At 70.0% G+C, this 228,884-nt stretch carries 206 protein-coding genes, 9 tRNA genes, 6 pseudogenes and 1 riboswitch (2 of these 222 running past the window's edge); of the genes and pseudogenes, 101 read left to right on the top strand and 120 right to left on the bottom strand.

Annotated features, from left to right (window positions below):
- Nucleotides 1-363: the 5' portion of a bacterial proteasome activator family protein gene (locus OHB56_RS20950; protein WP_326753672.1), read on the bottom strand. The gene continues 180 nt to the left of window position 1, outside the view; only the first 363 of its 543 coding nucleotides appear in the window; it begins with the start codon at nt 361-363; the stop codon falls past the left edge of the window.
- Between the two features lie 205 nt (nt 364-568).
- On the opposite strand from OHB56_RS20950, the gene OHB56_RS20955 reads away from it, so the two are divergent.
- Nucleotides 569-1,414, top strand: coding sequence for a hypothetical protein (locus tag OHB56_RS20955; RefSeq protein WP_406354980.1), 846 nt, complete (start codon nt 569-571; stop codon nt 1,412-1,414).
- A gap of 29 nt (nt 1,415-1,443) precedes the next feature.
- On the opposite strand, the gene OHB56_RS20960 is transcribed toward OHB56_RS20955, so the two are convergent.
- Nucleotides 1,444-2,424: an NAD(P)H-quinone oxidoreductase gene (locus OHB56_RS20960; RefSeq protein WP_406354982.1), complete on the bottom strand. Its 981-nt coding sequence runs from the start codon at nt 2,422-2,424 to the stop codon at nt 1,444-1,446.
- Nucleotides 2,425-2,694: 270 nt separating this feature from the next.
- Here OHB56_RS20960 and OHB56_RS20965 point away from each other — a divergent pair, with 270 nt between their 5' ends.
- Nucleotides 2,695-3,747 carry an ATP-binding cassette domain-containing protein gene (locus OHB56_RS20965; protein ID WP_406354984.1) on the top strand — a complete coding sequence of 351 codons (1,053 nt, stop codon included), beginning with the start codon at nt 2,695-2,697 and terminating at the stop codon, nt 3,745-3,747.
- Complete coding sequence (locus OHB56_RS20970) at nt 3,744-4,595, top strand: ABC transporter permease (protein ID WP_406354986.1); 852 nt, start codon at nt 3,744-3,746, stop codon at nt 4,593-4,595. The genes OHB56_RS20965 and OHB56_RS20970 overlap by 4 nt, the downstream gene beginning before the upstream one ends.
- A 90-nt stretch (nt 4,596-4,685) precedes the next feature.
- On the opposite strand, the gene OHB56_RS20975 is transcribed toward OHB56_RS20970, so the two are convergent.
- From OHB56_RS20975 to pdhA, 6 genes are all read right to left on the bottom strand, one after another.
- Entirely contained in the window at nt 4,686-5,780 is a 1,095-nt protein-coding gene (locus OHB56_RS20975; protein ID WP_326753677.1) for a potassium channel family protein, read from the bottom strand.
- Nucleotides 5,777-7,300 carry a molybdopterin molybdotransferase MoeA gene (locus OHB56_RS20980; RefSeq protein ID WP_406354988.1) on the bottom strand — a complete coding sequence of 508 codons (1,524 nt, stop codon included), beginning with the start codon at nt 7,298-7,300 and terminating at the stop codon, nt 5,777-5,779. The genes OHB56_RS20975 and OHB56_RS20980 overlap by 4 nt, the downstream gene beginning before the upstream one ends.
- Nucleotides 7,297-8,250 carry a DUF6457 domain-containing protein gene (locus OHB56_RS20985; RefSeq protein WP_326757077.1) on the bottom strand — a complete coding sequence of 318 codons (954 nt, stop codon included), beginning with the start codon at nt 8,248-8,250 and terminating at the stop codon, nt 7,297-7,299. Before OHB56_RS20985 ends, OHB56_RS20980 begins: the two co-directional genes overlap by 4 nt.
- Nucleotides 8,251-8,459: 209 nt before the next feature.
- Nucleotides 8,460-9,974, bottom strand: a complete 1,515-nt coding sequence (locus OHB56_RS20990) for a dihydrolipoamide acetyltransferase family protein (RefSeq protein WP_326753679.1) — start codon at nt 9,972-9,974, stop codon at nt 8,460-8,462.
- On the bottom strand, nt 9,974-10,978 hold the full coding sequence (locus OHB56_RS20995) for an alpha-ketoacid dehydrogenase subunit beta (protein WP_326753680.1): 1,005 nt from the start codon (nt 10,976-10,978) through the stop codon (nt 9,974-9,976). The genes OHB56_RS20990 and OHB56_RS20995 overlap by 1 nt, the downstream gene beginning before the upstream one ends.
- Nucleotides 10,975-12,141 carry a pyruvate dehydrogenase (acetyl-transferring) E1 component subunit alpha gene (gene pdhA, locus OHB56_RS21000; RefSeq protein ID WP_326753681.1) on the bottom strand — a complete coding sequence of 389 codons (1,167 nt, stop codon included), beginning with the start codon at nt 12,139-12,141 and terminating at the stop codon, nt 10,975-10,977. The genes OHB56_RS20995 and pdhA overlap by 4 nt, the downstream gene beginning before the upstream one ends.
- A 190-nt stretch (nt 12,142-12,331) precedes the next feature.
- Here pdhA and OHB56_RS21005 point away from each other — a divergent pair, with 190 nt between their 5' ends.
- A complete protein-coding gene (locus OHB56_RS21005) occupies nt 12,332-12,817 on the top strand; it encodes an Lrp/AsnC family transcriptional regulator (protein WP_326753682.1) in 486 nt (161 codons plus the stop codon).
- 86 nt (nt 12,818-12,903) lie between these two features.
- Here the strand turns inward: OHB56_RS21005 and OHB56_RS21010 are convergent, their stop codons facing one another.
- Nucleotides 12,904-13,494 carry a TetR/AcrR family transcriptional regulator gene (locus OHB56_RS21010; RefSeq protein ID WP_055595074.1) on the bottom strand — a complete coding sequence of 197 codons (591 nt, stop codon included), beginning with the start codon at nt 13,492-13,494 and terminating at the stop codon, nt 12,904-12,906.
- Complete coding sequence (locus OHB56_RS21015; RefSeq protein ID WP_326753683.1) at nt 13,491-15,005, bottom strand: 3-hydroxyacyl-CoA dehydrogenase; 1,515 nt, start codon at nt 15,003-15,005, stop codon at nt 13,491-13,493. Before OHB56_RS21015 ends, OHB56_RS21010 begins: the two co-directional genes overlap by 4 nt.
- Nucleotides 15,006-15,244: 239 nt before the next feature.
- Here OHB56_RS21015 and paaN point away from each other — a divergent pair, with 239 nt between their 5' ends.
- Entirely contained in the window at nt 15,245-16,936 is a 1,692-nt protein-coding gene (gene paaN, locus OHB56_RS21020; protein WP_326753684.1) for a phenylacetic acid degradation protein PaaN, read from the top strand.
- Nucleotides 16,937-16,958: 22 nt separating this feature from the next.
- On the opposite strand, the gene OHB56_RS21025 is transcribed toward paaN, so the two are convergent.
- Genes OHB56_RS21025 through OHB56_RS21035 form a run of 3 tightly spaced genes read right to left on the bottom strand, consistent with a single transcriptional unit; the run spans nt 16,959 to nt 20,027 of the window.
- Entirely contained in the window at nt 16,959-17,843 is an 885-nt protein-coding gene (locus OHB56_RS21025; protein ID WP_406354990.1) for a TrmH family RNA methyltransferase, read from the bottom strand.
- 10 nt (nt 17,844-17,853) lie between these two features.
- Nucleotides 17,854-19,191: an HTTM domain-containing protein gene (locus OHB56_RS21030; protein WP_406354991.1), complete on the bottom strand. Its 1,338-nt coding sequence runs from the start codon at nt 19,189-19,191 to the stop codon at nt 17,854-17,856.
- On the bottom strand, nt 19,188-20,027 hold the full coding sequence (locus OHB56_RS21035; protein WP_406354993.1) for a DUF5819 family protein: 840 nt from the start codon (nt 20,025-20,027) through the stop codon (nt 19,188-19,190). Before OHB56_RS21035 ends, OHB56_RS21030 begins: the two co-directional genes overlap by 4 nt.
- Before the next feature lie 379 nt (nt 20,028-20,406).
- Here OHB56_RS21035 and paaA point away from each other — a divergent pair, with 379 nt between their 5' ends.
- Genes paaA through OHB56_RS21060 form a run of 5 tightly spaced genes read left to right on the top strand, consistent with a single transcriptional unit; the run spans nt 20,407 to nt 24,029 of the window.
- On the top strand, nt 20,407-21,402 hold the full coding sequence (gene paaA, locus OHB56_RS21040; protein WP_406354995.1) for a 1,2-phenylacetyl-CoA epoxidase subunit PaaA: 996 nt from the start codon (nt 20,407-20,409) through the stop codon (nt 21,400-21,402).
- A complete protein-coding gene (paaB, locus tag OHB56_RS21045) occupies nt 21,399-21,686 on the top strand; it encodes a 1,2-phenylacetyl-CoA epoxidase subunit PaaB (protein WP_055597391.1) in 288 nt (95 codons plus the stop codon). The genes paaA and paaB overlap by 4 nt, the downstream gene beginning before the upstream one ends.
- The gene (gene paaC, locus OHB56_RS21050; protein WP_406354997.1) at nt 21,683-22,417 is read left to right on the top strand and encodes a 1,2-phenylacetyl-CoA epoxidase subunit PaaC; all 735 of its coding nucleotides are present in this window, start codon (nt 21,683-21,685) and stop codon (nt 22,415-22,417) included. Before paaB ends, paaC begins: the two co-directional genes overlap by 4 nt.
- The gene (gene paaD, locus OHB56_RS21055; protein ID WP_406354998.1) at nt 22,411-22,971 is read left to right on the top strand and encodes a 1,2-phenylacetyl-CoA epoxidase subunit PaaD; all 561 of its coding nucleotides are present in this window, start codon (nt 22,411-22,413) and stop codon (nt 22,969-22,971) included. Before paaC ends, paaD begins: the two co-directional genes overlap by 7 nt.
- Entirely contained in the window at nt 22,971-24,029 is a 1,059-nt protein-coding gene (locus OHB56_RS21060) for a 2Fe-2S iron-sulfur cluster-binding protein (RefSeq protein WP_406354999.1), read from the top strand. Before paaD ends, OHB56_RS21060 begins: the two co-directional genes overlap by 1 nt.
- A 403-nt stretch (nt 24,030-24,432) precedes the next feature.
- Here the strand turns inward: OHB56_RS21060 and OHB56_RS21065 are convergent, their stop codons facing one another.
- From OHB56_RS21065 to OHB56_RS21080, 4 genes are all read right to left on the bottom strand, one after another.
- A complete protein-coding gene (locus OHB56_RS21065) occupies nt 24,433-24,762 on the bottom strand; it encodes a rhodanese-like domain-containing protein (protein ID WP_055630269.1) in 330 nt (109 codons plus the stop codon).
- A gap of 74 nt (nt 24,763-24,836) precedes the next feature.
- Nucleotides 24,837-25,691 (bottom strand): hypothetical protein, encoded by an 855-nt coding sequence (locus tag OHB56_RS21070; RefSeq protein WP_326753693.1) that lies wholly within the window; start codon nt 25,689-25,691, stop codon nt 24,837-24,839.
- Nucleotides 25,692-25,830: 139 nt separating this feature from the next.
- A complete protein-coding gene (locus tag OHB56_RS21075; protein WP_406355001.1) occupies nt 25,831-27,294 on the bottom strand; it encodes a DUF2252 domain-containing protein in 1,464 nt (487 codons plus the stop codon).
- Between the two features lie 305 nt (nt 27,295-27,599).
- Nucleotides 27,600-28,274, bottom strand: coding sequence for a ScbR family autoregulator-binding transcription factor (locus OHB56_RS21080; RefSeq protein WP_055597397.1), 675 nt, complete (start codon nt 28,272-28,274; stop codon nt 27,600-27,602).
- A gap of 215 nt (nt 28,275-28,489) precedes the next feature.
- Between OHB56_RS21080 and OHB56_RS21085 the strand changes: the two genes are divergently transcribed.
- On the top strand, nt 28,490-29,566 hold the full coding sequence (locus OHB56_RS21085) for a ScbA/BarX family gamma-butyrolactone biosynthesis protein (RefSeq protein WP_406355004.1): 1,077 nt from the start codon (nt 28,490-28,492) through the stop codon (nt 29,564-29,566).
- Nucleotides 29,563-30,531, top strand: coding sequence for an NAD-dependent epimerase/dehydratase family protein (locus OHB56_RS21090; RefSeq protein WP_406355005.1), 969 nt, complete (start codon nt 29,563-29,565; stop codon nt 30,529-30,531). The genes OHB56_RS21085 and OHB56_RS21090 overlap by 4 nt, the downstream gene beginning before the upstream one ends.
- A 418-nt stretch (nt 30,532-30,949) precedes the next feature.
- Here the strand turns inward: OHB56_RS21090 and OHB56_RS21095 are convergent.
- Nucleotides 30,950-31,033, bottom strand: a tRNA-Leu gene (locus OHB56_RS21095).
- A gap of 673 nt (nt 31,034-31,706) precedes the next feature.
- On the opposite strand from OHB56_RS21095, the gene OHB56_RS21100 reads away from it, so the two are divergent.
- The 7 genes from OHB56_RS21100 to OHB56_RS21130 all read left to right on the top strand — a co-directional run bounded on the left by OHB56_RS21100 (nt 31,707) and on the right by OHB56_RS21130 (nt 41,072).
- Nucleotides 31,707-32,576: a DUF3662 and FHA domain-containing protein gene (locus OHB56_RS21100; protein WP_326753697.1), complete on the top strand. Its 870-nt coding sequence runs from the start codon at nt 31,707-31,709 to the stop codon at nt 32,574-32,576.
- 10 nt (nt 32,577-32,586) lie between these two features.
- Complete coding sequence (locus OHB56_RS21105; protein WP_055594776.1) at nt 32,587-33,096, top strand: FHA domain-containing protein; 510 nt, start codon at nt 32,587-32,589, stop codon at nt 33,094-33,096.
- A 132-nt stretch (nt 33,097-33,228) separates the two neighbouring features.
- Nucleotides 33,229-34,764, top strand: coding sequence for a Stp1/IreP family PP2C-type Ser/Thr phosphatase (locus OHB56_RS21110; RefSeq protein ID WP_326757078.1), 1,536 nt, complete (start codon nt 33,229-33,231; stop codon nt 34,762-34,764).
- 27 nt (nt 34,765-34,791) lie between these two features.
- Nucleotides 34,792-36,228, top strand: a complete 1,437-nt coding sequence (locus OHB56_RS21115; protein ID WP_055594775.1) for an FtsW/RodA/SpoVE family cell cycle protein — start codon at nt 34,792-34,794, stop codon at nt 36,226-36,228.
- Nucleotides 36,225-37,700, top strand: a complete 1,476-nt coding sequence (locus tag OHB56_RS21120) for a penicillin-binding protein 2 (RefSeq protein WP_326753698.1) — start codon at nt 36,225-36,227, stop codon at nt 37,698-37,700. Before OHB56_RS21115 ends, OHB56_RS21120 begins: the two co-directional genes overlap by 4 nt.
- A gap of 169 nt (nt 37,701-37,869) precedes the next feature.
- Nucleotides 37,870-39,867 (top strand): Stk1 family PASTA domain-containing Ser/Thr kinase, encoded by a 1,998-nt coding sequence (gene pknB / locus OHB56_RS21125; protein WP_406355008.1) that lies wholly within the window; start codon nt 37,870-37,872, stop codon nt 39,865-39,867.
- Between the two features lie 182 nt (nt 39,868-40,049).
- Nucleotides 40,050-41,072, top strand: a complete 1,023-nt coding sequence (locus tag OHB56_RS21130) for a restriction endonuclease (protein WP_406355010.1) — start codon at nt 40,050-40,052, stop codon at nt 41,070-41,072.
- A gap of 105 nt (nt 41,073-41,177) precedes the next feature.
- Here OHB56_RS21130 and OHB56_RS21135 read toward each other — a convergent pair whose 3' ends face one another.
- The 6 genes from OHB56_RS21135 to OHB56_RS21160 are packed head-to-tail and all read right to left on the bottom strand — an operon-like array spanning nt 41,178 to nt 45,634.
- A complete protein-coding gene (locus tag OHB56_RS21135) occupies nt 41,178-41,942 on the bottom strand; it encodes a class E sortase (protein WP_326753701.1) in 765 nt (254 codons plus the stop codon).
- A 13-nt stretch (nt 41,943-41,955) separates the two neighbouring features.
- Nucleotides 41,956-43,221 (bottom strand): class E sortase, encoded by a 1,266-nt coding sequence (locus OHB56_RS21140; RefSeq protein WP_406355012.1) that lies wholly within the window; start codon nt 43,219-43,221, stop codon nt 41,956-41,958.
- Complete coding sequence (locus OHB56_RS21145) at nt 43,218-43,856, bottom strand: aminodeoxychorismate/anthranilate synthase component II (protein ID WP_326753703.1); 639 nt, start codon at nt 43,854-43,856, stop codon at nt 43,218-43,220. The genes OHB56_RS21140 and OHB56_RS21145 overlap by 4 nt, the downstream gene beginning before the upstream one ends.
- The gene (locus tag OHB56_RS21150) at nt 43,853-44,014 is read right to left on the bottom strand and encodes a hypothetical protein (RefSeq protein WP_326753704.1); all 162 of its coding nucleotides are present in this window, start codon (nt 44,012-44,014) and stop codon (nt 43,853-43,855) included. The genes OHB56_RS21145 and OHB56_RS21150 overlap by 4 nt, the downstream gene beginning before the upstream one ends.
- Nucleotides 44,015-44,066: 52 nt before the next feature.
- Nucleotides 44,067-44,795: a class E sortase gene (locus OHB56_RS21155; protein ID WP_406355014.1), complete on the bottom strand. Its 729-nt coding sequence runs from the start codon at nt 44,793-44,795 to the stop codon at nt 44,067-44,069.
- 59 nt (nt 44,796-44,854) lie between these two features.
- Entirely contained in the window at nt 44,855-45,634 is a 780-nt protein-coding gene (locus OHB56_RS21160; RefSeq protein WP_326753706.1) for a DUF881 domain-containing protein, read from the bottom strand.
- A 139-nt stretch (nt 45,635-45,773) separates the two neighbouring features.
- Here OHB56_RS21160 and crgA point away from each other — a divergent pair, with 139 nt between their 5' ends.
- Nucleotides 45,774-46,031, top strand: coding sequence for a cell division protein CrgA (crgA, locus tag OHB56_RS21165; protein WP_326753707.1), 258 nt, complete (start codon nt 45,774-45,776; stop codon nt 46,029-46,031).
- 321 nt (nt 46,032-46,352) lie between these two features.
- Here the strand turns inward: crgA and OHB56_RS21170 are convergent, their stop codons facing one another.
- Entirely contained in the window at nt 46,353-47,240 is an 888-nt protein-coding gene (locus tag OHB56_RS21170) for a rhomboid family intramembrane serine protease (protein ID WP_326753708.1), read from the bottom strand.
- Nucleotides 47,241-47,350: 110 nt separating this feature from the next.
- On the bottom strand, nt 47,351-47,878 hold the full coding sequence (locus OHB56_RS21175; RefSeq protein ID WP_406355017.1) for a peptidylprolyl isomerase: 528 nt from the start codon (nt 47,876-47,878) through the stop codon (nt 47,351-47,353).
- A gap of 323 nt (nt 47,879-48,201) precedes the next feature.
- Between OHB56_RS21175 and OHB56_RS21180 the strand changes: the two genes are divergently transcribed.
- The 6 genes from OHB56_RS21180 to OHB56_RS21205 all read left to right on the top strand — a co-directional run bounded on the left by OHB56_RS21180 (nt 48,202) and on the right by OHB56_RS21205 (nt 51,783).
- Nucleotides 48,202-48,903: a DUF5324 family protein gene (locus OHB56_RS21180; RefSeq protein WP_326753709.1), complete on the top strand. Its 702-nt coding sequence runs from the start codon at nt 48,202-48,204 to the stop codon at nt 48,901-48,903.
- Between the two features lie 580 nt (nt 48,904-49,483).
- Nucleotides 49,484-50,086 (top strand): DUF6907 domain-containing protein, encoded by a 603-nt coding sequence (locus OHB56_RS21185; RefSeq protein WP_406355019.1) that lies wholly within the window; start codon nt 49,484-49,486, stop codon nt 50,084-50,086.
- The gene (locus OHB56_RS21190; protein ID WP_406355021.1) at nt 50,083-50,775 is read left to right on the top strand and encodes a hypothetical protein; all 693 of its coding nucleotides are present in this window, start codon (nt 50,083-50,085) and stop codon (nt 50,773-50,775) included. Before OHB56_RS21185 ends, OHB56_RS21190 begins: the two co-directional genes overlap by 4 nt.
- On the top strand, nt 50,772-50,918 hold the full coding sequence (locus OHB56_RS21195) for a hypothetical protein (protein WP_406355023.1): 147 nt from the start codon (nt 50,772-50,774) through the stop codon (nt 50,916-50,918). The genes OHB56_RS21190 and OHB56_RS21195 overlap by 4 nt, the downstream gene beginning before the upstream one ends.
- A gap of 11 nt (nt 50,919-50,929) precedes the next feature.
- Nucleotides 50,930-51,436 carry a hypothetical protein gene (locus OHB56_RS21200; protein ID WP_406355024.1) on the top strand — a complete coding sequence of 169 codons (507 nt, stop codon included), beginning with the start codon at nt 50,930-50,932 and terminating at the stop codon, nt 51,434-51,436.
- Nucleotides 51,433-51,783: a hypothetical protein gene (locus OHB56_RS21205; RefSeq protein WP_406355025.1), complete on the top strand. Its 351-nt coding sequence runs from the start codon at nt 51,433-51,435 to the stop codon at nt 51,781-51,783. Before OHB56_RS21200 ends, OHB56_RS21205 begins: the two co-directional genes overlap by 4 nt.
- A gap of 203 nt (nt 51,784-51,986) precedes the next feature.
- Here OHB56_RS21205 and OHB56_RS21210 read toward each other — a convergent pair whose 3' ends face one another.
- Nucleotides 51,987-52,172 (bottom strand): hypothetical protein, encoded by a 186-nt coding sequence (locus tag OHB56_RS21210; protein ID WP_406355026.1) that lies wholly within the window; start codon nt 52,170-52,172, stop codon nt 51,987-51,989.
- Nucleotides 52,173-52,333: 161 nt separating this feature from the next.
- Between OHB56_RS21210 and OHB56_RS21215 the strand changes: the two genes are divergently transcribed.
- On the top strand, nt 52,334-52,570 hold the full coding sequence (locus OHB56_RS21215) for a GntR family transcriptional regulator (protein WP_406355028.1): 237 nt from the start codon (nt 52,334-52,336) through the stop codon (nt 52,568-52,570).
- A gap of 217 nt (nt 52,571-52,787) precedes the next feature.
- Here OHB56_RS21215 and OHB56_RS21220 read toward each other — a convergent pair whose 3' ends face one another.
- From OHB56_RS21220 to OHB56_RS21245, 6 genes are all read right to left on the bottom strand, one after another.
- On the bottom strand, nt 52,788-53,918 hold the full coding sequence (locus tag OHB56_RS21220; RefSeq protein ID WP_406355030.1) for a phage major capsid protein: 1,131 nt from the start codon (nt 53,916-53,918) through the stop codon (nt 52,788-52,790).
- 210 nt (nt 53,919-54,128) lie between these two features.
- Nucleotides 54,129-54,401 (bottom strand): hypothetical protein, encoded by a 273-nt coding sequence (locus OHB56_RS21225; protein WP_406355032.1) that lies wholly within the window; start codon nt 54,399-54,401, stop codon nt 54,129-54,131.
- Between the two features lie 5 nt (nt 54,402-54,406).
- On the bottom strand, nt 54,407-54,658 hold the full coding sequence (locus OHB56_RS21230) for a hypothetical protein (RefSeq protein ID WP_406355033.1): 252 nt from the start codon (nt 54,656-54,658) through the stop codon (nt 54,407-54,409).
- A gap of 15 nt (nt 54,659-54,673) precedes the next feature.
- A complete protein-coding gene (locus OHB56_RS21235; RefSeq protein WP_406355035.1) occupies nt 54,674-56,023 on the bottom strand; it encodes an AAA family ATPase in 1,350 nt (449 codons plus the stop codon).
- The gene (locus OHB56_RS21240) at nt 56,020-56,979 is read right to left on the bottom strand and encodes a bifunctional DNA primase/polymerase (RefSeq protein WP_406355036.1); all 960 of its coding nucleotides are present in this window, start codon (nt 56,977-56,979) and stop codon (nt 56,020-56,022) included. Before OHB56_RS21240 ends, OHB56_RS21235 begins: the two co-directional genes overlap by 4 nt.
- Entirely contained in the window at nt 56,976-57,173 is a 198-nt protein-coding gene (locus OHB56_RS21245) for a helix-turn-helix transcriptional regulator (RefSeq protein ID WP_406355038.1), read from the bottom strand. The genes OHB56_RS21240 and OHB56_RS21245 overlap by 4 nt, the downstream gene beginning before the upstream one ends.
- 118 nt (nt 57,174-57,291) lie before the next feature.
- Between OHB56_RS21245 and OHB56_RS21250 the strand changes: the two genes are divergently transcribed.
- Nucleotides 57,292-57,861, top strand: coding sequence for a helix-turn-helix domain-containing protein (locus OHB56_RS21250; RefSeq protein ID WP_406355040.1), 570 nt, complete (start codon nt 57,292-57,294; stop codon nt 57,859-57,861).
- Complete coding sequence (locus OHB56_RS21255; protein ID WP_406355042.1) at nt 57,854-59,074, top strand: tyrosine-type recombinase/integrase; 1,221 nt, start codon at nt 57,854-57,856, stop codon at nt 59,072-59,074. The genes OHB56_RS21250 and OHB56_RS21255 overlap by 8 nt, the downstream gene beginning before the upstream one ends.
- Nucleotides 59,075-59,150: 76 nt before the next feature.
- On the opposite strand, the gene OHB56_RS21260 is transcribed toward OHB56_RS21255, so the two are convergent.
- Nucleotides 59,151-59,223, bottom strand: a tRNA-Ala gene (locus OHB56_RS21260).
- A gap of 182 nt (nt 59,224-59,405) precedes the next feature.
- Between OHB56_RS21260 and OHB56_RS21265 the strand changes: the two genes are divergently transcribed.
- Together OHB56_RS21265 and OHB56_RS21270 are read left to right on the top strand one after the other, a co-directional pair.
- Nucleotides 59,406-59,954: a hypothetical protein gene (locus OHB56_RS21265; protein ID WP_055594761.1), complete on the top strand. Its 549-nt coding sequence runs from the start codon at nt 59,406-59,408 to the stop codon at nt 59,952-59,954.
- A 174-nt stretch (nt 59,955-60,128) separates the two neighbouring features.
- Nucleotides 60,129-61,856, top strand: coding sequence for a serine/threonine-protein kinase (locus tag OHB56_RS21270; protein ID WP_406355044.1), 1,728 nt, complete (start codon nt 60,129-60,131; stop codon nt 61,854-61,856).
- Here OHB56_RS21270 and OHB56_RS21275 read toward each other — a convergent pair.
- The gene (locus OHB56_RS21275; protein WP_406355046.1) at nt 61,843-63,180 is read right to left on the bottom strand and encodes a hypothetical protein; all 1,338 of its coding nucleotides are present in this window, start codon (nt 63,178-63,180) and stop codon (nt 61,843-61,845) included. The genes OHB56_RS21270 and OHB56_RS21275 overlap by 14 nt on opposite strands.
- A 225-nt stretch (nt 63,181-63,405) precedes the next feature.
- Nucleotides 63,406-63,534, bottom strand: coding sequence for a DLW-39 family protein (locus tag OHB56_RS21280; protein ID WP_003999697.1), 129 nt, complete (start codon nt 63,532-63,534; stop codon nt 63,406-63,408).
- Between the two features lie 337 nt (nt 63,535-63,871).
- Between OHB56_RS21280 and OHB56_RS21285 the strand changes: the two genes are divergently transcribed.
- On the top strand, nt 63,872-64,255 hold the full coding sequence (locus OHB56_RS21285; RefSeq protein WP_326753712.1) for a DUF6344 domain-containing protein: 384 nt from the start codon (nt 63,872-63,874) through the stop codon (nt 64,253-64,255).
- 518 nt (nt 64,256-64,773) lie between these two features.
- On the opposite strand, the gene OHB56_RS21290 is transcribed toward OHB56_RS21285, so the two are convergent.
- The 9 genes from OHB56_RS21290 to dnaA all read right to left on the bottom strand — a co-directional run bounded on the left by OHB56_RS21290 (nt 64,774) and on the right by dnaA (nt 78,130).
- Nucleotides 64,774-64,847, bottom strand: a tRNA-Ile gene (locus OHB56_RS21290).
- A gap of 121 nt (nt 64,848-64,968) precedes the next feature.
- Nucleotides 64,969-65,718 carry a DUF3566 domain-containing protein gene (locus tag OHB56_RS21295; RefSeq protein WP_326753713.1) on the bottom strand — a complete coding sequence of 250 codons (750 nt, stop codon included), beginning with the start codon at nt 65,716-65,718 and terminating at the stop codon, nt 64,969-64,971.
- An 18-nt stretch (nt 65,719-65,736) separates the two neighbouring features.
- Nucleotides 65,737-68,328 carry a DNA gyrase subunit A gene (gyrA, locus tag OHB56_RS21300; protein ID WP_326753714.1) on the bottom strand — a complete coding sequence of 864 codons (2,592 nt, stop codon included), beginning with the start codon at nt 68,326-68,328 and terminating at the stop codon, nt 65,737-65,739.
- A 42-nt stretch (nt 68,329-68,370) separates the two neighbouring features.
- Nucleotides 68,371-70,431 (bottom strand): DNA topoisomerase (ATP-hydrolyzing) subunit B, encoded by a 2,061-nt coding sequence (gene gyrB, locus OHB56_RS21305; RefSeq protein WP_326753715.1) that lies wholly within the window; start codon nt 70,429-70,431, stop codon nt 68,371-68,373.
- A 455-nt stretch (nt 70,432-70,886) separates the two neighbouring features.
- Nucleotides 70,887-71,441, bottom strand: coding sequence for a DUF721 domain-containing protein (locus tag OHB56_RS21310; RefSeq protein WP_406355049.1), 555 nt, complete (start codon nt 71,439-71,441; stop codon nt 70,887-70,889).
- Entirely contained in the window at nt 71,438-72,559 is a 1,122-nt protein-coding gene (recF, locus tag OHB56_RS21315; protein ID WP_326753717.1) for a DNA replication/repair protein RecF, read from the bottom strand. The genes OHB56_RS21310 and recF overlap by 4 nt, the downstream gene beginning before the upstream one ends.
- A 125-nt stretch (nt 72,560-72,684) precedes the next feature.
- The gene (gene gnd / locus OHB56_RS21320) at nt 72,685-73,560 is read right to left on the bottom strand and encodes a phosphogluconate dehydrogenase (NAD(+)-dependent, decarboxylating) (protein ID WP_326753718.1); all 876 of its coding nucleotides are present in this window, start codon (nt 73,558-73,560) and stop codon (nt 72,685-72,687) included.
- A gap of 296 nt (nt 73,561-73,856) precedes the next feature.
- On the bottom strand, nt 73,857-74,987 hold the full coding sequence (gene dnaN / locus OHB56_RS21325) for a DNA polymerase III subunit beta (RefSeq protein WP_055596610.1): 1,131 nt from the start codon (nt 74,985-74,987) through the stop codon (nt 73,857-73,859).
- Between the two features lie 1,175 nt (nt 74,988-76,162).
- Complete coding sequence (gene dnaA, locus OHB56_RS21330) at nt 76,163-78,130, bottom strand: chromosomal replication initiator protein DnaA (RefSeq protein ID WP_326753719.1); 1,968 nt, start codon at nt 78,128-78,130, stop codon at nt 76,163-76,165.
- 380 nt (nt 78,131-78,510) lie between these two features.
- Between dnaA and rpmH the strand changes: the two genes are divergently transcribed.
- The 9 genes from rpmH to OHB56_RS21375 all read left to right on the top strand — a co-directional run bounded on the left by rpmH (nt 78,511) and on the right by OHB56_RS21375 (nt 85,507).
- Nucleotides 78,511-78,648 carry a 50S ribosomal protein L34 gene (gene rpmH, locus OHB56_RS21335; protein WP_030215407.1) on the top strand — a complete coding sequence of 46 codons (138 nt, stop codon included), beginning with the start codon at nt 78,511-78,513 and terminating at the stop codon, nt 78,646-78,648.
- Nucleotides 78,649-78,669: 21 nt separating this feature from the next.
- Complete coding sequence (rnpA, locus tag OHB56_RS21340; protein WP_079035050.1) at nt 78,670-79,041, top strand: ribonuclease P protein component; 372 nt, start codon at nt 78,670-78,672, stop codon at nt 79,039-79,041.
- Entirely contained in the window at nt 79,038-79,409 is a 372-nt protein-coding gene (gene yidD / locus OHB56_RS21345) for a membrane protein insertion efficiency factor YidD (RefSeq protein WP_055595879.1), read from the top strand. The genes rnpA and yidD overlap by 4 nt, the downstream gene beginning before the upstream one ends.
- Nucleotides 79,410-79,412: 3 nt before the next feature.
- Nucleotides 79,413-80,681 (top strand): membrane protein insertase YidC, encoded by a 1,269-nt coding sequence (gene yidC / locus OHB56_RS21350; RefSeq protein ID WP_326753720.1) that lies wholly within the window; start codon nt 79,413-79,415, stop codon nt 80,679-80,681.
- A gap of 15 nt (nt 80,682-80,696) precedes the next feature.
- Complete coding sequence (locus OHB56_RS21355) at nt 80,697-81,209, top strand: R3H domain-containing nucleic acid-binding protein (protein WP_055595877.1); 513 nt, start codon at nt 80,697-80,699, stop codon at nt 81,207-81,209.
- A gap of 115 nt (nt 81,210-81,324) precedes the next feature.
- Nucleotides 81,325-82,044, top strand: coding sequence for a 16S rRNA (guanine(527)-N(7))-methyltransferase RsmG (rsmG, locus tag OHB56_RS21360; RefSeq protein ID WP_326753721.1), 720 nt, complete (start codon nt 81,325-81,327; stop codon nt 82,042-82,044).
- A gap of 343 nt (nt 82,045-82,387) precedes the next feature.
- Entirely contained in the window at nt 82,388-83,464 is a 1,077-nt protein-coding gene (locus OHB56_RS21365) for a ParA family protein (protein WP_079035051.1), read from the top strand.
- Nucleotides 83,461-84,561: a ParB/RepB/Spo0J family partition protein gene (locus OHB56_RS21370; RefSeq protein ID WP_406355054.1), complete on the top strand. Its 1,101-nt coding sequence runs from the start codon at nt 83,461-83,463 to the stop codon at nt 84,559-84,561. The genes OHB56_RS21365 and OHB56_RS21370 overlap by 4 nt, the downstream gene beginning before the upstream one ends.
- 328 nt (nt 84,562-84,889) lie before the next feature.
- Nucleotides 84,890-85,507 carry a GNAT family N-acetyltransferase gene (locus tag OHB56_RS21375; protein ID WP_326753723.1) on the top strand — a complete coding sequence of 206 codons (618 nt, stop codon included), beginning with the start codon at nt 84,890-84,892 and terminating at the stop codon, nt 85,505-85,507.
- Nucleotides 85,508-85,665: 158 nt separating this feature from the next.
- Here OHB56_RS21375 and trxA read toward each other — a convergent pair whose 3' ends face one another.
- The 4 genes from trxA to sigM form a co-directional block, all read right to left on the bottom strand.
- Nucleotides 85,666-85,998 carry a thioredoxin gene (gene trxA / locus OHB56_RS21380; RefSeq protein WP_055595872.1) on the bottom strand — a complete coding sequence of 111 codons (333 nt, stop codon included), beginning with the start codon at nt 85,996-85,998 and terminating at the stop codon, nt 85,666-85,668.
- 41 nt (nt 85,999-86,039) lie between these two features.
- The gene (gene trxB, locus OHB56_RS21385) at nt 86,040-87,008 is read right to left on the bottom strand and encodes a thioredoxin-disulfide reductase (RefSeq protein WP_326753724.1); all 969 of its coding nucleotides are present in this window, start codon (nt 87,006-87,008) and stop codon (nt 86,040-86,042) included.
- 192 nt (nt 87,009-87,200) lie between these two features.
- Nucleotides 87,201-88,145, bottom strand: a complete 945-nt coding sequence (locus OHB56_RS21390) for a hypothetical protein (protein WP_406355056.1) — start codon at nt 88,143-88,145, stop codon at nt 87,201-87,203.
- Entirely contained in the window at nt 88,142-88,867 is a 726-nt protein-coding gene (gene sigM, locus OHB56_RS21395) for an RNA polymerase sigma factor SigM (protein ID WP_326753726.1), read from the bottom strand. The genes OHB56_RS21390 and sigM overlap by 4 nt, the downstream gene beginning before the upstream one ends.
- 496 nt (nt 88,868-89,363) lie before the next feature.
- Between sigM and OHB56_RS21400 the strand changes: the two genes are divergently transcribed.
- On the top strand, nt 89,364-89,549 hold the full coding sequence (locus OHB56_RS21400) for a hypothetical protein (RefSeq protein ID WP_326753727.1): 186 nt from the start codon (nt 89,364-89,366) through the stop codon (nt 89,547-89,549).
- A 48-nt stretch (nt 89,550-89,597) separates the two neighbouring features.
- On the opposite strand, the gene OHB56_RS21405 is transcribed toward OHB56_RS21400, so the two are convergent.
- The 3 genes from OHB56_RS21405 to OHB56_RS21415 form a co-directional block, all read right to left on the bottom strand.
- A complete protein-coding gene (locus tag OHB56_RS21405; protein WP_326753728.1) occupies nt 89,598-91,301 on the bottom strand; it encodes a protein kinase family protein in 1,704 nt (567 codons plus the stop codon).
- 141 nt (nt 91,302-91,442) lie between these two features.
- On the bottom strand, nt 91,443-93,689 hold the full coding sequence (murJ, locus tag OHB56_RS21410) for a murein biosynthesis integral membrane protein MurJ (RefSeq protein ID WP_360030894.1): 2,247 nt from the start codon (nt 93,687-93,689) through the stop codon (nt 91,443-91,445).
- 44 nt (nt 93,690-93,733) lie between these two features.
- Nucleotides 93,734-96,154: a DUF6049 family protein gene (locus tag OHB56_RS21415; RefSeq protein ID WP_406355060.1), complete on the bottom strand. Its 2,421-nt coding sequence runs from the start codon at nt 96,152-96,154 to the stop codon at nt 93,734-93,736.
- Nucleotides 96,155-96,402: 248 nt separating this feature from the next.
- Between OHB56_RS21415 and OHB56_RS21420 the strand changes: the two genes are divergently transcribed.
- A complete protein-coding gene (locus tag OHB56_RS21420; protein WP_406355061.1) occupies nt 96,403-97,869 on the top strand; it encodes a CCA tRNA nucleotidyltransferase in 1,467 nt (488 codons plus the stop codon).
- Between the two features lie 102 nt (nt 97,870-97,971).
- Here the strand turns inward: OHB56_RS21420 and OHB56_RS21425 are convergent, their stop codons facing one another.
- The 4 genes from OHB56_RS21425 to OHB56_RS21440 form a co-directional block, all read right to left on the bottom strand.
- Entirely contained in the window at nt 97,972-98,475 is a 504-nt protein-coding gene (locus OHB56_RS21425) for a hypothetical protein (RefSeq protein WP_406355062.1), read from the bottom strand.
- 123 nt (nt 98,476-98,598) lie between these two features.
- Complete coding sequence (locus tag OHB56_RS21430) at nt 98,599-99,861, bottom strand: MFS transporter (protein ID WP_406355063.1); 1,263 nt, start codon at nt 99,859-99,861, stop codon at nt 98,599-98,601.
- Nucleotides 99,862-99,958: 97 nt separating this feature from the next.
- Nucleotides 99,959-101,041, bottom strand: coding sequence for an inositol-3-phosphate synthase (locus OHB56_RS21435; protein ID WP_406355065.1), 1,083 nt, complete (start codon nt 101,039-101,041; stop codon nt 99,959-99,961).
- 43 nt (nt 101,042-101,084) lie between these two features.
- Nucleotides 101,085-101,768, bottom strand: coding sequence for a PadR family transcriptional regulator (locus tag OHB56_RS21440; protein ID WP_406355066.1), 684 nt, complete (start codon nt 101,766-101,768; stop codon nt 101,085-101,087).
- Nucleotides 101,769-102,165: 397 nt separating this feature from the next.
- Between OHB56_RS21440 and OHB56_RS21445 the strand changes: the two genes are divergently transcribed.
- Entirely contained in the window at nt 102,166-104,862 is a 2,697-nt protein-coding gene (locus OHB56_RS21445; protein WP_406355068.1) for a transglycosylase domain-containing protein, read from the top strand.
- 98 nt (nt 104,863-104,960) lie between these two features.
- On the top strand, nt 104,961-106,469 hold the full coding sequence (locus OHB56_RS21450; protein ID WP_406359173.1) for a glycosyltransferase family 87 protein: 1,509 nt from the start codon (nt 104,961-104,963) through the stop codon (nt 106,467-106,469).
- A 188-nt stretch (nt 106,470-106,657) separates the two neighbouring features.
- Here the strand turns inward: OHB56_RS21450 and OHB56_RS21455 are convergent, their stop codons facing one another.
- The 3 genes from OHB56_RS21455 to OHB56_RS21465 form a co-directional block, all read right to left on the bottom strand.
- Nucleotides 106,658-107,689, bottom strand: a complete 1,032-nt coding sequence (locus tag OHB56_RS21455; RefSeq protein WP_055592314.1) for an alanine racemase — start codon at nt 107,687-107,689, stop codon at nt 106,658-106,660.
- A 91-nt stretch (nt 107,690-107,780) separates the two neighbouring features.
- On the bottom strand, nt 107,781-108,902 hold the full coding sequence (gene femX, locus OHB56_RS21460) for a peptidoglycan bridge formation glycyltransferase FemX (RefSeq protein ID WP_326753737.1): 1,122 nt from the start codon (nt 108,900-108,902) through the stop codon (nt 107,781-107,783).
- Nucleotides 108,903-109,065: 163 nt separating this feature from the next.
- On the bottom strand, nt 109,066-109,380 hold the full coding sequence (locus tag OHB56_RS21465) for a hypothetical protein (RefSeq protein ID WP_406355071.1): 315 nt from the start codon (nt 109,378-109,380) through the stop codon (nt 109,066-109,068).
- A 317-nt stretch (nt 109,381-109,697) separates the two neighbouring features.
- Here OHB56_RS21465 and rpsF point away from each other — a divergent pair, with 317 nt between their 5' ends.
- From rpsF to rplI, 4 genes are all read left to right on the top strand, one after another.
- The gene (rpsF, locus tag OHB56_RS21470) at nt 109,698-109,988 is read left to right on the top strand and encodes a 30S ribosomal protein S6 (protein WP_055571119.1); all 291 of its coding nucleotides are present in this window, start codon (nt 109,698-109,700) and stop codon (nt 109,986-109,988) included.
- Between the two features lie 77 nt (nt 109,989-110,065).
- Nucleotides 110,066-110,656, top strand: a complete 591-nt coding sequence (locus OHB56_RS21475; protein ID WP_406355073.1) for a single-stranded DNA-binding protein — start codon at nt 110,066-110,068, stop codon at nt 110,654-110,656.
- A 42-nt stretch (nt 110,657-110,698) separates the two neighbouring features.
- On the top strand, nt 110,699-110,935 hold the full coding sequence (rpsR, locus tag OHB56_RS21480; protein ID WP_003949403.1) for a 30S ribosomal protein S18: 237 nt from the start codon (nt 110,699-110,701) through the stop codon (nt 110,933-110,935).
- 18 nt (nt 110,936-110,953) lie between these two features.
- Nucleotides 110,954-111,400 carry a 50S ribosomal protein L9 gene (gene rplI / locus OHB56_RS21485; protein WP_055592318.1) on the top strand — a complete coding sequence of 149 codons (447 nt, stop codon included), beginning with the start codon at nt 110,954-110,956 and terminating at the stop codon, nt 111,398-111,400.
- A gap of 93 nt (nt 111,401-111,493) precedes the next feature.
- Here the strand turns inward: rplI and OHB56_RS21490 are convergent, their stop codons facing one another.
- The gene (locus tag OHB56_RS21490) at nt 111,494-112,831 is read right to left on the bottom strand and encodes an MATE family efflux transporter (protein ID WP_406355075.1); all 1,338 of its coding nucleotides are present in this window, start codon (nt 112,829-112,831) and stop codon (nt 111,494-111,496) included.
- Between the two features lie 457 nt (nt 112,832-113,288).
- On the opposite strand from OHB56_RS21490, the gene dnaB reads away from it, so the two are divergent.
- From dnaB to OHB56_RS21505, 3 genes are all read left to right on the top strand, one after another.
- Entirely contained in the window at nt 113,289-114,767 is a 1,479-nt protein-coding gene (gene dnaB / locus OHB56_RS21495) for a replicative DNA helicase (protein WP_406355077.1), read from the top strand.
- A 102-nt stretch (nt 114,768-114,869) separates the two neighbouring features.
- Nucleotides 114,870-115,595: a methyltransferase domain-containing protein gene (locus OHB56_RS21500; RefSeq protein ID WP_406355079.1), complete on the top strand. Its 726-nt coding sequence runs from the start codon at nt 114,870-114,872 to the stop codon at nt 115,593-115,595.
- A 91-nt stretch (nt 115,596-115,686) separates the two neighbouring features.
- Nucleotides 115,687-117,072 (top strand): serine hydrolase domain-containing protein, encoded by a 1,386-nt coding sequence (locus tag OHB56_RS21505; protein WP_406355081.1) that lies wholly within the window; start codon nt 115,687-115,689, stop codon nt 117,070-117,072.
- Nucleotides 117,073-117,165: 93 nt separating this feature from the next.
- On the opposite strand, the gene OHB56_RS21510 is transcribed toward OHB56_RS21505, so the two are convergent.
- The gene (locus OHB56_RS21510) at nt 117,166-117,618 is read right to left on the bottom strand and encodes a GNAT family N-acetyltransferase (RefSeq protein WP_326753742.1); all 453 of its coding nucleotides are present in this window, start codon (nt 117,616-117,618) and stop codon (nt 117,166-117,168) included.
- A gap of 38 nt (nt 117,619-117,656) precedes the next feature.
- On the bottom strand, nt 117,657-118,121 hold the full coding sequence (locus OHB56_RS21515; RefSeq protein WP_055592330.1) for a MarR family winged helix-turn-helix transcriptional regulator: 465 nt from the start codon (nt 118,119-118,121) through the stop codon (nt 117,657-117,659).
- A 143-nt stretch (nt 118,122-118,264) separates the two neighbouring features.
- Here OHB56_RS21515 and OHB56_RS21520 point away from each other — a divergent pair, with 143 nt between their 5' ends.
- Together OHB56_RS21520 and OHB56_RS21525 are read left to right on the top strand one after the other, a co-directional pair.
- The gene (locus OHB56_RS21520) at nt 118,265-119,473 is read left to right on the top strand and encodes an MFS transporter (protein WP_406355083.1); all 1,209 of its coding nucleotides are present in this window, start codon (nt 118,265-118,267) and stop codon (nt 119,471-119,473) included.
- 166 nt (nt 119,474-119,639) lie between these two features.
- Entirely contained in the window at nt 119,640-120,080 is a 441-nt protein-coding gene (locus OHB56_RS21525; protein WP_406355085.1) for a heme-binding protein, read from the top strand.
- Nucleotides 120,081-120,136: 56 nt separating this feature from the next.
- On the opposite strand, the gene OHB56_RS21530 is transcribed toward OHB56_RS21525, so the two are convergent.
- The 6 genes from OHB56_RS21530 to OHB56_RS21555 all read right to left on the bottom strand — a co-directional run bounded on the left by OHB56_RS21530 (nt 120,137) and on the right by OHB56_RS21555 (nt 124,915).
- Entirely contained in the window at nt 120,137-121,009 is an 873-nt protein-coding gene (locus OHB56_RS21530; RefSeq protein ID WP_326753745.1) for a GNAT family N-acetyltransferase, read from the bottom strand.
- A 150-nt stretch (nt 121,010-121,159) separates the two neighbouring features.
- Nucleotides 121,160-121,642, bottom strand: a complete 483-nt coding sequence (locus tag OHB56_RS21535) for an NUDIX hydrolase (protein WP_326753746.1) — start codon at nt 121,640-121,642, stop codon at nt 121,160-121,162.
- A gap of 101 nt (nt 121,643-121,743) precedes the next feature.
- On the bottom strand, nt 121,744-122,646 hold the full coding sequence (locus OHB56_RS21540) for a LysR family transcriptional regulator (RefSeq protein ID WP_406355087.1): 903 nt from the start codon (nt 122,644-122,646) through the stop codon (nt 121,744-121,746).
- Between the two features lie 225 nt (nt 122,647-122,871).
- Nucleotides 122,872-124,044 carry a cystathionine gamma-lyase gene (locus tag OHB56_RS21545; protein ID WP_406355089.1) on the bottom strand — a complete coding sequence of 391 codons (1,173 nt, stop codon included), beginning with the start codon at nt 124,042-124,044 and terminating at the stop codon, nt 122,872-122,874.
- On the bottom strand, nt 124,041-124,532 hold the full coding sequence (locus OHB56_RS21550) for a low molecular weight protein-tyrosine-phosphatase (RefSeq protein ID WP_406355091.1): 492 nt from the start codon (nt 124,530-124,532) through the stop codon (nt 124,041-124,043). Before OHB56_RS21550 ends, OHB56_RS21545 begins: the two co-directional genes overlap by 4 nt.
- 5 nt (nt 124,533-124,537) lie before the next feature.
- Complete coding sequence (locus OHB56_RS21555) at nt 124,538-124,915, bottom strand: phage holin family protein (protein WP_055592338.1); 378 nt, start codon at nt 124,913-124,915, stop codon at nt 124,538-124,540.
- Nucleotides 124,916-124,974: 59 nt separating this feature from the next.
- On the opposite strand from OHB56_RS21555, the gene OHB56_RS21560 reads away from it, so the two are divergent.
- The 4 genes from OHB56_RS21560 to OHB56_RS21575 all read left to right on the top strand — a co-directional run bounded on the left by OHB56_RS21560 (nt 124,975) and on the right by OHB56_RS21575 (nt 127,216).
- The gene (locus tag OHB56_RS21560; protein WP_055592339.1) at nt 124,975-125,292 is read left to right on the top strand and encodes a cupin domain-containing protein; all 318 of its coding nucleotides are present in this window, start codon (nt 124,975-124,977) and stop codon (nt 125,290-125,292) included.
- Nucleotides 125,293-125,442: 150 nt separating this feature from the next.
- Nucleotides 125,443-125,655 (top strand): DUF5326 family protein, encoded by a 213-nt coding sequence (locus OHB56_RS21565; protein ID WP_055592340.1) that lies wholly within the window; start codon nt 125,443-125,445, stop codon nt 125,653-125,655.
- 293 nt (nt 125,656-125,948) lie between these two features.
- Entirely contained in the window at nt 125,949-126,683 is a 735-nt protein-coding gene (locus tag OHB56_RS21570; RefSeq protein ID WP_406359175.1) for an IclR family transcriptional regulator, read from the top strand.
- A 98-nt stretch (nt 126,684-126,781) separates the two neighbouring features.
- A complete protein-coding gene (locus tag OHB56_RS21575) occupies nt 126,782-127,216 on the top strand; it encodes an SsgA family sporulation/cell division regulator (protein ID WP_055592341.1) in 435 nt (144 codons plus the stop codon).
- A 220-nt stretch (nt 127,217-127,436) separates the two neighbouring features.
- Here the strand turns inward: OHB56_RS21575 and OHB56_RS21580 are convergent, their stop codons facing one another.
- Entirely contained in the window at nt 127,437-128,687 is a 1,251-nt protein-coding gene (locus OHB56_RS21580; RefSeq protein WP_406355093.1) for a YibE/F family protein, read from the bottom strand.
- A 673-nt stretch (nt 128,688-129,360) separates the two neighbouring features.
- Nucleotides 129,361-129,549, top strand: a riboswitch (TPP riboswitch).
- Between OHB56_RS21580 and thiC the strand changes: the two genes are divergently transcribed.
- Nucleotides 129,542-131,356 carry a phosphomethylpyrimidine synthase ThiC gene (gene thiC, locus OHB56_RS21585; protein WP_406355095.1) on the top strand — a complete coding sequence of 605 codons (1,815 nt, stop codon included), beginning with the start codon at nt 129,542-129,544 and terminating at the stop codon, nt 131,354-131,356. Its footprint overlaps the riboswitch before it by 8 nt.
- 88 nt (nt 131,357-131,444) lie before the next feature.
- Complete coding sequence (locus tag OHB56_RS21590) at nt 131,445-132,926, top strand: VWA domain-containing protein (protein ID WP_406355096.1); 1,482 nt, start codon at nt 131,445-131,447, stop codon at nt 132,924-132,926.
- Between the two features lie 201 nt (nt 132,927-133,127).
- Here the strand turns inward: OHB56_RS21590 and OHB56_RS21595 are convergent, their stop codons facing one another.
- The 3 genes from OHB56_RS21595 to OHB56_RS21605 form a co-directional block, all read right to left on the bottom strand.
- Entirely contained in the window at nt 133,128-133,997 is an 870-nt protein-coding gene (locus OHB56_RS21595; protein WP_326753752.1) for a hypothetical protein, read from the bottom strand.
- A gap of 183 nt (nt 133,998-134,180) precedes the next feature.
- A complete protein-coding gene (locus OHB56_RS21600; protein ID WP_326757081.1) occupies nt 134,181-135,272 on the bottom strand; it encodes a metallophosphoesterase in 1,092 nt (363 codons plus the stop codon).
- 434 nt (nt 135,273-135,706) lie between these two features.
- Nucleotides 135,707-136,819, bottom strand: a complete 1,113-nt coding sequence (locus tag OHB56_RS21605) for a LacI family DNA-binding transcriptional regulator (RefSeq protein ID WP_079035174.1) — start codon at nt 136,817-136,819, stop codon at nt 135,707-135,709.
- A 535-nt stretch (nt 136,820-137,354) separates the two neighbouring features.
- Between OHB56_RS21605 and hisC the strand changes: the two genes are divergently transcribed.
- The 5 genes from hisC (at nt 137,355) to OHB56_RS21630 (ending at nt 146,044) form a co-directional block, all read left to right on the top strand.
- Nucleotides 137,355-138,434: a histidinol-phosphate transaminase gene (gene hisC, locus OHB56_RS21610; RefSeq protein ID WP_326753753.1), complete on the top strand. Its 1,080-nt coding sequence runs from the start codon at nt 137,355-137,357 to the stop codon at nt 138,432-138,434.
- A gap of 260 nt (nt 138,435-138,694) precedes the next feature.
- Entirely contained in the window at nt 138,695-140,200 is a 1,506-nt protein-coding gene (locus tag OHB56_RS21615) for a cytochrome ubiquinol oxidase subunit I (RefSeq protein ID WP_406355099.1), read from the top strand.
- A 21-nt stretch (nt 140,201-140,221) separates the two neighbouring features.
- A complete protein-coding gene (gene cydB / locus OHB56_RS21620; RefSeq protein ID WP_326753755.1) occupies nt 140,222-141,226 on the top strand; it encodes a cytochrome d ubiquinol oxidase subunit II in 1,005 nt (334 codons plus the stop codon).
- A gap of 12 nt (nt 141,227-141,238) precedes the next feature.
- A complete protein-coding gene (gene cydD / locus OHB56_RS21625; RefSeq protein ID WP_406355100.1) occupies nt 141,239-144,781 on the top strand; it encodes a thiol reductant ABC exporter subunit CydD in 3,543 nt (1,180 codons plus the stop codon).
- A gap of 198 nt (nt 144,782-144,979) precedes the next feature.
- The gene (locus OHB56_RS21630; protein WP_406355102.1) at nt 144,980-146,044 is read left to right on the top strand and encodes a murein hydrolase activator EnvC family protein; all 1,065 of its coding nucleotides are present in this window, start codon (nt 144,980-144,982) and stop codon (nt 146,042-146,044) included.
- A 98-nt stretch (nt 146,045-146,142) separates the two neighbouring features.
- On the opposite strand, the gene OHB56_RS21635 is transcribed toward OHB56_RS21630, so the two are convergent.
- The 7 genes and pseudogenes from OHB56_RS21635 to OHB56_RS21665 all read right to left on the bottom strand — a co-directional run.
- The gene (locus OHB56_RS21635) at nt 146,143-147,069 is read right to left on the bottom strand and encodes an HAD family hydrolase (protein WP_326757082.1); all 927 of its coding nucleotides are present in this window, start codon (nt 147,067-147,069) and stop codon (nt 146,143-146,145) included.
- Between the two features lie 164 nt (nt 147,070-147,233).
- Entirely contained in the window at nt 147,234-148,130 is an 897-nt protein-coding gene (locus tag OHB56_RS21640; RefSeq protein ID WP_326753758.1) for an LLM class flavin-dependent oxidoreductase, read from the bottom strand.
- A gap of 10 nt (nt 148,131-148,140) precedes the next feature.
- The gene (locus OHB56_RS21645) at nt 148,141-149,013 is read right to left on the bottom strand and encodes a DUF72 domain-containing protein (RefSeq protein WP_326753759.1); all 873 of its coding nucleotides are present in this window, start codon (nt 149,011-149,013) and stop codon (nt 148,141-148,143) included.
- Nucleotides 149,014-149,253: 240 nt separating this feature from the next.
- Nucleotides 149,254-149,439, bottom strand: a pseudogene (locus OHB56_RS21650) (LLM class flavin-dependent oxidoreductase); the annotation flags it as partial.
- An 83-nt stretch (nt 149,440-149,522) separates the two neighbouring features.
- Nucleotides 149,523-149,981, bottom strand: coding sequence for a hypothetical protein (locus OHB56_RS21655; protein WP_326753760.1), 459 nt, complete (start codon nt 149,979-149,981; stop codon nt 149,523-149,525).
- Nucleotides 149,982-150,013: 32 nt separating this feature from the next.
- Nucleotides 150,014-150,562 carry an RNA 2'-phosphotransferase gene (locus tag OHB56_RS21660; RefSeq protein ID WP_326753761.1) on the bottom strand — a complete coding sequence of 183 codons (549 nt, stop codon included), beginning with the start codon at nt 150,560-150,562 and terminating at the stop codon, nt 150,014-150,016.
- 197 nt (nt 150,563-150,759) lie between these two features.
- Nucleotides 150,760-151,586, bottom strand: a pseudogene (locus OHB56_RS21665) (SDR family NAD(P)-dependent oxidoreductase); the annotation flags it as partial.
- A 225-nt stretch (nt 151,587-151,811) separates the two neighbouring features.
- On the opposite strand from OHB56_RS21665, the gene OHB56_RS21670 reads away from it, so the two are divergent.
- The 6 genes and pseudogenes from OHB56_RS21670 (at nt 151,812) to OHB56_RS21695 (ending at nt 156,335) form a co-directional block, all read left to right on the top strand.
- Nucleotides 151,812-152,837, top strand: coding sequence for an ABC transporter ATP-binding protein (locus OHB56_RS21670; protein WP_326757083.1), 1,026 nt, complete (start codon nt 151,812-151,814; stop codon nt 152,835-152,837).
- The gene (locus OHB56_RS21675; RefSeq protein WP_326753762.1) at nt 152,827-153,744 is read left to right on the top strand and encodes an ABC transporter permease; all 918 of its coding nucleotides are present in this window, start codon (nt 152,827-152,829) and stop codon (nt 153,742-153,744) included. Before OHB56_RS21670 ends, OHB56_RS21675 begins: the two co-directional genes overlap by 11 nt.
- Nucleotides 153,741-154,652 (top strand): ABC transporter ATP-binding protein, encoded by a 912-nt coding sequence (locus tag OHB56_RS21680; RefSeq protein ID WP_055591752.1) that lies wholly within the window; start codon nt 153,741-153,743, stop codon nt 154,650-154,652. Before OHB56_RS21675 ends, OHB56_RS21680 begins: the two co-directional genes overlap by 4 nt.
- 10 nt (nt 154,653-154,662) lie before the next feature.
- Nucleotides 154,663-155,382, top strand: coding sequence for an ABC transporter permease (locus OHB56_RS21685; RefSeq protein WP_326753763.1), 720 nt, complete (start codon nt 154,663-154,665; stop codon nt 155,380-155,382).
- A gap of 307 nt (nt 155,383-155,689) precedes the next feature.
- Nucleotides 155,690-155,881: pseudogene (locus OHB56_RS21690) on the top strand (hypothetical protein).
- Between the two features lie 369 nt (nt 155,882-156,250).
- Nucleotides 156,251-156,335, top strand: a tRNA-Ser gene (locus OHB56_RS21695).
- 64 nt (nt 156,336-156,399) lie between these two features.
- Here the strand turns inward: OHB56_RS21695 and OHB56_RS21700 are convergent.
- From OHB56_RS21700 to OHB56_RS21740, 9 genes are all read right to left on the bottom strand, one after another.
- A complete protein-coding gene (locus OHB56_RS21700) occupies nt 156,400-157,203 on the bottom strand; it encodes an HAD family hydrolase (RefSeq protein ID WP_326753764.1) in 804 nt (267 codons plus the stop codon).
- Entirely contained in the window at nt 157,200-158,477 is a 1,278-nt protein-coding gene (gene serS, locus OHB56_RS21705) for a serine--tRNA ligase (protein WP_381174341.1), read from the bottom strand. The genes OHB56_RS21700 and serS overlap by 4 nt, the downstream gene beginning before the upstream one ends.
- A 598-nt stretch (nt 158,478-159,075) precedes the next feature.
- Nucleotides 159,076-160,008 carry a prephenate dehydratase gene (gene pheA, locus OHB56_RS21710; RefSeq protein WP_055596145.1) on the bottom strand — a complete coding sequence of 311 codons (933 nt, stop codon included), beginning with the start codon at nt 160,006-160,008 and terminating at the stop codon, nt 159,076-159,078.
- 112 nt (nt 160,009-160,120) lie between these two features.
- Nucleotides 160,121-161,413: an iron uptake transporter deferrochelatase/peroxidase subunit gene (gene efeB / locus OHB56_RS21715; RefSeq protein ID WP_326753766.1), complete on the bottom strand. Its 1,293-nt coding sequence runs from the start codon at nt 161,411-161,413 to the stop codon at nt 160,121-160,123.
- Nucleotides 161,414-161,419: 6 nt separating this feature from the next.
- Complete coding sequence (locus OHB56_RS21720; protein ID WP_406355106.1) at nt 161,420-163,540, bottom strand: copper resistance CopC/CopD family protein; 2,121 nt, start codon at nt 163,538-163,540, stop codon at nt 161,420-161,422.
- 13 nt (nt 163,541-163,553) lie between these two features.
- Nucleotides 163,554-164,057 carry a copper chaperone PCu(A)C gene (locus OHB56_RS21725; protein ID WP_326753768.1) on the bottom strand — a complete coding sequence of 168 codons (504 nt, stop codon included), beginning with the start codon at nt 164,055-164,057 and terminating at the stop codon, nt 163,554-163,556.
- Nucleotides 164,054-164,710, bottom strand: coding sequence for an SCO family protein (locus tag OHB56_RS21730; protein WP_326753769.1), 657 nt, complete (start codon nt 164,708-164,710; stop codon nt 164,054-164,056). Before OHB56_RS21730 ends, OHB56_RS21725 begins: the two co-directional genes overlap by 4 nt.
- Before the next feature lie 90 nt (nt 164,711-164,800).
- Nucleotides 164,801-165,553 (bottom strand): YcnI family protein, encoded by a 753-nt coding sequence (locus tag OHB56_RS21735; RefSeq protein ID WP_326753770.1) that lies wholly within the window; start codon nt 165,551-165,553, stop codon nt 164,801-164,803.
- A gap of 251 nt (nt 165,554-165,804) precedes the next feature.
- On the bottom strand, nt 165,805-166,677 hold the full coding sequence (locus tag OHB56_RS21740) for a hypothetical protein (RefSeq protein ID WP_406355108.1): 873 nt from the start codon (nt 166,675-166,677) through the stop codon (nt 165,805-165,807).
- 219 nt (nt 166,678-166,896) lie between these two features.
- Here OHB56_RS21740 and OHB56_RS21745 point away from each other — a divergent pair, with 219 nt between their 5' ends.
- The gene (locus OHB56_RS21745) at nt 166,897-167,361 is read left to right on the top strand and encodes an ATP-binding protein (protein ID WP_326753772.1); all 465 of its coding nucleotides are present in this window, start codon (nt 166,897-166,899) and stop codon (nt 167,359-167,361) included.
- Nucleotides 167,362-167,541: 180 nt separating this feature from the next.
- Here the strand turns inward: OHB56_RS21745 and OHB56_RS21750 are convergent, their stop codons facing one another.
- Nucleotides 167,542-168,984 carry an aminopeptidase P family protein gene (locus OHB56_RS21750; protein WP_406359178.1) on the bottom strand — a complete coding sequence of 481 codons (1,443 nt, stop codon included), beginning with the start codon at nt 168,982-168,984 and terminating at the stop codon, nt 167,542-167,544.
- A gap of 336 nt (nt 168,985-169,320) precedes the next feature.
- Entirely contained in the window at nt 169,321-170,871 is a 1,551-nt protein-coding gene (locus tag OHB56_RS21755) for a PP2C family protein-serine/threonine phosphatase (RefSeq protein WP_406355110.1), read from the bottom strand.
- Between the two features lie 527 nt (nt 170,872-171,398).
- On the opposite strand from OHB56_RS21755, the gene OHB56_RS21760 reads away from it, so the two are divergent.
- Nucleotides 171,399-172,064 (top strand): bifunctional DNA primase/polymerase, encoded by a 666-nt coding sequence (locus OHB56_RS21760; RefSeq protein WP_055596154.1) that lies wholly within the window; start codon nt 171,399-171,401, stop codon nt 172,062-172,064.
- 468 nt (nt 172,065-172,532) lie between these two features.
- Here the strand turns inward: OHB56_RS21760 and OHB56_RS21765 are convergent, their stop codons facing one another.
- From OHB56_RS21765 to OHB56_RS21775, 3 genes are all read right to left on the bottom strand, one after another.
- Nucleotides 172,533-173,498, bottom strand: a complete 966-nt coding sequence (locus tag OHB56_RS21765; protein ID WP_406355112.1) for a DUF5926 family protein — start codon at nt 173,496-173,498, stop codon at nt 172,533-172,535.
- A gap of 261 nt (nt 173,499-173,759) precedes the next feature.
- A complete protein-coding gene (locus tag OHB56_RS21770; protein WP_326753776.1) occupies nt 173,760-174,398 on the bottom strand; it encodes an ATP-binding protein in 639 nt (212 codons plus the stop codon).
- Between the two features lie 165 nt (nt 174,399-174,563).
- Complete coding sequence (locus OHB56_RS21775; protein WP_326753777.1) at nt 174,564-175,391, bottom strand: glycerophosphodiester phosphodiesterase; 828 nt, start codon at nt 175,389-175,391, stop codon at nt 174,564-174,566.
- Nucleotides 175,392-175,700: 309 nt separating this feature from the next.
- Here OHB56_RS21775 and OHB56_RS21780 point away from each other — a divergent pair, with 309 nt between their 5' ends.
- The 6 genes and pseudogenes from OHB56_RS21780 to OHB56_RS21805 all read left to right on the top strand — a co-directional run.
- Nucleotides 175,701-177,308: a S1C family serine protease gene (locus tag OHB56_RS21780; RefSeq protein ID WP_406355114.1), complete on the top strand. Its 1,608-nt coding sequence runs from the start codon at nt 175,701-175,703 to the stop codon at nt 177,306-177,308.
- A gap of 65 nt (nt 177,309-177,373) precedes the next feature.
- Nucleotides 177,374-177,460: transfer RNA gene (locus tag OHB56_RS21785), tRNA-Ser, on the top strand.
- Between the two features lie 295 nt (nt 177,461-177,755).
- A complete protein-coding gene (locus tag OHB56_RS21790; RefSeq protein WP_406359180.1) occupies nt 177,756-178,757 on the top strand; it encodes an IS630 family transposase in 1,002 nt (333 codons plus the stop codon).
- Between the two features lie 141 nt (nt 178,758-178,898).
- Nucleotides 178,899-179,849 (top strand): tellurite resistance/C4-dicarboxylate transporter family protein, encoded by a 951-nt coding sequence (locus OHB56_RS21795; protein WP_406355116.1) that lies wholly within the window; start codon nt 178,899-178,901, stop codon nt 179,847-179,849.
- Nucleotides 179,850-180,062: 213 nt separating this feature from the next.
- A complete protein-coding gene (locus OHB56_RS21800; protein ID WP_406355118.1) occupies nt 180,063-181,427 on the top strand; it encodes a glutamate decarboxylase in 1,365 nt (454 codons plus the stop codon).
- A gap of 42 nt (nt 181,428-181,469) precedes the next feature.
- A pseudogene (locus OHB56_RS21805) lies at nt 181,470-181,598 on the top strand (tyrosine-type recombinase/integrase); the annotation flags it as partial.
- A 246-nt stretch (nt 181,599-181,844) separates the two neighbouring features.
- Here the strand turns inward: OHB56_RS21805 and OHB56_RS21810 are convergent.
- The 3 genes from OHB56_RS21810 to OHB56_RS21820 form a co-directional block, all read right to left on the bottom strand.
- Complete coding sequence (locus OHB56_RS21810; protein WP_406355120.1) at nt 181,845-182,975, bottom strand: catalase family protein; 1,131 nt, start codon at nt 182,973-182,975, stop codon at nt 181,845-181,847.
- 55 nt (nt 182,976-183,030) lie between these two features.
- Complete coding sequence (locus tag OHB56_RS21815) at nt 183,031-184,383, bottom strand: Dyp-type peroxidase (protein ID WP_406355122.1); 1,353 nt, start codon at nt 184,381-184,383, stop codon at nt 183,031-183,033.
- Nucleotides 184,384-184,500: 117 nt separating this feature from the next.
- The gene (locus OHB56_RS21820) at nt 184,501-185,091 is read right to left on the bottom strand and encodes a hypothetical protein (protein ID WP_406355124.1); all 591 of its coding nucleotides are present in this window, start codon (nt 185,089-185,091) and stop codon (nt 184,501-184,503) included.
- A 442-nt stretch (nt 185,092-185,533) separates the two neighbouring features.
- Here OHB56_RS21820 and OHB56_RS21825 point away from each other — a divergent pair, with 442 nt between their 5' ends.
- A complete protein-coding gene (locus tag OHB56_RS21825) occupies nt 185,534-186,211 on the top strand; it encodes a GAP family protein (protein WP_055597553.1) in 678 nt (225 codons plus the stop codon).
- A gap of 206 nt (nt 186,212-186,417) precedes the next feature.
- Here OHB56_RS21825 and OHB56_RS21830 read toward each other — a convergent pair whose 3' ends face one another.
- Nucleotides 186,418-186,576, bottom strand: a complete 159-nt coding sequence (locus tag OHB56_RS21830) for a hypothetical protein (protein WP_406355125.1) — start codon at nt 186,574-186,576, stop codon at nt 186,418-186,420.
- A gap of 153 nt (nt 186,577-186,729) precedes the next feature.
- Here OHB56_RS21830 and OHB56_RS21835 point away from each other — a divergent pair.
- Nucleotides 186,730-186,816, top strand: a tRNA-Ser gene (locus OHB56_RS21835).
- 1,500 nt (nt 186,817-188,316) lie between these two features.
- Here the strand turns inward: OHB56_RS21835 and OHB56_RS21840 are convergent.
- The 3 genes from OHB56_RS21840 to OHB56_RS21850 form a co-directional block, all read right to left on the bottom strand.
- Nucleotides 188,317-188,904, bottom strand: a complete 588-nt coding sequence (locus OHB56_RS21840; RefSeq protein ID WP_406355127.1) for a DinB family protein — start codon at nt 188,902-188,904, stop codon at nt 188,317-188,319.
- A 41-nt stretch (nt 188,905-188,945) separates the two neighbouring features.
- The gene (locus tag OHB56_RS21845) at nt 188,946-189,377 is read right to left on the bottom strand and encodes a hypothetical protein (RefSeq protein WP_326753780.1); all 432 of its coding nucleotides are present in this window, start codon (nt 189,375-189,377) and stop codon (nt 188,946-188,948) included.
- Nucleotides 189,378-189,501: 124 nt separating this feature from the next.
- Nucleotides 189,502-190,401, bottom strand: a complete 900-nt coding sequence (locus OHB56_RS21850; protein WP_406355129.1) for a bifunctional DNA primase/polymerase — start codon at nt 190,399-190,401, stop codon at nt 189,502-189,504.
- A 358-nt stretch (nt 190,402-190,759) separates the two neighbouring features.
- On the opposite strand from OHB56_RS21850, the gene OHB56_RS21855 reads away from it, so the two are divergent.
- From OHB56_RS21855 to OHB56_RS21865, 3 genes are all read left to right on the top strand, one after another.
- Nucleotides 190,760-191,086, top strand: a complete 327-nt coding sequence (locus tag OHB56_RS21855; RefSeq protein WP_326753782.1) for a hypothetical protein — start codon at nt 190,760-190,762, stop codon at nt 191,084-191,086.
- A 670-nt stretch (nt 191,087-191,756) separates the two neighbouring features.
- Nucleotides 191,757-192,317, top strand: a complete 561-nt coding sequence (locus tag OHB56_RS21860; protein ID WP_406355131.1) for a SigE family RNA polymerase sigma factor — start codon at nt 191,757-191,759, stop codon at nt 192,315-192,317.
- A 136-nt stretch (nt 192,318-192,453) separates the two neighbouring features.
- Complete coding sequence (locus OHB56_RS21865; RefSeq protein ID WP_326757085.1) at nt 192,454-194,109, top strand: long-chain fatty acid--CoA ligase; 1,656 nt, start codon at nt 192,454-192,456, stop codon at nt 194,107-194,109.
- Between the two features lie 133 nt (nt 194,110-194,242).
- Here the strand turns inward: OHB56_RS21865 and OHB56_RS21870 are convergent, their stop codons facing one another.
- Nucleotides 194,243-198,997: a PAS domain-containing protein gene (locus OHB56_RS21870; RefSeq protein ID WP_406355133.1), complete on the bottom strand. Its 4,755-nt coding sequence runs from the start codon at nt 198,995-198,997 to the stop codon at nt 194,243-194,245.
- A gap of 449 nt (nt 198,998-199,446) precedes the next feature.
- Here OHB56_RS21870 and OHB56_RS21875 point away from each other — a divergent pair.
- A tRNA-Ser gene (locus OHB56_RS21875) sits at nt 199,447-199,537 on the top strand.
- A gap of 190 nt (nt 199,538-199,727) precedes the next feature.
- A tRNA-Arg gene (locus OHB56_RS21880) sits at nt 199,728-199,800 on the top strand.
- 176 nt (nt 199,801-199,976) lie between these two features.
- Here the strand turns inward: OHB56_RS21880 and OHB56_RS21885 are convergent.
- From OHB56_RS21885 to OHB56_RS21895, 3 genes are all read right to left on the bottom strand, one after another.
- The gene (locus tag OHB56_RS21885; protein ID WP_406355135.1) at nt 199,977-200,525 is read right to left on the bottom strand and encodes a potassium channel family protein; all 549 of its coding nucleotides are present in this window, start codon (nt 200,523-200,525) and stop codon (nt 199,977-199,979) included.
- A gap of 42 nt (nt 200,526-200,567) precedes the next feature.
- A complete protein-coding gene (locus tag OHB56_RS21890; RefSeq protein ID WP_326753786.1) occupies nt 200,568-201,005 on the bottom strand; it encodes a hypothetical protein in 438 nt (145 codons plus the stop codon).
- Between the two features lie 111 nt (nt 201,006-201,116).
- Nucleotides 201,117-201,593, bottom strand: a complete 477-nt coding sequence (locus tag OHB56_RS21895; RefSeq protein WP_406355138.1) for a MarR family winged helix-turn-helix transcriptional regulator — start codon at nt 201,591-201,593, stop codon at nt 201,117-201,119.
- A gap of 101 nt (nt 201,594-201,694) precedes the next feature.
- Here OHB56_RS21895 and OHB56_RS21900 point away from each other — a divergent pair, with 101 nt between their 5' ends.
- The 5 genes and pseudogenes from OHB56_RS21900 to OHB56_RS21920 form a co-directional block, all read left to right on the top strand.
- Nucleotides 201,695-202,111, top strand: coding sequence for an HGxxPAAW family protein (locus tag OHB56_RS21900; RefSeq protein ID WP_326753788.1), 417 nt, complete (start codon nt 201,695-201,697; stop codon nt 202,109-202,111).
- Nucleotides 202,112-202,158: 47 nt separating this feature from the next.
- A complete protein-coding gene (locus tag OHB56_RS21905) occupies nt 202,159-203,049 on the top strand; it encodes a DUF2797 domain-containing protein (protein ID WP_406355140.1) in 891 nt (296 codons plus the stop codon).
- Between the two features lie 121 nt (nt 203,050-203,170).
- A complete protein-coding gene (locus tag OHB56_RS21910; protein WP_406355142.1) occupies nt 203,171-204,130 on the top strand; it encodes an amidohydrolase family protein in 960 nt (319 codons plus the stop codon).
- Between the two features lie 101 nt (nt 204,131-204,231).
- Nucleotides 204,232-204,972 (top strand): response regulator transcription factor, encoded by a 741-nt coding sequence (locus OHB56_RS21915; RefSeq protein WP_406355144.1) that lies wholly within the window; start codon nt 204,232-204,234, stop codon nt 204,970-204,972.
- Nucleotides 204,969-205,135: pseudogene (locus tag OHB56_RS21920) on the top strand (two-component sensor histidine kinase); the annotation flags it as partial. The gene OHB56_RS21915 and the pseudogene OHB56_RS21920, both read left to right, overlap by 4 nt.
- A 176-nt stretch (nt 205,136-205,311) precedes the next feature.
- Here OHB56_RS21920 and OHB56_RS21925 read toward each other — a convergent pair.
- From OHB56_RS21925 to OHB56_RS21935, 3 genes are all read right to left on the bottom strand, one after another.
- Nucleotides 205,312-205,782, bottom strand: a complete 471-nt coding sequence (locus OHB56_RS21925) for a PPOX class F420-dependent oxidoreductase (RefSeq protein ID WP_326753792.1) — start codon at nt 205,780-205,782, stop codon at nt 205,312-205,314.
- A 249-nt stretch (nt 205,783-206,031) separates the two neighbouring features.
- Complete coding sequence (locus tag OHB56_RS21930; protein WP_406355146.1) at nt 206,032-207,789, bottom strand: MDR family MFS transporter; 1,758 nt, start codon at nt 207,787-207,789, stop codon at nt 206,032-206,034.
- Nucleotides 207,790-207,802: 13 nt separating this feature from the next.
- Nucleotides 207,803-208,399, bottom strand: coding sequence for a MarR family transcriptional regulator (locus OHB56_RS21935; RefSeq protein WP_326753793.1), 597 nt, complete (start codon nt 208,397-208,399; stop codon nt 207,803-207,805).
- A gap of 377 nt (nt 208,400-208,776) precedes the next feature.
- Here OHB56_RS21935 and OHB56_RS21940 point away from each other — a divergent pair, with 377 nt between their 5' ends.
- Nucleotides 208,777-208,974, top strand: a complete 198-nt coding sequence (locus OHB56_RS21940) for a hypothetical protein (RefSeq protein ID WP_326753794.1) — start codon at nt 208,777-208,779, stop codon at nt 208,972-208,974.
- Nucleotides 208,975-209,124: 150 nt separating this feature from the next.
- Here OHB56_RS21940 and OHB56_RS21945 read toward each other — a convergent pair whose 3' ends face one another.
- The 8 genes from OHB56_RS21945 to OHB56_RS21980 form a co-directional block, all read right to left on the bottom strand.
- On the bottom strand, nt 209,125-210,045 hold the full coding sequence (locus OHB56_RS21945) for an RNA polymerase sigma factor SigF (RefSeq protein ID WP_055597645.1): 921 nt from the start codon (nt 210,043-210,045) through the stop codon (nt 209,125-209,127).
- Between the two features lie 245 nt (nt 210,046-210,290).
- On the bottom strand, nt 210,291-211,199 hold the full coding sequence (locus OHB56_RS21950; protein WP_326757086.1) for an RNA polymerase sigma factor SigF: 909 nt from the start codon (nt 211,197-211,199) through the stop codon (nt 210,291-210,293).
- Nucleotides 211,200-211,361: 162 nt separating this feature from the next.
- Nucleotides 211,362-211,655 carry a Dabb family protein gene (locus OHB56_RS21955; protein WP_406359183.1) on the bottom strand — a complete coding sequence of 98 codons (294 nt, stop codon included), beginning with the start codon at nt 211,653-211,655 and terminating at the stop codon, nt 211,362-211,364.
- A complete protein-coding gene (locus OHB56_RS21960; RefSeq protein WP_326753795.1) occupies nt 211,655-211,831 on the bottom strand; it encodes a hypothetical protein in 177 nt (58 codons plus the stop codon). The genes OHB56_RS21955 and OHB56_RS21960 overlap by 1 nt, the downstream gene beginning before the upstream one ends.
- Nucleotides 211,832-211,953: 122 nt before the next feature.
- A tRNA-Ser gene (locus tag OHB56_RS21965) sits at nt 211,954-212,038 on the bottom strand.
- 67 nt (nt 212,039-212,105) lie between these two features.
- Nucleotides 212,106-212,537, bottom strand: coding sequence for a tRNA adenosine(34) deaminase TadA (gene tadA / locus OHB56_RS21970; RefSeq protein WP_326757088.1), 432 nt, complete (start codon nt 212,535-212,537; stop codon nt 212,106-212,108).
- Between the two features lie 47 nt (nt 212,538-212,584).
- The gene (locus OHB56_RS21975; RefSeq protein ID WP_055593870.1) at nt 212,585-213,127 is read right to left on the bottom strand and encodes a hypothetical protein; all 543 of its coding nucleotides are present in this window, start codon (nt 213,125-213,127) and stop codon (nt 212,585-212,587) included.
- Between the two features lie 373 nt (nt 213,128-213,500).
- On the bottom strand, nt 213,501-213,806 hold the full coding sequence (locus OHB56_RS21980; RefSeq protein WP_406355149.1) for a hypothetical protein: 306 nt from the start codon (nt 213,804-213,806) through the stop codon (nt 213,501-213,503).
- Nucleotides 213,807-213,944: 138 nt separating this feature from the next.
- Between OHB56_RS21980 and upp the strand changes: the two genes are divergently transcribed.
- Nucleotides 213,945-214,580: a uracil phosphoribosyltransferase gene (gene upp, locus OHB56_RS21985; protein ID WP_055629855.1), complete on the top strand. Its 636-nt coding sequence runs from the start codon at nt 213,945-213,947 to the stop codon at nt 214,578-214,580.
- 165 nt (nt 214,581-214,745) lie between these two features.
- Here the strand turns inward: upp and OHB56_RS21990 are convergent, their stop codons facing one another.
- From OHB56_RS21990 to OHB56_RS22000, 3 genes are all read right to left on the bottom strand, one after another.
- A complete protein-coding gene (locus OHB56_RS21990; RefSeq protein ID WP_326757089.1) occupies nt 214,746-215,366 on the bottom strand; it encodes a LytR C-terminal domain-containing protein in 621 nt (206 codons plus the stop codon).
- Between the two features lie 294 nt (nt 215,367-215,660).
- Complete coding sequence (locus OHB56_RS21995; RefSeq protein WP_326753797.1) at nt 215,661-215,957, bottom strand: type II toxin-antitoxin system VapB family antitoxin; 297 nt, start codon at nt 215,955-215,957, stop codon at nt 215,661-215,663.
- Between the two features lie 270 nt (nt 215,958-216,227).
- Complete coding sequence (locus OHB56_RS22000; RefSeq protein ID WP_406355152.1) at nt 216,228-216,905, bottom strand: siderophore-interacting protein; 678 nt, start codon at nt 216,903-216,905, stop codon at nt 216,228-216,230.
- A gap of 117 nt (nt 216,906-217,022) precedes the next feature.
- On the opposite strand from OHB56_RS22000, the gene OHB56_RS22005 reads away from it, so the two are divergent.
- From OHB56_RS22005 to OHB56_RS22020, 4 genes are all read left to right on the top strand, one after another.
- Nucleotides 217,023-219,332 carry a penicillin acylase family protein gene (locus OHB56_RS22005; protein WP_406359186.1) on the top strand — a complete coding sequence of 770 codons (2,310 nt, stop codon included), beginning with the start codon at nt 217,023-217,025 and terminating at the stop codon, nt 219,330-219,332.
- On the top strand, nt 219,325-219,936 hold the full coding sequence (locus OHB56_RS22010) for a GNAT family N-acetyltransferase (protein WP_406355153.1): 612 nt from the start codon (nt 219,325-219,327) through the stop codon (nt 219,934-219,936). Before OHB56_RS22005 ends, OHB56_RS22010 begins: the two co-directional genes overlap by 8 nt.
- Before the next feature lie 96 nt (nt 219,937-220,032).
- The gene (locus OHB56_RS22015) at nt 220,033-220,263 is read left to right on the top strand and encodes a hypothetical protein (protein WP_406355155.1); all 231 of its coding nucleotides are present in this window, start codon (nt 220,033-220,035) and stop codon (nt 220,261-220,263) included.
- Nucleotides 220,242-222,233: a copper resistance CopC/CopD family protein gene (locus OHB56_RS22020; protein ID WP_406355157.1), complete on the top strand. Its 1,992-nt coding sequence runs from the start codon at nt 220,242-220,244 to the stop codon at nt 222,231-222,233. The genes OHB56_RS22015 and OHB56_RS22020 overlap by 22 nt, the downstream gene beginning before the upstream one ends.
- Nucleotides 222,234-223,495: 1,262 nt before the next feature.
- Here the strand turns inward: OHB56_RS22020 and OHB56_RS22025 are convergent.
- Entirely contained in the window at nt 223,496-223,717 is a 222-nt protein-coding gene (locus OHB56_RS22025) for a hypothetical protein (RefSeq protein WP_326753801.1), read from the bottom strand.
- An 82-nt stretch (nt 223,718-223,799) separates the two neighbouring features.
- Here OHB56_RS22025 and OHB56_RS22030 point away from each other — a divergent pair, with 82 nt between their 5' ends.
- Nucleotides 223,800-224,513: an ABC transporter gene (locus tag OHB56_RS22030; protein WP_406355159.1), complete on the top strand. Its 714-nt coding sequence runs from the start codon at nt 223,800-223,802 to the stop codon at nt 224,511-224,513.
- Nucleotides 224,514-224,637: 124 nt separating this feature from the next.
- On the opposite strand, the gene OHB56_RS22035 is transcribed toward OHB56_RS22030, so the two are convergent.
- Nucleotides 224,638-225,087, bottom strand: coding sequence for a DUF5707 domain-containing protein (locus OHB56_RS22035; RefSeq protein ID WP_326753803.1), 450 nt, complete (start codon nt 225,085-225,087; stop codon nt 224,638-224,640).
- A gap of 388 nt (nt 225,088-225,475) precedes the next feature.
- Here OHB56_RS22035 and OHB56_RS22040 point away from each other — a divergent pair.
- The 3 genes and pseudogenes from OHB56_RS22040 to OHB56_RS22050 all read left to right on the top strand — a co-directional run.
- Nucleotides 225,476-227,895 (top strand): annotated as a pseudogene (locus tag OHB56_RS22040) (histidine kinase).
- Nucleotides 227,892-228,575 (top strand): response regulator transcription factor, encoded by a 684-nt coding sequence (locus OHB56_RS22045; RefSeq protein ID WP_326753805.1) that lies wholly within the window; start codon nt 227,892-227,894, stop codon nt 228,573-228,575. Before OHB56_RS22040 ends, OHB56_RS22045 begins: the two are co-directional and overlap by 4 nt.
- Before the next feature lie 82 nt (nt 228,576-228,657).
- Nucleotides 228,658-228,884, top strand: partial view of an SCO4225 family membrane protein gene (locus OHB56_RS22050; protein WP_406355161.1) — the 5' portion only. It continues 127 nt past the right edge of the window; the window shows 227 of its 354 coding nt (coding positions 1-227); the start codon lies at nt 228,658-228,660; the stop codon falls past the right edge of the window.

Genomic DNA, 228,884 nt, shown 5'->3' on the forward strand with positions numbered 1-228,884 from the left:
CTGCGCGATCCGCAGTTCGGCGTCGCTCGGGGTGGCCTCGTCCGTGAAGGGCAGCGAGAGCCGCTCCAGCTCCTCGACCAGCTGGGGCGCGAGTCCGTCCTCCAGCTCCTTCACCGAGCTGGCGTGGATCTCCTTGAGCCGGACCCGGCTGGCCTCGTCCAGAGGAGCCGCGCGCACCTCCTCCAGCAACTGCTTGATCATGCTGCCGATCCGCATGACCTTCGCGGGCTGCTCCACCTGCTCCGTCACCGGGACCTCGCGGGAGTCCTCGTCCCCCGTGCCCCCGCCGAGCGCCATCCCGTCCTGGCCGACGACCAGAACCTGCGGATTGTCCGGCGACCGTTCGTTCCTCGGCATCTCCATGAGGCCATTCTCTCGCACGCCCGCCGCACACTTCCGGGGCCCCCTGACCGGCTCCCCGGCCGTCCCCCTGACTGGGGGAATCCGGAATGCCGGGAGTGGGCGGAAATGCGAACCTGTGGGGGTTCATCCGGTCCATCTTGCCGACGGTGCGAACGGGCACCGGCCGGTGCGGGAGGTCACCGTCGTGGCTCCATGGATGTGTGCAGTGAGGGAGACGAGGGCGGGGCTCGCCCTGCGCGCGGGCATCGCCCTCGGGGTGGTGGCGGGCACGGCGACCGCGGCCGGTGCGGGAACGGGGGTGGCGGCGCCGTACAGCGCTGCCGTGGCGCCCTTCGGTACGGCGGTGGCCCACGGCCCCGAAGGGGCGGTGGGCGGGCGTCAGGAGGCGGTGGCCGGACGGTTCGACGTGCCCGCCCGCGAGACCGCACGCCCATCCCCTTCCTCTCCCCCTCCGTCTCCTGTTCCCTCCTCCGCTCCCCTGCCCTTCCGCTCGGCCGCGGCCGCGGTCGCGGCGGCGATGTCGTCGTTCTCGCCCTCCGTCCAGCCCTCCAGGGCCGGTAGCCGGCCCGGGGAAGGGCGGAAGCGGCCGGGGCGGGAGGTGCCCGCACCGAAGGAGAGGAGCGAAAGCCCCGAGGGGCCCGAAGGGACCGGGAAGGCGGATCCACGGGGTGAACGGGACGGCGGACCGAGCGACGGCGCGCGCCCCGTGCCGGATCCCTCCCAAACGGGCGACGGCGTGAGCGGCGTCCCCAAGAAGCCGGGCGAGGCTCCCGTCGGTGCGGAGAACACCGGGTCCGGCCCGTACTCCGGAGACGGTACGGACGGATCCGAGGAGCCCGGGGCCGGCATCACCCATCGGATTCCCCCGTCGCAGGAGGCTGCCGCCACGGTGCCCTCCGAGGTGTCGCGGCAGCCCACGGCGGACACCGTCACCGGTACCGATCGCTCCGCCGGGCCCATGCTGCGCATCCTGCCGCTGGGCAGCGGACTGGTCCTGATGGGGCTCGGGCTGGGACTGGCGTTCGTGGGCCTCAGGCTGCGGCGGAGCTGAAGCGCGAAGCCCACGGACCTCCGGACGTCCTACGGCGCGATCAGCAGCACCTTGCCGATGTGGCTGCTGGCCTCCACGCACCGGTGGGCGTCGGCCGCGTCCTGCATCGGGATCTCGCGGTCGACGACGGGACGGACATGACCGCCCTCGATCAGCGGCCAGACGTGTTCCCGCACGGCCGCGACGATCGCCGTCTTCTCCGCCGGCGGCCGGGCGCGCAGCGAGGTCGCGCTGATGGCGGCACGCTTGCCGAGGAGGGCGCCGATGTTCAGCTCGCCCTTGACCCCGCCCTGCATACCGATGATCGCGAGCCGGCCGTTGACGGCGAGGGCCTTGACGTTGCGGTCCAGGTACTTGGCGCCCATGTTGTCGAGGATGACGTCCGCGCCGGCGCCGTCGGTGGCCTGGTTCAGCTCGGCCACGAAGTCCTGCTCCCGGTAGTTGATCAGGATGTCGGCGCCCAGCTCGGCGCAGCGCTCCAGCTTCTCCTTCGTACCGGCCGTGACGGCCACCTTGGCGCCGACGGCCTTGGCGAGCTGGATCGCCATGGTGCCGATGCCGCTGGAGCCGCCGTGCACGAGCAGCGTCTCGCCGGGACGGAGGTGGGCCACCATGAAGACGTTCGACCAGACCGTGCAGACGACCTCCGGGAGTGCCGCCGCCTGCTTGAGGTCGAGCCCCCGGGGGACGGGGAGCAGCTGGCCGACCGGGACGGCGACCTGCTCCGCGTAGCCACCGCCCACGAGCAGCGCGCACACCTCGTCACCGACCGCCCACCCGGTCACCCCGGGACCGAGCGCGGTGATCCGGCCGGAGCATTCCAGTCCGGGGTAGGGGGAGGCGCCGGGCGGGGGGTCGTAGAAACCCTGCCGCTGCATGATGTCGGCGCGGTTGACGGCGCCGGCCACCACCTCGACCAGCACCTCGCCCTCACCGGGAACGGGATCGGGGACCTTCGCCCATACCAGCCTCTCGGGTCCACCGGGTTCGGGAATCGTGATCGCATACATGAGAGCGACGCTACCCCCGGCCGGGCCGTGGGCGGCTCAGGTCCGTGACCGATCCGGTCCGGGAGCCGGCCCGGTCCGAAAGCCGGCTCGGTCCGGGGGCCAACCCGGGTCCACGGGCGGAGGGGGGCCTGGGTCCATGGGCGGAGGGCGGGATCCGTCGTCGGGCCGGTTCGCGGGGAAATCCATGGGCGGGAGCGATGAGTTTGCGCGACCGTGAAGGTCTCCCATGCATAGCCCGAGCACGCGGAAGCACGCGGAAGGACCCGAAGCATGAGCACGCAGACGTCCGGCATGGCGATCGAGACCGCCGGCCTGGTCAAGACCTTCGGTGGGACACGGGCCGTCGACGGAGTCGATCTCACCGTCCCGGCCGGCACGGTGTACGGCGTCCTCGGACCGAACGGCGCAGGCAAAACCACCACCGTGAAGATGCTCGCCACCCTGCTGAGGCCGGACGGCGGCGACGCCCATGTCTTCGGCCACGACATCGTGCGCGAGGCCGACACGGTGCGCGGCCTGGTGAGCCTCACCGGGCAGTACGCGTCCGTGGACGAGGACCTCACCGGTGCCGAGAACCTGGTTCTGCTGGCCCGGCTCCTCGGCCACCGCAAACCGGGCGCCCGCAACCGTGCCGCCCAGCTCCTGGAGGCGTTCGGCCTGACGGACGCGGCGGCGAAGCAGGTCAAGCACTACTCGGGCGGAATGCGGCGCCGTATCGACATCGCCGCGTCCATCCTCAACACTCCCGACCTGCTGTTCCTCGACGAACCGACGACCGGCCTGGACCCGCGCAGCCGCAACCAGGTGTGGGACATCGTGCGCGCGGTGGTCGCCCAGGGCACGACCGTGCTGCTGACCACGCAGTACCTGGACGAGGCCGACCAGCTGGCGTCCCGGATCGCCGTCATCGACCGCGGGAAGGTGATCGCCGAGGGCACCAAGGGCGAGCTGAAGGCGTCCGTCGGCGCCGGCACCGTACATCTACGGCTGCGCGATCCGGATCAACGGCCGCTCGCCGCGGACCTGCTGCGCCGCCTGCTCGACGCACAGGTGCAGCCCGAGCCCGACCCGGTCACGCTCACCGCCCGCCTGGGCGCGGCCGCGAGCCAGGACACCGCCGCCGAACAGGCCGCCCGCGCGCTGGGCGAACTGGCCACGGCCGGCATCACCGTCGACAACTTCTCGCTCGGCCAGCCCAGCCTGGACGAGGTGTTCCTCGCCCTCACCGGCCACGACACCCAGGCATCGGGCACCGGTGCCGGTTCCGGGACGGGGTCCGACGCCGACGACTCCTCCGACCCGAAGGACGAGGTGGCGGCATGAGCACCGTGACGACGACCACCGAGAGCGCGGAACTCGCCCCGGTTCGCACCGACTCCCTCGCCGAGCTGCTGGTCGCCAAGGAGCGCCCGCCGCGGCCCAGCGCCTGGTCGGCCTCCCTGACGTTCGGCTGGCGCGCGATCCTCAAGATCAAGCATGTGCCGGAGCAGCTCTTCGACGTCACCGCGTTCCCGATCATGATGGTGCTGATGTACACGTACCTCTTCGGCGGGGCGCTGGCCGGTTCGCCGGCGGAGTACATCCAGTTCCTGCTGCCGGGCATCCTGGTGATGTCGGTCGTGATGATCACGATGTACACCGGTGTCTCGGTCAACACGGACATCGAGAAGGGCGTCTTCGACCGGTTCCGCACCCTGCCGATCTGGCGGCCCTCGACGATGGTCGGCTATCTGCTCGGGGACGCCCTGCGCTACACCATCGCGTCCGTCGTGATGCTCACCGTGGGCATCGTCCTCGGCTACCGGCCGGACGGCGGGGTCGCCGGTGTGCTCGCCGGGATCGTGCTGCTGGTGGTCTTCGCGTTCGCGTTCTCCTGGATCTGGACGATGTTCGGGTTGATGCTGCGCACCGAGAAGTCCGTGATGGGTGTCAGCATGATGGTGATCTTCCCGCTCACCTTCCTGTCCAACGTCTTCGTCGACCCCCGGACCATGCCGGGCTGGCTCCAGGCCTTCGTCAACAACAGTCCCGTCACGCACCTGGCGTCCGCGGTGCGCGGGCTGATGGCGGGGGACTGGCCGGCCGACGAGGTGGCCTGGTCGCTGGGCTGGTCCGCCCTGTTCGTCCTGGTCTTCGGACCGATCACGATGCGGCTCTACAACCACAAGTGACGCGGACCGGCGAACGCCGCGGGAGACGACGTGGTGCCCCGGGTCGGGTGACCCGGGGCACCACGTCGTCTCCCGCGTGTCCCGGCGGGGTCAGTCGTGGAGCGGGCGGATGTCGGGGGTGACCTGGGTGCCCGGCGTCGCCCGCACGATGGTGATCAGCCGGTCCGTCAGCTCGAGCGTCCCGACGTTCTCGTCGTCGTAGCCGAGCACCCGGTGCCCGCGCAGGACGCTCACCACCAGATCGTCGACCTCGCGCGGCGACTTGCCCACCTCGGCCTTTATGACCGGCCGTTCGACCATGTCGAGACCGGTGCCCTGCTGGATGAGGTCCTCCATCACCATGCCGGCCGCGGGGCTGAGCACGGACAGACCGAGCAGCCGGCCGGCCGCGCTGGCACTGGTGATGACCGCGTCGGCACCCGACTGCTTCAGCAAGGGGGCGTTCTCCTCCTCGCGCACCGCGACCACGATCTTCGCGTTGCGGTTGAGCTGACGGGCCGTCAACGTCACCAGTACGGCCGTGTCGTCGCGCTGGGTGGCGATGATGATCTGCTTCGCCCGGTAGACCTCGGCCCGCTTCAGCACCTCGCTGCGCGTCGCGTCACCTATGACGCCCGCGAATCCGTCGGCCGCCGCGGCCTCGATCGCCTTGCTGCTGGGGTCGACCACTACGACCTGCTCCTTGCGGAGCCCCGTCGCGCAGACGGTCTTGATCGCGGACCTGCCCTTCGTGCCGAATCCGACGACGACGGTGTGATCACGCAAGGTGGACCTCCAGCGGTTCAGTCGCCACTCCTCCCGCGTGCGTTCGGTGAGGGCTTCGAGGGTGGTGCCGACCAAGATGATCAGGAACATCACACGCAACGGCGTGACGACGAAGATGTTGGTCAGCCGGGCAGCGTCACTGACCGGGGTGATGTCGCCGTACCCCGTGGTGGAGAGGGTGACGGTCGCGTAGTAGAAGGCATCGAGGAAATCGAGGGTGCCGTCGGAGTTGTCGGCGTAACCGTCGCGGTCGACGTACACGATCAACGCCGTCACCACGAGGAGGAGCAACGCCATGGACAGCCGCTTGGCGACCTGACGGATCGGATGCTCGACCACTTTCCTGGGCAGTTTCACCCGATGTGTCATCAGGTGCTCGTCCGCCTGACGGGCCATGGCGTCCTCGCCCGAAAGTTTCACGTGAAACACACCCCGATTCCCCCGGACGCCCAGGGCAGATCCAGCAGTTCCGTCTCCTGACCGGGTCGTGTGCCACCCGGGGGGACGACCGCGAGGGCATCGGCCGCCGCAATGCCCCGCAGCATGGCGGGACCGTTGTAGTGCAACGGCAGGGCCACGTCACCGCGCAGTACGACCGGGACGAGACGGGTGTCGTGCGGATGTCCCTGCACCGCGTTCCGCAGCGGCATCGTGTACGGCTCGGGGGCGGGGCGGCCCGCGAGGGTCCGCAGCAGGGGTTCGGCAAGCGTGAGCAGCCCGGAGACCGCGGCAAGGGGGTTGCCGGGCAGACCGACGAGGTACTGGTTCTCCTTGGTGCGGGCCAGGAGCATGGGGTGGCCGGGGCGCACCTCGACTCCGTCCACGAGGAGTTCGGCGCCGATGCGGCGCAGCGTCGGGTGGACGTGGTCGACCGGGCCCGCAGCGGTACCGCCGGTGGTGAGGACGACATCGGCGCCGGACCTCGTGATCGCCTTGTACAGCGTCTGCGCGTCGTCGCGGACCCGGCGGACGGCGGTGACCTCGGCACCGAGTGCGCGCAGCCAGGGCGGCAGCATCGGGCCGAGGGCGTCCCGGATCAGTCCGTCGTGCGGCAGGCCTCCGGTGAGCAGTTCGTCGCCGAGGACGAGGACCTCGACGCGGGGGCGGGGGAGGGTACTGAGCGTGTCGTACCCGGCGGCCGCGGCGAGGCCCAGCACGGCCGGGGTCACCAGGGTGCCGGCCGACAGCAGTTGCTCGCCGCTGCGGCACTCCTGGCCGCGTGGGCGAATGTCCTGACCGTGCGCGACCGTGGAGCCGGACCCGGCGCGGGATGCGCCCGGCAGCCGGGGTGGGGCGGCGGGCGGCCGGGGTGGGGCGGCGGGCCGGGGTGGGGCGGCGTGCAGCCGGCCGTTGTCGTCGGTATGGCCGTGTTCGCTGCGCAGGACGGCGGTGGTGTCCGGGGGGACACGGGCGCCGGTGGCGATACGGACGGCTTCGCCGTCGGTGAGCGGGGGGTGCTCGGCGTGCCCGGCGAGGACGCCTTCCTCCCGTACGGCCCAGGGTCCGGGGCCGGAGACCGCCCAGCCGTCCATGGCCGAGGTGTCGAAGGAGGGCAGGTCGGTGAGGGCCGTGAGGGGGGCGGCCAGGGTGAGGCCGAGGGCGGCGTCGAGCGGCACGGGGACCGGGGCGCGGGGGGCGGCCGGGCTGCCGGTGCCCCGGCGTGCGGCGCGCTCGGCGACGGCGCGGGCCGCGGGCCAGGAGAGGGCGTGGCGGTCGTCGTGGCGTGAGGGGCGGGTGGCGGGGCTCCGGCCGTCCGCGGCGGGCCGGGGCCCGTCGCCCCGCCGGGGGGCGCCGGCACGAGCGCGCGCGGGGTCGCCGGGGCCGCGGCCGGAGGGGTCGTTCACGAGGGCGAGGGCCTCCTCGACGTCGAGATCATCGGGGTCCTCGGCATCGTCGGTGACCCCGGCTCCCTTGTCGGCTCGGGCCTCGGGCGCGTTCATTCGGCGTCCGGGCGCGTGCCGGGAGCCGGGTCGGGGGCCCCACCGGGGGCTGGATCGGTGGCGTCGGACTGCTGGTCCGTGGGCTGCCGGCCCGCGGCCTGCGCGGGCACGGCGTCGGTGGTGTCCTCGTCGGCCCAGCGGGCGGCGAGGGCGGCGGCCTTGCGCACGGCCTCGGCGACGGCCTCCTGGTCACCGCCCGCGCGAGCGGCCGCATACCCGACGAGGAAGGTGGTCAGCGGCGCCGCCGGCCTGGCCACACCGTGGGCGGCGTCACGGGCGAGGTCGAGGAGGACGCCGGTGTCGACGTCCAGATCGATGCCCAGCTCGTCCTTGACTGCGGAAATCCATTCATCCAACACGTGTCCATGCTCCCTGATGCGTGCTCTGGCGGCGGCGATGTCGTCCCAGGTGTCGCAGTCGAACGACGCCACGGGGCCGAGGATTCGGGTGAGGTCGAGTGAGCCGGTCAGCCGGCGCAGCGGCAACCCGGCCACCGTGCCGTGCCGGTCGGCGAGCACCGCCAGTCCGCGGCGCAGGGCCGCCGTCCGGTACGCGGCCACGAGCGGCTGGTCCCGGCCGTCGGCGTCGGTCAGCAGGACCCCGTCCGCCCTGCTCGTGCGAAGGGTGGTCAGCAACTCGTCGACGGTGGGTCCGTCGAGGAACGGCAGGTCGGCGGAGAGCAGGACGGCGTACTCCGCGGTGCTCAGCCGGAGCCCCGCGTCGAGCGCGGCGAGCGGTCCGCCGCCCGGCGGCTCCTCCCGTGCCCAGGACACCGGCCGGGAGGTGGGCCGGGGGTCGGCCACGACGACGGTGGAGCGGGCACCGGAGCAGGCGGCCAGCACACGGTCGAGCAGCGAACGGCCGCCCACCCGCACCCCGGGCTTGTCCGCACCCCCGAGCCGTCGGGCACCCCCGCCTGCCAGCACGAGGGCGTCGTAGGCGAGGGGCACGGCGGGCGTGGGACCCGCGGAGGGCGCGGCGGACTCGTCGTACGCGGCGGGTGCCGCCCGGTCCGGCGCGGGGTCGCGGTCACGGGTGCGGTCGCCAGCGGCTCCGGAAGCACCCGGGAGCTCGTACTCGGTCACCCCCCGAGTATGCGTGCCCCCGCGAGCACGGGGAACGCGGGGGCACGCACGACATGGTCAGGGGGAACAGGACGTCACAGTGTCCGCAGCAGCACCGCCGGTTGCTCCACGCAGTCCGCCACGTACCGCAGGAAGCCGCCTGCCGTGCCGCCGTCACAGACCCGGTGGTCGAAGGTGAGCGAGAGCTGCACGACCTGCCTCACCGCCAGCTCGCCCTCGTGCACCCAGGGCTTGGGGACGATACGGCCGACGCCGAGCATGGCCGCCTCCGGGTGGTTGATGATCGGGGTGGAGCCGTCGACACCGAAGACGCCGTAGTTGTTCAGCGTGAACGTACCGCCCGTGAGTTCCGCCGGCGTCAGCGTTCCCGTGCGGGCCGCCTCGGTCAGCCGGGCGAACTCCGCCGTCAGCGACTCCGCGTTGCGCGTGTGCGCGTCCCGTACGACGGGGACGACGAGCCCCCGCTCGGTCTGCGCGGCGAAGCCGAGATGCACGGCCGGGTGCCGGACGATCTCCCTGGCCGCCATGTCCACGGAGGAGTTGAGCTCGGGGAAGCGGGCCAGCGCGGCGGTGCAGATCCGGGCCAACAGGGCGAGCACGGAGATCTTCGGCCCGCCGGTCACGGGGTTCTGGGGGCGCTCCTCGGCGAAGCGCCGCATCGCGTCCCGCGCCCGCATCAGTTCGGTCGCGTCGGCGTCCACCCAGCAGGTCGCGTCGGGGATCTCGGTACGGCTGCGGGAGAGCTTGTCGGCCATGACGCCGCGGATGCCCTTGAGGGGGATGCGGGCGGCCTCCGGGGCGGCCGGGACACCGACGGCCGGCGCGTGCGCCGGTGCCGGTGCCTGCGTCGGCGGCACGCGCGGGTGCGGCTCGGTGGTGGGCGTCCGGTCCCTGCCGGTCTGCGTTCCGGCGGCCCGGAGCGCGTACTCCACGTCCGCCCGCAGAATCAGCCCCTCGGGCCCGGAACCGGCCATCTCCCGCAGGTCCAGGCCGTTCTGCCGGGCCAGCCGGCGCACCAGTGGCGAGATCACGGGGACCGGCTCGTCCACCGCCCCGGCGGTACGGGCCCGCAGGGCAGCGGGTGTCCGGCCGCCGGCGGCGGCGGCCCGACCGTTCGCCGTGGACGCGGCGGGCGTCGCCGGGGCACTCGGCGCCGACTGCCCCGGCCGGACCCTGCGCCGCCGGGCCGGCGCCTCCGACGTGCCGTAACCGACCAGCACATTGCCGGAGCCCTCCGAGCGTGGGACCTGTGCACGCGAGTCCTCCGCACGGGAGTTGTCGGCACGGGAGCCGTCCGCCGCGGAACGCTGTTCCCCCGCCGGACGGCCGTCGTCGTCGGCCGGGCCGTCCACCGCGACCGTGATCAGCGGGGCGCCCACCGGCACCTCGGCGCCCTCCTCGCCGAACCGGGCGGTGACCACGCCCCCGTAGGGGCAGGGCACGTCCACCATCGCCTTGGCCGTCTCGACCTCGACGACCGGCTGGTCCACGGCGACGACCTCGCCGACCTCGACCAGCCAGCGCACGATCTCCGCCCCGGTGAGCCCCTCACCGAGGTCGGGGAGCTTGAACTCCAGCACCTGTGCCATCAGCTTTCGGCCTCCCACTGCAGACGCCCCACGGCATCCAGGATCCGGTCCACGCCGGGCAGGTGGTGGCGCTCCAGCATCGGCGGCGGATACGGAAGGTCGAACCCTGCCACACGCAGCACCGGCGCCTCCAGATGATGGAAGCAGCGCTCCGTGACCCGGGCCGCGATCTCGCCGCCGGGACCGCCGAAGCCGCCCGACTCATGGACGACGACCGCGCGTCCCGTCCGCCGCACCGAGGCGCACACCGTCTCGTCGTCGAACGGCACCAGCGAGCGCAGATCGACGACCTCCAGGTCCCAGCCCTCGGCACGGGCCGCCTCGGCCGCCTCCATGCAGACGGGAACGGACGGCCCGTACGTGAGGAGCGTGGCGCTCCGGCCGGAGCGCCGCACCACCGCACGGCCCAGGGGTTCAACGGCCGACGGCCGCTCCGGGTTCCAGGAGTCCTTCGACCAGTACAGACGCTTGGGTTCGAGGAGGACGACCGGGTCGTCGGAGGCGATGGCGGCACGCAGCAGCCCGTAGGCGTCCGGGACGGTCGCGGGCGTGACGACATGGAGCCCCGGAGTCGCCATGTAGTACGCCTCGGAGGAGTCGCTGTGGTGCTCGACGCCGCCGATGCCGCCGCCGTAGGGGATGCGGATGGTGAGCGGCAGGGGCATCCGCCCGCGCGTGCGGTTGCGCATCTTCGCGACGTGCGACACCAGCTGCTCGAACGCCGGGTAGGCGAACGCGTCGAACTGCATCTCCACGACCGGCCGCAGCCCGTACATCGCCATGCCGACGGCCGTCCCGAGGATGCCCGCCTCGGCCAGCGGGGTGTCCGTGCAGCGGTCCTCGCCGAACTCCTCGGCGAGGCCGTCGGTGATGCGGAAGACCCCGCCGAGGGTGCCGACGTCCTCGCCCATGACGTGCACGGACGGGTCCGCGGCCATCGCGTCGCGCAGCGCGCGCGTGAGCGCCTGCGCCATGGTGGCCGGTTTGGCGGCGACAGTGGTCATCGCTGTGTCCCTCCCGGGCCGGAGCCTGCCCCGGCCCCGTCCTCCGCTTCGGCCGCCAGCTCGGCACGCAACTGCTCCCGCTGCTCCAGCAGCTGGGAGGTGGGCTCGGCGTAGACGTGGGCGAACAGGTCCATGGGGTCGAGCGCCGGGTCCTGGTTCATGCGCGCCCGCAGGTCGGCGGCCATGGTCTCGGCGTCCTGGCGGACGGCGGCGATACGGTCGTCGTCGAGCAGACCGCGCCGGGTCAGTTCCTGTTCGAGGAGCGCGATGGGGTCGTGCCCCTTCCAGGTCTCCACCTCGGCGTCGCCCCGGTAGCGGGTCGCGTCGTCGGCGTTGGTGTGGGCCTCCACACGGTAGGTGATCGCCTCGACCAGGGTCGGGCCGCCGCCGGCGCGCGCATGGCGTACGGCGTCGGCCAGAACCTCGTGCACGGCGGCCGCGTCGTTGCCGTCGACCAGACGGCCGGGCATCCCGTAACCGACGGCCTTGTGGGCCAGCGACGGGGCCGCGGTCTGCTTGGCGAGCGGGACGGAGATCGCGAAGCCGTTGTTCTGGACGAAGAAGACGACCGGTGCCCGCCACACGGCGGCGAAGTTCAGCGCCTCGTGGAAGTCGCCCTCGCTGGTCCCGCCGTCACCGACCATGGCCAGCGCGACCACGTCGTCCCCCTTGAGGCGGGCGGCGTGCGCGAGTCCGACGGCATGCGGCAGCTGGGTGGCGAGGGGCGTGCTCAGCGGCGCGACCCGGTGCTCGTAGGGGTCGTACCCGGTGTGCCAGTCGCCGCGCAGGAGGGTGAGGGTCTCGACGGGGTCCACCCCGCGGGCGACGACGGCGAGCGTGTCGCGGTAGCTCGGGAAGAGCCAGTCCTGCTCCTCGAGGACCAGCGCGGCGGCGACCTCGCAGGCCTCCTGACCCGTGCTGGAGGGGTAGACCGCGAGACGGCCCTGCTTGGTGAGCGCGGTGGCCTGCGCGTTGTAGCGGCGGCCCTTCACCAGCTCCGCGTACAGCCGGCGCAGCAGCTCCGGATCGGCCGCGTCGGCGCGCCCGGTGCCGAGCACCCGGTACGGCTCCGCGTCGGGCAGCAGCGGCGCGGGATCGGTACGGGGCTGCCAGGCGGGCGGCGGGGTCGGCCGGTAAGCGCCCCGCTGCTCCATGACCGTCATGACGGCACCTCCTCGTGGGAGCGGCTTGTGGAGGCGCGGCGTCTGTGACGCGCCTCACCAACCGATTGTTCGGTCGTCGGCGCATTTTGGCTACGGGTGGCGCCAGGCTGTGGACAAACGGTTTTCCACAGCCTGTGATGGACGCATTACGTCCATGACGGAGAGGCGGGACCGGGTGTCGTCTGAACAAATGGCCGAGAGTTCGGAGGGGAGCGGGCCGCTGCCGCCCGCGCGCCCCCTGGACGCCATAGACCAGGACATCCTGCGCATGCTCCAGGCGGACGGCCGTGCGTCCGTACGGTCGGTCGCCGACCGGGTCCACGTCTCGCGTGCGAACGCCTACGCCCGGATCAACCGGCTCGTGGAGGACGGCGTCATCCGCGGCTTCGGCGCCCGCGTCGACCACGAACGGGCCGGTCACAGCACCTCGGCGTACATCACCCTGAAGATCGTCCAGAACACCTGGCGCACGGTCCGCGAGCAGCTCCGACAGCTTCCCGGCGCCTCCCACATCGCCCTGGTGGGCGGTGACTTCGACGTGCTGCTCCTGGTGCACACCCCGGACAACCGGGCGTTGCGCGAGCTGGTGCTGACCCGGCTCCAGGCGATCCCCGAGGTGCTCAGCACGCGCACCCTGCTGGTGTTCGAGGAGGAGGACCTGGAACCCCAGGGGTGAACCGCCGGACGAGTCCGGGGCTGCTCCCGGGCAGCCCCGCCCGGGACCCGTCCCCCCGCGAGGACCGCCCCGGGCCGTTCCCGGGGCTAGGACGCCTTGCGCAGTCCGCCGAAGGCAAGCTGGACCACCGCGTCCGTCACCTCGCGCTCGCTCATGCCGCGCCCGTCCGGCCGGTACCACTCGACGAGCGAGTTGATCATCCCGAAGACCAGTCGGGTCACCAGGCGCACCTCTATGTCGCCGCGCACGTCCCCGTCCGCCGCCGCGGCCTTCAGCAGTGCCGCCACCCGGTGGTCGAACTCGCGCCGCCGCTCCAGGGCCCACCGCTCGGTGCCCGTGTTGCCGCGCACGCGCAGCAGCAGCGTCACGTACGGCAGCTCCGCGATCAGGACCTCGACCATGCGCCGTACGACGTACTCCAGGCGCTCGGCGGCACGCCCCACGCGCGCGTGCTCCTCGTCGAGGATGCCGAAGAGACCGTCCAGCGCCCGGCTCACGGCGCGCCGCAGCAGTTCCTCCTTGCCCGCCACGTGGTGGTATATCGACGACTTGGAGATGCCGGCGGCCTTGGAGAGATGCTCCATGGAGGTGCCGTCGTAGCCACGCTCGTTGAACACCTGGACGGCGACGGAGAGCAGGGACTCCGGGGTGTACGTGTCGCGCCTGGCGGTGGTCATGGGGTGTCCTCCCGCTTCTCGGTGGCGCACGCGTGCCGGTAGAGCGCGAGGGACGGCGCGTAGCGGCCGGACTGATCGCGCTCGTGCAGGTCCTCCAGGAGGGAGCCGGCCCAGCCGCGGCCGAGGCGACGGTTCCACTCGAAGGGGCCGAGAGGGTAGTTGACGCCCAGGCGCATCGCGGTGTCGATGTCCTGCTCGGTGGCCACCCCCTTGGCGACGGCGTCGTGCGCCAGGTCGATGATCCGCGCCACCGTGCGCGCGACGATCATGCCGGGGACGTCCCCGATGACGCTGACCTTCTTCCCGAGCGCCTGGAACAGCCCGGTGGCCTCGGCGACGGTCCGGGCGGAGGTGTCCTGGGAGTGGGACAGGGCGATGCGCGTGGCCTCGCGGTAGTCCGGCGAGAGGTCGAAGTAGACGACGTCGCGGTACTCCACGGAGGTCTGGCCGTCGGCGAGCACCAACTGGCCGCCACTGGGCAGCACCAGGCGGGTGCCGTTGTCCTCGTCCTCCGCGCGGACCTGGATTCCGGCCTCGCGGATCAGGGCGAGCAGGTCCGAGGCGGGCCCCAGATCGCCCTCGGCGACCACGTACGCGGGCGGCCCGGCCTGCTCCGCGGTGTGCGGCTCGGGGCGCTCGGCGCCGTCCCGGTAGTCGTACCAGCCCCGGCCGCTCTTGCGTCCGAGGCGGCCGGACTCGACCAGCCGGCGCTGGGCCAGGGACGGTGTGAAGCGCACGTCCTGGAAGAAGGACCGCCACACCGAGTGGGTGACGGACTCGTTGACGTCCTGCCCGATGAGGTCGGTCAGTTCGAAGGCGCCCATACGGAAGCCGCCGGACTCGCGCAGCACCGCGTCGACGGTGGCCGGATCGGCCCCCTGGGACTCGTACACCGCGAAGGCCTCGGCGTAGAAGGGCCTGGCGATGCGGTTGACGATGAAGCCGGGGGTGTCGGCGCAGGCGACCGGTGTCTTGCCCCAGGCGCGGGCCGTCTCGTACGCGCGCGTGGCGCAGGTGACGTCGGTGGCGAAGCCGGAGACGACCTCGACGAGTGGCAGCAGCGGCGCCGGGTTGAAGAAGTGCAGACCCACGAAGCGGCCGGGGACGCGCAGGGCGCCGCCGATGGCGGTGACCGACAGGGAGGACGTGTTGGTGGCGAGCAGGCAGTCGTCGGAGACGACGTCCTCCAGCGCGCGGAACAGCTCCTGCTTGACGTCCAGGCGCTCCAGGACGGCCTCGACGACCAAGGCGCAGTCGGCGAGGGCGGTGAGGTCCTCGGCGGGCAGCAGGCGGATGCGGGCCGCGTCCCGGTCGGCGGCGGTGAGCCGTTCCTTCGCCACGAGCCGGTCGAGCCGGGCCGCGATCGCCTCCGCCGCTTCCCGGGCCCGGCCGGGGACGGTGTCGTACAGCCGCACGGGATGACCCGCGACCAGTGCGACCTGGGCGATGCCCTGGCCCATGGTGCCGGTGCCGACGACGGCCACGGGACTGCTGAGGTCGAGTGCTGTCATGTGCGCGATCCTCCCGCACGGGCTTGTCCACAGATGCGGCGGACCCTCTTGTCCCGACCGATCGTTCGGTTACTCTAACTCCGACCGCCCGACTTCCGACATCCCTTGCCTCCGACACCCTTCCCTCCGGCATCGTCGCCGTTCCCGCCGTCCGGCGCCGTCGGCCTCCGATGTCCCTGCCCCCGCCTCCCGCCCCAGGCTTTGCCCGGTCCCCGAACTCGACGAGGAGTTGGTCCCCGATGGCCGCCGAACCCACCGCGCAGCAGCTGACCGCCCAGCACCGGCCCACCCTGGACCGGGCGCTGGAAGCGATCCGCACGCGCGCGTACTGGTCCCCGCACCCCGAGCACCCCAAGGCCTACGGGGAGAACGGCAGTCTGGACCTCGCGGCGGGCAAGGCCGCCTTCGACGCGCTGCTCGGCACCCGCCTCGACCTCGACCAGCCCGGCACCGACGACTGGGTGGGCGGCGAGACCTCCCCGTACGGCGTCGAACTGGGCGTGAGCTACCCGCACGCGGACCTCGACGTGCTGCTGCCCGCCATGCGGGCCGGGATGCGGGCCTGGCGGGACGCGGGCGCCGAGACCCGCGCGATGGTCTGCCTGGAGATCCTCAAGCGGATCAGCGACCGGACGCCCGAGTTCGCCCACGCGGTCATGCACACCTCCGGCCAGGCGTTCATGATGGCGTTCCAGGCCGGCGGCCCGCACGCGCAGGACCGCGGCCTGGAGGCGGTGGCGTACGCGTACGCCGAGCAGGTGCGCACCCCCGACACCGCGGAGTGGACCAAGCCGCAGGGCAAGCGCGACCCGCTGGCGCTGACCAAGCGGTTCACCCCGGTCCCGCGCGGCATCGGCCTGGTCGTCGGCTGCAACACCTTCCCCACGTGGAACGGCTATCCGGGCCTGTTCGCCTCCCTCGCCACCGGCAACGCGGTCCTGGTCAAGCCGCACCCCCGGGCGGTGCTGCCGCTCGCGCTCACCGTCCAGGTCGCGCGCCAGGTGCTCGCCGAGGCCGGCTTCGACCCGAACCTGGTGGCGCTGGCCGCCGAGCGGCCCGGCGAGGGCATCGCCAAGACCCTGGCCACCCGTCCGGAGATCCGGATCGTCGACTACACCGGCTCCACGGAGTTCGGCGACTGGCTGGAGGCCAACGCCCGCCAGGCGCAGGTGTACACGGAGAAGGCCGGCGTCAACACGGTGGTCGTGGAATCGGCCGGCGACTACCAGGGCATGCTCGCCAACCTGGCGTTCTCCCTGTCGCTCTACAGCGGCCAGATGTGCACCACCCCGCAGAACCTGCTGATCCCGCGCGACGGCATCACCACCGACCAGGGCCCCAAGTCCTTCGACGAGGTCGTCGCCGACCTGGCGCAGGCGGTCGACGGCCTGCTCGGCGACGACACGCGCGCGGCCGGCCTGCTCGGCGCGCTCGTCAACCCCGGTGTCAAGGACCGTCTGGAGGCCGCCGGCGGCCTCGGCGAGGTCGCCCTCGCCTCCCGCGCGATCGCCCACCCGGAATTCCCGGACGCGGTGGTCCGTACACCGGTGATCGTGAAGCTGGACGGTGCGAAGCCGGACGCCGAGGCCGCCTACATGAGCGAGTGCTTCGGCCCGGTCTCCTTCGCCGTCGCCGTCGACTCCGCCACGGACGCGGCGGAGCTGCTGCGGCGCACCGTCCGTGAGAAGGGCGCGATGACCGTCGGCGCGTACACGACCTCCCCGGAGTTCGAGGAGCAGGTGCGGGAGGTCTGCCTGGAGGAGGCCGCCCAGCTCTCCCTCAACCTCACCGGCGGGGTGTACGTCAACCAGACGGCCGCCTTCTCCGACTTCCACGGCTCCGGCGGCAACCCGGCGGCCAACGCGGCCCTCACCGACGCCGCGTTCGTGGCCAACCGCTTCCGGGTGGTCGAGGTGCGCCAGGAGGCGTAGGCCCGGCCGGCGCGGGAGGCGTTCAGGCGGGTGCGCCCCCGGTGGCGCTCCAGTGGTACAGCGTCATGGCCACACTGGTCGCGAGGTTGTAGCTGGAGACCTGGGGGCGCATCGGCAGCGCCACCAAGTGGTCGGCCCGCGCGCGCAGCTCGGGCGAGAGCCCGCTGCGCTCCGAGCCGAAGGCGAGCAGCGCGTCGTCCGGCAGTTCCAGCGCGCGGATGTCCTCGCCCTCCGGATCGAGTGCGAACACCGGGCCGGCGGGCAGTTCGTCGACGGACAGCCGTTCCACGGCGGTCGCGAAGTGCAGCCCGGCCCCGCCGCGCACGACCGTGGGGTGCCAGGGGTCGAGGGTGCCGGTGGTGACGACCCCGGTCGCCCCGAAACCGGCGGCCAGCCGGATCACGGCGCCCGCGTTGCCCAGGTTGCGCGGCTGGTCGAGGACCACCACGGGCGCGGTGCGCGGGGTGCGCGCCAGCCCGGCCAGGTTGCCCGCGCGGGAGGGCCGTACGGCGAGCGCGGCGACGGCGGTGGGGTGCGGGCGCGGGACGAGCGAGGCGTACGTCGCGTACGGCACCTCGGCCAGCAGCGCCGCCAGCGCCTCCCGGACGTCCGGGGCCAGCTCGTCGGCGAGGGCGAGCGCGGCGGCCCGGTCCGCGGTCACCGCCACCTCGACCTCGGCGCCGAAGCGCACGGCGTGCTTGAGGGCGTGGAAGCCGTCGAGCAGAACCGCACCGCCGGTGTGCCGGTGCCAGCGGGTCACGGGGGCGGCGTCGTCCTGGGCGGGAGTCGCGGGGGGCACGGAGTCGCGGTCGGGGTCGGTGTCGCGGTCGGGGTCGGGGGCGGCGTCGCGGTCAGGATCGGTGTCACAGTCAGGATCGGTGTTGGTGTCGCGGTCGGGGGCGGCCATGATGTGCAGCCTACGGGCGCGTGCCGGGTGCTTTCCCGGGCGCGGGGGCGATCGGCTCCCGACCGGCCTGCTCCTCCCCGTCCACGCGATCCACCTGATCCACGTGGTCCACCTGACCCACGTGGCCCACCGGCCCTCCCGGGCTCCCGGTCCTGGGTACGGGTACCGGCGCACCGTCCGCGCGCGTGCGCGACGGCGGGGTGCGGAGTGTTCGGGTGCGTACCCCCACGTAGGCGCGCCCGAAGGCGTTGCCCAGGCGGCGCAGGAACGACGTCGGCAGGAAGACCGCGTCGGCCGCGATCATCGCCAGGGAGAAGAAGGGGAGTCCCAGGACGACGGCGATCACCGCGTGCTCGGTGATCATGAGCGCCAGGAGCACGTTCTTGACCCGCCGGTTGAACAGGGTGAACGGGAAGGCGACCTGTACGGCGACCGTCCCGTAGGTCACCAGCATCACCAGGGTGCCGCTGGCGGTCAGCAGGTCGCTGAGGGCCGGCCAGGGGGAGAAGTACTCCAGGTGCAGCGGGTAGTGCACCGCGGTGCCGTCCTGCCAGCGGGAGCCCTGGATCTTGTACCAGCCGGCCGTGGCGTAGATCAGACAGGCCTCGGCCATGATCACCAGCAGGGCGCCGTTGTGCACGATGTTGGCGACGACGTCCAGCAGACCGCGCGGCTGCGGGGTCCTCGCGTAGCGCCCCACCAGCCACCACAGCGCCTGCGCCAGCCATACGGCCCACAGCAGCGCCGGAACGAACCGGTCGCCGTCCATCCGGCCGGCCAGGGTCGCCAGGAGCAGCAGGAAGCCCAGCACTCCCCACAGCGCGGGGCCCGTCCGGTCCCGCGGCCGCTCGCCACGCGCCCGCGCCTCGTCCGCGCGCCGGGCACGCCTCGCGTCCAGGGACCACACCTGGCCGCAGCGCGTGAACACGAGGTAGACCGACATCAGGTGCAGGACGTTGTCACCGCCGTCGCCCATGAAGACGCTGCGGTTCTGCAGCGACAGCACGCCCACCATGAACAGCACCGACATGGTGCGGGTGCGCCAGCCCAGCAGCAGCAGGACGCTCCACACCACCGCGAGCAGGTAGAGGGCCTCGAACCAGCCCTGGCCGTCCGACCACAGCAGCGCGGTGAAGGCACCGTTGGACCCTACGAGCTGATCGGCGAGGTCCCAGTCCCACGGGCCGTCGGGCCCGTAGAGCTCCTGGCGGTGGGGGAACTCACGCAGCAGGAACAGCAGCCAGGTCGCGCTGAAGCCGATCCGGATCACCGCGGTCTGATGAGGACCGAGGGCGGAATCGGCGACCCGCGCGACCGCGCCGGAGAGCTTGAGGGGGAAGCGGTTCACCCGATGCCTCCCCGGGCCTCGTCCTCCGGTACCGGCCACCAGGGCAGCATGCGGTACACCGGCTTCGTGGAGACCTCCTCCTCGCTCCACTCCGGCGGCGGCACGTCGGCCGTGCGGGAGCGGACCTGGATCCGGTCGACGACGCCGCCCGGTCCGGCCGCGTCCGACCGGTCGAGACGCATCACCATGATCCGGCGCAGATACGACTCGGCCAGCGTGCCGCGCATCCCCGCCGGCCGGTCCTCGCCGTCGTGCGTGGCGACGAAGAAGTCCCAGGCGCGGCGCAGCTCGTTCTGCTGGGTGTGGCTGGGCAGGAGGTTGCCGTCGATGGCCCGGCCGTCCTCGGCGGACAGGTCGTACCAGCCGGTGGTCCGCACTCCCCCGTCCGGCGCCAGCACTTCGGCACGGACCTGGACGGAGATGTTCTGCTGCAACGGGTTCGGCGCGAACAGCTTCCAGTTCTGCTCGAACTCCGGGTAGATCCAGTCCTCGATCGTCTCGGCGTGCTCCTTGGAGACCGTGTTCGCGGGCGCGACGTGGAGGAACGTCATGCCTATGTGCACGCAGACGACGACAGCGACGATCCCGAGCGCCACGGCGGCGGCGATCTGATGACGGAGGGAGAGGGCGGCCACGCCGGTACGGGGCTCAGGGGGCGGGGGATCCGCGTCCGGGGGCGGTGGGGCAGAGGAGGACGGTGGGGCGCCCGAAGGCCAGGGATCGTCCCGGTCGGCGGGCGCCGGTGCGGGCGGGGCGGAGGGCGGGGCAGGGTCGCCCGGTACTCCCGGCCCGGTCCACCCGTGCCGGGCGTGCGAGCCCTCGTCGTACGCGTCCATCCCGCCCCGTCCCCACAGTCCCGGTCCGAAGTCCCGGTCCGAATTCCGGCCGATCGCCGCCGCCGTCCGGCGTGCGAGGGCGACGTGCCGCCCGCGCACCGCTCCGCAGCGTCGCACGGGAACGGTACTCAGCACCGGCCGTCGCGGCACAGCCCCAGCGGTCCGCGCGTTCCGTGGCCGTCACCACATCCACGGCCGGCCCGGTCGCCCACCGGGGCCCGCCCCCGCCGTCGGTCCCGCTCCGCAGGTTATCCACAGCTGTTGACACCTCGCGGCGCCCGTCTCACCATGGACTCGCACGGACCGAACGATCGGTCGGGAGCGTGTTCCGGGAAGAACCCAGGAAAACCCAGGAAGAACCCAGGTCGAAGGGGACCTCATGGCGACAGCAGTCGACAGCGCGGGCGCGGGCGCGGGCGGCGGGGGTGACGGCACGGAGTACGAGCGCGCCTTCGACGCGGCCGTCGCCGCCGACGAGCGGATCGAACCGCGCGACTGGATGCCCGACGCCTACCGCGCCACACTCGTCCGGCAGATCGCGCAGCACGCCCACTCCGAGATCATCGGCATGCAGCCGGAGGCCAACTGGATCACCCGTGCGCCCTCGCTGCGCCGCAAGGCGATCCTGATGGCCAAGGTGCAGGACGAGGCCGGCCACGGCCTGTACCTCTACAGCGCCGCCGAGACCCTCGGCACCAGCCGCGAGGAGCTGCTGGACAAGCTGCACTCCGGCCGCCAGAAGTACTCCTCGATCTTCAACTACCCCACGCTGACCTGGGCCGACGTCGGCGCGATCGGCTGGCTGGTGGACGGCGCCGCGATCACCAACCAGGTGCCCCTGTGCCGCTGCTCGTACGGTCCGTACGCGCGCGCGATGGTGCGCATCTGCAAGGAGGAGTCCTTCCACCAGCGCCAGGGCTACGAACTGCTGCTGGCCCTGAGCCGCGGCACCCCCGAGCAGCACGCGATGGCCCAGGACGCGGTGGACCGCTGGTGGTGGCCGTCCCTGATGATGTTCGGCCCGCCCGACGACGAGTCCCAGCACTCCGCGCAGTCGATGGCCTGGAAGATCAAGCGGCATTCCAACGACGAACTGCGCCGGCGCTTCGTCGACATCTGCGTCCCCCAGGCCGAGTCGCTCGGCCTCACCCTCCCCGACCCGGACCTGCGGTGGAACGAGGAACGGGGGCACCACGACTTCGGCCCGATCGACTGGACCGAGTTCCGGGACGTCCTCAAGGGCAACGGCCCGTGCAACGAGGAGCGGCTGACCCGGCGCAGGCGCGCCCACGAAGAGGGCGCCTGGGTCAGGGAGTCGGCAGCCGCCTACGCGGCCAAGCACACGACCGGCGAGACAGGAGCGATCCGCGCATGACCGACACCGACTGGCCCCTGTGGGAGGTCTTCGTGCGCTCGCGCCGGGGGCTGTCCCACACCCACGCCGGCAGCCTGCACGCCCCGGACGCGGAGCTGGCCCTGCGCAACGCCCGCGACCTGTACACCCGCCGCGGCGAGGGCGTCTCGATCTGGGTCGTGCCGTCGTCCGCGGTCACCGCGTCCTCGCCCGACGAGAAGGACCCGTTCTTCGAACCGGCCGCCGACAAGCCCTACCGGCACCCGACGTTCTACGAGATCCCCGAGGGGGTGCAGCACCTGTGACGACGACACCCGCCCGGGACACCGTCCTCACGACGGCCGCACTCGCCCTCGGCGACGACGCCCTCGTGCTCTCCCACCGCCTGGGCGAATGGGCCGGCCACGCCCCCGTGCTGGAGGAGGAGGTCGCCCTCGCCAACATCGCGCTGGACCTGCTGGGCCAGGCCCGCGTACTGCTGTCGCTGGCGGGCGACGAGGACGAGCTGGCGTTCCTCCGCGAGGAGCGCGCCTTCCGCAACCTCCAGCTGGTCGAGCAGCCGAACGGCGACTTCGCCCACACCATCGCCCGCCAGCTGTACTTCTCCACCTACCAGCACCTCCTGCACACCGAACTCGCCGCCGGGGACGGCCCGCTGGCACCGCTGGCCGGCAAGGCCGTCAAGGAGGTCGCCTACCACCACGACCATGCCGAGCAGTGGACCCTGCGGCTCGGCGACGGCACCGCCACCGGCCACGCCCGGATGCAGCGGGCGGTGGACGCGCTGTGGCGTTACACCGGCGAGATGTTCCAGCCGGTCGAGGGCCTCGGCATCGACTGGCCGGCCCTGGAGACGGCCTGGCTGGAGCGGATCACGCAGGTGCTGCACAGGGCCACGCTCACCGTGCCCGACGGTCCGCGCACGGGCGCGTGGACGGCCGGCGCCGGGCGCCAGGGGCTGCACACTGAGCCCTTCGGCCGCATGCTCGCCGAGATGCAGCACCTGCACCGCAGCCACCCGGGGGCGACATGGTGACCCCGGCGGCCACCACCCCGCTGGAGGCGGAACTGCTCGAACTGGCCGGTTCGGTGCCCGACCCCGAACTGCCCGTGCTGACCCTGCGCGAGCTGGGCGTGGTGCGCGCGGTGCACGCACACGGGGCGGACGCCGTAGAGGTCGAGCTGACCCCCACGTACACGGGGTGCCCGGCCGTCGAGGCGATGTCGGCGGACATAGAGCGGGTGCTGCGCGAGCACGGGGTGCGTGAGGTCACCGTCCGCAGAGTGCTCGCGCCCGCCTGGTCGACCGACGACATCACCGACGAAGGACGGCGCAAGCTACGGGAGTTCGGCATCGCCCCGCCGCGCGTACGGCCGGCGTCCGGTGCGGTCGCGGTGGATCTCGGACCGACCCGCGCCCGCGGTTCGCGGGCGCACGGAGCGGACGGACCCGTGCCGGAGCCCGTGCGGTGCCCGCGCTGCGGCTCCGCCGACACCGAGCTGCTCAGCCGTTTCTCGTCCACCGCGTGCAAGGCGCTGCGTCGCTGCCTGGACTGCCGTGAACCCTTCGACCACTTCAAGGAGTTGTGATGGCGCGCTTCCACCGGCTCCGGGTGGCCGCCGTCGACCGGCTCACCGACGACTCCGTCGCCCTCACCCTCACCGTCCCGCCGGACCTGCGCGAGGAGTACCGCTACGCCCCCGGCCAGCACCTGGCCCTGCGGCGCAGGGCCGACGGCGAGGACATCCGGCGCACCTACTCGATCTGCTCCCCGGCCCCCGACGGCGCGGGGCCCGACACGCTGCGGGTGGGGGTGCGGCTGGTCGGGGGCGGCGCCTTCTCGACGTACGCCCTGAAGGAGATCGGCGTCGGGGACGAGCTGGAGGTGATGACCCCGGCGGGCCGTTTCACCCTCCCGCCCGCACCCGGCCGGTACGCGGCGATCGTCGGCGGGAGCGGCATCACCCCGGTGCTTTCCATCGTCTCGACCCTTCTGGAGCGCGAGCCCGGCGCCCGGTTCTGCCTGATCCGCAGTGACCGGACGGCCGCCTCGACGATGTTCCTGGAGGAGGTCGCCGACCTGAAGGACCGCTACCCCGACCGGTTCCAGCTGGTGCCGGTGCTCTCCCGGGAGGAGCAGCAGGCGGGGCTGCCGTCCGGACGGCTCGACGAGGAGCGGCTCGCCGCCCTGCTGCCCGCTCTGCTGCCCGTGGGGCAGGTGGACGGCTGGTTCCTGTGCGGCCCGTACGGGCTGGTCGAGGGGGCCGCACGGGCCCTGCGCGGCCTGGGCGTGGCGCGCTCCCGTATCCACGAGGAGATCTTCCACGTGGACGCCGGCGCACCGGCCGCCCCCACGGCGTCGGCCCCCGCCCACAGCACCGTCACCGCCCTGCTCGACGGACGCGGCGGCACCTGGCCCGTCCAGGACGGCGAGGCCCTGCTGGAGACGGTGCTGCGCAACCGCCCCGACGCCCCCTACGCCTGCAAGGGCGGGGTGTGCGGAACGTGCCGCGCCTTCCTCGTCTCGGGCGAGGTGCGGATGAACCGCAACTTCGCGCTGGAGTCGGAGGAGACCGACGCGGGCTATGTACTGGCATGCCAGTCGCATCCGGTGACGGAGAGGGTGGTGCTGGACTTCGACCGGTGACGGCCGCACTGCCACCGTCCAGGCAGCGCTGTCCATGCCGCGCGGACCGTTCCCTGCCTCTTGAACCCGTTCGAAGCTGACGCCCCGTCAGGACGACGGAAGGCAGGGGACGCCGGGTCCGTCGGCGGCGCGGGACGTGCTCTCCGGGGCCGCCGACGAGCCCGGCGACCAGTCCGGCACTCGCCTCGGGACCCGTCGCCGACACGTCCCGACCGCGCCCCGGGGGGGGAAGAGCAGGCCGACGCGGACCTGCTCATCCTGCTGCTCGCTGCTGCTGCTCGACGCGGAGCACGGCGACGCAGGCACCCGGACCCGGTGCCCGATACCCATGCGCGGCACGGCCTGTGATGACCGCCCGCCCGTCCCCGGTCCCACAGAACGCGGGTCCTGCAGAACGCGGGTCCTACAGAACGTGCCCGGGCCGGCCGTCATCGGTGACGACGGGGCGTCCCGCGGACTCCCACACCTGCATGCCGCCGTCCACGTTCACGGCGTCGATGCCCTGCTGGACCAGATACATCGTGACCTGGGCCGAGCGCCCGCCGGAACGGCAGATCACATGCACCCGGCCGTCCTGCGGAGCCGCTTCGGTCAGCTCGCCGTAACGGGCGACGAACTCACTGATCGGGATGTGCAGCGCCCCTTCGGCATGACCGGACGCCCACTCGTCGCTTTCGCGGACGTCCAGCAGGAAGTCGCCGTCCTTGAGGTCCGAGACCCCGACCGTGGGCACTCCAGTCGCAAAACTCATACCCCCGACGCTACCGGAAGCCCCGGCCCGGGGACTCACGCCCGCCGGACCGGCCCTCAGCCCTCCAGAGCCTCCAGGGCCGCCAGCTCCGTCTCGCGCTCGATCACCTCGGCGCGCAGCTGCTCGGCGATCTCCTCCAGGAGACGGTCCGGGTCGTCCGGGGCCAGCCGGAGCATCGAGCCGATGGCGCCCTCTTCGAGCTCCTTCGCGACCAGTGTGAGCAGTTCCTTGCGCTGGGCGAGCCATTCGAGCCGGGCATAGAGCTCCTCGCCGGCGCTCGGGGCCTGTTCCTTCAGCTTCGGGCCCGCCGCCCATTCCGCGGTGAGTTCCCGCAGTTCTGCCTCACTGCCGCGGGCGTAGGCGGCGTTGACGCGGGTGATGAACTCCTCGCGACGGTGGCGTTCCGCCTGCTCCTGCGCCAGGTCCGGGTGGGCCTTGCGGGCGAGGTCTCGGTAGAGCCTGCGGGCCTCCTCGCTGGGCCGCACCCGCTCCGGGGGCCGGACGGGCTGGTCGGTGAGCATGGCCGCGGCCTCCGGGAAGAGCCCGTTGCCGTCCATCCAGCCGCCCAGCAGTTCCTCCACGCCGGGGATCGGCTGCAGCCGGGAACGCGCGTCGTCGGCCAGCCGGCGGTCCTCGGGGTCACCGCTGCGGGCGGCCTTGACCTCCAGGATGCGGGCGTCCAGCTCCTCGATGCGGGCGTACACGGGGCCGAGCCGCTGCTCGTGCAGCCGGGAGAAGTTCTCGACCTCGATGCGGAAGGTGTCCACCGCGATCTCGAACTCGATCAGCGCCTGCTCCGCGGCCCGCACGGCCTGCTCCAGCCGTGCCTCGGGCCGCTGCGCACCACCGCCGGCCGACGCCTGCCCCGCACCGGCGCCGCCGCTGCCCTGCTCACCCTCCGAGGTCGTCACCCGAACAGCGTAGGGCACCACCGCCACCCCCGAATCCCACCACCCTGCTTCCCGAGGCCGCCCGCTCTGCCCCCGGGAGCCGACCGACCGGGCTCTCCACCCGGCCGGCGGAGAGCCTCCGGAAGAAGTGAAGCAGTGCTCAGACCCCCATCTCCGCCGCGATCCGGCCCGAGCGGACCGCTGCCACCAGGTCCGCGTGGTCCGCCTCCGTGCGGTCGGCGTAACGGAAGGCGAAGTCGCCCATCGCCTCGTCGAGTTCGTCGTTCTTGCCGCAGTAGCCCGCGATCAGGCGGGGGTCGGCGCTGTGGGAGTGGGCGCGGGCCAGGAGGGCGCCGGTCATCCGGGCGTAGTCGTCGACCTGGTCGGCGGACAGGGCCGTGGGGTCGACGCTGCCCTTGCGGTTGCGGAACTGCCGTACCTGGTAGGGCCGCCCCTCGACGGTCGTCCAGCCCAGCAGGTTGTCGCTGACCACCTGCATCCGCTTCTGGCCCAGGACCACGCGCCGGCCCTCGTGGTCGGCGTCGGGGACGTCGAAGCCGGCCGTCAGCAGATGCGGCACCAACGCCGAGGCGCGGGCCTCCTTCACCTGGAGGACAAGGGGCTCACCCTGGTGGTCGAGGAGCAGCACGACGTACGAGCGGGTGCCCACGCTGCCCGTGCCGACGACACGGAACGCCACGTCCTGCACCGCGTGCCGGGCCAGCAGCGGAAGCCGGTCGGGCTGGAGGGTGCCGACGTACTCCTCCAGGGAGGAGGCCACCGCCAGGGCCTCGGCGTCGGGGACGCGACGCAGCACCGGCGCGGCGTCGACGAAGCGACGCCCGCCGTCCTCCGTCGCCTCGGTGGACTTGGCCGCGAAACGGCCGCTGGTGTTGGCGCGGGCCTTCGCGTAGACCCGCTCCAGCGTGCCGAGCAGATCGTGCGCGTCGGTGTGGGAGACCAGCTCCTCGTCGGCGATGGCGTTCCACGCGTCCAGCACCGGCATCCCGGCCAGCAGCCGCATCGTGCGACGGTAGGCGCCCACCGTGTCGCGGGCGGCCTTGCGGCAGGTGTCCTCGTCCGCGCCGACCTCCCGTCCCGCGAGCACCAGCGAGGTGGCGAGCCGCTTGAGGTCCCACTCCCAGGGGCCCCACACCGTCTCGTCGAAGTCGTTGAGGTCGATGACCAGCCCACCGCGCGCGTCGCCGTACAGACCGAAGTTCGCCGCGTGCGCGTCGCCGCAGAGCTGCGCGCGGATCCGCGTCATGGGAGTGCGGGCCAGGTCGTGGCCCATCAGGCCCGCCGATCCGCGCAGGAAGGCGAACGGTGTCGCCGCCATCCTGCCCACCCGTATCGGCGTCAGCTCGGGCAGCCGGCCACGGCTGGACTCCTCGACCGCACTGACCGCGTCGGGGCGGGAGGGATCCAGGTCGAGAGCGGAGTGCGCCCCGCGCGGCACCAGTCGGCGCAGAGCCTTGCCGTCCGCCTTGGCCGAGCCCTCGGGCGGCCACGCCGCGAAGCCCGTTACGCGCGGCAACCGCCGTACCTCACCGGCAGCGAGGCCCGGCTCCGCCTGCTCCGCCGTCCTGCCCGTCCCGGCCCCGCCGGCACCCGTCTCGGTCACCACAACCGCCTCCCCCTGTACGCCCACACGTACGCCCGTACACCCACGTCGGCCGCGCCGCACACGAACGGCCACCGGCCGTCGGCCCGCCTCGACGTCGACACGGGCGTCGGCGCAGGCCATGACATCAACCGTGCCGACCGTACAACCCGGTGGCCGAAATGCGTCAGGCCCTGTGGACAACTCCGGGACCGTGGACGACTTCGTCACCCACCCGCACCCCTGCCACCACCCGCCCCGCGACCACCGTCCACCCCATCGTCCGAGCCACGGCTACCGCCTGCCACGCCTGTCCTGCTGTCCCGTTATCCCGCTTCTGCCCCGGTGGTCACATTCCCCGTGGCCGGTTCCAGTCGCCCCGCCTCGAGGGCCCGTCGGCCGCGGTCCGCCGAGATGTCCAGCCGGGCCAGCACCGCCGGGACCGCGATGCCCGGCAGCATGTGCTGGAACAGCACCACGACCCGGTGCTCCAGGTCCTGCCGCTGACAACGCAGTTGGGAGAGGAGCTGCACTCCCGAAAAGCTCGCGACCAGCAGTTCCGCCGTCTCCGTCACCTCGACGTGCGGCAGCAGCTCGCCCCTCGCCTTCGCCTCGGCCAGGGTCCGGGTGGTCTGGTCGATCCACATCCGGAACGCCGGAGTCCGGTCCAGTCCCAACGCTCCCTGGTCCAGGGCCAGTCCGACACTGGCGCGCACCAGCGGGTCCGTGCACAACCGCAGAGCCAGCACCAGACCGGAGTCGACGAGTTCCTGGAGTTTGCTGGACTGGGGCGGCAGGGTAACCGCCAACTGCTCCTCGAAAATGCCGAGCGCCAGCTCCTCCTTGGAGCCGAAGTGGAAGTACAGCGCGCCCTTGGTCACTCCGGCCCGGCCCAGAATCTCGCCGATGGTCGCCGAGGTGTAACCGCGTTCGTCGAAGACGGCCGCGGCCGCGTCCAGAATGGTCCGCCGTGTGCGGATCGCGCGCTCCTGTCGCGCCATCGGGTGCCTCCTGATCTCCGTGGATCTCGTGGATCGCCGTGAAGTAGCCATGCGGTAGCCGTGCGGTCGGCATACCGCCGTACCACGATGCCGTGCGGGCACGTGGGCTTGTGGGCTCGTCTCCAACGGTGTGGATCACCCTTGAAAAAAACCGGCTCGTCCGTATCTTAGTGCGAAGTCGACCGGAGCCAGGCCTTCTATCCGGAGGGTTCCTCATGCCGCAGTCAGGTGCCACAAGCACGCCCACGGGGGATCGAACCGGACAGCGGAGCGCGCCCGCGACCACCATCGGACAGGCCGCCGGAGCACCCACCGTCACCCGGGTCACCGCGGAACTCGCCCACCGGACCCGTGCGGCGGACATCTTCCCGACGGAATGGGTCCGCCGGTCCGAATTCGGCTTCCGCGTCACCGCGTACTGGCCCGCCGACCACTCCTTCTTCGGCCCGGTGGACGACCTCCACCAGGATCCGATGATCATCGCCGAGACGCTGCGCCAGACCACGATGGCCCTCGCCCATGCCGAGTTCGGCGCTCCCCTCGACACCCACTTCGTCATGGGGGACCTGGGAATCTCCACCGCCCCCTCCGAACTCCTGCTCGCGGATGCCGCGGAGCCGGTCACCGTCGACGTCGTCTGCTCCGGGGTACGCCGCCGGGGCCGCGGTCTGAGCAGTATGCGGACCGTCATGGAGTTCCACCGCGCGGGACGGCTCGTCGCCCGGGGCACCGGCGGCATGGGCTGCACCTCGCCGGCCGCTTACCGCCGCCTGCGAGCCGGACAGCTGGCCGGTCCGGGCACCGCGATATCCCCCTCCCCTCCCGTCCCTCACGAACTGGTCGGCCGCCGCCGTGCGGAGGACGTCGTCCTCTCCCGCTCGGACCGACCCGGCACCTGGCTCCTGCGCGTCGACACCGGTCACCCCGTCCTCTTCGCCCGGCCCAACGACCACGTCCCCGGCATGGTTCTGTTCGAGGCGGCCCGCCAAGCGGCGACAGCGGCAACCGGCGGACGCGTCTTCCTTCCCTCCGACCTTGCCTCCTCCTTCAGCCGCTACACCGAACTGGACCGCCCCTGCCTCCTCGAAACCGAGGTCCTCGACAAGGGTGGGGCAGGTGCTGAAGCCGGCAGCCCCGACAGGGGAGACCACGGCGACGGAGACGAGGTGACCGTACGGGTCTTCGGCCTGCAGAACGACGAACCCGTCTTCACCGTCTCCCTCACCTCGGCACCCCACCGCCGGACCCCGGGGCCGACCCCGGCCCCGCCCCCGGTGCGGTCGCTGACATGACGGTGAACCTCCTGGTCACGGGCGGCACCGGCTTCATCGGCAGCCGGGTCGCCGCCGCCGCCCGCCAACACCCGTACGCCTGCGTCCGGTTGCTTTCCCGCCGTACACCCTCCGGGAGCGCACGGCCCGAAGCGACGCAAGCGGACCCCTCCCTGGGCGCACTCCCGTCCGCCGGGACCGTTCCCGGCGACCTCGCCGACCCGGCCTCCCTGCACGGCAGTTGCGACGGCGTCGATGTCCTCGTCCACTGCGCCTCGCGCATCACCGGTGACCCGGAATCCGTCGCGACGGTCAACGACCGGGGCACGAAGGCCCTGCTGGAGGAGGCGGTACGCAGCGGGGTGCGCCGCATCCTGTACGTGAGCACCGCCGCCGTCCACGGCAGGGGCCCCTTCCGCGGCGTACGGCCCGGCGAGGCGCCCGTCGCCCCCGCCTCCGCCGCCAGCCGCGCCCGCGCCGCGGCCGAACGACACGTCCTCGAAAGGGGCGGCCTGGTGCTGCGACCCCACCTGGTGTACGGCGCGGGCGACCGCTGGGTGGTCCCCGGACTGGTGGGACTCCTGAGGGAGTTGTCGGCGACCGTGGCGGGCTGCGGAGCCCTGCACTCGATGATCGACGTCGACACCCTGGGCCGCGCGGCCGTCGCCGCGGCGCTCTCCCCGGTGCACGAACCTGGCGTCCACTACGTCAACCACCCGGACCCGGTGCCCGCGTCGGAGCTGCTCGCGGCCGTCTGCACCCAGGTGGAACAGCCCGGCGAGGGAACGGAGGTCGACGTCCCGACCGCCTACGCACGGGCCGCCGGCTCCCCGCGCGCCCTGCACCACCTCGGCATGCTCACCGTGGACCACTGGTTCAGGGACGACACCTTCTGGGACGGCCTGGACTGCTCCCCGGGCAAGCCCTTCCTCCACGCCTTCCCCCACGCAGCCCCCTGGTACCGGTCGTTCGTCACCACTCCCTGAGCGACTCCCCACCACGGCCGCCGCACTCGCGTTTGCCCCGGCCCCGGCCCGACCCCGGCCTCTCTGCCCTCTGCACCGCACCCGCGCCCCCGTGCGCTCCCACCACCCCGGAGACCAAACCGACCCGTCGGATTGACTCCTGCGACAGCCATGCGATGCCACCCCCACAGGCCACGGCATCACGCCGCCGCACCGTCGGGGCCCCCTGCCGCCCCTCAGTCCTTGCTCGACTGCGGAAAGCACCGAAGTCCGCACGTACGGTCACCGGACACCCAAAAGGATCATGAGATGTTCCTCACACGTTCCAGGCTCATTACCGCTTCGGTTCCCGCACCACCGCACCCTCGACCCGCCCCGTCCCGAGCCCGGGCATGCGAAACGGGCGGCATCCGTGAGAGATGCCGCCCGTTCGACGGTGTGCGCGAGGGGGGAGTTGAACCCCCACGCCCTTGCGGGCACTGGAACCTGAATCCAGCGCGTCTGCCTATTCCGCCACCCGCGCATTGGGTGTGCCGTCAGGCTCTTCCCCGTTGGGGTTCGGCGCCTTTCGACTCCTGAACATTAGCACGCTGGTGGGGGTGGACTCACATCCCTTTCCACCCGCCCCGGCACCCACCCGCGTTGAGTAGCGCCGTCGCCCATGAGGGCCCATGAGCAGCCCACAAGCCGCCCACCGGCCGCCCTCGAACAGTCACAGAAGATCAACAGCACCGTCGCACCGGCCCGTCCCGTATCGCCCCGTATCGCTCCCGTCGTACCGGCCGAACACGTACCGAAGGCCACCGGACACCTGCCCACGAGAACCGACGAGAACCGATGAGAACTGCTTCACGTATCAACCTCGTACCGGTAGCACCCTTCTCCCCAGGTGCCGGGCAGAGTCCACAGCCGGGTGCGGGACACTGGTCTGCGGCCCCCTCTACGATCCATGGCAGAGGGCTCGCACGAGCACGGCCGAAGGAGTTCGAAGGCGAGCCCCGAAGGGAACGCCGTCAGGCATCGACACCCGTCGGTCCGGGCGGTAGGGGGAACCAGCCGATCGACCGAGGCGTGGATACGATCAGTAAGCAGTACCAGTTATGCGGTGCACGGAACAGTGCACCGGGCAGTAGACGCGGTAGACGCAGCAGAAGACAGGGCAGTACACAGGACGGCAACGCCGGAGGAGGTGCCACATGGGAGTCCTGAAGAAGTTCGAGCAGCGACTCGAAGGCCTGGTCAACGGCACCTTTGCCAAGGTGTTCAAGTCCGAGGTGCAGCCCGTGGAGATCGCGGGAGCGCTCCAGCGGGAGTGCGACAACAACGCGACCATCTGGAACCGCGATCGCACCGTTGTCCCCAACGACTTCATCGTTGAGTTGAGCACCCCCGACTTCGAGCGGCTCAGCCCGTACTCCGGGCAGCTCGGCGACGAACTCGCCGGCATGGTGCGCGACTACGCCAAGCAGCAGCGCTACACCTTCATGGGCCCCATCAAGGTGCACCTGGAGAAGGCGGACGACCTCGACACCGGCCTGTACCGGGTGCGCAGCCGTACGCTCGCCTCCTCCAGCAGCCAGGCGGGCCCCACGGGCCCCGGCCCCGCCGGGCCCGGCACGGGCGGCCCGCCCGCCGGCGGCCCCGGCGGCTACGGCTACCCGCCGGCCGGACCCACGGGCGCCCCGCCCATGCCGGCCGCGCCGCCCGGCGGCCGGCCCGGCGGTTACGGCTACCCGCAGCCCTCGGCCGCCCAGGGGCCCCCCGCCGCACCCGCGTCCGCCGGGCGCACCCGGTACTGGATCGAGATCAACGGCAACCGCCACCAGATCTCCGACGCCACGCTCGTCATGGGCCGCAGCACCGAGGCCGACGTGCGGATCGACGACCCCGGCGTCTCCCGCCGGCACTGCGAGATCCGGACCGGAACGCCCTCGACGATCCAGGATCTCGGATCCACCAACGGCATCGTGGTGGACGGACAGCACACCACCCGCGCTACGCTCCGCGACGGCTCGCGGATCGTCGTGGGCAGCACCACCATCATTTACCGGCAAGCCGAAGGGTGAAGCGGGGGCAATGTCAGAGCTGACCCTCACGGTCATGCGGCTGGGTTTTCTAGCCGTTCTGTGGCTGTTCGTGATCGTGGCCGTGCAGGTCATCCGCAGCGACCTGTTCGGCACACGGGTCACCCAGCGCGGAGCGCGCCGGGAGACCGCCCGGCCGCAACAGGGTGCCCGGCAGGCACCACCGCCGCAGCGCCAGCAGTCGGGGGGTGGCCGCCGCGGCCGCAACGCCCCCACCAAACTGGTCGTGACCGAGGGCATCCTCACGGGCACCACCGTCGCGCTCCAGGGCCAGACCATCACGCTGGGCCGGGCGCACGACAGCACCATCGTGCTGGACGACGACTACGCCTCCAGCCGCCATGCCCGGATCTACCCGGACCGCGACGGCCAGTGGATCGTCGAGGACCTGGGTTCCACGAACGGCACCTATCTGGACCGGTCCAGGCTGACGACCCCCACACCGATCGGGCCGGGTTCACCGATCCGCATCGGCAAGACCGTCATCGAGCTGCGGAAGTAGTACGACAATGAGCGAGCGGAGCGAGCACGCAGTGGGGGCCCCCACCCCGGGCCCCGGCGCGCTCCCGACCGGAGGGTGGGCAGTGTGGCTCGACACGACCGGCTGTACCCGGAGCCGACGGGCGAGGTGCGCATGAGTCTGTCCCTGCGCTTCGCCGCCGGATCGCACAAGGGAATGATCCGGGAGGGCAACGAGGACTCCGGTTACGCCGGTCCCCGCCTGCTCGCCATCGCCGACGGCATGGGCGGCGCCGCGGCCGGCGAGGTCGCCTCCTCCGAGGCCATCTCCACCATCGTCTCGCTCGACGACGACGTCCCCGGCTCCGACCTGCTCACCTCCCTCGGCTCGGCCGTGCAGCGCGCCAACGACCAGCTGCGCATGATGGTCGAGGAGGACCCCCAGCTCGAGGGCATGGGCACCACCCTGACCGCGCTACTGTGGACCGGCCAGCGCCTCGGCATGGTCCACGTCGGCGACTCCAGGGCCTACCTGCTGCGCGACGGCGTCCTCACCCAGATCACCCAGGACCACACCTGGGTGCAGCGGCTGGTGGACGAGGGCCGGATCACCGAGGAAGAGGCGACCACCCACCCGCAGCGGTCCCTGCTCATGCGGGCCCTCGGCAGCGGCGAGCACGTCGAACCCGACCTGTCGATCCGCGAGGTCCGGGCGGGCGACCGGTATCTGATCTGCTCCGACGGCCTGTCCGGCGTGGTCTCCCACCAGACCCTGGAAGAGGCCCTCGCCGGCTACCAGGGCCCCGAGGACACCGTGCAGACCCTGATCGAGCTGGCGCTGCGCGGCGGCGGCCCGGACAACATCACCGTGATCATCGCCGACGTCCTCGACCTCGACACCGGTGACACCCTGGCCGGCCAGCTGTCCGACACCCCGGTCGTGGTCGGTGCCGTCGCCGAGAACCAGAACCAGCCGAACGACAACAACGCCATGCAGACCCCGGCCGGCCGTGCCGCCGGACTCGGCCGCAGGCGCGGCCAGGGCGGCGGGGGCGAGTTCGGCCCGCCCGGCAGCGGCGACGTCACCGGCTTCATCCAGACCGACGGCTTCGACTACGCCGAGGGCGACTTCGTCAAGCCCCGCAAGAACCGCCGGTGGCTCAAACGCTCCTTCTTCAGTCTGCTCACCCTCGCCGTCATCGGCGGCGGCGTGTACAGCGGCTGGCGCTGGACGCAGACCCAGTACTACGTCGGCACCAACGGCGAACACGTTGCGCTCTACCAGGGCATCAGCCAGGACCTGGCCTGGGTCTCGCTCTCGAAGGTCGAGAAGGACCACCCCGAGATCGAACTCAAGTACCTGCCGCCCTACCAGCGGAAGCTGGTCGAGGCGACCATCGCCGACGGCGACCTGCACGGCGCCCGGTCGAAGATCGACGAACTCGCGGTCCAGGCCTCCGCGTGCAGGAAGGAAGCCGAACGCCGCACCGCCGACAGCAAGAACAACGCCAAGACCGGCGAGGGCGAGGCCGGAGGCACCACGGGAACCACACCCGCCTCCTTCACGTCCAAGGCCTCGCCGACGCCGACCCCCTCGGGCACGACCGAGGCACCGCAGAAGTCCACGCCCCCGTCCGCACCTACTCCCAGCCCCGGCCCCAGCCTCTCGGAGGAGGAGCAGAAGGTCGTCTCGCTGTGCGGTAAGCAGTAGGCAAGCCGTGAGAGGCCCTGTCACACGATGAGCAGTACAACCAACCCATCGGCGCAGCACACGTCCACGATCGGTGCGATCGGGGCGCCGAGCCGGCGCAACACCGAGCTCGCGCTGCTCGCCTTCGCCGTCGTCATCCCGGTCTTCGCCTACGCCAACGTCGGCCTGGCCATCGACGGCTCCGTCCCCTCCGGGCTGCTCGCCTACGGGCTGGGGCTCGGCTTGATGGCGGCGGTCGGACACCTCGTGATGCGGAAGTTCGCCGCCTACGCCGACCCCCTGCTGCTGCCTCTCGCAACGTTGCTGAACGGTCTCGGGCTGGTCGTGATCTGGCGGCTGGACCAGTCCGAGCGGTTGCAGAACCTGGCGGAGCGCCAGTACGGGGTGTTCAGCCCGTCGGCGCCGAACCAGCTGCTGTACTCGGCCGTCGGACTGGCTCTGTTCGTGGCGGTACTCGTCTTCCTGAAGGACCACCGGATTCTCCAGCGGTACACCTACATCTCGATGGTGGGGGCACTGGTCCTGCTGCTGCTGCCGCTGGTGCCCGGAGTCGGTGCCGACGTGTTCGGCGCCAAGATCTGGATCAGCGTCGCCGGTTTCTCCATCCAGCCCGGCGAGTTCGCCAAGATCATCATCGCGATCTTCTTCTCCGGCTACCTGATGGTGAAGCGGGACGCACTGGCCCTGGCCAGCCGCCGCTTCATGGGCCTGTACCTGCCCCGCGGCCGGGACCTCGGACCCATCATCACCATCTGGGCCGTCAGCCTGCTCATCCTCATCTTCGAGAACGACCTCGGTACCTCGCTGCTGTTCTTCGGCATGTTCGTGATCATGCTGTACGTCGCCACGGAGCGGACGAGCTGGATCGTGATCGGTCTGCTGATGTCCTCCGTCGGCGCCGTGGGCGTGGCCTCGTTCGCCAGCCACGTCCAGGCCCGCGTCGACGCCTGGCTGGACCCGTTCGGCTGCTACCAGACCTCCGGCGCCTGTGAGCAGATCGGCCAGTCGATCATGTCGTTCGGATCCGGCGGCGTCGTCGGCACCGGCCTCGGGCAGGGCAACTCCGATCTGATCGGCTTCGCCGCCAACTCCGACTTCGTCTTCTCCACCTTCGGCGAGGAACTCGGCCTGGCCGGCGTCATGGCCATCTTCCTGCTCTACGGGCTGATCATCGAGCGCGGTGTACGGACTGCCCTGGCAGCGCGTGACCCCTTCGGCAAGCTGTTCGCGATCGGTCTGTCCGGCGCCTTCGCCCTGCAGGTCTTCGTGGTGGCCGGCGGCGTCATGGGGCTCATCCCGCTGACGGGTATGACGATGCCGTTCCTCGCCGCCGGTGGCTCGTCGGTCATCGCCAACTGGGCCCTGGTCGGCATCCTGCTCCGCATCAGTGACACCGCCCGTCGCCCCGCCCCCGCGCCCGCCAGCAACCCAGACGCCGAGATGACTCAGGTGGTCCGACCGTGAACAAGCCCCTGCGCCGCATCGCCATCTTCTGTGGGTTCCTCGTCCTCGCCCTCCTGATCCGCGGCAACTGGATCCAGTACGTCCAGGCGGACGAGCTGCAGAAGAACAAGCACAACCGGCGCATCGCCATCGAGCGCTACGAGCAGCCGCGCGGAGACATCATCGTCGACGGCAAGCCGATCACCGGTTCCAAGGAGACGTCGGGCAGCGACTTCGAGTACAAGCGCACCTACAAGGACGGCCCGATGTGGGCGCCGGTCACCGGCTACGCCTCGCAGGCCTTCGGCGCCAACCAGCTGGAGTCCATCGAGGACGGCATCCTCACCGGCAACGACGACCGCCTGTTCTTCCGCAACACGCTCGACATGCTGACGGGCAAGAACAAGGAGGGCGGCAATGTCGTCACCACCCTCAACGGCGCCGCGCAGAAGGCCGCCTACAACGGCCTGAAGCAGCGGGGCGGCAAGGGCTCCGTCGTCGCGATCGAGCCGTCCACCGGCAAGATCCTGGCACTGGCCTCCTTCCCCTCCTACGACCCGTCCGTGTTCGCCGGCAACAGCGACAAGGACGCCGAGGCGTGGCAGAAGCTGCAGAAGAAGGAAAACCCCGCCGATCCGACGCTGAACCGGGCGCTGCGCGAGGTCTACCCGCCCGGCTCCACCTTCAAGGTCCTCACCGCGGCCGCCGCCCTGGAGGAGGGGCTGTACAAGAGCGCGGACGAGAAGACGGACACGCCGCTGCCGTGGACCATGCCGGGCACCACGACCGAGCTGCCGAACGACGGCGACCTCCCCTGCGAGGACGCCTCCCTGCGCGATGCGCTCAAGGTCTCCTGCAACACCGTCTTCGGCAAGATCGGCGCCGACCTCGGCAACGACACGATGCTCGAGTACGCCAAGAAGTTCGGTTTCACCGAGGAGCAGTTCACCCCGGTCCGCTCCAGCGCCTCGGTCTTCTCCGACGACATGGAGCCCTCGGAGACCGCGCTCTCCTCCATCGGCCAGTTCAACACCGCCACCACCCCGCTGCAGATGGCCATGGTCACCGCCGCCATCGCCAACAACGGCACCCTGATGAAGCCGTACATGGTCGACGAACTCCAGGCCCCCAGCCTCGACACCATCGAGAAGACGGACCCGGAGGAACTGAGCAAGCCGATGTCGGCGGAGAACGCCCAGATCCTCCAGTCGATGATGGAGACCGTCGTCTCCGAGGGCACCGGTGGCAAAGCCAAGATCGACGGTGTCACCGTCGGCGGTAAGACCGGTACCGCCCAGCACGGTGTGGACAACAGCGAGAACCCCTACGCGTGGTTCATCTCCTACGCCAAGGGCGAGGACGGCAGCTCGCCGGTGGCCGTCGCCGTGATCATCGAGGACGACGACGCCGTGCGTGGCGACATCTCCGGCGGTGGCCTCGCGGCCCCCATCGCGAAGAGCGTGATGGAGGCGGTCGTCAAGGGCAGGCAGTGACGCCGCTCACGTCCGCTTCCCATCGGTGCACGTTGCGGTACCGGTCCTGTATCGGCTGCGGTACTTGGCCAGGTCACACAAAGCGAGCCGGGTACGGTAGGCCCGGACGGCAGTCTCCGGCCGCACGAACGTGCCGGCCGGGACCGACGGAGAGGGCTGGTAGTTAGCTATGGAAGAGCCGCGTCGCCTCGGCGGCCGGTACGAACTGGGCCACGTGCTCGGCCGCGGTGGCATGGCGGAGGTCTACCTCGCCCATGACACCCGCCTCGGCCGTACCGTTGCAGTGAAGACGCTCCGCGCCGACCTCGCGCGCGACCCGTCCTTCCAGGCCCGGTTCCGCCGGGAGGCCCAGTCGGCCGCCTCGCTCAACCATCCCGCGATCGTCGCGGTCTACGACACGGGCGAGGACTACATCGACGGGGTCTCCATCCCGTACATCGTCATGGAGTACGTCGACGGCTCCACGCTCCGTGAACTCCTGCACAGCGGCCGCAAGCTGCTGCCGGAGCGGACACTGGAGATGACCATCGGCATCCTCCAGGCCCTGGAGTACTCGCACCGGGCCGGCATCGTCCACCGCGACATCAAGCCCGCGAACGTCATGCTGACGCGCAACGGCCAGGTCAAGGTCATGGACTTCGGCATCGCCCGCGCCATGGGCGACTCCGGCATGACGATGACCCAGACCTCGGCGGTCATCGGCACCGCGCAGTACCTCTCGCCCGAGCAGGCCAAAGGCGAGCAGGTCGACGCCCGCTCCGACCTGTACTCCACCGGCTGTCTGCTGTACGAACTCCTCACCGTCCGCCCGCCGTTCGTCGGCGACTCCCCGGTGGCGGTCGCCTACCAGCACGTCCGGGAGGAACCGCAGGCGCCGAGCGTCTTCGACCCCGAGGTCACGCCCGAGATAGACGCGATCACGCTGAAGGCGCTCGTCAAGGACCCCGACTACCGCTACCAGTCGGCCGACGAGATGCGGGTCGACATCGAGGCCTACCTCGACGGCCAGCCCGTCGCCGCCACCGCCGCGATGGGCGCGGCCGGCTACGGCGGCTACCCCAACGACCAGCCGACGACCGCCCTGCGCTCGGACTCAGGCGCCGCGACGTCGATGCTGCCCCCCATGAACCCGGACGACGGCGGCTACGGCTACGACGACCGCCCCGGCCGGCGCCGCCAGCAGAAGAAGAACAACACCTCGACGATCCTGCTGGTCGCGGCGGGTGTCCTGGTCCTGGTCGGCGCCATCCTGATCGGCCGCTTGGCCTTCTCCGGCGACGGAGGCGTGGGCAACGACACCGTCAAAGCCCCGAACTTCCGCGGCCTCACGAAGGAAGCCGCCAAGGAACAGGCCGCCAACGTCGACCTGGTCCCGAAGTTCACCGAGGAACCCTGCGAGAACCAGGCCAAGGGAAACATCTGCGACCAGGATCCCGCTGAGGGCACCAGCGTCGAGAAGGAGTCCACCGTCAACCTAGTGGTGTCCACCGGGGCGCCCAAGGTCGAGGTTCCGGATGTCAAGGGCCTCAGCTTCGCCGATGCGGAGAAGTCCCTGAAGGAGAAGGGCTTCGAGACCGAGAAGAAGAGCCAGGAGTCCAGTGACACACCGGACACCGTGCTTTCCCAGGATCCCGAGGGCGGAACCACCCGTGAAAAGGGAACCACCATCACCCTCACCGTCGCCAGGGAGGTATCCCAGGTGACCGTGCCCAACCTCCTGGGCAGGACCCCCGACGCGGCCAAGGCACTGCTGGAGTCGAAGGGCCTGGTGCTCGGAACCCAGACGGAGGAGGAGTCGACGGCCCAGGCCGAAGGAACGGTCTTCGAGCAGAGCCTCAGCCCGGGCACGGACGTCGACCGGGGCAGCACGGTCACCATCAAGATCGCCAAGGCGCCGGCGAACGAGAAGTTCGCGATGCCGAAGGTCACCGAGATCACCGTCGCCCAGGCCAAGCAGATCCTTGCCCAGGCCGGCCTGGAGCTCGAAAGCATCCAGGGCGCTCAGGAGGACACCGCCACGGTGTTCCAGAGCAACCCGCCCGAGGGCCAGGAAGTCAAGAAGGGCGACAAGGTCACCCTCATCGCCATCAACCAGCAACAGGGCGACAACGGCGGAGGCGACAACGGCGGAGGCTTCCTCGGCGGCCTCACCGGCAACAGGGACTGACACCTTCGGACACCCGGACACGACCGAGCCCCGGCCCCTCTTCGGAGGGGCCGGGGCTCTTTCATGGACCCTGCCTGAACGCGTGTCCTCGCTTCGCTCGTGCCTTCGCGTGCCACAGCTCGTTGATCGAGTGGGGCGGGTCATCCGGTCTGCCCTGACCACGACACCACAAGGAGCATCGGGTGCTCAAGGAATCAGTTCTGCTGGAATCCAAAACGCTGCGCAGCGGCGTCCTGGGCCGCACTGAGGTTCTGGACAGGGTGAAGGCCCTGTCCTTGCTGCCGGACGGGATGCACGTGACGACAGCGATGGTGGCGGCCTACTTCGGCGCCATGGTGGAGACCATCCGCGCCCTCGTGCACGACCACCGCCCAGAGTTGGAGGCGAGCGGGTACCGAGTTCTGTCCGGGACAGAACTGAGTGACTTCAAGCAACTCAGTGGTATCCAGTCACGGACGCCTTCCCTGGCCCTCTTCCCCCGTCGCGCCGTCCTCAACGTCGCCATGCTGCTCCGGGACAGCGACGTGGCACGTCAGGTGCGTGTGTATCTGCTCGACACGGAGTATCTGGCCCGCACACAGCCTGTGGAAAACCTTGTCGCTGCGGACTTCGCCTCCCTCGATACACGCATCGATCAGCGCATCACCCACGTCCTCGGCAAGACGGTCGTGCCGATGTTCAACGCCCTGATCGCCGCATCCGGTGAGCACCGCCGCGAGCTCATCGAACTCCGTGAGGACATCGAGAACGTCGAGCGCAGGATGTGCTGGCACCACAAGCGCCTGGCCACCCTGGAAGGAGAGGCCCCCGCGGAGAACGTCAGGTCGACGCTCAAGGCGATGACCTGGCAGGCGTTCGAACAGCACGTCGCCGCCCTGCTGCGGCGCGACGGCTGCACCGATGTCGTCGTGCGGCAGGCCCGCAGCGACAGGGGCATCGACATCACCGGCCGCGCCGCGGACGGGCGGACCGTGGCCGTCCAGTGCAAGAACCGGTCCGGCCGCCGGACAGTGCCCAGTGCCGACCTGCAGAAGTTCGCGGGCGCGGCGCGTGCCATCGACCGTGTGGACCTCGCGCTCTTCGTCGCCACCTGCGACTTCAGCCACGAGTCGCAGGCGATCGCCGACCTGACCGGAGTCGTCACGGTCAATCGGGAAGAAGTGGAGGCCTGGACCGCGGGAGTTCGTCTCAAGGCTCTGCGGTAACAGCAGCAACGACGGATCGCGGAGGCCCGAAGCCGCAAGAGGAAGTTGCGGCTTCGGGCCTCCGTCAGGTTAGTGGACCGAGGCCCCTCAAGGGCCCCGATCGCCTCAGCGCAGTTCCTTCGGCGGCGTCCGGTCCTCGTCGACCTTCTCCGTGCGGACCAGCTCGCCCCAGACGATGTAGCGGTACTTGCTGGTGTACACCGGCGTGCAGGTCGTCAGGGTGATGTAGCGGCCGGCCTTCTTGCGGCCGGACTCCTCGGGGACCTTCGCGAGGACGTCCACGTTGTACTTCGAGGTCTCGGGAAGGATCGCGTAGGTCTTGTAGACGTACCAGGTGTCCTTCGTCTCGAAGACGATCGGGTCGCCGTCCTTTATCTTGTGGATGTCGTGGAACTTGGCCCCGTGGCCGTCCCGGTGCGCGGCCAGCGAGAAGTTGCCCTTCTTGCCGGACGTCGGCAGGGTCGCCTTCACCGGGTCGGTGTAGTAGCCGGCGACGCCGTCGTTGAGCACCTTCATCGTGGTGCCCTTCTCGATCAGGATGTCGTCGCCCCCCATCGCGGGCACGTGCAGGAAACCGATGCCGCTCTTGCTGTCGAAGGAGGCGGGACCGTCACCGGTACCGGCACCGGGCCCCTGGGCCCAGTTGTCCCGCACCTTGTCCGCCTGCTTGTCCGCGGCGCGGTCGGCGAGCACGTTCGTCCACCACAGGGAGTAGACGACGAACAGGCCGAGCACCAGGCCCGCGGTGATGAGGAGTTCCCCGAGGGCGCTGACCAGCATCGCGCCCGGCCCCATACGGCGACGGGCCGGAGGCGACGGTGACGCGGACCTGGCGGTGTGCTCTTCGGTGTCGTCGGCGGTCGCTGCCACGTTTCCTCTGCCCTTACCTGACGAGCGCATCCGGCTTGCCCTTGCTGCGCGGCCGTTCCTCGTCCATCTTGCCCCAGACGATCATGCGGTACTTGCTGGTGAACTCCGGCGTGCACGTGGTCAGCGTGATGTAGCGGCCCGGTCCGGTGAAGCCCGATCCCTTCGGGACGGGCTCGAGGACGCTCACGTTGCTCGGCGGCGTCACCGGCAGGATCGACTCCATCTTGTAGACGAAGTACGTGTCCTGCGTCTCCACGACGATCGGGTCGCCCTGCTCCAGCCGGTTGATGTACCGGAACGGCTCCCCGTGCGTGTTGCGGTGCCCCGCCACCCCGAAGTTGCCCTTCTTGTCGTTCGGCATCGCCGTCTTCAGGGCCCCCTCCGCGTAGTGGCCCACCATGCCCCGGTCGAGCACCTTCTTGCTGTCGATGCCCTCGGCGATCGGCACGACCACGTCCAGCTTCGGGATGTGCAGCAGCGCGAAACCCTGACCCGGCTCGAACACTCCTGGATTGCGCTTGCCGTTGGCCCAGTCCTTCTGGAGATCGCTGGCCTCCTGGCCGGCCTGTGCCTGCGCCCGCACATTCGTCCACCACAGCTGGTACGTCACGAACAGCAGCATCAGCACACCGCAGGTGATGAACACCTCACCGATGCCCCGGCTCGCGACGACGACGGGGCTGACCTTCCGCTCCCGGGCCCGCCGCCGTGCTTCCACGCGCGAGAGCGGCGCCTGAGGCGCGCTGCGGCCCTGCGGGGCATCGTGGCCCTCGGAGGGGCTGCTCGCGCCGCCACGGCGCCCGTGACGCTTCTTGGCGGCCTTCCTGCGCTCCGCCCGGCCCCCGGAAGCCGCCGGGGGCTCCGTGCGCGCCCCGTTCGCCCCGTACGCCGCGGTACCGCCCGTGCCCGTCGTGTACCCCGTGCCGTCCGTACTCTGCGTGCGCTGCCCGCGCTGCGGCGGCGGATCGGGGATCCGCAGCGCTACCGTCTCCTCGTCGACGGGCGGCAGGTACGCGTGTTCGTCGACGGGCGGCAGATACGCGGTGCTGTCGTCGGCCCCGGCAGCGCTGTTGCCGGCCGAGCCCGCGCCGCCGTAGGAGTAGGCGCCCTGCTGGGTGGTGTCGTACCAGTCGCCGCCCCCGAGCGTGCCGGGGGCCCCGTACGGCTGCTGCTGCCCGTACGAGGTCCCCTGCTCGCCGCCGGTGCCGTACGAGAAGCCCTCCGTGAAGGGCTCCCCGTGTCCGGCGCCGGACTCGCGCTCGGGGCGCAGGGCGGTCACGCCGGCGACCTGCCCACCACCGGGGCGAGCCCCGCCGATCTCGCCACCGCTGCCTCGTCCCCGCACTCCACCAGCCAGTTGGCCAGCATCCGGTGGCCGTGCTCGGTGAGCACCGACTCGGGGTGGAACTGCACACCCTCGACGCGCAGTTCACGGTGACGCAGACCCATCACGATGCCGTCCGGCGTCCGGGCCGTCACTTCCAGCTCCTCCGGTACGGTGGCCGGCTCGGCGGCCAGCGAGTGGTAGCGCGTCGCCGTGAACGGCGACGGCAGACCCGCGAAAACGCCCTTGCCCCCGTGCTCGACCGGCGAGGTCTTCCCGTGCAGCAACTCAGGGGCGCGGTCCACGACACCGCCGTAGGCCACCTGCATGGACTGCATGCCGAGGCAGACACCGAAGACGGGCACCCCGGTCGACGCACAGTGCCGCACCATCTCCACACAGACCCCCGCCTGCTCCGGAGTGCCGGGCCCCGGGGACAGCAGCACACCGTCGAACCCGTCCTGTGCATGCGCCGTCGACACCTCGTCGTTGCGCAGGACCTCGCACTCGGCGCCCAGTTGATACAGGTACTGAACCAGGTTGAAGACGAAGCTGTCGTAGTTGTCGACGACGAGAATGCGCGCGCTCACTGGTTGTCCACCGTCACATCGTTGAAGGGCAGCAGCGGCTCGGCCCAGGGGAAGACGTACTGGAAGAGGACATAGACCACAGCGGTGACCAGCACGAGCGAGATGAGCGCCCTCACCCATCCGTTCCCCGGCAGATGCCGCCAGATCCAGCTGTACATGCCGTCCCTTCCGTCGCACCACGGCACCAGACCCACGCCGTACGTCACCAGACTAACGGCGCAACGCCTCCGGTTTCCCGGCCTCCACGGGCTGCGTGGAGTCCAGATGGGCCCAGACGATCAGCCGGTGACTGTGCCCCCATTCCGGTGCGCACGTCGTCAGCGTCAGGTAGCGACCCGGACGCGTGTACCCGGAAGTACGTGGCACAGGGTCGATCACCTCGATGTCCGTGGGCACGGTTTTGTACGGATCCCGGTCGATCCGGTACGTGAACCAGGTCGTCCCATCGCTCAACACCACCGCGTCGCCCCGTCCGAGCCGGGGAAAATCCTTGAACGGATCGCCATGGGTGCGTCGGTGGCCGGCGACGGCGAAGTTGCCCTCGCGACCCAGCTGCGCGGTGTTCGCGTAGTGACCGAGGCCCTTCTTCAGGGTGCTGGTCTCCGTGCCCTCGAGCACGGGCTTGTTCCACGTGAAACCAAAACGCGGGATGCACATGATCGCGAAGGGCTTTCCCGCGACATACGGCTTCGGCTTCGGAGAGCCCGCAGGGGCGGCAGAAGCGGCGCCGGTACGGGAACCCGGGGTGGCCCCGGGCGCGGGCGTAACGGCCGGCAGAGCGCTCCCCCTCGCCCACTGGTCCTCGAGGAGGGCGATCTGATCGTCCATGACCTGATCGGCCCTGACTCCGGTCCAGAAGAGGAGGTGGACGACGAAGAGCACGATCAGGGTGCCGACGGTGACGCACAGTTCGCTGGCGGTCCTGACGATCACACGCACCGGCGGCTCCCGGCCTCGCCCCCGGAGCCCGTCCCGGCCCGGGGTCTGCCCCGTGGCCGCTACTCCACGGGCTTCGCGTAGTGCAGGTCCACTGTGCCCGAGTAGCCGGGCAGAGTCACCGGCCCGTCGTCCTCGACCTTCCAGCCGAGCCCGTAGACGTTGACGTACACCATGTAGTTCTGGATCGACGGGGAAGCGGCGAGCGTGTTCTTCAGCTTCTCCGGATCACCGACCGCCGTGATCTTGTACGGCGGTGAGTAGACGCGGCCCTGGAGAATCAGGGTGTTGCCCACGCAGCGCACCGCACTGGTGGAGATCAGCCGCTGGTCCATGACCTTGATGCCCTCGGCACCGCCCTGCCACATCGCGTTCACCACGGCCTGGAGATCCTGCTGGTGGATGACCAGGTAGTCGGGTTCCGGCTCGGGGTAGCCGGGAAGCTTGGCGGTGGCGTCCGGCGGAGCGTCGTCGAGCGTGACCGTGACGGCCTCGCCCTTGAGCTCCTGCGTCCCCGCACGGCGCTCCAGGCCGGCGAGTTCGTCGTCCTCCGCCGCACTCCTGCCGGCATCGCGCTCGGCGAGGGACTCGACGTCCCCCCGCAGGGCTCCGTTGGACTCCTCCAGCTCACCGTTCTTGCGGCTGCGCTCATGGATGAGATCGGACAGCTTCAGCAGGGAGTCGTCCGTACGGATGTTGGTCCCCTTCGCCGTGTTGAAGCTGGTGAAGAAGATCAGACCCGCGAGGGCGAAGACACCCGCGGTGAGGATCCGGACGGGCCGGAAACCCCGTCGGCGGACAGGGCTGGATTCCGTTCCGGGAGAGTCGGCAGAATTGCTCAACGTACCCTTATCTCCTTCAGCGCCACGGAAGGACTACGCTAACGGACGCCCGGCGAGCGCTCGGAGTCCCCTTCCAACCACCCCGAGCCCGACCCAGTTCCCTGCGCGGCCACGCAGCGCATCGACAGGAGAGACCCTCGTGCCGAAGTCACGTATCCGCAAGAAGGCCGACTACACGCCGCCGGCGGCGGCGAAGCAGACGACCGCCCTCAAGCTGACCAGCCGCGCCTGGGTCGCGCCGGTGATGCTGGCCCTGTTCCTGATCGGCCTGGCCTGGATCGTCGTGTTCTACGTCACCGACGGCCAGTTGCCCATCGACGATCTGGGCAACTGGAACATCGTGGTGGGCTTCGGCTTCATCGCCGCCGGCTTCGGCGTCTCGACGCAGTGGAAGTAGCGCCCCGCAGCGCTCACCGCCCACTGGACCAGGCCCTGCCCGGAGCTGCCCGACAGCTCCGGGCAGGGCTGTTCTCAGCCCTGGGCAGAACTATCCACCGAGTTATCCACAGGCGTTTCCACAGCGTGGGGAAAAGAAACGACGATCTGTGGATAACCCGTCGGACCTCGCCGGGCGTTGACCCCTGTATGACGGAAATACTAATAACCGAATACCTGTTCGCACGCCACTGACCTGGGAAAACTCCGGTCAGTGACAACGGGCACAGATGTTCCCGCACAGTGTGCACAAGATCCGCCACATGCTGTGGACAACGTGCACTCAGACGAGCTGAGCCGTCCTCACCAGGGTCACCGACACGACCACGGCAAGAACCAGCGCACAGGTCCCGTACTGGATCAGTGCCCGCCGCTCACGCGGGGCATGGACCATGGCGTAGCCGATCACGACACCGGCGACAAGTCCTCCGATATGGGCCTGCCATGCGATGTTGCTCCAGCCGAAGGTGAAGATCAAGTTGATCACCAGCAGAGCGATGATCGGCCGCATGTCGTAGTTGAGCCGGCGCACCAGGACCGCGGTCGCGCCGAACAGCCCGAAGATGGCGCCGGAGGCACCGAGCGAGGCCGTGGACCCCGAAGCCAGCAGATAGGTCAGGGCGCTGCCCGCCAGGCCCGAGATCAGATAGAGCGCGAGATAGCGGGCCCGGCCGAGGGCTTGCTCGAGCGGGCCGCCGAGCCACCACAGACTGAGCATGTTGAAGGCGATGTGCCAGATCGCCTCGTGCGTGAACATCGAGGTGACCAGGCGGTACCACTCGCCCTCGGCGACGCCCTCGGTGGGATGGAACGGCGCCGGGGGCCAGACCCCGATCAGCACGAGATGGCCCAGCAGCGACGACCAGACATGCACCGCGATGAACACCGCGGCATTGATCCCGAGGAGGATCTTGGTGACCAGTCGGGGGTCCGCGGCGATGGTGCCGCCCGCGATCGTGCGGGGCATGGAGGCCGTGGGCGCGTGGCCGGTGCCCGAGCCGCCGCGGACGCATTCGGGGCACTGGAAACCGACCGAGGCGCTGATCATGCACTCGGGGCAGATCGGACGCTCACAGCGAGTACAGCGAATGCCGGTCTCACGGTCCGGGTGGCGATAGCAGACGAGGACGCCGCGGGCGTCCTGCGGGCTGCTGGCAGCCTGGTCGTCCATGGGATCCCCTAGGTCGTGTGGAAAAGCCCCGCCCCGCCCATCCTTACGGATGAGCGGGGCGTTTGGTTCCCTCTGGGGGGCTTGCGCACTCCTCGGGGGCAGGGCCGTCCTCAGCCCTCGCGGATCTCGACCGACTCGATGACGACGTCATTGAGCGGACGGTCGGTGCGCGGGTTGGTCTGCGCGGCCGCGATGGTGTCGATGACCTTCTGGCTCGCGGTGTCGGTGACCTCGCCGAAAATGGTGTGCTTGCGGTTCAGCCACGCCGTCGGGGAGACGGTGATGAAGAACTGCGAGCCGTTGGTACCCGGACCGGCGTTGGCCATCGCCAGCAGGTAGGGCTTGTCGAAGCGCAGGTCCGGGTGGAACTCGTCCTCGAACTGGTAGCCGGGACCGCCGGTGCCGTTGCCCAGCGGGTCCCCGCCCTGAATCATGAATCCACTGATCACCCGGTGGAAGACCGTGCCGTCGTAGAGCTTGGCCGTGGACTTCGCCCCGGTCTCCGGGTGCGTCCACTCCCGCTCGCCCTTGGCGAGCTCGACGAAGTTCTTGACGGTGATCGGTGCCTGGTTCGCGAAGAGCCGGACCTCGATGTCGCCGTTGTTGGTCTTCAGGGTGGCGTAGAGCTGGTCAGCCACGGTGTGCCTTCCGTTGTCTTTCCGTAACACCCTGATCCTCGCACGGACGGAGCGCGCAGTCGCCCGACGCCCGTTCCCAGAGGGCAACAGGGCCGAACAGCTTGCGGAAACCGGGTGAGTGCCGCCGCGACGGGGGCACTCGGCAACGATCCGTGGCATTGTCGACGACTAGCTCCTGTTCCCCCGTATTCATCCGCTATTGCACTCGATCAATGCCATCGGCACCCGTATGCCCGCCCACACATGCCCAGCGCCGACGCGGGAGGCATGATCCGTAAAAGGGTGGACAGTCGAAAAACGTACGCCACCGAGGAGGAGGAACCGTGACCCGCATCGAAAGCGTGCGCGCCGCGACTGATTCGGCAAAGGACAGCGTGCTGCACGCCGCGGACGTGGTGGCGCCCTACGCCGACACAGCCAAGGTGAAGGCCGCGCACTACGCGCAGGAGGCACGCGTACGGCTGGCGCCCAAGGTGACACAGGCCGCAGGGCATGCTCTCGTCCAGTACGGCACCCATGTCCAGCCGTACCTGGAGCAGGCCCGCACCCATGTGCCGCCGAAGGTCGATCTGGCCGCCCATGAGGCCGCCGTCCGCACCCGTAAGGCCGCCCAGCAGGCGGCGGACTACTCCCGGCCGAGGCTCGAGCACGCCAGGGCCGCCGCCGGCCCGGCGAAGGAAGAGGCGGCGGCGCGCAGCGCTGCGGTGCTGGCCGCACTGCGCGGTCAGGTCTCGGCCCAGCAGATCCAGAAGCTGGTCCGTAAGCAGCAGCGTCGCGCGAAGGCCGGTCGTGCCGCGAAGGTGATCGTCGTCCTGGGCGCCGTTGCCGGTGGCGCCTTCGCCGCCTGGAAGTGGTGGGACAAGCAGGCCAACCCGGACTGGCTGGTGGAGCCGCCGCCCGCGACCGACGTCCGGGAGTCCGGCACGCTGGCGTCGGTGGACGGCAGCCGCGAGGCCTCGCTCGATCCCGAGGTCCGGGCCAAGGAGGCCGAGGAGGAGGCCGCCAAGCGCGACGAACAGCCGTAGGTCTGTCCGCGCGCGGCGGCACGCCCGCCTGCGGCATGAACAGCCCGGTGGGGCAGGAGAGTTCAGTGTCTCCTGCCCCACCGGGCTGTTTCACGTGAAACAGGTCCCCGGGGGCGGTGAACGGGAGCCGGGCGGCGGAAAGTCGGGAATCCCGAAGGCCGGGCCAGGGCAGGAAGCCCGGTCCGGAGCCCGGAAAACAAGGCCAGGAGGCCGGGGAACAAGGCCGGAGGCCGGAAAACAAGGCCAGGAGGCCGGGGAACGAGGCCAGGAGAGAGGCCGACGAAAAACCCCTCCCATTTGCGTTTCCGCAGGTGGGAGGGGTTCCCTTGTGGAGCCTAGGGGAGTCGAACCCCTGACATCTGCCATGCAAAGGCATTTGGGGTAGCTCTGCTACCTGCATGAATCCAGTCACAGGCCGGTTGACCTGCGGATTTGGCATCCCGCTAGATCCCAAGCAATCCCGGCTAGTCCCGTTCTCACGTGTACGGAATGTGTACGAGAACGGGGCGGCCCCGGGCGGTGTCCAACCACCGACCACGGGGCCTACGGCCGGACCCTTCACCAGCAAGGAACCCGAGCCATGCAGCACAACGTACAGCCCACCACGCCCCCGTGCGGCGCCCGCCGCACCGGCTGGGAGCGTCCCGGCCCCGGTCGCCGCCGCCTCCCCTGCATACTCCCCGCCGGCCACAACGGCGACCACCGCGACGCCTTTGCCCAGACCTGGGACGGCCCTTCCCCCGCATCCGCTGATGCGGACCTGATGCGCGTTGATGCGCCGCAGGTCAACGAGGGCGAGCGGGTGCACGTGATCCGCCTCCTCGACGCCCCCGGCGCCACCCTCACGGTCACCTGCCCCGAGTGGTGCGTCTCCGACCACGCCGACGAGAAGACCCGCGGGACGTTCGCGCCCGACTTCACGCACCGGGGGGAGGAACTCGTCTTCCCCGCCCCCGGCGGCGGCGAGACCATGCTGTCCGCCCAGATCACGCACGCCCCGTTCAGCAGCATCCTCCGGGAGCCCGTCATGGGCGTCTCGTCGGCCAGCGAGGACATGGGCCCGGACCAGGCGCACGAGTTCGCCGACCGGCTGCGCGCCTACGCGGATGCCCTCGACTGCCTGAGCGTCGACCTGGACGACGCCCGCCTGAACGCCCGCGGCCCCCGCGGGGGTGACCTGTGAAGCGCGACCCCCTTCTCTGGGCCGCGCTCGCCGCGGTCCTCGTCGTCCTCGCCAGCGCGGAGTACGAGCTGGCCGTCGCGTGCGGCTTCGGCACCTACGTCGCCGCCGGCGTCCCGGCCGCCCTGGACGTGTACGCCCTCGCCGCCCTGCGGGCCCGCCGCGACGTCCTCGCGGTCGTGCTCACGCTGATCGCGGTGAACGCTGCCAGCCACCTTGTGGAAGTCGGGCTGCTGCCCGTCTCCGTGCCCCTCGTCGTCGCCGTCTCGGCGGTCGCCCCGCTCGTTCTGTGGCGTGTCCACCGGCTCTCCGAGGTGAGGCCGGCGGCCCCCGAGGTGACCGAGCCGGTGACCGTCGAGCGGGTCGAGGATGACCAGCCGGAACCGGTCGCCCTGGTCGCCCGCCCGCTGCCCGAGGTGGTCCCGGCCAGCGCCCGCATGCTGCCTGTCGTCGCCCGCCCCGAGCCGGTCGAGGTGGCCACCTCGGTACCCGCCGAGACCGGCCGTCAGGTGGTCACCGAGGTGGTCACCCTCACCCCCGCTGAACTGCGGCGCAAGGCGTCGAAGCTGCACCGGGAAGCGGTCAGGTCGACGAACCGGCCGGTGACCATCAAGACCCTGCAGGACGAACTCAGTTTGTCGCGCCGCGAGGCAACAGAACTGCGCCGAGAGATCGTCGGCGACCGGTCATGATCCTCGCCGTCGTCTTCGCGCTCGCCGCCCTCGCGGCCCTGCTCGGCCTCGCCCTGGTCGACGCCCGCACCGTCCCCCCGGTCACCGGGACGTGCGCCCTCGTGCTCACCTTCGCCGCGCTCGCCGTGGCCATCACCCGCTGAAGGACCCCGTCATGCAGATCGTCACCATCGGCGGCGTGACCGTCGGCCTGTGCATCCTCGGCTACTACCTCACCACCTGGTGGCCCGGCACCAAGCAGCTCACCAAGGACCCCGCGAGGCACGCGGCCGTCCTCGCCCCGTTCCTGTTCGCCTGGGCGTATGGCTGCCTGACCGTCCTCGGCATCGGCGGCCTGATCGGCTGGACGGCAGACACCGCCCTGTGGATCTCCAACTGGCTCGGCGACGTCGCCCTCGTCTGGGGCGTCGGCGCGGACGCCGGGCAGCGGGCGGGCGGCACGGTCTACCTGCCGCTCACGCAGACCGGCGGGGCGGTCGTCCTCATCCTCACCGCGGTGATGGTCGCCCTCGTGAAGAAGTCCCGCCACGGGGCCGCGATCAAGCTCGGCGCCTGGTGCGGGATCACCCTCGGCACGTCGGCCGGGATCGCGGGCTTCGCCGCGGTCCCGCTCGCCCAGGCCGTCAACTGGGTCGGCGCCGTCCTGTTCGGTGCGCTGTGACGGCGCCCGAGCCGTCGAGGACGGCCGGCGCCTGCGTGCTGGCCGTCCTCGGCGGGGCCGCCCTGGCGGTCGTCTTCGCGCTCTCCTCGGAGGCCGGTGTGCTCACCGTGTGGGCGGTCGGCGTGACGGCGGTGTGGCGGGCGGCCCGCCGCCCTGTGTCCGATTCGTCCGCCCCTCCCCCACCGGGGGAGGACCGCCCCTCTTGCAGTGAATGCGCAGGTCACGACTTCGTGAGCGTGACCCCTTCTGAAACCCAGAAGGGGATGTTGATCTACAAGACGTCGCCCCCCGACCGGCCCAACCACACCCACATCCACTTCGTCGAGGGGGAGGTGAACCAGGCATGATCCGCCGCATCCTCGCCGCCCTCGGCTACGAGCAGAAGCCGCTGAACTACTGCGCCAACTGCGCCGGCCACTACCCGCCGTCGCACTTCCCCTGCATCTGACCCCGCCCACGGCAACGGCCCCCGTCCTCGAGGACGGGGGCCGTTGCCATGCCCGGCCCGACCGCACCGCCCGGGGGAAGCTTCAGCGGCCGGACCGGAGTCTCATTTCCCGCGTGCTGCCTCCCGCAGGGTGCGCACCAGCGCCCTGCCCGTCGCGCACTGCCCGACGTCGTCCACGCACTGTTCGCACTGCTGCGTGTGTTCCAGCAGCGCCCGGTAGGCCAGCCCGGCGGGCCCGGCCCGGTAGGTGCCTGTCGATGCCGCGGGGGTCTGGGTACGCTCGTCCATGTCGACTCCAACCAGTCGTCCACGCCCCCGAGCCCGGCCAGGCTGCGGGGGCTTTCCGCTGATGGGACCGTACCGCTATAGGCCACCACAGGGCACCCCATACGGCCACATGGTGCCACCTACGGGTGCCTGTCACGGGGTGCCGCCCTACGTTCCGGAGCATGAGCGAAGACCCGTTCGTCTACGTCTACGTGCGCGTTGCCAACGAAGTGGAAGCCGAGATCCGATCTGCTCGGCTCCCGCACGGGGCGCGTCTGCCGAACGAGCGGGACATGGGCGCTCAGTACGGCGTCGCCCCGGGCACCGCCCGGCGGGCAGTCCAGGAACTCCGGGACCGCGGCCTGGTCGTCACGCTGCCGAACAAGGGCACGTTCGTCGTCGCCCCCGACGAGGGGTAGGGGAGGCCAGATCGTCGGAGCGAACGCCAGGGGGCCCGGCGCCGTCAGCTCTGTGCACGCACGCTCACTACGCCGAAGGGGGGTCCCCGGGCCGCAGTCGGCCGGGGACCCCCCCTAAATCATTCTGTTCACGCACGCGCTTCACTGACAGCGCCGGGCCCCCGACGATTCAGTCTGAAGACTGAGACTCCCTATCCCCGGGGGACCCGACGCAGGATCAGACGGCCGTCAGGTCGACCGTGGCGAGCGCTCCGGGCCGCTTGAACGCGACGCCGATGCGCGCCTCAGCGCGGAACTTCACGAGGTTCTTCTCGAACAGTGGGCCAGCCTCGGACCAGTCCATCTTGACGCCCTGTCGGGTGAGCAGGGTGACGGTGGACCAGTCGCCGACGAGCCCGGTCCCGGCTTCCATGCCGGCGTCCAGGACGACGGGCACGCTCCACAGCTGGAGCGGTGCGCGGCCGGTCGGCGTGCCCGGCATCTCGGGCTGGTCCTGCTCGTTGCGCAGCAGCTCGATGGTCTCCCAGTCGCTCGGGTTGAAGACCCACGCGGTCGGCTTCTCCCCGGCGAGCTGCAGCGTGGTGAGCACCTTGCGCGTGGTGATGAGCGGGTTGGTGGCGTAGGCCTGCGTGCGGACGCCCGTGGTGCCGAGCAGTCCGGCGACCGCGGTGCCGTCCTCGGCGGTGCCGCCGTTGAGGATGACCGAGTGCGCTGCCAGCTGGAGGCCGGCGGTCATCTCGGAGCGGAGGAAGTCCTGGAGGGCGGGCATGTCCGCGAGCCACTGCTTGGGGATCTCCTCGGAGAGGTGGGCCAGGGTCATGACCTGCCCGGGGACCCTCTCCAGGGAGTAGGGGGAGGTGGGCTTCTGGGTACCCCGGGGGACGGTGGCCGCGTTGTGGGTGCGGGCCGTCTGCCGCATGTAGGTGAAGGCGTCGCCCCCGCTCATCTCCATGCTGCTGATGACCTGGGCGAGCCCGTTGGAGGCGTAGGGCAGGACGACGGTGCCGATGTCGACGGGCAGCATGACGGAGCCGGAGGTGGGGAGCAGCGCTTTCTCTCCGTGGGTCATGCCGCGCTGGGTGATGGCGTCGGTGAAGGCGCGGGCCAGGCCGTCGGGCTGTCCGGCCTTCATGTGGCTGTCCTTCCCTCGGCCGGCGTGCTTGGCGGCGGTGGCCTGTGCGTCGTCGGCGGCCTTCACCTTGGCTCCCAGCTCCTCGGCCTTGACGTCGAGTTCGGCGATCTCCTTCACCTCCTCCTCGGTGAAGTTGCGGCCCTCGGCCTGGGCCTTCTCTGCGATCTCGCGGACACGGTCGATGACGGTGTTGAACTGCTCGCGCAGCGTGGGCATGAGAGTCCGTTTCCGGCCGCAGCGTGCGGCCTCGGTGTGGAGTGCTGGTTCTCTCCACCACGGGGCGGCGTTGAGGGCTTCGCGGCGGCCGGCGGAAGCCTGGCAGCGGCGGCCTCACACGACTTCGCGTCGTGGGGCTGAGCCCCCCTGACGGCGGTCTACGCGGGCGCCTCGCAGGCGATGGCGGACCGGCCCGTCAGGGGCTCGTGATCAGTCTCGCACGCCCTGGTGGGCGGCTTCAATGAGCGCGGCCAACTGCTCGCGCGCGGACGGCTGGACGTGCTCGCCCGCGGTGGCCTTGTCTCCGATGCGGACCATGTCGGCGACGGTGCCGCACAGGGAGATCAGCAGCCGTGCCGCTTCGCCGAACGTGACGGTGGCGAGCATGGCGGACGCCCCGTCGGGGTTGTCGGCCCAGGCGAGCGCGAGGCCCGCGGCATCGGCGCGGCCCTGGAGCAACTCGGCTTCCTGCTCGGGGGTCATGTCGCTCACTGGGCACCCCCGGGGTTGAGGGGGATGGGGAGCATCTCGGGTCGGCCGGCCTCTCCGGCCGTGTCCAGGGGGAGCCAGCACGTGGCGTCCCAGTGGTCGACGGTGTCCGCGGGGAGGCTGGCCCAGTCGTCGGGGTCGCCCTCCCAGTGCTCGGTGCGGTCGGTGTTCGTGGCGACGACGGAACGGCCGTCGTCGTTGATGAACCGCAGGGGCACCCTGCGGCCGGTGGCCGGTGTCTCCTCGGGCATGGCGTTCCTTCCGTTTCAGGCTCGGTCGAGCGGGTCGAAGCAAGAGGGGCAGGTGGTCTCTCCATTGGCGGCGTGCAAGGGGTCGAGCGGGTCCCTGCACACGGTGCAGCGCGCCGTTTCACCGGTCACGTTCTGTGATGCCGTTTCGCCGGTCGCGCCAGTGGCGCCATCAGTCGCGCCATTCGCGCCAGGGTCTGAGGGTTGGCGCGAATGGCGCGACTGTGGCGCGACTGCCGAACCGGTGTCACTCTGCGTGTCGGTGGTCAGTGCCTCGATACGCCAGACGGCGCCCTTCCCGAACCCGGCTCGGGCGGATACGACGCCGGCCTTTCGCATGGCGCGCTGCAGCGTCCGTTCTGAGATGTCGTCGGCGGCGGCGGCCTTCTTCACGTCCTTCGCGGGCGCCTCACCGCCCTGGTCCATCAGGTAGCCGCGCAGCCACTCGGCAGCATCGTCGCGCTCGCCGCGGTCGGTCTCGTATCCGGCGGCGAGGATCTCGTCGACGGAGCGGGTCGACTGGCCGGTGAACACGAACCGTCCGACGTAGGCGATGCCGGTGCGGGTGGGCACCTCGGTGGACAGGATGTTGTAGGAGAGCGACGGCAGGTCTGCGCGCCCGAGGCTGTTCTTCGCCTGGGTCATCACCCGACAGTCGTTGTCGTCGTCGCGGGCGAAGCCGAACACGGCCCGGGGCACGTTCTTGAACGCGCCCGAGCCGGTGATGAGCGACGCCGGGTCGGTGCCGGAGCCCTTGTTGAAGTGGGCGATGCCGAGCAGGACGGCGCCGGTGCGGTCGGCCATGCGGGCGAGCGGGTCCAGGGCGGTGCGCACGTCCCGCTCGCGGTGGGTGTCGATGCCCTTGCCGATGCACGACATGAGCGGGTCGAGGACGACCAGGGCGACGTCATGCTCCGCGATGGCCTTCTCCATCAGGCTGTTGTCCTGCGGCAGGCTCAGCGTCGTCTCGCCGTACTCGGCTTCGACCGCTTCGACGCGGTACACGAGGTCGAGGTTCGCGCCGGCCCCGATGAGCCGGGGCACGATGGTCTGCTTCCACGAGTCCTCGATGGCCACGTAGAAGACGGCGCGGGGGCGGCCGTGGAAGTTGCCGGGCAGGGTGCCGCGGGTGATCTGCGCGGCCATCCACATGCCGAACGACGACTTGCCGGTGCCCTCGCGTCCGGCGGCGACGGTCAGGGTGCCGGCGGGGATGCGGCCCTCGCCCTCGTCGAGCCACGCCCACACCACGGGCTCCGGCTCGATGTCCGAGGCGCGGGTGATCCGCAGGGACCGGGCAGGCTGCGGCTCGTCCAGCGTGATCCCCGCGTTGCGCAAGATCTCCTCGGCCTGGTCGTGCTCGTTCAAGGGGTGCCTCCGGCCGATCGGTAGGCGGAGGCGATCGTCGTGCGCGCCTCCGCCTCAGTGAGTCCTGCATGGGTGGCCGCGTCGACCAGAGCACCGGCGACCGCGCGCGCGTCGAGCTGCGCTTTCCTGGCGTGCTCGAACGCGCGGCAGGCTGCCCAGTACAGGCAGCTGTTTCGGTTGCCCTGACGGGCGTTGAGGACGGAGCGCACCAGGCCGACGAGGGCGCCGCCGCCCTCGCGGGGCGGGGCGCCGGCGGGCCGCGGTACGGGCGGTGCGGCCGGTGCTTGTAGGGCGGTGAGCAGCCAGGCGGGGGCGGGCACGGGCGGCTGCTCGGGGTCGACGAGCTCGTACATCACGCCGGTGGCGTGGACGGAGCCGGGGCCGATGACGTACCCACGCGGGCCGCGCACGTCCCCGTCGAACTTGCCGCGCAGTGCACCGAGCCCGTTGCCGAGCTGGAGACTGCCGGGCGACCAGTAGTAGTCGTGGTGCCCCTTCGCCGTGGTGACGCGCATCGTCGGCGTGTACCGGTGGCCGAAGGCGCCGGCGGCGTCCTCAAGGGCTCCCGGGCGGTCAGAGTCGACGACCAGGAGGCGGGCGCCGTCCGGGCCGTCGACGGCGCCGATAGCCACGCCGACGTTACGGAGCCGTTCCCCGAACGTGCGGCGGACCTGGTCCTCGTCGAGGGTGTGCGCGCGGGTGAAGGGCACGCACGGGTGCTTGCCCCGGTCGGTGCAGGTGACCGGGTCGTGGCCCTGCCCGATGCCCGCGCACCGGTCAAGGCCGGGATGGTCGGTGGGGAAGACGGCGAAGCCGTGGCGGACGAGCCACAGGGCGCCGTCGAGAGGCGTGTCGGCGGCCCGCTGTTGCGCTACGGTGTCGGAAGACCCGGTCATCAGCTGGTCTTCCTCGTTCGCCCCCGTTGCCGCGGGGGCGTTCGTCTTTTCGGTCGTCATGCCGCGTCCCCGCACTCCCGTGCCGTCAGCCACGCGTCGACGTCCGTGCGCCGGTAGCGGACGCGCGCGGCGCGTCCGTCCCCCAGCTTCGTGTAGCGCGGGCCGATACCCGACCAACGCCAGTTGGCCAGGGTGCGCGTGCTCACGCCCAGCTCCTCCGCCAACTGCCGGGGGGTCAGCCTTACGTCTGCCACTTTCCACCTCGCATGAGTTGATTAGAGACTCAAGTGCGTCTACAGTCGACGCATGCCAAGGACACTAGCAGACCAACCGGGACGGTTGAAGATTCGTCCGGCGCCTAAGCTGAGCGCCATGACGCAGCCCTCACGCACCCCCACCCGGATCACTGACCCGAGCGGCCTCACCGTCGCTGCGAACGTGCGCCGTGTCCGCGAATCGCGCGGCTGGTCGACGTATGAACTGGCCAAGAAGCTGAAGGACGGAGGCCGGCCTGTCTCCCCGTCCGCCCTCGCGAAGATCGAGCGAGGGGAGCGCCGGGTGGACGTCGGCGACCTCATCGCCCTCGCGGTCGCGCTGAACGTTGCGCCGTCGGGGCTGCTGCTGCCGGTGGACACCGAGCCGCTTGCGGAGATCGAGGTCACGGGCCGCAGCCGCGCGGTTCCCGCGCTCAAGGCATGGGAGTGGGTGGACGGTCGCGACACACTGGACGATCCGGCATCCGGGCACGCGGCGTACCAAGCACACATGCTCTACCGCCTCTACGGCCGTCCACACTGGCTCGTCGACCTGGAGGACGAGGAAGAGGCGGGCGGTGCGGATCGCAACCTCGGCGACCGGCTGAGGCGCACAGCTGGGATCGAGCGCGTGGAGGGGACCAACCGCTACCGGTTCAAGCGAGAGGGCGGGGGGGACGATGGCTAGGGTCTGGATCGAGGACCGTGCCAAGCACGCCGAATACCAGGCGGCCATCGAGCGGTGGAAGGCCGCGAAGAAGGCCGGCAGCAAGCGCCAGCCGCCCGGCCGTTGGCGGGTCCGTTGGTACGGCCCCGACGGCATGCCGAAGTCGGCGACGTTCGCGAAACTGCCCGAGGCTGAGAACCACGTGCACGAGGTCGAAGCCCGGATGCGGGACGGCTCGTACCGGGACGCCTCCGCCGGGAAAGCGACGCTGCGGGACGTCTACGAGAAGTGGAAGGGCACCCTGGGCGGCCTGGAGCCGACCACCCGGGAGACGTACCTGGACACGTGGCGCGTGCACGTCGACCCGCGGTGGGGCGACTACCAGGTCCGCCGCATCGAGTGGGAGGACATCGCCGAGTGGGTGGGCCATCTCGCGGAGGGCTCCCACGGCTGCCGCAAGGTTGGTCCCGGCCGTATCCAGAAGGTCCACCTGGTGCTGTCCCTCGTGCTCGGGCATGCGGTCCGGGCGAAGCGTATCGCCGCGAACCCGGCGGCCGGCGTCCCGCTCCCCCGCCCGGTCCCGAAGGATCACGTCTACCTCACGCACGCCCAGGTCGACCGGATCGCGGAGGCCGCCGATGAGTACCGGCTGCTCGTCCTGCTGCTCGCCTACACAGGCTTGCGCTGGGGTGAGGTGTCCGCCGTGACCGTCGGCGCCGTCGACATCAGCGCGCGGCGACTCGCGGTGCGGCAGGCCTACAAGAAGACGCGCGGCGGCTTGATTCTCGGCATGCCGAAGACGCACGAGCGTCGGAAGGTTCCGATCCTGCGGTCACTGGCCCTCGAGCTGGGGAAGGTCACCAAGGACCGCACCGCGGAGCAGCTGCTGTTCACGGCCCCTGGGGGAGGACCGCTGTACGGGGACAACTTCCGTACCCGCGTGTTCAACCCGGCTGTGAAGGCCGCGGGGTTGGCAGGCGCCGGCGTGACCCCGCACAAGCTGCGGCACACCGCAGCGTCGCTGAGCATCGCGAGCGGCGCGGACGTGAAGGTCGTACAGACGATGCTCGGGCACAAGTCCGCAGCGATGACGCTGGACACCTACGGGCATCTGTTCCCCGACCGGCTGGACGAGGTGGCCGACCGCCTGGACCGCGAGCGCGCCCACCGGGACGCTCTGCGGGACGTGGCAACGGCCGTCAGCCGCTACATGGCCACGAGGGAAGATCGCTGAGCATGTGTACTGAATGTGTACTGCGACCCCGGGGCCCTCCCGTGGGAGGACCCCTGAAAAGGCCTGTGACCTGGAGTGGAGCCTAGGGGAGTCGAACCCCTGACATCTGCCATGCAAAGACAGCGCTCTACCAACTGAGCTAAGGCCCCGTGGACAGAGCGTCCACCAGGAAGAAGGACATCCGGGTGGGCGCCGGAACCAGAGTACCGGGTCACCCGGGGGGTTCCGCAAAAAGGATTGGGGGTCCCCCTGACCGACCACTCTCCGTAAGATGCTCGGCGTGGTTCGCTACAGCGAAGCACGGTTCTTGGGGAAGCGATGGGGAGACGCAATGGACGCCGCACAGCAGGAAGCCACCGCCAGAGCGCGGGAACTGCAGCGGAACTGGTACGGGGAGCCGCTGGGGGCGCTCTTCCGTAAGCTCATAGACGATCTCGGCCTCAACCAGGCTCGTCTCGCGGGGGTCCTGGGACTGTCCGCTCCGATGCTGTCGCAGCTGATGAGCGGCCAGCGGGCGAAGATCGGCAATCCCGCGGTGGTCCAGCGGGTGCAACTGCTGCAGGACCTGGCGGGACAGGTCGCGGACGGAAGCGTCAGCGCGGCCGAGGCGACCGAGCGCATGGAGGAGATCAAGAAGTCGCAGGGCGGCTCGGTACTCAGCAACACCACGCAGACGACGAGCAGTTCGGGTGCGCCCACGGTCAAGCGGGTGGTGCGTGAGATCCAGTCGCTGCTGCGCTCGGTGGCGGCCGCCGGTGACATCATCGACGCCGCCGACACCCTCGCCCCGACCCACCCCGAACTGGCAGAGTTCCTCCGGGTCTACGGTGCCGGCCGTACCTCCGACGCGGTCACGCACTACCAGTCCCACCAGAGCTGAGATCCCGGCCGCCGGAGGGGGTCCGGCGGCCGGAAACGCGGGAGGGACGGCTGGGGGGAGTCGAACCGCTCGTCACGGGGGAAGCAGTCGAGGGGAAGCAGTCGGCGTGAGGCAGAAGGGGTAAGGGGCAGGGCCGGGCACGGCACCGCTGGGGGGGAGGAGCGACGCACAGCCATGGGTGAGGTCTTTGCCGGCCGGTACGAACTGGCCGACCCGATCGGGCGCGGAGGTGTCGGTGCCGTCTGGCGTGCCTGGGACCACCGTCGCCGCCGCTACGCGGCCGCCAAGGTCCTGCTGCAGAGCGACGCCCACTCCCTGCTCCGTTTCGTGCGCGAGCAGGCCCTGCGGATCGACCACCCCCATGTGCTCGCCCCGACCAGCTGGGCCGCCGACGACGACAAGGTTCTGTTCACCATGGACCTGGTCGGCGGAGGTTCCCTGGTCCATCTCATCGGTGACTACGGCCCCCTGCCGCCGGTGTTCGTCAGCACCCTGCTCGACCAGCTCCTGGCGGGACTCACCGCGGTGCACACGGAGGGCGTCGTCCACCGTGACATCAAGCCCGCCAACATCCTCCTGGAGGCCACCGGCACGGGCACGCCACGGCTGCGGCTGTCCGACTTCGGCATCGCCATGCGGCTCGGAGAGCCCCGCCTGACCGAGGCCGACCTGGTGGTGGGCACACCCGGCTATCTCGCGCCGGAACAGATGATGGGCTCCGAACCGGACTTCCCCGCAGACCTGTTCGCCGTGGGCCTGGTCGCGCTGTACCTGCTGGAGGGCGCCAAGCCGGACGCCAAGGCCCTCATCCAGTACTTCGCCGAACACGGGACGCCCGGGGCTCCCCAGGGCGTCCCCGAGCCGCTGTGGCAGGTCGTGGCCACTCTGCTGCAGCCGGACCCGCAGGCGCGGTTCCGTACGGCCACGGGGGCGCGCAAAGCCTTGGCGGCGGCGAGGGAGCTGCTGCCGGAACCCGGCCCCGACGACGAAGTGATCGAGATCTTCGACCAACTCGGTCCGCTCCCCCCGGGCTTCGGCCCCGACGGCCCGTTGAAAGCGACCTCGGGTGTGCGCACGGGCCGGGGTCGGGGCCGTCCCGGAGCGGAGGGCCGCTCTCCGGAGCGTGAGGAGACGGGCAGCCGGGGGGACGCCCGACCAGGAGTCCCCGGACCGGCGGCAGATGCCGGAGCGCCGGGCGCCGTACCGGCGGCCGCCGAACCGGCAGGTCCGGTGTTTCGGTCCTTCGCCGGAGGTGACAGCGCTCCGGCGTCATCCGGTTCGTCCTCCACGGGCGGCGGCACCGCTTCTCCCGACCCGCGCCAGGGCACCGCCCCGGCACCGCATTCCACCCCCCGCGCCACCCGGACGCCCGCCTCCGGCCCCGATGCCGTCCCTCCTCCGGCACCGTCCGTCCCGTCGCAGCCGCCCTCCCTGTCGGACACCGGCAGCTTCCACCTGCCACCGCCCCAGGCCCCGACGCCCTCCCCCGCGCCCGCTCCGTCCCGTCACGCCCACACGCCACCGGCGCAGCCACAGGCTCCGTTACCGGCACAGTCCCGGACACCGGGGCTGTCCCAGCCGCCGTACAGCGCGCAGCCGCAGGTCGCCCATGCCGGGCACGTGTCCCCCGTATCCCCTCACGACCCCACTCATCCGCTGCGCTCCCCCCTGCCCCGGTCGTCCGCGCGTCCCCGACCCGTGTCGCACCGCGCCGATCCCTCCACCGCCGAATACACCGCCGGGGTCCATGGGGCCCCGTCTCATGGCAGGGCCGGTCCACGGCACGGAGGGGGCAGTAGACGCCGTCGCCGCCCCGGCCCTCCTGCGCGGGTGGCCGTCCCTCTCCTGCTCCTGGCCCTGGCCTGCTACGCCGTGGGGTTCTGGGCGCTCACCCGGATCTGAAGCCCCTGCCGTCCCGCGGACCGCCGTCCCAGGAACTTCCTTCCCGGCCCGGGGAGGCGGTTCTCCGCCGAGCCGCCACGGTCCACATTCCGAGGCCCACCAGCAGTGCGCTGCCGGTGCCGATACCGCCCACCGCGAGCGCCGTCATCGCGGTGTCGTCGTTGCCCGCCCGACCCGCCTCCTGCCCGTCCGCCACTGTCTCGCGGTCCTGCTCGCCGGCCGCGAAGACGTCCGACGGCACGGGCTCCCCCGCGTACTCGGGCCCGTCCTGTGCCGTCCCGCTCACCCGTACCCGCAGCGTCAGCGGGACGGGCCCGTCGCCGAAGTCGTCCGCGACCTTCTCCGCGAGGTGTGCGACGAGGTAGTAGGAGCCGGCGAAACGCATCGCCGCGACCCGGCTGTTGGGTGCGTGGCGATTGGCGTACGCGACGTGGGGCAGCGGGGAGAGGCTGCCCGACTTCTGTCTGCCGTCGTAGCCGACGCCCACGTCCGCGACATGTCCGCGTACGGGGTTGTAGAGGTCCAGGTCCAGGGCCGCGGGCACGAACCCGGTACCGCCCGAGCTCGAACTGTGCAGTTCGGCGGTGACGTTGAACTGCCGGCCCCAGCCGACCGGGACCTTGTAGAAGAGTGTCCGGCCCGGCCGGATGTCGTCCCGCCAGACTCCCTCACCGAGAGGGGTGGCCTCGGTGAAACCGGTGCCGCCGGCACGCCGTCGGGCCTCCCCGGCGACGGGCTCGGGCGAGGCGGAGTTCCACGCCTCCGGCGCGGTCGTCGCTCCGGCCTGTGCCGGCCGCGGTTCCGACACGGTGGTGAGCTCCAGCTCCCAGGCGTCGGGGGAGGCGCCCTTCCCGTCCGGATCCGCGCGTTCGACGGTCACGTAGTACGTACCGGCGTCCTTGCAGAGGGACCGTCTGGGAGAGATCTCGCGCACGGCCGACGCGGCGACCGGGTGCGGGCTGGCGGCAGCGCCGAAGGTTGCCGTGTCCACGTCGCAGGAGCGGCCGTCACCGTCCTGTACGGACACCTTGACGCCGTCGATGACAGCGGCGCTGCCGCCGCCCGGCGGGACGGCGGTGGCGGAGGCATAGACGTTCGATGTGTCGTCGAGTTCCAGGCGGTAGTGGACCGGGCCGTTCGCCGGGAGGGTGCTCCGATAGGTGCGGCCGGTCTCCAGCCGTACGGCGTCCGCGGTGCTCAGCGCTCCTTCGACGCGCGGTGCGCTCTCGTCGAAGGCATACGTCCCAGGAGCCCCTGCGGCGGCCGCCTCCTGCCCCGCGGGCAGGCCCGGCATGCCCGTCAGGAGCACTGCCGCGAGCGTCACCACTCCCGCGCGTCCGGCGGCCGGGGCCCGGCCTCTCCTCCCCGCCCGTGCACGCCGTCCCCACGCAGTACACCGCCGTGCCCTCACGCGCCACTCCTCGTCGTCGCCGGACGTCGCACCGTGACCATCCTGCCCCGCGGACAAGGTCCGTCGGCAAGGCCCCACCACACACAAAACCCCGGCCGCGAGCGCGGCCGGGGTCTGTTCAGCGTCGTATGTCGGTACTCACGAACCCGTGGGCACGGAGTCAGTCGCCTCCGTCCACAGATCCTGCTCGGCGCGATCCGCCTGGATCTGGCGGTACACGAGGAGCCCGCCGATGGCGGCCAGTGCGACCAGGAGAAGCTTCTTCACCGCGCGACCTCGTCTTTCTTGACGTAGGGGACCTCTGGCGCCCGACTATACACACCGACCGAGACCGATCGGTGACCTGCGTCGGCCCGTCAACTCCCCTCCTGAGCTGCGCAGTAGAAGCAGAGAACATCAACTGGTCCGGAGGGTGATCACCCCTGCACGGTGGGTGATTTCAGCCACCTCTCTCCACGATCTTCCGCTTTTCGCCCCACTTGCGCCCATCCGAGTGGTGTTCATCTGAACATCGACGCGCCACGTACGGAGGTCCACCACTTCGCGGCCCACATACACATCATGAGGAAAGTACGCAAATCGCCCGACCCGAAAGTGAGGGGCCATGGCCCGGAACAAGGTCATGAAGCTGTGGACCGCCATCGTCACCGCCTTCCTCGCGCTGTGCACGGCGCTCGGATTCGTCACCACGACCGCCTCCGCGGCCGTACCCCAGACCGAGACGACGCGCAACAGCGAGAGCGCCTCGGACACGACGGCGCCGGCGACGTCCGTCCGGCCCTGGTCCCATGCGAGGGCCCTGCCCCCCACGATGAAACAGCGCATCCGCGCGGAGGCCCACGGCGCCTCTCCCGGCTGCCGCCACCGCCCGCTCGCGAACCCGGCCCCGGCCCCGGCCTCTGATCCGGCCACCTCCACACCCTGCTCCGACGACGACAGCCCGCCCCCGGCGGAATCCCCCAGGGGCCGCGTCCCGCTCCAACGCTGAGCCCCGGAGCCCCACAGCACCCCTTCCGTGCCGTTCCGGCTCCCCCGAAGTCCCGGCGAACTCGCGTACAGCCCCAACGGCACGCGAAAAACAGCCCGGCAGCTCGCACACGAGCAGCCGGGCTTTGCCACGCCCAGCCCACGCCCAGCCCAGCCCACCGGATCATCAGGGCGCAGGGGCCCAGCACGCTCACCGGCCCCCTGCCACAGCGGCGAAGGACGCGGAGGGAAACATCCAAGCCACGCCCTCACGACACGACGGAACTCGATGGACGGCACGGAGCGGGACGGCGGGAACGAGTCCAGGCGGAACACAGGGCCCTCACGACCGCACCGGCCACGCTCACGCCCTCGACGCCGGCCACGGACGCCCCGTCCCCACCAGCGAATGAGCCACTCCGGCCGCACCGCCACCGCACACCAGACCCGGCGCACCGCGCACCGCACACGGCACGGACACGGAAGCCCCGGAAACGCCGAAAACCCCCGGCCATATCGACCGGGGGTCTCGCGATGATGTGGGGCTAACAGGATTTGAACCTGTGGCCTCATCCTTATCAGGGATGCGCTCTAACCAACTGAGCTATAGCCCCGCCGCGCTCTGCGGTGTATGTCCCGCGCGCTGACTCCTGAAGATTAGCGCACGACCGGGGCAGTCCCAAAATCGGTTGTCGAAGGGCCGTCGGAGCAGGCCGGGGAAGCGCTGAGCGCCGCTCACTCGTCCTCGGCCAGCGTCAGCTCGACGCCGCCCACGAAGCCCGCGGAAAGGTTGTAGATGAACGCGCCGAGAGTCGCCAGGGCCGTCGCCAGGACGACGTCGATGACCGCGATGATCGTCGTGAACAGCAGCACGTTGGGCAGCGACAGGAACGACTGGAGGTCGAAGCCGTTCGACTCGTTGGAGCCGGTCGCCTCGGAGATCGTGCCGCCGACGGTGGAGAAGACGCCCATCGCGTCCATGACCATCCACAGCACCGCGGAGGCGACGATCGTGCAGATGCCCAGGGCGATGGAGAGCAGGAAGCTGACCTTCATCACCGACCAGGGGTCGGCCTTGGCCACCCTCAGGCGCGCCTTGCGCACGCGCGGTGCGGTGCGCGCCCCGGTGCGCGGCCGGCGCACCGCGCCGGCCTGGCCCCCTGCCGTGGTGGCGTCCTGCGCGGCGTAGGCCTGCGGCGGGTGGTACGGCCCCGCCTGCTGTTGCGGCTGCCGTTCCCCCGGCAGCGGTGAGGCCGTGTGAGCAGCGGCGCCCTGTCCGGGCGCGCTCTGCTGCTGGCCTCGGGTGTCCGTCACAGTCCCCCCCTGGGATCCCTGTCTGTCGGACGAAGGCGAGTCCTTGCCGGGCGACTTGATCGCTTTCAGGTTGGTCGTGTGCGGATCTGTCGCCCGCGCGGCAGAGCCACGGCCACCGCCGTCCGCACCCGTGCTGGTACCGGTCGGTCCGGCGCCCGTGGCTCCGCTCACGCTGACTCACTCCTCGTGCTACTCGGCCGAGGGCGCCTCACCCTCGGCCGTGCCGGTGGTCACGGCACCTTCATCGGTCTCGTCCACGGCCACGTCGCCGTCGACTTCCTCCGCCTCGCGTCCCGCCTCGGCGTTACGGGCGATGCCGACCACGGCATCGCGCTTGCCCAGATTGATCAGTTGGACGCCCATGGTGTCACGGCCCGTCTCCCTGACCCCGCTGACCCGCGTACGGATCACACCGCCCGACAGCGTGATGGCGAGGATCTCGTCGGTCTCCTCGACCACCAGCGCACCGACGAGAGTTCCACGATCCTCGACGATCTTGGCGGCCTTGATACCGAGGCCGCCACGACCCTGGACGCGGTACTCGTCGACAGCGGTCCGCTTCGCGTACCCGCCGTCTGTGGCAGTGAACACGAACGTACCGGGTCGAACAACATTCATCGAGAGCAGTTCGTCCCCTTCGCGGAAACTCATGCCCTTTACGCCTGAAGTCGCACGGCCCATGGGCCGCAAAGTCTCATCCGTCGCGGTGAACCTGATCGACTGCGCCTTCTTGCTGATCAGTAGTAGATCATCTTCTGGCGAGACAAGTTCGGCCCCGATCAGTTCGTCGTCGGCACCGTCCTCCTGCTCTCGCAGGTTGATCGCGATCACACCGCCCGAACGCGGCGAATCGTAATCCTTCAGCGACGTCTTCTTCACCAAACCGGCCTTGGTGGCGAGAACCAGGTAGGGCGCCGCCTCGTAGTCGCGGATCGCGAGGATCTGGGCGATCGACTCGTCCGGCTGGAAGGCCAGCAGGTTCGCCACGTGCTGTCCGCGCGCGTCCCGGCCGGCGTCGGGCAGCTCGTACGCCTTCGCCCGGTAGACCCGGCCCTTGTTGGTGAAGAACAGCAGCCAGTGGTGCGTGGTGGACACGAAGAAGTGGTTGACGATGTCGTCTTCCTTGAGCTTCGCGCCCCGCACCCCCTTGCCGCCACGCTTCTGGGCCCGGTAGTCGTCGGCCTTGGTGCGCTTGATGTAGCCACCGCGCGTGACCGTGACGACGATGTCCTCTTCGGCGATCAGGTCCTCGATGGACATGTCGCCCTCGTAGGGGATCAACTTCGTCTTGCGGTCCTCCCCGTACTTCTCCACGAGCGCGGCCAGTTCCGCGCTGACGATCCCGCGCTGGCGGACCGGGGAGGCGAGGATCTCGTTGTACTCGTTGATCTTCGCCTGAAGTTCGTCGTGCTCCTGGACGATCTTCTGGCGTTCCAGTGCCGCCAGTCGGCGGAGCTGCATCTCCAGGATCGCGTTGGCCTGGATCTCGTCGATCTCCAGGAGGCCCATCAGGCCCCCGCGCGCGATCTCGACGGTGTCGCTGCGCCGGATCAGCGCGATGACCTCGTCGATGGCGTCCAGGGCCTTCAGCAGGCCGCGCAGGATGTGCGCGCGCTCCTCGGCCTTGCGCAGCCGGAAGCGCGTACGGCGGACGATGACCTCGATCTGGTGGTTCACCCAGTGGCGGATGAACGCGTCCAGGGAGAGCGTGCGCGGCACACCGTCGACCAGCGCCAGCATGTTGGCGCCGAAGTTGGTCTGCAGCTCGGTGTGCTTGTAGAGGTTGTTCAGGACTACCTTGGCGACCGCGTCCCGCTTGAGCACGATGACCAGGCGCTGGCCGGTGCGGGACGACGTCTCGTCACGGACGTCCGCGATGCCGCCGATCTTGCCGTCCTTCACCAGGTCGGCGATCTTCTGCGCGAGGTTGTCGGGGTTGGTCTGGTACGGCAGCTCGGTGACCACCAGGCACTGGCGGTTCTGGATCTCCTCGACCTCGACCACCGCGCGCATGGTGATCGAGCCGCGGCCCGTCCGGTACGCCTCCTCGATGCCCCTGCGGCCCACCACGAGGGCGCCGGTGGGGAAGTCGGGGCCCTTGATGCGCTCGAGGAGCGCGTCGAGGAGCTCCTCGTTCGACGACTCGTTGTGTTCCAGGTACCACTGGGCGCCGGCCGCGACCTCGCGCAGGTTGTGCGGCGGGATGTTGGTCGCCATGCCGACCGCGATACCGGCCGATCCGTTGATCAGCAGGTTCGGGAAGCGGGCCGGCAGGACGGTCGGCTCCTGGGAGCGGCCGTCGTAGTTGTCCTTGAAGTCGACGGTCTCCTCGTCGATGTCGCGGACCATCTCCATCGACAGCGGCGCCATCTTGCACTCGGTGTACCGCATGGCCGCCGCGGGGTCGTTGCCCGGGGAGCCGAAGTTGCCGTTGGAGTCCACCAGCGGCATCCGCATCGACCACGGCTGCGCGAGGCGGACCAACGCGTCGTAGATCGAGGAGTCGCCGTGCGGGTGGTAGTTGCCCATGACGTCGCCGACGACGCGCGCGCACTTGTAGAAGCCGCGCTCGGGCCGGTAGCCGCCGTCGTACATGGCGTACAGCACGCGGCGGTGGACGGGCTTGAGCCCGTCACGGACGTCCGGCAGCGCGCGCGAGACGATGACGGACATCGCGTAGTCGAGGTACGAACGCTGCATCTCCGTCTCGAGCCCGACGGGCTCGACACGCAGGACGATGTCGTTCTCTTCGGACGTGACGGGAGTGTTCTCGTCGGTCATTGCTGGTGAAGGTCCTTCCTGGTGCGGTCAGCTGAGACCGACTCAGATGTCGAGGAAGCGGACGTCCTTGGCGTTGCGCTGGATGAACTGGCGGCGGGCCTCCACGTCCTCGCCCATGAGGACGGAGAACAGGTCGTCGGCCTGCGCGGCGTCGTCCAGGGTGACCTGGCCGAGGACGCGGTGCTCCTGGTCCATCGTGGTGATGCGCAGTTCCTCGGCGTTCATCTCGCCGAGACCCTTGAAGCGCTGGACGGAGTCCTCGCGGATACGCTTGCCGGCCTGGCGGCCCATCTCGATCAGCGCGTCGCGCTCGCGGTCGGAGTACGCGTACTCGAAGTCGTCCCGGCCCCACTTGATCTTGTAGAGCGGGGGACGGGAGAGGTACACGTGCCCCGCCTCGACCAGCGGCCGCATGAAGCGGAACAGGAACGTCAGCAGCAGGGTGTTGATGTGCTGGCCGTCGACGTCGGCGTCCGCCATCAGGATGATCTTGTGATAGCGGAGCCTCTCGATATCGAAGTCCTCGTGCACGCCGGTGCCGAACGCGGAGATCATCGCCTGGATCTCCTGGTTCTGCAGGATCCGGTCGATGCGCGCCTTCTCGACGTTGAGGATCTTGCCCCGGATCGGGAGGATCGCCTGGTACTGCGGGTTCCGGCCGGACTTGGCCGAGCCGCCGGCGGAGTCGCCCTCGACGATGAAGATCTCGCACTTGATGGGGTCGTTCGACTGGCAGTCCGAGAGCTTGCCCGGCAGGGACGCCGACTCCAGCAGACCCTTGCGGCGGGTCAGGTCGCGGGCCTTGCGGGCCGCCACGCGCGCGGTGGCCGCCGCGATGCCCTTGCGGACGATGTCCGCGGCCTCGTTGGGGTTGCGGTCCAGCCAGTCGGCGAGGTGCTCGTAGATGACCTTCTGGACGAAGGTCTTCACCTCGGTGTTGCCGAGCTTGGTCTTGGTCTGGCCCTCGAACTGGGGCTCGCTCAGCTTGACCGAGATGATCGCCGTCAGACCCTCGCGGATGTCGTCGCCCGTGAGGTTGTCGTCCTTCTCCCGCAGCAGCTTCTTGTCGCGCGCGTACTTGTTGATGAGCGAGGTCATCGCCGCGCGGAAGCCCTCTTCGTGCGTACCGCCCTCATGCGTGTGGATGATGTTGGCGAAGGAGTAGACGCCCTCGGTGTAGCCGCTGTTCCACTGCATGGCGACCTCGAGGGACAGGAGCTTCTCCTTGTCCTCGGCCTCGAGGTCGATCACGGTGGGGTGCACCACGTCGCCCTTGCGGGAGTTGAGGTACTTCACGAAGTCGACGATGCCGCCCTCGTAGTGGTACGAGACGGCCTTGACCTCGTACTTCTCGTCCTCGCCCGCCTCGTCCGCCCCGGCGGTGGCCTTCGCCGACTCGCGCTCGTCGGCGAGGTTGATCCGCAGGCCCTTGTTGAGGAACGCCATCTCCTGGAAACGCCGCGAAAGCGTCTCGAAGGAGTACTCGGTGGTCTCGAAGATGTCCGCGTCGGCCCAGAAGGTGACCGTGGTCCCGGTCTCCTCCGTGGCCTCCTGCTGGACCAGCGGGGCCGTGGGGACGCCCATCTTGTAGTCCTGCGTCCAGCGGTAGCCGTCACGCTTGATCTCGACGGAGATCCTGCTCGACAGGGCGTTCACCACGGAGACACCGACGCCGTGCAGGCCGCCGGAGACCGCGTATCCGCCGCCGCCGAACTTGCCGCCCGCGTGCAGCACGGTCAGCACGACCTCGACGGCCGGCTTGTTCTCCGAGGGAACGATGTCCACCGGGATGCCCCGGCCGTTGTCGACGACCCGGACACCGCCGTCGGCCAGGATCGTCACGTCGATCGTGTCCGCGTGCCCGGCCAGCGCCTCGTCGACGGAGTTGTCCACGACCTCCTGCACCAGGTGGTGCAGCCCTCGTTCGCCGGTCGAACCGATGTACATACCGGGTCGCTTGCGGACCGCGTCCAGACCCTCGAGGACGGTGATGGCACTGGCGTCGTACGAAGCGGTGATCTCGCCGTTGAGGGCGGTCGCCTCGTTCTTCGCACCGGTGTCGGTGGACGGGATGTTCTCGTTGGGGTTGCCGGAATCGGCCACGAAGCGCCCTTTCTGGCACACCACGAGCCTGGCTCGGCGGCGGGTTGCCGGAGCGGCTGCGGCATGTTGCGTTGATAAGCCTTGATCAGCGTTGCTCAGCTTTTCCCGGGCGGTCCCCACGATCGGGGCGGGATTGCTTCCAGTCTACCGGTAGCTCGGACATCGATGGGGGTTTGCCGGTGCCTGAGTCCGCATGTGCCGCCCTCAACCGGTCTCGCCCGACTCCCGATATACGGATGGGGGCTCCAGGAGGCTCACGAGGGCACCTAGCGCTTCCGGCCGTCAACCCTTTGCTACTTACGAGTCAGGTGGCGATCCGGCACTCCGCCCGGGGGTGCGACGAAAGGAACCCCGACGGACCGCACACACTCCCGGAAGCCCTCCGTGTGACGTCGGTCACCCTTTGGCGAAAGGCCTGAAACAGGGCCCCGAACATGGCTCGGAAAGGGTCTCGGTCACCCGTACGTGTCGCCGGGACCGGTGCTTCCGGGGGCGCGCAGCGGCCCGTAGCGGCGGGCCGGGCCACCCGGCCCGTTGACCTTGATCAGCCTCACCGTGCCGTGGCCCAGGTCCTCGTTCAGCCGGGCGACCAGAGTCGGGGCGAGCAGCCGCAGATTCGTCGCCCACGCGGTGGAGTCGCAGCGCACGATCAGCACCCGCTCGTCCTCGTCGTAACGCTCCGGCTCACAGTGCTTGGCCACGTCCTCACCGACGATCTCGGGCCAGCGCCCCATCACACCGCCCACCGCGGCCGGGGCCTCCCAGCCGCGCTCGGTGAGCAACCGGTTGATCGCCGCGCCGAGCGCCATGGGATCGCGCCGGTCCCCGCGCGCACCCGAGCGCAGGCCGCCGCGCCGCGCCTGCTTCTTCTGCTGCGCCACGTCCCCACGCGCGCGTGCCGCTTCCTTGGCCGCGCGCAACGCCACGCGCGCGAGGTCGACCCCCGAGGGCTCAGGAGTCGCCTTCCGAGCGTCGTCGGGGGCTTTGTCGGGCCCGCCCGGCTCGCTCATACCCGTTCCACCGTCCCGCCGGCCACCGCGAACCGGGTCCCCGACAGCACATGGGGGACATCGTCGTCGACCGCCGCGGTCACCAGCACCTGCTCGCCCGGCGCGACCAGCTCGGCGAGGCGCTCACGACGGCGGGTGTCCAGCTCGGCGAAGACGTCGTCGAGGACCAGCACCGGCTCGTTGCCCTCGGCGCGCAGCAGGTCGTAGGAGGCCAGGCGCAGCGCCAGCGCGTAGGACCAGGACTCGCCGTGGGAGGCGTAGCCCTTGGCCGGCAGCCGGCCGAGATTGAGCAGCAGGTCGTCGCGGTGCGGGCCGACCAGGGTGACGCCCCGCTCGACCTCCTGCTTGCGCGCCTCGGCGAGCGCGGCCGACAGCTGCTCGTACAGGTCCTCGCGCGTGTGCGCCTCGCCGGGTGCCGACGGCTTGTACTCCAGGGCGACGGGACCGCCGCCCGGCGCGAGCTGTTCGTACGCCTTGTCGGCGAGTGGCTGGATCGCGGCGATCAGATCCAGTCGCCGGGCCAGCAGTTCGGCACCCGCACGCGCGAGGTGCTGGTCCCAGACGTCGAGGGTGGACAGGTCCATGGTGCGCCCGCCGTGGCGGCGGGCCAGCGCGGCGGACTTCAGCAGCGTGTTGCGCTGCTTGAGAACACGGTCGTAGTCGGAGCGGACCCCGGCCATGCGTGGGGAGCGGGCGGTGATCAGCTCGTCCAGGAACCGGCGCCGCTCGCCGGGATCACCCTTGATCAGGGCAAGGTCCTCGGGCGCGAACAGGACGGTGCGGACGATCCCCAGCACGTCCCGGGGCCTGACCTGCGAGGACCTGTTGATCCGAGCGCGGTTGGCGCGGCCCGGGTTCAGTTCCAGCTCGACGAGCTGCTGCCGCTCGCCCTGGCGGACCTGGGCCCGGATGATCGCGCGGTCGGCTCCCATGCGGACCAGCGGAGTGTCGGAGGAGACACGGTGGCTGCCGAGTGTGGCGAGGTAGCCGACCGCTTCGACGAGGTTCGTCTTGCCCTGCCCGTTGGGGCCGACGAAGGCCGTGACCCCCGGGTCGAGCGGGACCTCGACCCGGGGATAGGACCGGAAATCGGCCAGCGACAGATGCGTGACGTGCATGGTCGTTCGCCGACCTCCCCCGGCGTGGTGGACCGCCGTGCGGTCCTGTGGACTGCAGCCCCGAAACCGCCCGGCGGCTCAGGCTGTGGCTGCTCCGGCTGCTTCGTGGACTGCTTCTCTGTGGATTACTTCTTCTCGACCGCGTGGCCGCCGAACTGGTTGCGCAGCGCCGCGATCATCTTCATCTGCGGCGAGTCCTCCTGACGGGAGGAGAACCGCGCGAACAGCGACGCGGTGATCGCCGGCAGCGGGACCGCGTTGTCGATCGCGGCCTCCACGGTCCAGCGTCCCTCACCGGAGTCCTGCGCGTACCCCCGGAGGCCCTCCAGGTGCTCGTCCTCGCGCAGCGCGTTCACCGCGAGGTCGAGCAGCCAGGAGCGGATGACCGTGCCCTCCTGCCAGGAGCGGAAGACCTCCCGGACATCGGTCACCGAGTCGACCTTCTCCAGGAGCTCCCAGCCCTCGGCATAGGCCTGCATCATCGCGTACTCGATGCCGTTGTGGACCATCTTGGCGAAGTGGCCGGCACCGACCTTGCCGGCGTGCACCGAGCCGAAGTCGCCCTCCGGCTTCAGGGCGTCGAAGACCGGCTGCACCTTGGCGACGTGCTCCTTGTCGCCGCCGTACATCAGCGCGTAGCCGTTCTCCAGGCCCCAGACACCGCCGGAGACGCCGCAGTCGACGAAACCTATGCCCTTGGCCGCCAGCTCCTCGGCGTGCTTCTCGTCGTCCGTCCAGCGGGAGTTGCCGCCGTCCACGACCACGTCGCCGGGCTGCAGCAGCTCAGCGAGTTCGTCGATGGTCGACTGGGTGGCCTCGCCCGCCGGGACCATCACCCAGACCACGCGCGGGCCCTCGAGCTTGCCCACGAGTTCTTCCAGGCTGTGGACATCGGCGAGGTCCGGGTTGCGGTCGTATCCGAGAACGGTGTGGCCCGCGCGGCGAATCCGCTCGCGCATGTTGCCGCCCATCTTGCCGAGGCCGACGAGACCGAGCTCCATCAGTTGTGTTCCTTAGGTTGCGACGTGGCGTGGCGGCACGAGCGTGCCGCGGCACTTACGTACCAACCCGACCCTAAACCCGGGCGCTCACGCACATCTGTGGGCATACGCGCTCATACGCACGCCCTCACCTGCGGTTTCACCGATGCCGGCCGATCAGCCCTCTTCCGCTCCCTCCGGGTCCGGCACGATCCGGTACACACCCGCGGTCCGGCGTCCGGACCCGGAAGGACTGTGCACGCCTGTGGACCGATGCGGGCGGCCATGGACAGGCGGGCGAGGTCGGGCGGACGAGATCAGCCGCTGAGCCGCACCGGCATGATCAGGTACTTGTAGGCGTCGTCCGCCTCCGCGTCCACCGCGGGCCTGCCGCTGAGCAGTGCGGGCTTGGTGGACGTGGTGAACGACAGCTGGGCCACCGGGGAGTCGATGGCGCTCAGGCCGTCCAGCAGGAACGTGGGATTGAAGGCGATCGAGATGTCGTCGCCCTCCAGCTGGGCGTCGACCCTTTCCACAGCCTGTGCGTCGTCACTGGAACCGGCCTCCAGGATGAGCACACCCTGCTCGAAGCTCAGCCGCACCGGGGTGTTGCGCTCGGCGACCAGGGCCACACGCTTCACGGCCTCCACGAAGGGGGCGGTCTCGATGACGGCGACGCTGTTGAACTCGGTCGGGAACAGCGTGCGGTACTTCGGGAGGTCGCCCTCCAGCAGCCGCGTGGTGGTGCGCCGGCCCGCGCCTTCGAAACCGATCAGGCCCTCGCCCGCACCCGAGCCGGACAGCGCCAGGATCACCTGGTCGCCGCTGGTCAGTGCCTTGGCGGTGTCCAGGAGCGTCTTGGCGGGCACCAGGGCGACCGCCGAGGCCTCCGGGTTCTCCGGCTTCCACAGGAACTCGCGGACCGCGAAGCGGTAGCGGTCGGTGGAGGCCAGCGTCACCGTGTCGCCCTCGATCTCGATGCGGACACCGGTCAGGACGGGCAGGGTGTCGTCGCGGCCCGCCGCGATGGCGACCTGCTGCACGGCGGACGCGAAGACCTCACCGGGCACCGTGCCCGTCGCGTTCGGCATCTGCGGCAGGGCCGGGTACTCCTCCACCGGCAGGGTGTGGAGCGTGAACCGAGAGGAGCCGCAGACCACCGTCGCCCGTACACCGTCTGTGGAAATCTCCACCGGCCGGTTGGGGAGGGCGCGGCAGATGTCGGCGAGCAGCCGGCCCGAGACGAGCACCGTGCCCTCTTCCTCGACCTCCGTCTCCACCGAGACCCGCGCGGAGACCTCGTAGTCGAAGCTGGACAGGCTCAGCTGTCCCGACTCGGCCTTCAGCAGCAGGCCTGCGAGGACCGGCGCCGGCGGACGGGCCGGGAGACTGCGCGCCGCCCAGGCCACTGCCTCCGCGAGTACGTCGCGTTCCACCCGGATCTTCACCGTAAGCCGCCTCCTGCTGTTGCCGGCGTTCTCGCGCCCTGCTTCGCCTTCGTCATCTGACTCGGTGTGCTCGGCCTCTGGGAGGGGCAAGGACACCGGGGAACAGTCTGACGCACAGCACTGACAGTAGGTGCCTCTCGGGGTCAAGTCGTGACGAGGGGCAGCCGGCGTAGAAACGGCGAGTTGTGCACAGGGCCCGCTTCGAAACGGATTCCTCACTCTCTCTGGTTGGGAGTAGTAGTAGGGCCTGTGGATACCGTGGATAACCTCGTTTTCCCAGCTCAGAGCCTAGATTTTGTCCACTGGTCCTGTGGGCGGAGCCGGTGGACAACTCGGGGTTTCTGTGGAGAACAGAAAGTTCTGCACACTCCGTACACAGGTAGGGCCGAGTTCTCCCCAGCTCTGTCCCCAGGTTTGCCGGTCTTTCCCACAGGCCCCCTCGGCACCTTGATGTGACGCCTTTCACTCGACCCAGTGAGGAGGGGCCTCGTGTTGCCGAACAGTGGACAAGCATGTGGAGAAGCGGATGATCGCTGGGGACAACCGGCCGCTGCCTGTGGGTTGCCGGTGGAAAACTTTGTCCACAGCCTGTGGATCACCGTTTCGTCCACAGCCTGTGGAGATCGCTTGTCCACGAATCCACAACCGATTGACCTGGCCTGATAGTGCCCCATCGGGCAGCCCTGTGGACAGGATCGGGACAACTTCGCGGTCCCCAGGATGTGGACGGGAAAAACTTGCCGAATCTGTGGAGGAAGGCCGTAACCCGGTGCCGGATGGGAACAGCGGGCGGGACCTCGAGGACGACCGGGCGACCGGGGACCGACGCGAGGACGGCGAGGGGGCGGCTGAGGGGACCGACGCGAGGACGGCGAGGGGGCGGCTGAGGGAGACGGCCGGTGCGGGACGGCGGCTCTTGGGGGCACCGGAAGGCACCCGAAGGTCTTCCGGGTTCCGTCGGCGAGCGGGACGGCGGGTCGGCGGGCGTACGGGAAGGGCGTCCCCGGACCTCATCCGGGGACGCCCTTCCCGTACGCCGACGGTTCTGAGGGGGCGGCCTGCCCGAGGGGACCAGGACAGCTGCGGGCAGGCACCGGATCCCCTCGTGCCCACCACGGGCGACCTGTCACCAGCCCCTGGTCACGGGTGTCTGACTGCGAGGGGGCCGGGAGACCTCAGCCGGCCTTGATGCGGTTGGTGAGTTCGGTGACCTGGTTGTAGATGGAGCGCCGCTCCGCCATCAGATTGCGGATCTTCCGGTCCGCGTGCATCACCGTCGTATGGTCGCGGCCGCCGAACAGCGCACCGATCTTCGGCAGCGACAGGTCGGTCAGCTCGCGGCACAAATACATCGCGATCTGCCGCGCGGTCACCAGCGCGCGTCCGCGCGAGGTGCCGCACAGGTCCTCGACCGTGAGCCCGAAGTAGTCGGCGGTCGCGCCCATGATGGCCGTCGAGGTGATCTCCGGTGCGGAGTCGTCTCCGCCGGGCATCAGGTCCTTCAGGACGATCTCGGTGAGCCCGAGGTCCACCGGCTGCCGGTTGAGCGAGGCGAAGGCCGTCACCCTGATCAGCGCGCCCTCCAGCTCACGGATGTTGCGTGAGATCCGGGAAGCGATGAACTCCAGCACCTCCGGCGGGGCGTTGAGCTGTTCCTGCACCGCCTTCTTGCGCAGGATCGCGATCCGCGTCTCCAGCTCCGGTGGCTGGACGTCGGTGATCAGACCCCACTCGAAACGGTTCCGCAGCCGGTCCTCCAGCGTCACCAGTTGCTTGGGCGGCCGGTCGCTGGAGAGCACGATCTGCTTGTTGGCGTTGTGCAGCGTGTTGAAGGTGTGGAAGAACTCCTCCTGCGTCGACTCCTTGTCCGCGAGGAACTGGATGTCGTCGACCAGCAGGATGTCCATCTCCCGGTACCGCTTGCGGAAGCTGTCGCCCTTGCCGTCGCGGATGGAGTTGATGAACTCGTTGGTGAACTCCTCCGAGCTCACGTACCGCACCCGGGTGCCGGGATAGAGACTGCGCGCGTAGTGCCCGATCGCGTGCAGCAGGTGCGTCTTGCCGAGCCCGGACTCCCCGTAGATGAAGAGAGGGTTGTACGCCTTCGCGGGGGCCTCGGCCACCGCCACCGCCGCCGCGTGCGCGAAGCGGTTGGAGGCGCCGATGACGAACGTGTCGAAGAGGTACTTCGGGTTCAGCCGGGCGGTCGGCTCACCGGGGCCGGCCGCCGGTGCGGGCTGCGCGGCCAGCGGGCCGGGTGCACCACTGGCGGGCAGGTTCGGGCCGACGGGGCCGCCACGGTGGACATGACCCGCGCCCGAGGGAGGTTCCGGCAGCTCGCGGCGGACGGCGTCGCGCTGGTCGTAGTTGCCGCGCTCATAATCCTTGCGCTCGTACTCCGCGCGGGATGTCTTGTAGTCGGAGCGCTGCTGGTCGTAGGAGGGACGTTCCATCGGCTGCGGACGGTAGTCCTGCGAGGGCGCGCCCCCGTAGCCGTCCTGGGAGCCGTACGTCTCCTGGGACGGCGAGGCGTACGGGTCGCGGTCCGGGAAGCCGAGGCGCTGCTGCTGCCAGCTGTACTCGTCCTGTGCCGGGCGAGGCCAGGAGCCGGGCTCCGGGCGCTGGTACTCCGAGGGGTAGGCCGGGCGGGCGGTGGGGAGCTGATCGCCGGGCGGTCCGGGATGCTGGTCGGCGCGGCGCCGGCCGTAGCCCTTGTAGCTGTCGTAGTCCTCGTACTGCTCGCGCTCCTGGCGGTCCTGTAGGTCCGGGCGGTCCGGGCGCTCGGGGTGGTCCTGCCGGGCGGGCGGGAGCTCGGGTTCCTCGTAGCGCGACGGAGGGCGGGGGGCGAGTGGGGCCGGAGGCTCTCCCGCGGAGTCGTCGACGGTGATGGCGATACGGATGGGGCGCCCGCACTCGCGGCTCAGGCTCTCGCTGACGACCGGGGCCAGACGGCCCTCGAGCACGCCCTTGGCGAACTCGTTCGGCACGGCGAGCAGGGCGGTGTCGGCGACCAGTGCCAGCGGCTGGCAGCGCCGGATCCAGTGTTCGTCCTTCCCCTCCACTCCCTGGCCCCGGCCCTCACCGAGGAGTTGTTCCAATACGCGTGGCCACACTGCGGCAAGATCGGCAGGTACGTCAGCCACAGGGCACGCTCTCTCACGGGTCCCTCGAACGTGTGGTTCAGGGACGGGTTGGGTCGGGTTCTAAAGGGGGTGCGGGAGGGACAAAGGAACGAATCGGAGTTCAGCCACGGTAGTCAGGGCGGCCGGTACGGTTCAAGTCATTGTCCCCAGCCTGTGGACAAGTGTCTCCCGGCGACGGCTGGTTTGACCGAATGACGCAGCCGCGCGTACCGTGACGAGGTCGAGTTGTCGATGGCTGCTGCCGCCTGCCTCCGATGGGCACAGATCGCGCAAGATGATCGGTCAGCGGTGCACTCGGGCGTAACGCGAGCTACTCGTGGGCGCACGGTGACAGCCAGGACGGCACCCCGCAATCTACGAACTCTTTCTGGAGCCCCCGAGTGAGCAAGCGCACCTTCCAGCCGAACAACCGTCGTCGCGCCAAGACCCACGGCTTCCGGCTGCGTATGCGCACCCGTGCCGGCCGCGCGATTCTCGCGTCCCGCCGTGGCAAGGGTCGCACCCGTCTGTCCGCCTGATCCTGATCAGGTCATGACGTCGTGCTGCCCACCGAGAACCGGCTGAGGCGGCGCGAGGACTTCGCGACCGCGGTACGACGGGGACGCCGGGCCGGACGCCCGCGCCTCGTCGTGCACCTACGCAGCGGTGTCACGGACCCGCATGCGCCTGGGCAGAACGCTGCCCCGACGCGTGCGGGTTTCGTCGTAAGCAAGGCGGTGGGCGGCGCGGTCGTGCGGAACAAGGTGAAGCGCAGGCTTCGCCACCTGATGCGCGATCGAGTCGCCCTGCTGCCCCCCGGTAGCCTGGTAGTCGTACGAGCGTTGCCCGGAGCGGGGGACGCCGACCATGCACAACTGGCCCAAGACCTGGATGCCGCTCTTCAGCGGTTGCTGGGAGGGGGCACGCGATGAAGTACCCGCTGCTGGTTCTGATCAAGCTCTATCAGTGGACGATCAGTCCCCTGCTTGGGCCTGTATGCAAGTACTACCCGTCGTGTTCCCACTACGGCTACACGGCCATCGACCGGCACGGTGCCATCAAGGGCACAGCACTCACGGCCTGGCGCATCCTGCGGTGCAATCCGTGGTCGCTGGGCGGCGTGGACCATGTCCCGCCGCGCAAGCGGCCGCGGTGGCACGAAATGCTGCGTAACGCCTGGCGTGCACGCAAGGGCGGGCCCGCCTCCGCCGAACCGGCCACCGAAGGACAGACCCTTCCCGGGAGTCCGAGTTCTTCGAGCCCGGCCGCAGAGATCTCGCCCCATGCCCAAGGAGCATGATTAGTGGACACGATTGCCAGCCTCTTCAGCTTCATCACGACACCTGTCTCCTGGGTCATCGTCCAGTTCCACAGCGTGTACGGGGCCATCTTCGGCCCTGACACCGGGTGGGCCTGGGGCCTGTCCATCGTGTCCCTGGTGATTCTGATCCGTATCTGCCTGATCCCGCTCTTCGTGAAGCAGATCAAGGCGACACGCGCGATGCAGACGCTCCAGCCGGAGATGAAGAAGATCCAGGAGCGCTACAAGAACGACAAGCAGCGCCAGTCCGAAGAGATGATGAAGCTGTACAAGGATGCGGGCACCAACCCGCTCTCCTCGTGCCTTCCCATCCTGGCGCAGTCGCCGTTCTTCTTCGCCCTGTACCACGTGCTCAACAGCATCGCGTCCAATGACACCGTCGGCGTGATCAACGAGCGTCTGCTGGAAAGCGCGCAGAAGGCCCACATCTTCGGTGCCCCGCTCGCGGCGAAGTTCACGGACAACTCGGACAAGCTCGAGGCCCTCAACGCCTCCTTGACCGATGTGCGCATCGTCACGGCGCTCATGATCGTGCTGATGTCGCTGTCGCAGTTCTACACGCAGCGCCAGCTGATGACGAAGAACGTCGACACCACGGTGAAGACGCCGTTCATGCAGCAGCAGAAGATGCTGATGTACGTCTTCCCCGTCATCTTCGCCGTCTTCGGTATCAACTTCCCCGTCGGTGTCCTCGTCTACTGGCTGACCACCAACGTGTGGACCATGGGCCAGCAGATGTACGTCATCCACAACAACCCGACGCCGGGCTCCAAGGCGCAGGCCGCGTACCTGGAGCGCCTCACCAAGCACGTCACCCACCACGGCAAGACCCGTAACCGCCGTGATCGTGCCGTCGTCAAGGCCATCGTCGCCAAGGGCCGGGACCGCAACGAGCACGAGCGCAAGTTCATCAACGGTCTGAACAAGGCGGGCCTCGCGGCTCAGGCCGACGGTGTGGTGATCAAGAGCGACGCCACGGCTGCCGCCCAGGCGGAGGACGGCTCCCCGACCACGGCCCAAGCCGCGAAGCGGCAGCAGCCCAAGCGGCAGAGCAAGTCCCAGCGCCAGAGCGGTGCGACAAGGGCAACCGGTGAGTCCCCCTCGCTGATCAAGGCCGAAGAGCCCAAGGACGACGTCAAGCCCGCCGCCGCCAAGAAGGGCAACGCCAAGCCCGGCGGAAGCACCCGCAGCAAGGCCCAGTCCGGACAGCGCAAGGGCCCGCAGCGGCCCAAGTCCCCGTCCAAGAAGTAAGAAGGAGTCCATCCCGTGACGGAAGGCACCACCTCCGCCGCTGCCGAGGGCGCAGACACCCTGACCCGCCTGGAGCAGGAAGGCGAGATCGCAGCGGACTACCTGGAGGGTCTGCTCGACATCGCCGACCTCGACGGTGACATCGACATGGACGTCGAGGCCGACCGTGCCTCTGTCTCGATCATCAGCGACTCGTCCGGCCGCGACCTGCAGAAGCTGGTCGGGCGTGACGGCGAGGTACTCGAAGCGCTCCAGGAGCTCACGCGCCTGGCCGTGCACCGCGAGACCGGTGACCGCAGTCGGCTGATGCTCGACATCGCGGGGTACCGCGCCAAGAAGCGGGCCGAGCTGTCCGAGCTCGGTGCGAAGGCCGCTGCCGAGGCCAGGAGCAGCGGTGAGCCCGTGAAGCTCGACCCGATGACGCCGTTCGAGCGCAAGGTCGTGCACGACGCGGTCAAGGCCGCCGGCCTGAGCAGTGAGTCCGAGGGCGAGGAGCCGCAGCGCTTCGTCGTCGTGCTCCCTGCCTGAACGGTTCCACGTTCCACCGGCCCCGTCTGTTGCGCAGACGGGGCCGAATTTTGTCAGCCTGATAGTTCTGTGGTGTCGACCGGTGGGTCGGCACGGTACGGAAGGACGGTCCCCCGTGACGGAGGCAGCGGAGCTTCCCCCCGCGCCCGAGCAGGCCCGTGAGGTGTTCGGTGATCGCTTCGCGGACGCGGTGCGTTACGCGGAGCTACTTGCCGAGGCGGGCGTGCAGCGTGGTCTGATCGGTCCGCGGGAGGTGCCCCGGCTGTGGGAGCGGCATCTGCTGAACTGCGCGGTGCTCTCGGAGGTTGTTCCCGAGGGTGTGACGGTGTGCGATGTCGGCTCGGGCGCCGGCCTGCCGGGCATTCCTTTGGCGCTGGTCCGGGAGGATCTCAAGATCACGCTGTTGGAACCGCTGCTGCGGCGTACCACCTTCCTGACCGAAGTGGTGGAGCTGTTGGGCCTGGACCATGTCACGGTCGTCCGTGGGCGGGCCGAGGAAGTCATGGGAACGCTGCCTCCGGTCCATGTGGTGACCGCGCGGGCCGTGGCACCACTCGACCGTCTCGCCACATGGGGCATCCCCCTGCTCCGGCCCTATGGAGAGATGCTCGCACTCAAGGGCGATGCCGCCGAGGAGGAGCTGAAGAGCGCGACCGTCGCTCTGAACAAGCTCGGCGCAGTGGCGACGTCGGTCGTGCATGTGGGTGAGGGCGTGGTGGATCCGATGTCTACAGTCGTGCGCGTCGAGGTCGGGGAAAGCCCCGGAGGCGTGCGTTTCGCGGCGAAGCGCGCGAAGGCCGCCCGTGCGGGGCGTGTGCGACGCCGACGCGGCTAAGGGATTCGCGCGTCCTGCGGCAGGACGGCTGACAAGCAGGCATACGCTCTGAGAGGTCAGGCGTACTCCACACAAGCTGCCGAACTCCGTGTGCCGGAGTGTCGCGACAGTGCGGGCCCGGCTGCTGTGCATCGTGTTTCACGTGAAACGTCGCTCCTTGCTGCACGGCATCATCAGCCGCGGTCGCGCCGCAGCCGAACCTCGCGACCGCAAGCCTCTCGGTTCACTCGGAGAGGGTCCTGTTCCCGACGAGAGTTCACCCCCCTCAGGGGGCACGGAGTTGTCCACAGAGGTGGTTTTCTCCACAGAACGTAAGGCCTCGCTGGTTCACGACCCCGAAGGCATGGGAGGCTCTGTTCATTGCGAGCCTGAAGTCGAGGAGAGTGAATCCTTGCGGTCCGACGCCAACATCGCGGGACCGATGACCGATCCGGTCCCCGGTCCCCGTACCGAATCGATGGGGGCGGATGTTTCACGTGAAACACCGCCTCCGATGGACGACGCTCCCATCGGTCGTGCTGCCCAGGTGGCGGTGGACGCGCTGGGCCGCGCAGGCGAGGGCCTGCCACGGCCTGAGCAGACACGTCTCATGGTGGTCGCCAACCAGAAGGGCGGCGTGGGTAAGACGACGACGACCGTCAACCTCGCCGCGTCACTCGCGCTCCATGGTGCTCGGGTCCTGGTGATCGACCTCGACCCTCAGGGCAACGCATCCACAGCTCTGGGGATCGACCACCACGCAGAAGTTCCTTCCATCTATGACGTGTTGGTCGAGAGCAGGCCGCTGGCGGAAGTGGTCCAGCCGGTCCCCGACGTGGAGGGTCTTTTCTGCGCACCCGCCACGATCGATCTTGCCGGTGCGGAGATCGAGCTGGTGTCCCTGGTGGCACGGGAGAGTCGACTGCAGCGGGCGATCCAAGCCTACGAGCAGCCCCTGGACTACATCCTCATCGACTGCCCTCCGTCGCTCGGCCTGCTGACAGTCAATGCGATGGTGGCAGGGCAGGAGGTCCTGATCCCGATTCAGTGCGAGTACTACGCGCTGGAAGGCCTCGGGCAGCTGCTCCGCAACGTCGATCTGGTGCGGGGTCACCTCAACCCCTCCCTGCATGTATCGACGATCCTGCTCACCATGTACGACGGCCGGACGCGGCTCGCGTCCCAGGTTGCGGACGAGGTACGCAGTCACTTCGGTGAAGAGGTGCTGCGGACGAGCATTCCCCGTTCCGTACGCATCTCGGAGGCACCGAGCTACGGGCAGACGGTACTGACCTACGATCCTGGATCGAGCGGTGCCCTCTCCTACCTTGAGGCGGCACGAGAGATCGCGTTGAGGGGTGTAGGCGTCAGCTATGACGCATCGAACGCGCACATCGGCGCACAGCAGAACGATCCGAGCATGGTGGAGGGCGTCCAGTGAGTGAGCGACGAAGAGGGTTGGGTCGTGGTCTCGGCGCACTGATCCCTGCTGCCCCGACAGAGAAAACGGTCGCCCCGGCCGTGACGGGAGGCACTGCTTCCATGTCTCCCGCCGGCCCGCCGGTGGCGCCCCACGAGCGCGGGGTGGCCGCTGCGAAGCTGGCTGCGCTGCCCTCTGTTCCACGTGAAACAGAGGAGCCCTCGACGCACAGTGCGGCGGAGACTCCCATGCCCCCTCTGGGGGCGCACTTTGCTGAGATCCCCATCGAGTCCATCAAGCCGAACCCGCGTCAGCCCCGCGCGGTCTTCGACGAGGACGCGCTGGCAGAGCTTGTCACGTCCATCAAGGAGGTCGGCCTCCTCCAGCCCGTTGTCGTACGCCAGGTCGGGCCGGCGCACTACGAGCTCATCATGGGTGAGCGTCGCTGGCGGGCTTGCCGCCTGGCGGGGCTCGAGGCCATCCCGGCGATCGTCCGGGCCACGGAGGACGAGAAGCTCCTTCTGGACGCCCTTCTGGAGAACCTGCACCGGGCCCAGCTGAACCCGCTGGAAGAGGCAGCCGCCTACGACCAGCTGCTCAAGGACTTCAACTGCACCCACGATCAGCTGGCGGACCGCATCGGCCGCTCCCGCCCGCAGGTATCCAACACTCTGCGTCTGCTGAAGCTCTCGCCGAGGGTCCAGAGCCGAGTGGCTGCCGGAGTGCTCTCCGCCGGACATGCGCGGGCCCTGCTGTCTGTCGAGGACTCCGAGGAGCAGGACAGGCTGGCCCATCGGATCGTGGCCGAAGGGCTCTCGGTGCGGGCCGTCGAGGAGATCGTCACACTGATGGGGTCCGGGCCCCAGAAAGCGGCGCGGTCCAAGGGTCCGCGGGCGGGCACACTGGTGTCGCCGGCGCTGTCCGATCTGGCCACACGCCTCTCGGATCGCTTCGAGACACGGGTGAAGGTCGACCTGGGGCAGAAGAAGGGAAAGATCACCGTCGAGTTCGCCTCCATGGAAGATCTCGAACGCATCCTCGGCACGCTCGCTCCCGATGAGGGGCCGGTCCTGCAGAGGAGCCTTGTGGACGACGAGGCTGTAGAGGACGAGTCCTGAGACATCGGCCAGTTCGGCCGAACGGCTGACCAAGGGCGGATCGTGTCCGGTATGTGACGGAACATGGTCCGCCCTTTGCTTTTTGTCGGTATCGACGGAATCGCTTCGTGGATACGATGCATGGACATACGAGGTGTATCCACTGGCAGTACCTCTGATTCTCTGAGCGCAAGACAGGGGCCATGCGAATGATGAGCCGCACCGGACTGGTGGGAACAGGGCTGGCGATTGCCGCTTTCGGTGGGTTCATCGGCAGCCTCCTCAAGGAGCGACATGCTCTGAAAGCCGTCCGCGAGGCAGCAGGCGAAGGAAGCGAGGCACAGGCTTCATGGGGCGTCGGCTCGGACCGCTCACGCTGGACAACCTTCAGGACCTTCCCCGGAACTGTCGCTCGTGTGTCTTCTGGGAGCTTGATCCCGTCAGTGGTGAGGCAGCGGTAAAGGCGGGTACGTCAGCGGTCGAGAAGGAGTCGTGGATCTCCGCTGTACTCCTGGACTGGGGGTCGTGCGGAAGAGTCGTCTATGTGGATGACGTCCCCGTGGGTTTCGTTCTTTACGCCCCGCCCGCCTATGTGCCGCGCGCCACGGCCTTTCCCACGAGCCCTGTGTCGCCCGATGCGGTGCAGTTGATGACCGCGTTCATCGTGCCGGGCTACCAGGGCCAAGGACTGGGGAGGGTGATGGTGCAGACGGTGGCGAAGGATCTGCTGCGTCGCGGGTTCAAAGCGATCGAGGCCTTCGGTGACGCGCGCTGGAAGGCGCCGGCCTGTGTGCTGCCTGCCGATCATCTACTGGCCGTGGGATTCAAGACGGTCCGCCAGCACCCCGCATATCCCCGGCTCAGGCTGGAACTGCGGACGACGCTGTCGTGGAAGGACGACGTCGAGATGGCGTTGGACCGCCTGCTCGGAGCAGTACAGAAGGAGCCGGCATTGCGCCCCCTCTGAACCGGGCGTTGCTGACCCACCGGGGGTGATGCCCTGAGTCCGGGTCGACGATGTCGTATCTGCGGGTTCGGGGCACCTCATGCGAATGGGCCGACCCGTGAGGGTCGGCCCATTCGTGTTTCACGTGAAACACACGCCGCCAGTGAGGCGGTCGGTGGTCATCCGGCGATGAAGTCCTCGAGGTCGCGGATGATCCCGGCCTTCGGCTTGGCGCCACGGATGGTCTTGACGACCTCGCCACCCTGGTAGACGTTCAGGGTCGGGATGGACATGACGCCGTACTTGGTGGCCGTACCCGGGTTCTCGTCGATGTTCAGCTTGACGATCTCGATCTTGTCCCCGTACTCCGCGGCAATCGCCTCGAGGGAGGGGGCGATCTGGCGGCACGGGCCGCACCAGGCGGCCCAGAAGTCCACCAGGACGGGCTTGTCGCTCTTGAGGACGTCCTCGTCGAAGGAATCGTCCGTCACGTTCTTCAGGGTGCCGGCCACGGCGGGCTCCTTAACTGGTTGGTGCGTGGGGCGGGTGGGGGTCAGACTGCGGTCTTCTCGGGCTCGGCCTTTTTCTCGTCGGCGAGAGAGGCAAGGAACCTCTCGGCGTCGAGGGCGGCGGCACAGCCCGTACCGGCCGCGGTGATCGCCTGGCGGTAGGTGTGGTCGACCACGTCACCGGCACCGAACACGCCGGTGAGATTCGTACGCGTCGACGGCGCCTCGACCTTCAGGTAGCCCTCGTCGTCCAGCTCCAGCTGGCTCTTGAAGAGCTCCGTACGCGGGTCGTGCCCGATCGCGATGAACAGACCGGTCACTGCCAGGTCCGAAAGTTCGCCGGTCTTGACGTTCCGCAGCTTCAGACCCGAGAGCTTCTGGTCACCCTGGACCTCGGCGACCTCGCTGTCCCAGACGAACGAGATCTTCGGGTCGGCGATGGCGCGCTCCTGCATCGCCTTCGAAGCCCGCAGGGTGTCGCGGCGGTGAACGACCGTGACGGACTTGGCGAACCGCGAGAGGAAGGTGGCCTCCTCCATCGCGGTGTCACCGCCGCCGATCACGGCGATGTCCTGGTCCTTGAAGAAGAAGCCGTCGCACGTGGCACACCAGGAGACACCGCGGCCGGAGAGGGCATCCTCGTTCGGCAGACCGAGCTTGCGGTGCTGCGAGCCGGTGGTGATGATGACGGCCTTCGCCTTGTGAACCGTGCCCGCTGTGTCCGTGACGGTCTTGATCTCGCCGGTCAGGTCCACGGAGACCACGTCGTCCGGAATGAGTTCGGCACCAAAGCGCTCCGCCTGGGCACGCATGTTGTCCATGAGCTCGGGACCCATGATGCCGTCCTGGAAGCCCGGGAAGTTTTCGACATCGGTCGTGTTCATCAGCGCGCCACCAGCGGTGACGGCGCCCTCGAACACCAGAGGCTTCAGCGACGCACGGGCGGTGTAGAGCGCCGCGGTGTAGCCGGCAGGCCCCGAACCGATGATGATCACGTTACGGACGTCGCTCACAGCTTGATTCCTCGTCTCTGGTCTGTGTCATCCGACCGGTGGGAGCTTCTGTCGGAACTCTCACCTCACCCAACGGATCCTAAGGGGCGGGCATTCCCGCTGTGCCCGAGTACACGGACATGTCCCTCGGGCAGGCACGGGGAGATGCACACCGTACGAGATACCACACAGGATGCGGGCGGAGTATGACCCTCAGCCGCGTGTGTAGGCATGCTCCAGCAGAACCTTCGCGGCAGAGGCAGAGGAGGGATCGGCGACACAAGCGGCATCGACGATGTAGGCGGTTACCCGGGTGTCGTCGGAGACGTCGGGGAGTACCACCAGCAGAGCCTCTCGTCCCTCGTAGGTGCCTTCCTCCGTGGCGAGGGCGGCGTCGTCACGGCCGATCCCTTCACGGATGCATTCCGGGACTGCGGCATTGAGCACCCTGGGGCTGGCAGCGGTACCGGATGCCGACTCCAGCCCGAAGGGCTGAGGGCTGCGGGAGGAGTTGATCTTCACCCGGCTCTGTGCGAGGAGATCGGAGACCTGCTTCTCCAGCTTTCCCTCGGAGAAGGTGTCTGTGGCGGCCGTTTGATGACCGTCCCCTGTGTCCTCGTTCTGAGACAAGAGGAATACGGTGCCGAGCCCCAGAGCCGCGACGGTGAACACCGTCCCCAGCACTGTGGCTCTGCGGCGTCCACGCTGTACGCGGCCCTTGCGACCCGGACCGGTCGTGGAAGACCGAGGGCGCCCAGCGGGGCCGCCCGACGACGCTGGTGCTTCACGCGATACCGATGTTTCACGTGAAACAGGCGCGCGGTCACCGTCGGGCAGGGCAGGAGAAGCATCGACGGGTTCAGCGTCGACGGATTCTGAGAGGTCCCTGGGCTCAGGCGTTGTGGCATGGAGCAGAGCTTCTGCGGCGAGCGCGGCGTCGATACGGCTCGTTACCTCACCCGGCATGCGGAGTGGCCCCGGCATGGTGCCGAGCAGCCCCTGGATCTCCTCCAGTGAGGCACGGACGTCCGCGCAGAGCTCGCACTCGTCCAGGTGCCGGCGCACAGCGGCACCCCGGGCGGGCGGCAGGATTCCCTCGGTGAGGTCGGAGATCTCCTCGACGCCCGGGTGTTCCGTCCTGTCTGCCGTCGAGGTCACGCTCGCCCACCTCCGCCCTTCACAGCCGCTGGGTCATTCGGTCCTGTATCCGGCGGATCCGCTCGACGCGGTCCCGCTGCGGGTGGGACGGATGCTCCCTGCGTCCGGTTCCGTTCCTCGCCCTGTTTCCTGCCGTCACCGCTGCCGTCCGGTCGTAGATGATGCAGAAGAGGCAGGAGTCTGGCTCTGCCCCGGGCACAGCGGCTCTTCACCGTTCCGGTGGGCACGTCGAGGATGCGGGCGGCCTCGGCCACCGGATAGCCCTGCATGTCCACGAGGACGAGAGCCGCTCGCTGATCGGGAGGTAACGTCCCCATCGCTTCGATGAGCTGGCGGTGCAGATCGTTCCGTTCTGCAGGAGCCGAAGCGGACTCGTGGGGCTCCAGCAACTGGTCCAGGCGCTCCGTGTCATCAACAGGAGAGGTCTTCCGGGATGCCGCCTTGCGTGCGCGGTCCAGGCAGGCGTTCACCGTGATCCGGTGCAGCCATGTCGTGACGGCCGACTGGCCTCGGAAGGTGTGAGCGGCCCGGTAGGCAGATACAAGAGCATCCTGAACCGCGTCAGCGGCTTCCTCCCGGTCTCCCAGTGTCCGGAGGGCAACGGCCCAGAGCCGGTCGCGATGACGGCGCACGAGCTCACCGAAGGCGTCCTTGTCCCCCGAGACATGGGATGCCAGGAGTTCGGCGTCTGAGCGATCAGCTCGGCGCGACTCATTGTCCACACAGATTCCCCGCGTCCTTGGGGAGGCAGCCGTGAAACTGCTGCCCAACTCGCCATCCTGACCGACAGAATGGCACACGGCGGGTCGGGATGTAACGGGGCAGGGAGAGATCCGCCCTGCCCCGTGCCCATTGCGCGTGGCCAGCAGATCCACCGAAAAGTGCCGACGAAGACATGCCGTGGCCGGTGAGTGAGAGTTCTTGCATTTCTTGCAAATCAAGATCAACTGCGGGTGTGCTTACCCCACTGACCGGTTCCTCCCGGGTTCCGACCTTACGGACGCCGAGATCGCCGCCCTGGGGGGTGGGAACAGGTAGGGCGAGGTCCTGCCCCGGTCAGTCAGGGCCGACAACGGAGAGCCAATCTCCCCCAAGGCAGGTGCAGGAGCGAAGCCGACCGGGTGGTCAGGGCGCCCTACAGCCATGCCGAGGGTGCGACGGTCGCTCGAACCATCGACTTCGACGGTTTCAAAGAATCCTTTTACGAGTCACGAAAAGGTGGCCGCTCAGCGGGACATCTTCTACAGGAAGAAGGTTGACCTGGTCATGCGTAGGAACGCCGTGGAGTCCGATAGGCAGAAGCGTGTGATCAACGACAGCGAGGCGGTTCTGGACAGGTTTCTGAGCCTGCAGACGGCCAAGGTGAATCCGCTCGGAAGCTGCTCGCCGAAGGCGGTCGAATAGTGGCGGTCCGCGGTTTTCGGTAACCGCGGACCGTGCGGTCCACTGAGTTCAGCTGCTCACCTTGACGTCCACGACCCTGCCGCGCCATTTCCCGTCGTCCGCCTGTACCGGCAACTCGGTCAGCCAGACCAGCAAGTACCGGGACTTGAGCGTCTCTTCGGGCTTGAGGATGACGCTTTCGCCAGACCCTTGGGCGACCTCGGTGAATCCGTCCAAGGACGTCGGCCGCCCTCCTGCATTGCTGGGAGCGGCACGAAGCTCGACCGAGGTGTTCCCCACGAAGGAAACGGTGACTTCGCCGACTTCCTGGACCTTGCCGAGGTCCAGGATGACGCCGACCCCGGGCTTGAGCCGGCCGAAGTCCGAACTCAGGTAGAAGTCGGTCTGCCAGTACGTACCGGGAGTATCGTCATAAACCTTCGCCACATCGGACGGCTTCTCGGAACCGTCGCCCATGGGGTCGAAGTCGCCGGCACTCGTGATGGCTATGGGCTGAGCCGGCTTGGGTGCGCTGCTGCTCTTGTCGTTCTCGTCCGTCGTCTGGGTCTTGTTCGTGTCGTCCGCCTTGCCGCCCTGTTCCATGAGGGCGTCCGCCAGCTGCCAGCTGCCCAGGCCGAGCGCGGCGATCAGCAGGGCCGAGACGGCCCACTTCAGTGCCTTGCCCGTGCGGCTCTGCAGGGGAGGAGGCGGAGCCGGCACCGGCTGGGTGACGCCGGGATGCGGCGCCGGGCGGCCGTACGTGCCCTGCTGGTAGGTCGTGCGCTGGTACTCGGGCGGAGTGGTGAAAGCGGGCTCCGGCGGGCGGATGCGGGGCATCTCGCCGATCGCCTTCACCAGTTCCTCCGGCGTGGTGCACGGCGACTCGTGACGCGAGGCGGTGGCCCCGTCGTTGACGAGCGCCCGCATCGCGAGCTCGGACAGGCCGCGGTGGACACCGGCCCGCACCTGGTCCGGCGAGATCAGGCCGATGTCCTTCGGCAAGCCGGACATGCCGTAGGCGTCGCTCTCGTACGGCCAGCGCTGGGTGAGAGCGGCGTAGAGGAGGGCACCGATGGACTCGGTGTCGGTGCGCTGCGGGGTGTCGGAGCTGACACCCCGCAGCGCCGCGTTCACGGCGAGGCCGCGGATGCGCCACTGACCGGTCGAAGTGCGCAGTACGGCGTTGGGGTTCAGACGCAGATGGGCGAGGCCCTCGCGGTGGGCCGCGGCCATGGCGGAGGAAATCTGACTGACCATCTGGTAGGCGTCGTACACCTCCAGCGGGCCGGCCGCCAGCAGGGCGGTCAACTCGGTCGCGTCGGGGAGCCATTCGTGGACGACGTAGACGACGTCGTTCTCCTCGACGGCGTCCAGGACCTGAACGAAGCGCGGGTCGCTCAGCAGGGCGGAGGAACGGGCCGAGGCCAGGACGGAGCGGGCACGTGAGTGATCCGCGGGCAGGATGTGCACGCCGACGGCACGGCGGAGCTTCTCGTCCACGGCACGCCAACTGCTGAATCCGTCCAGACGGGTGACGCACTCCTCGAGGCGGTAGCGTCTGGCGAGCTTGTGACCGCTGTGCAGTTCGAGCGGCGGCATCTTCCCGGAACCGTCGATCCCGGTCTCGGTGTTCTCCTGTGCCGCGTCGCTGTCCGTTTCCTGCTCCTGGTTCTTGGCCACCCCGTCGGCCGTGGACTGGTCCGCCTGCGCGGTCAGCGACTGGTCGTCGCTGTTGTCTGCCACGTCGACGGCAGCTGTGCTCCGTTCCGCCACCGTCGTTCCCTGCCTCCCCATCCATGTACGCGTCGTGCGACGGCCCGTACGCGCCGTCCGACGCCGAACCCAATTGTGCCCACAGTCCGCCGCTATGCACGACACGCAAGGGCCGACGATGGTTGTGCGCCTACCCCCGCCTCAGCGTCCCAGCCGCCCCCGGACCATACCGACCAGCGAGTTGACCTCCACGATGCGCATCCGGCGCGCGGCGACGAAGAAGACGCCGAGCAGTACGGCTCCACCGACCAGCAGCGCGGCGAAGGAACCGCCGGCGCCCTGACCGAGGGTGCGCCCGATCCCGTAGCAGGCCGCACCGGCGAGGAGAGCGGCCGGAACCGAGGCGATGCACAGCCGGGCGTACGTCCGCAGGACGCGGGCGCCGTCCAGGTCTCCGCCCAGCTTCGTGCGCAGCCGCCGCCAGGCGATACCGACGCCGGCCGCGTAGGCCACACCGTACGAGGCGGCCATGCCGACCACGGCCCAGCGGGCCGGGAGGACGAAGTAGCAGGCCGCCGAGGCGACCGCGTTGACCGCGGCCACGATGACCGTGTTGTAGAAGGGAGTTCGGGTGTCCTCGTAGGCGTAGAAGGCACGCAGGACGACGTACTGCACGGAGTAGGGAATCAGGCCGAGGCCGAAGGCCATCAGCATGTAGCCCATGTTGGTCGCTGAGCTGATGCCCGAGGAGCCGAAGATCAGGGTGCACATCGGGATGCCGAGCGCGATGAAGCCGAAGGCGATCGGCACGATCGCGACGGCCGTGGTGCGCAGGCCCTGGGAGATGTCGTCCCGGACGGCGCCGCCGTCGTCCTCTGCCGCCGAGCGGGAGATACGGGGCAGCAGGGCGGCCATCAGGGAGACGGTGATGATGGCCTGGGGCAGGCCCCAGATCAGCTGGGCATTGGCGTAGGCGGCGAAGCCGGTGCCCTGGACGCCGGAGTCAAGGAGGGCAGCGGTGGACAGTTGGGTCACCACCAGCGCGCCCGCCTGGTTGGCGAGCACGAAAAGGATGGTCCACTTGGCGAGCATCGCCGCCTTGCCCAGCCCGTGGCCCTTCCAGTCGAAGCGCAGACGGATACGGAATCCCGTTTCGCGCAGGTACGGGATCATGGCCAGCGCTTGGACGACGAGGCCGAGCAGGATACCGATGCCGAGGAGACGCTGGCCCTCCGGCGGGATGCTCGTGACGGTCATCTGCGAGTTGGCGGCGGTGCCGTAGACATAGATGAACGTACCGAGCGTCACGATGATGACGATGTTGTTGAGGACCGGGGTCCACATCATCGCGCCGAACCGGCCGCGCGCGTTGAGGATCTGGCCCATCACCACGTGCACGCCCATGAAGAAGATCGAGGGCAGGAAGTAGCGGGTGAAGGTGACGGCGACCTCGTTGGCCGCGGGGTCGGAGGCGACCGGGTTCGACAGCGCCCGGACGAGGAGCGGCGCGCCGAGCCACGCGGCGGCGGTGAGCGCGGCCAGGGCCGCCATCACGAGGGTCAGCAGCCGGTTGGCGTACGCGACGCCGCCGTCGGCGTCGTCCTTCATGGCGCGGACGAGCTGCGGCACGAAGACGGAGTTGAGGCCGCCGCCGACGGTGAGGATGTAGATCATGGTCGGCAACTGGTACGCGACCTGGAACCCCTCGCCGAGGAGGCCCAGGCCGAGCGCCGAGACGATCAGCGCGGACCGGATGAAACCCGTGAGGCGGGACACCATCGTGCCCGCCGCCATCACGGCACTGGACTTCAGCAGCCCCCCGGCCCGGCCGCCCTTCTTCGCGGGCGCCGCGGGAGCCGGTTCCGGCGCGGGGGCCTCGGCGACCGGAGGCGGCGTGGCGCCCGCGTAGTGGCCGGGGGCCGCGGAGGCCGGGCCGGGCGCGGACTCGTAGGGCCGGCCGGGGTGCCCCCCGCCCTGCTGCTGGTCGCGGAAGAGGTGGGCGAAGGCGTCGGGCTCATGACGTTGCTCCCCGACCTGGCCGACCAAGTCGTCCACGCCCACGAACTGCGTCGTGCGGGGGTCGTCCCCGTGTGGAAGGTGTCGGGACGGGCCGTCCGGCTCCGGCGCGGGGGCCTGGGCCCACACCCGGGGGTCGGGCGCGTAGGGCGACCGGGGCGGCTGCCCGTACAGCGGCTGCTGAGGGGGGTAGGTGCCCGGTGGGGGCGGGGGGTGTGCCGCGCGGTCGTACAGGGCTTCGGCGACCGGGTCCTGGGCGGCGATGTCCTGCGCCCGGTAGGGGTCCTGGTCGTAGGCGTCCTGGAGGTACGGGTCGGCGGGCGGCTGCGGCGCCTGGTCGTGACCGGGCGGCGGGCCCCCCTGGGGGTCCGACTCGGGATGGCCCGAGTTGCCCGCGGCATGGCCGCGGTCACCGTCGTACGGCGCGTTCATGGTTACCCCACCTCATCGTCCCGGGCCCACCGGCCACGGCATCCTCAACGGTCCACTCTCTCACCCGTGCCGGACGGGCCTGCGTTTTCCGGTGCGGTGTCCGATACCGGGTCACTCGGCTGCTCCGGGCCGTCCGTCTCCGAGCCGGTTTCCGGTTCCTTCGTCCCAGGGCCGCTCTCCGGCTTCTCGGTAGGACGTTCCGCGGGGGTGCCCGGGTTCTGCGGGCTGTCGGGACTCTCGTCCTGCACGCGGTTCTGCTCCTGGGCTTCCTGGGCCTCGCGGGCCGCGGCACGCTTGCGTTGCGTGTACATCCGGAAGCCGGCGAGGACGAGCAACAGCACGCCACCGCCGATGACCAGCATCACCGTGGCGGTGATCTCGGTGACCTTGACGTCGAAGGTGACGGGCTCGCCGTACTTCTGGCCGTCCTGTGTGTACAGCTGGGCGATCACCGTGGCCCGGCCGTTGGCGTTGGCGGACGTGGTGAATTTCACCGACTGGCTGTGCCCGCCGGAGACGGTGATCGGCTGCTCCTCGTAGGTGTCGCCGCTGATCTCGAGGCGGGTCGGGTTGGTCGAGGTGAGCCGCAGCGTCAGGTTCTCGACGCCCTGCACCAGGTTGTTCTGGACGGTTACGGGGATGGTGGCACTGCGGCCGGAGAGCTTCGTCTCCGACTTGTCGATCAGTTTCACCTGGTCGAGAAGTCCGTCGAGATACGCCTCGACCCCGCTGCGGTAGGTGGCGGCCTCGGCGATCCGGCCGCGCCAGGAGACGGACATCCCGCGGTTCAGGGCCCGGCCGAACGGAGTCACGACCCGGGACGGATCCGAGAGGATCATCTTGAACGCGTCGAGCTTGTCCTGAGTCCTCGCGACCTGCTCGAACGCGGACCGTGGCAGCTCCTGCTTGCGCAGCGAGGAGGGGTACGAGGAGGCCGCTGGGACCTCGGTGGTGGCGGCAGGGTCCGGTTCGGCCTTCGCGGCAGCGGTGAGGTCCTCGGACTTCGACCAGTTCCCGTCCTGGACGGCCTTCAGCGCCTCGGCCATCGTCTGGGCCTGGCTGGCGGTGGGGGTGCGCTGCGGTGCGACGACGACGCTGCGCTGCCGGCTGGTCTGGAGGCCCAGCGCCAGGCTCTGGGCCAGGAACCGCTGCACGGCGAGCGTGGAGGTGGAGGCCTTGGTCATGTCGCCCTGGAACACGGTGGACAGCGGGGCGTCCGCGACGATCGCCGTGGTGCCGCCGCCGATGGGGCGGGCGGCCGAGGGCGTGTACGACAGGTCGCCGGTCTCCCGGAAGGTGTCGCTGCGGGCGATCACCTTGTCGGCTCCGGCGGAGGTGGCGACCTTGACGATGGAGGGGTCCACCGCGCCGTTTACGGGCCAGGCGAAGTCCGTGGTCGGTTTCACGTGGAGGATCGGCTCCACCGTGTTGACGACGACGTCCGTGGCCTCCTTGAGATGACTCAGGGAGCCGGTGACCGAGGTGCCGTTGTGGGCGAGGGAGGCCAGATCCGGATCGCCGAAGGGCAGCGCGACGACCTCCTTGCCCTTCACCGCGCTCTGTACGTTGGCGAGCCACCGCTTGGCGGCGGCCTGATGGCTGCCGGCCGTGGTGGTGTCACCCGAGCCCTGGACCTCGTAGCTCTCGGTCATCGCGTCGACGGATGCCAGCAGATCCGGATCGATCACCCAGGTGATGTCGAGGTTCTTGCCCAGCGCCACCATCCGGTCCAGACGGCCGCCCGGGGCGATCTCCTTGGCCAGGTCGTCGTCACGGAGAACCGGAGTCTGCTGCTCGTTGGAACCGGTCTCCGCCGTCGTGTGGACCGTGGAGATCAGCGGCCACAGAAATGTCGTGCTCGTCTTCGTGTCGACTTCGTCGGGCTGCCACGGCAGGAGGGTCCGCCGCACCCCGAGGGTCTGTTCCCAGGGCTGCGCGGCGGTCTGCCCGGAGAGGGCCACGGCCACCTGGTAGACGCCGTTCTCTCCGAGGCTCATCTCGTCCACCGGGACGGAGATGCTGAAACGCTGTGAGACGCCGGGCGTGAGCTCGGCGTACTCCTGGGTGTACTTGTCATCGACCTCCGGGCCGATGACGCTCTGGACGTCGTCGCTGTTCCGGACGACGTTGTCGATCCCGGAGCGGGTGTTCAGCAGAGGGCCCACCCGCAGACCGACGTGGGCGTCGGTGACGGCTTGCTTGCCCTTGTTGGTCACCGTGCCGGAGACCGTGACGGTGTCGTCCTCGCCGGGAACGCCGGGCGTGAGCGAGTTCACGGAGACGGAGACCGAGCCCGCGCCGGAAACGGCCTGCGCGGAGCTCCCCACGGCGGCCGCCGGGGACACGGCGGGCCACTGGAGCAGTCCCGTCAGCAGGGGGACTCCGGCGAACAGGGTGCCGGTGCGCCGCAGCCAGCGGCGGGCAGGTGAGGGATGCGTCCCCTGGAAGTCTGCCGCCTCGGCCACGTGCTCGCCCGTCCCTCGTCGTCAGTGGTCGTCGTATGTGCGTCCACGCATGGTAACGATGCCCGGTGAGGCTGAGTGCCGCGGACCGGTCCACAAGATCAGGTCAGCCGCCGCACTGTCCTGTATGTGGCCGTATAAGGGGGCGCTCTCCGTGTCCCGGGCGCCGGCCCTGTGCGGAGACCGTGGGAGGGGCCGGGCAGATCAATGGAGGAGCTTCCGGCCGCCCGAGCCACGTACCCTTTTCTGTTGTGCCGAACGCCAACGAACAAACCAGTGCCCTGAGCCAGGTGCAGGACCGAGCGGTGAATGAACTGCTGCGTGTCGCCCCGGTCGCCGACGACCTTGCCCGCCGCTTCCAGGAGGCCGGGTTCTCCCTTGCTCTGGTCGGCGGCTCGGTCCGGGACGCGCTGCTCGGCCGACTCGGTAACGACCTGGACTTCACCACCGACGCCCGCCCGCAGGACGTTCTGAAGATCGTCCGTCCGTGGGCGGACGCCGTCTGGGAAGTGGGTATCGCCTTCGGCACGGTCGGGGCCCAGAAGGAGGCCCGTGTCGGAGGTGTCGATCGAAGCTTTCAGATCGAAGTGACGACCTACCGCTCGGAGGCGTACGACCGCACGTCACGCAAGCCCGAGGTGGCGTACGGCGACTCCATCGAGGAGGACCTCGTCCGCCGTGACTTCACCGTGAACGCGATGGCCGTCGCGCTGCCCGAGAAGGAGTTCATCGATCCGCACGGTGGTCTGGGCGATCTCGCGGCAGGTGTGCTGCGGACGCCGGGCACCCCCGAGGCCTCCTTCTCGGACGACCCGTTGCGGATGATGCGGGCCGCGCGCTTCGCCGCTCAGCTCGATTTCGAGGTGGCTCCCGAGGTGGTCGCAGCCTTGCGGGAGATGGCCGGACGCATCGAGATCGTCTCCGCCGAACGGGTACGGGACGAGCTGAACAAACTGGTTCTGTCCGCTTACCCCCGCAAGGGACTGACTCTGCTCGTCGATACCGGGCTTGCCGACCATGTGCTGCCCGAACTGCCGGCCCTCCGTCTGGAGAGCGATGAACACCACCGGCACAAGGACGTCTACGAACACACGCTGATCGTCCTGGAGCAGGCGATGGCCCTGGAGGACGACGGCCCCGACCTGACCCTCCGCCTGGCGGCCCTGCTGCACGACATCGGCAAGCCGCGCACGCGCCGCTTCGAGAGTGACGGCCGGGTCTCGTTCCACCACCACGAAGTGGTGGGGGCGAAGATGACGAAGAAGCGCCTGACGGCCCTCAAGTACTCCAATGAGCTGGTGAAGGACATCTCGCGCCTGGTAGAGCTCCACCTGCGGTTCCACGGCTACGGCACGGGAGAGTGGACGGACTCCGCCGTCCGCCGTTACGTCCGCGACGCGGGGCCACTCCTGAGTCGGCTCCACAAGCTGACCCGCTCGGACTGCACGACGCGCAACCGTCGCAGGGCGGCCGCCCTCTCGCGTGCGTACGACGGTCTGGAGGGGCGGATCGCGAAGCTTCAGGAACAGGAGGAGCTGGACGCCATCCGTCCGGACCTCGACGGAAACCAGATCATGGAGGTCCTCGGAGTCAGCCCCGGGCCGGCCGTCGGTCAGGCGTACCAGCACATGCTGGAACTGCGGCTGGAGAACGGCCCGATGGAATACGACGCGGCGGTGGCGGCCCTCAAGGAGTGGTGGGCCGGGCAGCAGGGCTGAGAGCGTGGAACCGGCTCATGTTTCACGTGAAACATGAGCCGGTTCAGGATGCGCGGAGGGGCGGTGTCTCACGTGAGACACCGCCCCTCCGCGCATCCTGCCTTACTTCTTGTAGTCCTTCAGGCAGAGCAGGAAGTCCTTGCCGTCGCCACTCTGGGTGTACACGTACTGGAATTCCTTGGCCTCGGCCTCGCACTTGCTGGAAGCCAGAGTGTCGGAGAGGAACGAACCGTCGATCTTGGCCAGCACCTCGTACTGAGCGTCCGAGGAGTTGCAGTCGACGACCTCGAGGTCGGGATCGTTGTCACTGGTGCTGCCGCGGTGCATGCAGTCGCCGACCGCGGCGGTGTTGGCATCGTCCCGGCTGGCGATGAAACCGCCGATGGCCACACCGGCCACTACCACGGCGATGACGATGTTCTTGATCGTCTTGAAGCCGATCTTGCGGCGCGGCTGCTCAGGGGGGACGGGGGCGCCCTGCGGGGGGAATCCAGGCTGGCCGGCCTGCTGGGGAAAGCCCGGCTGACCCTGGGCGAAGGGATTCTGGCCCTGGGGCTGCTGCTGGCCCTGAGCGAACGGGTTGCCCTGAGGCGGCGGAGTGGTCACGTGGAAGTCCCCCTGTAACGCGAGTGCGTGGCGCGAATTGTGCGTTGATCAGACGCACGTAAGTTACCGGGCACCACTGACAGCGTCCTCCCGTGCGGGAGCTCTGTGGCATTGATGTGACACTTACTGTCGTTCAAAACGGCTGATAGCCACAGCTACTGCCCCGTAGATAACGGCGATTGTTACCACTAGAGGGACCGATCGGCCGTCCGGCGGTAGCATCAGGGCCGCCACTGCGGCGGCACCGACGAAGGCCACGTTGAACAGGACGTCGTAGAGGGAGAAGATCCGGCCACGGAAGGCGTCGTCGACGGTGGACTGGACGATGGTGTCCGTGGCGATCTTCGCGCCCTGGGTGGTCAGGCCCAGGACGAATGCCCCGATCAGCAGGGGGCCACTGGCGAAGGGCAGGCCGAACACGGGCTCCAGGACCGCGGCGGCCGCCGCGCACAGCATGATCCAGCCGCCGGGCCCGAAGCGCCCCGCGGCCCAGGGGGTCACGACGGCAGCGACGAAGAAACCGGCACCGGACACACCCACTGCCAGGCCCAGGAGGGCGAGTCCTTCCTCCGTCGTGTCGGTCAGGGCGTACCGGCACAGCATCAGCAGCATGACGAGCATGGCACCGTAGCAGAACCTCATCAGGGACATCGCGGCAAGCGCCCACGCGGCTTCCCTGCGCGAGGGCGCTGCCAGGTGGCGCAGGCCTGCCAGCAGGTCGTGAGCGGTGCCGGTGAGCGCTGTGGCCAGCCCCGGCCGCACCAGTGCCCGGGCGGGGCCCAACAGTTCCTTCGCGATGCGCAGCGATGCCAGAGCCGCGCACAGGTACAGCACCGCACCCACGAGCACCACGGCCGCATCGGAGTCGGAGACGACCAGGCGTACGAGGAAGGCGAGTCCGCCGCCCGCGGTCGCGGCGAGCGTTCCGGCGGTCGGGGAGAGGGAATTGGCGACGACCAGCCGTTCGGAGTCCACCACGCGCGGCAGCGCGGCGGAGAGGCCGGCGAGGACGAAGCGGTTGACGGCGGTCACGCACAGGGCGGAGGCGAAGAGCAGCCAGTCCGGGACCTGGCCGAGGATCAGGACGGCGGTCACCGAGGCCATCAGCGCGCGCAGCAGGTTGCCGTACAGGAAGACCTGGCGGCGACGCCAGCGGTCGAGCAGGGCCCCGGCGAAGGGGCCGACCAAGGAGTAGGGGAGCAGCAGGACCGCCATCGCGGAGGCGATCGCCGCGGCTGACGTCTGCTTCTCCGGGGAGAAGACCACGTAGGAGGCGAGTGCGACCTGGAAGACGCCGTCGGCGCCCTGGGAGAGCAGCCGGACGGCGAGCAGGCGTCTGAAGCCCTGAAAACGCAGCAGGACGCGCAGGTCACGGACGACGGCCATGGGGCACAGCCTCACACACGGGGAGGGTCCCCGGGACATACGCCCCGGGGACCCTCGATCACCCGCACGTCAGGTCCTCACCCGCAGGAGGCGGGTCCTAGCGCTCGATCTCACCCGCGATGAACTTCTCGACGTTCACCCGGGCCTCGTCGTCGAAGTACTGCACCGGCGGGGACTTCATGAAGTAAGAGGAGGCCGACAGGATGGGGCCGCCGATGCCGCGGTCCATGGCGATCTTCGCGGCACGCAGGGCGTCGATGATGACACCGGCGGAGTTCGGGGAGTCCCAGACCTCGAGCTTGTACTCCAGGCTCAGCGGGACGTCACCGAACGCGCGGCCCTCGAGGCGCACGTAGGCCCACTTGCGGTCGTCCAGCCACGGGACGTAGTCGGACGGGCCGATGTGGACGTTCTTCTCGCCGAGGTCCCGGTCGGGGATCTGGGAGGTGACGGCCTGCGTCTTGGAGATCTTCTTGGACTCCAGGCGCTCCCGCTCGAGCATGTTCTTGAAGTCCATGTTGCCGCCGACGTTCAGCTGCATCGTGCGGTCCAGGACGACACCGCGGTCCTCGAACAGCTTCGCCATGACGCGGTGCGTGATGGTGGCGCCGACCTGGGACTTGATGTCGTCACCGACGATCGGCACACCGGCCTCGGTGAACTTGTCCGCCCACTCCTTGGTGCCGGCGATGAACACCGGGAGGGCGTTGACGAAGGCGACCTTGGCATCGATGGCGCACTGGGCGTAGAACTTCGCCGCGTCCTCGGAACCGACGGGCAGGTAGCAGACCAGGACGTCGACCTGCTTGTCCTTGAGGACCTGGACGACGTCGACCGGCTCCTCGGCGGACTCCTCGATGGTGGCCCGGTAGTACGTGCCGAGACCGTCGAGGGTGTGGCCGCGCTGGACCGTCACACCGGTGCTGGGGACGTCGCAGATCTTGATGGTGTTGTTCTCGGAGGCGCCGATGGCGTCAGCGAGGTCGAGGCCGACCTTCTTGGCGTCCACGTCGAAAGCGGCGACGAACTCGACGTCGCGGACGTGGTAATCGCCGAACTGGACGTGCATCAGGCCCGGCACCTTGGACGCCGCGTCGGCGTCCTTGTAGTACTCGACGCCCTGCACCAGTGACGCGGCGCAGTTGCCCACGCCTACGACGGCTACGCGAACCGAACCCATTCCGGTTGCTCCCTGTGTGTACGAGTGAGGCCCTGAGCGGGACTCACGTGGCGGTGTCGTCGGGCGAACCGGGCCGGGGGTTGTCCCCGGGCCGGGGCAGGTCGCCCGACGTTCCAGATGTGGTGTCCTGTCGAGGGGGCGCCCCGGAGGCGGGACCTTTCAGGTTCCGTCCGGCCCGCTCGCTCTCGATGAGCTCGTTCAGCCAGCGCACTTCCCGCTCCACGGACTCCATGCCGTGGCGCTGGAGCTCGAGCGTGTAGTCGTCGAGACGCTCCCGGGTCCGGGTCAGCGAAGCGCGCATTTTTTCCAGGCGCTCCTCCAGCCGGCTGCGGCGGCCTTCCAGTACACGCATGCGTACGTCGCGTGATGTCTGTCCGAAGAAGGCGAACCGCGCGGCGAAGGTCTCGTCCTCGTACGCGTCGGGGCCCGTCTGGGAGAGCAGCTGCTCGAAGTGCTCCTTGCCGTCGGCCGTCAACCTGTAGACGATCTTGGCGCGGCGGCCCGTGAGCGGAGCGGCGAGGGCGTCCTCGGTGGTGTTCCCCGGTTCCTCGATCAACCAGCCGTTGGCGACCAGCGTCTTGAGGCAGGGGTAGAGCGTTCCGTAGCTGAAGGCACGGAACACACCCAGTGACGTATTGAGTCGTTTGCGCAGCTCATAGCCGTGCATCGGGGACTCGCGGAGCAGACCGAGGACGGCGAACTCAAGGATCCCGGAACGCCGGCTCATCGTCGCCTCCTCTCTGCCGCGGTCGTGCCGTGACGGTCTCTCGGGTGGCTCGTCGCCATCTTTATGCCGAGCTGATGTATCGACTCGATACATCACGACGATAGAACGGCCTCGCGGCTGGGGCAAGAGGGGGTGGGGTGAACGGGGTCACATCATCGATTCAATGCGAGCAAGTTGCCTGATTTGAGCTGAACTTCTGTGCTCGGCGGGTTTTGGTGGTGCGTAGTCTGTGCGCCATGCACAACACCGGGAACCGAGTTACGCGTGGGGGCGTCCTCGTCCCTGGTGCAGTACGGGATGAATGCGGAGTCCACCGCATCCGTACTTCGGGGGGACCGGAAACCAGTTGCCGTTTCCAGGCGCGCGAGAATGCGCCTGCCCGAGGAGTAGTCGTTCGATGAGCGAGCACCGTCGCAAACCGCAGCAGCCGCAGGGAGGCGGACGTGCCGCGGCCCGACGCGGCCAGTCCGGCCCGTCCTCCGGCCGCCGCGCGGCACCGCGAGGCGCCACCGGGTCTCCGTCCGATTCCTATGGGTCGGACTCCCGCGACTCGGGTGGTGAGGACCATACCCATGGAAGCCGCGCCGAAGCGCGACGCGCGGCACAGAGAGGCGGGGGCCGCCGGGCCGGTTCCACCGGGCCCGGCCGGGGGCGGTCGGCGCCTCCCGGCGAGAAGCGGATCATCGATTACCCACGCCATGACAAGTACGGCTGGCGCCGTTGGATGCCCTCCTGGAAGTTCGTCACCGGGCTGTGTATCGCGTTCTTCGGCAGCATGGTGGCCGCCGCGGGGATCGGGTACGCGATGGTGAACGTGCCGGACATCGCCAAGACGGCCGAGGCGCAGAACAACGTCTACTACTGGGCCGACGGCAAGCAGATGGTCGCGACGGGTGGTGAGCGCAACCGTCAGATCGTCAATCTCGAGCAGATCCCCAAGGCGATGCAGAACGCTGTCATCTCCCAGGAGAACAAGACCTTCTACGACGACAACGGCATCGACCCCAGGGGCATCGCCCGCGCCATGCTCAACATGGCCACGGGCGGCGAAACGCAGGGCGGATCCACGATCACCCAGCAGTACGTCAAGAACGCCATGCTGGACGACCAGTCGCAGACGCTCTCCCGCAAGTTCAAGGAGATGTTCGTCTCGATCAAGGTGGGCACCACCGTCGACAAGGACGAGATCCTCAAGGGCTACCTGAACTCGGCGTACTACGGACGTGGGGCCTACGGGATCCAGGCCGCCGCCCGCGCGTACTTCGACAAGGAGGCAATCAAGCTCAACGAGGGCGAGTGCGCCTTCCTGTCCGCGATCCTCAAGGGCGCCACCTACTACGACCCCGCCGGTGCGACCTCCATCGACCCGGTCGGTGCCACTCCCAAGAAGAACCAGAAGCGTGCCCTGACCCAGATGCAGGACACACTGAAGAAGATGGTCGAGTACGGCGAGCTGGATCCCGCGACCAGGGCCAAGTACACCAAGCTGCCCAAGTGGCAGAACCCCCGGTCGAACACCGCGCTGAGCGGGCAGATCGGTTACCTCGTGGACCTCGCCAAGGCGTACATCGTCAACAACAGCGAGGAAACCGGTATCACCGCCCGCCAGCTGGAAAAGGGCGGCTACTCGATCTACACGACCTTCGACAGGAAGAAGGTCGAGGAGCTCGAGAAGGCGGTCAAGAAGGTCTACAAGAAGAACATCAAGCCCGAGGAGCGCCCGAAAGAGGACACGCACGTCCAGTTCGGCGGAGCTTCGGTGGATCCTGCGACCGGTGCGATCAAGGCCATCTACGGCGGCACCGACGCGACCAAGCACTTCACCAACAACGCCGACGCGACCGGTGCCCAGGTCGGCTCGACGTTCAAGCCGTACGTGCTGGCGGCCGCCATGCAGTGGGGCGTCAGGGACCCCGACGGGGACCCGGTACAGGCCCAGGACGAGCGTACGAAGGTGTCCGAGAAGAGCCTGTACAGCGGTAAGAACAAGCTCAAGATCAAGGAATACGACGGGTCGATCTGGCAGAACGAGAAGGGTGAGCAGTGGGAGCAGGTCAACGACGGCGACGAGACCCTCGGCACCGCGCCCGACTACAAGATCGATCTTCGTGAGGCGATGCGGCTCTCGGTGAACTCCGCCTTCGTCCAGCTCGGCGTGGATGTCGGTCTGGACAAGGTGGAGAGCGCCGCGGTGGAGTCCGGGATCCTGAAGAACAGCCTCGCCGGAGCGAACTACCCGTCGTTCTCCCTCGGTACCTCCAGCCCCAGCGCGATCCGTATGGCGGGTTCGTACGCCACCTTCGCGGCCAGCGGCGACCAGCGCGATCCGTTCTCGGTCAAGAAGGTGACGAGCAAGGACGGCACGGTCTACACCCACAGGACCAAGACCAAGCAGGCGTTCACCGCCAAGGTCGCCGACAACGTCACGGACGTCCTGAAGACCGTCGTCGAGGAAGGAACCGGCACCAACGCCCAGCTCGAGGGCCGCGAGGTGGCCGGCAAGACCGGTACCACGGACGGCAACAAGTCCGCCTGGTTCGTCGGCTACACCCCGCAGCTGTCCACCGCGATCAGCATGTTCCGGTACCCCGACGACGAGACCATCAAGAACCGCCAGTTCCTGGAGATGTACGGAACAGGTGGCCAGGAGTCGATCCACGGTGCCTCGTTCCCGTCCGAGATCTGGGCGGACTACATGGAGGAGGCGCTGAAGGACCAGAAGTCGGTGCCCTTCCCGACGCCGGAGCCCATCGGCGAGATCATCAACGACACTCCGTCCCCGACCGCGGCTCCCTCCCCCACCGAGACCGAGGAGGAGACTCCGTCGGCGTCTCCGACCACTTCGGAGCCGGAGCCGGAGCCCAGCCGCCCCACGCCGTCCGAGACCGCCACCTGCAGGGTCTTCGACTTCAACTGTGAGGACGAGGACGACACGGGCGGTACAGGGCCAGGAGGCTCGGACGCCGGTGGCACGGACGGCGGGGTGACCGGTTCGCCGTCGGCTTCGGAGTCGGAAGAGGAAGGCGCCAACCGGGGCAACGGCAACGGCAACGGAAGCGGTAATGGCGGTCTCTTCGGAGGCCCGGCCGGATAGCCGCACTTTCGCCCGACTTGGGTGTTTCACGTGAAACATGGGCCGCCGTACCCTCGGGTGCGGCGGCCCTCGCCATAGGCCCCGGCGCGTACGGCAGGATGTGCGGCATGCCCAGTGGAGAATCGACGCGAGCGAGCGTCCACGAGCCGGAGCTGGTGGAGCCGACCCGGGAGGACAAGGTCGCCAAGGCCGGCAGTGAGCTGATCGGCGGTCCGCTCGGGCGGCGTGCCCTGCTGGGGACGTCCTGGTGGACCCCGGTCCGGGTGATCGCGCTCGTGGCGATCGGTATGTTCACCCTGGGCCTGGTCCAGAAGGCTCCCTGCTACAACGGCGCGTGGTTCTTCGGCGCCGGCTCCCAGTACACCCACGCGTGCTACTCGGACATCCCGCACCTCTACCAGGGGCGGGGCTTCGCCGACGGCCTTGTACCGTACTTCGACCGGCTCCCCGGCGACATGCAGTACCTCGAGTACCCGGTGCTGACCGGTGTGTTCATGGAGGTCGCGTCCTGGCTCACCCCCGGCAGTGGGAGCATTCAGGACCAGGAGCAGTGGTACTGGATGGTCAACGCCGGGATGCTCATGGTGTGCGCGGCCGTCATCGCCGTCTGCGTGACTCGTACGCACGCCCGGCGGCCCTGGGACGGCCTGCTGGTCGCCCTGGCGCCGGCCTTCGCCCTGACCGCGACCATCAACTGGGACCTGCTGGCGGTCGCGCTGACAGCCGCCGCGATGCTCATGTGGTCGCGCAGCCGACCTCTCGCCTTCGGGGTCCTCCTGGGGCTGGCCACGGCCGCCAAGCTCTACCCCGTGCTCCTCCTGGGGCCGTTGCTGGTGCTGTGCTGGCGTGCCGGACGGTGGCGGGAGTTCGGGAAGGCTCTGGGCGGTGCCGTCGTCGCCTGGGCCGTGGTGAACGGGCCGGTGATGTTCTTCGCCTTCGACGGCTGGTCGAAGTTCTACACGTTCAGCCAGGAGCGGGGCGTCGACTTCGGGTCCTTCTGGCTGATCATCGCTCAGAACTCGTCCGACCCGCTCAGTACCGAGACCGTCAACACCCTTGCCACGCTGCTGATGCTGCTGTGCTGCGCAGGCGTCGCCGCGCTGGCCCTCACGGCTCCCCGCCGGCCGCGCTTCGCGCAGCTCGTCTTCCTGGTCGTCGCCGCGTTCATCCTCACCAACAAGGTCTACTCGCCCCAGTACGTCCTGTGGCTGGTGCCCCTTGCCGCCCTGGCCCGGCCGAAGTGGCGGGACTTCTTGATCTGGCAGGCCTGCGAGGTGGCCTACTTCCTCGGCATCTGGATGTACCTCGCGTACACGACCAGCGGAGACGCTCACAAGGGACTGCCCGCCGACGGCTACCACTGGGCCATCGCTCTGCACCTGCTCGGGACGCTCTACCTGTGCGTCATGATCGTGCGCGACATCCTGATGCCGGACCGGGACCCGGTGAGGCGGTCCGGTGACGACGACCCGTCGGGCGGGGTGCTGAACGGAGCGGAGGACGCCTTCGTGTTCGGTCCTGCCGCTCGGCCCGCCCGGGACGCCGTGCGCCTCGACGGATCGCAGGTCGAGTGGGGCAAGGCCGACGCCCCGGGCGGTTCGCTCTGAGCGAACGGCTGGTGGCCGGTCCGATGACAGCTCACACGGATGCTGGTGAAGGCACGAGGGAAGGGCCGTGTACGGGACTCCCGTGCACGGCCCTTCTCGTTGCCTGGCGCCTGCTCAGGCGCTGCTTCTGTCTCCTCCGCAGGCTCTGTCTCCCCCGCCTGCTCCGTCCTCTCCGCGCCTCGTGCCGCTCAGCGGTCGAGGATCCGGTCGAACTGGGTGGTGGTGTGCCGCAGGTGGGCCACCAACTCCTCACCGACCTGCGGTTCCGGCGCGTCCGAGGGCACGAACAGGATCGACACCTGCATGTGCGGCGGTTCGGCGAACCAGCGCTGCTTGCCGGCCCAGACGAACGGAGAGAGGTTCCTGTTCACCGTGGCCAGTCCGGCGCGGGCGACGCCCTTGGCGCGCGGCATGACGCCGTGCAGAGCCTTGGGAGCCTCCAGACCCACCCCGTGCGACGTGCCTCCCGCCACGACCACCAGGAAGCCGTCGGACGCGGCCTTCTGCTGCCGGTAGCCGAACCTCTCGCCCTTGGCTATGCGCGTGACGTCCAGGACGGCACCGCGGTATTCGGTGGCCTCGTGGTCCCCCAGCCACAGCCGCGTGCCGATCCGGGCGCGGAACCGCGTCTGCGGGAACTGCTGCTGCAGCCGGGCGAGTTCCTCGGCCTTGAGGTGGCTGACGAACATGGTGTGCAGGGGGAGGCGGGCTGCTCGGAGTCGGTCCATCCAGCCGATGACCTCCTCGACGGCGTCCGAGCCGTCGGTGCGGTCCAGGGGCAGATGGATGGCGAAACCCTCGAGCCGGACGTTCTCTATGGCGGAGTGCAGCTGGGGCAGATCCTGCTCGCTGACCCCGTGCCGCTTCATCGAGGACATCACCTCGATGACCACCCGGGCGCCGACCAGGCCGTACACGCCGTCGACCGACGAAACCGAGCGGATGACCCGGTCGGGCAGCGGGACGGGCTCCTCGCCGCGCCGGTACGGCGTCAGCACGAGCAGATCGCCGCCGAACCAGTCCTTGATCCGAGCAGCCTCGTACGTCGTGCCGACGGCGAGGACGTCCGAGCCCAGCCGGGTGGCCTCCTCGGCCAGCCGCCCGTGTCCGAAGCCGTAGCCGTTGCCCTTGCAGACCGGGACGAGTCCCGGGAACTGCTGCTGCACGTGCTTGTGATGCGCCCGCCAGCGCGCGGTGTCGACGTAAAGCGTGAGCGCCATGGCCGGACCTGGAACCTTTCTCGTGGCTGCGGTGTGGGGAAGGAGTGAGAGCTGTGGGAGCCGGTGGAGCGAGCTGTGCGCGGAGCCGGTGTCAGCGGCGCGACATGTACATGTCGAGCGCCTTGTGGAGCAGCTTGTTCAGCGGGAAGTCCCACTCACCGAGGTACTCGGCGGCCTGGCCGCCCGTGCCCACCTTGAACTGGATCAGGCCGAAGAGGTGGTCGGTCTCGTCCAGCGAGTCCGAGATGCCGCGCAGGTCGTAGACGGTGGCACCGAGCGCGTAGGCGTCGCGCAGCATCCGCCACTGCATCGCGTTCGAGGGCCGGACCTCGCGTCCGATGTTGTCGGACGCGCCGTAGGAGTACCAGACGTGACCGCCGACGATCAGCATCGTCGCCGCCGACAGGTTGACGCCGTTGTGCCGGGCGAAGTACAGCCGCATGCGGTTGGGGTCCTCGGTGTTGAGGGCGGTCCACATGCGCTGGAAGTACGACAGCGGGCGCGGCCGGAAGCGGTCGCGCACGGCGGTGATCTCGTACAGCCGCTGCCACTCCTCCAGGTCGTGGTAACCGCCCTGGACGACCTCGACACCGGCCTTCTCGGCCTTCTTGATGTTGCGGCGCCACAGCTGGTTGAAGTTCTTGTGGACCTCTTCCAGGGAGCGGTTCGCCAGCGGCACCTGGTAGACGTAGCGGGGCTGTACGTCGCCGAAACCGGCCCCGCCGTCCTCGCCCTGCTGCCATCCCATACGGCGCAGCTTGTCGGCGACCTCGAAGGCACGGGGCTCGATGAAGTCGGCCTCCAGGTCGCGCAGACGCTTCACGTCCGGGTCCTGGATGCCCTTCTTGATGGTCGTCGCCTCCCAGCGCCGGATGATCACCGGCGGCCCCATCTTCACCGAGAACGCGCCCTGCTGCTTCAGGTGCGCGAGCATCGGCTCGATCCACTCCTGAAGGTTGGGCGCGAACCAGTTGATGACCGGGCCTTCGGGGAGGTAGGCCAGGTAGCGCTTGATCTTGGGAAGCTGCCGGTAGAGGACGAGGCCGGCGCCGACGATCTCACCGGTCCGGTCGTCGAACCATCCGAGGTTCTCCGCGCGCCATTCCGCTTTGACGTCCGACCAGGCTGGGACCTGCATGTGACTCGCCGACGGCAGGCTCTGGAGGTATGCCAGATGCTGCTCTCGGCTGATGGTCCTCAGGGTCAGGCTCATTCGGGGCGCTCCTCGGGCTGGTGTGTCCCCATGGGTTCAGGGGCTCCGGCTCTCGCGCGAAGCCTACTGCGCCGTGGGTGCGCCTCGGTTGGGCGCAGGGGGCCTGCGCCCCGGCCCGTTACGGCCGGGGCGCTCCACGGTATGCGGGAGGAGGGGCCCGGAGTCAGTCGAAGAGCCCGCCGAACAGGCCGCCGTTCGACATGCCGAGGAAGAAACCGATCGCCGAGGCGCCCAGCCCCAGGATCAGACCGAAGCGCTCCCGTGTCGTCTCCGAGATCCACTGGCCGTACGCGCCGGTGAGGATGCCCACCAGGCCGGTCCAGGAGCTGAGCAGGTGCAGATGCTGGAACATCGCGGTGACAAGGGACGTGACCCCCAGCACCAGGGTTGCCGCGAGCAGGGCGACCTGGACTGGGTGGGGCTTGCCGTCCGTGGCGAAAAGGCCTCCGGCGGTATTGGGTCGCGTTGCCTGTGCCATGGGCACCTCCTGCGAAAGGCGGCGCATCGTAGCGCCGTACACACCCGATGTGTACAGACTGACGGGCTTCCGGACCGGATTTCAACCGGAAGCCGCTGTGCGGGTACTCTGTACCGTCTGCACCGGTGTCTGTCCGGACAGATCCAGTCACGTTCAGGACAGGGCCATGGGTCCGTCCCGGTCGGCCTGGAGAAACCGTCACCCGACCTCATTGTCAGTGGCGGCTGCTCTACTGACAGGCATCGTTGCGCAACGCATCACGACCCTCCTGCCACGGAACGACCGTGGCCGCTGAGTCCAAAGGAGGTGGGTTCCACATGCGTCACTACGAGGTGATGGTCATCCTCGACCCCGATCTCGAGGAGCGCGCTGTCTCCCCGCTGATCGAGAACTTCCTTTCTGTCGTCCGGGATGGCGGCGGAAAGGTCGAGAAGATCGATACCTGGGGGCGTCGTCGTCTCTCGTACGAGATCAAGAAGAAGCCCGAGGGCATCTACTCGGTCATCGATCTGCAGGCCGAGCCTGCGGTCGTCAAGGAGCTCGACCGCCAGATGAACCTGAACGAGTCGGTCCTCCGGACCAAGGTCCTCCGCCCCGAGAACCACTGAGCCCTTCCGCTCAGCTGGTCCCGGGATCCGAGTAGCAGTACAAGCAGCCAGCAGCAAACCCGCCGAGAGGTTCCCCCATGGCAGGCGAGACCGTCATCACGGTCGTCGGCAACCTTGTCGATGACCCCGAGCTGCGCTTCACCCCGTCCGGTGCGGCCGTCGCGAAGTTCCGTGTCGCGTCGACTCCCCGCACCTTCGACCGTCAGACGAACGAGTGGAAGGACGGCGAGAGCCTGTTCCTGACCTGCTCGGTCTGGCGTCAGGCGGCGGAGAACGTCGCCGAGTCGCTCCAGCGAGGCATGCGCGTCGTCGTGCAGGGCCGGCTGAAGCAGCGGTCCTACGAGGACCGTGAGGGCGTCAAGCGCACGGTCTACGAACTGGACGTCGAAGAAGTCGGCGCCAGTCTGCGCAACGCCACGGCCAAGGTCACCAAGACCACGGGCCGCGGTGGCCAGGGTGGTTACAGCGGTGGCGGCAACCAGGGTGGTGGCAGCTGGGGCGGAGGCTCCGGCGGCGGCCAGCAGGGTGGCGGCGCTCCGGCCGACGACCCCTGGGCATCCGGCGCTCCCGCCGGCGGCCAGCAGGGTGGCGGCGGCCAGGGCGGCGGCTGGGGCGGAGGCTCCGGCAGCGGCGGTGGCGGCGGCTACTCGGACGAGCCCCCCTTCTAGGCGGGGCCGCACCACACTTCTTGATCACACAGGAGATACATCATGGCGAAGCCGCCTGTGCGCAAGCCGAAGAAGAAGGTCTGCGCATTCTGCAAGGACAAGGTCACGTACGTGGACTACAAGGACACGAACATGCTGCGGAAGTTCATTTCCGACCGCGGCAAGATCCGTGCCCGTCGCGTGACCGGTAACTGCACCCAGCACCAGCGCGACGTCGCCACGGCTGTCAAGAACAGCCGTGAGATGGCGCTGCTGCCCTACACCTCCACCGCGCGATAAGGGAAGGGTGACCGAATCATGAAGATCATCCTCACCCACGAGGTCTCCGGCCTCGGTGCCGCGGGCGACGTCGTCGACGTCAAGGACGGTTACGCTCGCAACTACCTGGTTCCGCGGAAGCTCGCGATCCGCTGGACCAAGGGTGGCGAGAAGGACGTCGAGCAGATTCGTCGCGCTCGCAAGATCCACGAGATCCAGACCATCGAGCAGGCCAACCAGGTGAAGGCCCAGCTCGAGGGCGTCAAGGTCCGCCTCGCGGTCCGCTCCGGCAACGCCGGTCGTCTCTTCGGTTCCGTCACGCCGGCCGACATCGCTTCCGCGATCAAGGCCGCCGGCGGCCCCCAGGTCGACAAGCGTCGCATCGAGCTCGGCGCGCCGATCAAGACCCTCGGCGCCCACGAGACGTTCGTGCGTCTGCACCCCGAGGTTGCCGCCAAGGTCGACCTCGAGGTTGTCTCGGAGTAAGTGCTGCTCGTTGTAGCAGTGGGATGGGGCCGCACCTTTCAGGTGCGGCCCCATCGCCGTTTCACGTGAAACGCGTGGCTTCACGCGAAACGGTCAGCGTGCGGCACCGGTGACGAGCCAGCGGCCCGATCGGGTACGGAACCACAGGGTCAGCAGCCGAACGGTCATCATGAGCGTCATCGCCCCCCACAGCGCGGTGAGCCCACCTCCGAACGCCGGGACCAGCAGGGCGAACGGAGTGAATACCGCCAGGGTGACCAGCATCGCCCACGCCAGGTACGGCCCGTCGCCCGCACCCATCAGTACCCCGTCCAGCACGAAGACGATGCCGGAGATCGGTTGGGACAGCGCGACGATCATCAGAGCCGGCAGTGCCGTGTCCGTGACCGTGGAATCGCTGGTGAACAGGGGCAGGAAGACCGGCCGGGCGAGCACCACGACCACGCCGAGGACGGCCCCGACCCCGAAACCCCACTCCACCATGCGACGGCACACCTGGCGGGCCCCCTGGACGTCTCCGGCTCCCAGGTAGCGGCCGATGATGGCCTGCCCGGCGATCGCGATGGCGTCCAGCGCGAAGGCGAGCAGGCTCCACAGGGAGAGGATGATCTGGTGAGCCGCGATGTCGGAATCGCCGAGTCGGGCGGCGACGGCGGTGGTGATCATCAGAATGGCTCTGAGCGAGAGGGTCCGTACCAGCAAGGGCGCACCAGCCTGGGCAGAAGCTCTGATACCCGCGAGGTCCGGGCGTAGTGAGGCACCGTGTGCGCGCGCGCCCTTCAGTACCACGACCAGATAGACGGCAGCCATGCCCCACTGGGCGATGACCGTGCCCCAGGCGGAGCCCGCGATACCGAAACCGGCGCCGTAGACCAGCGCGACATTGAGAACGCCGTTGGCGGCGAAGCCGCCGACGGCGACGTAGAGAGGGGTCCTGGTGTCCTGCAGCCCGCGCAGGACACCGGTCGCGGCGAGCACGATCAGCATGGCCGGTATGCCGAGTGAGGAAATACGCAGATAGGTGATCGCGTAGGGGGACGCGGTGTCCGAGGCGCCGAACAGCTCCACGAGGGCGGGTGCCGTGGGCAGCATCACGGCGACGACGCCGGCCCCGAGGAACAGGGCGAGCCAGATTCCGTCCATGCCCTGGCGGATGGCTGAGGGGAGGTCACCGGCACCGACTCGCCGGGCGACAGCGGCCGTGGTGGCGTAGGCGAGAAAGACGAAGACACTGACGGCGGTCATCAGGAGGGCCGAGGCGATGCCGAGTCCGGCGAGCTGTGCTGTGCCGAGATGGCCGACGATGGCGCTGTCTGCCATGACGAAGAGGGGTTCGGCGACGAGGGCGCCGAATGCCGGTACGGCCAGCATGACGATCTCGCGGTCGTGCTGTCGTCGGGCGGCTCGAGGGCGCGCGGGGGCCTGTGTCATGCGCACCAATCTAATCGTCCACAGGTAAGAGATGCAATGCTCCATAGACCCTTACGTCATGGCGCAGGGTGTGTGCTTGCATACAGCACTTGAGGGGATCTTGGCCGGAGAGGAAATTTTTTTGTTCTGCACAGGCGGTGGATGATGAAGTGCCAGGTCAAAGCCCTTCTTGCGGATCAACTCGGGTCTTGTTCACAGGGCTGTCCACCGGGTCGTGCACAGGTTTGGCGGACTTCTCCACAGCATTGGGCCGGTCGTCCACATGCCCTGTGGATAACCAGATTGGCTGACGGTGCAGACAGGCCTACGGTGGTCCGGCGCCCGCTCCGTCTGCCGGTTTCCAAAAAGTCATAAAACCGGCGCGCGACAACCGGAGTCGGGTGTCCTATTTGTCAGTGCCGTGCCGTAGAAAGAGGGCACGGCGAGGTCCGCTCGGCGGACGGGAGGAGGTGGCTCGGTGAGCATTTCCGAGCCCTTGGACGACCCGTGGGCCGACAGCGGACCCAGTGATCGTCTGCCCGCTTCCCGACGCCGTGAGGACGGAGGCCGAGGCCGTGACGAGCAGCACGACCGTGGCCGGGATTCCGGCGGATGGGACGGCACGGGCTCCACGTTCGAGCGGGTGCCGCCGCAGGACCTCGAGGCCGAGCAGTCCGTTCTGGGCGGCATGCTGCTGTCCAAGGACGCCATCGCCGATGTCGTGGAGATCCTCAAGGGCCACGACTTCTACAAGCCGGCTCACGAAACCGTCTACACAGCCATTCTCGACGTCTACGCGAAGGGCGAGCCGGCCGACCCCATCACGATCGCCGCGGAACTGACCAAGCGCGGTGAGATCAACAAGGTCGGCGGTGCCTCGTATCTGCACACCCTCGTCCAGACGGTGCCCACGGCGGCCAACGCGGCGTACTACGCGGAGATCGTGCACGAGCGCGCCGTGCTGCGCCGCCTGGTCGAGGCAGGTACCCGCATCACACAGATGGGGTACGCGGCCGACGACGACGTCGACGAGATCGTCAACCGGGCGCAGGCCGAGATCTACGCCGTCACGGAACAGCGCACCAGTGAGGACTACCTCCCGCTCGGCGACATCATGGAGGGCGCGCTCGACGAGATCGAGGCGATCGGCTCCCGCAGCGGCGAGATGACCGGTGTGCCCACGGGGTTCACGGACTTCGACTCGCTCACCAACGGGCTGCACCCCGGGCAGATGATCGTCATCGCCGCGCGTCCCGCGATGGGCAAGTCCACGCTCGCGCTGGACTTCGCCCGTGCCGCGTCCATCAAGAACAACCTGCCGAGTGTGGTCTTCTCGCTCGAGATGGGGCGCAACGAGATCGCGATGCGCCTGCTGTCCGCCGAAGCCCGGGTAGCCCTCCACCACATGCGGTCCGGCACGATGACCGACGAGGACTGGACCCGCCTGGCGCGCCGGATGCCGGACGTGTCGGCGGCCCCGCTCTACATCGACGACTCCCCGAACCTGTCGATGATGGAAATCCGTGCCAAGTGCCGTCGGCTGAAACAGCGCAACGACCTGCGGCTGGTCGTCATCGACTACCTCCAGCTGATGCAGTCCGGCGGTTCCAAGCGGGCGGAGAGCCGTCAGCAGGAGGTCTCGGACATGTCCCGTAACCTCAAGCTGCTCGCCAAGGAACTGGAGTTGCCGGTCATCGCGCTCTCCCAGCTCAACCGTGGCCCCGAGCAGCGCACCGACAAGAAGCCGATGGTCTCCGACCTGCGTGAGTCGGGTTCCATCGAGCAGGACGCCGACATGGTCATCCTGTTGCACCGTGAGGACGCGTACGAGAAGGAGTCCCCGCGCGCGGGCGAGGCCGACCTGATCGTGGCCAAGCACCGAAACGGCCCGACGGCGACCATCACGGTCGCTTTCCAGGGCCACTACTCCCGTTTCGTGGACATGGCGCAGACCTGACCGGTTCCCTCTCCGCTGAGCAGCCCAGCCATCAGCCGCAGTGCTTGACTCCTCCGCATGTCAACGACTCTTGGTGCGTCCCGACCTGACCAAGCCGCCTACATGCTCCGAGCGGCAGCCGGCGCCGGCCGCGGCTACAAGCGGGAGTTGATGAACCTGCTGGACGTCCAGCCGGGGCAGACGGCACTCGACGTGGGATGCGGTCCGGGCGCCGACCTGCCGGAGCTGGCCGAACGCGTCGGCGTCAGGGGCACGGTGATCGGGGTCGACCGTGACCCGGCGATGCTCGTCGAGGCCCGTCGGCGCACGGCAGACCTGTCGGCAGTGGAGATCCGGGAGGGAGACGCTCATTCCCTGCCCGTCGCGCCGGGGTCAGTGGACCGGGCCAAGATCGACCGGGTTCTCATGCACGTCGTCGAGCCCGCCGATGTCCTGGCACAACTCCACTCGGTCACCCGGCCAGGTGCGCGGATCGGTCTTGCCGAGCCTGATGGGGATACCTTGGTCGTCGACGCGGAGGATCTCGGCACAAGCCGCGCCTTCACGCGCTACACCACCTCGGAAGTGGTCCGGCACGCCACCATCGGCCGCAGCCTCGCCCGCCACGCAGAGCAAGCCGGCTTCACCGTCGAGACGGTGATCGCCACGGCACCGGTCTTCCTCGACTTCCAGGACGCGGATCACACACTGGGACTGGGCCGCAACCTGCAACAGGCCATCCAGGAAGGTCACATCGACGAAGAAGGTGGCCGTCGCTGGTTCACCTCTCTTTCCGAGGGATCCTTCTTCGCTTCCTTCATGCTCGTCAGCGTGATCTGTTCCCGCTGACGAGCACGAAGGACGGACGCGGCGACGGCGGCTCAGGCGTTCCGGCCGCCGACTTCGTACGGGCGGAACCCGCACCTGGTGAACTGAGGGCATGACGACACATCAGGAAGAACTGCTGGCCGGCACGCGTCGGGCATTGCTGCACCGGATTGCCGTCGCCCAGGCGGAGGAGCGTGCTCCGTCGCTCGTCGCGACCGTGGTGCGGGGCGGAGAGGCCGTATGGACAGGGGTGCGGACGTCGGTGGAGGGACATGCGCCGGACGAGGACGTGCAGTACCGCATCGGCTCCGTCACCAAGACGTTCACCGCCGTACTGGTCCTCCAGTTGCGCGATGAGGGGGTGATCGACCTCGGGGACCCGCTGGAGAAACATCTGCCGGGTACGGGTGTGGGGGAGGCGACCCTCGTCGAACTGCTCTCGCATGCCGGCGGCCTGGCGGCCGAGACGCCGGGGCCCTGGTGGGAGCGCACCCCCGGCTCACTGCGGCCCGACCTGGCCGATGTCCTGGGCGAGCGGCCTCTGGTGCACCCGGTCGGCCGGCGGTTCCACTACTCGAATCCCGGATACGCGCTGCTCGGCGCGCTTGTGGAGAAGCTGCGCGGTGCCACATGGGAGGAGGTGCTCCGGCGCGATGTGCTCGATCCCTTGAGTCTGCACCGGACGGGTGTGCGTCCGAAGGCGCCGCATGCGGGTGGCTGGGCGGTGCATCCGTGGGCCGACGTGATGCTGCGCGAGCCGGCCGAGGATCTCGGGAGGATGGCTCCGGCGGGACAACTCTGGTCCACGGCAGGTGACTTGGCGCGCTTCGCGGCCTTCCTGGCCAACGGGGACGCCCGCGTACTGAGTATCGAGTCGTTGCGGGAGATGAGGAGACCGGCGGCGCCGGCAGAGGCGACGGACGTGGCGAGCGGCTATGCCTATGGCCTGGGGCTGGAGTTGCGTCATCGGGACGGGCGGGCTCTTGTCGGGCACACAGGATCGCTGCCGGGCTTCCTCGCCTGTCTCGCGATCGGTGTGGAGGACGACGTGGCCGCGGTGGTCCTGGCCAATTGCACTTCGGGGCCCATGCTGTTCCCGGTGGCTGCCGATCTCGTCCGGATCGTCGCCGAGGCGGAACCGCGTATCCCTGCTCCCTGGCGACCGTTGCGGGAGTTTGATTCCACGCTGCTGGAACTGGTGGGTCAGTGGTATTGGGGGACGCAGGGCTTTGCTCTGCGGTTGTCGGCCGACGGGCTGCTGTCGTTGGAGCCGCTGTCCGGCACGGGCCGTCGCGCCCGCTTCCGCTCGAACGGCGACGGAACCTGGACCGGACTGGAGGGTTACTACGCCGGAGAGCTCCTGAAGCCCGTACGACGGCCGGACGGATCAGTGAGCCATCTGGACCTCGGGTCCTTCGTGTTCGGCCGTCAGCCGTACGAGGAAGGGGCTTCTGTGCCGGGCGGAGTGGACCCTGAAGGATGGCGGGGGATCGGTTAGGAATCGCAAGCCCAGCCTGCCCGAGGTGTGTCGGAGGCCGAGGGCTTCCGGAGTTCGCAGGGCTGTTTCACGTGAAACAGCCCTCCGTCGTCCTTACAGCGCCAGCTTGAAGCCCACGTGGGAAGCCGAGAAGCCGAGCCGTTCGTAGAACTGGTGGGCCTCGGTGCGGGTGTTGTCGGAGGTCAACTGGACCAACTGGCATCCCTGGCGGCGGGATTCGCCGATGGCCCACTCGATGAGCCGGGTCCCCAGACCGCTGCCACGTTCGTCGGCGTGAATGCGGACGCCTTCGATGATCGATCGCGTGGAGCCGCGACGGGACAGCCCGGGAATGATGGTGAGCTGGAGTGTGCCGACGACACGGCCCTTGTGGACCGCGACGACCAGATGCTGGTTCGGGTCGGTGCTGAGCCGCTCCAGCGCGGCCAGGTACGGACCGAGGTCGTCCGGAGACTCGCGCTGTGCCCCCAAGGTGTCGTCCGCGAGCATGCCGATGATCGCGGGGACGTCGGGAGCAGCGGCGGCACGTATCTCAAGATTTTCCATGGCAGCACCATACGCAGGCCCGCGCCGACACGGTCGGCTCATGCCGGTACGGATGTCTTCAATGTCTCCACCGTACGGACCAGTGGGGCCAGGTCGGGGTTTTTCGCCGCTGCGTCGAGCGCTTCGCGCAGCGCGGAGTCATTGGTCGGCCGCGCCTTCTCGAGAAGGGCGAGGCCGGCCTGCGTGACGTTGGTGTAGATGCCGCGCCGGTCCGTGGGGCACAGGTAGCGCGCCAGCAGGCCACGGTCCTCGAGCCGGGTGACCAGGCGGGTGGTGGCGCTCTGGCTGAGTACGACCGCGTCTGCCACCTGCTTCATCTGGAGATGCCCCCCTTCGCCGTCGTGCTGTCGGCTCAGCACATCGAGCAGGGAGTACTCCCGCACGCTCAGATCGTGCTGAGCCTGGAGAGCCCGCTCGATGTGGGCCTCGATTCTCCCGTGCAGCAGGGAGAGTGCGCACCAGCCCTGCGCAAGGGCGGTGAGTGCGGGGTCCGTGGCTGTCATGGGCGTTTCCCTCCGTCCAGGAGCTGCTGAAACCAGAGTAGTGCAGGAGCGAGGTAGACCGCGCTTGCATGCATCCCGCGTGTGCAACTATTGTTTGAGCGCACAAAGTGATTCTGCAATCGTTTGGGAAGGGCTGTCTCCTCATGCCTCTCGCGCTTCTGGCCCTCGCGATCGGGGCCTTCGGGATCGGAACGACCGAGTTCGTGATCATGGGTTTGCTGCCCGAGGTCGCCGACGACTTCGGTGTCTCCGTACCCACCGCCGGTCACCTGGTCACCGGCTACGCCCTGGGCGTCGTGCTCGGCGCTCCGCTGATGACCGTGCTCGGCACCAGGATCTCCCGCAAGCGGATGCTGATGCTGCTGATGGGCCTGTTCATCGCCGGGAACCTGCTCTCGGCCCTGGCCCCGGTCTTCGGCCTCATGCTGCTCGGGCGGGTGATCGCCTCGCTGGCCCACGGCGCCTTCTTCGGGATCGGCTCGGTGGTCGCGGCCGGTCTGGTCGCCCCGCACAAGAAGGCCGGCGCCATCGCCCTGATGTTCACCGGGCTGACCGTGGCCAACGTCGTCGGTGTCCCCCTGGGCACCCTTGTCGGTCAGTCGGCCGGTTGGCGCATCACGTTCGGGCTCGTCGCCGCGCTCGGTGTCATCGGACTGGCCGGCATCGCCGGGCTCGTTCCCGACCTTCCCGCGCCCGAAGGCGTACGGCTGCGTCATGAACTGGCCGCCTTCAAGAACGTCCAGGTACTGCTCGCCATGGCGATGACCGTCCTCGGATTCGGCGGTGTCTTCGCGGCCATCACCTACATCGCGCCGATGATGACGCAGGTCGCCGGCTTCGCGGACGGATCCGTCACCTGGCTGCTGGTCCTCTTCGGCCTGGGCATGGTCGGGGGCAACCTCGTCGGAGGCAGGTACGCGGACCGCGCCCTGATGCCCTTGCTGTACGTGTCCCTGGGCGCTCTCGCCGTCGTCCTCGCCCTCTTCACCCTGACCGCGCACCACAAGGTCCTGGCGGCCGTCACGATCATCCTGATCGGCGGCCTGGGCTTCGCCACCGTTCCGCCCCTGCAGAAGCGTGTTCTCGACCAGGCCCATGGGGCCCCCACCCTGGCCTCGGCCGTGAACATCGGCGCCTTCAACCTCGGCAACGCCCTGTCCGCCTGGCTCGGTGGCCTGGTGATCACCGCGGGCCTCGGCTACACCGCGCCCAACTGGGTCGGCGCCGTCCTCGCCGCGAGCGCCCTGGTGCTGGCCTTCGTCGCTGCCGCCCTCGACCGTCGGGACAAGGTCCTCAACGTCGTGGACGCCGACCGGATGTCCACCGAGCGGCAGGCCGCGGTCCCCCACTGACCGGGAGGCCTGTGGCCACGAGGGGTGCGAGGGCCGCCCCCGTGCCCTCCGTGTCCACAGACTTCCTCGCCACCACCACCGACATCACCTTCACCACCGACATCACTTCCCTCCCAGATTTCACCTGTTCAAGCGACATCCCCTGTACACGAGGAGTACCTGTTTCATGAGCACCACCACCGCTGTCGCCCCGCTCACCACCGCCGAGGCCGAAGCCCTGGTCATGGCCGCACACCAGGCCGCCGAGGCCGCCGGGGTCACGGTGAGCGTGACCGTCCTGGACGCGGGTGGACATCTGCTCGCCTTCCGGAGGGACGACCGTGCCGTGCTGATCTCCGGCGAGACCAGCATCCGCAAGGCTTTCACCGCTCTTCAACTGAACACGCCCACCGCGGACCTCGTCGACGCCGTACAGCCCGGAGGGGTCTTCCACACCCTGCCCACCGCACTCGACCGGCCGTTGCTGTTCATTGCGGGGGGTGTCCCCATCCAGCGTGGCGGCCGTCCGATCGGCGCGATCGGCGTCGGAGGCGGTGCACCGGAGCAGGACCACTCCTTCGCCACGACTGCCGTGGACGCCCTCGTCCAGGGCATGCGGCGCCCGTAGCGCGTACGCCGGTTCCCGACACCTCCGGGAACCGGCGTCGTGGTGTCCGGAAGGCGTCAGCCTGCCGCGACCGTCACAGGGGCGAACCTTCGGGCCCAGTCGCCGAGTGGCTCCGTGATCCCGTACGTCATCACAGCGTTGAAAGCGATGGACTCCAGACCGTGGTTCTTCGCCCAGGCCAGCAACTCTTCGTGCCGCACATCGATGTCGGTGCGCAACGGCCGGTCGGTGTGGGCGGCGAGCGAGGCGAGGAGCGCCGTGGCCGTGGGGGTGTCGCGGGCGATCAGCGGGCCCACGACATGGGTGTCCATATTGGGCCACGCGGCGGCGTAGCCGATGATCCGGCCGTTCTCCTCGGCCACGCGCACCTGGTCGGCGAATGCAGGCAGCCGGGTGACGATGTGTGTGCGATCCGTCCCGAACACTTCCTCGTCGAGCCGGAGGAGGGCGGGCAGGTCCTCGGCGGTCGCCGCTCGTGTGGACACCTCCGCCACGGGTCCGCCCGCGTCCGGGAGGAAGTGCCCGCGGAGCATTTCAGCCCGGCCGATGACCTTGAAACCGAGCTCTTCGTAGAGCGGGCGGCCGTGTGGCGTCGCGTACAGCGTCAGTGGCGTGGAGCCCATCGCTGAGACCACGTGGCGCATCAGGCGGCGCCCGATGCCCTGCCGGGCATGCCGTTCCGCGACCAGAACCATGCCGATGGCGCCGAGTGCGGGTTGCTCCTGGGGTCCGTACTCGGTGACGACGCAGGCGGAGGCCAGCCCGCCGTCGGGATCATCGATGCCGTAGCCCTTCCCGGCGGAGAGGAGGAGTCCCCACTTGTGTTCTTCACGCGGCCACCCCCGGTCCTCGGACAAGTCGGCGCAGGCCGAGAGGTCGCGGAGCGTCAGACGGCGGATGGGCAGAGAGGCAAGAGGAGGTGTCGGCACGCAGGTCAGGCTGTCCGACGGCGACGGGCGGCGTCCACTTGTTTGCAAAGACCGAGGTGATCTTTCGGTCGCGCGGAGGCCGGTGCAGGGCGCGGTCGCGGGCACGGGATGTTTCACGTGAAACATATGAAACCGGCGAGTGTCGGCGGGTCAGGCCAGGTCGGAGGCCTGCAGAGCGCGCACGCCCTCGATGTTGCCGTCCAGATAGTGCCGCAGAGACAGCGGAACGAGGTGGACGGAGGCGATGCCCACGCGGGTGAACGGTATGCGGACGATCTGGTACTCGCCGGTGGGTTCGTCGACCTCTGGGCCGTGCCGCAAGGACGGGTCCATGGATTCGAGGCGGCAGACGAAGAAGTGCTGTACCTTCACGCCGGTGGCGCCGCCGTCCGCACCGATGTGCTCCACCGTGTCGACGAAGCAGGGCACCACATCGGTGATCTTGGCACCGAGTTCCTCGTACACCTCTCGGTGGAGAGCGTCGACGACGGTCGAGTCCTCCGGCTCGACACCGCCGCCGGGGGTGACCCAGTAGGAATCGACGCCGGGTTTGGTGCGTTTGATCAGGATCAGGTGGTCGCCGTCCAGGAGGACGGCTCGAGCGGTGCGCTTGACCACGGGTCGGACGGTCATGGAGGAAATGTGGCCCAGCTCGTTGCACGTGAAACATCGGGAGACGTCACCGACTGAATTTCCGGCGTGGGTCGTTCGGCGTGAGCCGCCCGACCGGAGGGTCAGCACCAGTCGGTGGCCGCCTGCTGCAGTGCCTCATGGGCGCGTGCGACATGCGGCATGGCCAGGGCGCCGTTCCGGACCACCAGGAAGTATGTACGTAACGGCGGCACCGCGGGCTCGTGCAGGGCGGTCACCTCCCCCCGTTCGAGTGCGGCCGTACACAGATACCGGGGCAGCACAGCCATCCCGGCACCCGCGACGGTGCAGGCCAGCACCGCGCGTAGATCCGGGACGACGACAGCGCCCGCGGTGACAGGACGGGAGTCGAAGACGGAAGCCCAGTAACGGGAGACGAGGGGGAGCGACTCGTGCACCTCGATCACCGGGATCTGCTCCGGAGCGGACACCCCGGCGGGGCGAACTCCGTCGGCGCTGAACCGCTCGGCCCAGCGGGGCGCGGCGACCAGGACGTGTTCCTCGTCGCAGAGCGGAGTCGCCGAGAGCAGTGCACCGCGGGGCCGGACCGTACTGATGGCCAGATCGTGCCGTCCGGCGGCCAGCCCTTCCAGCGTCTCCTCGGCGGTTCCGAAGGAGGCGCGCAGGGCGAAGCTCTGGCCGTTCGGGGTCAGTGCGGTGAGCGCGGGCACGGCCCGCTCGGACGTGAACTCCAGAGGTCCTGCCAGGTGCAGCGTCCGCGAGGAGAAGTCATCGTCGAGCCCGGTCTCGGTGATTTCCACCAGGGCATCGAGGTGGGGTGCGGCTTTGTGGGCGAGTTCGTCCCCGATGGTCGTGGGGGTCACACCGCGGGCCTGCCGCAGGAACAGCGGCCGCCCCAGCTGCCGCTCCAGGGTCCGGATCTGAGAGGTCACGGCCGGCTGGGAGAGGCCGAGCAAGGCGGCGGCGCGGGTGAAGGAACCGGCTCGGTGGACGGTCACGAAAGTCCGCAACAAGGCCAGATCCACAGCACACCCTCCCGTTCGTCGGCCTCGCTGCCGCTCCGGCGCAACTATAAATATGTCGATAGGTCGCTGTCGCTACAGTGATTGGACACTGACACTGAGTCAACTAGCCTTGGTCACACGGTTCTTCGCGAGCGTAGAACCGGGACGGTCCGAGCCACGAGGGGGGAGGCTCGGACCGTCCGTCGTCGGGAGCCGGGAGCCTGACGACCCGCCCGGACGGACCGGTCAGCCGGCCGACTCGTCCAGTGCGCGCAGCACGTCCGCCACCAGATCGGCAGGGTCCTCGGCCCCGACGGAGAAGCGGACGAAGCCCTCCGGCACCGCGTCCCCACCCCAACGACCCCGTCGCTCGGCCGTGGACCGCACACCGCCGAAGCTCGTCGCATCGTCCACGAGCCGCAGCGCGTCGAGGAAACGGTCCGCACGTGCCTGTGAGGGCAGAGTGAAGGAGACCACGCATCCGTAACGCCGCATCTGCTGCGAGGCGATCTTGTACGAGGGATCGTCCGGCAGCCCCGGATAGCGCAGCCCCGTCACCTCGGGCCGTTCCCGCAGCGCTTGGGCGAGCGTCAGCGCCGTGGCGTTCTGCCGGTCGACCCGCAACTGGAGCGTGGCGATCGAACGGTGTGCGAGCCAGGCCTCCATGGGGCCGGTAATGGCGCCGGCGATCTTGCGCCAGCGGCGTACGGCGGCCATCGCCTCGGCGTCGCGGCCGGCGACATATCCCAGGAGGACGTCGCCGTGTCCGGTGAGCTGCTTGGTGCCGCTGGCCACGGTGAAGTCGGCGCCGAGCTCCAGCGGGCGCTGGCCGAGCGGGGTCGCGAGGGTGTTGTCGACGGCGACCAGGGCACCACGCGCGTGGGCGGCTTCGGCGAGCCGCCGCACGTCGCACACGTCGAGCCCGGGGTTCGACGGGGTCTCGATCCACAGCAGCCTCGCGCCGTCGAGGAGATCGAGCTGGGCGTCGCCCCCGGTCGGTGCGGTGCGTACCTCGATGCCGTATGTCTCCAGCTGGGCGCGCACCAGGGGCAGTGCCTGATAGCCGTCGTTCGGCAGGACAGCCACGTCCCCGGTGCGGAGCTGGGAGAAGAGCACCGAGGAGATCGCGGCCATGCCCGAGGGGAACACCAGGGTTTCGACGCCGTCCTGCCCCGGTGCCTCCAGCTCTCCGATGGCCCGCTCCAGCAGCGTCCAGGTCGGGTTCTCGTCCCTGCCGTAGGTGTAGGGGCCGGTGGGATCGCCGGGCAGGTGGAAGTGGGCCGCGAAGACGGGGCCGGGCAGGGTCGGTTCGTGCTTGACCGGATCGGGCAGCCCGGCCCGCACCGCACGCGTGCCCTCACCGGGAGACGTTCCCCCCGCGCCCGTCTCGTAGCCGCTGGTCATCCTCGAATCGTTCATGCCGCCCGTCCCTCCGCCTGCTCACGTACCGAGGAGAGCAGCCCGGCGCTCGCCGCCTCCACCATCTCAAGACATGTGTAAAAGCCGTCCATCTCCCCGTAGTAAGGGTCCGGTACGTCCAGATCGTCACCCGCTTCGGGGTCGTACGAGCGCAACAGGCGCACCTTGTCCGCGTCCCGCGGGGTGGGGGCCAGGCGGCGCAGGGTCCTGAGGTGGCCCGTGTCGAGGGCGATGACCAGATCGAGGCGGGCGAACCAGGAGGGGTCGAACCGCCGGGCGGTGTGGTCGGAGGCGTAGCCGTTCTCCTCGAGGACGGCCACCGTGCGTGGATCGGCGCCGTCCCCCTTGTGCCAGCCGTCGGTGCCGGCGCTCTCGGCCTCGACCACGCCGTCGAGTCCGTCTTCCGCGACGCGCGCGCGGAAGACGGACTCGGCCGTCGGAGAGCGGCAGATGTTGCCGGTGCAGACGAAACAGACGCGGTAGGCCATGGTGTTCAGTCTCCGTCGGGGAGAACGACGTTGAGGGCCCAGGAGACGACCGAGACGACCAGACCGCCCAGCACGGCAGTCCAGAAGCCCTCTACATGGAAGCTCAGGTCGAACACGTCGGCGAGCCAGGAGGTGAGCAGCAGCATCAGAGCGTTCACCACCAGCGTGAACAGCCCGAGAGTCAGGACGAGCAGCGGGAGGCTGATGAGCTGCACGAGCGGCTTGACCAGGGAGTTCACCACGCCGAAGATCAACGCGACGAGTATGAGGGTACCGATCTCCTTGCCCGTGCTGTCACCGGTCAGGGTGATCTTGTCGATCAGCCACACCGCGACCGCGAGGGCCGCTGCGTTGGCGATCGTCTTGACTACGAAATTCTTCATGTGTCTGATCGTGGCAGACAGGACCGGACATGAGCAGTGAGGCAGGGGCGGACAAGGCTATGAAGGCATTCCGGCTGGACGAACTGGAGACCGAACGCGCCGCCAACGAAGGCGCCTACCTCCAGTTCCTGCGGGAGCGGAACATGTCGGTCGGCCTGTACGCCCTGGACGCGGGCGAGCAGGATCCACAGCAGCCGCACGGCCAGGACGAGGTGTACTTCGTCGTCAGCGGCAGAGCGGCGATCACTGTCGGCATGGAGACCACGCAGGTGGCCCGCGGCAGCATCGTGTACGTGCCGGCCGGGGTCGCGCACAAGTTCCACCACATCAGTGAGGACCTGAGGGTCCTGGTGGTGTTCTCTCCGCCCGAGAGCTGAGCCGCGGTCTCCGGGTTCCCTAGGGGACCGCTCAGGGGAGGACAAGGGATCAGAGGCCCCCGGCAGGGCTCCTGCCGCCCTAGCATCGAGTGCAGGACATCATTCACGCGACCCGGTACGAGACGGGCGGAGCAGGTAAGGACGAAGGCGATGCGAGAGATCTTCATGGGACTGCCGTGGTGGGTGAAGTGGATCGCGGTGCCGGTCATCGCCCTGGTCGTGTTCGGCGGCCTGATAGCCAGCGTGGTCGGGTTCGTGGTCTATCTACTCTTCAAGGTGCTGGTCTTCGTCGCCCTGGTCGGCGGACTCATCTACGTCGTACGGAAGTTCACGTCGAGTTCGACGTCGCGCGGCGACTGGTGAGCCTCACGGGGAGCCGGTGAAGCGGTAACAGCCGGCGCCGGTTCCCTCGGGTGGGGGAAGTTTCCCGGACGAACCGTCTGCGTGCGGTGACAGACGGTTAGAGTCCGGAAGGCCATGCGGGGACGATCCCCGCGAGCGGCGTACACCCCCACCCGTGTTCCCCCGCACGGGCTGCCCCCTCGCTCCGGGAGTGACCCTTGGCCACGGCTGCCACCGTCCCCGCACATCTGTCCGCCGTTCCCTGCCAGCCCCATGCGCGCCCAGCGTCCGAGCCGGCGCCCACCACGACCCTCATCGGCTCGGTACAGCGTGCGATGCGTCTACTGGAGTCCGTCGCGGGACACGAGTCCGGGGCCCCGGCCAAACAGTTGGCCCGCGAGACCGGGTTGGCGCTTCCCACGGCCTACCACCTGTTGCGCACCCTCGTGCACGAGGGCTATCTGCGCCGCGACAAGGGGTTGTTCTTCCTCGGCGACGCGGCCGAGCGGCTGAACAGGAGTGGAGCCCCGCAGAAACGTCGCAGCATGGTCGTCGCCGCCCTCACGCACTGGCGTGACGCGATCGGGGCCCCCGTGTACTACGCGGTGTACCGCGAGGGCGAGATCGACCTGGTGTGCGTCTCCGACACCCCGGGCAATCCCGCGGTCCAGGAATGGGCCGACTTCCGGGCGACCGGCCACGCGCACGCCATCGGACAGTGCCTGCTGTCCCAGCTCGACGAGCCCGCCCGCCGTGACCACCTCGACCGCTACCCGGTGCAGCCCGTCACGCCGTACACCGTGCGCGACGGGCACAGCCTGCTCCGGCGCCTTGAGCGGACGCGTCGCATGGAGCCGGTGTTCGCGCGGCAGGAGTACGCGCTGGGGACGGTGTGCGCGGCCGTCCCGATCACGGCCGGTGCCACGGCCGCGACGATCGCCGTCTCTCTTCCGGTCCATCAGGTCCACCGGCTGCACCCTGCCGCCCAGCAGTTGCAGGCGGAAGTGGGCCGTCTGCTGGGGCCGCTGGCACTCTCTATCAGTATCTGAAAACTCACTCCTTGTAATTTGCTGTGTACGTTGAGCAAGATTCACCCAGTGTCAGGGGTCCATTCCCGGCCGGTCCGTAGCGAATGACGGGGTAGGCGATGCGCGAGTCCGTGCAGGCAGAGGTCATGATGAGCTTTCTCGTGTCGGAGGAGCTGTCCTTCCGTATCCCGGTGGAGCTCCGCTACGACACCTGTGATCCCTACGCCGTACGGTTGACCTTCCATCTTCCCGGTGACGCGCCGGTGACCTGGGCGTTCGGCAGGGAGCTGCTGATCGACGGGGTGGGCAGACCGTGCGGCGAGGGTGACGTACGCGTTTCACCGGTCGACCCCGACTCCCTGGGCGAGGTGCTGATCCGGCTTCAGGTCGGATGCGATCACGCGCTGTTCCGTTCTTCGACGGCTCCCCTCGTGGCCTTCCTCGATCGCACCGACAAACTGGTACCGCTGGGCCAGGAGGGGGCGCTCGCCGACTTCGACGCCCATCTCGACGACGCGCTGGACCGCATTCTGGCGGAGCAGAGCGCCGGGTGAGGCGTTCCGCCTCCGGCCAGCCCCGGCGGAACACCTCACCGTGTTCCGCCGGACCGTGCAGGAACGCTTCCGCAGCGGCGACCGAGCGGCTCCGGTGCCGCATTGAACAGCAGTCGGCAGTCGACGGCTGATGGCTGATGGCTGATGGCCGGAGGGCGGGTTGCCGGGAGAGCGGCCACGGACGGTCGGAAGTCGGCGGCGCGCGGTCCGGAGGGCGGGGTCAGCGCTTCCGGCGCCTGCCCCGTCCGCCGCGTGCCGGAGCCGACCGGATGCCTTCCTCGGTCGCCGCCTGCGCGGTCGGACGGTCGGCCGAGACCACCAGGGCAGCCAGCACCGTGGTGACCGGCACCGAGGCGACCAGACCGATCGAGCCGATCAGCGTACGCACGATCTCCTCCGCCACCAGTTCGCTGTTGGCGACCGTCCCCACGCTGCTCTGCGCGATGGAGAACAGCAGCAGCAAGGGCAGCGCAGCACCCGCGTAGGCGAGAACCAGGGTGTTGACGACGGACGCGATGTGGTCGCGGCCGATGCGGATGCCCGCGCGATACAGCCCGCGCCAGCCCATCGACGGGTTGGCCTCGTGCAGTTCCCATACGGCCGAGGTCTGGGTGACCGTCACGTCGTCGAGCACACCGAGCGATCCGATGATGACGCCGGCCAGCAGCAGACCACTCATGTCGATGTTCGGGTAAAGGCCGTGGATCAGCCCGGTGTTGTCGTCGGTGTCGCCGGTCAGCGCCGCCCAATTGATGAAGACCGTGCCCAGAAAACCGATCAGCAGCAATGAGATCAGGGTCCCGATCACGGCCACGGAGGTACGCGCCGACAGTCCGTGGCAGAGATATAGGGCCTGCAGCATGATGGCGCTCGCCCCCACCACCGCCACGACCAGGGGATTCGAACCCTGCAGGATCGCGGGCAGGATGAAGAAGTTCAGCACCAGGAAGCTGATCGCCAGCGCGACCAGGGCCATCACGCCGCGCAGCCGTCCGACGGCGACGACGGCGACCGCGAAGATGCCGGCGAGCAGGGTCAGCGGTACGCGCCGGTTCACATCCGCCACCGAGTACTGGAGGTCCTTCGGCGCGGAGGGCTCGTAGGCGACGACGACCTCCTGACCCTCGCGCAGTTGCCGTGACTGGTCCGGCTGCACGATCTCGGTGAAGGTGCGGCCCGCATCGTCACCGGTGTCGACCCGGATCGTCGCTTTCTTGCACGTGCCGTCCGCCTGCTGCTGCGCGGAGGACCCCTCGGCCGTGGAGGTGTCGCCGGTCGGGACGCCCCCGGATGCGTTGACGGACGAACAGCTCAGCTCGACCACCTTGGTGACCGTGGCCTGCTGCGTCTGCCGGTCGAAACCGACGCCGGTCCGCTCGTGGTCGGGTGTGCCACCCGGCCACAGCACCGCGAGGCCGATCAGCACCGCCGCGCCGAACGGGATGAGGACCGCCGCGATGACCTTGCGCAAGTGCTTCGATACGGGAGCGGCCGGGCCGTGGCTGTGACTGTGCCCGTGCGCGTGGCCGTGCCCACCGCTGTCGCCCGGACCATGCCCGTGCCCGCCGTTCCCCGGAGGCGGACCGTCGTGCCCGCCGCCCGAGTGCGGACCTCCGCCGGAGTTCGGGCCACGTCCGCGGCCGCCGGCACCGGGGTCCGGACTGTGGTCATGACCCGGGCCCCGGTCCTGGCCGCGGACTCGACCCTGCCCTTGCTCTCCTTGTCCCTGCCCGTAGCCCTGGCCCGGCCGGCCCGCGCCGGGTCCGGGAGCCTGACCGGGAGGTCCGAAAACCGGGTCTACGGGCCCTGGGCCGACGGGCCCGCCGGGGCTTCTGGGGCCTCTGGGGCCAGGCCCTCCAGGACCGGGCAGGTGGTTCTGTGTCGCTGGCGCCTCGCCGGGGCCGTGTCCATGCCCGAACCAGTCTTCGGAGCCGGGGCCGTCTCCCTGAACGTCCCCATGGCCCAAGCCGGTGCCGGCTGCGGGGCCTCTGCCACGGCCGCCGCCGCTTCGGGCGCCGGAGCCACGGGATGGTTCGGGCTGCGGGTAGGGGGGAGGCTGCGTCGAGGTCACCGCCTGATCATCGCAAGAACAACGAAGGCCCTCTGGTCACCGCGCCAGGATTCCCGCTAGCGTGGAGGCACCTTTTTGTACACGCGGGAGCTCGGAGCACCGGGCTGAGAGGGCGCTGACCTCCGTCCCAGCGATGTTTCACATGAAACACCACTTGTCCGAGTGATGTTTCACACGGAACATCGGCAGACGGAAACCGCTGCGCCGACCGCTGAACCTGTTACCGGGTAATGCCGGCGTAGGGAGTAGGTCTCATGACCAACAAGGACGAACGCACGCCTGCCTCCACCCAGAATCCGACGGAAGCGTCGGCGGGGGAGGAGGCCGGGAAGTCCATCGGCTGGCACAAGGCGTACATCGAGGGCACACGCCCCGACCTGCGGGTGCCGGTCCGTCAGGTGCACCTCACCAACGGGCAGTCGGTCACGCTGTACGACACGTCGGGCCCGTACACCGACCCCCTGGTCAACACCGATGTGCGCAGAGGGCTGGCGCCGGTGCGGGAGAACTGGATCATCGAGCGCGGTAACACGGAGGAGTACGCGGGTCGTCCGGTCCGTCCCGAGGACGATGGGATCAGGCACACCTCGCCGCGCGGTGGGCTGCGCAATCTCGACGCGGTGTTCCCGGGCCGACCCCGTCAGCCGCGTCGGGGCCGCGCGGGCGGGACGGTCACGCAACTGGCGTACGCACGCCGAGGTGAGATCACGCCCGAGATGGAGTACGTGGCCATCCGGGAGAACGTATCGCCGGAGATCGTGCGTGAGGAGATCGCGGCAGGCCGCGCGGTGCTGCCCGCCAACGTCAATCACCCGGAGACCGAGCCGATGATCATCGGCAAGCGGTTCCTGGTGAAGGTCAACGCCAACATCGGCAACTCCGCGGTGACCTCTTCCATCGAGGAGGAGGTGGAGAAGATGACCTGGGCGACCCGCTGGGGCGCCGACACGGTCATGGATCTGTCCACCGGTCGCAACATCCACACCACCCGGGAGTGGGTGCTGCGCAACTCCCCCGTCCCCATCGGCACCGTGCCGCTCTACCAGGCGCTGGAGAAGGTCGACGGCAGGGCCGAGGAGCTGACCTGGGAGATCTACAAGGACACCGTCGTCGAGCAGGCCGAACAGGGCGTGGACTACATGACGGTCCACGCGGGCGTACGGCTGGCGTACGTGCCGCTCACCGCCCACCGCAAGACGGGCATCGTCTCGCGCGGCGGCTCGATCATGGCGGCGTGGTGCCTGGCGCACCACAAGGAGTCGTTCCTGTACGAGAACTTCGAGGAGCTCTGCGAGATCCTCGCGGCGTACGACGTCACGTACTCGCTCGGTGACGGTCTCCGGCCGGGCTCGATCGCCGACGCCAACGACGAGGCGCAGTTCGCGGAGTTGCGCACGCTCGGGGAGCTCAACCGGATCGCCAGGCGTTTGAATGTGCAGACCATGATCGAGGGCCCGGGGCACGTCCCGATGCACAAGATCAAGGAGAACATCGAGCTTCAGCAGGAGATCTGCGATGAAGCCCCGTTCTACACGCTCGGTCCGCTGACGACGGACGTCGCGCCCGCGTACGACCACATCACCTCCGGTATCGGTGCGGCGATGATCGCCTGGTGGGGTACGGCCATGCTCTGCTATGTCACGCCCAAAGAGCACTTGGGCCTGCCGGACCGCGACGACGTCAAGACCGGTGTCATCACCTACAAGATCGCCGCCCATGCCGCCGACATCGCCAAGGGGCACCCGGGGGCGCAGGAGTGGGACGACGCCCTGTCCGACGCGCGTTTCGAGTTCCGGTGGGAGGACCAGTTCAACCTGGCTCTCGATCCGGACACGGCGCGGGAGTTCCACGACGAGACGCTTCCGGCGGAGCCCGCGAAGACGGCGCACTTCTGCTCGATGTGCGGGCCGAAGTTCTGCTCCATGAAGATCAGCCGGAGCATCACGGAGCGGTTCGGCGGGACCTCGGCGGAGGGTGCGTCGGCCGAGGAGATCGCTGAAGGGATGCTGCGGAAGTCGAAGGAGTTCGCCGAGGCGGGCAACCGCGTGTACCTGCCGTTGACGGACTGAACGAACAAGCGGACCGAAGGGACAAAGGGGCGGGCCGTTCGGGCCCGCCCTCTCCTCTCCCGGGAAGCGGGTCGGCAGACTGGATGCCATGACAGCGAGATCAATGAGCAAGGGGTCCAACCTTCCCGTCGACGCACGGGTGGTGCGCGCCGAGCTCGCCTGGACCGCCGGGGCCGGTGTGCCCGACATCGACGGGTCGGCTCTGCTGCTCACGGAGAGCGGGCGGGTGCGGGACGACGGAGACTTCGTCTTCTACAACCAGCCGCGGCACACCTCCGGCGCTGTGACGCACCTGGGGAAGCGGAGCGCCGCCGGCGCCGCGACCGACACGGTCGAGGTGGATCTGCCTCGGCTGGAACCGGCCGTCGAGCGAGTCGTGCTGTGCGCGTCGTCGGACGGCGGGACGTTCGGCCAGGTGCCGGGACTGGTGCTCAGGCTGCTCGACGCCGGCACGGGGGCCGAGATCGCGCGGTTCGACATGGTGGCCGGAACGGAGACCGCGTTCATCGGCGGCGAGCTGTACCGGCGGCAGGGAAAGTGGAAGTTCCGCGCGGTGGGGCAGGGATACGCCGCAGGGCTCGCGGGGCTGGCCACCGACTTCGGTATCACCGTGGACGACGCTCCCCCGGTGGCAGCGGACTCCACGACGGCTGCCGGCTCCACCACGGCACCCGGTGTGACGACGCCCGCGGCCGCAGTGCCGCCGGTCCCGCCCGCGGTGCCCACCACCGCGCCCCAGCCCTCGGTCGCGCCGGCCGCCTCCGCCCCGGCGTCCCCTGCCCCCGTCCCGTCGGCCGCTCCGCGGCTCACCAAGGGTGAGGAACGGCTGCCGGTGGACATGCGCAAGCGGCTGTCACTGCGCAAGGAGCAGGTGGCGGTCAGCCTGCGCAAGCACGGAGCCGCCGGGGTCACCGCGCGCGTCGTCCTCGTACTGGACGCCTCCGGCTCCATGTCCTTCCTGTACTCCAAAGGAGTGGTGGCGGACGTCGTCGAACGTATGGCCGCGGTTGCCGCGCAACTGGACGACGACGGTGAGATGCAGGCCTGGACGTTCGCCTCGAATCCGGCGCGGCTGCCGGACCTGCTCCTGGGCGAGCTGCCCGAATGGCTCCGGCTGCACGTACGGGTGGGAGAGATGAGCCTCTTCCGACGTGGGCGGAAGAAAGGGCTGGACCCGAGCCAGGTCGACATGCGGGAGGTCGGCATCCAGAACGAGGAACAGAAGGTCATCGCCGAGGTCCGCTCGTTCGTCAGGGACAGCCCCGCGGCGGCCCCGACGCTCGTGCTGTTCTTCTCCGACGGTGGTGTCTACCGGAATGCCGAGATCGAGAGAGAGCTCCGCGAAGCGGTGGAGGAACCGATCTTCTGGCAGTTCGTGGGCCTTGGCCGGGCGAACTACGGTGTGCTGGAACGGTTCGACACGCTGCCCGGGCGCCGCGTCGACAACGTCGGGTTCTTCGCCGTCGACGACATCGGCACCGTGCCGGACCCGGAGTTGTACGACCGCCTGCTGTCCGAGTTCCCCCAGTGGATCACCGCAGCGGGCCGGGCGGGCATCCTCCGTCCCTGATGATCACTGCTGATCACTGCCCAGGCCTGTGCGGGCACAGGGCGGTGAGCCCCGGACGCCCCGGCTCACACGCCTCGGCGCGGAGCCTCCGGGACGGGCTCCGCCGGTGAGGGAGCGCAAGCCGACGGCTGGGCCGTCCGCATGCTTCGGCTCGTCGGGTGGGGCCGACTCCGGTGGGGCCGGCTTATTCGGTTGTTTCGGCTACTCGGGCTTGTGTTCCGGTCCTCCGAAGTCCGGGCTGCTGTAGTCCGGGCTCGAGTAGCTCGGACGCCGGCTGCGGTTCGTCCTCTCACCGGGGCTGGTGAACCCCGGCCGGTCGTAGCCGAGATGCGGGATGCGGCCGGCCGGTTCGGACGGCGTCGCGTAGTGCAGTGCGGCCGCCGTACCCGGGTCGGCGAGCGCGTCCCGCAGGAACGGGATGATCCCCTGCTCCCGCAGTGCCTCGTGCCAGGTTTCCCTGGCCAGGGTCAGCTCCTTGTCGGCTTCGCCGTACGGCCCGCTCCGGGCCGAGGGCTTGTTGCGCAGGGCGGTCAGCAGCAGGCCCACCGCGGCGACCAGGATGGCGACCGCGGTCACGGCGCCGAATGTCCAGCCCGTGATGAGCATGGTCCGGGCGAAGGCCGCGCCGGGATCGAGCAAGCGCAGGATGTAGCCGACGAGCAGGAATATCGCGGCCGCGGTGCCGGCCAGAACAGGTGCCAGGACGGCGACGACGGCGACGGCGCCCGCGCCGGCGGTCTCGGCGACCTCTCCCATGGTGGTGGCGAGCCCCGCCGTCTCCGGCCCCGGCTCGGAGGAGCCGGACGCCCGAGTGGACGGGGTGGACGACGCCGGTGGCCGGCGCAGTTCCTCGCGGACCTTGGTGTAGTGCTGGTACTCGGTTGCCGCGGCCACCGTGATGATCGCGGTGGCGTTGAGCGCCATCGTGCGCAGTTGTTCGGAGGTGAGCCGCTGTCCGGCAGTGGCCAGTTCCGGGCGTTGTGGTGCGGAGCGCAGCACCTCATCGAGAATCCGCGCGTAATCCTGGCGGTCCTCGGTCAACAGATGCTGCGGAACGCTGTTCATGTGCATCCCCCGATGCTCCGTAGGGCTTGTGACTCGGCATGCTGACGAGCCGTTGGGCAGAAACGGAGGGGAGCCTGCTACGGATAAGCCGATGGTAGAGCGACAACGGTGCGCCATGACAGGGGGTTTACCGAAATTGGACTCGGTTCGGTGCGGTTCCGGGCCGGGGGTACTCGGCCCGGAACCCGCTCACTGGGTGAGCGGCAGTTGCTGGACCAGCAGCTTTCCGTCCATCGTCACGCCACCGTCCATCGCGATGGCCAGCCCCTCGGCGTAGACGTGCGGACCATCGACGACGGGACCGTTGCCGTCCTCGCCGTCCTCGGAGCCTACTTCGCCCAGCAGATACGGAATGGGGCTGTGTCCGTGAACGACCCGGGTGCCGCCGTACGTATCCAACAGCGAGCGTACCGCCTCGGCGCCGCCCTCGTCTCGGAAGGAGAACCGCTTGGTGAACTTGCGGAACAGGTCCCAGACCTCGTCGGCGTCGTTGCGGGTGATCGTCTCGCGGACGGTGTCGTTGACTTCCTCGATGGAACGGCCGTAGTCGAGGTAGGCGGTGGTGTCGGAATGCAGCAGCAGATGGTCGTCGACGGCCTCGACGGCGTCCAGGCGGGCCATCCACTGCAGGTGGTGGTCCTGAAGGCGGTCCATGTCGGTCTTCTGCCCACCGTTGAGCAGCCAGGCGGCCTGGAAGGTGGCGGTGCCCGCGCCGGAGTTGACGGGAGTGTCGCCGAACCGCTTGGCACCGAGCAGCAGCAGTTCGTGATTGCCCATCAGGGCCTTGCAGTAGCCACCGGCCGCGGCGGCCTCGGCGGACAGCCGCATCACGAGGTCGATGACGCCGATGCCGTCCGGGCCGCGGTCGGTGAAGTCGCCGAGGAACCAAAGCCGCGCGGGTCCGGCGCACCACTGGCCCGCGGAGTCGATGAGGCCCTGCTCCTGGAGGGCGGCCACCAGTTCGTCGAGGTAGCCGTGGACGTCACCGACCACGTACAGCGGACCGGGCCCGGTGGCGGGCTGCGGTGCGGGCACGGACGCGGGGTCGACGGTCACCTGCACAGTGTCACCCCGATTGATGACCGGAAGGTCCCGTTGCGTGGGTGTGTATCCCTCCGGGTGGTTCGCCTCGGAGGGTGGGACCGCGTTGCCGGGGTGCATGCTGTGGGCGTACGGACCGGTCTCGTGGACGTAAGCGGGTACCCGGAAGTCGCGCACCGTCGCTGTGCGCTCCACCGCGGGTCCCTGACCGGCCCCCTGAGTCATCGACCCCTCCACCATCAAGCCGCAACTGCACCGCGTCGGACTGCCTGGTCGCAGCGGCCCGCGGTGTCGTGGGCCCATCATAGGAATGCGGATAGCGCCATGTGATGACCCAGGGGTGGTGAATCGGCGCACGCGTCCAGTTCGCTACGAATTTCATCCCCTTTTGGTCAAGTTGTCGGCTTTTTTTCAGGACCTCGGCCGCCCAGGTGCCGTCCGGCAGTGCGGGCTCCTCGCGGCACGGCGGTCGCCCGCCTCAGGGAGGCCGGTCAGTTTTCCGCGGAGGAGGGCTCCGCGGGAGCCGGATGAGCGACGGAGGAGCGGCGGAGGGAACCGGAAGGGCTCGGGAGGCGCGGCGCCGACCCACCCCCGAGGAAGCAGTGGCTTCACCCCTCCGGGAGCCACTGCCACCGAGACCTCTCTGCCCCGCTCCGCCGAGTCCTCGCCGTCCGTCAGGTCCGTTCCGGTGACCGTGGTGGGCTGACCGTCGTGCGCGGCGGGCGGCGCTGCGACGAGGTGCGCACGATCAGCTCGGTGGGTATGACCTGCGCCACCGTGTGCTCGGCATCGACGCCCTCGATCGCGTCGATGAGCAGCTGCACCACGGCCGTGCCGATGCGGCGCGGTTTGAGCGAGAGCGTGGTGACGGGCGGCTCGGTGTTGGCGTAGACGGTCGACTCGCTGCAGCAGACCAGCAGCAGGTCGTCCGGGACGCGCAGGCCGTATCGGCGTGCGGCGGCGAGCAGATCGGTGCCGTTCGGATCGAACAGGCCGTAGACGGCGTCCGGGCGGTCGGGACGGGCGAGGAGCCGGTCGGCGGCGACGGCACCCGCGCACGGATCGTGCGCCGGATAGGCCTCGTACACCGGATCCTGGCCGACGCGTTCGCACCAGTGCAGATACGCGGTGGTCGACAGGTGGGTGTACGTGTCGGTCGTGGTCCCGGTCAGCAGGCCGATGCGGCGGGCGCCGGCGTCGGCCAGGTGGTCGAGGATCCCGAGGACCGCCGCTTCGTGGTCGTTGTCCACCCAGGCCGTGACCGGGAGCGAGCCGGCCGGGCGGCCGTCGGAGACGACCGGTAAACCCTGCCGGACCAGTTCGCTGACGACCGGATCCTGGTCCGAGGGGTCGATGACGACCGTGCCGTCCAGGGCGACGTTGGACCACACGTCGTGGCGGGAGGTCGCGGGAAGGATCACGAGGGCGTAGCCGCGGGCCAGGGCGGCGGAGGTGGCGGCGCGCGCCATCTCGGCGAAGTACGCGAACTCGGTGAAGGTGAAAGGTTCTTCCCCGTACGTGGTCACGGTCAGGCCGATGAGCCCCGACTTGCCGGTGCGGAGCGTGCGGGCGGCGGCCGAGGGACGGTAGCCCAGTCTGTCGGCGACCTCGCGGACGTGGCGCCGGGTGGCGTCCGGGAGCCTGCCCTTGCCGTTGAGGGCATCGGAGACGGTCGTGATGGATACTCCGGCTGCGGCGGCCACGTCCCTGATGCCTGCCCGACCCGGCCTGCTGCTTCGGCGTGAGGTTTCCGCGCGGCTCACCTGGTGCTTCCCTGCTGCTGTCATGGCGAGCCGATAGTAGGGCTCATGCAGTGGGGTAGGGCGGACGCATATGCACGCATCGACAGGCACGTTTCTGCATGATCGTTAAGCGGTAATCTCCTTGGAAAGCAAGGGTATTTAACGTTTCAATGCCAGGATCTGGCGCGTCGGTGCATGCGGGCCTGTCGAGAGGGCGATGTTGCGAAGAGGTCTCAACTCACCTGCACGAGGGACGCGCGCCACGGCGCAAGCCACCGGCGCGTAGATATATGTGGGGTGCGCCCCCTGCCTGGACGCCTTTTGTGCGCCTTGGTAGGGCGATACCCCTGTTTCTGAAGGGACTGATGTGGCTCATGGAGCTGACCGGCCCTGACGGTGGTGCGAGGCCGGTACGCCCTGCGACGTCCTCGCCGACGCGCACTGCGGCCTGTGCCTCGGCAGGTCCGCCGTCGCCGTCGCCGCTGTACGCATCTACGCAGTGGCGCCGAATCCTCATAAGGTGAGCAGTATTGGATGTCGGCGGCGGTCAAGGGCCGCCGGTCTTCGGAGGAGGACTGCGGTGAGCGAGACGAGCCCCAAGCTGCGCGCCGAGCTGGAGGGTATCCCCACGTACAAGCCGGGCAAGCCGGCGGCGGCCGGGGGGCCGGTGGCCTACAAGCTGTCCTCCAACGAGAACCCCTATCCACCGCTGCCGGGGGTGATGGAGGCCGTGACGTCCGCGGCGTCCTCCTTCAACCGTTACCCCGACATGGCCTGTACATCACTGATGGAGGAACTGTCCGAGCGCTTCGCCGTCCCGGTCTCCCACCTGGCCACCGGCACCGGCTCGGTCGGCGTCGCGCAGCAGTTGCTGCAGGCCACCTCGGGCCCCGGGGACGAGGTGATCTACGCGTGGCGTTCGTTCGAGGCGTACCCGATCATCACCAGGATCAGTGGCGCCACCGCTGTGCAGGTGCCGCTGACGCCGGGCGATGTGCACGATCTGGACGCGATGGCCGAGGCGATCACCGAACGGACCCGGCTGATCTTCGTCTGCAACCCCAACAACCCGACCGGCACGGTGGTGCGGCGGGCGGAGCTGAAGCGTTTCCTCGACCGGGTGCCCCGTGATGTCCTGGTGGTGATCGACGAGGCGTACCGCGAATTCATCCGCGACCCCGAGGTCCCGGACGGCGTGGAGTTCTACCGGGATCGGCCCAACGTCTGCGTCCTGCGGACCTTCTCCAAGGCCTACGGTCTGGCGGGGCTGCGGATCGGCTTCGCGATCGCCCATGAGCCGGTGGCCGCGGCGCTGCGCAAGACGGCGGTGCCGTTCGGTGTGAGCCAGGTCGCGCAGGACGCCGCGATCGCCTCGCTGCGCGCCGAGGACGAGCTCATCGGCCGGGTCGGTTCGCTGGTGTGTGAGCGCAACCGTGTCATGGAGGCGCTGCGCGCGCAGGGCTGGAAGGTGCCGGAGAGCCAGGCCAACTTCGTGTGGCTGAGGCTGGGGGAGCGCACGACGGCGTTCGCGCAGGCGTGCGAGCAGGCGGGTGTGGTCGTCAGGCCCTTCCTCGGTGAGGGTGTGCGGGTGACGGTCGGCGAGGCCGAGGCCAACGACATCTTCCTGAAGGTGACGGAAGCCTTCTACAAGGAGCTGTAGCCGCACACGGTCAGGAGCAGGGTCAGGAGTGCCGGGCGACGGATCAGCCGTCGCCCGGCACTCCTGTGTTTCGACCGTTACCGACGAGGGGTTGACGTCACAGGGGACCCCCCTTCCGAATCCGAAAAGCAGTAGGCCATAATTGCTTGTGAATGTGAACGCGTTCACAAGCGCGTCCTGTTTTCGCCCGGATGTGGGGGACGAACAGGATCAAGCGGTCGTTGTGACACGGCGATGCAAGGCGATGCAAGGAGTGCGACGTGGACCTGGCTCTGGCGCCGGAGACGCTGGCGCGATGGCAGTTCGGCATTACCACCGTCTACCACTTCCTCTTCGTTCCTCTGACGATCTCGCTGGCCGCTCTCACGGCCGGGCTGGAGACCGCCTGGGTGCGCACCGGGAAGGAGAAGTACCTCAGGGCGACGAAGTTCTGGGGGAAGCTCTTCCTGATCAACATCGCGATGGGTGTGGTCACCGGCATCGTGCAGGAGTTCCAGTTCGGCATGAACTGGTCCGACTACTCGCGGTTCGTCGGCGATGTCTTCGGTGCCCCGCTCGCCTTCGAGACCCTGATCGCCTTCTTCTTCGAGTCCACCTTCATCGGCCTGTGGATCTTCGGCTGGGACAAGCTGCCCAAGAAGATCCACCTGGCCTGCATCTGGATGGTCTCCCTCGGCACGCTGCTGTCGGCGTACTTCATCCTGGCGGCCAACTCCTGGATGCAGCACCCGGTCGGCTACCGGATCAACGAGGAGAAGGGCCGGGCGGAACTCACCGACTTCTGGCTGGTGCTCACCCAGAACACCACGCTCAACCAGGTCTTCCACAGCTTCTCGGCGTCCGCGCTGACCGGTGGCGCCTTCATGGTCGGCATCGCCGCCTTCCACCTGATGCGCAAGAAGCACATCTCGGTGATGCGGACATCGCTCCGGCTCGGCCTGGTCACCATGGCCGTCGGAGGCATGTTCACCGCGATCAGTGGAGACACCCTCGGCAAGGTCATGTACGAACAGCAGCCCATGAAGATGGCCGCCGCCGAGGCGCTGTGGGACGGCGAGAGTCCGGCGCCGTTCTCCGTGTTCGCGTACGGGGACGTCGACAAGGGACACAACGAGGTCGCCCTGGAGATTCCCGGGCTGCTGTCCTTCCTCGCCCACGGCGACTTCGATTCCTACGTGCCCGGCATCAACGACACCAATGAGGCGCTGCAGGAGAAGTTCGGCCCCGGTGACTACAAGCCCATCGTCCCCGTCGCCTACTGGGGCTTCCGGTGGATGATCGGCTTCGGCATGGCGTCCTTCTCGCTCGCGCTGCTGGGGCTCTGGCTGACGAGGAAGAGGTTCCTGCTGCCGGCCGCCCTGCGCACCGGGGAGGACGAGGTACCGCATCTGGTGCTGCTGAGGAAGCCGCTGGGCGCGAGGCTCACCCGGCTGTACTGGCGCCTGGCGCTCTGGACCATGGCATTCCCGCTGATCGCCAATGCCTGGGGCTGGATCTTCACCGAGATGGGACGGCAGCCCTGGGTCGTCTACGGCGTGTTGCAGACCCGGCACGCGGTTTCCCCCGGAGTGTCCCAGGCCGAGGTCATCACCTCGATGACCGTTTTCACCCTGCTGTACGGAGTTCTGGCCGTGGTGGAGATCAAATTGCTCGCCAAGTACGTCAAGGCGGGCCCGCCCGAGCTCACCGAGGCCGATCTCAACCCGCCCACGAAGATCGGTGGCGATCTCCGTGACGCCGACAAGCCGATGGCCTTCTCGTACTAGGCCCGAGGGAGCCGCAGAGTCATGGAACTGCACAACGTCTGGTTCGTTCTGATCGCCTTCCTGTGGATCGGCTACTTCTTCCTGGAGGGCTTCGACTTCGGCATAGGGATCCTCACCCGGCTGCTCGCTCGCGACCGTGCCGAGAAGCGGGTGCTGATCAACACCATCGGCCCCGTCTGGGACGGCAACGAGGTATGGCTGCTCACGGCCGGCGCCTCGACCTTCGCCGCCTTCCCCGAGTGGTACGCCACGCTCTTCTCCGGCTTCTACCTGCCGCTGCTGGTCATCCTGGTCTGTCTGATCATCCGCGGTGTCGCCTTCGAGTACCGGGTCAAGCGACCGGAGGAGCGCTGGCAGCGCAACTGGGAGACGGCGATCTTCTGGACCTCGCTCATCCCCGCGTTCCTCTGGGGCGTGGCGTTCGGCAACATCGTGCGCGGAGTGAAGATCGACTCCGAGTTCGAGTACGTGGGCCACGTCTGGGAGTTGCTCAACCCGTACGCGCTGCTGGGCGGTCTGGTCACCCTGACGCTCTTCACCTTCCACGGTGCCGTGTTCGCCGCGCTCAAGACCGTCGGCGACATCCGGGGCCGGGCCCGGCAGACGGCCCTGCGGGTAGGGCTGCTCACCGCCGTCCTCGCGCTGGCCTTCCTGGGGTGGACGCAGATCGACAGCGGTGACGGCGCGAGCCTGGTCGCGATGGTCGTCACGGTCGCCGCGCTGGTCGCCGCCCTGGTGGCGAACCAGGCCGGGCGCGAGGGTTGGTCGTTCGCCCTGTCCGGCGCCACCATCGTGGCCGCCGTGACGATGCTCTTCCTGACGCTCTTCCCGAACGTCATGCCGTCCACACTGAACGCGGAGTGGAGCCTCACTGTCACCAACGCCTCCTCCAGCGACTACACGTTGAAGATCATGACCTGGCTCGCGGTGATCGCCCTACCGCTCGTCATGCTCTACCAGGGCTGGACGTACTGGGTCTTCCGCAAGCGGATCGGCACCCAGCACATCGCCGATCCCGTGCACTGAGGTGTGTTTCACGTGAAACCAATCGACCCACGACTGCTCCGCTACGCCCGTGCCACACGGCTTTTCCTGGTAGCGGTGGTCGCCCTGGGCATCGTCGGCGCGGTGCTGGTGATCGCTCAGGCCATGCTCATCGCCGAGGTGGTGGTGGGCGCCTTCCAGCACGGCATGGCCGTGGCCGACCTCGGCACTCCCCTGGTACTTCTGGCCTGTGTCGCGGTCGGCCGCGCCCTGGTCGGCTGGCTCACCGAGCTGGCCGCGCACCGGGCGAGCGCGGCGGTCAAGTCGGAGCTGCGGGGACGCCTGCTGGAGCGGGCGACGGCACTCGGCCCGGGATGGCTGACCGGTCAGCGGACCGGCTCGCTGGTCGCCCTGGCGACCCGCGGGGTCGATGCCCTCGACGGGTACTTCTCGCGTTATCTGCCCCAGCTGGGGCTCTCGGTGGTCGTTCCGGTGGCGGTGCTGGCGCGGATCGTCACCGAGGACTGGGTCTCGGCCGCGATCATCGTCGTCACCCTGCCGCTCATCCCGGCCTTCATGATGCTGATCGGCTGGGTCACCCAGTCCCGGATGGACCGGCAGTGGGAACTGCTGTCCCGGCTGTCCGGCCACTTCCTGGACGTCGTGGCCGGGCTGCCGACGCTGAAGGTGTTCGGACGGGCCAAGGCGCAGGCGGATTCGATCCGGCGGATCACGGCCGAGTACCGCAGGGCGACCATGCGGACCCTGCGGATCGCCTTCATCTCCTCCTTCGCACTGGAACTCCTCGCCACTCTCTCGGTGGCACTGGTCGCCGTGACGATCGGCATGCGGCTCGTGTACGGCGACATGGACCTGTACGTCGGCCTGCTCATCCTGATTCTCGCCCCCGAGGCGTATCTGCCCCTGCGGCAGGTCGGCACGCAGTACCACGCGGCGGCGGAAGGGTTGGCCGCCGCAGAGGAGATTTTCGAGGTCCTGGAGACACCCGTGCCTGCACCGGGGGCCGGGGCGGTGCCGTCGGGCGCCCTGTCCTTCGAGGGTGTGACCGTCCGCTATCCCGGACGGTCGGCCGACGCCGTGTCGGACGCGTCCTTCTCCGTCGAACCCGGTGAGACGGTCGCGTTGGTCGGGCCGAGCGGAACGGGCAAGTCGACGCTGCTGAACGTGCTGCTGGGCTTCGTGCGGCCGGCCGAGGGGCGGGTGCGGATCGGGGGAGCGGATCTCACCGGCATCGATCCGGCCCAGTGGCACAGCCAGGTGGCCTGGGTGCCGCAGCGACCGCACTTGTACGCCGGGACGGTCGCCGAGAACGTACGCCTGGCCCGGCCCGACGCGGACGACGACGCCGTCCGCCGGGCTCTGCGGGACGCGGGCGCCCTGGAGTTCGTGGACGCGCTGCCTGAGGGCACCGGCACGGTACTGGGCGAGGACGGGGCGGGGCTGTCCGCGGGGCAGCGGCAGCGGCTCGCGCTGGCCCGTGCGTTCCTCGCGGACCGGCCCGTACTGCTGCTCGACGAGCCGACGGCCGCGCTGGACGGCGCCACCGAGGCCGAGGTCGTGGCGACGGTACGGCGCCTGGCGGCCGGCCGGACGGTGCTGCTGGTGGTGCACCGGCCGGCGCTGCTCGCGGTGGCGGACCGCGTGGTGCGGCTGACGGAGCCCGCGCCCGGTGACCGGCCGCTGCCCGAGCACGGTGACACCGGCCTCGGCGCCGGCCGGGAACGGGCGGACGCCCAGCCCGCACTCGACTGGGAACGGGTGGAGGAGGCCGAGCCCGCCGACTCCGCGGGCCCGGAGCCGGCCGAGCCGGTTGCGGAGGCCGGAGCGGGGAGTGTGCTGGCCCGCGTCCGTGCCATGTCCGGTGCCCGCCGAGGGCGGCTCACGTTCGCCCTGCTGCTCGGCAGCCTCGCACTGGGCAGCGCCGTGGGTCTTATGGCGACGTCCGGGTATCTCATCTCCCGGGCCTCGCAGCAGCCGCCCGTGATGTACCTGATGGTCGCCGTCACGGCGACCCGGGCCTTCGGTATCGGACGGGCCGTGTTCCGGTACGCCGAGCGGCTCGTGTCGCACGAAGCGGTTCTGCGGATGCTGGCCGACACCAGGGTCGCGGTGTACCGGCGGCTGGAGCGGCTGGCGCCCGCCGGACTGCGCGGGATCCGCCGGGGCGATCTGCTGTCCCGGCTGGTCGCCGACGTGGACGAGCTTCAGGACTACTGGCTGCGCTGGCTGCTGCCGGCGGGTGCGGCGGTCGTCGTCTCGGCACTGTCGGTCGGCTTCACGGCCTGGCTGCTCCCCGAGGCCGGCGCCGTCCTCGCGGTCGGGCTGCTCGCGGCGGGGGCGGGTCTGCCCCTGCTCACGGGCGCCGTGGCCCGGCGTGCGGAACGCAGGCTGGCGCCCGCCCGCGGAGCCCTCGCGACCCGTGCCACCGACCTGCTCACCGGGACCGGGGAACTGACGGTCGCCGGCGCTCTGCCCGCACGGACCGCCGAGGCCCGGCGGGCCGACGGCGTGCTCACCCGGATCGCCTCGCGCGCCGCCACCGCCACCGCCCTCGGCGACGGGCTCACCGCACTCGTCTCGGGCCTGACCGTCACGGCCGCGGCCCTCGTCGGCGTCCAGGCAGTGGCCGCCGGCCGGCTGGACGGAGTGGCATTGGCTGTCGTCGTCCTCACCCCGCTCGCGGCCTTCGAGGCCGTACTCGGGCTGCCGCTCGCCGTGCAGCACCGGCAGAGGGTGCGCAAGAGCGCCGAGCGCGTGTACGAGGTCCTGGATGCCCCGGTACCCGTACAGGAGCCGGAGCAGCCCCGGCAGGCACCCGCGTCGCCGTTCCCACTGGTGGTCAAGGGACTCGAGGCCCGGCACGCCGGGCAGGAACGGGACGCCCTCGCCGGACTGGACCTGACACTGGAGCAGGGCCGCAGGATCGCGGTGGTCGGCCCGTCCGGCTCCGGCAAGACGACGCTCGCACAGGTGCTGTTGCGGTTCCTGGACCCGGGCGCCGGTTCGTACACGCTGGCCGGTGTGGACGCGTACGCCCTGGACGGCGACGACGTACGAGGGCTGGTGGGGCTGTGCGCGCAGGACGCCCACCTCTTCGACAGCTCCGTACGCGAGAACCTGCTGCTCGCGAAGCGCGAAGCCACCGAGGAAGAACTGCGCGACGCGCTCGCCCGGGCCCGGCTGCTGGAGTGGGCCGACAGTCTGCCCGACGGCCTGGACACGCTCGTCGGCGAGCACGGGGCGCGGCTCTCCGGCGGCCAGCGGCAACGCCTGGCACTGGCCAGGGCGCTGCTCGCGGACTTCCCCGTACTGGTGCTGGACGAGCCCGCGGAGCACCTCGACCTGCCGACCGCCGACGCGCTCACCGCCGACCTGCTGTCCGCGACCGAGGGCCGTACGACGCTGCTGATCACCCACCGGCTGGCCGGGCTCGAGGCGGTGGACGAGGTGATCGTGCTGGACGAGGGGCGTGTGGTGCAGCGCGGTCCGTACGGGGAACTGGCCGCCGCGGCCGGGCCCTTGCGGCGGATGGCGCGACGCGAGGCAGAGACGGACCGGCTGGTGGAAGTGGGCTGACCGGGTACGACGGGCGCGCCTGACGAAGCGGGCGCGCCCGGGGGCGGGCCCGCGTGACGTGAGAACACTTGACCAGGTGTCAATCACGATCAGCGGGTGCTCTGTTCGGCGGTATCGCTGGTCCATCCGGGTCGTACGGTCCCCCAGGCGTACGACATGAACAGGACCGTTGCCGGGGCGGGGGCCAGGATCGCTGTCATGCGCCTCCCCCGCCGTCATCCGCTGCTCGTCGCCGTGCCGCTGTGCGCGCTCGCCGTGCTCGCCGCCCGGCCCACCGACGGCGAGGGCGACGGCCCGTACGCTCCGGGCCACAGTCCGGAATCCGGGGCCAGCGCCCAGGTGGCGCGACTCTACGAGGAGGCGGCCGCGGCGACACTGAAGTACGAGGCGGGCCGGCGCCAGGCGAGCCGGCAGCGGACCGAGGTACGACGGCTGGAGGAGCTGCTCGACCGGGAGCGCCAGGAGTCCGAGGTCCTGCGCGATGACCTCGGCCGCATCGCACGGTCCCAGTACCGCAGTGGCGGCGGACTGCCACTGACCGCGCACCTGATTCTCGCGGACGACCCGGAGGAGGTGATACGCGGTCAGCGTGCCGTGTGGAAGGCGAACCTGACCCTCGGCACCGCGCTCAAGAGGAACGCGCGCGCCGAGGCCCGGCTCGCCCGGAACGAGGCGAAGGCAGAAAAAGCGTGGAAGGCGCTGGAGAAGCGGAACAAGGAACTCGCCGATCTCAAGGGCAGCATCGAGCAGAAGCTCGAGACGGCGCGGTGGCAGCTGCAGGGCCAGGCGGACGCCTCGGTGGCGGCCGGTTCCTGCCGTGGGGCGGTGCGGCTCGATCAGCCGGAGACCGCGTTCACCGGGTCCTGGGTGGCGCCGGTGGAGAGCTACGTGCTGTCCGCGTCCTACGGGAGCGGCGGCGCGCTCTGGGCGAACCGGCACACCGGCCAGGACTTCGCGGTGCCGATCGGCACGCCGGTGCGGTCCGTGGGCGGGGGCAAGGTGGTGAAGGTGTCCTGCGGAGGGGCCTTCGGTATCGAAATCGTGGTCGAGCACGCGGGCGGCTACTACACGCAGTACGCCCACCTGGCCGCCGTCACCGTGGACCAGGGCGAACACGTCTCGCCCGGCCAGTGGATCGGTCAGTCCGGCACCAGCGGCAACTCCACCGGGCCGCACCTGCACTTCGAGGTGCGGGTCACGCCCGAGATGGGTTCGGCGGTGAACCCGGTGTCGTGGCTGGCCCAACGCGGGCTGACACTCTGAGCGGGCACCGGGCCCGGCCCGCTCCGCCGTTCACGCCGGACCCACTCGAGGTGGTCGGCCCCACCCGAGACGGTCGGCCCACCGGGTGATCGGCCCGGTCACGACCGTCGGCTCAGCATCTGTTCGATCACCACGGCCACGCCGTCCTCGTTGTTGGCGACCGTGCGCCCCGAGGCGGCGGTGAGGACATCCGGGTGGGCGTTGCCCATCGCGTAGGAACGGCCCGCCCAGGTCAGCATTTCGATGTCGTTGGGCATGTCCCCGAACGCCACGACCTCCTCGTGCGAGATCCCGCGCTCGGCGCAGCACAGGGCGAGGGTGCTGGCCTTCGACACGTCGGGACCGCTGATCTCCAGCAGGGCGCTGGGGCTGGAACGGGTGACGTTGGCGCGGGTGCCGATGGCCAGCCGGGCCAGGGTGAGGAAGGCGTCGGGGTCGAGCTCGGGATGGTGGGCGAGGATCTTGAGCACCGGCTCGTCGTCGGCGGGACCGCCCGGTGCCAGCAGTTCCTCGGCCGGGGCGCGGACGTCCGGTATCTCCATGTGCAGCTTCGGATACGCCGGCTCCTGGTTGAAGCCGTAGGTCTGCTCGACGGCGTACACGGTGCCGGGCGCCGCCTCACGCAGCAGTCGCACCGCGTCCAACGCGTTCTGCCGGGCCAGCTCGCGCACCTTCACGAAACGGTGGGCACCGGCACCGCCGTGCAGGTCGACGACGGCGGCGCCGTTCCCGCAGATGGCGAGCCCATGGCCATGGACGTGGTCGCTGACGACGTCCATCCAGCGGGCCGGGCGGCCGGTGACGAAGAAGACCTCGATGCCCGCCTCCTCGGCGGCGGCCAGTGCGGCGATCGTGCGGGGGGACACCGACTTGTCGTCGCGCAGCAGGGTGCCGTCGAGGTCGGTGGCGATGAGCCGCGGCGGGGTGACAGGGATGTCTGCCCACTCGAGCGAGGTCGAGGGCTGGGGGGAGCCCGGGGTCTCGGGCTGTGCGGTCGCTGAGGTCACCCCGCCATTGTCCCGTATGAGCCCGCACGGCCGTGCGGCACTCCGCACATGTGAGGGCTCACCGCTCCCGGTGAGCGGCCGAAACGGGTGCGGCAGCCGAAACGGGTGCGGTGGCCGAAGCCGCGGCAGTGACGGTGAGGGCCGGCTACGGGATCGATCCGGCTCGCCGGCCGCCCGCCCGTTCAGCCCAGCTGGGCCGGAGCCTCCATGGCGATCCGTTCGAAGATCTTCTGGTCCGCCGCGAAGTCCGAGTCCGGGATGGGCCAGTGGAGCACGATCTCGGTGAATCCCAGTTCCGCATGGCGGCCCGCGAAGTCGACGAACGCGTCCAGGGACTCCAGCGGGCGCCCCCGGTCCGGGGTGAATCCCGTGAGCAGGATCTTGTCCAGCTCGGCCATGCTCCGCCCGATCTCGGCACAGGCATCGGCCAGCTTCTCCAGCTGACCGCGAAGGGCGTGCACCGACTGTTCGGGCGTGCCGTTCTCGTACAGCTTGGGGTCACCCGTGGTCACCCATGCCTGCCCGTGCCGGGCGGCGAGCCGCAGCCCGCGCGGCCCGGTGGCGGCCACGGCGAACGGCAGCCGGGGCCGCTGCGCACACCCCGGGATGCCGCGGGCCTCGTGCGCCGCGTAGAAGTCGCCCTGGTACGACACGGAGCCCTCCGTGAGCAGCCGGTCGAGCAGCGGTACGAACTCGGCGAAGCGGTCCGCCCGCTGGCGCGGGGTCCACGGTTCCTGGCCCAGCGCGGTGGCGTCGAAACCGGAACCGCCTGCGCCGATACCGAGGGTGACGCGTCCGCCCGAGATGTCGTCGAGGGAGATCAGCTCCTTGGCCAGGGTCACCGGGTGCCGGAAGTTCGGCGAGGTGACGAGCGTGCCGAGCCGGAGCCGTTCGGTGGCCGCCGCGGCGGCGGTGAGCGTGGGTACCGCGCCGAACCAGGGGCCGTCCCGGAAGGTGCGCCAGGACAGGTGGTCGTAGGTGTAGGCGGCGTGGAAGCCCAGCTCCTCGGCGCGCCGCCACTTGTCGCGGCCCCCCTCGCGCCAGCGGTCGATCGGCAGAATCACAGTGCTCAGTCGCATGGGGACGACCCTACGAGAGACCGAGCAGGTGTTGCATCGACTGCGCGGCGCGGACGGCGGCGTCCCCGCAGCAGTTGTTGAACAGGACGTGGACCTCCCGCGCCTGCTCGGCCATCTCGCGGACGCGCGGTGCCCACTCGGAGAGTTCTTCGGGCGTGTACGAGTGGCGGAACCTCTCTTCCTTGGTGCCGGTCCCCCACGCGCTGTTGCGACCGTGGAAGCGCACCAGGGCGAGCTCCGGGGTGGTGACCCGTACGACCGGTGGTACGGAAGCGGGAAGCGTCTGCACCATGTCCACGGCCACGGCGGCCGTGTCCAGTTCCGTCAGCAGGGCGGTCGTCGCATCGACGTGCTCCTCGCGCCACCAGCCGGGGTGTCGGAATTCCACGGCCATCGGCCATCCCGCGGCACGCTCACGGCACCGGCGCAGGAACTCCACCGCCGGCCTCCCCGGTACGAGCCGGTGCGGGAACTGGAAAACCAGCGTCCCCATACGGCCGGACGCGCGCAGTGGTTCGAGGGCCGCGCTGTACCGGTCCCACACGTCGTCGAGCAGCCCGGGGTCGATGCCTGCCCGCCCCCGCTGCCGTGCGAGGGCCGGGCGCAGTTCGGCGGGCAGCGCTTCCGGCCGCGTCGGGTGCCCGGTGAGCAGGGAGAACGCCTTCACGTCGAACCGGAAGCCCTCAGGGGTGCGGTCGGTCCACAGAAGACTGTTACGGGTGCTGGGCAGCCCGTAATAGGTGGAGTCCACCTCTGCCACCGGGAACTGTGTGGCGTAGTGCCGCAGTCTGCCCTCCGCGTCGCGGTGGCCTGTCGGATACCAGCCGCTGGACACCAGTGCCTTGTCCGTCCACGAGCAGGTTCCGACGCGGATCTCTCCCATCCCGCCAGTCTTCCCCGGACGCGGTGACGGATTCGTCGGGCACAGGGGGCCGTCCGCCCGGCGGTCCGCAACGGGCCCCGGGCGGTTTCGGCCGGAGCCGCCCGGAGCCGCCCGGAGCCGCCCCGAGCCGCCCCGAGCCACCGGTCAGCGGACCTTGCCGTTCCTCCGGGACACGAGTGAGGCTCCGGGCACGATTTCTCGTACGTCTCGTCACCGGGGAGCGGGACGGCCGGACATCAGGGTGACGGCCGCGGCGGCGGTCGGGGTCGGAAGGGCACCGGACCACGGGTCGGTCCGGAAGATGCGCCACGACAGGTGACCGTGGGTGTATCCCGTAGGGAAGCCGAGCTCCTCGGCGCGCTTCCGGGTCGAACGGCTGCCCCCGTTCCAGCGGCGGTACGGGAGGGGCACGGTGCTCAGGCGCAGACTCGTGCCGTCGAGCCCAGGTTCTGCCGCCCCCCGTCGACGCCCGGGTGTTTCACGTGAAACGGTCGCCACACGTCCAGCGCTCACCGCACGTGCGCACTCAGCCAAGGCGTGAGGACGATCATGGGGATGAACTCCTTGTGCGTCCGGTCGCCGGGCAGCGGCACGATCAGGAAGTGGCCCGGGGGGAAGCGTCGGCTTCGGACATGGGCGAGGCCGTCGAAGGCGGAGCGGAGGAAGGCGGGCACTTCGTCGCGGGGGATGTCGGGGCACTCCACGCCCTCCACGTCGATCAGGGCGTCGCCCTCGGCATAGAGCCGCACGCTGATTCGGGGCAGGCCGCCGAACTCGACGTAGGCCTCATGGGGGAGGGAACCGTCCGGGTCGGTGGTCACGCCCACACCCGCTGCGGTGCGGCGTGATGTCTGGTCGGCGCCGATGTCATGGGTGACCTCGATCTCGCGTCCGTATACGTCCGCGAGGGCCCGGAGGGCGGTGACGGCGGCCTCGGTGGTGGGCAGATGTTCCATACCGCTGATCATGCGGTGCCGTCGGCCGCCGGGAAACCGCCGCGTCAGTGGCTCTCGGGGAACCGCAGATACCCAGGGGGCACGGTGCCGGTCAGCCACACGCCGTTCGCGCTCACCCGGAAGACATGGCCGTCGCGGTGCATGGCGGCCGAGTCCACGGAGAGCACCACGGGGCGGCCCCTGCGGGCACCTACACGGGTCGCCGTGGCGCGGTCGGCGGAGAGGTGCACGTCGTGCCGGTCCATGGGCAGCAGACCCTCGGCGCGGATCGCGGCCAGGTGACGGGCGACGGTGCCGTGGAAGAGATACGGCGGCGGGGCGGCCGGCGGCAGTCCGAGGTCGATCTCGATGCTGTGCCCCTGGCTGGCGCGGATCCGGGTGCCCTCGATCGCGAAGCGCTGCTTGTCGTTGGCGGCGACGACGTGGTCCAGTTCCGCCCGGGTGAACCGGAAGCCGTGTGCGGCCGCCGCGGCGATCAACGTGTCGATCTCGACCCAGCCGGCCTCGTCGAGGGTGAGCCCGATGGCCTCGGGCTGATGGCGCAGATGTCTGGCCAGGTACTTCGACACCTTCACGGTGCGTCTTTCGTCCATCCGCTCAGCCTGCCGTGGGAGACGTGAATCACGCGATTGATTTTGTCCAGCGTGTTTGATCCACAGCAAAGTCTGTTTATCCACAGAAGAGTCGGTCGAACCTGTGGACAACCGTATCGGCGGCTCCCGGACAGTCCCGTACCGACGGCCGCCGGCCGACACGGGGCCGGGCCTTCGGGCCGCCCCTCGGCGAGGTCTCACACCGGTGGCTTCACCCGAGTGATCCTGCGCAGCGCCCCCGGCATCCACCGTGCCCACACGTACGCGCCGCGCGCCTCCGGGGTCACCGGTACCACCGCCTCGTTCCGCACCACCGCGCGCAGAATCGCGGCGGCGACCTTCTCCGGAGGACAGTCGCGCAGCCCGTAGCGGCGGGCCGCCGCCTGCGGCGCTGTTCCTCCTCGGCCTCCGTGCCCGCGAAGCGCGCGCTGGAGGTGATGCCGGTGTCGACGATGCCGGGGCAGACCGCCGTCACGCCGATCCCCTGCCCCGCGAGCTCCGCGCGCAGGCACTCGCCGAGCATCAGCACCGCCGCCTTGGAAGTGCTGCAGGAGGGCAGCGCCCGGGACGGCTGGTACGTCGAGGCGGACGCCACATTCACGAGGTGACCGTCCTGCCCGCGCCCGGCCATCCGCGCTCCGAAGAGTCGGCAACCGTGGATCACGCCCCACGGATCGACGTCGAGAACCCGTTTCCAGTCCTCCGGGGTGGTGTCGAAGAAGGAGCCGCCCAGGCCGACACCCGCGTTGTTCACCAGGACGTCCACCACGCCGTGCTCCGCGGTGATCTCCTCGGCGAGTTTTTCCATGGCCTGCGCGTCGGACACGTCGACGGTCCTGGCTCAGGACGCCGACGCTCCGGCCGAACGGGCCTCCTCGGCGGTGCGGACCGCCGCCTCCGCGTCCCGGTCGACGCCCCCCGTACGCACCCGGCGCTCGCGCGCGCCCCGCAGCACCGTTCCGGACGAGCCCGTCACTCCGCCTCCGCCCCGTGCCGCCGGCTTCGCCCTGCGCCCGCGCCCGTCTGCTGTGCCACGTGTCCGTACCGCAGGCTGTGCTCCGTGTCCGTGGCGTGACACCGGCGAATCCGGCAGCTCAGCGGAGGCCGGGTCAAGAGGCGACTCCTGGCTGCGGACAGCTCCCCGAGGGGAGGATCCCCTACGGGCCCGTACAACCAGAGGGGGATGCCAAGACGGCTCTCCGGGCTGACGACCCGCGTGGCGCGGGTCACTAACGTCGGGGACGTGACTGTGATCGCGACCGAAAGTCTGAGCAAGCGGTTCCCCAGGGTGACCGCGCTTGACCGGCTTTCCATGGACGTCGGGCCCGGTGTGACCGGACTCGTCGGGGCCAATGGAGCCGGCAAGTCCACATTGATCAAGATCCTTCTGGGTCTTTCCCCCGCCACGGAGGGCCGCGCCGAAGTGCTCGGCCTCGACGTCGCGACCGAGGGCGCCGCCATCCGGGAGCGGGTCGGCTACATGCCGGAACATGACTGCCTGCCGCCGGACGTCTCGGCCACCGAGTTCGTGGTCCACATGGCACGCATGTCCGGCCTGCCGCCCACCGCCGCGCGGGAGCGCACCGCGGACACCCTGCGCCATGTCGGCCTGTACGAGGAGCGCTACCGCCCCATGGGCGGCTACTCGACCGGCATGAAGCAGCGCGTGAAGCTCGCGCAGGCCCTGGTGCACGACCCGGACCTGGTCTTCCTGGACGAGCCGACCAACGGCCTCGACCCCGTCGGCCGTGACGAGATGCTCGGCCTGATCCGTCGCATCCACACCGACTTCGGCATCTCGGTCCTGGTCACCTCACACCTTCTGGGCGAGCTCGAGCGCACCTGCGACCACGTGGTCGTCGTCGACGGCGGCAAACTGCTGCGCTCCAGCTCCACCACGGACTTCACGCAGAACACGACGACCCTCGCGATCGAGGTCACCGACACCGACGAGCACCCCGACGGCACCCGCGCGGTGCGCGAAGCGCTCGACGCGCGCGGGGTGTCCGTCCAGGACGGCAGCGGACTGCCGGGCTCCGGACATGTCCTCCTGCTCACCGCCCAGGGCGAGGAGACCTACGACCTGGTGCGGGACGTGATCGCCGACCTCGGCCTCGGCCTGGTGCGCATGGAACAGCGCCGCCACCACATCTCCGAGGTCTTCACGAACGACACGGACACCGGCGCGGGCACGGACGCGGGTACAGGTACGAATACCGGGGCCGGCCACGGCAACGGCGAGCAGCGGAAGGAGGCGGTCGGCCATGGCGGTTGAGCAGCCCCTGCGGACACCCGCACCGGCGTCGGGTGACCAGACCCGGATCCACAACATCGGCTATCGCTCCTACGAAGGCCCTCGCCTCGGCCGCTCCTACGCCAGGCTCTCGCTGTACTCGCAGTCCCTGCGCGGCTCCTACGGCCTCGGCCGCTCGGCGAAGTCCAAGGTGCTGCCGATGCTGCTGTTCGTGGTGATGTGCATCCCCGCCGCCATCATGGTGGCCGTCGCCGTGGCCACCAAGGTGAAGGAACTGCCCGTCGACTACACCCGTTACGCGATCATCATGCAGGCCGTGATCAGCTTGTACATCGCCTCGCAGGCACCCCAGTCCGTCTCGCGCGACCTGCGCTTCAAGACCGTGCCGCTGTACTTCTCGCGGCCCATCGAGACCGCCGACTACGTACGCGCCAAGTTTGCGGCCCTGACCTCGGCCCTTTTCATCCTGACCGCCACTCCCCTGCTGGTGCTCTACGTGGGTGCGCTGCTGGCCGAACTCGACTTCGCCGACCAGACCAAGGGGTTCGCGCAAGGACTCGTCTCGGTGGCACTGCTCTCCCTGCTCTTCGCCGGTATCGGCCTGGTCATCGCGGCGGTCACCCCGCGTCGTGGCTTCGGCATCGCCGCCGTGATCGCCGTGCTGACCATCTCCTACGGCGCGGTCTCCACCCTCCAGGCGATCGCGCACGTCCAGGACAGCTCCCAGGCGATCGCCTGGATCGGCCTGTTCTCGCCGGTCACCCTCATCGACGGTGTGCAGTCCGCCTTCCTGGGCGCGAGCACCACCTTCCCCGGTGGAGTGGGACCGTCGAACGGCGAGGGCGTGGTGTACGTCCTCATCACCCTCGGCCTGATCGCGGCCTGCTACGGCCTTCTGACGCGCCGCTACCGGAAGGTGGGCCTGTGACCACGCTCTCCATCGACCATGTCTCCCGCTGGTTCGGCAACGTGGTCGCCGTCAACGACATCACCATGACCATCGGCCCCGGCGTGACCGGTCTCCTCGGCCCCAACGGTGCCGGGAAGTCCACCCTCATCAACATGATGGGCGGCTTCCTCGCCCCCTCCACCGGCACCGTCACCCTCGACGGCCAGACCGTGTGGCGCAACGAAAAGATCTACCGGCAGATCGGCATCGTCCCCGAGCGCGAGGGGATGTACGACTTCCTCACCGGCCGCGAGTTCGTCGTCGCCAACGCCGAACTGCACGGACTGGGCGCCAAGGCGGCCCAGCAGGCCCTGGCGACGGTCGAGATGGAGTACGCGCAGGACCGCAAGATCGCCACGTACTCCAAGGGCATGCGGCAGCGCGTGAAGATGGCCTCCGCGCTGGTCCACGAGCCGTCCCTGCTCCTGCTGGACGAACCATTCAACGGCATGGACCCGCGCCAGCGCATGCAGCTGATGGACCTGCTGCGGCGCATGGGCGACGAGGGCCGCACCGTACTGTTCTCGTCCCACATCCTCGAAGAGGTCGAGCAGCTCGCCTGGCACATCGAGGTCGTCGTCGCCGGCCGGCACGCGGCCAGCGGAGACTTCCGCAAGATCCGCCGCCTGATGACGGACCGTCCGCACCGCTACCTGGTGCGCTCCAGCGACGACCGAGTCCTCGCGGCCGCGCTGATCGCCGACCCGTCCACGTCCGGCATCGAGGTCGACCACAGCGAGGGCGTCCTGCGCATCCAGGCCGTCGACTTCGCCCGCTTCACGTCCCTGCTGCCCAGGGTCGCGAAGGAACACGGCATCCGCCTGCTCACGGTCTCGCCGTCCGACGAGTCCCTCGAGTCCGTCTTCTCGTATCTCGTCGCGGCGTAGGAGGCCAACCATGTACGACCCCACAGTCGCCCGACTCACCTACCGGGCCCTGCTCGGCCGTCGCCGGGCCCTCATCCTGGGCGCCCTGCCCCTGCTGCTGATCGCGATCTCCGTGGCGGTGCGCGTCCTCGCCGGTGCCGACGACCAGACCGCGGCCGACGTGCTCGGCGGGCTGGCGCTCGCCACCATGGTGCCGATCATCGGTGTCATCGCGGGAACCGGCGCGATGGGCCCGGAGATCGACGACGGCTCGGTGGTGTACCTGCTGTCCAAGCCGATCAAGCGGCCCACGATCATCTACACCAAGCTGATCGTGGCGATCGCCGTGACGATGGTCTTCTCGGCGGTGCCCACCCTGATCGCCGGCTTCGTCCTCAACGGCAACGGCCAGCAGATCGCCGTCGCCTACACGGTGGCCGCGCTGGTCGCCTCCATCGCGTACGCGGCGCTCTTCCTGCTGCTCGGCACGGTCTCCCGGCACGCGGTGGTGTTCGGGCTGGTCTACGCGCTGGTCTGGGAGGCCCTGTTCGGCTCCCTGGTGCCCGGCGCGCGCACGCTGAGCGTCCAGCAGTGGTCGCTGGCGGTGGCCCAGAAGGTCTCCGGCGGCGACCTGGTCACCTCGGACGTCGGTCTCACGACCGCGACGATCCTGCTGGTTGTCGTCACCGTCCTGGCCACCTGGTACGCGGGGCAGAAGCTGCGCACGCTGACGCTCGCCGGGGAGGAGTGACCTCACCCCGTTGCACGCGCTTCGTTCCGCTCCGGCACACCGGGCACGGGGGACACGGAAGGCTACGGCTCACGATCCGACGGAAGGACCGACCGCGATGGCGGGTCGGACGGCCGGGCACGACGAACGGCGGGAGCACGAGGGCGAGGACGGGTGGTCCGCCCGCCGGCCCGTCCACGGGCCGGACGACCCACCCGTCCTCGGGACCGACGACCGGCCGGACCACCGCCCCGACCGCCGGACCCGTGACCGGGACGCCGAGGACGAGGCCGAGGCCGAGAGCAGTGTCTCCCCCGCCCCGGACGGCGTGGTCCTGGTCGACGCCTTCGTCCGCGCTGCGGAGACCGCCGAGTCGTCCGCTCGCGCCCGCATGCTGACCGAACGCCGGCGGCACGAGGAGCCGGAGCCGCAGCCGCAGACCTGACGCTCCGACGAGCCGCCGGCGGGATGGTTCTTCGGCAAGGCACGCCGACGCCGGTGGCGCCGTCGCCGGGGATGAGTGCGCCGCGGCGGCCGGCAGCGGTGCCCGCCCGGCCGTCCCGCTGACGGCGGGGCGGCCGGGTTTTCACGGCCGGCGGTCCCGCGGCTTCACGTCCTTGGCGTGGTCCGGACGACGGGCCCTAAATGAGTGGCACCCACCTCGCCCGGCGGGCAGAGTGGTGGTGTCCGCATCGCCGGGAAGGTCCGGTGTCGTGATCCGGGAGAGGAGCGGGACGATGTCCATGCACGGCAGTACGTCCAGCTCCCGACAGGGCAGCCGACGGCGGGCTCCGGAGTAGTTCCTGCTCCTTTGCCGAGTCCGCTCCACGGGGAGCTGCCCGGGGCGGCCGCTTCGAGCACGCGCATCAGCCGCGTGGGCCGCCCACCCGGAGGATTGGCCGAGAGGTAAGGCACCGGCTCGCTGAGCCGCGGTCGGGCGAAAGCCCGCGCACGTTCGATTCGTGCATCCTCCGCAGGACGTCGAACCCGCCCCGCTGAGCCCTCCGGTTTCTGAACGGCTCAGCGGGCGTGGCGCCTTCAGCCCAGCAACCGCTCCAGCACCACCGCGATCCCGTCCTCCTCGTTGGAGGACGTCACCTCGTCGGCCACCGCCCGCAGTTCCTGGTGGGCGTTGGCCATGGCGACGCTGTGTGCGGCCCAGGCGAACATCGGGATGTCGTTGGGCATGTCGCCGAAGGCGATCGTCCCCGCGGCCTTCGCCCCGAGCCGGCGAGCGGCCAGGGACAGTCCGGTGGCCTTGGACAGGCCGAGGGGAAGCAGTTCGACGATGCCCTCGCCCGCCATGACGACAGTGACGAAACCGCCCGCGGTGCGGGTGGCCGCTTCGGCGAGTTCGTCGTCGGTGAGGGTCGGGTGCTGTATGTACAGCTTGTTCAGGGGGGCCGCCCACAGGTCCGACGCGTCCGTGAGCGGCGTCGAGGGCAGTCTGCCCGTCACCTCGTAGCCGGGGCCGACCAGTACTTCACCGTCCAGCCCGTCGCGGCTCGCGGCCAGGTGCAGCGGGCCGGTCTCCGCCTCGATCTTGGCCAGCGCCACCGCGGCCAGCTGCCGGTCCAGCGTCACCGACGTGAGCAGCCGGTGTGCTCCGGCGTCGTACACCTGGGCGCCCTGGCCGCAGACGGCGAGGCCCTGGTAGCCCAGGTCGTCGAGGATGGGCCGGGTCCAGGGGACCGCGCGGCCGGTGACGACGATGTGGGAGGCGCCCGCCGCGGTGGCCGCGGCGAGCGCGTCCCGGGTGCGGCGGGAGACCGAGTGGTCGTCACGCAGCAGTGTGCCGTCGAGGTCGGTGGCGACGAGTTGGTACGGGAACGGTGTGCTCACTTGGAAACCGGTTCCAGAAGCTCCCGGCCGCCCAGGTACGGACGCAGCACCTCGGGGATCCGCACCGAACCGTCGGCCTGCTGGTGGTTCTCCAGGATGGCCACGATCGTGCGCGGTACGGCGCACAGGGTGCCGTTGAGCGTGGCCAGCGGGCGCACACGCTTGCCGTCACGTACGCGGATCTGGAGCCGGCGGGACTGGTACTCGGTGCAGTCCGAGGTCGAGGTCAGCTCGCGGTACTTGCCCTGGGTCGGGATCCACGCCTCGCAGTCGTACTTCCGTGCGGCGGAGGAACCCAGGTCGCCCGAGGCGACGTCGATCACGCGGAACGGCAGCTCCAGCGCCGTCAGCCACTGCTTCTCCCACTCCAGCAGCCGCTGGTGCTCCTCCTGCGACTCCTCCGGAGTGACGTAGGAGAACATCTCGACCTTGTCGAACTGGTGTACGCGGAAGATGCCGCGGGTGTCCTTGCCGTGCGAGCCGGCCTCGCGCCGGAAGCAGGGTGAGAAGCCCGCGTAGCGGAGCGGCAGCCGGTCGGCGTCGATGATCTCGTCCATGTGGTACGCGGCGAGCGCCACCTCGGACGTGCCGACCAGGTAGAGGTCGTCCTTCTCGAGGTGGTACACGTCCTGGGCCGCCTGCCCGAGGAAGCCGGTGCCCGCCATGGACTGGGGCCGGACCAGGGCCGGGGTCAGCATCGGGGTGAAGCCGGCCGCGGTGGCCCGGGCGATCGCGGCGTTCACCAGAGCCAGCTCGAGCAGCGCGCCGACGCCGGTCAGGAAGTAGAAGCGCGATCCGGAGACCTTGGCACCGCGCTCGACGTCGATGGCACCGAGGATCTGACCGAGCTCCAGGTGGTCCTTGGGCTCGAAGCCCTCGGCGCCGAAGTCGCGGGCGGTGCCGTGCGTCTCCAGCGTGACGAAGTCCTCCTCGCCGCCGACGGGGACGTCGGGGTGGACGAGGTTGCTCAGCCTGCCCAGAAGCTCCTGCGTCTCGGCCGCTGCCGCGTCCCGCTCCGCGTCGGCCGCCTTGACGTCGGCCGCGAGGGTGCCGGCCTTCTTCAGCAGCTCGGCCTTCTCGTCGCCGGTCGCCTTGGGGATGAGCTTGCCGAGCGCTTTCTGTTCGGCGCGCAGCTCGTCGAAGCGGACGCCGGACGACCTGCGCCGTTCGTCGGCGGACAGGAGGGAGTCGACGAGCGCGACGTCCTCTCCACGGGCGCGCTGCGAAGCGCGCACACGGTCGGGGTCCTCACGGAGCAGGCGAAGGTCAATCACGCGCTCAAGGCTACCGGTGCGTGGTGACGCTCCACGACTCACTATTCCACCGGAGTCCCTCACGCCCCGGTATGGGGGAATTGCGCAATGTGTCCACAGGGGTGCAGTCGGGGTTGCCGCGGGGCGTCCCGAGGGTCGGCTCGGCGGAGATCGGGGTCGAAGAGGAGGGGCCCACTCCCCTGAAAGGGTCAGTTCGCGAGCTGTCCGTTGACTGAAATTCCTTGCGGAACCGGGATTCGGGGTCCGGTTGTCCACAGGCGTCCACAGGGTGGGGGAAGTTATCCACAGGCTGTGAAGAAAGTCTGTGGATTTCGGAATGGGCCATTCCGGAACGCGTGACCGGAGGCGAGGATTCCCGTCATGAACCCTCCCTTACCTCTACTTTCGGGCAGGAAATGGTCACCCCAAAGGGTTGGCGAAAGGAAAAGGGTGGACGAAGGGTGTCCGCCGGGCGAGTGAACGCGATCATGGGCGGTAGGGAGATTTGTCGACGGAACGGCACAACGCTGTCGACTTGTCCCCGGATCGAGAAGTTGGCCTGTGGATAACTTCTGTGGATAACGAAAATCAGTAAATATGACCGGTAGGGCTGGAAATCTCAGAACCGGCCGTCCTGGCAACGCGCCACCCAGTCCGCCGCGGACACGAATTCGTCGTCCGAAGTTCCGGGCAGCGGCTCCCGCACCTCGGCCGGCCCCACATCCGCACGCGGATACGAACCGAGGAAGCGCACCTGAAGGCAGACCCGCTTGAGACCCATCAGCGTCTCGGCCACCCTGCGGTCCGAGATATGGCCCTCGGCGTCGATGCAGAAGCAGTAATTGCCGATACCGGCACCGGTGGGCCGGGACTGGAGCAGCATCAGGTTGACGCCGCGCGTGGCGAACTCGCCCAGCAGATCGCGCAGGCCACCGGGATGGTCGTCGCGCTGCCACACCACGATGGACGTCTTGTCCGCACCGGTGGGCGCGGCGGGGCGTGCGGGCCGTCCGACCAGGACGAAGCGGGTCTGGGCGTTCTCCGCGTCGTGGATTCCGGTCTCCAGCGCCTCCAGCCCGTACCGGGCCGCCGCGAACTCGCCGGCGAAGGCCGCGTCGTACCGGCCCTCCTGCACCAGTCGGGCCCCGTCCGCGTTGGATGCGGCCGATTCCCAGACGACGTCCGGGAGGTGCTTCTTCAGCCAGTTGCGGACCTGTGGCTGGGCGGCGGGGTGGGCGGTGACGGTCTTGATCTCCGACAGCCTGGTGCCGGGGCGTACGAGCAGCGCGAAGGTGATCGACAGCAGCACCTCGCGGTAGATCGTCAGCGGGGTACCCGCGACCAGTTCGTCGAGAGTGGTGGTGATGCCGCCCTCGACGGAGTTCTCGATGGGGACGAAAGCGGCCTCGGCCTCCCCGGCGCGTACCGCGTCGAGCGCGGACTGTACGGACACGTACGGGATCAGCTCCCGGGTGGCCGCCTCCGGGAGAGTGCGCAGGGCGACTTCGGTGAAGGTGCCCTCGGGGCCGAGGTACGCGTAGCTCGCTGGCATGACCTCACCCTAATGGGCCCGCGCCGAAGGCATCCCCGGATGCCCTCCCGGGAGTGACATGTGAGTGGCATGCGAGTGGTGTGCGCGTGGCATGCGTGTCGGGCGGGGTGCCTCACCCCTCCAGCAGCCGCTGCCCCACGTACTCGCTCTCCGCCGCGCCGCCCGGCACCGCGAACAGCCCGCTCGCCTCGTGCCGGATGAACGGCGTGAGCGCGTCCCCCCGGTCGAGCTTGCGCTGCACCGGCACGAAACCGCGCAGCGGGTCGGCCTGCCAGCAGACGAACAGCAGACCCGCGTCCGGCACACCGTTCGCGTCGATGCCGTCGTGGTACGAGAGCGGGCGCCGGAGCATCGCCGCGCCCCCGTTCTGGTCGGGGCGGGTGATCCGGGCGTGGGCGTTGATGGGGACCACCAGATTGCCCGCGGAGTCCGTCTTCTCCAGGTCCATCGCGGAGGTCTCGGCGCCTCCGGACAGCGGCGCCCCGTCGGACTTGCGGCGGCCGATGACCGCTTCCTGCTCCTTGACCGCGAGCTTCTCCCAGTCGTCGAGCAGCATGCGGATACGACGGACGACCACGTAGGAGCCGTTCGCCATCCAGGCGGGGTCACCGTTCGCCGGTACGAAGATCCGCTGGTCGAAGTCCGGTTCGGACGGCTTGGGGTTGCGTGTGCCGTCGATCTGGCCCATCAGGTTGCGGGCGGTCATCGGGCGGGTGGTGGCACCGGGTGAGCGATTGAACCCGTTCATCTGCCAGCGCACCCTGGCCGCCGAACCGGCGTCCTTCTGCACGGCGCGCAGTGCGTGGAAGGCGACCAGGGCGTCATGGGCACCGATCTGCACCCACAGGTCGCCATTGCTGCGGGCCTTGTCGAGGTGGTCCGAGGAGAAGTCGGGCAGCGGGTCCAGAGCCGCCGGACGCTGCTTCTCCAGTCCGGTGCGGGCGAAGAAGCTGTGGCCGAAGCCGAAGGTGAGGGTCAGGGAGGAGGGACCGGCGTCCTGTGCCACACCGGTGTCGCCGTCGGCGCTCGGCTCGCCGGCCATGAGCCGCCGGGCCGTGCCCGACCAGCGGCGCAGCAGGGCGGCCGCCTCCTTGCGCCCGGCGCCCGGCGCGAGGTCGAACGCGACGAGATGACCACGGGCCGGAAGCCCTTCGGTGATACCGGGCTGATGTTTCCCGTGAAACATCGCCCGGCCCTCCCCCACGGAGGCCAGCGGGGTGGCTTCGGCCGGTGCGGCGGCGTAGCCCACGGCACCGCCCGCAGCACCGAGCACCAGCCCGGTGGCTCCGGCAGTGCCGAGCAGACGGCGCCGGGAGATGCCCTCCCGGGCGACCGGTGGGGTGGCGCCTCCCCGAGGTTCCGGCGTCACAGGGGTGCGGGCCTCCGGAATGGACTGGTCAGCCATGGTGGTTCAGCCGATCTGTGCGTTCTTGGAGACGGTCACCTGGTCGATGTCGGAGGTCCGCACGGTCACCTCGACGGTCCAGTCGCCCGCCATGGGGATCTGCACTCCGCTCGCCGACAAGTGTCCGGTGGCGAGGCGGTCGGGGACGACGGGCAGCGGTCCGATGTCCTTCGTGGAAAGGGTGAGGGCGACCTTGAGCTCGGGGACGTCGAAGGCCTTGCCGTCGGTCCGCTCCACATAGACGTGCATGTCGTTGCCGCCCACGCGCGCGGGATCCAGGTCGATGGTGACGACGCCCTTGCCGTCCTTGCCGCCGGTGTCGAAGGGCATGTTCAGGGTCACCGCACCGGTGCCCTGGGCGGACGAGGCCGAGGGCGACGACGGGGCCGAGGACGAGGAGGCGGCCCTCTCGGCCTCCTGCTCCGTACGCCCCGGTTCGGTCTGTGTCAGCACGGTGGTGATCGCGAGCAGGACGACGGCTGTACCGGCCTCGGCGAGCACGGAGCGGCGCAGTCCGAAGCGGTTCGGGTCGGCGTCCCGCAGCCGCTTCTGCCGGGCGGTCGCCACGGCGGCTCGCTGCCGGGCGAGCTGCGCGGCCCGCGCGGAGTCCCCGCCGGCCTTCGCCCCGGCCTCCGACTCCTCCGACCGGACCTCGGCAGGCCCCGTGACGGCCGCGGGCTTCTCCCGTTCGGTGTCGGTGTCGGTGTCGGTGTCGGTGTCGGTGTCGGCCGAGGCCGCGGAGACGGAAGCGGAGGCTGCCGCGGCCGTCTCCGTACCGGCCCCGGCCTTCCCGGTACCGGTGGCCCCGGCGCTTTCCTGTCCTGCCCCGCCCCCGGTGGCCGACATCGCCGCCGCGGTTTCCTTCTGCTCCTCCCGGAGCGTCACCGGCGCACCGGGCTCCGCCAGGCGGGCCGTCCACCTCCGGGAGGCGTACGCGATCCCGACCATGGCCACCACGAGCCCGATCTTGACGAGCAGCAACTGCCCGTACCGGGTGTCGGTGAACGCCGACCAGGAGCCGAGCTGCCGCCAGCTCTGGTAGATCCCGGTGACGACCAGCGCGACCACACTGCCGAACGCGAGCCGCGAGAACCGCTGGACGGCGGCCGTGTCGACCGCGGTGTCGGCGGGTGCGCGGTAGAGCGCGACGAGCAGGGCGGTGAGCCCGCCGAGCCAGGCGGCGACGGCCAGCAGGTGGACGACGTCGACCGGCATCGCGAGGCCTGGCTGGATTCCCTGGGAGGCGTGCTCGGACATGGCCCAGCTCGCGGCGAGCCCGGCCGCCACGACCGTCCCCCCGATGGCGAGCCCGAAGGACAGGTCCCGCTTCTCCTCGTCGTTCCGCTGGTACTGGGCGGAGCCGAAGAGCACCGCGATGAACAGCGCCGCCGCGGCGAGCAGCAGCAGCCGTGACACGAGCGCCGCGCCGGTCTTGGTCTGCAGCACCTCGCTGAGCAGCGTCAGGTCGAAGACGTCGCCGATCTTCCCGGAGCTCGTGTAGGAACCGCGCAGGAGCAGCAGTGCGAGGGTGGACGCGGTGAGCGTGAGCCACCCGGAGACGACCAGCCGCTGCACCGCCCGTACGCCGGAGCCGGGCCGCCAGCAGGCGAGCACGAAGGCGGCCCCGCCGACCATGACCGCGAACCCGGCGTACGACAGGTACCGTCCGGTGCCGTACAGCGAACCGATCAACCCGTCGTCGGGGGACTGGGCGGAGGCTTCGACGGAGGTCTCCGAGGGGGCCCCGACGGAGAAGGTGAAGGCGCCGGCGACGGGATGGCTGTCCGCGGACACCACCTGGTAGGTGACGGTGTAGGTGCCGTCGGGCAGCCCGCCGAGCAGCTGCACGGTGTACGTGGTGCCGCTCGTTCCGGCCGGGTCGCCCTTGTCGACCCGCTCGCCCTTGGGATCGAGGACGCGCAGGGCGTCGTCGCTCACCGCGACCGGTTCGGAGAAGGTGAGCGAGACCTGGGCGGGCGCCTTGTCGACCACCGTCCCCTGCCGGGGATCGCTTCCGGTCAGCGCGGCGTGCGCGGAGGCGGGAGCGGCCCCGGCGAGGAGCGCGCCGGTGACGGCCAGGAACAGCAGCACCAGGATCCGGACGCGGGGGGCGATGGTCTGGGTCACAGGGGTTTCTCCCTCAGTGTCCGTGCTTCGGAATGTAGGTGGCAGGCTTCACCGGGATCTCGACCGTGACGGGGTCGGAGTGGGCGAAGCGCAGTTCGACGGAGACCTTCTGACCCTGCTTCGGTTTCCGTGTCAGCTGCTCGAACATCAGATGATTGCCGCCGCTCTCGAGCACGAGGCTGCCCCGGGCCGGGATGTCGAGCGCGTCGACCTCCTGCATGGTCCCGTCGACGGTCTCGTGCACGGTGACGCGGTCGGCGGCGTCACTGCTGACCGAGGTCAGCCGGTCGGCCGCGCCGCCCTTGTTGCTGATCACGAGAAAGCCGGCCGCCATGTCCGAGACCGGCTGCGGCATGTACGCGGAGCCGACGGACAGGTCCGCCTCGTCGTCCGGGCCCGAGCCCGGACCGTCCGAGTCCGAACCGCCGCAGCCGGCGAGGGTCAGCACCCCGGCGACGGCCACCGCCGCGAAGGCGTGCGGCCTCCCGGGGAACTGCCTCCTCGCGAGCCGTCTCACGGCTTCTCACCCTTGATGATCTTGGGGAGGTCCGCGGTGTAGTCCTCGACGGTGGCGTCCTCGCCGTAGAGGAGGTAGCCGCCGTCGGTCTTCGGGGAGAAGGCGATGACCTGGGTGCCGTGGTCGGAGACGACCTGGCCCTTGTCGTCCTTGCGCGGCGCGTTGATGGAGATGCCGAGGGTGCGGGCGCCGGCCTGGACCGTGTCGAAGTCGCCGGTGAGGCCGACGACCTGGGAGTCGATGCCCTTGAGCCACTTGCCGAGCGCGGCGGAGGTGTCCCGCTCGGGGTCGGTGGTGACGAACACGATCCGCAGTTCGTCCTGCTGGTCCTGGGGCAGCTGCTTCTTGGCCACCGCGAGGTTGTTCATGGTCAGCGGGCAGACGTCGGGGCAGTGCGTGTAGCCGAAGTAGATCAGCGTGGGCTTGCCGGCGGTCTCCGCGCGGAAGTCGTACTTCTTGCCCTGGGTGTCGGTGAGGACGAGGTCCGGCTTTTCGAACGGATTGTCGAGGGCCGTGGCGGCCTTCTCAGCGCCCGCCTCCTCGGAGACCACGGCGATGGGCTCGCCGCTGTCGCCGTCGCTGCTGCCGCAGGCGGAGAGGGTCAGGGTGGCGGCGGCGAGCAGGGCCGCCGCCGTGAGGGTCTTCTTGCGCATGATGGTGTCCAGAATGTAGGTGCTCCGGCACGCACCGGGGTTCCACCGGGCTGTGGAACCCCGGTGCGTGCCGTTGAACAGAGGAAGGGCTCAGGCGTCGGCGCGCCGACGCCCGGCGAGTACGCCGTAGGCGACACCCGCGGCACCGACCACGATGCCGACGATGCCCAGGACCCGGGCGGTGGTGTCCGTACCGCCCGCGTCACCGGAGTCGGCCGCCGCGGTGGTGTCCGCGGCGGCGTTCTCGTCGGACTTGGCGTCCTCGGCCCCGCCGTCCGACGCGCCGTGCGAGTGACCGTCGGCGGAGGCCTCGGCCAGGGTGAGCACGGGGGCCGGGAAGTCGGGCTCCTCCTGGCCCTCCTGCGGCACCTCGATCCAGCGGACGACCTCCTTGTTGGAGTACGTCTGCAGCGCCTTGAAGACCAGTTCGTCGGCCTTCTCGGGCAGGGTGCCGACAGACACCGGGAACTTCTGGAAGAAGCCGGGGCCGATGCCGGCGTCGTCGTCGGCGGTCCAGGTGACCTTGGTGACGGCCTCGTCGATCTTCTTGCCGTGCATCTCCAGCGGCTTGTCCAGCTTGGACTTGGTGACCTTGATGTCCCAGCCGTCGATCGGCTGCGGCATCACGGAGGCCAGCGGGTGGTCGGTCGGGAACGTCACCTCGAGCTTGGTCGTCGACGCGTCGTCGCGCTCGTTGGGGACCTTGAAGTTCACGACCGCGTAACCGCCCTTGGCCGCCTCGCCCTCGGGCTGCACGCTGACGTGCGCGAAGGCGGGGGCGGACAGGGTGAGGACGGCGACACCGGCGACGGCGCCGACGGCGGCGATACGGGAAGCCTTCATGGAAGGAGCACTCCGCTTCAGTTGGGTTTCGCTGACGGTGAGGGAACCGCGTACGGCGCGTACGTCCCCGCTCGTCGGTGGTGACTGGGCCACAGACGGCTCGTCGTACGAGGGGAGTACGAGCGAAGCAGGCGGGAAGTACACGGGAAGTGCGCGGGAAAACGGACGCGTACGCGCGTGCCGTGCCATGCCGCATGCGGGCACCCTCCTTCCGCCGGGAGGTCCGGAGGTCGTCGAGGGGCCCGGTCGCGTCAGGCGGCGAGGGCGAGTGCGCTGCCGGCCGGGGGCGGTCCCCGGCGGATCACCGTGTGCTGGAGTGCGGTGGTACGGGGCGTGGACGGCACGGCCGGTACGGTGCGCAACCGGCACGGGGCCACCTGCGGGGCCCCCGGGAGACCCGCGCGCAAAGCGCGCACCAGAGCGAGTGCCGCGTGCAGGGACCGTACGAGGGTGCCCTCGGCGACGCCGTGCGCCGACAGTTCGGTGAGCCGCAGCAGAGCCAGGTCGCCGCGGCGCAGCAGCCAGCCGGTGGCCAGTGCGGTGAGGACGTGCACGAGCAGCATCGGCAGGGACGGCAGCAGCGGCATGGACGAGGCCGCGGCCGAGGGGTCCGCGGCCAGGGTCAGGACGCCGTCCTGGGCGTGCCCCCCGTGGGTGCCGCCGGCCGTGCTCCCCGTACCGGTCGTGCCGGGGTGGACCCGGGCGTCGGTGAGGATGCGCTGCGCCTGCGCGGGGCTGATGGACACCGCGCCGGCACCGCACATCAGCCGGGCCGCCTGCTCGATCAGCGAGGTGTCGGACAGGGATTCGGACACGGACGGCGACACGTTCGCGGGGGTCGCGGCGCCGTGCTGGCCGATGCCGAACAGGGCGTGCAGCACCGTCTGGCAGACCGCCAGCGGGACGGCGATGCCCGGAAGGGACCGCGCGCGTCCGGCGAGCGGTACCGAGGCCACGAACGTGACGAGGAATCCGACGCCCAGGGTCCACAGCGGAACTGCGGCGTGGGAGGCGAGTGAGTGCCCTGCCCCGGCCAGCACGACGCAGACCGCGGCGAACACCGCGGCCCGCAGGGTCCGGAGCCCGCGTCCGGAGCGCTTCGTGTGCGGGTGGGGGGCAGTCATGGCGGGCTCATCATCGCACTGGGCCTCCGGCCGCCGTACGGCAGGTCCGCAAGGAGAGCTACGACCGGAAGATCACTTATGTGCGAGGTGCCCCACATACACCGGTCGGCTTCATGGCGCACCCGCCATATGGGGGTTATCACGTCAACGGCATGCTTACAAGTGTGTACGCAGGGCAATAGGTAACGGTATGTCGAGCCGCGGCCGGGAGGCTGGAGCATGAGCATCTGGTGGTCACTCCATCTGCGCCGTGATGCTGCGAGCGTGCCGCTCGCGCGTCGCCTTCTTCTCGGCGCGATGGAGACCGCGGGCGTTGACCCCGACATCTCCTACGACCTCTCCGTCGCCCTCACCGAAGCCTGTGCGAACGCCGTCGAGCACGGCGGGGGAGCCGCCCGGGGCGGGTCCTCGGAGGCGTACCGGGTGACCGCCTATCTCGAGGGTGAGAAGTGTCGTATCGAGGTCGCCGACGCGGGCCCCGGTTTTCCCGCCGTGGCCGGCGGCCGCCCCCACCCGTCGGTCCGCCCCGCGCCGTACGACGCGGAACACGGCCGCGGCCTCTGCCTCATCCAGGAGCTCGTCGATCACGTCGACATCGGGAACAAGCCCGATCGGAGCGGCGCCGTGGTGAGCTTCGACAAGATTCTCAAATGGCGGAAGGGCGCGCCGCTGATGGCGGTGTGACCTCACCACCGGCTCGGGAATCGGCGGACGCGCGGAAGCGCACCCGATCGCACCGCACCCGATCGCACCGCACCCGATCGCACCGCACCCGATCGCACTGTGGCCGGCACCCCGCGCGGGGTGCCGGCCACAGTGCACACAGCAGACCGTCGAGCAGTCCCTCAGCTTCTCGGGTGGCGATCAGCCCTTGAGGGCCGCCATCCAGGCCTCGACCTCGTCCGACCGCCTGGGCAGCGCGGCGGAGAGGTTCCGGTTGCCGTCCCCGGTCACCAGGATGTCGTCCTCGATGCGGACGCCGATGCCTCGGTACTCCTCGGGAACGGTCAGGTCGTCGGCCTGGAAGTAGAGGCCCGGTTCGACCGTGAGCACCATGCCCGGCTCCAGGGTGCCGTCGACGTACGTCTCGGTACGGGCGACCGCGCAGTCGTGGACGTCCAGGCCGAGCATGTGGCCGGTGCCGTGCAGGGTCCAGCGGCGCTGCAGGCCCAGCTCCAGCACCCGCTCCACCGGGCCCTCGACCAGACCCCACTCGACGAGCCGCTCGGCCAGGACCCGCTGGGCGGCGTCGTGGAAGTCCCGGTACTTGGCACCGGGCTTCACCGCCGCGATACCGGCCTCCTGGGCGTCGTACACGGCGTCGTAGATCTTCTTCTGCAGCGTGCTGTACGTGCCGTCGATCGGCAGGGTGCGGGTGACATCCGCCGTGTAGTACGTGTGCGTCTCGACACCGGCGTCGAGCAGCAGCAGGTCGCCCGAGCGGACCGGGCCGTCGTTGCGCACCCAGTGCAGAGTGGTGGCGTGCGGACCGGCGGCGCAGATGGAGCCGTAGCCGACGTCGTTGCCCTCGACCCGCGCGCGCAGGAAGAACGTGCCCTCGATGTAGCGCTCGCTGGTGGCCTCGGCCTTGTCGAGGACCTTCACGACGTCCTCGAAACCGCGGACGGTGGAGTCGACGGCCTTCTGCAGCTCGCCGATCTCGAAGGCGTCCTTGACCAGCCGTGCCTCGGAGAGGAAGACGCGCAGTTCCTCGTCGCGTTCGGCGGTGACCTTGTCGGTCAGCGCCGCCTCGATGCCGGCGTCGTAGCCGCGCACGACGCGCACCGGGCCGGTGGCCTCGCGCAGGGCGCCGGCCAGCTCGCGCACGTCGGCGGCGGGGATGCCGTACCGCTTCTCGGCCTCGGTGAGGGAGTGGCGGCGGCCGACCCACAGCTCGCCCTGGCCGTCCAGCCAGAACTCGCCGTTCTCGCGGTTCGAGCGCGGCAGGAGGTAGATCGTCTCCTGGTGGCCGTCGGCCGTCGGCTCCAGGACGAGGACGCCGTCCTCGGTCTGGTTGCCGGTGAGGTAGGTGTACTCGACCGAGGCGCGGAAGGCGTACTCGGTGTCGTTGGACCGCGTCTTCAGGTTGCCCGCGGGGACGACCAGGCGCTCACCCGGGAAGCGCGCGGACAGCGCGGCGCGGCGGGCGGCGGTCTCCGCTGCCTGGGGGATCGGCTCGAGGTCACGCAGCTCGGTGTCGGCCCAGCCGCTCTTCATGTTCTCGGCCAGCTCGTCGGACACACCGGGGTAGAGGCCGTTCTTGCGCTGCTTGACGGGCTCTTCCTCACCGGTCTCCGGGTCCGGCATACCGGCGGCCTCGTCGAACGCGGTCGGGAGCTCTTCTGCCACAGCGGTCATCCTCCTCGGTAAAGCTCTGGACCTCCCCCAGGGTGTCGGCTTCGTCCGGGCCGGGGGACCTCCTCCATCGTACGGTTACCGACGAAACGGTTACCGGGGGGAAGGGCCTGTTACCGAGGGGGCGCGGAGGGTGACGAGAACGGGAGCGACCCACCGGCGCAGGAGCGGGCGCCGAGCCGGCTGCGGACCAGTAGTGCCGCGAACCAGCAGTACTGCGAAGCGGTGTTGCGAACCGGCACCTCCCTGCCTGCCCGGCGCCGCCGCCTCCCGCCCCGCCCGGGGCGGCTACTCGAACCGTGCGGCCAGCAGGACGACATCCTCCGTGGAGTCCGTCGTCGCCGGCTCCTCGGGCAGCACGGTGCGCAGGATGTGGTCGGCGATCGCACCGGGGTCGCGCCGCAGTGCCTGGGGCACCCCGGCGGCAGCCGCGTGCAGTCGCGCGAAGGCGCGGTCGGTGGGATCGCCGGTACGGTGCAGCAGCCCGTCGGTGTAGAGCAGAACGGTCTCTCCCGGTTCCGCGTGGACCTCCACGCTCGGCGCCTCCCAGCAGGCGAGCATGCCCAGGGGGGCCGAGACCGACGTCTCGACGAACTCCGTGCGGCGCTCGCCGAGCAGCAGCGGCGGACTGTGGCCGGCGCCGGCGAGCGTGACCCTGCGCAGTTCGGGTTCGCAGTAGCCGAACAGCGCGGTGGCCGATCGGGCCGGTTCGGTGAGCCTCAGCAGCAGTTCCAGGTCGGACAGGACGGCGACCGGGTCCTCTCCCTCCATCACGGCGTACGCGCGCAGGGACGCCCGCAGCCGCCCCATCGCGGCGATCGCGCTCGGTCCGGCTCCGGTGACGGACCCCACGGCGAGGCCGAGGGCGGCGTCCGGCAGCGGCAGCGCGTCGTACCAGTCGCCGCCGCCGTGCGGGGAGGTGCGGTGCCGGGCGGCGAGCTGGACGCCGGGAATCCGGGGCAGGCGTGAAGGGAGGAGCTCCTCGGACATGGTGGTCATGGACGCACGCGCGCGCTCGAGTTCCAGGAGGCGGGCGAGATGCTCGGAGGCGTAACGGGAGTAGAGACCGATGAGGTGCCGCTGGCGTTGCGACGGCTCGGCGGGTTCGTCGTAGAGCCACACCGCGGCGCCCAGGCGCCGCGCCGCCTCCACCGCCTGCGTGGTGCCCGTGCCGGCCGCGGCCCCGGGGGTGAGGGGCAGCGTGTAGCTCGCGGCATAGCCGAGGCGGGCGGCGACCTCGCGGTGCCGGGGGTCGAGTTCCTTCTCGGCGAGCAGATCGGGTACGGCGATGCCGTCGTCGGCGCCGGGCACTCCGTCGAGGATCCTGCCGTAGGGCATCGCGCTGCGCGGGATCGTCTCGATGTGGCCGAGATCGGCGCGGGCCAGGCCGAGACCGATCATGGTGTCCGGGCCGCGACCGTCGGGGGGTTCCAGAACGACGAGACCGCGTCGGGCGCCCACCAGGGCGGCGCCGGCGCGCAGCAGCTCCTGGAGCGCCTCGTCGAGGAAGCTCGTGCGGGCCAGGCGTTCGGTCAGCTCGTGGAGGGTCGTGAGGTCGGAGACCCATCCCGCGAGCCGGTCCTGCAGAAGTGCGCCCGGTGCGTTCTGGGGGTTTGCCGGGGCGGCCGGGGAGGTACCCGTAGCAACGGGCGCGACAGTGTGTGCGGGGGCTGGAACCGTTGAATCGATTCCAGCCACTTTCGGAGGATGCGGGGCGCTCATGGCGTCCGGCTTTCCCGCAGGTACGAACTGCTCAAAAGCATCGCAAACCCCCATGTGATCCTGCATCGCCGGCAGTGTCTCCACATGTACACGTTCTCGTGAGGAGATGTCCAGCATTGTCCTGCTGGGATTCCTGGTGTCCGTGGGTTCGGAGTGAGTCCGGAGGGAACTCTCTCCCACCCTCTTGCCGAAAATGAAACTTGGCTTGAAACTGCCTCAGGGGGAGGCTGATTGCGGTCGACTGGGCTCGCTCGACGGAGCGTCACAGCGGTCGTGATGGGTACGTACTCGGAGAAGGCCAGGGGTGGTTGGGAATCACCCGGGAACCTGGCGACGGACCCGGGCGTCTTAACCACCGACGACCGTGCCCCATCCTCCCGTGGCGGAGGCGGAGAGAAACACGCGCGACGGTAAACGCCAGACTTCGCCACCCCCACGCCACCCCGTGCTTCCGACCGACGCGGTAGGGGTGGCACGGCCACGGAGGCAGACCTTGCTCGGCCCGTAGGGGCTCCCCTTGCCCGGTGCAGGGGTGTGATGCGCCAACAGGTACGCACAGTAGGTACGCACAGTGCAGTGATCGACACATGTTGTGATGTGGACCACGGTGTTGCCAGGCGTGCAACGGAAAGGAACGAGCGCTCATGCGCGAGATCCTCGGAAGGCGACGCAGGCTCCTGTCCCGGCGAGGCGACAGTGGGCCCCAGCTGATCGAAGCAGCCCTGACCTTCGCCTCGCACTGGCAGTGGCCGGTACTCCCGGGTGTGGCGACGGACCCGCAGGGCGGGTCCCGCTGCGGCTGCCCGGACCCCGAATGCACAGTGCCGGGCGCCCATCCCTTCGACCCCGGGCTCCTCGCCGCCACCACCGACGCGCGCATGGTGCGCTGGTGGTGGGGCAACCGGCCCACGGCGTCCGTCATCCTGGCCACCGGAGGCAGGGCGCCCTGCGCGGTCTCCCTGCCCGCGGAGCCGGCCGCCCGGGCCCTGGACGCCCTCGACCGGTTCGGCATGCGGCTCGGCCCGGTCGTCGCCTCGGCGGACCGCTGGTCGATCCTGGTCAAGCCGTACTCCCTGGAGCAGCTGGGCGAGCTGCTGTACGCCAAGGACTTCGTCCCCGGCTCCCTCCGCTTCCACGGCGAGGGCGGCTATCTAGCCCTGCCCCCGTCCGCCACCGGCCTGGGCGATGTCCGCTGGGAGCGCGCGCCGCTGCCCGGCTCGGCCTCGCCCTGGGTGCCCGATGTCGAGGCCGTGGTGGACGCCGTGGTCGAGGCCCTCACCCGTACGGGTGTGAGCGCGCCCGAGAAGTAGCGACTCCCGGCGGGTGCGGCGCCAGGCACTCCCTGGTGCCGCACGGCGTCCGGCGGCTTCGTCGTCTCCACGGTTCCCGTGCTCTCCGCCTGAACCCCGGTGGTGCGGCTTCGAGCGGTAGGGCGCGCCGGTTGCGCGGACACGGAGTTCGGGAACCGGGCCGGACGCGGGCCGCTGTCGTGCTGCGTGCCGGGGAGCAGCCGATCGGTGGGAACCGCTGGGCGGCATGCGGCTGCGTGCCGTGAGGAAGAGTGGTCACAGAAAGACCCGGTTGCTGGCGACGGGGGATGCACCAGCAACCGGGCTACTGGAACGGTAACAAGAGATCGGCTGTTAGCAAATTCGATCTCAGCTTTTCCGGTCACCGACTGGCTTGTCCCCGCCGGGAGTTGTGGAGGAAGCCGGTCATGCTGACCGCCCGGTCGTGCTGACCGGGCGGTCAGCACGACCGGGGAGCCTGTCCGCGCCTCAGCTGAGGGTGACCTGACGGTTGGTCAGACCGCCGCGCGCGCGGCGCTCGTCGGCGGTGAGCGGGGCGTCGGTGGCCAGGGCCGGGGCGAGGCGCTCGGCGAACTCGGCCGCCGGCTTCTCCACGTCCTCGGCGCCGACCCCGCTGGGCAGGTCCCAGACCGGCACGATGAGTCCGTGGGCGCGGAAGGAACCCACGAGACGGGTCCCCTCACCGAGGGAGGAGCGGCCCGCCGCGTGCAGTCGCGCCAAGGCGTCCAGAAGCTGCTCCTCGGGGTGCGGCATGACCCACCGCAGATGGTTCTTCTCGGGTGTCTCGCACCAGTACGCGGAGTCCACGCCCGAGAGCTTGACGGTCGGGATGGCCGCCGAGTTGGCCCGTTCCAGGGAGGCGGTCACGTCCGGGGCGGCGTTCTCCGGGTCGGGGACCCAGAACTCGAAGCCGCTGTGCACCACCGGCTCGAACGCGCCCTCGGGGTCGAGGAGATCCTGCAGCCGGGGCCCGTCGGCCGGAGCGCGGCGGGCCTGCACCGGGGTGCCCGGATCGGCGACGAGGGCGCGCTGGAGGGTGTCGGCGAGGTCGCGGCTGATGTCGCCGGACGACGTGTCGTTCTGCAGGCCGAGGAGGACCGAGCCGTCCTCGCGGCGCAGCGCGGGCCAGGCCATCGGCAGCACGGTGGCCAGGGTGACCGACGGGACGCCGTCGGGCAGGCCGCCCCTGAGGGGCAGCTCGACGGTGGCCGCCGGCACCAGTTCGCGCAGCGCCACCCAGTCGCACTCGCCCGGCAGCCCTTCGAACGGGCGGTGCACCAGCTCGGTCACGGCGTGCGCGGCGGTACGACCGTGGCAGGCCTTGTAGCGGCGGCCGCTGCCGCAGGGGCAGGGCTCTCGGGCGCCGACGACCGGGATCTCTCCGTCCGTGAGCTGCGGGCGCTTGGCCTTGGTCTGAGGGCGCTTCTTGGCCATCGTGGGTGTCTCCCGGTTACGGCTCGTCTCGTACGGGCGGGAGCCTAGCCGTTCACGACGCCGCTGACGGGACCCTGTGGACAACATGCCGACCGCGGGCGACCGCGCGAGCCGTACGGGACCGATTCCGTACGGGGCCGGGTCCGTACGAGGCCGCCGCGATGCGACCGTGCGGCGGCGACGGTGACCGAAGGTGGCCGACGGTGACCGACGGGAGGCGACCACGCGGAGCGGTCGTGGGGGATCGCCGCGCGTATGTCGTCAGTCGAGGCGGTCGAAGGCGTCCGCGAACTCCAGGCCGGACAGCTCGGACACCGAGGGCGCCGTCACCCGCGCGGCGAAGTCGTCGCGCCGGTGTCCGGCGTCCGGGTCGTGCACGTCGTCGTGGACGACGGCCCACACCGTGACCTCGCCCGGTACCTCGTCGCGTACGCCCCAGTCGTCGGCCAGCGCCGTGATGATGTTCATCCCCCGGCCGCCGTGCGCGGTGACCGACGGGGTCGCCGGTGCCGGCCGGGTCGGGCCTCCGCCGTCCGTGACCTCCACGACCAGCCGGCCGCAGGGGTCCACCTGCCAGGCCGCGCGGACGTCGCCGTCCCCGGCCAAGGCGTCGCCCAGGGGTCTGCCGTGTTTGCACGCGTTGCTCAACAGTTCGGAAAGGATCAGTACGGCATCGTCGATGACCGTGTCCGCCACGCCGCCGTCGCGCAACTGCAGGCGCATACGGCGCCTCGCTTTCCCCACGCCCGCAGGGCCATGGGGTACGGCCATGCTCGACGACGTGGGCACCTCCTGTGCCACCACCAACGCCACCCCCGAAACCTCCTTCGCCCCACGCCACGGTGTGAATGCCCCACGGGCCTGAACCGGAAACCGGCCCATCCGTGTGCGGTGACGCACTCGAAACAATCGAGCACGCACCGAATGCGCCGGAGCACTCCTCGTGGTCGGGTGGCTGGATTTAGTCGATGTGGCCGAGATGTGAGGATGGAACGAGAGGAGGGTCGTGGTCAAGAGCCCTGCGCTGAGCAGGGCGGATCGCATGGCCGGACCGCCCCGTCCCGTTCAGCGGCCGAGCTGGTCGAGCACCGCGCGGGGGCGGTTGGTGATGATGGCGTCGACCCCGAGACCGACACAGGCCTCCACGTCCTCGGGGTCGTTCACGGTCCACACGTGTACCTGGTGGCCGGACCGCTTCAGGCGCTCGATGTACGCGGGGTGGCTGCGGACGATCCGGATCGAGGGGCCCGCGATCGGCACCCCTTCCGGCAGCCGCCCGTCGCGCAGGCGGGGCGAGACGAACTGCATGAGGTGGACCGTCGGCAGGGTGGGTGAGGCGGCGTGCACGCGATGCAGCGACCGCGCGGAGAAGCTCATCACACGTACCGGGGACTCCTCGGGGGTGCCGGGCGCGTCCAGGCCGAACCTCTTCAGTAGGAGCAGCAGTCGCTCTTCGACCTGACCTGCCCACCGCGTGGGGTGCTTGGTCTCGATCGCCAGCTCCACCCGGCGGCCGGCGTCGGCGACGAGCTCCAGCAGCCGCTCCAGGGTGAGGACGGAGGTCGCCTCCCGGTCCTCCGGCCCGTACTCCCAGTCGGGCTCCTCGGCCCGTCCCCCGAGCGGGTCACGGGTCTTCCAGGAGCCGAAGTCCAGGGTGGACAGATCGGAGAGCTCCAGCGCCGACACCGCACCGCGACCGTTGGACGTACGGTTGACGCGACGGTCGTGAACGCAGACGAGATGACCGTCCGCGGTCAGCCGTACATCACATTCGAGCGCGTCCGCACCGTCCTCGATCGCCTTGCGGTATGCGGCCAGGGTGTGTTCGGGGGCGTCCTCGGAGGCTCCGCGGTGGGCGACGACTTGGGGCGGGCGCTGGCGTGCAGGGGTCACCGCGTCATGGTGCCATCGCACGGGGGTACCCGTGCGATCGCACGGGTGTCGATGGTCCGGGCGACGCGGACGTCTGATCGGAGGCATGGGATTGGTGCACCCTTAGTGAGTAATGCCCTATATAAGGGATGGTCTCGCACCCACAGGAACGGCTTATGGTGCCCTGACGGCCCATGGGAAAAACTGACGTCATACAAAGAGACATGCACAGCTGAAGCGCGCCGGACTCGTCGACATGCGTGATCGAGCGTGAATGAGCGTGACCGAGTGCGACCTGGAACAACAGCCGTGGATCGAGGAGAGAGAGCTGTGAGCACCGAGAACGAGGGCACAAGCGAGGGCGCATCGGTACCCCCGGCCCCGTCCGTACCGCCCACGCCGGTGGACGCTCCCGCTGCTCAGGCGCATCCGGAGCACCCGGCTCCGGACGGGGGCGGTCCGACGGCCCCCCTGCCCCCGGTCCCGCCGAACGCGCCCGGTACGGCACAGGGCCACGGTTCGTCACCGTACCCGGGATACGGCGGCGGCGACCGCGGTGCATACGGTGAGCCGGCCGGACCCGCCGCCCCGGCCGCCCACGCGGGCCAGGGAGGCTACGGCACCCAGGAACAGCCCCCCGTCGGCCCTCCGCCGGGAGCCCCGATGGGAGCCCCTGCGGGAACCTCCTCCCCGCCCGACGCCTCCTGGCCCCCGCCCCCGGCACCGGGCACCCCGTCGTACGACGGCGGCGCCGGTGAGGGAGCCGGTGGGGGCGCGGCCGGATGGGGCTCCTCCTACCAGGAGTCGGCGCCGAAGAAGGGCGGCAGGCGCGGCCGCCTGGTGGCCACCGTCCTGCTGGCCGCACTGGTCGCCGGCGGCCTGGGCGGCGGCCTCGGCTACACGCTGGCCAAGAACAACGACGACGGCAACGGCTCGACGACCGTCTCGTCGTCCACCAGCGGCGGCAACGTCAAGCGCGACCCGGGCACGGTCGCGGCGGTGGCCGCCATGGCGCTGCCGAGCACCGTCACCATCGAGGCGGAGAGCAGCAGCGGCGAGGGCGGCACCGGCACGGGATTCGTGTTCGACACCCAGGGGCACATCGTCACCAACAACCACGTGGTGGCGGATGCCGTGGACGGCGGCAAGGTCGCGGCGACCTTCCCGGACGGCAAGAAGTACGACGCCGAGGTGGTCGGTCACGCCCAGGGCTACGACGTCGCGGTCATCAAGCTGAAGAACGCCCCCTCGAACCTGAAGCCCCTTACGCTGGGCAATTCCGACAAGGTCGCCATCGGTGACTCGACGATCGCCATCGGAGCCCCGTTCGGCCTGTCCAACACGGTGACGACCGGCATCATCAGCGCGAAGAACCGTCCCGTGGCCTCCAGCGACGGCACCGGCAGCCAGGCCTCGTACATGAGCGCCCTGCAGACCGACGCCTCGATCAACCCGGGCAACTCCGGCGGACCGCTGCTGGACGCCCAGGGCAACGTCATCGGCATCAACTCCGCCATCCAGTCCACCAGCAACGGCGGTTTCGGCACCGGCCAGTCCGGTTCCATCGGCCTGGGCTTCGCCATCCCGATCAACCAGGCCAAGTACGTCGCCCAGGAACTGATCAAGACGGGCAAGCCGGTGTACGCCAAGATCGGTGCTTCGGTCTCCCTGGAGGAAGGCACGGGCGGGGCGAAGATCACCGATCAGGGTGCCGGCGGCTCCGAGTCGGTCGACCCCAACGGTCCCGCCGACCAGGCCGGCCTGCGGCCCGGTGACGTCATCACCAAGCTCGACGACCGCGTCATCGACTCCGGCCCGACCCTGATCGGCGAGATCTGGACCCACAAGCCGGGAGACGAGGTCACCCTCACCTACGAACGCGGCGGCAAGGAGCAGACCACGAAGCTCACCCTGGGCTCCCGCGTCGGCGACAGCTGACCCCACCCCGGCCGCGCAGACCCGTTACCCTTGTCCCCGCGCCGCCGATCATTCGGCGAGCGTGGGGAGGTGTGCCCGAGCGGCCTAAGGGAACGGTCTTGAAAACCGTCGTGGCAGCGATGTCACCGTGGGTTCAAATCCCACCGCCTCCGCGCAGGTCATAGACGTGCTGGTCAGAAGGGGTGTCCCTCGATGAGGGGCACCCCTTCTGCACGGGGCCTGTCTCACCTTGATCCGGCTCTGTCGCGTTGTGGATCAGTGCGTGTGGACCAGGTGTGGACCACGGCGCCAACAGCACGCACTGGTGGATCCGCAACGAGGCCGTCTGGCTGGCTACATCTGTGCTATTGATCCGAAACGGTTTTGGTTCTGGGTCGTTGGTGGGGTGTGAGCGGTCTGGTGGGGGACGCGCGGTATCTGTCGCCGTCGGCGCAGGAGGCCCTGCGGCTGCGTGCGGTGGCCGCGTTGGTGGCGGGGCGGGACCGTGAGGACGTCGCGGCGGTGTTCGGGGTGTCGCTGAAGGCGGTCGACACGTGGTGGGCGAAGTGGCAGGCCGGTGGCCGGGAGGCGCTGGTCGTGCGGCCCAGGGGCAAGCCGGTGGGGGTGCACCAGGTGCTCGGTGAGGCCGAGCAGTCCGCGGTGCGTCAGGCGGTCCTTGATCACCGGCCTTGTGACGTGAGGCTGGGCGGGCAGTTGTGGACGCGGCGGCTGGTGGGCGAGCTGATCGCGAAGCTGTACCGGGTGCGGCTGACCGAGCCCGGGGTGGGCAAGTACCTGAAGCGGTGGGGGCTGTCCTTTCAGCGGCCGGACAAACGGGCGGTCGAGCAGGACCCGGAGGCCGTGCGGCGCCGGCATGAGGAGACCTGGCCGGCGATCCGGTCGAAGGCGAAGGCCGACGGCGGTGAGGTTCTGTTCGCCGACCAGGTCGGCATCCGCTCCGACCAGGTCACCGGCCGCACCTGGGGTGAGAAGGGCAGGACTCCCGTGGTGCGACGCAGCGGGAACCGGTTCTCGGTGAACGCCATGTCGGCGATCAGCACCAAGGGCCGGATGCACTTCATGGTCTTCACCGAGAGCTTCACCGCCGGGGTGATGTGCCGCTTCCTGGAACGGCTCGCCGGCCACTTCGACCACAAGGTCCACCTCGTGGTCGACGGGCACTCCGCCCACCGCTCCAAGAAGGTCCGCGACTGGCTCGCCGCCCACCCCGACGATGTCGAGCTGCACTTCCTCCCCGCCTACTCGCCCGAGCTCAACCCCGACGAACTGGTCAACGCCGACCTCAAGCACAGCCTGCCCAGACAGCACCGGGCCCGGAACCAGACCGAACTCGCCGCAGAGACCCGCCGGTTTTTCCGTAGACGCCAGCGACAGCCGCACATCGTCCGGGGCTACTTCGGTGGCCCAACCGTCCGCTACGTCCTGGACGAGAACCCGTTGAGTTTCTGATCAATAGGTAGGCCCGCGAGCAGTTGGGCTTGAAACAGGTGGCATGGCTTGAAAAGGACGTCCGCTGGACTGACGCCCGCTCGCCCGTCGGACACCGCGTTGCGGTTGCGGCTCGCCCCACCGCCGCAGACTGTGGGGGGGATGGGTGATCGTGTCCCGGCCGAGGGCGGGCTAGCCGGCTGGTGGGTGGAGCTGCCCCCGGGTGCAGGAACAGCGGTGATGGCGACCGGGATCGTCTCCATCGGGCTGCACCTGGTCGGACAGGAGGCGCTCTCATGGATCCTGCTCGTCCTCGCCGCCATCGTATGGCTCGCGCTCGCTATCGACTTCGCGCGGCAGCTACTGCGCGAACGGGAACAGTGGGAGGTCAAGGCAGACACGCCGCCCGCGCTGACCGCAGTGGCCGCGACGACCATCCTCGGGACCTGGTTCGCACTACAGGGATGGTCGGGTGTCGCCGTCGCCGCGCTGGTCGTCGCGGTACTGATCTGGCCGGTGCTGCTGACGGCGGTGGTGCGGCACTGGCGGCGGCGCTTGCCGGGCACGGTGTTCCTGGTGTGTGTCGCGACGCAGGGCCTGGCCGTGCTGGGCGGAACGCTGGCCCTCTCGCTGCCGTCCGGGTGGCTCGCCTGGCCAGCGCTGGGCTGCTTCCTGTTCGGGCTGGCGCTCTACCTGATCGCCTTTCTCCGCTTCGACCTCGGCCAGGTACGGTCCGGCGCGGGCGACCAATGGGTGGCCGGCGGGACGCTGGCGATCTCCGCGCTCGCCGGGGCGAAATTGCTGGCCGTGCCCGCCTGGCGCGGCACCGCTCTGCACGACGCGCTGCGTGCGCTCACTCTGGTCACGCTCGCGCTGTCCGTGTGCTGGTACGCCGTCCTCGTCTTCGCCGAGGCACGCTGGCCGCGTCCGCGCTACGACATGAGGCGCTGGGCGACGGTCTTCCCGATGGGCATGACGGCCGTCGCCACCCTGTCCGTCGCCGACGCCGCGGCCGTGGGCTGGCTGCGGACGCCGGGGCAGGTACTGCTCTGGATCGCCGTCGCCGCCTGGGTGATCACGCTGGTCGGGCTGGTCCGGCACTTGGCTGCGTAAACCGAATCTGCGATCACGCTCTGACCTGTTGCTCAGAGTCTCAAGAGGTGGCTCCTGCGGCTTCCTCCACCGTCCATCCACCGGAACGTGGGCTTCCGTGCGGCTGGCGAGCGTCGTCGATCACTCGGGAAGGTACGCCGTTCGCGTGCATCCCGAGCCCCGTCCACAGGTCCTCGGAACGGCTCTCGCCCCGGACGTGGTTGAGTCGCCGGTATGACCAAGAGTGACGCTGCGACTCTGTTCGGCAACCGTTTCCTGACCGCGCCCGCTCCCTCGGAGACCTTCCCCGAGGAGGGCATGACCGCGACGGACGCCATGAGGCTGCTGGACGCGGATCTCGCCATGGAGGGCGACCCGCAGCGCAACCTCGCCACGTTCGTCACCACCTGGATGGAGCCGGAGGCGCAGCGGATCATCGCCGAGAACCTCCATCGCAACTTCATCGACCACGCGGAGTACCCCATCTCCGCCGAGATCGAGCAGCGCTGCGTGCGCATGCTCGCGGACCTCTTCCACGCGCCGGGCGAGACCACCGGGTGTCGGACCCAGGGCTCGTCCGAGGCGATCATGCTTGGCGCGCTGTCGCTGAGGTGGAAGTGGCGGGAGCGCCGCCAGGCGGCCAATCTCTCGGTCGACCGGCCCAACCTGGTCTTCGGGGGCGACGTCCACGTCGTGTGGGAGAAGTTCTGCCGCTACTTCGACGTCGAGCCGCGGATCGTGCCGCTTGCGGAGGGCAAGTACACGATCGGCCCGGAGGACGTGGAGCCCCACCTCGACGAGAACACGATCGGCGTCGTCGCCGTCCTCGGCACCACGTTCACCGGCCACAAGGACGACGTCGTCGGGATCGACAAGCTCCTGCGGGACGTCCGCAAGGAGCGGGACCTCGACATCCCGATCCACGTTGACGGAGCCAGCGGCGGCTTCGTGTGGCCCTTCCTCTACCCGGACTCGAAATGGGACTTCCGGCTCGAGCAGGTCCGCTCGATCAACGTCTCGGGACACAAGTACGGCCTGGTCTACCCCGGCATCGGCTGGCTGGTCTTCCGCGAGGAGTCCGACCTGCCCAAGGACCTCGTGTTCCACGAGAACTACCTGGGCAAGACCGACGCGACGTTCACACTGAACTTTTCGACCGGCGCGGCGATGGTGCTCGCCCAGTACTACAACTTCGTGCGACTGGGTCGCCAGGGCTACACCTACGTCATGGAGACGATGCAGAAGAACGCCCACGCGCTGGCGGACAACCTGCGTAGCAACGGCCGCTTCGAAGTGATCGGCAGCGGCCTCGAGCAACTGCCGTTGGTCGCCTTCCGTCTCGCCGGCAAGCACGCCTACGACGAGTCCGACATCGCCTGGCAGCTCTCGGCCGAGCGAGGCTGGATGGTGCCGGCGTACACGCTCCCGCCCAACGCTGAGCGGGTGAAGATCCTGCGTGCCCTCGTCAAGGAGACCCTGAGCCGCGAGCAGATCGATCGCCTGAGCCAGGACATTGACGACGCGTGCAGCACCTTGGACCACAAGGGTGCGACCACCGAGATCGAGCGGGCCCAGGTCAAGCGCGGCACCGGCTACTGACGCCCGCTACCGGCACCCCCAGGGACGGGCGTCGAAGTCGCGGCCAAGAACGCGGACCTACGGGTAATCCGACTGCATGACGCTCGACACGGCTGCGCGACCCTGCTCACCGCGGCCGGGGTGGCGCCACGTGTCGTGATGGAGTTCCTGGCGCACAACCAGATCGCTGTAGCAAGGCCAGAGGGCCCACACCGATTCAGTAAGGACCCTCTGATCTATCACTTCTCTGTCGGGGAGATTTGAACCCAAGTCTCTTCGTCCGGAACTATCGGCCGCGAGGTCATTGCGGTCCAGGACGCTGCTCGTGTAGTCATCGGCGGCCGTTGATAACCGCTTCGGTTGCGGTGGTTGCTGTACTCCGCTGCTATACAGCAGGGATTGTGACCGGGCGGGCGCTTGCCGTCCCAGCCGTCGGCTTCACTGAGCCGTGCCAAGTACCTCGTCGGCGCTGCGAGGCTCTGTGCGCGGCTGCTTGTTGAGCTTGTGGCGCTCGATGGAGGAGTGCCGGTAGACCTCTTTGCGGGCCCGCATGATGTTGCCCAGGGGTGCGTGCTCGGCGTTGACCCGCCAGGGTGTGAAGGACAGTGAGTCCAACTTCTCCAGGTTTTCCGGGCCGGAGATGTCCTGCTGCGGCAGCCGCAGTTTGGCCACGGTGACGGACGGCGAGAGCTTCTCGGGCCATTCCACGGTGGTGTCCTCCACCGGCATGCGCTCCAGGTCGGTGCAGAGCTGGACCTGGATGTCGAAGACGTAGGGCCGCTCCTGCAGCTCGGCTTCCAGGGCCGGTCGGAAGACCTCCGGCGCCGAGGCCGGGTCGATGGTGCGCCGGATCACCGCGGCGGCGGAGGACGGGTCGGGGGTGATGCGCACCTTGGCGATGTAGTCCCCGTGCCGGACCGCGCCCATGGTCCAGTAGCTCGACAGCAGCACATTGACCGGGGGGATCTTTGACAGGCTCAGGAAGGCCAGAAACTCGTCCCACGCCCAGTTGTCCTGGTCCAGGGTTCCCTTTCCGGTCACGAACTCGGTGAAGAAACGATGCGCGCCGGGTCGGCCCTGGGAGAAGTAGGCCGGCGCATCCAGGAACAGTTCCTGGATGAACAGGTAGTGCTCGATTGTGTTGCAGAAGAAGATCGGTGCGTTGATGTTGGCGTAGTCGAACGTGCCCGTGTCCGGTTCGTCTTCCAGCAGGGTCGGGCCGGGGATGTCGAAGATCTTCAGCGCCAGTCCGGTGGCGGCGCCCAGTCGCGCGTCGGCTCCGGCGTGAGGCGAGCCGTTGGAGAAGCGGATGAGCGCATCGTGGGTTCCCGGAGTCGCGTAGATGCCTTGGGCGTACTCGGGAGGAAGCCCGTCCAGGATCTCCACTTCCCCCCGGACCAGCCCGTAGCCCTTGGCATGCGCGTCGCGGAGGGCCCGGCCGGTGCCACCGGCCTTGACCGACTCGGCGATGTAGCTCTCGGTCTTTTCGATCACCGTCTGCAGGTTTTGATCGAAGTGCGGGTCGTAGTCTTCGACGTCCGGCGTGTAGCGGACGAACTGTGCTGCCATGACCTCGACCTTTCCTTGGAGACCGTGGTGGGACCTCAGGAGGCGCGAATTGCCGTCAGTCCTCCAGTTCGGCGAGCCAGCGCAGGGCGCGCAGACCCGGCACGAAGCAGTACTCACCGCCCCGGGTGACCACGAAGCTGGGCAGGTTCTTCAGGCGGCGCCGGACCGGCTTCTCCGGGATGGTGACGCTGCCGGTTCCGCCGTGATGCCCGGCGACCGGGTCCTTCTCGCCGGGGTGGCCGATGAAGTTGCCGTCGTTGACCCACTCGGCCTTGATGAACTCGAACTGTCGTTCAAGGTGGGCCCCGAGGAAGACTCCGACGAGGCCCCGGTCGGCGCCGTCGTCCTCCAGCACGCCCTCCGGCAGCGGCGGCCCGTAGGTGGTCCCGCGGCGGATGAGGCGGTGCATCCGCGCGTCGCCGACGATGGTGGAATCGCGAGGGTTGATGCGCCGGATGTGCGCACCGGCCGGGCACCGGTAGCCCCGGTCGTCGTTCTCCCGGTACAGGAAGTTGTTGACGCGGTGCGGGTCGGCCGCCAGCTCCGGATCATCGTGCTCCGGCGTCAGCGTCAGCGGCGCCCCGCTGGGCCAGCGCCCGACCATCTTCGCCGCCAGGAGTGCCTCCTCCTCGGCGCTGGAGCTGTTCGCGCGCAGGTACTGCCGCCAGGCCGCCACGTTGGTGTGGACCTTGCGCACGGCCGCGTAGGTTCCGTTGCGCCCCAGTACATCGGGGCTGGGCATGGGCGGCAGATTGCCGGTTTCGTCGGGATAGCCGAGGATGAACTCGCCGGCCTTGATGGGGGTTTCCTGCGGGTTGGAGCCGGGAAGTCCGACGCCCTCGATGTTCGGATGGCTGATGCCGTCGCGGAAGCCGAAGGTGGTTCGCCCGGTCGGGAGCTGGTGGACGTCCTGCTGCCAGATCACCTGGACACCGGGCGTGTCCTCGTAGGCGACACGGGCCCGCTCCAGCTCCTTGTCCAGCTGCGCCGCATCGGAAGAGAGGGCGCTCAGCGCGATGTGGATGTCGCCCGTTCCGAACGGTGCCTCCCAGTGGGCCGGGGCGCTCTCGCCCACGTCGCCGATCAGCTCCGCCCGAGCGGCCATGCCTTCACGAAACGCCCGCGGAAAGCTGTCCAGCGAGTCCTGGGGCACCCCCAGGGCCCTCAGTCCCTGGTAGGTGAACGCCACAGCCACCCAGGCATCCTGGCTCGGGTCCACGCTGGGCAGCCCACCCGCGGTCACCGGGAGCAGCCGCTGCAGCAGGGCGCGCCCGGCGTGGGGGTCATCGACGCGCAGGAAGACGAACTTTCCCTCGTACGGCACGGGCCGTGGACGCAGTGCCCCGCTTTGGACGTCGTCGATCTCGACGCGCACGCTGGCCGCGCTGCTGCTTGCCGTCGCATTCATGATTGCTTGTGCCTCCACATCGGTCACTGCCCGGGCAGCCCGGCAGCGGCTGGTCCGCGCCCGCCGACGCGGTCCACAGACGTGGGGTCGGCTCTGAGGGTTGGTTGTGTCGGGGTTCTAGGCCGAGGCTTCCTCCAGCAGCTTCTGGAAGGCCGGCGTGCCCACCAACTCGGCGTTCGCCGGGTTGTCCAGCGCCGCCCGGAACTCGGGGGTGTCCAGCACGTCCTGGAACGCGTCGTCCACGCGCTGGTCCTTCCAGATCTGCTGAACGGTCAGGTCGGGATAGGAGCTGACGAAGCTCGTCGCGGGTGCCTGGTGGGCGACGAACCAGTCCTTCACCCCCGGATCGCTGATGCCCGGGAACCCTTCGCTGTGCGAGAAGATCCTGTCGAAGTTCGCCCCGATTACCGTCTTGGCGAAGTCGTCGATGTAGGTGTCCCAGGAGCCGTCGAAGACACTGGCGAACATAAACCGGGTGTCGTCGTCGAAGATCACGTGCCGTGCGTCATGCAGAGTGCCGATCTGGCGCAGCGCCCCACGGTTCTTCTCGTCACTTGCCCCGCTGGCCATCGCGGCGAGATCCTCACGCAGAGCATCGGCCTCGCCCGGCTTGATCTTGGTAAAGACGGTGAACTCGCCGCAGACCCCGTCCGACCTGCCTGGCCGCTCGGGGTGAGCTGACTGGGCTGCACCTGACGTCGCAGTCATCGTGAGATTCTCCTGCCACGGATCGGTGCGAGGGTCGCCAAGCGCTCGGATATGAGGCGCCATCGCCCTCACATATCAATCCTCACTGCGGATGCGCTGCCTTGCATCTCCGCCCGGGCGTTGTGGTCACCTGGGGCGGATTCCCGGGAAGCTCCGGCACTGCGGGGTCCAGCCTGCTCGGTGCGGCAGGCCAATGCCGGGGTACTCACGTGTCCCGAGAAACTCCCGAGGACAGATCCGGCCAAGCGCAGGAAGATGGAACTGGTGGGACGTGCCGAGTACGTCGGCGTCGCCATTCTCAGGCAGCCACTTTCGCGCGGCCGTGAAGACAGCGGCGCAGCCGATCGCACAACAGCCCGGTGCGCCGTCCAGGCGGTCGGGGCATCCGCCGCCAAGCCCTGCTCCACTGGATCGCCACCCTGAGCCCCACGCGGAGGCAACCATGGGCGCAGTTCTCGGTGACGTGCTGGGTTTCGCGGCCGCCGTCGCGATCAGCCCGCTCCCGATCATCGCCATCATCCTCATACTCGCCACACCTCGGGGACGTCTCAACGGACCCCTCTTCACCGTCGGCTGGATCCTGGGACTCTCGGCACTGGGCGCGGTAATGCTGGCGATCGCTTCCCCCGCAGGTGCCTCCGCCCACAATCAACCGGCCACCTGGGTGGGAGCCCTCAAGCTCGCTCTGGGCCTGTTCCTCGTCCTCTTCGGCGCCCGGCAATGGCACCGGCGCCCAAAGGATCCCTCACAAGCCCAGCTGCCGAAGTGGATGGGTGCGATCGACCGCCTCACGCCGGTCAAGGTCTTCGGACTCGGACTGGCCCTGGCCGCGCTCAACGCCAAGAACGCCCCACTGACCATCGCCGCGGCCGCCTCCATTGGCTCAGCCGGGCTGCCGGTCGGGCAGCAGATTGCATCGCTGGCAATCTTCGTCCTGATCGCCACCCTCGGCCTGCTGGCCCCACTGGGAGTCTTCCTGATCGGGGGAGAGCGAGCGAAGACCACACTCGGCAACTGGAAAGACTGGGCAGCTCAGCACAACGTCGCCGTGATGGCCGTCCTGTTCTTCGTACTCGGGTTGAAACTGCTCGGAGACGGCATCTCCATCCTCACCTCCTGACGGGCTTACTCACGTGTGGCGGTGTGGCCCGATCACAGAAGCGCAACAGAAAAGGTCGGAGGAGCGGCTTTGGGGCGAGTGATCATGGCCCCGCAAGCTTCCGGCGAGTCGGGCAGTCTGTGGACCTGCCCGTTAAAGCACGACGTTGGGGCCATGATCTTAGAGGCTCGCCCCAAAGTGGCTGCCTAAAGCCCAAGGCCATGAAGTTACGGGCTGATGGGGACCGTCAAGATGTTGATGTTGAGGGTGGCCTGGTAGGTACGGCGGTCGACGCGCATGCTCTTGTAGGCGTAGCGGGAGAGCGGCCGCTTGACGGCGTGGGGGCTGAGTCGGAGTCGGCGATCGGAGCAGGAGGCCGCCAGCACTCGTCACAGAGTGATGCCCGACCCTACGGACCAGAAGATCATGGGTCTGACTCATACCGGGGGAGCCGGTGGACCCCGTGTGGACCACGGCCCCGCACAAAGCGTGAACCCGGGAAGCCCGCAGTCGCTCCACCCCAGGTGGGACAGTGCCGAGGCGGGTGGCCCGAGCGGCCGAAGGGAACGGTCTTGAAAACCGTCGTGGCAGCGATGTCACCGTGGGTTCAAATCCCACCGCCTCCGCGTGAAGAGCAGTGAGAACGGCCCCTGACCAGGTCCTGCGGTCAGGGGCCGTTCTGCTGTGCGCTGCCCGCTGAGCACCGTCTCTGCCCGTGGTTTCCGCTCGGCGGGGCACGGAAGGGGCACGGAAGGGGCATGGTCCGGGCATGCGCGGACGACCGTATGGGGGGACGTCGGCGACGGGCGTCGAATGCGGACGGCCGACGACCGACCGGCACCTTGCGGACGACCTGGCGGGGAGCGGCGGGTTCCACGATGCCGCCCGTGCCCCGAAGGCTTGAGCCGTTCCGTGACGGCCGGCCCCTTTCCTGCGGGCCGCTGGCGGGACGATCACGTCGTCTTCCGAGTCGATTGCGGAATGGTTGCACGGCGCGACGCTTTCCACGCGCCCGAGCCGGCGCGGGCGCTGTTCTTGCCATGCGGTCTCCGCCTCTCGATCAACTCGCCAAGGCGGTGGTGAGTGCGTTGCGCCGCTGAGGCCCGAACTCGCTCCGAAACGCCGCGATGAAGACATCGGGCCCGGTTTCCGTTTCCGGAATCGGGGCCGCTTTCCATCGGATGACGGGCGCGTAGCCCCTCCGCCCACCATGGGGGAGTGGTGGAGCTGTTCTGGGGCGAGTGATCGTGGCCCGTAAGCCGATGGCGAGTCGGTCGGTCTGGGGGCTTGTCCGTTGAAACCCGGCGTTGGGCCATGCTCTTGGAGAATCACCCTGCAATGGCTGCCCGACCGGCTGTGCCATCCGCTCGCGTGATCGTTCTGCTTCGAACGGGATGACGGGTTCGGCGAGTTGGCCGGCGCGGAGACGTGAAGGAGGATCTCTTGACGACTCGGGCAGAGGCAGCCGAAGAACGCCACGAGGTGCCTCGCGCCCACAAGGCACTGCCCGGTGGGCGTGGGGCACCTGGCCACCCGGTGGAGTGGGGCGGGCGCTGGAACGGTCAACGCCGGGAGACCCATGACGTTCTCCTTTGGCAGGGAACCGAAATGGCCCCGCGTGTCACGCCTGTGGGGGAGGCAATGCGTATGCACGCGGGATCCAGGAGATTTCCGGCACCCGCTTTCGGCACTGCCGAGGTGGCGTCAGAGGCCTTGGCCCAAAGTCTGCTTGACGCCGCCGACGAGGGAGCCGAGAACGCCACCCGCAGGACCGAGAGCAGCATTTCCCTGTGAGCTTTCCTGGGGAGCCGAGTCCGTGGGTGCGGCGACTGCGGTGCCCATGGCGAAGAGTCCCGCGGTGACAAGGCCGGCGAGAACAATGGCGGTGCGACGAATCATTTCCGTGCCCTTACGTTGGGTGACAAGACGAGCACGGATCGTAGCAGGCGGTATGCCGGCAACGAGAAAGCCACAAAGGGATTCGCCATATCGGCTTGGGCAAACCACCGTGACGACAGAACGCGTTGAAGGGCGGTAATGCCGACGTCCGGCCGGCCGGGAAACATATCGAGAACGAAGCGGCCGTCGGCTCGCTCCCTGAGCCGGGACCTGCGGGCCCTCTGTGGTCAGGAGGCCGCTCGCAGCAGGCGGAGCTGGCCGATTTCTGCCGCGTTCTTCAGGAGTTCGGTGTTCACCCAGGCGAGCGTGTGGGCCACGGTGTACGCCGGGTCGCCCGGCCAGGGGAACGAGGCCGTGGCGTCCAGGTCGGTGTCGGTGAGGTTGTCCAGGACCGCCTGCCACTCCGTCCGCAGGCCGCGCAGCCACTGGACGGTCGGCGCTCCTTCGCCGGGCCAGGTGATGTCGGTCCGCTTCCGGGGCCGGCGCCCGCGCGTGTGGTCCAGGGTCACGCTCCACCACCAGCCGATGTGCCAGCTGACCCAGGCGATGGTGGGCACGGGTACGGGGTCGGGCTCGGTCTCGGCCCAGTCCGGTTCCCAGGTCCCGTCGGCGGAACGGTGCAGCGTCCAGCAGTGAGGGGTGGGTTCCCACAGGAAATCGTCCGGTTCCAGCCGCTCCAGGTGGTACTCGAACAGCGACCAGGTCAGGTCGAACTGCCAGCGCAGGAGTTGTGTCCGGGAGACGGGCGAGGGACCGGCGGCGGTGGTGAGGTCGGGGGTGCTCGGATCCGGGGTGCTCGGGTCGGGGGTGCTCATCGGGGGTCCTTGGCCTTCCGCGAGGTGTGCGGTACGGGTGGTCAGATCTCGGTGTCCTGGGCGAGTTGCTCCCAGGACACCTCCCGCAGTACGGGCTCCGTGTCGTGGCCCGACGGCACGTGCGCGGCCGGCTGGAACCAGACGACGGTGAGACGGGAGCGGTACAGGGCACGGTCGTGGGCCGGGTCGAGTGCCTCGGAGCGGAAGTGGCCCAGGCAGGTCACGGCGGGCATGACCTCCACGGGGCCGAAGGCGCCGGCGTACTGGTCGGGGCGCTCACGCGGGGGCGGAACCAGGTGGACCGGGGTTCCGGGGAAGGCGTCTTCGGCGGACCGCAGCGCCGAGGTGATCTTCCGGTCGTTGAGGGGCTTGCACGGGTAACCCTCGATCATGCCGCCGTACGTCGACGACATCCGCAGCTCGGAGAGGTCGACCGAGCGGCCTGAGGCGAGGACGACGCGCGTGAGTGACATGGTCGGCACTCTAGGGCGGTGGTGCATCCGGGGCTTTCGGTTTTCGTCGGGCGGAGCAGGGCTGGGGGAAGGGCGAAGAGGAGAGGGGAGGAGAGAGAGGGGGCGAGTTGTGTGTTGTCTGTCGTCAGGGGTGATGGCCCGTCATGCGGGCTGCCGAGACGATCGTCGCGCGGGCCTCGCGTTCGGACAGGCCCGTGTTGAGGGCCGCCTCCATCAGGGGGCCCGCCAGGGCGGGGCCGATGCCTTCCTCGTAGGCGCGGCAGGCCGCCCAGAACAGGCGGGTGTTGCGCTGGCCCTCGTGCGCCGCGAGGACGAACTGGACCAGCCCCTGCCCGTGCCCGTGCCCCTGCTCGTGACCGCCGGCAGGCGGGGGCGTGGGGTGGTGGGCGCGGGGCGGCGGTAGCAGGAGCCGCAGGAGGGCGGGCGGGCACGCGGCGAGGGCGAGGTGTGCGGTACCCGGGGCGGCGGTGTACGTGCCGTGGTCCGTGCGGGAGCCGGGGCCGACCAGGTAGCCGCCGGCGCCCCGGATGTCGATGCCGGGGGCGAGTCGGCTCGCGGAGTTGGGGACGACGACGTCCGGCGGGCCGCTGAGCCACAGGTGACGGCCGCCGCTGGGGGTCAGGACGACCACGGTGGCGGGGATCGTGAACAGGTGGCGCAGGGCCAGTTCGCGCAGGGCGGCGGAGGAGTCGTCAGTGGTCTTCATGTCCAGGTCGACGCCGATGAGGTGGTGCGGGGGCAGGCCGCAGGCGATGCCGTAGCCGGTGGCCCGGAGGGCGGCGGCGAACAGTTCGCGGATGCGGGTGGGGTCGGTGGAGGCGTCGTGGACACCGTGTCCGAAGCGGCCGCACTCGCCGCGGCAGCGCCTGGTGGGGCCGAGGCCGGGGCCGGTTTCGTCGCGGTGCGGGGAACGCAGTGCGGGAAGTTTCGTCCGGGACAGCGGGATGACGGCCAGTCCGCGCTCGGCGGCTGACAGGGCGTGTGCGAGGGCCAGGGTCGTGGCCTGCCGGTCGGTGGTGGCCATGCTTCTATTTTCGTACGCATGTTCGAAGAAAGGAAGGGGGGGTCGGGTCGACGCGCCGGGGTTCGGGTGGTTGATGAGAAATGTGCTGGAACGCTTCACCTCTTGCGGGGCTTGGCGTGGAGGGCCCCTTGCCGGAGGGAGGGGTGGATTGGGGGGCGAGTAGGGGTTTATCGACTTGTCCTCACGCTTGCGTGCGAATGACGGCTTCAGGGGTGGTTCGCGGGTATCCGCTGGGCAATCCTGCTCTTGCGACGTCGAGAACAGCCCGGGGCGGTCGGCCAACTTCCCTGGTGACAGCCGTAGATCGGGCACACGCGGTCATGAACCGGTGCGTCCTTGGTTCTGGAGGAAACACAACATGGCAAGCATCCGTACCGCCCGTGTCATCGCCGCCGTCTCCGCCCTTCCGTTGGCGGCAGCCCTCTTCACCGGCGTCGCGGCGGCGGACAACGGCGCTTTCGCGGACAACGGTTCGAGTGCCACGGCTGCGAGTGCCACGGCGGGTGTGCTCGGCAGCGGCGTCGGCGGGGACAACTTCGGCACCTCGGCCACCACGCAGCAGCAGGCCGTCGGTTCCGACGCCTCGAACCAGAGCAACACCGCCCAGGTCAACGGTTCTGAGTTCACGGTGGTCAATCAGGGAAACGACAACGTGACGATCAACTTCACCCCGCTGTGGGGGTGAGGTGAGGGGGCCGGCGGCCCTCTGACGGTGTGGAGTGTGCCTCGTGGGGTGCAAGGCGTGTGCGCGTCGGTGCTTCGGTGCCGCCGGGCACACGCCTCGCGGGGCCGTGCTTGTTGATCGGGGCGGGGGCGACCGGTCCGTGTGCGTGAGTTTGCGGGGGGAACGGCCTCGACCGGAGGTGATACCCGACGGGCGGTCAGGAGATCTGCCAGGGGGACACAAGGTGAGGCGGTGCTGCACGGCGAGGGGCTGCGTGCGCGGGGAGCCGGAGGCGAGGGAGGAGCCGGGGTGGTCGACCGATGTGTTTGTCGAGGTGCGGCCGAAGTCGTACGAGGAACGGGCGGCCTCGCCGGCCGTGCAGGGAGAACCGGCCCCAAGGACGGCAGGGAGGGCATGGTGACAAGGGCGTGGGCAGGGGCGTGGGCGTGCCGGCCTCGGGATTGATCCTTGCGGTGGACGGGTGGGGGCGGGAGGGAGGCGGCGTCGCGCCGGGGACGGGTGAGACCTCGAGGTGCCGGTGTGTTTCCCCCAGGGGTGAACCCGCAGTGGCTCTCCACCGCTCCTCCACCCTCAGGAGGTGGAGCAGGTGCTACCCCTACAACCTGAGAGGGACGTGGCTTCGGGACTTGTGGCCGATTTGCCGAACGTGTCCCGCTCATAGCGTTGAGCCATGACCACACCCGTCTGCACCAGCGCTTCGCATGCCGCTGCTCCAGTGACGCAGACCCTCCCGTACCCGTCGTTCTCGTCGTACATGAGGGCCCGCCAGCCGGTGCTCCTGCGTACCGCCCGGTCCCTGACCGGGAACCCGAGCGACGCGGAGGACCTGCTGCAGACCGCGCTCGCCAAGACGTATGTCGCCTGGGAGCGTATCGAGGACCATCGCGCGCTCGACGGCTATGTGCGCCGGGCGCTGCTGAACACCCGGACGTCGCAGTGGCGCAAGCGCAAGGTGGACGAGTTCGCCTGCGAGGAGCTGCCCGAGCCGGACCCGGTGTACGCCGCCGACGACCCGGCCGAGCAGCAGGCGCTGCGCGACGCGATGTGGCGGGCGATCATGCGGCTGCCCGCGCGACAGCGCGCCATGGTCGTCCTGCGGTACTACGAGGATCTCAGCGAGGTCCAGACGGCCGAGGTGCTGGGCGTATCGGTGGGTACGGTGAAATCGGCCGTGTCGCGAGCGCTCGGCAAGTTGCGGGAAGACGTTGAGCTGGGGCTTGTTCGATCCTGATCCGAAACATCATTTCGCGATACGTGATCGATCATCCGTTCCTCTAGTGACATACCGCGCGGTATGTGCGCAGAATCAGCACATCCGTTACCGCCGCGTAGGCAATGTCGCCCGGGAGGACGCCGTGCTGAGCACGATGCAGGACGTACCGCTGCTGATCTCGAGGATCCTGGCCCACGGATCGACGATCCACGGCACGTCGCAGGTGACCACCTGGACCGGCGACGGCGCACCGCACCGTCGTTCCTACGCGGAGATCGGCACCCGCGCGGCGCAGCTGGCGCACGCGCTGCGCGAGGACCTCGGGGTGTCCGGAGACGAGCGCGTGGCCACCCTCATGTGGAACAACGCCGAGCATGTCGAGGCGTACTTCGCGATCCCCTCCATGGGCGCGGTGCTCCACACCCTGAACCTCCGCCTCCCGCCCGAGCAGCTCGTGTGGATCGTCGACCACGCCGCCGACCGGGTGGTCCTGGTCAACGGTTCGCTGATCCCGCTGCTCGCCCCCCTGCTGCCGCACCTGAAGTCGCTCGAGCACATCGTCGTGTCCGGCGCCGGGGACCGCTCCGCGCTGACCGACGCCGCGGCGCAGGCGCAGGTGCGGGTGCACGAGTACGAGGACCTGATCGCCGGGAAGCCGACCGCCTACGACTGGCCCGAGCTGGACGAGCGTGCCGCGGCCGCCATGTGCTACACCTCGGGCACGACCGGGGACCCCAAGGGCGTGGTCTACAGCCATCGTTCGATCTACCTGCACTCGATGCAGGTCAACATGGCCCAGTCGATGGGCCTGACCGACGAGGACACCTCGCTGGTCGTGGTCCCCCAGTTCCACGTCAACGCCTGGGGCCTGCCGCACGCCACCTTTATGACCGGCGTCAACATGCTGATGCCGGACCGCTTCCTGCAGCCCGTGCCGCTCGCCGAGATGATCGAAAGTGAGCGTCCGAGCCACGCCGCCGCCGTCCCCACCATCTGGCAGGGACTGCTGGCCGAACTGCTGGCCAAGCCGCGTGACGTCTCCTCCCTCACCCAGGTCACCATCGGCGGCTCGGCCTGTCCGCCCTCCCTGATGGAGGCGTTCGACGAACTCGGCATGCGGGTCTGCCACGCCTGGGGCATGACGGAGACCTCCCCCCTCGGCACCATCGCCCGCCCGCCGGCCCACGCCGTGGGCACCGACGAGGAGTTCGCCTACCGCCTGACCCAGGGCCGCTTCCCGGCCGGTGTCGAGGCCCGGCTCACCGGCCCCGGCGGCGAACGACTTCCCTGGGACGGCGAGTCCGCGGGCGAGCTGGAGGTGCGCGGCCCCTGGATCGCCGGCGCCTACTACAACGGCACCGACGCCGAACCCCTGCGCCCCGCCGACAAGTTCAGTGAGGACGGCTGGCTGAAGACCGGCGACGTCGGCACGATCTCCCCCGACGGCTTCCTCACCCTCACGGACCGGGCCAAGGACGTCATCAAGTCCGGTGGTGAATGGATCTCCTCCGTCGAGCTGGAGAACGCCCTGATGTCCCACCCGGACGTCGCCGAGGCCGCTGTCGTCGCGGTCCCGGACGACAAGTGGGGCGAGCGCCCGCTGGCCACGGTCGTCCTCAAGGAGGGCTCGACCGCCGACTTCGACACCCTGCGCGACTTCCTCGCCGCCGAGGGCAGGATCGCCAAGTGGCAGCTGCCCGAGCGCTGGACGGTGATCGAGTCGGTGCCGAAGACGAGCGTCGGCAAGTTCGACAAGAAGGTGCTGCGCCGGCAGTACGCCGAGGGCACGCTGGACATCACCCGGCTCTGACCCGCTCCGATGCCCTCCGACACGTTGTGACGCGTTGTGACGTGCCCCGCGTACGCCGGTCACCAGGCCGGCGTACGCGGGGCGCCGTCGTGCGCCCGGAGGCGCGGTTCCCTCGGTACGGACGCGGCGCGGCTCAGTTGGTGCCGATGCGGGCCAGCAGGTCGACGATCCTGTCCTGCACCTCGTCGCTCGTGGAGCGCTCCGCGAGGAACAGCACCGTCTCGCCGGAGGCCAACCGAGGCAGGTCCCCCTGGTCGACGGCGGCGGTGTAGACGACGAGCGGCGTGCGGGTGAGCTGCCCGTTCGCCCGCAGCCAGTCCACGATCCCGGCCTGCTGACGGCGTACCTGCATCAGGTCCATCACCACCAGGTTCGGCCGGAACTGCCCCGCGAGCGTCACGGCGTCCGCGTCGCCGGCGGCCCGGGCCACCTGCATTCCCCGTCGTTCCAGCGTCCCGGTCAGCGCGAGCGCGATCTCCGCGTGCTCCTCGATCAGCAGCACCCGCGGCGGATGCTGCTCGCTGTCCCGCGGTGCGAGGGCCTTCAGCAGGACGGCGGGGTCGGCGCCGTAGGCGGCATCACGCGATGCCTGCCCCAGCCCGGCGGTGACGAGCACCGGCACCTCGGCGGCCACCGCCGCCGTCCGCAGCGACTGGAGCGCCGTACGGGTGATCGGCCCGGTCAGCGGGTCCACGAACAGCGCGGCGGGGAACGCCGCGATCTGGGCGTCGACCTCCTCGCGCGAGTGCACGATCACCGGCCGGTAGCCGCGGTCGCTCAACGCCTGCTGCGTGGCGACGTCCGGCGCGGGCCACACCAGCAGCCGGCGCGGGTTGTCCAGGGGCTCCGGCGGCAGTTCGTCGTCCATCGGCTGCGGACGCGGAGGGTCCGCCACCTCGACGGCCCCACCCGGACCGTCCAGCGGCTCGGGTCCCTCGGCCGCGTCCGCGTCCGGCGCCCCTATCGCGTACGAGCGCCCCGTTCCCTCGGTCGTCGGCCCGAGCCGCGACTGACCCGGCTGACCCGGCTGCCCCGACTGGCCGGCGATCGAGTGCTGCGACTGCGGCTGGGGCTGTGCCTGGGGCTGCGACGAGGGTTGCGGCGGGGACTGCTGGGGCGGTGGGCTCTGTGCGGGCACCTGGGGCCGTGCGGGTGCCTGGGCGCGGGCAGGGGCCTGGGTCGCTGCCTGGGCCTGCCGCTGGGTGAGGGCGGAGCCGGTCGTCGCGTGCGGGTGCGCGCCCTGCTCCTGGCCCGCGGCCGGGTCGGGGGGCGTACCGAGCTTGCGGCGGCGGCCCGAGCCGCCCGGCTGGTGCGGGGGAGGCGTGGCCGACGGCAGCGACTGCTGGACCTGGGCGGCCTGCCGGGTGAACGGCACACCCTGCCCCAGCGTGCGCACGCTGAACGCACGCCCCTGGGTCGAGTTCGGGTCCACCGGAGCGGAGGGAGCCGAGGGAGCCGACGGGACCGCCGGAGCCGACGGGACCACCGGAGCCGAGGGAGCCACCGGAGCGGAGGGAGCCGACGGGACCGCCGGAGCCGAGGGAGCCGACGTCTCGACGGGGAGCGGCTGAGCGGCCCGTTGCGGGGGTGCTGCCGCGTTCTCGGGAGGCAGCGGGGTGGCGGGCGCGGGCATCGGCATCGGCATGCCGTTCGGCGGTACGGGAGCACCCTGCGGCGGTACGGGAGCTCCGGCGCCGGAGGCGGTACCGGCGGCGGGCCACGGCTGCTGCGCGGCCGGAGTGCCCTGGGTCGGAGTCCCCTGACCGGGCATGGCCTCGGCGGGCAGCGGCTGGGCCACGGAAGCGGGCTGTTCAGCCACCGGAGCGACGGGCTGCGCCTGCGCCTGCACAGCGGGCGGCAGCACGGTCGACCGGGGCAACTGCTGTCCGGCAGGAGCCGGCTGGAGCTGATCGTGGACCGCCGGTGCCGGTGCCGGAACCTGTGCCTGAGGCAGCTGTCCCTGCCCGGCCACGCCCTGCGGCGGAACGGCCGAAGGAAGGACCGCTGCCTGCGGCGGTACGGGAGCACTCTCCGGGACGGCCCCCGGCACCGGAGCCACCGGTACGGGAACCGGCTGAGCGGCACCTCCGGCCGCACCCCCCGGGACCTGGACCTGTGCCTGCACCTGGGCTTGGGCCTGGGCCTGAGCGGCCTGCACCGGCGAAGGGGCCGTGCCCTGTGCGGCCGGCTGGGCGGCGGCCCGTCGGCGGCGGCCCGTCGGGGCGCTGGTGGGATGAGGCTGCGGAGGGGTGTGGTCGTCGGACTGGTCGTGCGGGACGGCGTCATGGCGCCCCCCGTCGATCAGCGCGTCACCGGCAGCGGCCGGTCCGGGCATCGCCAAGGGCACCGAGCCCTGCGCCTGGCCCTGTCCGCCCGCGCCGACAGCCCCGACGGCCTCGGCCTGTTCTTCCTGGTCCGCCTCGGCGGGCGGCAGGGCGAACACCGTACGGGGCGCGGCCTCCTGCGCCGCCGCCCGCTCGGTGGCCGCCGCCAGCGCACGCCGGCGCCGCCCGGTCGCCTGCCCCTGCTCCTGCGTCTGGCCCTGTTGTCCCGAAGTCTGATCCCGGCCCTGTCCCTGGGAGGCACCGGCCGTTCCGTCCCCGCTGCCCACCGCCGGCAGTGCGGGCGGCAGGGCGTGCTGCTCACCGGAAACCTGCCGGGCACGCTGCCCTCCCGCCGGGACGGGTACGCCCTGCGGCGGTACGGTCCCGCCCAGCCCGGTGTTCGAGGCGGCGGACCCCGCCGCGGACTCGGCGGCCGTGACAACGGCTCCCTCGGACACTCCGCTTCCGGAGCCGAGCGCACCGGTGACCGCAGCCGGGGCGGCAGGGGCAGCGGCTTCCGCGCCCTCGGCCGGCCGTCCGCGCCGTCGTCCGGTCCCGCCGGACACCGCCACCGCGTCCTCACCGGACGCCTGAGCCGGAACCTGCACGGGCTCCGCGGCCGCCCGACGCCTGCGCCGTCCGGTGGGCGCCGCGGTCTCCGTACCGGCACCGGCACCGTCGTCCGGCCCCGGCACCTCGCTCTCCAGGAAGGCGTCCACCGAGGAGCGCCGGGCCCTCCGCCGTCCGCCGCCGGAACCCTGCTGACCGCCCGCGGCAGCGGCGGCCTCCTCGGCCGGCGCCGCTTCCGGCACCGATGCCTCGCCTGGTGCCCCACCTGCCGGCACTCCGGCGGGCAGTGCGAGCTGGGAGGTCGCCTGAGCTGCGGCGACGGCACCCGCACCGGCCCCGATGGGCACCTCGAGGACGAACGCGCTGCCGCTCATGCCCGGCACCTCGTGCGTCTGCAGCACACCTCCGTGCGCCCGTACGATCCCGCGCACGATCGGCTCGTGCACCGGATCGCCGCCGCTGTACGGCCCGCGCACCTCGATCCGTACGACCTCGCCGCGCTGTGCCGCCGCGACCACGACCGTGTTGTCCAGGTAACCGCCCACCGACACGGGACTGCTGCCGGTGGCGTCGACACCCGCGACATCCGCGACGAGGTGCGCGAGGGCGGTGGCGAGCAGCCGCGAGTCGACCTCGGCCTCGATGGGCGGCGCGTGCACGGCGAACTGGACCCGGCCCGGCCCGATGAGTTCCACGGCCCCGTCGACACCGGCGGCGACGACGGCGTCGAGCATCACCTTCGTACGAGTGATGCCGCCCGTTCCGGCGTCGAGCCGCTGGAAGCCGAGGACGTTGTCGATGAGGGTGGTGATCCGGGAGTAGCCGGCCGACAGGTGATGGAGCACCTGGTTGGCCTCGGGCCACAGCTGCCCGGCGTCGTCGGCGGCCAGTGCGGCCAAGTCGTGGCGCAGTTCCTCCAGCGGGCCCCGCAGCGACTGCCCGAGCAGGGTCAGCAGTTGCTCGTGCCGGCCGGCGAGGGCCTCGAAGCGGTCCTTCTCCCGCTCGCCGAGCGCGGCGTACCGCTCCTCGTTCGCGGCGAGTTCCTCGGTGTGCGCTTCGCGCAGTTCCTCCAGCTCACGGACCTGCTCCTGGCGCAGGGCGGTGAGCTCGGAGGCGTGCTCCTCGGCGATCCGCTCCAGTTGCCCGGCGTGCTGCCGCTCGGCCTCTTCCTTCTCCTTGACGAGCGTGTCGTAGGGACGCCGGTCGGTGAAGGTCATGACGGCGCCGACGAGCTGGTCGCCGTCGCGCACCGGCGCGGTCGTCAGGTCGACCGACACCTTGTCGTTGCTCTTGGAGTACAGCACCTGGCCGCGTACCCGGTGCTTGCGTCCGGAGCGCAGGGTGTCGGCGAGCGGGGACTCGTCGTAGGGGAAGGGGGAGCCGTCGGCGCGCGAGTGGAGGACGAGGGTGTGCAGCTCCCGCCCGCCGAGGTCGCTGGCCCGGTAGCCCAGTATCTGGGCGGCGGCCGGGTTGACGAGGACGATCCGCCCGTCGGTGTCCGTCCCGACGACACCCTCGGCGGCGGCCCGCAGGATCATCTCGGTCTGCCGTTGCGAACGCGCCAGCTCGGCCTCGGTGTCCACGGTGCCGGACAGATCGCGTACGACGAGCATCAGCAGCTCGTCGCCGGTGTATCCGTAGCTGTCGGTGTCGTAGGCCTGCTGCCCGGTCTCCAGATTCGCGCTGGTGACCTCGACCGGGAACTCGGCCCCGTCGGTCCGCCGGGCGACCATCCGCGTCGGCTTGGTACGGGCCCGCGGGTCGATGTGGTCGGGCCGGCGCATGGAGCCGGGGATGAGCTTGGAGTCGAACTCCGGCAACAGGTCGAGGAGCCCGCGCCCCACCAGAGCGGTGCCCGGAGTCTCGAAGGCCTCAAGGGCGATGGTGTTGGCGTTGACGACGGTCCCGTTGGCGTTGACCAGCAACAATGCGTCGGGAAGCGCGTCCAGTATGGCTGCGAGGCGAGCAGTGCCTCGGGATGGCCTGCTGCTCACGAGACGCTTCCTTCCTGTTCCGCGACGTGCCGACCGGTCGGGCCGTCTTGTCGACCGGCCCTCAACGTGTCACCGGAGGGAGTCTAAGGGTTGGGGTTGCGCTCGCGACGCCGGATGAGACCGAGGTCGCACGTAACGTGACGGTGCTGTGACGCCGCCGCCGGCCGGCACCGGCCGTGGCCCGCCCCGCCACGGCCCGAACCGTTGCGGGACCTCCACGCGGTCCCGGTCCCGCCCGGCCCATTGTCCCGCCCACCCCACTGTCCCGGTCGTACGCCCGTACGTCCTTGTGGTGAGGCGACGACGGGTCCGCCACGCGCCGTCGGAAGGACTTTGCTCTGCGGGCGTCGTGCCTAGTACCGTAGGGGGCGATTGGTGACACCACGCACGGCTGTGTCATCATCGGCACGCACCACTTGAACCGCGCTCGCGCGCGGAAGGTAGTGCACGGAGGCGTCGCCTAGTCCGGTCTATGGCGCCGCACTGCTAATGCGGTTTGGGCCTTAAAGCCCATCGAGGGTTCAAATCCCTCCGCCTCCGCACCGATTGCGAAGCCCCGGCCCACTCGGCCGGGGCTTCGTCGCATACCCGGTCTTCCGCCGCCGTTTCCGCAGGTCGCAAGGGGTGGGGCAAACGGATTTCACATGGCGGCGGCGGTCATGTAATGTTCTTCCTGTCGCCGCGAGCGAGCCCGCAGAGGGCCGGGAGCGGCGAGAAAACTGAAAAACAGGCACTCGTAGCTTAACGGATAGAGCATCTGACTACGGATCAGAAGGTTGCAGGTTCGAATCCTGCCGAGTGCACAGAGATGAGAGCCCCGCCGGTTGAACCGGCGGGGCTCTTTCCGTGTGAGAAGGGGACGGGTCGAGGTCCGGTCCCGTGGCTTCGCGTGAGCTCGCCCTGACGGTGGACCCTGCACGGGGCGGGACGGGGCGGGACGGGGCGGGGCGGGAGCGGGCGGGGGTCGGGTGGGGTGGGGTCAGGGTTCGGGGCGGTGGTCGGTTCTGCGGCGGAGCAGCACGGTGCGGAGCTGGTGGCTCAGGGCTGTGGCCGCCGCGGTGAGGAAGATGAAGGTGTAGAGGATCTGCAGTATGGCGACCAGGCGGGCCGCCTGGCCGTGCGGGGTGATGTCGCCGTAGCCGATGGTGGCGAGGGTGACCAGCGTGAAGTACAGGGCGTCCAGGCGGGTGTCGAGGCCGATGAGTTCGCCGGGGTGTTGGGCCAGGGCCTGGTAGGCGGTGGCGAAGACCAGGATGGACAGGCTCATCAGCAGGGGGATGACCAGTCCGGGCCGGGCGTGCGGGTGGTCGAGGAGGACGTGGCCGATCTGCTGGATCAGCAGGGTGGCGATGAGCGCCAGGGTCAGGCCGAAGAGCGTCCAGCTCAGGGTCGGGCGGCGAGGGCCCAGGTCGTCGATGGGGAGCAGGAAGTAGGCGGTGACCAGGACGGCCGCGGCGACGGCCTGGGTGAGCCAGCGCCACAGGGTGTTCCGTGCCGTGGCCCGCTCGCGGTGGTGACTGCTTTCCATGGGGCGGGGAGGAGGGCTGGAGGCCGGAGGGGAAGGGTGTTCCTAGGTTTGGGCTGTCGTCTCGCGGCGTGGTGAGCACAGGGCCCAGATGATGAAGCCGTCGATGACGATGAGGACGATCGACCAGACCGGCGCGTAGGGCAGCCACACGAAGTTGGCGATCATGCTCAGTCCGGCCAGGGCGACACCTGTGGCGCGGGCCCAGGCCGCCCCCGTGAACAGGGCGAGACCCGCGGCCAGGACGAGGGCGCCGAGGATCAGGTGGATCCAGCCCCAGCCGGTCAGGCTGAACGCGTAGGTGAAGTTGCGGGTGGTGACGAAGACGTCGTCCTTGGCGATGGCGGCGATGCCCTGGAAGATCGCCATGATCCCGCCGAACGTCATCAGGACCGCCGCGGCCCCGGTCCAGCCCGTAGCCCAGGCGCTCTGGGCTTCCCATCCGGTCCGCTGCTGGTGTGTTCCACCGACATTGCTCGCCATGTGCTCGCCCTTTCGGCTGCCCCGAGTGGTCCCCGAGCGGTGTGTTTCCTCATCCAGGTTTGCATCCCCGGGTGTGCTCGGCACCTCGGGTGCCGTGCCGCACGCGCCTCGTCACCTGGTGCGGCCGTGCTCCTCGAGGTAGTCGGCCGCGAGGGCGTTCGCTCGGGTGAACCAGTCGCTCAGGACGGCGATCTCGTCGGGGCCGTAGTCGGCGAAGAGCGCGGTGAGCCGGGCGTAGTGCGGCTCGTAGATCTCGCGGACGCGGGCGACGGCGTCCGGCTGGGCGGCCACCCGGACGCGACGGCGGTCCGTGGGGTCGGGGCGGCGGGTGATGTAGCCGGCGCGTTCCAGGCGATTGAGGATGCCGGTCATCGCGCCCGTCGTGACGTGGACGCGTTCCGCCAGCTCTCCGGCCGTGAGCAGGTTGTCGCCCGCCGCGATGACGAACCCGAAGCAGGTCAGGTCGGTGACGTTCAGGTCCACCTGCTGGGCGATCCGGTGCTGGCCCACCAGGTGGGTCGCGATGAGGCGGTCCATCGCCCACAGCGCCTGCTCCGGCGTGGCGGGCGGGCGCGGCTTCGCGTGCATGGTGTTCCCCATTTCACTTAGCGCGTGAGAGTTTTCTGCGCTAAATTGCTTACGTCGTGAGAGGTTTTCGCGCCCGTCGACTGTGGTGAGGGAGCAGGTGCGTGAGCGCACATCAATATGACCATGGGCATACCGTCGCCGGGTGGACCGGTTTCGGGATCGTCACCGCGGGGACGGCCGTTCTCGCACTGGGAGTGTGTACGGGATCCGGGGTGTCGCGGACCGTCGGCCTGGGCATCGTCCTGCTCGGCCTCCTCGTCACCTGGGCGCTGCACCTGGCCGGGTGGGGCAAGCCGACAGGGCGGCGGCCGAGGGAGCAGTGGGACTGGCGGGTCAGGGACCCCGATGCCGGGGACGGGCACCCGGGGTGCCTGGGATGCCGGCTGGCGGGCCGCGGCCGGCGCCGGACCACGGCGGCGGAATCCGGCGCCCCCGTCCCGGTCCCCGCCTCCGTCCCCGGGCCCAGGAGCGGCGCCGGGGAGCCGGGCCCCGTGGACGCCGGCGGCCCCGTGCGCTGAGGCTTCGCGCGGCCCGTTGTCAGTGACGACCCCTACGCTCGGCAGAGATGGCACAGGCGTGGAGATGCTCGGGGCTGCGGTGGTCGGCAAGCGGTCCCGTGCTGGCGTGGGACGGCGGGCGGCACAGCGCGTTGACCTGGGGAAAACGGGTGGCCTTCGCGGTCGCGGAAGGGGGAGTGCGGACATGCGTGGGGGCACGGAGGCACGCGTGTCCGCTCGGCGCGGTGGTGCCGGGGCGGGGCACGGGAGCGCGGTGCGAGGAGTGCGCGCGGCTGGACCGGGCGCACTCCGTGGCCGCCGACACCCTCGCGGACGATCCGCGGCCGTACCGCGTATATCTGGCCTGGTTCGGTCCCGGGATGGTCAAGGTCGGGATCACCGGTGTGGCGCGGGGCCCGGCGCGGCTGCTGGAGCAGGGGGCGGTCTGCTTCAGCTGGCTGGGGACCGGGCCGTTGATGGCGGCGCGGCGCACCGAGGAGCTGCTGCGCGCCGCACTCCGGGTGCCCGACCGGATTCCCTACGCGGACAAGCGGGCGGTACGCGCGGTGCTTCCGGACACGGAGGCCGAACGGGCTGCGGAGCTGGCGGAGTTGCACGGGCGGGCGGTCGCCCTGGCCGGGTGGCCGGAGTCGCTGGACCGTGAGGTGTTCCGGCCCGTCGACCATGTCGGGGTGTTCGGACTGGCGGGAGCCCCGGCCCCCTTCGGGGAAGTGAGCGAGCTGGTTCCCGGGGGCGCGGTGAGCGGGGAACTGGTGGCCGCCGCCGGGCCCGATCTGCATCTGGCGACGGAGGGCGGCGTCGTGGTGCTGGATACGCGGTTCCTGCCCGGCTGGGGGCTGGTTCCGGCGGAGGGGAGGAGGTTCGACGTGCCGGTCAAGGTGCTCAAGGCGCTCAAGAGGACCGGGGAGGGGGCGGGAGTGCAGGACGGCTTGTTCTGATCCGTTCGCGGGGGCGGGGGCGGGGGCGGGGGTAACCCGTGCGGTGAGCCGTCCGGTGCGTCGGCCCGTTCCGGCGGCAGGGGGGTGGACCGGGAGCCGGGTCACGGGTGATCGTGGCGGCATGAGTCATCACCTCACGGAATCCGTCCGCGCCGAGGCCGCTGACGTGCGGCGCTTCTGGGAGGGGCTCGGGCTCCCCGGACTCGTCGACGTGCACACGCACTTCATGCCGGAGCGGGTGCTGCGCAAGGTGTGGGCCTACTTCGACGCGCTCGGGCCGTTGACCGGCGGGGTCGAGTGGCCGATCACCTATCGGCAGGAGGAGAGGGAACGGGCCGAACTGCTGCGGGAGTTCGGGGTGGTCGCCTTCACGGCCATGCTCTATCCGCACAAGCCCGGCATGGCGCGGTGGCTGAACGACTGGGCGGTCGACTTCGCCCGCCGCACGCCCGGCTGCCTGCACACTTCGACGCTGTTCCCCGAACCCGGGGCCGAGGGCCTGGTCAGGGACGCCGTCGAAGCGGGCGCACGGGTCTTCAAGGTGCATGTGCAGGTGGGGGCGTACGACCCGGCCGACACGTTGCTCGACGGTGCCTGGGGCGTGCTCGCCGAGGCGGGCGTCCCGGTAGTGATCCACTGCGGTTCCGGGCCCGCGCCCGGCAAGTACACCGGCCCCGAGCCGATCGCGCGGGTGCTGGCCCGGCACCCCCGGCTGCGTCTGGTCGTGGCGCACCTCGGGATGCCCGAGTACGAGGACTTTCTCGACCTCGCCGAGCGCTACACGGAGGTGCGGCTGGACACCACGATGGCGTTCACCGACTTCGCCGAGCGCATGGTGCCGTTCCCCCGGCGGGCCCTGCCCCGGCTGGCCGGCCTCGGCGACCGGATCCTGCTCGGCACGGACTTCCCCAACATCCCGTATCCGTACCTCCATCAGCTCCAGGCCCTGGAGCGGCTCGGGCTCGGGCCCGCATGGCTGCGGGCGGTGTGCCACGACAACGCGGCCCGTCTCTTCGGCCTGCGGGGGAACGAAAGCGGAAACGGAAACGGAAGGGGAAGGGGAAACGGCGCCGTCGGCTGACGAGGGCGCCAGGGCCGCTGAAGGAGCGGCCCGAGGATTTCTCAGGGAAAACACAGATTTCGGAAAGGGCACTCTCAGAGGTCCTCGCGAGGGTGTGGAGCATGACCACGACCTCGCCCCAGGGGCGCACCGAACTGCTGAGGCCGGACGGGAGCCCCGTCCGCGTGCTGGTGGTGGACGACGAGCAGTCGATCACCGAACTGCTGTCCATGGCCCTGCGCTACGAGGGATGGCGGATCCGCAGCGAGGCCGACGGCCAGGGCGCTGTCCGGGCCGCGCGCGAGTTCCGGCCCGATGCCGTCGTCCTGAACATGATGCTGCCGGACATGGACGGCCTGTCCGTGCTCGGGCGGCTGCGCCGTGAGCAACAGGACATGCCCGTCCTCTTCCTCACCGCGAGGGACGCCGTCGAGGACCGCATCGCGGGCCTGACCGCCGGCGGCGACGACTACGTGACCAAGCCGTTCAGCCTGGAGGAGGTCGTCGCGCGGCTGCGCGGCCTGATCCGGCGCTCCGGCGCGACCGACCGCCGGCCGCAGTCCATGCTGGTCGTCGGCGACCTCACGCTCGACGAGGACAGCCACGACGTGACCCGGGCCGGGGTGGACATCCACCTCACCGCCACCGAGTTCGAGCTGCTGCGCTACCTGATGCGTAACCCGCGGCGGGTGCTCAGCAAGGCGCAGATCCTCGACCGGGTCTGGTCCTACGACTTCGGCGGGCAGGCGAACATCGTCGAGCTGTACATCTCGTATCTGCGCCGGAAGATCGACGCCGGCCGGGAGCCGATGATCCACACCCGGCGCGGTGCCGGGTATCTGATCAAGCCCGCGGTGTCGTGAGCGGACGACGACGGCCGCGTCCACGGGGAGAGCGGGCACACCGCGCACGCTCCGGACCCGGCTCGTCGTCGCGTCCGCGGTCCTGATCGCCCTGGTGTGCGCGGTGCTCGGCACGGTGACGACGCCGGCCCTGCGGTCGCGCCTGTACGAGCAACCGGACGGGTAGCTGCACGAGGCGGCGATGCGTGCCGTCGAGGTGAGCGTCACCGGCGCCGGACTCGTGGCGGCCGGTATCGCGGGGCTGGTCCTCACCCGGAAGGCCGACGGCTGACGACCACGCCGCAGTCGGCAGCGGGCGGGCGGGGAGGGGAACCGGGAGCCGCCTCCCCCGCCCGCCGGTCACTCCCCTTCGACCAGCCGTGCCGGGAAGCCGCCCGTCGCCACCGGGCCCCACCGCTCCGGGGTGATCCGGATGATCGACTTGCCCTGCTTGACCATGGCCGCCCGGTACTCGTCCCAGTCGGGGTGCTCGCCGGCGATGTTCCGGTAGTACTCCACGAGCGGCTCCACCGACTCGGGCGTGTCGACGACCTCGGCGGTGCCGTCGATCTGCACCCAGGGGCCGTTCCAGTCGTCGCTGAGGACGATCAGGCTCACGCGGGTGTCCCTCTTGGCGTTACGGGTCTTGGCGCGCTCCGGGTAGGTGGACAGCACGATGCGGCCGGAGTCGTCGACCCCGCAGGTCAGCGGCGACCCCTGAGGGCTTCCGTCGGCCCGCCGGGTCAGCAGGATCGCGCGGTGCCGGGGCCGTACGAAGTCCAGCAACTCGTCGAGGGAGACACGGGTGTTCGTCGCGATGTTCGGTGCCATGGCGCCAGCCTAGGACCGACGCCGGGTGCCGGCGGGCGCCTCACTCGGCGAGGGGCGGGCGGAGACCCGGGAGGAGTACCGGCGAGCAGGACCGGCGAGCAGGACCGGTGAAGAGGACCCCGGCGAAGAGAGCCTCTGTGCAGAGGACCTCGGTGAAGAGGACCGGCCCGCGGTGGGGGCGCGCCTCCGCTGAGAGCGCGCCCCCGCCGCGGGCCGGGGTCGGGTGGTCCGGAGGAGAAGGAGTCCGGACTACTTCCCGGAGCCGGTGGGGCCGCTGCCCTTGCCGCTGCCGCCGGAGGTCGAAGCGGCGCCGGACCGGCTCGGGGCCTCGGCGGTGTCGGCCTCGGCCGCCCCGCCGGTGGTTCCGTCCGTCGTCCCGGCGGCCACCGGAACCGGTGCGGCGGAGAGCGACTCGGCGGCCTGGGCCAGCGCGCCCGAGGTCCGCAGCGGGACCTCCTTGATGAACAGGGTCACCAGGAAGGCGAGGAAGGCGACCGGGGCGACGTACAGGAAGATGTCGGCGATGCCGTGCCCGTAGGCGCTCTCCAGCCAGGTGCGGATGCCCTCGGGCAGCAGGTCCATGTCCGGCAGTTCGCCGGAGCCGGCCGACTGGGCGGCGGCGGCCTGCTCCTGCGGGCTCAGCGAGCCGATGGTGTCCTCGGCGTAGTGGTTGATCCGGGTCGACATGACCGAGCCGAGCACCGAGACGCCCACCGCGCCGCCGAGCGACCGGAAGAAGGTGACGACGGAGCTCGCGGCGCCGAGGTCGCTCGGTTCGACCTGGTTCTGCGTGCACAGCACCAGGTTCTGCATCATCATGCCGGTACCGAGGCCCATGATCACCATGAAGAGGCCGATGTGCCAGTACGGGGTGTCGTGGCGTATGGAGCTCAGCAGCCCCAGGGCGGCGGTCAGCAGCGCGGCGCCGGTGACGAGCCAGGACTTCCACTTGCCGGTCCGGGTGATGATCAGACCGGAGACGGTCGAGGAGACGAACAGACCGCCGATCATCGGGATGGTGAGGACGCCCGACATGGTCGGGGACTCGTTCCGGGCCAGCTGGAAGAACTGGCTGAAGTAGATGGTGCCGGCGAACATCGCGATACCGACGAACAGCGAGGCGACCGAGGCCAGCGTGATGGTGCGGTTGCGGAACAGCCGCAGCGGGATGATCGGCTCGGCGGCCTTCGTCTCGACGAACAGGAAGACCAGGGTGAGCAGCAGCGCGCCGCCGACCATCGCGTACGTCTGCCAGGACACCCAGGCGAACTTGTCGTCGGCGAAGGTGACCCAGATCAGCAGCAGGCTGACGGCAGCGGTGATGAAGAAGGCGCCGGCCCAGTCGACCTTCACCTTCCGCTTGGTCTCCGGCAGCTTCAGGGTCTTCTGCAGCACGAGCAGGGCGATCAGGGCGAACGGCACGCCGACGTACAGGCACCAGCGCCAGCCGAGCCACGAGGTGTCGGTGATCACGCCGCCGACCAGCGGGCCGCCCACGGTCGCGACGGCGAAGGTCGCGCCCAGGTAGCCGGAGTAGCGGCCGCGCTCCCGGGGGGAGATCATCGCGGCCATGATGATCTGGGCCAGCGCGGTCAGACCACCGGCGCCCAGACCCTGGATGACCCGGGCCGTGATCAGCATGCCGGGGTTCTGCGCCATGCCGGCGACCACGGAGCCCACGATGAAGATGACCAGGGCCGTCTGGACCAGCGTCTTCTTGCTGACCAGGTCGGCCAGCTTGCCCCACAGGGGCGTGGACGCGGTCATCGACAGCAGCGCCGCCGTCACGACCCAGGTGTAGGCGCTCTGGCCGCCGCCGAGTTCGGTGATGATCTCGGGCAGGGCGTTGGAAACGATGGTGGAGGACAGGATCGCGGCGAACATGCCGAGCAGCAGGCCCGACAGTGCCTCCAGGATCTGCCGGTGGGACATGGGAGCGCCGCTCGCGGAGGAGTCTCCCCCGCGCTCGGCCTGATCCCGCACACCAGTCGGTGTGGTCGTTGCCATGGACTTCCTTCTCTTACGCGTTTGCCGGTGTACGGGTGGTCTCGGTGTCCTGGGGGGCGCGAGGGGCCGGGGGCCCAGGGGCCTCGGAGGGTGCGGCCGCCTCGGGCGGCGCGGGGGCCGCAGGGGGTGCGGGGGCCGCAGGGGGCGCGGGACTGGGCGGTGGTGTCGCGCGGAGCGTGGGCCGGCAGTCGCTGAAGCTGTCCCGGAGCCGGGACATGAGCTGGGCGAGCAGGCCGATCTCGTCGTCGGACCAGTCGTGCAGGCGCTCGGTGAGCAGGTGGGTGGCCCGTCGGAACAACGCGTCGAGCTGCACTTGGCCCGCGGGTGTCAGGCGCAGGATGCGGGAGCGCTTGTCGGCCGGGTCGGGGGAACGCTCGATCCAGCCGAGCTCGACCGCCTGCGCGACTTGGCGGCTGGTGACCGAGAGGTCGACGGCGAGCAGCTCGGTGAGCCGGCTCATGCGCATGGCGCCGTGGCGGCCGAGGGCCGTCAGCACGGCGGCGGAGCCGCTGTGGAAGTCGGCCGGCATGCTCCGGCGCAGCTCCCGCTTCACCGCGCTGAAGGCACTGAGCTGCCGTACCAGCTCCTCGTACTGCGTCTGCTCGGCCATGACACCTCCCATTCGTTGCTTAGGGCAACGATAGAAGTGGATGGTTGCTGAAGGCAAACAAGAAGAGCATGCAAGGGCCTCAAAACTTGGCAAAGGCAAGTATGGTGAATTGCAAACACGCAGGTGAGGCGGGGTGTCAGTCGCTCGGTGCCGGCGGCCGGGCTCTCCGGTCACCCTCCGGCGGCCCGCGGGGGTGCACGCGGGCCGCCCTCGGTCCGTATCGCCGAGCCGGGCGTGTGTCCGCGCACGTGCCCCCGTATGTACCCGTCACGTGCCCCGTGCGCGCCCCTGCGCGGTCGCTTCGAGGTCGCTCCGATGCCGCTTCGAGGCCGCCCCCGCTTGGGGCCTCCGTAGGCAGTTCGCTAGTGTCTCGGGCCATGGCTAACTCCCAGCCCCCGCAGGGCAACCACGACCCCGCCGGCAGCACCCAGATGTTCCGCGCGTTCGTCGACGAGGCCCCTCAGGGGCAGCAGGCCGCCACGACGAGCGGTGGCGGTCCCCGTATCGGTCTGATCGTCGGCGTCGTCGTCGCCGTGGCGATCGTCGCGGCCGTGGCCTGGCTGGCGCTGGGCTGATCCGACAGCGCCTGACAGCACCCGGACACGACACGACAGGACACGCGGAGGCCGCCGTTGCGCCCGTGAGGGGCGCCCCGGCGGCCGTGGGTCCGCTTCCGAGCCGGTGGCCGACGGTGGGAACCGAGGGCTGCCGGCGATCGGTGTGTCTCAGTCCGAGATGAGACCCTCGCGCAGCTGGGCCAGGGTCCGGGTGAGCAGCCGGGAGACGTGCATCTGGGAGATGCCGACCTCCTCGCCGATCTGTGACTGCGTCATGTTGGCGAAGAAGCGCAGCATGATGATCCGCCGCTCCCGGGGCGGCAGCTTGGCCAGCAGGGGCTTGAGCGACTCCCGGTACTCCACGCCCTCCAGTGCCGTGTCCTCGTAGCCGAGGCGGTCCGCGAGCGAGCCCTCGCCGCCGTCGTCCTCGGGCGCCGGGGAGTCCAGCGAGGACGCCGTGTACGCGTTGCCGACCGCGAGGCCGTCGACCACGTCCTCCTCGGACACGCCCAGTACCGCGGCGAGTTCGGCGACCGTCGGGGAGCGGTCGAGCTTCTGGGAGAGCTCGTCGCCGGCCTTCGTCAGCGCCAGGCGCAGCTCCTGCAGTCGGCGCGGCACGCGCACCGACCACGACGTGTCGCGGAAGAACCGCTTGATCTCGCCGACCACCGTCGGCATCGCGAACGTCGGGAACTCCACGCCCCGTTCGCAGTCGAAGCGGTCGATCGCCTTGATCAGCCCGATGGTGCCGACCTGGACGATGTCCTCCATCGGCTCGTTGCGCGAGCGGAAGCGGGCCGCCGCGTACCGCACCAGTGGGAGGTTGAGTTCGATCAGCGTGTCCCGGACGTAGCCGCGCTCCGGGCTGTTCTCGTCGAGTGCGGCGAGCCGCAGGAACAAGGAGCGGGACAGGGTGCGGGTGTCGATGGCCGCCGTGTCCGGTGTGTCCGGTGTCTCCGGAAGATCTGGAGCGGGCGCGGCCGCGAGGGCCGGGACGTCGTCGATGGGGCCGAGTACGTCGAGAGCATTGGGAGCTGTCTCGCTCTCCGCGAGCGTGAGCACCTTCGAGCTGCCCTGGTCTGCGGACATGCCACCCCCTTTGGGTCGCGGGACGGTCGCGGCGAACGTTCCTGTCCGAGGAACGCAGCCTTCACCTGAATACCGGAGCCGGGGCTTCGGCAAACGCGCTTCCGGCAGAATGTCACATGTCGGCAACACGCTGTAGTGACATGTCGACATCGATATGGTGAATCAGCCCTGCAAACAAAGGGTCTGACGCCATTTCAGGCCAGAAGCGCAGGTAAAGGCACTGGTGAGCGATTCGCTCTCAGGGGTTACGCGTCGATCCTGTTTGCGGACCGCAGTCGCTGGAAGCTGCGCGCGAGCAGCCGGGAGACGTGCATCTGGGAGACGCCCAGTTCGGCGCTGATCTGTGACTGGGTGAGGTTGCTGTAGTACCGCAGCAGCAGGATCCGCTGTTCCCGCTCGGGGAGTTGGACGAGCAGGTGCCGGACGAGGTCCCGGTGCTCGACGCCGTCCAGTGCCGGGTCCTCGTAGCCGAGCCGGTCGAGCAGTCCGGGGAGTCCGTCGCCCTCCTGCGCGGCCTCGAGGGAGGTGGCGTGGTACGACCGCCCGGCCTCGATGCAGGAGAGTACCTCCTCCTCGCCGATGCGCAGCCGTTCGGCGATCTCGGCGGTCGTCGGGGAGCGCCCGAAGGCGGTCGTGAGGTCTTCGGTCGCGCTGTTGACCTGCACCCACAGCTCGTGCAGCCGGCGCGGCACGTGGACGGTGCGGACGTTGTCGCGGAAGTACCGCTTGATCTCGCCGACCACGGTCGGCATCGCGAAGGTCGGGAACTGGACGCCCCGCTCCGGGTCGAAACGGTCGATGGCGTTGATGAGTCCGATGGTGCCGACCTGGACCACGTCCTCCATCGGCTCGTTGCGGGAGCGGAAGCGGGCGGCCGCGTAGCGCACGAGGGGGAGGTTGGCCTCGATGAGCGCGGCGCGTACGCGGGTGTGCTCCGGAGTGCCCGGCTGAAGATTCTTGAGCTGGCCGAAGAGCACCTGGGTCAGCGCCCGGGTGTCCGCCCCGCGGCGCTTGGCGGGTGACAGGGGGGCGGGCGGCGGTGCGGTGGAGGGCGGACCGGCGGGCGTGGCGGGGGCGTCCGGGGACTGAGCCGGAGCCGGGGTCAGGGCGGACACCTGGTCCTGGGGAGGCGCAGTACTGGCCGACACGGTCAACGCCACCTCTTCATCGGTCAACTCATCCGTCAAAAGCGGTCATAGCATCACAAGACATGCTCACTGTGTGCAAGCACCGCATATTCCGTGTTGAGGGCAAGTCGTGCCGATAACGCGCGAAGGCCCCCCGTCGTCGCGACGGAGGGCTGCTGGGGCGGAGGCTCAGAACTCGTAGTCGGCGATCACCCACGTGGCGAACGCGCGCCACAGGCCGACACCCGCCTGATGCTCCGGATGCTCCACGTACCGGCGCAGCGCGTCGGCGTCGTCGAACGCCGAGTTGATGGCGAAGTCGTAGGCGACGGGCCGGTCGCTGATGTTCCAGGCGCACTCCCAGAAGCGGATCTCCGGGATCCTGCCCTCGAGCGAGCGGAACGCCTCCTCGCCCGCCACGACGCGCGGATCGTCGCGTTCCACGCCCTCGTTCAGCCTGAAGAGGACCAGGTGGCGGATCATCATCCTCCTCCGTTGGCGAGCCACGTCATGAAGTCCCCGACGGCGGTCGCGGCGTCGGATATGCCCTCGAACGCTATCTGGACGTAGCCGGTCGCCTTGGTGGGATCCGTGATGATCACATACAGCGCGAAGACCACGAGGACGTAGACGGCGACCTTCTTGGCGTTCACCGCCATCGCGGCCCTCCCCTGTCACTGTTGTGCACAGGCGTCACTGCTGTGCACAGGTGTCACCCTTGCTGCTGGGCGGGCCCATGATCGCACGAAGGGCCCCGTCTGACGACGGGGCCCTTCGGAAGCGGTAGCGGTGGGATTTGAACCCACGGTGACTTGCGCCACACTCGCTTTCGAGGCGAGCTCCTTCGGCCGCTCGGACACGCTACCGGGAGAGACCTTACAGCACGCGGCGCGATGGTTTGAAATCGGTATTCGGGAGGTGGCGGCTCCGCCGTCAGCGGTCCCGGAAGAACGCGGTGAGCAGGTGCGCGCACTCCTCGGCGAGCACTCCTTCGACGACTTCGGGCCGGTGGTTGAGCCGCCGGTCGCGGACGACGTCCCAGAGGGAGCCGGCCGCGCCCGCCTTCTCGTCCCGGGCGCCGTAGACGAGCCGGTCGACCCGGGACTGCTGGATCGCGCCCGCGCACATGGTGCAGGGCTCCAGCGTCACCACGAGGGTGCAGTCGGCCAGCCGCCACTGCCCCAGCGCCGCGGCGGCCCGCCGGAGGGCGAGCAGTTCCGCGTGCGCGGTGGGGTCGCGGGCGACCTCGCGTTCGTTGTGCCCGGAGGCCAGTACGGTGCTGCCGTCCGGCGCCAGGACGACCGCGCCGACGGGTACGTCCCCGCCCCGGACGGCCCGCTGGGCCTCGTCCAGGGCGAGCCGCATCGCGGCCCGCCAGGGGTCGCGCACCGGGTCGGGCGGGGTGGGCCCGGTCAGCGGACGGTCTCCAGGACCTCTGCGGCGCCCAGGACCTCGGCGATCTCGCCGAGGGCGTCCCCGGACAGCGAGCGCAGGTCCTTCTCGCTCACGCCCAGGTCGTCCAGGACCAGGGCGTCGCCGACCGGACCGTGCGGTACGGAATCGGCGGAACCGGTGTCCGCCGCGCCGTCCTCACCGGTGCCGGCGTCGTCCGGTTCACCGTCCTCCGTGCCGTCGAGGTCGAGGGCGTCCAGGTCGGGGCCGTCGACCCCGGGTTCCCGGCCGAGCAGCTCGTCGGTGAGCAGGATCTCGCCGTAGCTGCTGCGGGCGGCGGCCGCGGCGTCGGACACGTAGATACGAGGGTCGTCCTCGCCGTCCACGCGGACGACGCCGAACCAGCCGTCCTCCTGCTCGATCAGCACGAGCACCGTGTCCTCGTCGGGGGCGGCTTCCCGGGCCAGGTCGGCCAGATCCGACAGGGTTTCCACATCGTCGAGCTCCGTGTCGCTCGCTTCCCACCCGTCTTCGGTGCGCGCGAGCAGTGCGGCGAAGTACACCGTGACTCTCCCACTGGTCTTAGGTGTGCCGGTTGGGAATCCCCCCGGCGGAGGTGTGTGGACGAGGAGTGCTCTACGAGCCCCGCCCATTCGGAATCGTGGCAGAAACAAGGCCGACAGGGGACGTCTTCGGCTCCCTGTGTCCGGCAGTTTTGACCTCGCTCCGCCGAGTGTCCCCCCGGAAGCTGCCCGGGACCCGTCGGCGCGCTCGCCGCCGCCACAGCGGATCGTACGCGGATCGGCCTGCCGTGCTCGTACGGCCACGAGGCAAACACCCGCATGGGCCGCGATCTTCCCGCAGCCGGGCCCGTTCCCGCGGTGTTCGCGCCATCCCGTTCGCCGGGAGCGTCCCGTCCCGGGAGGCCGTGGCCTCCTACCAGCGGAAGGTCCGCATGCGCATCGCGTGCCGCAGCCGGGCCGCCTTGGCGCGGCGCGGCTGGACCCGGTCGCGCAGTTCCCGGGCCTCGGCGAGTTCGCGCAGGAACCGGGCGCGCCGCCGCCGCCGCTCGGCGTCCGTCTCGTCCGCGCCGGGCGGTCTGGTCATGCCGGGCACCCCGGACACTCCGGAGACCTCCGACGCGCGGGCCGTACGGGCCACGCCGGCCGCGCCCGATGCGCCGCGCAGGCCGCCGGGTGTCTCGCGTACCGGAGACTCGTCTCGGGAATTCCGCTCAGGCATTGCTTCATCACCCCAGTCCGTCCCTCCCACCTTCCCCCGGACGGGCGGTTTGACGCCAGCGAAGGAGTGGCGGCGGACAGTGAGGGCTTGCCGTATGCGGGGGAGTCGGGCCCGGTCCTGCCCGGTTAATGTGGGGACATGCGTCTCCACGTCGTCGACCACCCCCTGGTCGCACACAAGCTCACCACGCTGCGCGACCAGCGCACCGACTCCGCGACCTTCCGCCGTCTCGCCGACGAGCTGGTCACCCTCCTCGCCTACGAGGCCACGCGCGACGTGCGCACCGAGCAGGTGGACATCCACACGCCGGTGGAGCGGACCACGGGCGTCAAGCTCTCCCATCCGCGCCCGCTGGTGGTGCCGATCCTGCGGGCCGGTCTCGGCATGCTGGACGGCATGGTCCGGCTGCTGCCGACCGCCGAGGTGGGCTTCCTCGGCATGATCCGCAACGAGGAGACGCTGCAGGCTTCGGCGTACGCCACCCGGATGCCGGAGGACCTTTCCGGGCGTCAGGTGTACGTGCTGGACCCGATGCTGGCCACCGGCGGCACGCTGGTCGCCGCGATCCTGGAGCTGATCAAGCGGGGCGCGGACGACGTGACCGCGGTGGTGCTGCTGGCCGCTCCCGAGGGCGTCGAGGTCATGGAGCGCGAGCTGGCCGGCACCCCGGTGACCGTCGTGACGGCGTCGGTCGACGAGCGCCTCAACGAGCACGGCTACATCGTGCCGGGCCTCGGAGACGCGGGGGACCGGATGTACGGGGCGGCCGAGTAGGCCGTCCGCCGGAGGTACGCGTTACGCATACGGGCGGCGGCGCCGGACCGGCCCGCCCGTTCGCAGGACGGCCGCAGGACGAGGCGGCTGCTGCCGAGTTCCGTCCTCGGACTCGGCAGCAGCCGCCTCTGCTTCTGCTCAGGGCTCCTGCTTCCGCCTCCGGCGTCAGCAGCTCTTCTTCGCGGTGGGTTCGGGTTCGGGGGCGTTCAGCGCGGCCAGGGCCCGGTCGGCGTCCGCCTTGGCCGTCAGCCGGGTGAAGGCGTCACCGATGATCAGGTCGATCTCGACACCCTTGCGGGAGGCCTCGGTGCGGCGTTCGGCGTCGGCGAGATGGGTGCCGAGTACCGGCAGCGAGGTCTTGAGAGAGGACGCGGGGCCGAGGAGCACACCGGTGCCCTTGACCTTCTTGTCGTACTCCTTGGCCGCGTTGCCGACGTCGCCGATCTTGAAACCGCGCTTCTTCAGTTCGTCCGCGGTCTTCTTGGCCAGACCTGACTTGGTCGTGGCGTTGAGGACATTGACCGTGATCCGGTCGGGCCCGGGGAGCGCGGCACTGGGGCTCGGACTGGGCGAGGGGCTCGCCTCGGTGGCGCAGCCCGCCTTGACGCCGACCGCGGAGGCGGGGTTGCCGCCACCGGTGAAGACGTCGAAGAGCTGCAGTGTGCCCCAGCCGGCCACGCCGAGCGCCGCGACGGAGGTGATGGTCAGGACGACGAGCTTGCCGCGGCGTCGGGGTCGGCGCATCCGCGGGTACTTGTCACCCCGGATCTGGTACTGGCCGCCCATGCCGGGAGGAGTCAGCATGCTCATGAGCGCAGCGTAATGCGCTCCGGCGACGATGCCTACCAGATGATCATTCGATAGCGCGCAGTCCAACCCGAAAGGGTCAAACCCAGTGCCGAAAGAGGTGCGTCCGGTGGGGTCGAGGGGCCTGGACGGCGTGCCGGTGCCCTTCGTGTACTGACCGGTGACACCCGCGTGTCGGCCGGTGACACCCGCGTGTCGGCCGGAGTCGTCCGCATGTCGGACGGTGACGCCCGCACGCAGGCCGGTGGGGCACCGGCCTGCGCGCGGGGAATGTCAGCTCAGCTCGAGGACGCGGGCGTGCAGTACCTGGCGCTGCTGGAGCGCCGCCCGTACCGCGCGGTGCAGCCCGTCCTCCAGATACAGATCGCCCTGCCACTTCACGACGTGCGCGAAGAGGTCGCCGTAGAAGGTCGAGTCCTCGGCGAGGAGGGTCTCGAGGTCGAGCTGCTGCTTCGTCGTGACGAGCTGATCGAGGCGGACCGGGCGCGGCGCGACGTCCGCCCACGACCGGGTGCTTTCCCGGCCGTGGTCGGGGTACGGCCGGCCGTTTCCGATGCGCTTGAAGATCACACGGAAAGCCTACCGGCCCAGACGTTCCGGGCGCAGCCATGGCGGCGGAGTACGACACGGGAAAAAACATCCCAGAGCGGCAGGAAGCGGAAGGGGGTGAGGGGGGTCCGCGCCTTCCGCCGACCGAACCCGGGCAGGCCCTCCAGTCGCTTCAGCAGTTCATCGCCGGTGTCCACGCCGTGCCGGGCGCCCTCGGCGACGGCGTCGGCGTCGGGGTCCCGGCGAGGTGAAGGGTGACGTCCCTGCCGCGACGATCGGCGTGTCCGCGGGTCAGCTCGTGCGCCAGTACCCCAGGGCGTGCATCCGCTGCTTGGGCACGCCCTGTTCCTTGCGCAGGAACGCCGACAGGGCCCGGGTGGTCGCGGTGTCGCAGGCGACCCGGACGTACGGGTCGGGGTGGGCCCGCAGCAGGTCGGGCAGGTCGGCCCGGACCCGCTCGACGAGGTGGGCGCCGGAGTCCCGGCGCGGGACCTCGCGCACCTCGTGCCGCTCGGGGTCGGCCAGGCAGGGCAGTCCGTCCAGGGCGCCCTCGAACCAGATGGTCGCCGGTGCGGATCCCAGGGCGCCCAGCAGGGAGTTGACGGCCGGGAGGGAGGCCGGATCCCCCACCACGAAGAGGTGTGAGGGGGCGGGGGGCGCGTCGAAGCCCGTTCCCTGGACGGTCGCCTCGATGGTGTCCCCGGGCTTCGCCGCCCGCGCCCAGACGCCGGCGCACCCCTCGTGCAGGGCGAACTCCAGGCCGAAGGCGCCGGCCGCCGGGTCGGGGTCGACGAGGGTGTACGCCCGCTGGTGCGGCTTGCCCGCGTCGTCGAACCACAGCCGCACCCGCATCGTCGGGTGGACGCCGGTCGCGGCGAGCATGCCGCCGTCGGTGAAGCGCAACCGCCGGTGGTCGGGGGTGACGTCCTCGGCGCGCGTCACCGTGAACTCGAAGTCCTTGGCGCGCATCAGTTTGAGGACCGTGCCCTCCCGACCCCGCCCCTGCCCCCTCGCTCGTTCACCTTTCGCGTACGATTCCGCCACGGCTTGGTTAGGGGAGCCTAACCTAAAGTGAATGGGGGCACAGTGACCGGCGAGATCTTCCGGGACGCCTGGGGCATTCCGCATCTGCGCGCGGGTGACGCCACCGAACTCGCCCGTCTCCAGGGCCGGGTCACCGCCCTCGACCGGGCCTGGCAGCTGGAGACCGAACGGCACAGGGCGCAGGGCACCTCGGCGTCCTTCCTCGGCCCCGAGGCCCTCCCCTGGGACCGCTTCGCCCGCCGTGTCCGCCTGGCCGACACGGCTCGCCGCTGCCTCGCCGAACTGGACCGGCGGGACCCGGAGACGGGGCAGTGGCTCCGGGCGTACGTGGAGGGAGTCAACGAAGGGCTGGCGGCCCCGGACGCTCCCCCCTCCCCGGCATCCGATTCCTCCCCGGCTTCTGACCCCTCCCCGAGCCCCGGGCCCTCCCCGAGCCCCGGGCCCTCCCCGAGCCCCGGGCCCACCGGAGCTCCGGGACCCACCGCGGCCCCCGGATTCGCCGCGCCCCCCGGACGCGCCGCAGCCCCCGAGTTCGCCCGGGTCGCCCTCACCCCCGGCCGCTGGGAGCCCTGGACGCCGCTCGCGGTGTGGCTCTCCACGCACATCCTGTTCGCCGGGTTCCCCGCGAAGCTCTGGCGCGAGCGGGTCGTCGAGTGTCTCGGGCGGGACGCCGTCGGCCTGTTCGCCGCCGACGGTCCCGGCACCTCCGGAAGCAACGGCTGGCTGGTCGCCGGGGAGCGGACGGTGACCGGGCAGGCGGTGATCGCGGGGGACCCGCACCGTTTCATCGAGGACCCCGGCGTCTACCAGCAGATCCGTCTGTCCTGCCCGGAGTTCGACGTCGTCGGCATCGCCGTGCCCGGCGTTCCCGGCATCGCCCACTTCGGCCACACCGGCTCGGTCGCCTGGGCGATCACCAACGCCATGGCCGACTACCAGGACCTGTACCGGGAGCAGTTGCGCCGCACCGGCGCCGGTGTGGAGGCGCTCGGCCCGGACGGTGTCTGGCACCGGGCCGCCCGGCACACCGAGACCGTCGAGGTCGCCGGCGAGGACCCGGTCGAGGTCGAGGTGATCGAGACCGACCGGGGACCGGTGATCATCGGCGGTCCCGAGGGCCTCGAGGACGGTGTGTCCGAGCCCGGCGCTCCCCCGGTCGCCGTCGCCCTGCGCTACCCGCCCCGCGTCACCGGCGACCTGGGCTTCGGCGCTCTGCTGCCGCTGCTGCGGGCCCGCCGGGTCGCCGACGTGGACCGGGCCCTCGACCTGTGGGCCGAGCCGGTCAACGTGGTCCAGGCCGCCGACACCGAGGGCGGCACGCTGCACCGGGTGGCCGGCCGGGTGCCGGTACGGGCCGAGGCCAACCGGATCCGTCCGGTGCCCGCGTGGGAGCCCGGACACGACTGGCAGGGGTGGCACGAGTCGCCGCGCGCCGGCCTGACCGACGGCATCGCCGTGATGGCGAACCAGCGCGGCCCGGCGGCCCCCCTCGGCGTCGAGTTCGCCGCGCCGCACCGCGCCGAGCGCATCGCCGCGCTGCTCGCCCGGCGGGAGCACTGGTCGGCCGCGGAGATGCCCGCCCTCCACACGGACACCCACCTCGCCTCCGCCACAGCCCTGCTGGACCATGTCGCCGCCCTCGACGGTCTGACCGGCCCGGCGGCCGGCCTGCGCGGCCGACTGCTGGGCTGGGACCGGCGCATGGACGCGGACAGCACCGGCGCGGCGCTCCACGCGGCGGTGCGCGGCGCGCTCGTACGACAGCTCGCGCGGCACCCCGCGTTCGCCCGGCTGGCCACGCCCCCGGCCTACCCGGAGGTGTTCCAGCCCTGGCTCGCGCTGCTCCCGCGGATCGGCTACGCGCTGGAACACCTCCTGACCGCGAAGGAGTTGTACGGCATCGACCGTCCGGCGGCGGTGCGTGCGGCGCTGGAGGAGGTGGCCGCCCGGCCGCCGGCCGGCACCTGGGGAGACACCCACCGGCTGGCTCCCTGGCGGGCCCTTCCGCCCATGACGCCGTACGACGAACCCGCTCTGTCCGGCGACCACGACTGCGTGCTGTGCACCTCCTCGGTGCCCGGTCTCACCGACCTCGCGGCGCGCGGCCCGGCCGCCCGCTACGTCTGGGACCTGGCCCGCCGGGAGGACAGCCGCTGGGTGGTGCCGTTCGGCGCCTCGGGCGTCCCGGACTCGCCCCACCACCGCGACCAGCTGCCGCTGTGGCTCGCGGGGGACCTGGTCCCGGTCGTCACCGACTGGGACGGACTCCGCAGGGAGGACGTGGTCCGGGGCCGGGGCACTCATGAGGAGACCGATGGACTCGAGGAACTTCAGGAGGAGACCGATGTCTGACCCGTACGCGTCCCGCGCGGCCGTTCACGAGGACGTGGCCGACGGCTTCGGCTCCGTACGCGTGCTGCCGCTCGATCCGGCGGCGGACGCGGCCGTCCTGCACCGCTGGGTGAGCGGCGAACGCGCCCTCTTCTGGGGCATGAACGGCCTCACCGAGCAGCAAGTGGCCGAGATCTACGCCCATATGGACACGCTCGACACCCATCACGCGTACCTCCTCGTCAAGGACGGCGAGCCGGCCGCGCTGCTCCAGACGTACGAACCGGAGGCCGACCGGGTCGGCGACTGCTACCCCGTCGAGCCCGGCGACATCGGCATCCACCTGCTGGTCGCTCCGGCCGGCCCGGAGGGGGCGCGTTCCGGGTGGACCGGCGCGCTGCTGACCGTCATGGTCGGGTTCGTCCTGCTGGGCCCGGACCGCAGGCGCGTGGTGGTCGACCCGGACGTGGCCAACGAGAAGGTGGTCGCCCGTTTCCTGCGGCAGGGTTTCACGGCGGGCCCCGAGGTCGTCCTGCCCGAGATCGATCTGCCGGACGTGTACCTGCCGGAGAAGAAGGCCCAACTCGCCTTCCTCACACGGGAGGCGGCTTTCGGAGACAGGTGATGCGGACCGGCCGGCGGATCGCCGCCCCGCCGGGGCGGTGAGCATTCCGCGCCTCCCGTCCGTACCCCACCTGAAGCCGGAGTGCCGGAGTGCCGGATGGCCGGGATGCGGGACGGCCGGAGTGCCGGACGGCCGGACGGCCGGGAGGTGGGAACGACGTGCAGCGACGGCGCAGCAGGGCGGCGGGCGACGGTGGCGGACGAGGCGCGGGCGGACGAGGCGCGGGCGGACGGGGCGCCGGAACGGGCCGCCGAGCGGCGGATCGCGGAACGTTCGGTCGCGGAGCCCGGCGGCTTCAAGGGCTGGTGCTGCTGGGCACCGCGCTGATCCTGCTCCTCCTCGGCAGCGCCGGGCCGGCGAGCGCCCACGCGGCGCTCCGCGGAGCCGACCCCGGGGAGGGAAGCGTCGTCAAGTCCGCCCCCCGGCACATCACCCTGACCTTCACGGAGTCCGTCGCCCTGCTCGACGACTCGTTCCGGATCTACAGCCCCGACAACCACCGGGTTCCGCTGGATGAGCCGGAGCACGCCGACGGCAGGTCCGACACGGCGCGCATCGGCCTGCCCGACGGGCTCGACGACGGCACCTACACGGTCGCCTGGCGGGTGGTCTCCGCGGACAGCCACCCCGCCTCCGGCGCCTTCACCTTCTCCATCGGCAAACCCTCGCCCACCGCACCGATGGCGCCCGCAGCCCCGGCGGAGCACCCGATCACCGCGAGCCTCTACGACACCGGCCGCTATCTCGCGTACATCGCCGCCGCGCTGCTCATCGGAACGGTGGCGTTCGCGGCCCTGTGCCGGCCGCCGGACACCGCCCCGCTGCGGATGCCGCTGGTCACGGGCTGGTGGACGCTGCTGACGTCCACCGCGGTCCTCCTCGTGCTGCGGGCTCCGTACGAGAACGGAACGTCCCCGGCGACCGCGTTCGACCTCTCGGCCTTCACCGGCGTCCTCACCGGGCGGCCGGGCATCGCGCTGCTGACCCGGCTCGCCCTGCTGGCACTGGCGGCGGTGGTCTTCCTGCGCCTGCCTCTCCTGCGGAGAGATCACGGCGAGCCGGACGGCCGGACATCGCCCGCCCGGCTCGCCGCGTGCACCGTCCTGGCCGTCGCCCTCGCGTTGACGTGGGCTGCGGCCGAGCACGCTTCGGCCGGTATCCAGGTGCCGGTGGCGATGACGTCGTCCGTACTGCACCTGCTGGCGACGGCCTGCTGGCTCGGCGGCCTCACGGCCCTGCTCATCGTCCTGTTCCGCGCCGACGCCCCGCCGCCCGTCGCCACGGTCACCCGCTTCTCCCGTCTCGCCTTCCTCTCGGTGACGGTCCTCGTCGTCACCGGCGTCTACCAGTCCTGGCGGGGCCTCGGCTCCTGGTCGGCGCTCGCGGACTCGTCGTACGGAAGGACCCTGGTCGTCAAGCTCGTGGTGACGGCCGCACTGCTGCTGGCGGCGGGCCTGTCCCGCCGTTTGACGCTCGGCCTGGCGACGGCGGCCTCATCCACGGAAACGGAGACGGAGACGGAGATGGAGGAGAAGGGGAAGGAGAAGGAGGAGGAGAAGGCTGTGGAGGGGGCTACGGCGGCCGTGCGGGAACGGCTCCCGGAACTGGTGGCTTCCGCCACTTCGGACAAGGCACCGCCCACCGCCCCCGCGCTGCCCGCCTCCGACGACGGCACCCCGGACTCCCCGCCCCCCGCTCCGTCACCTGCCCTGCCGTCTGGCTCGACTCCGTCTGATCCGACTCCGTCTGGCTCGACTCCGTCCGATCCGACTCCGTCCGATCCGAACGAGCCGCCCCTCGACCGTTACCGTCGTGCCCTGCGCGTCTCCGTTCTGGTGGAAGCGGTGGTGGCGGTCGTGGTGCTGCTGGTCACGACGGTGCTGACCAGCACTCTCCCGGCCCGAGCGGAGGCCGAGGCCGCGGCGACCGGGACGGCCCCGATCGCCGGACTGCCCGCGGCGACGGTGGTCACGATCCCGTACGCCCTCGACGTCCCCGGTGGGAGGGGCAGCGTGCAGATCACTCTGGACCCGGGCCGGGTGGGTGAGAACGGCATCCAGGCGGTGGCTTTCGACCCCGCCGGTGCCCTGGATTCGATCCCGGAGCTCCGCCTCTCCTTCACCCTCGCCGAGAAGGACATCGGCCCCATCGACGCCGGACTGACCGACCGTGGCGGCTACTGGGCCACCAGCGACCTCAACCTCCCCCTGCCGGGCACCTGGACGATGAAGGCGACGATCAGGGTCTCGGAGGTGGACCAGGTGACCGAGTCCCACCCCCTGCGCATCGAACCCTGAGTCGCTTCGGCATCCGCCCCGGCATTCGCCCCGGCGTCCGCGTCCGCGGCCCTGCCGGTCCGTGGCCCCGCCGGCGACACGGCACGGTGTTCCTCGACGGCCGGGGACAGGCGGGAGTCCGGCTGTCCCCGGGTTCCGGGTCGCCGCGGTCGGACCTCCGTCGGCTTCTTCACGGGGGCGGCCGGGGCTGTGGCCGCTGTGCGGGGGCCGGGCCGGGATGCCCACGGACCCGGAGGCGGGTTCGGGTACGGGGCCGCCGTCATCGACGCCTCCGTCGGCTGCGCGGTGAAGCCCGGAGGGGAGGAGAGGCTGCCGTCCTGGGAGGTCCACGTCATGACGCCGAGGGTGGCGCCCGGACCGACCACGTTGAGGATCAGCGCGAGCGGAGGGTGGCTGCCGAGGGGCTCCTCGGAGTCGACCGGACGGGCAGCGGTTCCGCAGACCAGGGGCTGGGCCTCGTCGGACTTCGGCGGTGGGGTGCTCACCACACCGATGCGCTACGCGTCGGGCCGGGCGAGGTCGGCGCTGCCGGGGCCGGCCGGCGCCCGCAGGTGGCCGCCGATGGCCGGCTCACGAAGGAGTGTGGTGAACCACACAGCGGCAGTCGGGTGCGGGAGCCGGTGTGCTCGTTCCGTGACGGCCGGTTCGGTCGCACCGGAGCAGAGCCTTCCGGTGGGGCGGCAGGCGGCGTCCGGCGGGAACGTCCTGGCCCGGCAGCGGCGTCCGGGGAGCACGCCGAGGGCCGTGCCCGGCGGTGGGCGGGTGACGAACCGGCTAGGCGCCGACCACTCGAAGTCCCGGTCGGACGTCCCGGCAGGTCTGTCCGCGGGAGCCGGGGCGTCCGACCGGGGAGCCGGGTCCGCGGCACGACGAAGACCCCGGCTGCCGCGCAGTCCGGGGTCTGTCGTGCCTGTTCACGCGGCTGTGGCCTAGCGCGCCCTGCGGTGGGGCGTACTCGTGTCCAGGTCCGGGAAGGATGCTTGCGCCTCCTCGAACAGGAAGGTCTCGTCCTCCCCGAAGTCCGGGGCCTGGAAGGGGTCCGCCTCCGGACGGGGGGACGCTGTGGTGGCCTGGCGCGGCGCCCCTTCCGGGGCGGAGAACAGCGAGGTCGTGTCGATGAGAGGTCTCCGATTCGGTGCGGGGCCATGAAGGGGTCTGGCATGTCGTGACCGGGCCCGGCGGTCCTGGAGCCGCTGCTACGGCTGCGACGTCGGTCGCGGCGGCAGCCTCGGCCACAGCTGGAACTACGGCTACGGCTGGAACTACAGCTTGCTCATCTTGGAGTACGGGCTCAGGATTCGTTGCTGCGCCGAACCGAAATCCACGAGTGCCGCGATTCCGTCCTCGATGCCGATCACCCGGCCGAGACCGTACATGTCGTGCGTGACCTGGTCGCCCACCGCGAAGTGCTTGGGCGGCGGGGCGACCGGGGCTTTGAAGGGGCTGGTGGGCAGAATGCGCTTCGGTGCAACTGGCTTTGTCATTGTCTCCAGTATGGGCCTGCGAGCGCCGCTTGCTACCGCCCTCCACGGTTCACTACGCGCGGCTCCATGGGAAACTCGGGGCGTGATCGTCGAACGTGCGTACGTATCCGGGGTCTTACCCGACGAGGACGAGCGGGAATGGCCGTGGTCCGTGCCCTGTGTGCGGGGGCTGCTGGCGGACGGTCTGCGCCTCACCGCGCCGGTGACCTACCTGGTCGGTGAGAACGGTTCGGGCAAGTCGACCCTGGTCGAGGCTCTCGCCGAAGGCTTCGGGCTGGACTCCTGGGGCGGCTCGCACGACTGGCGCTATGCCAGTCACCGCCCGAAGTCGGTGCTGGGCGAGCGCATCCGCTTCGACGCGGCGCCGCGCGGTCGCCCCATGCTGGGCAGCTGGCGCGCCCGCAAGGGTTTCTTCCTGCGCGCCGAGACGGCGCTGGACGCGCTGGACCGGGAAGGGTTCGCGCCGGATTCGGTCAGCCACGGCGAGGGCTTCCTCGCGGCGTTCCGGGGGAAGTTCCTCCAGCCCGGCCTGTACGTGATGGACGAGCCGGAGGCGGCGCTGTCGTTCACCTCGTGCCTGGAACTGCTCGGCCACGTCGACCAGCTGGTGAGGAGTGGTGGCCAGGTCATCTGCGCCACGCACTCTCCGCTGCTGACCGCCCTGCCCGGCGCGGACATCGTCGAGGTCGGCGACCACGGCATGCGCCGAGTGGCCTGGGACGAACTCGCCCTGGTCGAGCACTGGCGCCGCTATCTGGCCGACCCGCGGTCCTACCTGCGGCACGTCCTGGACTGAGCCCGGCCGGCCGTCGGCGCCGTGTTCCGTGCGCGGCCGGGCCCTGCCGGGACCAGGTGCCCGGCCGTCATGTGACGGGTCAGTGCTCGGCAGGGCAGCGCTCGGCGGATCAGCGCTCGACGGGTCAGTGCTTGATCTCGAAGGTGGCGGCGGAGGGCACGAACAGGGTGTCACCGTCCTTGGCCGTCGCCAGCACCGTGATCTTCCAGGTGCCCGCCTCCAGCGCGGCCGCCTCCTCCTCGGTGATTTCCAGCGCGTAGGTGCAGCGGGAGGTCTCGTCCGAGGTCTTGCGGCAGGTGGCGGTCTCCTCCGTGTCGCGGAGTTCCTTCCCGGTCGGGTCCAGCTCCAAATCGGCGGGCCACGGCAGGACGTGGAGACTTGTGACGCCCGAGTCGTCGCTCACGTCCGTGGTGAAGGAGAACGAGCCCGCGCTGTCGCCGGACGGAGCGGTGTAGCGGGCCGAGCTGTTCTCCAGAGACAGCTTCGGGGGGCCCGAGGCCATGGCGAAACCGGCGGCGGCTCCGCCGACGACGAGAGCACCGACGAAGGACCCGATGAGAACGCGCTTGGACATGGTGAATCCCCCTGATGTGATCGAATTCGCTCGAATTCGCTCGAATTCGCTTGGACTTGCTTGGAATTGCTTGGCCGGTGGTGCGGAAGCAGGTGAGGTCGGACCTGCCGGACCGGGCGGCGGGAAGGCGGCGCGCCGTCCTGGACGGAACGGAAACCGCTGGTGGAGCCGGTGGCGGGCCGCTTTCCCGATGTGATCGAGACTATGGCCGGGGGCACCCCTCGGTCCTCGGGCCGGCGGACGATTGCCGCGTGCAACCGGAGGCAGAGAAGGCCGCGCGCAGTCTCCACCGGGCGGGTGTCACCGCCTTTGTAACCCAGGTAGGAGAAGGGGATCCACCTCCAGCCGGAGTCGGGCCGCCCACCTGCGGACATAGCCTTGTCGTCTCATGAAGCGAACCGACGACCGGCTGCTCCCGGTCCTGCTGATCTGTGCCCAGGCCGTGGTCTGGCCAGGGGCGGCACTGGTGCGCGGGACCGTCCCGACCGCTTCCGCCCTTCTCGTGGCGGTCCTGGTCGCCGGACCGGTGACGGCCGCGCTCGCCCTGCGCCGTACCCGCCCGGTGACCACCCTCGTCCTGGTCGCCGCCGCCTGCGCGCTGGGCGCCGGGCCGCTGCCTGCCGGGGCGATGGCGGTACTCGGGACCGCGGGTGTGGCACTGGCCCTGTTCACCGTGGCGGCCGAACGCGACACCTTCACCGCCCTGCTGTGCACGGTCGCGCTCGCCGTTTGGCAGGTCCTGTACTGGATCAGTCTGCACGGGCTCAGCGACCACGACGGGCTCGACCTCGTCCTCACCGCCCTGCTGTACGTCCTTGCCTGCGGGGCCGGCCTGTTCGCACGGCGGACCCGTCATGCACGGCAGGCGGCCGAACGGCTGTTGCAACGTGCCGAGTCCGAACGCCACCGGCTTCCGGCATTCGAACGACAGCGCATGGAAAGGGAGTTGCACGACGTCAGCGCCCACCATCTGACGGCCGTGGTGGTCACGGCGGGGGCGGCGCTCGGACTCCGGGAGAGCCGTCCCGAACTGGCCGACGAGGCGCTCCGATTCGCCGTCGGGACCGGTCACGAGGTCACCCTCGCGCTCGGCTCGGTGCGGGCGCCTTCGCCCTCGCGCGAGGAACTGCCGTCGCCGGAGGAACGGTTGCGCGACCTGGTCGAGGGGTTCCGCGGGCTGGGCCGGCACGTGGACCACGAGATCGGCCCCTTGCCGAACGGCGCCGTCGCCGACGCGGCTTTCGGCATCGTGCGCGAGGCACTGACGAACGTGGCCAGACATGCCCCCGGCGCGCACACGAGGGTGCGGTGCCAGTACGGCGACACGCGTACGGACATCGTGGTCACGAGCTCGGCACCGCCGGCAGGGGCGACGGCGCACGGCGCGAACCTCGGCGGGGGGCGCGGCACGGCCTTCCTGCGGTCCCGTGCGCGGGAGGCGGGTGGCACGCTGACCAGCGGCCCGACCGCGGACGGCGGTTGGGAGGTGGCGGCGGTCCTGCCCGGCCGGACCGCCGCCCCGGTCGAGCGGTCCGTCCCGCTCAGCTACCGCCTGGCGCAGCTGACGGCCGCGGTCGGCCTCGTCCTGCAACCGCTCCTCCCCGTAATGATCATCAGATCGGAGGACGTGTCGAGCGGGTCGACGCCGGCCGCCGGCGCGTTCTTCACCCTGCTCGCCGCGGCACAGGCGGTCGCGCTGCTGTGGCTCTGCGCCGGGCGCCCCGCGCGGCCACGGGCGCCCTGCTCGCGCTGGCCCCGCTGTGGCCGGTGGCGATGGCGGTCGGTGACTACACCGGGCCGGTCGTCCTGCCGCCCGCGCTGAGCATGCTCGCCACCTGCGGGGCGCTCGCCGTACTCGCCGCACACGCGGCCCGTACCGCCGCCGGCCCGTCCCCCGCCGGGAACCGTCCGCGCCCGCCCCGGTGGCTCCGTCCCGCCGCGGTGGCCGTGGGGAGCGGGCCCGCCGCGGTGACCGCGGTGGTCGCTTCGGTCGTGGCGGTGATGGTGCACGCGGCGGCGGCGACCGCCGCCGGCCTGGACCGGGACACGACGGCCCACATCTGGACGGTCGCCGTGCCGGCGACGGCCGGGGCGTCCGTGGCGGTCGGCGCGGCCCACTGGGGCGGGACCCTGCGCGGCCGGCGCGACCGGGCCGCGCGGGGCACGCGCGACGAACGTCTCGCCGCCTGGACCGAGGAGGCCGTCCGGGACGCGTGGGCCGAGCGCCGCCGGATCGCCGCCGGGCTGGAGAGCACCGTGCTGGCACGCACCGCCGACATGGTCGCGGAGGCGGAGGCGGGCCGGCTCGACGGGACCGCGGAACGCGCCCGCGAGGCCCTGGCCGCGATGCGCTCTCTCCTCGACACGGTCCGGGAGGGCGGGACGGAGGCCGCGCGGCGGCCGCAGCCCACCCTCCAGGCCCTCGACCTGCTCGCCCACCAGTGCCGGGCCACCGGTCGTGACGTGGAGATACGGCTGACCGACCGGGTGCCCGGCCGACTGCCCACCGCCGTGGACCTGACCGCTTACCATGCGGCGGAGACCGTGCTCGCGGCGAGCGGTGAGGGACCGGCGATCCTGGAATTCGACGCGTACGACGGCTCGTTGACGCTCACGGTCACCGGGGTGCCGGGCGCCACCCGCGGCCTCGTACGGGAGCGGTTGGCGGCGCGGGTCGCGGCCCTCGGCGGTACGGTGACCACCGGCCCGGCGGACACCCTCCGCCTCCGGCTGCCCCTTGCCCCGGGCCCGGAGGCCACCGGCGCGCCGGTCGCCGGGCAGGGGGACGAGGAGAAGAGGGAACGATGAGCCTCAAGGTGCTGGTCGTCGACGACCAGGGCATCGTACGGGCGGGGTTCGCCGCCGTGATCGGCGCCGAGGAGGACATGACCGTCGTCGGCGAGGCCGCCGACGGTGCCGCCGCGGTACGGCTCGCGGAGGAACTGGCACCCGACGTGGTGGTGATGGACGTCCGGATGCCCGAACTGGACGGCATCGCCGCCACCCGGATCATCACCGGCGGGGAGAACGCGCCCCGTGTCCTGGTGCTGACCACCTTCGACCTCGACGTGTACGTCTTCGACGCGCTGCGCGCCGGCGCCTCCGGTTTCCTGCTCAAGGACGTGCACCCCTCCGAACTGCTCCAGGGCATCCGGGTGGTGGCCTCGGGCGAGAGCGTGCTCTCCCCGTCCGCGACCCGCCGGCTCATCGGCCACTACGCGTCCGGTGAGCCCACCCGGATCCACGCCGCGAGCGGCCACCACGAGCTGGACAGCCTGACCGCGCGTGAGCGGTTCGTCCTCACCCTCGTGGCGTCCGGGCTCACCAACATGGAGATCGGCGCCGAACTCGGCATCACCGTCGGCACGGTGAAGTCCCATGTGAACGCGCTGCTGCGCAAGCTCGGGCTGCGCGACCGGGTCCAGGCGACGATCCTCGCGTACGACGTCGGCCTCGCCCACCCGAACCCGCCGGGCGCACACCTCTGACCCCTCGATCGTCTCCGACGTCATCGACGTCATCGACGCCACCGATGTCTCCGACACCTCTGACACCGAGAGACCCGCCACCATGACCGATTCCGGCCGATCCGCCAGACCCTCACGGCCTGGCAGATCCCTTTCCCGTTGGCTGCGCCGCGTCTTCTTCGGTGATGTCTTCGCCCTCGTCTACCTCGGGCTCTGTGCCGCCCTGCTCGTGTGGGCGATCACGGTGGCCGTCGTCGGCGCCGGGGAGGACGCGTCCTTCGCCGGAGTCATCCCGCTGCTGGCCACGGCCCCGGTCAGCCTGGTGTTGTT

The organism is Streptomyces sp. NBC_01635 (assembly GCF_045209715.1).
Lineage (GTDB): Bacteria > Actinomycetota > Actinomycetes > Streptomycetales > Streptomycetaceae > Streptomyces > Streptomyces hirsutus.

Coding starts and splice junctions, on each gene's coding strand:
- OHB56_RS21150 (WP_326753704.1), bottom strand. CDS start 44,014: ATGTACAGCTGGATCTGGCGGCATCTGCCGGGGAACGGATGGGTGAGG.
- OHB56_RS21740 (WP_406355108.1), bottom strand. CDS start 166,677: ATGACTGCCCCCCACCCGCACACGAAGCGCTCCGGACGCGGGCTCCGG.
- OHB56_RS21810 (WP_406355120.1), bottom strand. CDS start 182,975: ATGGCAGCACAGTTCGTCCGCTACACGCCGGACGTCGAAGACTACGAC.
- OHB56_RS21240 (WP_406355036.1), bottom strand. CDS start 56,979: ATGACGACCGAAAAGACGAACGCCCCCGCGGCAACGGGGGCGAACGAG.
- OHB56_RS20970 (WP_406354986.1), top strand. CDS start 3,744: ATGAGCACCGTGACGACGACCACCGAGAGCGCGGAACTCGCCCCGGTT.
- OHB56_RS21505 (WP_406355081.1), top strand. CDS start 115,687: ATGACGACACATCAGGAAGAACTGCTGGCCGGCACGCGTCGGGCATTG.
- OHB56_RS21500 (WP_406355079.1), top strand. CDS start 114,870: ATGCTCCGAGCGGCAGCCGGCGCCGGCCGCGGCTACAAGCGGGAGTTG.
- rpsR (WP_003949403.1), top strand. CDS start 110,699: ATGGCGAAGCCGCCTGTGCGCAAGCCGAAGAAGAAGGTCTGCGCATTC.
- OHB56_RS22000 (WP_406355152.1), bottom strand. CDS start 216,905: ATGCGCGCCAAGGACTTCGAGTTCACGGTGACGCGCGCCGAGGACGTC.
- OHB56_RS21885 (WP_406355135.1), bottom strand. CDS start 200,525: ATGGAAAGCAGTCACCACCGCGAGCGGGCCACGGCACGGAACACCCTG.
- pknB (WP_406355008.1), top strand. CDS start 37,870: ATGGAAGAGCCGCGTCGCCTCGGCGGCCGGTACGAACTGGGCCACGTG.
- OHB56_RS21225 (WP_406355032.1), bottom strand. CDS start 54,401: ATGACCCCCGAGCAGGAAGCCGAGTTGCTCCAGGGCCGCGCCGATGCC.
- OHB56_RS21100 (WP_326753697.1), top strand. CDS start 31,707: ATGGGAGTCCTGAAGAAGTTCGAGCAGCGACTCGAAGGCCTGGTCAAC.
- OHB56_RS21025 (WP_406354990.1), bottom strand. CDS start 17,843: ATGGCCGCCCCCGACCGCGACACCAACACCGATCCTGACTGTGACACC.
- tadA (WP_326757088.1), bottom strand. CDS start 212,537: ATGCGGCTCGCCCTGGACGAGGCCCAGCGGGCCGTCCGGGGCGGGGAC.
- OHB56_RS21285 (WP_326753712.1), top strand. CDS start 63,872: ATGGCCCGGAACAAGGTCATGAAGCTGTGGACCGCCATCGTCACCGCC.
- OHB56_RS21760 (WP_055596154.1), top strand. CDS start 171,399: ATGCGCGAGATCCTCGGAAGGCGACGCAGGCTCCTGTCCCGGCGAGGC.
- upp (WP_055629855.1), top strand. CDS start 213,945: ATGCGTCTCCACGTCGTCGACCACCCCCTGGTCGCACACAAGCTCACC.
- pdhA (WP_326753681.1), bottom strand. CDS start 12,141: ATGACGGTCATGGAGCAGCGGGGCGCTTACCGGCCGACCCCGCCGCCC.
- OHB56_RS21375 (WP_326753723.1), top strand. CDS start 84,890: ATGGGGCGTCGGCTCGGACCGCTCACGCTGGACAACCTTCAGGACCTT.
- OHB56_RS21250 (WP_406355040.1), top strand. CDS start 57,292: ATGACGCAGCCCTCACGCACCCCCACCCGGATCACTGACCCGAGCGGC.
- OHB56_RS21090 (WP_406355005.1), top strand. CDS start 29,563: ATGACGGTGAACCTCCTGGTCACGGGCGGCACCGGCTTCATCGGCAGC.
- OHB56_RS21800 (WP_406355118.1), top strand. CDS start 180,063: ATGACCAAGAGTGACGCTGCGACTCTGTTCGGCAACCGTTTCCTGACC.
- paaA (WP_406354995.1), top strand. CDS start 20,407: ATGGCGACAGCAGTCGACAGCGCGGGCGCGGGCGCGGGCGGCGGGGGT.
- OHB56_RS20965 (WP_406354984.1), top strand. CDS start 2,695: ATGAGCACGCAGACGTCCGGCATGGCGATCGAGACCGCCGGCCTGGTC.
- OHB56_RS21265 (WP_055594761.1), top strand. CDS start 59,406: ATGGACGCCGCACAGCAGGAAGCCACCGCCAGAGCGCGGGAACTGCAG.
- OHB56_RS21890 (WP_326753786.1), bottom strand. CDS start 201,005: ATGGCGAGCAATGTCGGTGGAACACACCAGCAGCGGACCGGATGGGAA.
- OHB56_RS21600 (WP_326757081.1), bottom strand. CDS start 135,272: ATGGTGGAGGGGTCGATGACTCAGGGGGCCGGTCAGGGACCCGCGGTG.
- OHB56_RS21310 (WP_406355049.1), bottom strand. CDS start 71,441: ATGAGCGAGCCGGGCGGGCCCGACAAAGCCCCCGACGACGCTCGGAAG.
- OHB56_RS21525 (WP_406355085.1), top strand. CDS start 119,640: ATGAGCACCACCACCGCTGTCGCCCCGCTCACCACCGCCGAGGCCGAA.
- OHB56_RS22025 (WP_326753801.1), bottom strand. CDS start 223,717: ATGACAAAGCCAGTTGCACCGAAGCGCATTCTGCCCACCAGCCCCTTC.
- recF (WP_326753717.1), bottom strand. CDS start 72,559: ATGCACGTCACGCATCTGTCGCTGGCCGATTTCCGGTCCTATCCCCGG.
- OHB56_RS21640 (WP_326753758.1), bottom strand. CDS start 148,130: ATGCGACTGAGCACTGTGATTCTGCCGATCGACCGCTGGCGCGAGGGG.
- OHB56_RS21440 (WP_406355066.1), bottom strand. CDS start 101,768: ATGAGCCGGCGTTCCGGGATCCTTGAGTTCGCCGTCCTCGGTCTGCTC.
- OHB56_RS21005 (WP_326753682.1), top strand. CDS start 12,332: ATGGCCGAGAGTTCGGAGGGGAGCGGGCCGCTGCCGCCCGCGCGCCCC.
- OHB56_RS21200 (WP_406355024.1), top strand. CDS start 50,930: ATGCAGATCGTCACCATCGGCGGCGTGACCGTCGGCCTGTGCATCCTC.
- OHB56_RS21210 (WP_406355026.1), bottom strand. CDS start 52,172: ATGGACGAGCGTACCCAGACCCCCGCGGCATCGACAGGCACCTACCGG.
- OHB56_RS21860 (WP_406355131.1), top strand. CDS start 191,757: ATGACCACACCCGTCTGCACCAGCGCTTCGCATGCCGCTGCTCCAGTG.
- OHB56_RS21825 (WP_055597553.1), top strand. CDS start 185,534: ATGGGCGCAGTTCTCGGTGACGTGCTGGGTTTCGCGGCCGCCGTCGCG.
- OHB56_RS21565 (WP_055592340.1), top strand. CDS start 125,443: ATGCGAGAGATCTTCATGGGACTGCCGTGGTGGGTGAAGTGGATCGCG.
- OHB56_RS21840 (WP_406355127.1), bottom strand. CDS start 188,904: ATGAGCACCCCCGACCCGAGCACCCCGGATCCGAGCACCCCCGACCTC.
- OHB56_RS21895 (WP_406355138.1), bottom strand. CDS start 201,593: ATGCACGCGAAGCCGCGCCCGCCCGCCACGCCGGAGCAGGCGCTGTGG.
- gyrA (WP_326753714.1), bottom strand. CDS start 68,328: ATGACCGACGAGAACACTCCCGTCACGTCCGAAGAGAACGACATCGTC.
- OHB56_RS21110 (WP_326757078.1), top strand. CDS start 33,229: ATGAGTCTGTCCCTGCGCTTCGCCGCCGGATCGCACAAGGGAATGATC.
- OHB56_RS21185 (WP_406355019.1), top strand. CDS start 49,484: ATGCAGCACAACGTACAGCCCACCACGCCCCCGTGCGGCGCCCGCCGC.
- OHB56_RS21170 (WP_326753708.1), bottom strand. CDS start 47,240: ATGGACGACCAGGCTGCCAGCAGCCCGCAGGACGCCCGCGGCGTCCTC.
- OHB56_RS21910 (WP_406355142.1), top strand. CDS start 203,171: ATGAGTCATCACCTCACGGAATCCGTCCGCGCCGAGGCCGCTGACGTG.
- OHB56_RS21520 (WP_406355083.1), top strand. CDS start 118,265: ATGCCTCTCGCGCTTCTGGCCCTCGCGATCGGGGCCTTCGGGATCGGA.
- OHB56_RS21925 (WP_326753792.1), bottom strand. CDS start 205,782: ATGGCACCGAACATCGCGACGAACACCCGTGTCTCCCTCGACGAGTTG.
- OHB56_RS20995 (WP_326753680.1), bottom strand. CDS start 10,978: ATGACCACTGTCGCCGCCAAACCGGCCACCATGGCGCAGGCGCTCACG.
- OHB56_RS21605 (WP_079035174.1), bottom strand. CDS start 136,819: ATGACAGCAGCAGGGAAGCACCAGGTGAGCCGCGCGGAAACCTCACGC.
- OHB56_RS21685 (WP_326753763.1), top strand. CDS start 154,663: ATGTACGACCCCACAGTCGCCCGACTCACCTACCGGGCCCTGCTCGGC.
- OHB56_RS21850 (WP_406355129.1), bottom strand. CDS start 190,401: ATGGCCACCACCGACCGGCAGGCCACGACCCTGGCCCTCGCACACGCC.
- paaD (WP_406354998.1), top strand. CDS start 22,411: ATGGTGACCCCGGCGGCCACCACCCCGCTGGAGGCGGAACTGCTCGAA.
- OHB56_RS21195 (WP_406355023.1), top strand. CDS start 50,772: ATGATCCTCGCCGTCGTCTTCGCGCTCGCCGCCCTCGCGGCCCTGCTC.
- OHB56_RS21510 (WP_326753742.1), bottom strand. CDS start 117,618: ATGGAAAATCTTGAGATACGTGCCGCCGCTGCTCCCGACGTCCCCGCG.
- cydB (WP_326753755.1), top strand. CDS start 140,222: ATGGAACTGCACAACGTCTGGTTCGTTCTGATCGCCTTCCTGTGGATC.
- OHB56_RS21655 (WP_326753760.1), bottom strand. CDS start 149,981: ATGATCAGCGGTATGGAACATCTGCCCACCACCGAGGCCGCCGTCACC.
- OHB56_RS21230 (WP_406355033.1), bottom strand. CDS start 54,658: ATGCCCGAGGAGACACCGGCCACCGGCCGCAGGGTGCCCCTGCGGTTC.
- thiC (WP_406355095.1), top strand. CDS start 129,542: ATGACCAACAAGGACGAACGCACGCCTGCCTCCACCCAGAATCCGACG.
- rpsF (WP_055571119.1), top strand. CDS start 109,698: ATGCGTCACTACGAGGTGATGGTCATCCTCGACCCCGATCTCGAGGAG.
- OHB56_RS21755 (WP_406355110.1), bottom strand. CDS start 170,871: ATGCTGGACATCTCCTCACGAGAACGTGTACATGTGGAGACACTGCCG.
- OHB56_RS21465 (WP_406355071.1), bottom strand. CDS start 109,380: ATGGCACAGGCAACGCGACCCAATACCGCCGGAGGCCTTTTCGCCACG.
- OHB56_RS21255 (WP_406355042.1), top strand. CDS start 57,854: ATGGCTAGGGTCTGGATCGAGGACCGTGCCAAGCACGCCGAATACCAG.
- OHB56_RS21765 (WP_406355112.1), bottom strand. CDS start 173,498: ATGGCCAAGAAGCGCCCTCAGACCAAGGCCAAGCGCCCGCAGCTCACG.
- OHB56_RS21550 (WP_406355091.1), bottom strand. CDS start 124,532: ATGGCCTACCGCGTCTGTTTCGTCTGCACCGGCAACATCTGCCGCTCT.
- OHB56_RS21105 (WP_055594776.1), top strand. CDS start 32,587: ATGTCAGAGCTGACCCTCACGGTCATGCGGCTGGGTTTTCTAGCCGTT.
- OHB56_RS21745 (WP_326753772.1), top strand. CDS start 166,897: ATGAGCATCTGGTGGTCACTCCATCTGCGCCGTGATGCTGCGAGCGTG.
- OHB56_RS21820 (WP_406355124.1), bottom strand. CDS start 185,091: ATGACTGCGACGTCAGGTGCAGCCCAGTCAGCTCACCCCGAGCGGCCA.
- OHB56_RS21010 (WP_055595074.1), bottom strand. CDS start 13,494: ATGACCACCGCCAGGCGCGACACGTACACCCCGGAGTCCCTGCTCTCC.
- OHB56_RS21935 (WP_326753793.1), bottom strand. CDS start 208,399: ATGGCCGAGCAGACGCAGTACGAGGAGCTGGTACGGCAGCTCAGTGCC.
- OHB56_RS21035 (WP_406354993.1), bottom strand. CDS start 20,027: ATGGACGCGTACGACGAGGGCTCGCACGCCCGGCACGGGTGGACCGGG.
- paaB (WP_055597391.1), top strand. CDS start 21,399: ATGACCGACACCGACTGGCCCCTGTGGGAGGTCTTCGTGCGCTCGCGC.
- OHB56_RS21115 (WP_055594775.1), top strand. CDS start 34,792: ATGAGCAGTACAACCAACCCATCGGCGCAGCACACGTCCACGATCGGT.
- OHB56_RS21930 (WP_406355146.1), bottom strand. CDS start 207,789: ATGGCAACGACCACACCGACTGGTGTGCGGGATCAGGCCGAGCGCGGG.
- OHB56_RS22015 (WP_406355155.1), top strand. CDS start 220,033: ATGGCCGGGATGCGGGACGGCCGGAGTGCCGGACGGCCGGACGGCCGG.
- OHB56_RS21815 (WP_406355122.1), bottom strand. CDS start 184,383: ATGAATGCGACGGCAAGCAGCAGCGCGGCCAGCGTGCGCGTCGAGATC.
- OHB56_RS21645 (WP_326753759.1), bottom strand. CDS start 149,013: ATGGGAGAGATCCGCGTCGGAACCTGCTCGTGGACGGACAAGGCACTG.
- OHB56_RS21595 (WP_326753752.1), bottom strand. CDS start 133,997: ATGCACATGAACAGCGTTCCGCAGCATCTGTTGACCGAGGACCGCCAG.
- OHB56_RS21270 (WP_406355044.1), top strand. CDS start 60,129: ATGGGTGAGGTCTTTGCCGGCCGGTACGAACTGGCCGACCCGATCGGG.
- OHB56_RS21575 (WP_055592341.1), top strand. CDS start 126,782: ATGCGCGAGTCCGTGCAGGCAGAGGTCATGATGAGCTTTCTCGTGTCG.
- OHB56_RS21490 (WP_406355075.1), bottom strand. CDS start 112,831: ATGACACAGGCCCCCGCGCGCCCTCGAGCCGCCCGACGACAGCACGAC.
- OHB56_RS21990 (WP_326757089.1), bottom strand. CDS start 215,366: ATGGGCGGCCAGTACCAGATCCGGGGTGACAAGTACCCGCGGATGCGC.
- OHB56_RS21060 (WP_406354999.1), top strand. CDS start 22,971: ATGGCGCGCTTCCACCGGCTCCGGGTGGCCGCCGTCGACCGGCTCACC.
- OHB56_RS21435 (WP_406355065.1), bottom strand. CDS start 101,041: ATGGGTTCGGTTCGCGTAGCCGTCGTAGGCGTGGGCAACTGCGCCGCG.
- OHB56_RS21980 (WP_406355149.1), bottom strand. CDS start 213,806: ATGCCTGAGCGGAATTCCCGAGACGAGTCTCCGGTACGCGAGACACCC.
- OHB56_RS21905 (WP_406355140.1), top strand. CDS start 202,159: ATGGCACAGGCGTGGAGATGCTCGGGGCTGCGGTGGTCGGCAAGCGGT.
- OHB56_RS21855 (WP_326753782.1), top strand. CDS start 190,760: ATGGCAAGCATCCGTACCGCCCGTGTCATCGCCGCCGTCTCCGCCCTT.
- OHB56_RS21750 (WP_406359178.1), bottom strand. CDS start 168,984: ATGCCGGACCCGGAGACCGGTGAGGAAGAGCCCGTCAAGCAGCGCAAG.
- OHB56_RS22045 (WP_326753805.1), top strand. CDS start 227,892: ATGAGCCTCAAGGTGCTGGTCGTCGACGACCAGGGCATCGTACGGGCG.
- OHB56_RS21915 (WP_406355144.1), top strand. CDS start 204,232: ATGACCACGACCTCGCCCCAGGGGCGCACCGAACTGCTGAGGCCGGAC.
- OHB56_RS21630 (WP_406355102.1), top strand. CDS start 144,980: ATGCGCCTCCCCCGCCGTCATCCGCTGCTCGTCGCCGTGCCGCTGTGC.
- OHB56_RS21515 (WP_055592330.1), bottom strand. CDS start 118,121: ATGACAGCCACGGACCCCGCACTCACCGCCCTTGCGCAGGGCTGGTGC.
- OHB56_RS21940 (WP_326753794.1), top strand. CDS start 208,777: ATGGCTAACTCCCAGCCCCCGCAGGGCAACCACGACCCCGCCGGCAGC.
- yidD (WP_055595879.1), top strand. CDS start 79,038: ATGAAGTACCCGCTGCTGGTTCTGATCAAGCTCTATCAGTGGACGATC.
- OHB56_RS20980 (WP_406354988.1), bottom strand. CDS start 7,300: ATGAACGCGCCCGAGGCCCGAGCCGACAAGGGAGCCGGGGTCACCGAC.
- OHB56_RS21675 (WP_326753762.1), top strand. CDS start 152,827: ATGGCGGTTGAGCAGCCCCTGCGGACACCCGCACCGGCGTCGGGTGAC.
- OHB56_RS21845 (WP_326753780.1), bottom strand. CDS start 189,377: ATGTCACTCACGCGCGTCGTCCTCGCCTCAGGCCGCTCGGTCGACCTC.
- OHB56_RS21955 (WP_406359183.1), bottom strand. CDS start 211,655: ATGATCCGCCACCTGGTCCTCTTCAGGCTGAACGAGGGCGTGGAACGC.
- OHB56_RS20960 (WP_406354982.1), bottom strand. CDS start 2,424: ATGTATGCGATCACGATTCCCGAACCCGGTGGACCCGAGAGGCTGGTA.
- OHB56_RS22010 (WP_406355153.1), top strand. CDS start 219,325: ATGTCTGACCCGTACGCGTCCCGCGCGGCCGTTCACGAGGACGTGGCC.
- efeB (WP_326753766.1), bottom strand. CDS start 161,413: ATGGCTGACCAGTCCATTCCGGAGGCCCGCACCCCTGTGACGCCGGAA.
- OHB56_RS21590 (WP_406355096.1), top strand. CDS start 131,445: ATGACAGCGAGATCAATGAGCAAGGGGTCCAACCTTCCCGTCGACGCA.
- OHB56_RS21220 (WP_406355030.1), bottom strand. CDS start 53,918: ATGCCCACGCTGCGCGAGCAGTTCAACACCGTCATCGACCGTGTCCGC.
- OHB56_RS21535 (WP_326753746.1), bottom strand. CDS start 121,642: ATGACCGTCCGACCCGTGGTCAAGCGCACCGCTCGAGCCGTCCTCCTG.
- OHB56_RS21735 (WP_326753770.1), bottom strand. CDS start 165,553: ATGAAGGCTTCCCGTATCGCCGCCGTCGGCGCCGTCGCCGGTGTCGCC.
- OHB56_RS21365 (WP_079035051.1), top strand. CDS start 82,388: ATGGGAGGCTCTGTTCATTGCGAGCCTGAAGTCGAGGAGAGTGAATCC.
- OHB56_RS21445 (WP_406355068.1), top strand. CDS start 102,166: ATGAGCGAGCACCGTCGCAAACCGCAGCAGCCGCAGGGAGGCGGACGT.
- rplI (WP_055592318.1), top strand. CDS start 110,954: ATGAAGATCATCCTCACCCACGAGGTCTCCGGCCTCGGTGCCGCGGGC.
- OHB56_RS20990 (WP_326753679.1), bottom strand. CDS start 9,974: ATGGCACAGGTGCTGGAGTTCAAGCTCCCCGACCTCGGTGAGGGGCTC.
- OHB56_RS21015 (WP_326753683.1), bottom strand. CDS start 15,005: ATGACAGCACTCGACCTCAGCAGTCCCGTGGCCGTCGTCGGCACCGGC.
- OHB56_RS21215 (WP_406355028.1), top strand. CDS start 52,334: ATGAGCGAAGACCCGTTCGTCTACGTCTACGTGCGCGTTGCCAACGAA.
- OHB56_RS21960 (WP_326753795.1), bottom strand. CDS start 211,831: ATGGCGGTGAACGCCAAGAAGGTCGCCGTCTACGTCCTCGTGGTCTTC.
- OHB56_RS21795 (WP_406355116.1), top strand. CDS start 178,899: ATGGGTGATCGTGTCCCGGCCGAGGGCGGGCTAGCCGGCTGGTGGGTG.
- OHB56_RS21545 (WP_406355089.1), bottom strand. CDS start 124,044: ATGAACGATTCGAGGATGACCAGCGGCTACGAGACGGGCGCGGGGGGA.
- OHB56_RS21430 (WP_406355063.1), bottom strand. CDS start 99,861: ATGGCCGTCGTCCGTGACCTGCGCGTCCTGCTGCGTTTTCAGGGCTTC.
- paaN (WP_326753684.1), top strand. CDS start 15,245: ATGGCCGCCGAACCCACCGCGCAGCAGCTGACCGCCCAGCACCGGCCC.
- OHB56_RS21455 (WP_055592314.1), bottom strand. CDS start 107,689: ATGGCGCTCACGCTTTACGTCGACACCGCGCGCTGGCGGGCGCATCAC.
- pheA (WP_055596145.1), bottom strand. CDS start 160,008: ATGCCAGCGAGCTACGCGTACCTCGGCCCCGAGGGCACCTTCACCGAA.
- OHB56_RS22035 (WP_326753803.1), bottom strand. CDS start 225,087: ATGTCCAAGCGCGTTCTCATCGGGTCCTTCGTCGGTGCTCTCGTCGTC.
- OHB56_RS21865 (WP_326757085.1), top strand. CDS start 192,454: ATGCAGGACGTACCGCTGCTGATCTCGAGGATCCTGGCCCACGGATCG.
- OHB56_RS21730 (WP_326753769.1), bottom strand. CDS start 164,710: ATGCGCAAGAAGACCCTCACGGCGGCGGCCCTGCTCGCCGCCGCCACC.
- OHB56_RS21555 (WP_055592338.1), bottom strand. CDS start 124,915: ATGAAGAATTTCGTAGTCAAGACGATCGCCAACGCAGCGGCCCTCGCG.
- OHB56_RS21660 (WP_326753761.1), bottom strand. CDS start 150,562: ATGGACGAAAGACGCACCGTGAAGGTGTCGAAGTACCTGGCCAGACAT.
- OHB56_RS21475 (WP_406355073.1), top strand. CDS start 110,066: ATGGCAGGCGAGACCGTCATCACGGTCGTCGGCAACCTTGTCGATGAC.
- gnd (WP_326753718.1), bottom strand. CDS start 73,560: ATGGAGCTCGGTCTCGTCGGCCTCGGCAAGATGGGCGGCAACATGCGC.
- femX (WP_326753737.1), bottom strand. CDS start 108,902: ATGAGCCTGACCCTGAGGACCATCAGCCGAGAGCAGCATCTGGCATAC.
- OHB56_RS21450 (WP_406359173.1), top strand. CDS start 104,961: ATGTGCGGCATGCCCAGTGGAGAATCGACGCGAGCGAGCGTCCACGAG.
- OHB56_RS21560 (WP_055592339.1), top strand. CDS start 124,975: ATGAAGGCATTCCGGCTGGACGAACTGGAGACCGAACGCGCCGCCAAC.
- OHB56_RS21945 (WP_055597645.1), bottom strand. CDS start 210,045: ATGTCCGCAGACCAGGGCAGCTCGAAGGTGCTCACGCTCGCGGAGAGC.
- murJ (WP_360030894.1), bottom strand. CDS start 93,689: ATGAACGCGCCGTACGACGGTGACCGCGGCCATGCCGCGGGCAACTCG.
- OHB56_RS21080 (WP_055597397.1), bottom strand. CDS start 28,274: ATGGCGCGACAGGAGCGCGCGATCCGCACACGGCGGACCATTCTGGAC.
- OHB56_RS21085 (WP_406355004.1), top strand. CDS start 28,490: ATGCCGCAGTCAGGTGCCACAAGCACGCCCACGGGGGATCGAACCGGA.